This is a genomic window from Mycobacterium sp. TKK-01-0059, from assembly GCF_000709305.1.
Lineage (GTDB): Bacteria > Actinomycetota > Actinomycetes > Mycobacteriales > Mycobacteriaceae > Mycobacterium > Mycobacterium intracellulare.
Genome location: NZ_KL446993.1, coordinates 3,771,839 through 4,001,840 on the forward strand (window position 1 = coordinate 3,771,839; position 230,002 = coordinate 4,001,840).

A 230,002-nucleotide genomic window follows, 5' to 3' on the forward strand; every position below is an offset into this window, starting at 1 on the left:
ACGCCGGTGCGCCGGCATCACCGCCCTCGAACTCGTGTGCCCGACACGTCGACCGCAGTGGCGATGATTGGGTAAGTCGACGGGTGTGCTCCAACGGCATCGTGTGCGTGTCCTGGCAGCAGGTCTGTATCGGGCGCCACTATGCCGGCGCGCGCTGCGATGTCCACGTCGATGGGGACCTGCTGCGGTTTTGGGTCGGCGATGATCTGGTCAAAACCGCCGCGCGCACCAGCCGCGGCGAGGTACGAAACAAACGGGCCCTGCGCACCAGCGCACCGGCCTAAACCACAACACAGAGTGTCACCGATCAACCGACATAGAAATGTCACCGATCAACCGACTCTGAACAGCCCCACGTCAGAGGCCATTTTTCGTTCCAAGCGAATGTGATCCATCGTTTATTCATCGCTAATGGCCCGGTCCAGCAACTCAGCAACCTCGGTGTGGACACGGCCCCTTGCCATATACGTGTCCTGCGTCATCGATACCTTGCTATGGCCTAGCTGGTCGGCTCCCACGCGTGCAGACAGGCCGGCGTCGTCGATCAGCGTGGCAACGGTCTTGCGGAAGCTGTGTGTGGTTATCTCCGCTACGCCTAAATCCTCACGTACCGCGCGCCACTGCTTGCCGAAGTTGTTCGGGTCACGCCATGTGCCCGCGGTTGACGGGAAAATCATGGGCAGCTCGCCGACGAACGGCCGCCCATGGCGCAGTTTTAGAGCGTCCACCGCGAACTGGGGCAGCGGAAGTGTCCGCTTACCGGCTGCACTCTTCGTGTCCTCGATGCGGCTCAACCCGTGGCCCGTCGCCCGGACCAGCTTTCCGGTTACCGCCAGCGTGCGAGCCTCGGCATCGAAGTCGACCCATCGCAGCGCCAAGAGCTCTGACCGGCGTAGCCCCGTCGCGATCAACAATCTGATCGGGTCTGCCAGGTCGTGATCCTGGCAGTAGGTCGATATGCGCAACTTAGCCAGCAGCTCACGCAACTGCTCTCCCGTCAGGGCAGTCGCGCCCTTTGGCTGTGCCTTGGACTTAATCGGCTGAACATCGCGCACCGGGTTTGCGCTCAGGACGCTCGCCATCACGGCAAGCTGCAGCGCACCGCGAAGTATGGTCTTGGCTTGGCGTGCCATCGTCGCCCCGTGCGCGGCCCGCATCGACCGAATGGCGGCGTCGATGCGGGCCGGTGTGGCCTCGTGCACTCGGACGGCCCCGACGAAGTTGTTTGAGCTTCCGTACGGCGAACTTGTAGGTCGAGATAGTTGCGAGAGAGCGGCCGTCTTCCGCCAACCGTTCCAGGTGGTGCTCAATCAGCGCGCTGAGCGGCGTGTCAAGAGTGATTTCGTCGGCCATTGCTGAGGGTCGTCGGTCGTTCAGCGCCTCGATAAGCGCGTCCTCGGCCAATTTCCCGTACTGGTCGAACTCGTCGGCTAGGCCGCGTCTCTCGACGATCCGAGTGACGCCGTCGCTGTCGCGATACCGGCATCGCGCGAGCCAAGCACCATTGCTGAGCTTTTTACGGCTGATCTTCCCGCGCTGGCCGATCCGAAGCGGAGGTCTGCCTGCCATCTCTAGCTCGTTACCTCGGCCAGCCGCTCGTTCTCCCACGCGATGACATCGGTGAGACGGTAGCGGACATGACGGCCAAACCGCGCGTACTTTGGCCCGGTGCCCTTTGTGGCCCACCCACTCGGCCGGTGTCTTGTCCGGTATGCCTAACCTCTTGGCAAGATCTTTCCGGCTGAGCCATACCGCATCTGATGTGTTCGTCATGGCTCTTATTTAATCGCAACCCGAATGACGTGAAACGGGTGTTATCACTCGCCCGTCGATCCATTGCACGCATGCACACCTCTCGGTCCTAGCGGGCCGAAGTTGGATGAAACGATCTTGCCTGGCAGTCAAATTCAGTTGATGGATCGACCTATGAGGAACGTCCGGACTTGTCGGCCACTAGGTCTACTCTGTCAGCCGAACGTAGTTAGCCGACTCCCGATTCGGGGAGTGTGGGGTAAAATTAAGTAGGAAGGCTTATAGCTGGCAGGATGGCTGGCTCGTCTAATTCCCCTCTCGCCGAGGATCATTCGGTCACCCACTCGCACTGGGTCGCTTGCCGTCAGACGGGGTCTGCTCGCATGCCTGGGGTGGCCCGACGTACACGCCAGAAGTCTCTGGGCATGCCAGTGGGTGGGGCGGCAGATCTCATAGAGATCAGCTGCGGTGAAGGGTATTTGAGCAAGAGAGCGAGCGCAGCGAGTCCGCGAACCCGCAGGGTTCCCCGTCCCGGACGGGGCGGCCGCCCCTCCAAGATGTTGCGACCCCAGTCAAAGATGCAGGGAGGGGCCTGAAGAGTGGCCCACCTTCTCCTTCCCAGCACCGTAATACGTTAGCCGACAACGGATCAGGAGAAGAAGACGATGGCACAGGCAGCCGGTAACGACGAACTATTGACTGTGGAGCAAGCGGCGGAGGTGTTAGGCGTTGGGGTGCAGCGGATGTACAACCTCCGCAACCTCGGGCACGGTCCGACGTCCTACCGCAGGGGTCGAAGGTTAGTGTACCCACGCAGCGGGCTAGTGGCTTTCCTGGCGAGCGAACTGCGGGCAACGCTAAGGGTCGGCCAGGCAGGGAGCTGAAGCCGCGTGACGCCGCGAAAGCATCGCCGCGACGGTACGACGCGCCAGTTTTGACTGGAGCAGTATGAGCGCATGCAATTGGCCCGGCCTAAAAATGCTGGGGAGAGAAGGCTTCACTGGCCGTGTGTGTCCGGCAACGGTCGGGCGGGGGGTGCCCCCCGGGCAAAGAGGCAACGAGAAAGGTCGGAGGAATCCGTGGCGTGCAAGGAAACTAACTGCGGCAGGCGAGCGCACATGCTTGGCTGGTGCACGACCCACTACCGCCGCTGGCGTTCTGGCCGGCAAATGGACGCACCCATTAGGCGATATCGGAGGAACGTTGGGTCGAGGCGGAGGAGGCCGTTCGCTGCCGAATACGCTCTTCTAGCTGAGTTGGGGCTGCGTTGACCTAGGGAGTGCTAGAGCATCTCGTGCCAAGGGGCCTGTAGGCCAACCCCAGGCGGGAGATCCGCGTCCTCCCGCTCGAGCCATGAGTAGTACCTCTGCCGGATTAGCTCCTCTGCTTCAGCCCAACTGGTGACCCTTGCGACAACGTATTCGCTGTCGGGGAGTCCGGTCGCGTTGGCGGAGTTGCCAAAGACGATGACCTCTCGACGTTGCTCAACAAGTCGGCAGATGTTTTTTGGCGTGTCCTCAACGTAAAGGTCCGCGTCGACCGCCTCCTTATCGCGCATGAAACATAGGTCCCAGTACGGAACGGCATGGTTGTCCAACCACCGCACGGTTTGTGCGACGGCGATCTCGTGGAACCAGCGGATGAACAGCCGGTGGGTGATGACGCGAATCCTGATCCCTTCGGTTCCGAGCCGACGGATTGACTGCGGAGCGCCCTCGATCGGAGGCATTTTCTCAAACAGGCCCCGCTGGGTAACGGCGAAGCGGTGAAGGCGATCGTATTCGTCAGGTAAGAGTCCCCATTCGGGCATGCCGTACGTCACCTTGGGAGTGAGGTCCGCGAGCGCGATCCCGGTCCACTCCGCCGCGACTTCCCGCATGTAGCCGTAGAAGTCGGCACAACACCCGTCAAGGTCTAGACCCAGAACAAACCGCCGACTGGGCGCTCGTGCCGCCTGCTCGCTCTCCCGGCTCACACCGAGATGCTACGTCGGCGCCGAGGAATTGAACCGCGGCTCAGCCAAAGAAACGCGGAGAAGGATCGAAGAATCGTGGACTCTACGGAAACGACATACCGCCAGAGTCGAGCCCATCCGCGATTGACGCGACCGTTGCCAACTCGGGGCTATGCCTCCGTAGCTGTGCCCGCTGTGCCACCTCGGATGCGTGGCACAACTGGCACGGCTGAGTCTGAAGTCAATGCTGCCTGTGCTGACTGGATTTCATGCCAAATCGCGAGGAGCTGTGCGGCCTGTTGATCGGTAATGATGCCACGCTCGATTGCGATCTGCGTCACCTTCGTGATGCGGGGCTTTCGGCTTGCTTTGACCTTCTCGATTCGCTGCTGTCGCGCTTCATCCTCAGCGGCGACCACGGCAGGGTCGGCCTCGCCAGGCGGCCACGTTGGATCACTGCTACAGCCGGGACACCATGTTCGCGGAGCACTGCTGCGGGCGTCGCCTTGGCTGTATGTCGCGTATGCCGTCTGGTGCAGGTGACAAATGGCAAACACTGGATTATCGACGCCATTGGCGAACACGACGGTGTAACGAGCCAACTCGCCAGCGGTAACTGGCTTTCCGGCGCCGTACCGGAACGGCGCCGTGTCCACGACGGACTTACCGCGCCACTCACCGACGACACGGTCCGGCATGGCCCGAGCCGCATCCTTTAGCCTGGCATCGACCAATGGCGCAACTTCTTCGATCTGCCTGCGCCGTTGTCGCCGCAATCGCTCGATGTGCTCGTCAGTGCTCAAAGCTGTCCTTCCCTAGTAGCGGCATCTAGGCATCACTCGGCGGTCGGGGGCGCTTCCGCAAGTACTCGGTACACCGTCGCCCGACTGACGCCTAGGGCGCTGGCAATCGTCACTGCTGATTCCCCGCTCGCATTCATACGTTGCGCTAGAGCAGCTTTCGACTGATTGAGCGCCTTGGGTCGCCCAATGGGTTGTCCGCGTGCCCGTCGGGCTTCGCGGGCAGCGGTGCGGCGCTCCTTGCCAAGTTCCAATTCAAGCTCCGCCAAGCTGGCAAGGACGCCTGCGACCATCCGTCCGGTGGCGTTGGAAGTGTCGATCCCCTCGCGCAGGGACCGTAGAACAATATTGCGCTCGCCAAGGTCCCGAATGGTCGTCATGACCTCCGCGGCATTTCGGCCAAGCCGGTCGATGCCCACAACCACGATTGCGTCACCGGGGCGGGCGTAGTCGAGTAGCGCCGTAAGACCAGCTCGCTGCTCTCGCGTCGACATTCCTGACAGCTTGTCGCTGTAGATGCGCTTCGGGTCCACGCCGGCCGCTGTGAGCGCGTCGACTTGTTGGTCCAAAGACTGGTGCCCAGTGCTGACACGCGCGTATCCCAGGGCGGTCCTAGTCGCGACGGGTGAGGTATCAGTTGCCATGCAAAGAGCGTCTCAAAAGTATCAAAAACTATCAATATGAGACTCTAGTTTTGATTCAACTTTTGAGACAGCGCCAGCTGGTAGTTCGTGTGCTACAAACGGTTCCAAAGAGACTGTCTCAATTCTAAAGTTCTGATACATCCTCGTCCTCACACGGCGTATGCGCCGAGGTGGTCAAGCACCGTGAGGTGCGCATGCCAGCCGTCCAAGACCGCGCCCTTCTCGCCCAGCCACACCGGTTCGGTCGGAGCATGGCCCGCAAGTTGATCACGAATCCCACCGCGTGAGACGACGATGCAGGCCTGCCGATGTCGGCTCAGGAGCACGCATAGCCTGCCCGCGTCGAGATGGAATTCACTGGTGTCTCGGCGGCCAGAGAGCGGGTGCCAAACGACGACAATGTCGAACTCGCGGCCCTGTAGGACGTTGGCGGTGTCGACGATGACCTCGTCGACAGGGAGTCCGGTTCGTGTGTGGGCACTCTGAAGGGCAGTGCGGACATGGTCTCGCTGGTCCCGGTGGGTGACGCCGACAGCGACGTTGCTGGCCTGCAGAGCCCGGGTTCCATGCTCATCCTCGACGGTGATATCAGCTTCGAGGAGTTGTCCGACGATGTCGACGATGGTCTCGATCGCCGCGGGGTCGGTTTGAGGCATCACGAGGTCCTCGAGTTCGAAGTACGCCCAGCCATGCGATATTGCGCTGTTGACCGCGTCTGCTGCCCGGCCGCGGTGCAGCGGAGTAACCCCCCGTACTAGGCGCCGCTGATGCGACTGGGTGCCGGCGGTGAAAGGGATCTCGTAGAACGCGTCAGAGATCAGAGGCGCCGCGTGGCTGGGAAGGCGCCAAGAGATCGGCAGGGCGTGGCGCGCAGTTGCTGGTTGCGTGGTAAGGATTGTCGTTGCCGCGGTCTCGAGCGGCGAGAGCGGTCGACCTCGAAACTGTGTGTCGTCGGCAGTGGTGAACGGGGCCAGCTGACCGGGGTCGCCCACCAGGAGAAGCGATTCCATCATGACGCCGATCGGCAGCAGAGAGTCTGAGCGCATCTGGTAGGCCTCGTCGATGACGGCGAAAGGCCATGTGCGACCAAAGCCTACGGTTGCCCACTTAGCGGCCGTCGCGACGATCACTTCGCTGTCGCAAAAGTCGGCGATGGAATTGCTGAACGTCAACCCCGCCTCCCCGCTCAGGTCGGCTGGCGGGATGTAGTCGCCCCCGTGGAGGCGCCCGACGCGCACGGGGGCCGCACCTCGTCGTTGGTCGGCGATGAAGCCACGGACAGTGTCGTCGCCCTGGTCATTAGTTTGAACGACGATAGGCACCTGGGCCCGATGCCTCGCGCGGCGGCCCATCTCGCGGACCAGAGTTGACTTCCCCGCACCTGGCGGGCTGTCGACAAGGGTTGACCGGGCGCCCTCTTCAACGGTCGACCAGATTACTTCCCGCGCATTTGCGGCGTCATCTGCCGCGGTCATCCGGGATCCTCCGCATCGTCTTCGGCAACCTGTTGGTGTGTCCAGGGAATGTCCTCGACCTTTGACCGCTGGTAAAACTCAGGTCTTCCGTATGGGCTAAGCACCACATCGTCGTCCAGACCAGGAAGGAGGCCGATCGTCGCTGCGCGGTTCGCGCCTTTAAGTACTTCTGCTCGGATGAGGCCGCTCCCGTCGGAGGGCAGTACAGCCAGCTTTACCCCTGGGCTTGTCGAGAGAAAGAGCAGCGTCCCTGCAGGTCGGGTGAACTCCAGGGCTGGTTCGATCGCAAGTAGGGGTCGGCGCACCATGTTCCCATTGGCGTTCGGAATCCTGCGCCCGAGGTCTGCGGAGACGACGCGCCCGGCAAGCGCCTCGCCACTGGCAACGGCTGCTGCCATCACGAGCGGGTCGTCCCAGGCCATCGCCCGCTGAAGCTCCTCGGTGCGGGCCTCCAGTAGCCTTAGGCGGGCCGCACTCTGGACAGGCGTCGGGATATTGCGAAAGTAGGCCAGGCCCTGGGCAATCCGACTGCAGTGGTTGCTCCAGCTCTCACGATCCAGCTGCCACCGGCTGGCAACATGATCGGCGGCCGGCAGGCCATCGAGAAGGTCCAGCGCCCGCCAGCACCATTCCCACGCCGGCGTAAGCTGCTCGCGGATTTCAGCCTCAAGTTCGACTCGCACGGCGGACCGGGCGGCCTCGTCGTCGGCGGCGTGCCAGGCGTCGATGAGCCGGGCCAGAGTATTTGCATCCCAGTTGGGATCGGAATCAGGACCAGCGGGAGGCAATTCCTCCCCCGCGCGAGCCGCCTCCGGGCCGTCCATCCCCACCGGGGGATCGATCCAGCCCAGTAGGGCCGCGAGGTTTAAGTCCTCTGACGGAAGCTGCCCAGTTTGCCAGTGGTTCGCGAGCGCATCCGTTGCAGCCAGGACAAGGCTGCTTCCCGGCATCGGGTCGGCGAAGAAAGACAGGTGCTTGCCTGCCAACGGCACTGTTGGCGGTGCCGGCGAATCGCCGTCGGTCCTTAGGTTTCGGGTGAAGCGGCCGACGATCCCGCTTAGCCAGGATGCGGTGGCGACGTTGGGCACCACGAGCTGGGGTGCGTCCACGCATACCCCTGTCTCGTCGCGGTCCTCGAATTCCGCGAGGTAGGCCAGCAACTCCCCAGCGAATTGATCGAGGGCCTCGAACCGCAGGCCGCGATTACGCGGTTCGGGGACCACCATGCACCGTGGCTGCTCCCGACGGCACGTGCCCCACAGCAATGCGAGCGGCGCTCCGAGATCACCTGCGAGGTGGTAGCCCACGACGACGAAAGGGCGTGGAGCCAGGTGGACATGACGCCGAGTCGTTTTCGCGACCGCCCGTCGTTCCGTGGCGGCCAGAAGAGCCTGGATTGTCCGCAGGGCGTTCACGCGAGTCGTCCGATGGCGAGTCGGGCAGCAGCGGCGCCGCGTGCAAGGGTTGCCGCGACAGCGGCCTCGGAGGCGTCGACCGGTGCACGGCGGCCGTCCGCCAGGGCGAGAGCGGCAGCAATGTCGGTGACGTTGCCACACGCACCCGCGACCGCCGAACCGAGTCGCGCGGTGGACCGGTGAAGTTCTGCTTCGTCCCGGCAGTGGTGAAACAGCGGGCACGTAGCGCAGCCATCGGTGAACCGTGAAGGCAGCGCCGCGAGGGTCTCGCGGGCGACCGCCGCTGCGGCGGCCAACTCGTCGGCGCCGGCTCCCCGGGCGGGGTGTGCCGGTAGCCGGGTGCCGGCCGGGACAGCGTCGAGGATCTCGGCCGCCTGCGGCACTGAGGCAAGTTGGCGGCTCAGCCGTCGGACATGTATGTCGATGTCGATGGTTTCCGCGATCGGGCGAAAAGTGAGGTTCTCGGGCAGGACGATCATCGTGGTGGTGTTGACGACGTCGGGCAGGGCGCCGATCTCAAGCATGAGCTGCTGAAGACTCAAGACGTAGACCGCGGTCTGGCGAACCGTTGCTGAAGCTTTGGTGGGGTCGGCGCGCCCGTCAATCCTGGGGAACGATTTGATCTCAACGACATGAATCCGTCCATCGACGGCAAATGCCAACACGTCCTGCTCGAGGTAGACCGGCTCGCCGCCGAAGTCCAGCCGGGTCATGGCGTGGCGGATGAGGTTGTACGCCTGGGTTGGGTCGGTGAGCATCTCTTCGACGCGCTGCCGGGTAAGCGTGGCGCGCAGCTCGTTCATCCTGATGCCGGTGACGCCCGGGTAGGCCTCCTTCAACGCGGACACCGACAGGTCATGTTGGCGAACCTCAGGGATCTGGAGGTCGAGATGACGCCGGGCGAGAGAGACGATCTCAGCCATGCCGTTGGCCACCACCTGCGACTCAAACTGGTTGCCGCGGCTGAGGACAAATGGTGACTGTCGGTCCCGCGGGCGCCCGCTGACCAGGCTTCCAAGTTTGTCTAGATTGACAGCGGCCGCATCGAGCGCGGTGCGGCGCTGGCACCCTGGTGCTTCCAGCGCCCCGGCGATCCGGCGGGCATTGAGGGGCTGGCGGGGGAACTCCCCGCGGAAGCTCTCGAGCGGACCAGGGATGGTCATCCTGATCCTCCGGCAGCGCGGAGCGTAACGACGCGAACCTGGGTGCCGAACCGGAGTGCTTCGGCGTCAAGCTGGGCATGGGCTCGCTCAGCAGCTTCGGTGCGTTCCAGTTCGTCGGTCTCCTCGATCTCCTCCAGCTCCGATCGGGCAGCTTCGATCACTGCTTGGGGTTCGGCGCCGAACGGCTTAACGCCCGGGATGGTTGCCCCCAAGCGTCCCACCAGTCGCATCATCGGGGCCTCGTAGTTCGTGCCCACCAGCGCCGAGGCTTCTTTGGCTAAGCCGATGGTGCTGTGCAACATGTCGACACGGGGCGACAGTGGGGCGATCAGCCGCAGGCTCGTAGGCCACGTCGAGAGCGCGACTGTACCGCGGACCGGCGTAAACCGGTCGTACGTCAATGCGGGGACCACGTAGACGTCGCGTGCTTGCCGCCCAGGAAGCTCTCGGGCCTTCCGCCAGCTACGAGCTTCGTCGCGGCGCAGGTAGGAGAGCTTTGCGGTATCGACGCGTTCGGCCCAGCGGCACTTGGTGACATCCGAGACCAGGCGCCCACTGGAAGGACGACCAGTCAGCTGCAGAGCGCGGATCACCTGGTCGCGTAGCGGGGTCGCCGATTCGTATGAGGGCACGGCGGGCGCGACGTTTGGGTTGGTCTTGTGAACCAGGCGGTTCCTACGTCCCTCGAGCGCCGCCACGTGCTTGAGTAGCCGAGTTGCTTCGGCGACATCACCAGATGTGGTCGCATCCAGCAACGCGTCGTTGGCGCTGCGGAGCGCCGTGACGACCTCGATCAACTCCCGCGCGCTTTCCATGGAATCCACGTTAACACGCTTTCCATGTTTTCCACAAAGATCGTGCGCCTACCGAAGGACCAGGACGCTCTCCACAGCTGACGCCTTCGTGCGGTACTGCCGTGTACGGGGGTTCATGCTGGCCCGGTTGCGGATCACCGGAAAGTCATGCCGGTCAGCAGGCTCGAAACCCAGAGCGACACCCATTTCACTCAAGATCCGCGCGGTATCGTTATGCAGGTCTTTGTAGTAGTTGTCCTGGACCACTAGGACCGCGGAAGCGCCTTCTCGCATAACGCGGCGCAGCTCGGCGAGCGAACTCCACATGCCTGCGTAGTACTGGTGGAAGTATTTGGTGTAGTAGCTACCCGAGCCTTTGCTCGCGTGTCCGGCCACCCCAGCGAGAAACTCTTTTGCGGTGGGACCCCATTGCTCGGGAGTGCCATGCTCGCCGGTCATCGTCGGTGTTCCGACCATTTTGTCGCGCAAGGACTTGATGTCGCGCTCTCCGGCACCCAGAACCGCAAGCTCAGGTCTGGTCGCGATCCCGTAATCGATCCGCGTGCAGTACGGCGGCGAGCCGACGACGGTATCGACGGTTCGGTCGCCGAGTGGAAGGCGCCGGCTGTCGCCGAGCCCGACTCGGACGTCGACGCCACCGTCGTAGTTATCGCGATGCAAGCTCGCGGCCAGCTCTGTTGCCGACGCCCGGAACTGCTTCACGATCTGTCGATGGCTCGGGCCGAGTCGATCTGCTTGCTCAACCCGCTTCCACCAGGTCGGGTTCGTCCCGGCCCGCGGTGCGATCAGTACTCGCACGGTTCGGAATAGGACTGTGTAAAAGAACGCTGCCAGGGTGCTCATCCCGGACGAAGTCTGATACGCCGGCTGCGTCGCCGTTCCGCCGTCGACCAGCAGGCGATGCACACTCTGTTGGAGACCTCGAAGTGAGCCGGCGGCACGCGCGGTGAACCAGAACCGGAGAGGATCGTCAACGTCTTCGACCCTGGTCGCGTGCGCTACTACATCAGTTCCAAGCGGGTCGATACTCGCCCAAACCCCAGCGCCCAGCAACCGGGCTCGTGAGATCACCACCAGCGCAGGATTGACGTCGAAGCCGATCGCGGGGATATTTTTGCTCGCCGCGACCACCGTTGTGGTACCGGTGCCGTTCCAGGGGTCCAGAAGGAGGCCAGGCGTTGAGACCGACTCGTTCAACGCTTGTTCGACGAAGCCAGCAGAGTAGCCGGCATAGTAGCGGTACCACGAGTCAACGGGGTCGCAACTCGCGCCCACCTTTGGGTTCGTGAAAGTTGCCGATGTCACCGAATACCTCGCTCCTGGCATGTGTCCGGTGGAGTAATAGGGTAGAACACGCTACCTCCTCTGATGGCCTGTTGGACGCCTGATCGGCCCGGAATCTGTTCACGTCCTCGCGGCTGTGCGTGGTTGACCACATCAAAGTTGTCGAACGTTGTCGGCCTGCTTGGTGCGATAGCTGACGTTCAGAAAAGTGCCTCCGTACCCATCGTTTATTCACCGATAATGACCGCGAAACACCGAGAATCAACGGGATCGGACCAGGCGATGTGTTCGTCGAAAACCGTTGTGCGGCAACATATAACTGGGTCCAACGGGAATGGTCCGGATCTGCCGCTTGCGAATCCGTTGGTCGCGGGTTCGAGCCCCGCCCGCCCCACTCAGTTCCGCCGGTAGCTATTCGTGGTGCTCCGGCTCGATCCGGGTACTCTGCCGGATCAGCGATCGCGCCTGATGCAGGTGCTTGGCCGCCCACCGGCGATACGTCCGTCGAGCCCAGGACAGCCGCTCCTGCGAGCGCTCCGTACGGCGCACCAGCTCGAGGTCGACATGGTCAAGCTCCTCGGCTCCGATTTCGATTCGGTCGCGACCGTGGATGAACTGCAACACCAGCGCATCGGGGTCCAGCAATTCGCGCTCCCACGCCTCGTGGTCATCGAGGTCGGCGATGCCCATCGTGTCGGCGGCGTCGCGAAGCACCTCGCCCAATTCGCCATCGAGCAGTTGGCGAAACGCATCGGCGCCCTGGCGCGGATTGGCGATCATCCACGAGTGATACGCGTCCGGCACCCTGTACAGCGTCGCGTCGGCCTCGTTGGCGATTTCGCGCGCGTGCGGGAACGGCACGATCATGTCTTTTTCGGCGTGCACCACCATCGTGGGCATCCCTTCGTCGCGCATGGTGTGCAGCATCGGCGTGTAATCACCGGACTCGACGATGGCCCTGATCGTCCGGACGGCTGCGAGTGGATCACGCAGGTTGGGCACCGCCACCGCGGCCAGCACGCGGAAGTATCCGAGTTGCTCGCTGGGTGAGAGCTGCGTCGGGTCGCCCAGTGTGTCGCGGACAGCGGTGTAGGCCGCGCCCAACGCCTTGGTTGGGGACCTCACCAATTTTGGGATGGTCGTGTCGAACCGCGCTCCGGCCGCCGGGTCGAACAGCACGGCGGCGAGTACCCGCTCAGGCGCGCGTGCGGCCAGCTGGATGGTCATTCGCCCGCCCATCGAATGGCCGACGAACAACGCCTGTCCGATGCCAAGGGCGTCCAGCGTGCGCAACACCGAATCGGCGCGATCGGTGAAGCCGCACGCGTTGCTGGGCAGTCGCCCGGTATCTCCGTGACCGGCGGCATCGACGGCGACGACCAGAAATCCCATTCCGGCGATCCGGCTGAGCATCCGCAGATAGGCCTTCCGACTCAGCAGGAGCCCGTGCATGAACAACAACGGCACTCCGCGGCCGCCGACTGAAAGCCCGATCCGCCGCCCGTCATCGAGTTCCACGACGTGATGGCTCAGGCGGATCCGGCTTGGTGATGTTTCCGTCATCGCCACGGCGGAATTCCCGGCCGGCGGGGGGTCAAAACGGATTGCCGACAGGCCCTCGCTGGTCGCTGCCGGGGAGCGCAGGCTTGTGCGGCCGCCACCGGGGGTACTCGGCTGAGCAAGATGACGCAAATCCCGTATCGACGCACCGACGAAATCGATCCTTCTGTGCGCGTTTACGGGGCGCGGGTGCACAATCTGCGGGGTGTCGACGTCGTCGCGCCGCGTGACGCGCTGGTCGCGTTCACCGGCATCTCCGGATCCGGCAAATCGTCGCTAGCCTTCGGGACCATCTATGCCGAGGCCCAGCGCCGCTACTTCGAATCGGTCGCTCCGTACGCCCGCCGCCTGCTATTGCCAACCGGCGCGCCAAAGGTCGATGACATCACCGGGCTACCGCCTGCCGTTGCACTGCAGCAGCGCAGGGGTTCGGCGACATCGCGGTCGACGGTCGGCACCGTCACCACCCTGTCGAACTTGTTGAGGATGCTGTTCTCCCGCGCCGGGACCTACCCGCGGGGGGCTACGGAACGACTGGACTCCGATGCGTTCTCGCCGAATACCGCGGTGGGGGCGTGCCCCGAATGTCACGGGCTGGGACGAATCCATCGGGTGACCGAAGAGACACTGGTGCCAGACCCCTCGCTGACCATCCGCGAAGGCGCCGTCGCCGCATGGCCCGGCGCGTGGCAGGGCCAAAACCTCCGCGACATCCTCGTCACGCTGGGCTACGACATCGACAAGCCATGGCGGAAACTGCCTAAGCGGCAACGCAATTGGATTCTGTTCACCGAGGAGCAACCGACCGTCGAAATCGATCCGAGCCAGCACCCCGTGCAAGCCGATTATTACTACAACGGCACGTTTTCCAGCGCCGAACGCCATGTCCGCCACACGTTGGCCAACTCCCATAGCGCGATGATGCGCCGCCGCGTACTGCAATTCGTCGACACCGTCGAATGCCCGGTATGCGACGGCTCTGGGTTGCGGCCGGAGGCGTTGCGGGTGACCTTCGCCGGCCGCACCATCGCCGACTACACGGCCATGCCTCTGGGCGACCTCGCGAACACGTTGCGCCCGACGGCTTCTCGGACCGACGCCGCCGCCGCGTACGAGTCCATGACATCCGGCGAGCTGACGGAAGTGGCGACCATGATCGCCGCCGACCTGGTCGCACGCCTGCAGGTACTCATTGATCTCGGCCTCGGCTATCTCACGCTCAGTCGCCGGACCCCGACCGTGTCACCCGGCGAACTGCAGCGGTTGCGGCTGGCCACCCAACTGCGCGCCGGCTTGTTCGGCGTGCTCTACGTGTTAGACGAACCGTCGGCCGGCCTGCACCCGGCCGACGCCGAGCCGCTGCTCGAGGTGCTCGATCGCCTGCGGCGCGCGGGCAATTCGTTATTCGTGGTCGAGCACGACATGGACGTCGTGCGCCGTGCCGACTGGATCGTCGACGTTGGGCCCGGGGCCGGAGAACTCGGTGGGGGCGTGCTCTACAGCGGGCCGGTGTCCGGCCTCGCCGACATCGAGGGGTCGGTCACTCGTCACTACCTTTTCGACGGTGCCCGGCCGCCGCGTCGACAACCACGTACGCCGTCCGGGCAGCTGCGGATGCGCGGGATCTGCTTCCATAATTTGAAAGACCTCGACGTGGACCTGCCCCTCGGCGTGTACACCGCGGTCACCGGAGTGTCCGGTTCCGGCAAGTCGACACTCGTCGTCAAGGTCCTCGGTGATGTCGTCCACAGCCAGCTCGGCACCGGACGAGCGGTCGAGCCTGCCGAACCCGACGACGACGAAACCGACAGCGGGATAGTCGATCTCGATCATGACGCGAGTATTGGTGTGACGGCAGAGGGGGCCGAAAACATCAACCGGCTGGTATCGGTCGACCAGCGTGCGATCGGACGCACGCCGCGCTCGACGCTGGCGACCTACACCGGCTTGTTTGACGCCGTGCGCCGTGAATTCGCTGCGACCCTGAAGGCGCGCCGCCGCGGTTGGACGGCGGGCAGGTTCTCGTTCAACGTGGCCGACGGTCGCTGCCCCACCTGTCAGGGGGAGGGTTTCGTGTCGGTTGAATTATTGTTCCTGCCAGGCACATACGCCACCTGCCCGGCGTGTCAAGGAGCGCGGTACTCCGACGAGACACTCGAGGTTCGCTATCACGACCGTACGATCGCCGATGTCCTCGCGATGACCGTCGATGAGGCTTCGGAGTTTCTTGCCGACGTCGCCAGCGCGGCGCGCAGCCTGACCACGCTGCACGAGGTCGGGCTCGGATACCTCCGTCTCGGACAGCCCGCCACCGAGCTGTCGGGCGGCGAGGCACAGCGGATCAAGCTCGCGGCCGAACTGCAGCGACCCCGGCGCGGGCACACCCTCTACGTCCTCGACGAGCCGACCACCGGGCTGCACCCCGCCGATGTGGATCTGCTCGATCGTCAACTGCACCGCCTGGTCGACGCGGGCAACACCGTGGTGGTGGCCGAGCACTACATGCGGATGGTCGCGGGTGCAGATTGGGTGATCGACTTGGGACCGGGAGCCGGCAGCGATGGCGGCCGGGTCGTCGCGGCGGGGCCACCTGAGCAGGTGGCACGGGCCAAACAGAGCCGCACGGCGCCGTACCTGGCGAAGCGGTTGGCGCCGTCTGGCACCCAGTGAAGACGTTGTCTCACCGCGGGCTCGGCGCGGCGGGTGAGCCTGGACGCCCGTAGCGAGTTGAGCGTGGAATCGGCGGCGTCGCCAAACTTTGAATGCTCCAAGAAGGGGATCTTCTCTCCGACAAGGAGTCCGACACGAAGCAGCGGGCGACCGACATCGCCTAGCCCCAGTGCGGCGGCACCTCGCTACCCGGGCAGTCCGCGTACCGGCAGTTGACGTCCCGCACCCGCCTGCCGGTGACTTTGCCGTCGTTGTCGTAGTTGTATTCGACCGTGGCCTCCGCCGAGCGCCGGCAGTGCGGGCAGACTTCCATTTCGGTTTTGAAGCGCGCCATCATGTCCTCCTGGCCGCAATGCTATTGAAGCGCGCCCCTCGCCACGCGTCCCCGATTAGCTCCGCGCCGAGCGCACTGAAGTGAATTGCGGCGCCTTTTCGGGTGGAATAGGGGGACAGGGGACCCAGCGGAGGTAGCGTCAAAGCTGGTCAAAAGCACAAATGGGCGGGGCGATGCAGCTGAACTGGTTGAGCGTTGCCGATCTGATCGCCCAGGCCGGCGGCGATCCCTGGGCGGTCAACCGCAGTTTGCAGGCCGGCAACCCCTTTCAGATCTCCCAATTGGCGGAGGCCTTCCACGCGGCGGGCCGGTGCTCCACCGCCGCCCAAGAGGAGTTCGAGCAGGCCCGCAAGCGCTTCGATCAGGCCTGGAACCACCAGAACGGCGACCACCCGATCAACGGCTCAGAAGAAGTGCAGCGGCTGACCAAATCGCTTCGCCTGCAGACCGACCAGTTGCCCAAGATCGCCGCGGACCTGGAAAACATCGCCGCCATGCTGGCCGCCGCGCAAAAAGAGGGCTCCGCGGAGATCGCCACGCTGGAACGACAACTGCAGTTGCTGGACAAACTGATCGGCGCGGCCACCAAGGATCTGCAAGACCCCACCCTCGATGCGAAGAGCCGCCGGGCGCTCGAGACCTTGATCAAGGACGCCAAAGCCGACGCCGCCGATGACACGCGGGACGCCCTCAAGCAGATGAACTCGATCCGCGACACCTACACGAAATCGCTGCGTGAAGCACAGGCGAACGGACACCTCACCCCGCAAGATGCTGCCGCGGTCGCCGAATTCAAGCCGGCGGGCTTCGGGGACGGGCAAGACGCTCCACCCAGCGACCCCAGGATCACTGGACCGGCCGGCCCGCCCCAACACGAGCAAAACACCTACGACCTGCAAGACCAGTTCCAAGACGGCCAGGGCCCCACCTTTGGCGGCGACCCCCGAGACGGTTTTCCGCGCAGCCCGGCATCGGAGCTCGCGCAAGGGCCGCCGGGCACCCGCCCGCTGCCGACGGGGACCGCGCTGGGGCCCGACGGCCATCGCTACGCGTTTTTCAGCCACCCGGATGGGTCCGTGACGCCCGGGTTCAACGAATTCGCGACCAACGGGTCGGTCTGGGATTACACTGATCCCACCCATCCCGTGAAAGTTGGTGAGCTGCCGGGGATTTACCAGGCCAGCGGCGTTTACGACCCCGCCACCAACCAGATGGTGATCGTCGGCAACACCAGCAACCGGGTCGGCGACACCACCCGCGGCATGTGGGTGTCGGGACCCATCGATCCGGCCAAACCCAACAGCTGGATCAACAACTTGCAGCGCGTCGGCACCGTCAGCCTCCCCGGCGATCGTGAAAGCCAACTGGTCTCGCTCAAAGGTGGTGGATTCATGCTCGTCGGCGCGACCAATGGTGGCCCCGTGCAGGGCATCACCGCCGCCACACCGCAAGGGCTGATGGGGGCGACACCCCAAACGCTGGTGGCCCCCAACCAGCTTCCGACCGTCTACGGCCCCACCATCACGGGCACGACGCTCGACCCCGCGACCGGCCTTGAGACAATTCAGCTTCGAGTGAGCACCTGGCCGCCCGGGCCGACCTATGATCCCAACACGTGGACGACAACCTTTGGCGTCCAACACTAGGAAGGGGGACACCACATGCTGAGCAGGGTGACCCTAGCGGTGATCACCGCGACCGTTGCGGTCCTGAGCCTGGCATGTTCCCGCAACGCCCCCGGCGTCGCGACGGCCACGCCGCCGCCGAAATTCCCCGATCTGAACGCATTTCAAGCGGTCGACGCCGCGCCCTTTACCGCCGCGGCCCGCGCCGGCGGCGCGGCCTATTTCGCGACACCCGATGGGCTGCAGTGCATCCTCCCCAACCCACCCAAGCCGGGCGATCATGTCAGCGCCAGCTGCGATGGGCCACTGCCTGGTCTGCCGGACAACGCCCCCGTCGGCAGCGACGGCTGCTCGGTGGTCGCCTCGCCGTCATCGCTTCCGACGGACCTCAACCCATACAGCTTTCAAAAGGGCACCGGCTGCCCGATCATCACCTCGCCGCTGCTCAACGTCGGCCAAAAGCTCACCAAAGGCGACATCACATGCGTCGTGGGCGCTGACCGCCTGACCGCCTGCATCGATCCAATCCTCAACCGCGGCTTCGTGCTTCAGTCCGCCGGCTCGTGGACTTTCTAGACGGCCGCGATTCGGTAAGATTGCTTGCGTGAGTCGCCTGCGCGGGTTGACGTTGGCAGCGGTGCTTAGTGCCGCCGCCGTTGTCTTCGCGCCCGGCGCGGGCGCCGACCCCGGGTCGCCCTCGTACAACCAAGGCAAACAGGCCATCGATGAGCAGATTCAGCACTATCTCGTGCAGCTGAATGCTGACACCGATTGGAACCAGTACTGCCAGAGGGTCCTGCAGAGCGATCTGAAAAGCGGGAAGATCGCCCAAGTGGACTCGGCCCCTGACTTCATTGCCGGCTGCACCGACGAGGGCCGTGCCCTCGTAGCGTCTCACTGAAAGCCGCTGTAGCCGAAAGTCTCCGGGATGGCCCGGCGTAACGCCACGGCGAAAAATCGGCGATAGTTCCGCCGTGGCGTTACGCGCGCGGCCGCCCGGGGCAGCAGGTCACAGACCGATGTAGACCGCCTTGGTGTTGAAGTAGGCCTCGATGCCCTTGCGGCCGCGCTCGCCGCCCCACCCGGACTGCTTGTGGCCGCTGATCGGCATCGACGGGTCGGCCGCGAGAGAGGAGTTCACCCAAACCTGGCCCGCGCGAAGCTCATTCACCATGCGGTGGGCGCGGGAGAGGTTCTCGGTCCAGATGGACCCGGCCAGCCCGTAGTGCGTGTCGTTCGCGGCGGCGATTACCTCGTCCTCGTCGTCGAACGGGATCACACAGCCGACCGGCCCGAAGATCTCCTCCTTGATGAGCCGCATGTCGGGCGTGGTGTTGGTGATGATCGTCGCCTCGTAGAAGTAGCCCTTGCGGTCCATCGGCTTGCCGCCGGTGATCACCTGCGCGCCGGCGGCCACGCCGTCGTTGACGATGCCTTCTACCCGTTTGCGCTGCTTGTCGCTGATCAGCGGGCCCAACACCGAGTCGGGATCCTCGCTGCCGCCCATCGGCAGCATCTGGGCGAACTCCGCCAGCCGCTGCACGACGTCGTCGTAGATGCCGCGCTGGACGTAGATGCGCGACGTGCACGAGCAGTTCTGCCCCGAACCGGCGAGCAGGCCCATGCCCGCCCCCAAGATCGCCTTGTCGAGGTTGGCGTCGTCGAACATGATCAGCGGGGACTTGCCGCCGAGCTCCAGCGTCAGCCGCTTGAGGTTGCCGGCGGCCGCCTTGACGATCAGCCGCCCGACCTCCGTCGACCCCGTGAACGAGATCTTGTCGACGTCGGGGTGCGCGGTGAGCGCGGCGCCCGTGGTCTCGCCGTAGCCGGTGATGACGTTCAGGACGCCGTCGGGCAGGCCCGCCTCGCGGAAGATCTCCTCGAGCTTCAGCGCAGTCAGCGGCGTCTCCTCGGCGGGCTTGAGGACGGCGCTGCAGCCGGCCGCGAGGGCGGGCGCGACCTTGAGCATCGCGACGAAAAACGGTCCGTTCCAAGGGATGATGAGGCCGACGACGCCGACCGGCTCGAGCTGGGTGAAGGTGTGGTAGGTCTCCCAGGTGCCCAGCAGGCCGTCGGACACCAGATTGGCCGACTCACCGTGGATCTTGCCGACCCAGCCGGCGTAGTACTTCAGCATGTCGACCGACACCGGGATGATGTGCCGCGCGGCCGTCAGGTTCATGCCGTTGTCTTGGCCTTCGAGCGCGGCGAGCTCGTCGGTGCGCTCCTCGATGATGCGCGCCGCGCGGAAGAGGACATTGGCCCGGTGCGACGCCGGCGCCTTGCGCCACACGCCCGACTCGAAGGTCTCACGCGCGCGGGCCACCGCCGCGTCGACGGCCGCCTGGTCGGAGTCGGGGACCTCGGTGATCAGCTCCTCGGTGGACGGGTTGAAGACCTCAATGGCGTTACTCACGGTTCTCAGTGGCCTTTCGCTCGCGAGAATGCTGTCGTTGCGCGACAGAGGTTACGCGCGTAACCAGTGGGTGTCCAGTGCGTGGGGGAGCCGTGGCGAGCGGGCGTCTCGGGCGGATTCTGCTGGTCGTCGACGTGCGCAAAGCGATTCGCGCCCCGTTGGTCGCGGATGCGGCGCCCTCCTGACCCAACGCGAAGGGGCGGCTAAGTTACCTGTATGCGGGTTATTCGCCTGTTCGGTTCCGTCCTGACGATCCTCACCGCGGGCTTGCTGCTGGCAAGCCCCGGCGCCGCGCAGCCGCCGTCGAAGCTCACGGACCACATCACCGACACCACCGGGGTCTTGACCGATCCGGGTCGCGCGACGGTCAGCGCGGCGATCGACCGGCTGTATCGCGATCGGCATATTCAGCTATGGGTCGTCTACGTCGACAACTTCTCCCGGTTCAAGCCCGACAACTGGGCCGACAAAACCCGCGCCGCCAGCGGGCTGGGCGGCCAGGATGCGCTGCTGGCCATCGCCACGAACACCAAGGCGTACTCGTTCACCGTGCCGCCGCAGGTGCAGGGGCCGACCGCTGCCGGGCTGGATAGCCTGCGGCGCAACCAAATTGAACCCGTGCTGGGCGCCAAGGACTGGAGCGGAGCGGCGGTCGCCGCGGCCGACGGGTTGGACAAATTGGCGAGTTCGGCCAGGCCGGCGAGCTCGTCGAAGCCGATCTGGCCGCTGGTCGCGATCGGCGTCATCGTCGCCGTGGTTCTGCTGTTGCTGTTCGTGCTCTATCGCGCGCGTCGGCGCCGGCGCGCGCCGGGCAGCGTTGCGGGGCACGGTGAATCGTTGCCGCAGGCGCTGTCCACCGCGGATGCGCGGTTGCGCCAAATCTCTGACTACGTGTCCCGGCATCGCGACACCGTCGGCGCCGACGCCCAGGCCCGGCTCGACGAGGCCCAGCGGCATTTGGCGGCGGCGCGCGGCAAGGAATCCACTAACGACGCCGAGGCGATCGCGCACGCCAACAGGGCATCGACCCTGGCCGCTCAGGCCCAGACGCTGGCCAACGCCGACGTGCTAGGACGGCACGGCGCGCGACGGCGCCGTTAGCGGTAGGAAGCGCGCAGCAGCGCCAGCGCCTGCTCGACGGTCTCCTCGCTGTCGCGCGTCGCATCGACCCGCAGAACGGACGGTTGCTCGTCGGGGGCCGTGAATGCGGCGCGCAGCTCGGGCCACAGCTCGATTCGCGCATCCGAGACCACGCCCTTCTGCGTGGCGCGCCGCTCGAGTCGCGCGATCAGGGTGGCGTCGTCGGCGTCGCACAGCACGACGCGGAGGTCGGCGCCGAGGCGGTGCGCCAGTTGACGCATCTGGGCGCGCTCGCGCGGATTGCCGAACGTCGCGTCGACGGCCACGCCCCGGCCGCGACGCAACCAGCGCGCGGCGTCGCGGCGCAGGGCGGCATAGGTGCTGCGGGTCATCGCGGGATCGTAGAGCCCCGAACCGAATTCGTCGCTGCCGCGCCGGGTGGGTTCGATGCCCGCCATCCGCTTGCGCGCCACGTCCGACGAGAGATGCACCAGCCCGAGTCGGCCGGCGAGCGCGCGCGCCAGCGTGGTCTTGCCGCTCGCCGGCAGACCCATGGTGACCACCATCGGCGGACGGGGCAGCCCACCCGCATGCGCCCACGCCAGGTCGAAGTACGCCCGCGACTCGGCGACGAGCTGAGCGGTTTCACCGCCGGACGCCTGTTCCGTCTGGGCCAGGCGCAGGCTGCGGACCTTGCCGCGAACGTAGGCCCGGTAGCAGGCGTAGAAGTCGAGCAGGTCGAGCAGACCGTCGTCGCCGCTGGCGCGCACGTAGGAATCAACGAACCCCCAGGCCAGGTCCGCGCGCCCGTGGTATTCGAGATCCATTGCCAGAAAGGCGACTTCGGAAGCGAGGTCGGCGCAGCGATAGCGCGGCGCGAATTGCAGGCTGTCGAACAGCAGAATTTGGCCGTCGTCGATGCAGATGCTGGCGGCATGCAGGTCGCCATGGCCATCGCGCACGTGTCCGTCGGCCACGCGTCGCTCGAGCGCCGGCGCCCGAGTTCGCAGGAATTCGTCGACGTAGCGTCGGATGTGGTCGTTGACGTCGCTTGAGATGGTCCGGCCGACGAACGGTGAAATCTGATCGAAGTTCTCCTGCCAGTTCGCGGCCACGCTGGACGGGCTGCCGTACGCATCGATGTCGGGGCCGGTTTCGGTCCTGCCGTGAAGCTTGGCCAGGGTGCGGCCGATTCGTCGCGCGAGACGAAGGTCGACCTCGCCGCGCGTGAGCTTGGCCGGCAGCATGCCCTTCTCCGGTAGGCGCCGCATCCACACCGCCGGCTCGCCCGACCCGGACTCGCCGCCGATGCGGTAGTGGCCGTCCTGCTCGGTGACTTCGACGACGCCCAAGTACATCTGGGGACTGAACCGCCGATTGAGGCGCAGCTCCTCGTCGCAGTCGGCGCGACGCCGCTCGACGGAGGTGAAGTCGAGGAACCCGAGGTCCACCGGCTTCTTGAGCTTGTAGGCATAGGGGCCGGCGAGCAGGACCCACGAGCTGTGCGTCTCGTGAAGACGCACGTCGTGGGCCGGCGGGTCGTACGCATCGGGCCGTAGCAAGTCGGCGACGATGCGCGGGTGGCCGTCGGGTCCGGTCGGGTCGAAGGCGTGTGTCATGCTTCCGCCGACGATTACAGGTGGGCTGGGTGGCCGTCAAGGAACGTCAGGTTCCCGTCGGTCGCGACAGTGAGTGCGTGACGGCGGTGCCGTCGTAAGCGACTATGTGCGCGGGATGGCGCACGGGCTCGATGCTGGCGTCCGCGTGGACGACGACTCCGCCGCCCGTGGGGATGCCGAGCCCGGTCGCATCTCCGTGCAGCGATTGGATTGTCCGCGTCAGCCGGGCCCACCCGCCGCGTTCGTCGTGCACGTCGATCACCATCGGGACGAGGCCGAAAACGTCGAGCAGTTCGGTGCCGTGGGACTGGGGCGTCTCGACGATTCCGTAGCGTCCGAGCTGGATCGCGCCCGCCGAAATACCAACCAGAACAGCGCCTTTGCCGTAGCGGTCGAGGATCGTCTCCTGCATGCCGGTTTCCTCGAAGGTGTTCCAGCCCAGACGGACATCGCCGCCCGCGAGGACGATCACTTGAGCGCCCTCGAGGAAGGCGCGGTCGACCCGGTCGAACGACGAGTGGATCATGCGACGATCGGTGATCCCGACGGCGTCCATGGCCGCCTCGAAGATTTCGTAGAATTCCGGCCGGTCCCCGTTGGAGGCCCCGAGGTAGGCGGCGCTCAACGGCTCGTCTCGATGCAATTGGTCGAGCGCCGCTTCTAGTAGCAGGCGACCGTCGCGCTTCCAGAACAGCAGCTGACTATCCGCCAGCAGATAGAGCGGTTGGCGTTGTGGCGCTGTCACTTCGGCTGTTCTTTGCCGGTAAGCTGATCGAAGAGCGCAAGGGCCACCTCGAGATCTGACTCCTCGAAGACTTCGACGCGGCTAAGCAGGTTTCCCTCCACCACGATCACGTAGGTCAACCGCAATTCCGCGTCAAATCCCTCTTGCGAGGTCAATTTCAGCACTTGAGTAGTGACGGTTCCGTATTCGGTGAGCTGATGCACGGCTTCGATGTAGGCGCTGGTATCCGAAGTGAGGTCCCACAGGGCACCCACGGATGTGGCCAGATCAACCCCCTCGATCGATACGAGCGATCGATGATCGATGTAAACCGGATCCGGCGTCGTCGCGGGAAGCTCGTGACGATTGAATTTGGCGTTAGCCCTTGAAGTCACCGACCAAGTGTGCGCGTACGCGGCAGCTTCGCCGGCGAGGTAGCGCGCATCGAGTTCCTCGAAGGCAGCATCGATATCGTCGGCGTCGAAAAAAACGTGGGCGGCGATCCGCCCGTCGGTGTCAATTTCGGCGATTCCCAGCAGCTCTACCGCGAATCCCTCCCGCCGGGAGTCGGGATTGATCGAGCGGACGCGGGCGAGCGAGAGGCGCTTTCCACGAGTCGCGATCACCGTCAAGGACACCTGCGCGAGGCCCTCGGCGAGTGCTCGCATATTTGCCATCACGGCATCGCGACCGTCCCAGAAGCCGACATTCACCACTCGACGTCGATCGTCGACAAAACTGTCCGGGGCCAAGATTTCGGCTATCGCCGCCCAATCGTGGGTGCTCGAGCGGTCAAAGAGCCGGTGTTCTGCGCGGCTTGCCGCGTTCTCCAGCCTCCGCGTCTGGCCGTGCAGCTCATCGAACCTCGCGAGCGCGGCGTCGAGGTCGGACTCGTCGAATAGCTCACAGCGATTGATCCGATCGCCTTCGAAAGTCATCACGTCGATTACCTGCCACTCGGCGTCGAACCCCTCGCGCGAAGTCCCAGCCGCGACATGAGTGATCACCGCGCCTAGGTTGCTCAGGCGGTGCACGGCGGCAACGTAGAGGTAGGACTGCGGCGAAAGTTCCCATGCGACAGAGAGATATGCCGCCAGATCACCCGTGCCGACCGGCACGAGTCGTCGGTGATCGATGTTTACCCAATCAGATGTCGTCGCCGGGATTTTCCGCTGGTTCAGCGCCACAAAGGCTTTCGTCACCACCGTCCAGGTGTGGGAGTGGGTGGAGGCCTCCCCGGCGAGGTACCGCGCATCGAGTTCGGCGATGGCCGCGTCGAGTTCGTCCGCCTCGAATACGACGTAACCCGCAACTCGGTTGTTGTCGTTGATCTCGACAACGGCGAACGCCGCAGCGGAATACGCCGTAGAGGCCTTGTCGTGGTTTGTGAAGGCGTTGCGAAAAAGCGCGAGGCGTTCTCCGCGGATAGCGACGGTCGACGCCACGTGAGTGCTCCAGACTTCACTAGTAGCACGCCAATTCGCCAGTTCAGCATCGCGACCACGCCGGACCCCGGCATTTACGACTCGACGACGGTCGTCTGAGAAAACGTCCTCGGCGAGCAATTCTGCCATTGCTTTCCAGTCGCGGACCGCATAGTGCGCTAGGAATTTCTCGGCCACTCGGGCAGCCGCATTCACGAGCTCGGTTGTCGGCCGGCTGAGTTCTTCGAACCTCGCATTCGCGGCGTCGAGGTCGGACTCGTCGAAGACCTCGACGCGGCGGTAGAGATCGCCGTCGGTTACGCCAACGACGACTGTCCGCCACTCGGCATCAAAGCCCTCCTGCGAAGTGCCGCGCGCAGTATGGGTCATGACCGCTCCCAGTTCATTCAGCCGATGCACCGCTTCGACGTAGACTTTGACGTCTGGCGTGAGGTCCCACAGGGCGGGAAGGTATCCCTTCAGGTCCTCCCGTTCGGTCGTTAAGGCCGCTCGATGGTCCACGAACACCGAATCCGGTGTCATGCCGGGAACTTCGTTCCTGTTGGCGGCGGCATAGCCTCGCGTGATGACCTGCCACGCGCGCGCGTAAGGAGCGGGTTCTCCGGCGAGATAGCGAGCGTCGAGTTCGGCTATCGCGACGTCAAAGTCGTCGACTTCGAAGAAGACGACTGCGGCGATTCTCTCGTCAGAGTCGATCTCGAGCACTCCGAGTACCTCGTTGAGAAATGTGTCGGGTCCTTGATCGCGCCCCGAGAAGCGGAGACGCATGAGGGCAAGGCGCCTCCCGCGAGTCGCTATGGTCGTCGGCATCACCTCCGTGGTCCACAGGTCGGCAACTGTCCGCATATGCGCGATCTGGGCGTCTCGACCATGCTGGATTCCAGCGCCTACCACACGACGTCGATCATCGTTGGAAAAGTCTTCGGAAAGCGTCTCCGCCATAGCGTCCCAGTCGTGAGCCGCGAATTGCGCTAGGTAACGCTCGCCCGCGCGGCTCGCCGCGTTTTCCAACCTTGTGGCAGGCCGCCCGAGCTCCTCGAATCTCGCGAGCGCGGTGTCGAGGTCTCCCTCGCCAAATAGCTCGCAGCGGTTGAGCAGGTCGCCTTCGATCGTGAGAAGGAAGACTTCCCGCCACTCGGCGTCGAAGCCCTCTTGGAAGTTTCCGTTCGTCACGTGGGCGACGACCGCGCCGATGTTGTTTAGCCGATGTACAGCCTCGATGTAGGTGCTGCCGTCTTGTCCGAGATCCCAGGCAGCGCGGACATATGCGATCAGGTCACCAGGCGCGAACGCCGTCCCCCGTCGGTGGTCGATGCTTGCGAAATCCGGTGTCGTGGCGGGGACTTCGCGTCGGTTGAGCGCCGCGTAGGCCTCCGCGATTACCTCCCATGTGTGCGTCTGGGCGGCCGCCTCGCCGGCGAGATATCGAGCGTCGAGTTCGCCTATGGCACTGTCGAAGTCGTCCAGGTCGTAGACGACGATCGACGAGATTCGCTCGTCGGCGTCGATCTCGACGAGATTGAAGGCATCGTTTTGAATCGTCTCCGGGTCGCGACCGGACGCACGCACCCGTGTGAGGGCGAGGCGCTCACCGCGGATCGCTACGACGTCGGCCATCCCTATCGTGAACCCGAGGTCGGCGGCCACCTGCAGATCCTCGATCACGGATTCTCGGCTACCTCGGTCCCCGGCATTCACGACCCGTCGATGATCGGCGCCGGATAAGTCTTCGGAGACGGTGGCTGCCAGGGCGTTCCAATCGCGGGCGGCGAAGTACGACCAGAAGCGTTCGTACACGCGGGTTGCCGAGTTCTTCAGACTTCGCAGGTTCGGTCCCTCTGCTCCGAACCGAACGGCATCGAGTTCGGCGAGTGCGGCGTCCACGTCTTCGAGGTCGAACCACACTTGCAGGGAGATCTGGCCGTCTTCATCAATGCCATAAAGCAGGAGGAATTCGTCCTGCGGCGCCCCGGGGCCGACGTCCTCCGCGCCTACCACCAATCGGGCGAGCGCTAGACGCTCGCCTCGCACGGCGATAACCGTTTGGGTGAGCCGCATAGGAACTGTCTCCAAAACACGCCTGTTCACACGTGGAAACTCGCCCGGTGGGACGTCGACCTGTCCAAAGCCGACAATCTTGCGGCGGCTCTCGATAAATCCATCTGGCGCGAATAGCCGCTCAAACTCGTCCCAGGCCTCACGATTTATGGCGGCCACCACGTTTTCGCCCGCTCGCACGCATGCGTTGTCTAATTCGGCCCTTGGCCCCTCTGATGGAGGCGGGGTGGGTGCAACGGCAGTCTCGCCGAGGATCACGCGCGCCCTCTCCGCAAGCGCCACGGCGCCTTTGCGTTCGTACAGCTCGACCGCTTGTTCGGCGGCCTCGCGCGCCGCCACGACGTCGCCGGCGCCCCCCAAAACCGTTGCCAACGTCAGGCAGGCGTCGCCGTGGTCAACCAGCGCGTCTGTGCGTTCCGCCAAAGTGACAGCCGCCTCGGCAACCTGCCTAGCCGCAGCGTGATCGTTGTCCCGCGCCAGCAAATGCGCGCGAAGCGTCCGCCACGCGATCGACGCCTTCAGCGCGTGCCCGGCGAGACGCTCGCTCTCCGAACACAATTCGTCCGCCTCGTCATCGCACCCGAGCGCAAGGCATGCGCGGCCCAACAACGCGGCGGTCTCGGCGGTGTCCGCATCCAGGCCCATGCGACGAAAGCCGTTGCAGGCCTTCCGCAGATGCGGCTCGGCGGCGGCCGGATCGTCGACGATGAGCTCGACGATCCCGGCGAACTGCTCAACTTCCAATAGCGCATGACGCAAGCCGAGCTCGCTCACCGTGCGCCGGGCCGAGTCGATCATCCGACGCGCCGCGGCCGCGCGGCCCCGAAAGGCCTCCAACACGGCCTGGCATCGTGTCGAGGTGGCCTCGACGGCGGGGGAGTCGGTCGTGATCCGCAGCAGCCGCACCACGTCCAGGCACCGCCCGCCCGCACGGGGCACCGGGTTGGGGCCCCACAGCGCCGCGAGGGGAGCACCCGCCAAAACCGCGTTCACGCGGCGGTGTTCGCGCGCGCGACGCGCCGCGTTCAGCGCGTCGTCGAGGGCGCCCTCGCAGTCGGCGATCCGCCCGAGACGGGCGAGGCACCCAGCGCGGACGGTGTGCGCCGTGGCTTCTCCGGCGGCGTCGTCTTGTTCGGCGAGTTTGGTGGCAGCCGCGGCCAACGCGCCTTCGACCTCGTCCAACCGCTCGGGGTGGATCAGCATCGAGAGCTGCCCGTCGAAGCAGGTTGCCCACGCCGCAAGCCGGGCCGAATCGACTGTCGCCGCCCGTAATTGGGAGACAGCGCCCGCGGCCGACGTCACGTCACCGGCGGCCAACAAGGCCTCGCAACGCGCGACCAACAGCTCGGCGGCCTGATCGTCGCGATCGGGCAGCTCATCATCGAGCTCTTCCAGCGCGTGCAGCGCGTGGCGGTACAGGTCGGCAGCACCCTCGTAGGCCAGTCGTGTCATCGCTTGGTCCGCCGCGCGCCGGCAGTACAAGACTGCCTTGGCCGCGTTTCCCGCCCAAGCGCACTCGAAATAATGATGCGCCAACTCGGCCAACAATTCGTCGTCGGCGCCCGGCATCGTCTCCAGTGTCGTCGCAATGCGCTGGTGCAGCCGCATGCGCCGCACGGACGCCAGCTCGGCCAGCAGCGACTGCCGGACCAGGGCGTGGTTGAACCGGTAGTTGCCGCCCGGTTCTTCGATGACGATGCCGGCGTTGCGTGCTTCATCGAACGCGTCGATGAGGTCGTTGCCGACCACCTGCTCCACCAGTTCAAGGGAGAACCGGCTGCCGACGACAGCGGCCGCGGCGAGCGCCTTGTTGGTCTCGACGGGCAGCCGAGAAAGCCTGCGGCTCACGGCTTCTCGTACGCCCTGAGGAAGGGTGCTCTGGTCCCACACGCCGCCGCTCTCGTCGACGTGGCGCAGGGCCTCGATGAGAAAGAAAGGGTTACCGCCGGTGACCGACGCCAGCGCGTGCGCGAGTTCGTCGTCGTCGTAGCCGGCTTCGGTGACGTAAGTGGTCACGTCGTCCTCGTCGAGGCCGCCGAGGTTAAGCCGGTTGGCCGTGCCGTCGCGATGCAGGTCGACGAGCATCGCCGCCAGGGGGTGGGAGCGGTCGAGGTCGGTGCTGCGGTAGGTGCCGACGATCTGCACGCGGGCGTGGTCGCCGAAGCGCAGCAGGTGCCGCAGCAGGAGCAGCGTCGGCTTGGCCGCCCAGTGCAGGTCATCGAGGATCAAGAGCACCGGTGCGCTCGCGGAGGCGATTTCGAGCAGGGCAACGACGGCATCGAAAAGTGCGTACCGCTCGGTGTCGGGATCCGCGTGCGCCGGGGGAGCGAGGTCTGGCACCACATCGGCCAGCGCGGGCACGAGCGCCAGCAACGCCTCGACGCCACGCAGTCCCCGCAGCCGCTCAGCGCCCATACACGGCACGAGCGCACGCAGCGCTTCCGCGAACGGTTGATAGGGCGCTCCGAGGTCCTCGTCGCACCGGCCGTACAGCACGACCGCGCCCATTTCATGGGCCCGCTGCGACCACTCACCGGCAAGGCGGGTCTTGCCCACGCCGGGTTCGCCGGCGATCAGCACCGTGCGCACGCCCCCCGTCAGTGCGCTCTGCCACGCCGACAGCAGACCTTCGAGTTCGCGGCCGCGCCCGACGAACGGCCCGGGACCGACGAGCACCGCGGGCAGTGCGGGGCGCAACATCGGCGTTTCGGCCGCCGGCGACTGCGGACGCCGTTCAGCGGTTTCCAGTCGCAGCTCGAAAACGTGCTCGGGCCGCGCGAGATTCCGCAACTGCCGCATCCCCAGGTCGGTGAGCACCACGTCGTCGGCGAGCGAGTCGATGACGAGCTCGGCGGTCGCGCCCGAGCACAGGATCTGGCCCCCCTCGGCCAGCGACCGCAGCCGCGCGACGCGGTTGACGGCCCGGCCGAAGTAGTCGCCGTCGCGAAGCTCGACCTCGCCGGTATGCAGCGCCACCCGGACGCGGATGGGGTGCCGCAGCCCCCAGGGTTCATGAGCGATCGCGTCCTGCAACTCGACCGCGGCCGAGGCGGCCGCGGACGGCCGTTCGAAGACCGAGAAGGTTGCATCGCCCTCGCCGCGCGTCTTGATCAGCCGACCGCCACGCGACGTGACCACGTGTTCGATCAGCTCGTCGTGGCGGGCGAGGGCCACCGCCATGGCCCCGGCTTCGGCCTCCCAGGCGGCCGTCGACCCCTCGATATCGGTGAGTAGGAACGTCACCGCGCGGGTCACCGACGGAACATGTTGTGCCACAGCAATGTCCAGCGAGGAGTCCTGCGCGACGATCGCGGCCTCGAGCCGGCGAAGTTCCGGTCCGGGATCGACCCCCAGCTCGTCGGCCAGCAGCCGCCGCGCTCGTTGGTACGCGCCGAGGGCTTCGCCTTGCCGGCCGGCGCGGTAGAGGGCGAGCATCAGCTGGCCCCACCGTCTTTCGCGCAGCGGAGCGTCGGCAACCGCGGCCTCGAGATCGCCGATGACTTCCGCGGCGCGGCCCGTCGCCAGCAACGCGTCGGCTCGATCCTCCACCAGCGCGGCGTGGCCCTCCATCCACCGCGTTTTCTCGGACGTGCCGCGCCGGCCATCGGGAAGTTCGGGGATTCCGCGCCATAGCGCGAGGGCCTCGTCGAACCGGGCCACCGCTTGGCCGGTGTCGCCCGCGGCGGCGGCCGCGCGTCCCAGTCGGGCGGCCGTCTTGTACCGCGAGGCATCGACCTCGCTGTCGGCGAGGACCCAACCCGCCCCTTGCGTCAGGACGAAGCCGTCACCGAGCGTGCGGCGCAGCGAGGAGATGTGGGTCTGCAGGGCTTTGTCGGCGGTGCGCGGCGGGTCCTCGCCCCACAGCAACTCGACGAGCGTGTCGGCCGGCACAACGGAACCGTCGTGCAGTCCGAGCATGGTGAGGATGGCGCGAGGTTTCGCGCCCGGGATACCGACGGCCGCTCCGCCTCGCCGGACCTGGAGAGGGCCTAAAACCCCCAGTTCCACCGCTAAAAGGGTACTCACCTCGCCTATCGTCGGCGGGGCAATTCAATACCCGGTCAAGATTCAGTAAAGGCCGCAGCGCCCGCGCGCCGGCAACACCACGCACTACCTTGGTGCCTATGGACAGCGACCGGGATGACTCCGCCTTCACCTGGCAGGGCCGGCGCGAACTGGTGGGCCAGATGCACGACCAGCTCGATGAGCTGGTCGCGGCGCGCGACCAGATGGAACAACTGGTGCGGGTCATCGTCGAGCTCGGCTCCGATCTGGACCTGGACGTGACGCTGCACCGCGTCCTCAAAGCGGCGATGGAACTGACCGGCGCCCGCTACGCCGCCCTGGGCATCCGCGCCCCCGACGGCAGCCTCGTGTCCTTCGTGCACGCGGGCATCGACGGCGACGCGGCGCGACGGCTCGGCGACCTCCCGGTCGGCGAAGGGCTGCGCGTCGACGATCTGAGCGCCGATCCGCAGACCGCCGGGCTGCCCACGCAGGACCCACCGTTGCGGGCGTTCCTGGGAATCCCGATCACCGTGCGGGCGGCCAACTTCGGCAACCTCTACCTGGCCGACGACCGGCCCGGGCGCGTCTTCACCGACTCGCAGGAGGGTGCCGTACGAGCGATGGCCACGGCGGCCGCCGCCGCCATCGACAACGCACGACTCTTCGAGCGCGAGCGTGAAACGGCGAAATGGACGACGGCCAGCCGCGAGATCACGACCGCGCTGCTGTCCGGCGACCCGCAGACGGGGCCGCTGCAGCTCATCGTGAACCGGGCGCTGGAGTTGGCCGGCGCCGAGCAGGCGATCTTGCTGGTGCCCCGGGAGCCGGACTCGCCCGCCGACGAGGCCGACACCCTGGTCGTGGCCGCGACGGCGGGCCGCTATTCGTCGGAAGTGATCGGTCGGCAGGTCCCGATGGAGCGCTCGACCACGGGCGGTGTGGCGCGACGCGGTCTGCCGCTGATCACCGATTCCTTCCAATACCCGATCGAGGGCTTCACCGATGTCGGTGAACGCCCGGCGATCGTCATCCCGCTCATCGCGGACGGCGCGGTGCTCGGTGTCATCGCCGTCGCGCGCGACCCGCGCCAGCCCCCGTTCGGCAACGACTACCTCGACCTCGTCAGCGACTTCGCCCGGCATGCCGCGATCGCGTTGGCGCTGGCGGCGGGCCGCGAACACGCGCTCAATCAGGAACTGGCCCAAGCCGATACGGTCGAGGAAGCGGTCCACACCGCCGCCGAAGAACTGCGCCGGCTGTGGCGGGCGCGCCGGGTCCTGGCCGTCACCTTTCCGACGTACGGCTCGTCTGCGGAGACGGCCTTCGGCGCGCCACACGTGGTGTCGGTGGGCGAGCCGGCGCAGTGGGCCGACCTGCCGTCCCACACGCAAGAGGCGCTCAGCTCGTTGCGGGACGGCGACTTACTCACCCCGACGACGACGCAGCCGGGGACGGCGGGCATTGCGCTGCAGCACCCCGAGGGCGTGCTCGTCGTCTGGATCGACCTGGCCGAGCAACGCCCGTTCACCCTGGAGGACCAGACCTTGCTCACCGTGCTGTCCGGCCGCCTCGGTCAGGGTCTGCAACGGGTGCACCAAGTCGACCAGCAGCGCGAAACCGCTCTGGCCCTGCAGCACGCGATCCTCGGCCCGGCCGATCTGCCCACCGGATTCGCGGTGCGCTACCAGGCCGCCACAAGGCCGTTGCAAGTGGGCGGCGATTGGTACGACATCGTCGACCTCGAGGACGGGCGCATCGCGTTGGTTGTCGGCGACTGTGTCGGCCATGGCCTCGCCGCCGCCGCGGTGATGGGTCAGGTGCGCAGCGCCTGTCGTGCGCTGTTGTTCGAAAACCCAAGCCCCGCTGCAGCTCTCGCGGGGTTGGATCGCTTCGCCGCGCGGCTGCCCGGCGCGCAATGCACCACCGCGGTGTGCGCGGTCCTGACCCCCGACACCGGTGAACTGGTCTACTCCAGCGCCGGGCACCCGCCGCCCATCCTGGTGCACGGCGACGGCAGCACCCAGTTGCTCGACGACGGCCACACCATTGCTTTGGGAATACGGGGGGACTGGTCGCGCCCGGAGGCCCGCGTGACCATACCGGCGCGCACGACCCTGCTGCTCTACACCGACGGGCTGGTCGAGCGTCGCCGCAGTCCGCTGGATCGGGGCATCTTTCGCGTCGCCGACGTCGCGCAGGACGCCCGAACGCTGGGACTGGAAGATCTGGCCAACCAGGTCATGACCCGCGTCGCGCCGCCGGGCGGGTACCAGGACGACGTCGTCCTGTTGCTCTACCGTCATCCGGCGCCGTTGGAGCTGAACTTCCCCGCCGATGTCAGCCAGCTCGCGCCCACCCGCAACGCCTTGCGTAAGTGGTTGGCCCGCGTCCGGGTGGGCCCCGAGGAGGCCTTGAACGTGCTGGTTGCCGCCGGGGAAGCGGTCGCCAACGCGATCGAGCACGGCCACCGGCACAGACCGGATGGCCTCATTCGGCTCGGCGCGGTCGCGGTGGGCGATGAGGTGAAGTTGACGATCACGGACACCGGTTCGTGGAAGGCTCCGCAGCCGGCCTCCCATCATCGTCGCGGCCGGGGCATCCCGCTGATGCGAAGCCTGATGCACGACGTCGACATCCGACCGGCGCACGACGGAACCACCGTTCACCTATCGGCGCGGATCACCTGATGACCACGCCGCTAACGCTCGACACCGCGCGCGGGCGCGACGGGAAACTCGTGCTGGTCGCATCGGGGGAAATCGACCTGACCAATGTCGACGCCTTCACCCTGGCCCTGTCCACCGCCGCCACCGGCAGCGACGGGGCGGTGCTTGTCGATCTCAGCGCCGTGGAGTACCTCGACAGCGCCGCCATCAATGCCCTGGCCGCCCACGCCGACCGCATTGAGCTGGTCGCGCACCCGATCCTGATGCCCGTCCTCAAGGTCAGCGGCCTGACCGAGCTCACCGCCATCGTCACCGCGCCGCCGACCGAGAAGCGCTAACACTTTCTCGGCGTTGAATATCCTTGCGGCGCAACATATAACCTGTTATGGCTGGCCCATGTGCCTCCTGCGTGCCACGATGGCGTAATGGAGGACGCGCTGAGCTCGGAACGGGAATTCAACGAGCACAACATCGAAGAGTTTCGCCGCAATGGTGGCAAGGTCGGCGGACAGTTCGAGGGCTTCCCGCTGTTGTTGCTGACGTCAGAGGGTGCGCGCAGCGGCGCCCAACGCGTCAACCTGGTCGCCTACTTCGACATCGACGACAAAATCTATATCGTCGGCTCGGCGGCGGGCCGAGACAAGCATCCCGCGTGGGTGCACAACATCCGCGCCATCCCCGACGTGACCGTCGAGATCGGCTCCGACGCTCCCAAGTCGGTGACCGCGCGCGAATTGCCGCGCGAGGAAAGGGATTTGATCTATCCCGTCATCGTCGAGCGCGCTCCCGGCTTCGGCGAATACCAGCAACGCACCGATCGCGTCATCCCGGTCTTCGAATTGATGACCGACTGAAGGCGCGAGCCGCCAACAACATTCAGGTCCGCCGATTCGGCACGCTAACGCGTCGATTGCCGCACAATGATGTGCGCGGGTCGGGCCTGATGCGACGGGCCAACGCCGCGCGCCCTGCCCCAAAGGACGAAATGAGGTCGGCGATGAGACGGTACCTGCGGCGCTCCCTGATCGGCGTGTTCGCCCTCGCGCTGACGGGGTTGCCGGTGACGGTGCTCGGGACGTCCGCGATCTCCCGCGCCGACGGTGAATGCGCCCCGGGCTGGGGCTGGAGCGTCGAGCTGAATGAGTGCGTGTTCTTGCTTCCGGCCGCAAATGGCCCGGGTGGCCCCGGCGGGCCCGGCGGACCGGGTGGGCCCGGCGGACCGGGTGGACCGGGTGGACCGGGAGGGCCCGGTGGACCCGGGGCGCCCGGCCACCCAGGAGCGCACTAAAAGGCCCGCTTAGCTGCGGCAACGCCCGCCTGGAATCGGCGACATCGCCGGATGGTCGGCGCGCGGGAACTCCACCCGCCCGCCGGTCGTTATACCGGCTAAGTAATCCGATTCCGAGGGGGACAACAGCCGCATGCCACGCACAGACAACGACACCTGGGACCTTGCGACCAGTGTGGGTGCGACCGCCACGATGGTGGCGGCCGCCCGGGCGATCGCGACCAACGCCGACAACCCGCTGATCGAGGACCGATTCGCCGAGCCCCTGGTTCGTGCCGTCGGCGTGGACTTCTTCACGCGCTGGGTCTCCGGCGACCTGGTCGCCGCCGATGTCGACGACCACGAGTCCGGCTGGAAGCTCGAACACATGCCTGCCGCGATGGCTGCCCGCACCCGCTTCTTCGACTCGTTCTTCCAGGCCGCGACGCAGGCCGGGATCCGGCAGGCGGTGATTTTGGCGTCCGGCCTGGACGCACGCGCCTACCGGCTGCCCTGGCCCGCCGACATGACGGTGTTCGAGATCGATCAGCCGCAGGTGATCGAATTCAAGGCCGCCGCCCTGGGAGAGCTGGGCGCCGCCCCGCAGGCCGAGCTGCGCACGGTCCCCGTCGATCTGCGCAACGATTGGCCAAAAGCCTTGGCGGACGCGGGATTCGACAAGAGCCGGCCCACGGCGTGGATCGCGGAAGGGCTCTTCGGTTATCTGCCGCCCGAGGCGCAGGACCGCCTGCTGGACAACATCACCGCACTCAGCGCCGAGGGCAGCCGGCTGGCGTGCGAAGCTATTCCGGACATGTCCGAGGTAGACACCGAGAAAGCTCAGGAAATGATGCGCAGGGCCACCGCGAAATGGCGTGAGCACGGCTTCGACCTGGAATTCGGTGATCTCGGCTACCAGGGCGAGCGCAGCGACGTCGCCGCGTACCTCGACAACCTGGGCTGGCGCTCGGTCGGCGTCCAGATGAGTGAGCTGCTGGCGGACTTCGGCCTGGACTCGATCCCGCAGACCAACGACTCGGTCTCGGTGGCTGACACCGTCTACTTCAGCTCGGTGCTGGCCAAGTGACCGCACCGCAGCGCCGCGGGCTCAACGAAGCCGTCACCCGGATGTGGACCCTCCTCGCGCCGGCCTACGACCTGCCGTTCCTGCAGCAGTGGGTATACCGGCCGCCGCACAATGAGGTGATCGCGCAGCTGCGCAACCACGGAGCGCGAAAGATCGCTGATATCGCCTGCGGCACGGGGATTCTCAGTGACCGGATCCAGCGTGAACTGAATCCCGACGAGATCTATGGCGTCGACATGTCCGACGGCATGCTCAGCCAGGCCCGGGCCAAATCGGATCGGGTGCAGTGGTTGCGCGGCCCGGCCGAACAGCTTCCCTTCGACGACGGTGCGCTCGACGCGGTCGTGACGACCTCGGCGTTCCACTTCTTCGATCAGCCCGCGGCGCTGCGCGAATTCCATCGCGTGCTCGCGCCCGGCGGCCTGGTGGCCGTGTCGGCCCTGAGCACGCGGCAACCGCGGCTGCAGTCTTCCGCGCAGAACCGGTGGAAGCCGCAACACAACACGTCGGCGCCCGAGATGCGGGCGCTGTTCGAAGACGCCGGGTTCGTGATCAGCGATCAGCACCGGATCCCGCGGCCGGTCTGGACCCGCCTCGTGTCCGACCTGTTGACCGTCGGCACCAAACGCTGAAACTCGCGTCGAACCGCGGAAGCGTTCGCCGCCAACGCATTAAACGACGATGCCCGCGTCGCCGATCGGCGAGGCGGGCATCGCGTTCAGCGATCTTTACAGCGGAATCCAGACCCCGAAGAAGTCGAATCCCCACTGGTTGAAACGAGGGTTCCAGTACGGCGTTTCCTGGTAGCCCCAGTAGTCGATCGGGCCGTAAACCCAGTGACCGCCGGGCGGGGGGAGCGGTCGATCCCACGCCGGCCGCGGCGGTGCGCCCGGGCCCCACGGGCCGGGCCCGTCGCCCCACGGGGCGCCGTGGAAGTAGCCGCGCTGGTCATCGCCGTGCCACGGGCCGCCCGGACCACCGGGTCCGCCCGGACCACCGGGTCCACCCGGGTGATCGGGACCGGGGCCGCCGGGACCACCCGGACCGCCCGGACCGCCGGGGTGATCGGGACCGGGGCCGCCGGGGCCGCCAGGCCCGCCAGGCCCACCGGAATGACCGGGTCCACCCGGGCCCCCGGGCGGACCACCAGGACCACCGGGACCGCCAGGACCACCGGGTCCGCCGGGATCGTTGGGCCCGGTGGGGGCGTGGAAGCCCCCGGGTTGCGGTGCGCCATGACCACCGGGACCGGGCGGCGGACCGCCCGGCGCGGCGTTGGCAAACCCGGCGCCCATTCCCAGGGCCGCGGCGCTGAGCGCGCCGGCGATGGTCACCCCTCCGACAAGCTGCTTCAACTTCATGGTGCTTCACCTATCCACTAGGGACTTCTTCAACTAGGGATGTGCTCGGAACCTCCCCCCGACACAACCCAGACGCTAGATAGCTTCCCTATGGACTAGCTGTGTCTGGCCCATGCAATGCTTGGGCGGGGCATCGACACGCACCGGTTTGGCAAGGCTAGGTTGGCTAGTCGGCCAGGGTTTTCCTCTATATCGTTGCCGCCGTGTCGACTACGTCACATCCGGCCGAACCGCATGTCGGATCGGTGTCCTCGAAGCTGAATTGGCTGCGCGCGGGCGTGCTGGGCGCCAACGACGGGATCGTCTCCACCGCGGGCATCGTCGTCGGGGTTGCGGCAGCAACGACCCTGCGAGCGCCGATCTTGACCGCCGGAAGCGCCGCGCTGGTCGCCGGAGCGGTGTCGATGGCCCTCGGCGAATACGTATCCGTCAGCACCCAACGCGACACGGAAAGGGCGTTGCTGCGCCAGGAGCGTCGCGAATTGCGCGACGATCCGGCCGCCGAACTGGACGAGCTCGCCGAACTCTATGAAGCGAAAGGCCTGACGGCCGCCACCGCGCGCACCGTGGCAGAGGAACTCACCGATCAGAATCCGTTGCTGGCCCATGCCGAGGTCGAACTCGGCATCAATCCCGAGGAGCTGACGAATCCGTGGCAGGCGGCATCGTCGTCGGCCCTGTCCTTCGCGATCGGCGCCCTGCTGCCGTTGATCGCCATTCTGGCCCCGCCGACCACGTGGCGGATCCCCGTCACCATGGTGGCGGTGCTGATGGCGCTGGTGGTCACCGGAGCGGTCTCGGCCGGCCTGGGCGGGGCGCCGAAGCTTCGCGCGGTGCTGCGCAACGCCATCGGGGGCAGCCTCGCACTGACGGTCACCTACGTGATCGGTCACCTGGTGGGCGCCGCCATCGACTGACCGGCACGGTGCGCATCCAGCGACTGGAAGCGCAACTGTAACATTCACGGTTGCGGATCTCAGCAGGGTTCCGCGATCCCCTCACGCGAAGGGTCATGCAGTGGCCGAGCCCAATTTCGTTCCGGATGAAGCCCGATGGGCGGAGCCGGCGCCGTATTTCGTGCGCGACGAAAAACATTTCGTACCAACACAAATCGCGCGCGGCGGCTGGGGCCCATCGCTCAGCGGCCACGTCGTCGGCGGACTCTTGGCGTGGGCGGTCGAGCGGGCCGCGCCGGACGCGCACCTGCAACCCGCGCGGCTCACCGTCGACCTGCCCCGGCCGACGGCGCTCAAACCGCTCGAGGTGCACACCGAGGTGCGGCAGGACCGGCGGCGTTTGCGCCTGGTCGAGGCCGTCATCATCCAGGACGGCGCCCCCGTGGCACAGGCCAGCGCGCTGTTCGTGCGGCGCGGTCTCCAGCCCGACGGACACATCTGGTCACCGCCGGTACAGATGCCGCCGATGCCGCTGGGTGAGACTTCCCCGACGCTTTTCATGCGCACCTACGGCTGGGGCTCGGAGGTGCAGAACCCCGAGCCGGATTGGCCCCAGACCGATGGCCCGAAATACACCTGGTTGCACGAGAACCGCCCGTTGATCGACGACGAACCGCTGTCCGCCTTCACCCGCGCCGCGATGGCGGGCGACATCACGGCCTCGATCGCCAACTGGGGCACCAACTCCCTGGAATTCATCAACGTCGACTACACGCTGACGCTGACCCGGCTGCCCGAGGGACCGCACATCGGGCTGGCTTCCCTCATGCATCACAGCCACGACGGGGTGGCCAGCGGCTCCGCGGTACTCGTCGACGAGAAGGGCCCGATCGGCACCGGTGTGTCGGTCGCCGTCGCGCATTCGGGATTTCGCCCGCCCTCCACCGACCCGACGGTTCGCTGACGTTGGCTGGCGCCGGCACGTTCTGGGCGTTGATTGCCGATGCGGCGCAACGTGGATCGAACCGGCCGCTTCTCGCCGACGAGCACGGTCGCAGCCTGACCGCACGCCAGCTCCACGACGCCGCGTGCGCCACTGCCGCCGCCTTCGCCGAACGGGGTGTCCGCGCGGGAACCGTGGTGTCCTGGCAGCTGCCCACCACGCTGGAAACCCTGGTGGTGATGTCCGCGCTGGCCCGGCTGGGTGCGGTGCAAAACCCGATCATCCCGTTGCTGCGCGAGAGCGAAGTCGGCTTCATCACCGGCCAGTTGAACACCGAATTCCTTGTGGCACCGTACGTTTGGCGCGGCTTCGACCACTGCGGCCTGGCCCGCGAGTTGGCGCGGGACAAGGGTTTTGAGGTCATCACCCTCGACCTGGACACGCCTCCGTCCGGCGAGCTGCGGCTGCCCGGCGCCCACCACGGCTCCCTGCCCGCGCCCCCACGATCGGCCGACGACGCCCGCTGGGTCTACTACTCCTCCGGGACCACCGCGGACCCCAAAGGGATCCGCCACACCGATACCTCGGTCATCGCCGGCTCGGCGGGGGTGGTGGGCATGGTCGGGGCCACGAGCAGCGACGTGGACCCCATCGCCTTCCCGATCGCTCACATCGGCGGGGCGGCGATGCTGGCGACGGCCCTGCTGACCGGCATGCGGCTGGCGCTGTTCGCGTCGTTCGACCCCGCGACGACGCCGCTGGCCATCGCCGCCCACAACCCGACGTTCCTGGGCACCGCCACCCCGTTCTTCGTGGCGTTCCTGGAAGCCCAACGCGCCCACGGTGATCGGCCGTTGTTTCCGTCCGTGCGGGGTGGCCTGGCGGGAGGCGCGCCCATCACCGCCGAACTCGGACGGCAGGTCCGGGAGACCTTCGGCATCGCCGGGATCGCCAACGCGTGGGGGATGACCGAGTTTCCGTGTGCGACTTCGCCGCCCCTGACCGCCCCGCCGGAGGTGCTCGACCACACCGTCGGCCCGCCGGTGCCCGGGGTCAAGGTTCGCGTGGTCGACAACTACGAGGTCGAACTGGGCGCCGGCCAGGAGGGGGAGCTGCGACTCAAGGGCCCCCAATGTTTCCTCGGTTACGCCGATCCTTCGCTGGACGCCGAGGCTTTCGACAACGACGGGTGGCTGCGCACAGGCGATCTCGGCCTGATCGATGCGAACGGCAACGTCCGCGTCACCGGTCGCACCAAAGACGCGATCATCCGCAACGCGGAGAACATCTCCGCCCTCGAGATCGAGAATGCGCTCGCGACCCATCCCGCCGTCGCCGACGTCGCCGTCATCGGGATCCCCGACCCGCGCACCGGCGAACGCGTCTGCGCCGTCGTGGTGCCCGCCACCGCCGACGGTGTGACGCTGGAATCCCTTGTGCAACACTGCCAATCGCGGGGGCTGAGCCGTTACAAGCACCCCGAACATCTCGTGGTCGTCGACGCGCTCCCGCGCAATCAATTCGGCAAGGTGATCAAAAAGGACCTGCGCGCGGCGTTTGGCTGACCTTCCCTATTCGCGCACGTGTAACGCCACGGCGAGATTCCGCTGGGCAGATTCATACGGTCAATGCAATTTCCACGTTTGAGGAGGTTGCAGGTGTCAGTTGCTTATCCGCGTTCGATGCGGCGAGAGTTCTTTGATCGGGTGTGTGCAGGGGAATCATTGCGTGAAGCCGGCCGTCAGGTCGGTGTGTCGATCCAGACCGGATGGAGCTGGTGGCATGACGCTGGATCAATGCAATTACGAAGTGGTACGGGCTCTGATACCGGCCTTGCCGAACCAGGTGATCTGACCCGGCCGGGCGCGCGGGGACACCGGCTCAGTTTCGATGAACGCCTGGTGATTATGCGGGGTCTGGACAAGGGCCTCACCCAGGTCGAGATCGCCGACGAGCTCGACCGCGACGCCAGCGTCATCTCCCGTGAGCTCAAACGCAATCGCAATCCCGACGGGGATTACCACGCTGGTCTTGCCCATGCCCGCGCCGCCAAGAAAGCCAAGCGTCCCAAAGCATTCAAACTCCAAGACCGCGCGCTATGCGAGGCCATAGAGGACTGGATGGATCAGGGATGGAGTCCCAAACTGATCGCCGATGTCTTGGCGCGCGATCACCCCGATGACAGGCTGGCACGGGTGAGCCACGAAACCATCTACCAGTGCCTCTACGTCCAAACTCGTGGTCAACTGCGCGCCGACCTGAGTAAGCGTTTGTCGACGAAACGCGCGGCCCGCAAATCCCGGGACCACACCGAACGGCGGGGGAAATTCCACGATGTGTTCACCATCAGCGACCGGCCCGCCGAGGCCGCCGACCGCGCGGTGCCCGGCCACTGGGAAGGTGATCTGATCGTCGGCCCCAACAGCGCCATCGGCACCCTGGTCGAGCGGTCCACCCGCTTTACGATGCTGCTGCATTTGCCCGGCGATCACACCGCCGAGACGGTGGCCGGCGCGATGATCGAAGCGATGCGCCAGTTACCCGAACACCTTCGTCGATCAATCACCTGGGACCGTGGCAGCGAAATGGCCCGCTGGCGCGACATTCACCTGCAACTCAACACCCCGGTCTATTTCTGCAATCCGCACTCGCCCTGGCAACGCGGCACCAACGAAAACACCAACCGCCTCCTGCGCTTCTGGTTCGAAAAGGGCAGCGACCTCAGCGGTTACACCCCAGCAGACCTCAAACGCATCCAAGACACCCTCAACCGACGACCGCGCCCAACCCTTGACCTCGACACCCCCGCCCAACGCCTGGCCGCCCTCCTCGACCAAGCCGCCTAACAAAAATGCATTAGCCACTTGACTTTGAGGCTGAATTTTTCGCCGTGGCGTTACGCCCGCGGCGCGATGCTATAACCCCTTGGGCGCGTCGCGAACCGCCTGCACGGCCGCGGCGTCGCCGTCGAACTCGACCTGCGCCGCGCGCCCGACGGAGAACAGCAACAGCTCGGCGGGCGCGCCGGTCACCGTGACCGCCGGACCCTGACCGGCGGTGAGCAACGTCTTGCCCTCCGGGGTGCGCAGCGCCACCCGGGCGGGCGCCTTGGCGAGCGTCATCCGGGCCATCAGCGGCAGGGTGCGGCGCAGCATCGTGCTCAGCGCGGGCTCCAGCGCGCGCGGCTGCCAGCCCGGCTGCGCGCGGCGCACGTCCTCGTGATGGATGAACATCTCGGCGACGTTGGCGACCGGGTCGAGCAGCTTGAGCGGGGAGTAGACCGGCGGGCCGGCGGCGACCTTGCCGACCAGCTCGTCCCACTCGTTTCGCTCGCTCACCTGGTTTTGCACCTTGGCGGTGTGGGAGGCGAAGAACGGGATCAGGATGCCCGGGGCGGCGTCGGGCCGATACTCCCGGATCACCAGGTGGGCGGCCAGGTCCCGCGTCGTCCAGCCCTCGCACAGGGTGGGAGCGTCCGGACCGACCTCGCGCATGGTGTCCACCAGGGCGGCGCGTTCGCGTTGAGCAACAGACATGGGTTCAGCGTAGAGCCGGTCACCCCCGAAGAGGACGGGTCCACCACACACCGACGGCCGGCGGCTCGGTAAATTTGAGACCGTCCGGCCCTGGAAAGGAGATATAGGAGAAGTCATGAACGCGCGCGTCGAGCAGTTGGAGTTTCAGGCAGAGGCTCGGCAACTGCTGGATCTGATGGTCCACTCCGTCTACTCCAACAAGGACTCGTTCCTGCGGGAGCTGATCTCCAACGCCTCCGACGCGTTGGACAAGCTGCGGCTCGAAGCGTTCCGCAACAAGGACCTCGACGTCGACACCTCCGACCTGCACATCGAGATCGACGTCGACCACCAGGCGCGCACCCTGACCATCCGCGACAACGGCATCGGCATGACCCGCGCCGAAGTGGTCGACCTGATCGGGACGCTGGCCAAGTCGGGCACCGCCGAGCTGCGCCAGCAACTCCGCGAGGCCAAGAACGCCAAGAACGAGGCCGCCTCCGAGGAGCTCATCGGCCAGTTCGGCATCGGCTTCTATTCGAGCTTCATGGTGGCCGACAAGGTCGAACTGCTCACCCGCAAGGCCGGCGAGAGCGACGCCACCAAATGGGAATCCAGCGGCGAGGGCACCTACACGATCGAATCGATCGACGGTGCGCCGCAGGGGACGTCGGTCATCTTGCACCTCAAACCCGAAGACGCCGAGGACGAGCTGCACGACTACACGTCGGAGTTCAAGCTTCGGGGTCTGGTCAAGAAGTACTCCGACTTCATCGCCTGGCCGATTCGCATGCAGGTCGAGCGCCGGGAACCCGCTGCCGAAGAGGGCGGCGAGGAGACCGTCACCATCGAGACCGAGACCCTCAACTCGATGAAGGCCCTGTGGGCCAGGCCCAAGGACGAGGTCTCCGAGGAGGAGTACAAGGAGTTCTACAAGCACATCGCGCACGCGTGGGACGACCCGCTCGAGGTCATCGCGATGAAGGCCGAGGGCACCTTCGAATACCAGGCGCTGCTGTTCATTCCGTCCCACGCGCCGTTCGATCTGTTCAACCGCGACGCCCAGATCGGCATCCAGCTCTACGTCAAGCGCGTGTTCATCATGGGCGACTGCGACCAGCTCATGCCCGAATACCTGCGCTTCGTCAAGGGTGTGGTTGACGCGCAGGACATGTCGCTCAACGTCTCGCGCGAGATCCTGCAGCAGGATCGGCAGATCAACGCCATCCGGCGGCGGTTGACCAAGAAGGTCCTGTCCACCATCAAGGACCTGCAGTCCGAGCGCCCCGACGACTATCGGACCTTCTGGACCCAGTTCGGCCGGGTCGTCAAGGAAGGCCTGCTGTCGGACTTCGACAACCAGGAGACGCTGCTGCAGGTCTCCTCGTTCGCCTCGACGCACAGCGAGGAGGAAGCCACCACGCTCGCCCAGTACGTGGAGCGCATGAAGGACGGCCAGACGCAGATCTTCTACGCGACGGGGGAGACGCGTCAGCAGATCCTCAAGTCGCCGCATCTCGAGGCGTTCAAGGCCAAGGGCTACGAGGTGCTGCTGCTCACCGACCCCGTCGACGAGGTCTGGGTGGGCACCGTGACCGAATTCGACGGCAAGCCACTGCAGTCGATCGCCAAGGGCGAGGTCGACCTCAGCGCCGAGGGCGACGAGAGCGAGGCCGAGCGCGAAGAGCAGCAGAAGGAATTCGCCGACCTGCTCACCTGGCTGAAGGACACCCTGGCCGATCACGTCAAGGAAGTTCGGCTCTCCACCCGGCTGACCGACTCGCCGGCCTGCCTGATCACCGACGCCTTCGGGATCACGCCCGCGCTCGCGCGCCTCTACCGCGCCTCTGGCCAGGACATTCCGGTGGGCAAGCGGATCCTCGAACTCAATCCGAACCACCCGCTGGTCACCGGCTTGCGCCAGGCGCACCAGGACCGCAGTGACGACCCGTCCATCGCCGAGACCGCCGAATTGCTCTACGGCACAGCGCTTCTCGCCGAAGGCGGCGCGCTCGACGATCCGGCACGGTTCGCCGAGATGCTGGCCGATCGGCTGGCCCGGACGGTGTAGGCCGGGCGTCGAGCGGGCGGATGCGGCAACATTTGGAGGTCAAAAAGGTGTTGAAACGCCTCCGGCGGGGATAATCAGGTCCCATGGCTGAGTTTCGCGTGATCGACCCGCACGGGCGGGTCGTCGCGACGAAGAATTTCGCCAACGCGGAGGCCGCCCACGTATGGTTCGTCCACTCGGTCGGCGGCAACACCGAGCTGGGCTGGCGCATGGAGGTCAACGACGACGGGCAGTGGGCCTTCTTCGATGACACCGAAGGCTTTACCGCACCAGTGAGCCGCCGGCCGACGAAGCGCTGAATCGACGATCGACGCTCGCGGGGGTCCACGTAGGCTCCCACCATGCATGTCGACGCGATGACGACTCCCCAGCCGCTCGGTCAAATCGGCGAGCTTGCCCGACGAACCCAATCCGCCGGCTTCTCCGGTCTGTTGTTCACCGAGACGGGCCGCACCGCCTATCTGAACGCCGCCGTCGCCTCGCAGGCCGCGCCCGATCTCGAACTGTCCACGGGCGTCGCGGTGGCCTTCCCGCGCAGCCCGTTCGTCACCGCCGCCGCCGCGTGGGAACTGCAGGAAGCGACCGAGGGAAAGTTCCGGCTGGGGTTGGGAACCCAGGTGCGCACCCACGTCGTGCGCCGCTACGGCACGGCCTTCGAGCGGCCCGGCCCGCGGCTGCGCGACTACCTGCTCGCCGTGAAGGCGTGTTTCGCGGCGTTTCGCTCCGGGACGCTTGAGCACCACGGCGACTTCTACGATCTCGACTTCATCACCCCGCAGTGGAGCCCCGGGCCCATCAACGCCCCCGACCCGAAAGTCGATATCGCGGCGGTGAATCCGTGGATGCTGCGGATGGCCGGCGAGGTGGCTGACGGGGTGCACGTCCACCCGATCGGCGAACCGGGATACCTGGCCCGTCACGTGCTGCCGACGGTCGCCGAAGGGGCGGCCAAGGCCGGGCGTTCGGTGTCGGACCTCGCGATCATCGTGCCCGTCATGACGATCGTCGGTGACAGTGACGAAGAGCGCGACAAGCAGCGCGAAGTCGTGCGCGCCAGCATGGCGTTCTACGGAAGCACGCCCAACTACGCATTCATTTGGGACGAGGCCGGTTTCGAGGGCACGACCGCCCGGATCCGCGAGAAGCAGAAGGCCGGCGACTTCGCCGGCATGGCCGCCCAGGTCAGCGACGACCACATCGCCGTGTTCGCGACCGAGTCGAGCTGGGACGGGCTGGCCGACGCGCTGACCGACAAATACGCCGGGATGGCCACGCGTTTGGTGATGTACAACTCCGTGGCCGACCAGGACCGCTTCGAGCGCTACGGCGAGGTGGCCTGCCGGATACGGGAACGCTAATAGGGTTGCGGCAGAAGGCTATTGGGGTCCGTTACTGTTTGTCGACCTTCGCGCCGATCTGGTTGGCGATGGTGACCCCGAGGTCCCCGACATCCTTGCGGCACGCGTCGACGTCGATGACGACGTTGCGGCGTGCGGTCAGGACCCGCTGACAGGGCATCGTGACGTTCGCGCCGTCCCCGTTGACCGTCACCGTCACCGAAGTGCTCAGCACCCCATTGGCGTTGGACACCGACCCCACCTTCCACCGCAGTTCGGGGTGAGTGCCGTCGGCCGGGACGGTGTCCTGGCGATTGGCGCAGGCGGGCCAGCGCTGCGCCGAGGTGGTGACGAACGCGCTCGCCTGCTCGGGGGAGGGGAACAACACCACAAACTGGTAGACGTCAGGGCTTTCCAGTTGGCTGGCGCCGGGGGGCGTCGGCGCGATGTCGTGGTAGCCGTACACGCCGGTGCTTCCGCTGTCGACGTATTCGGACGCCAGGCCCGCATGGATCGTGTACTTGCATTCGGGCGGGAAGGTGTAGTCGGTGCGGTGCACCGGGTCTTCGCCGAGGTTGGTGAACGGCGGGTCGCTCGTCGTCCCCCGGGTGCCCAGCGCGCTGTCGATGTCGTCGGGGCTGAGCATCAGGTCGGGCAGCGCGGCCTTCTCGAGGGGAGTCTTCGGCGAAGCCGTCGTGGTCGTGCCCGACGGCGCGGCGGTGTCACCCGCGTTGCTGTCACCGCAACCCGCGACGAGCATCCCGGCGGCGGCGACGGCGGCAGTTAGCTGGCGCATGGTGGGTGCCCTTCCTGCTTGAGCCGACTCCTCAGGGGTCGTTTGCGGTGGAGCATACGACAGCGCCGGCCGCGGCGCGCCGGTTCGGCGCGAGGGGCTATCTTCGCGGGGTGTCCGCAGTGAACTTCGCGTCCGTCGCGCCGATCGTCCCCGTTCGGAATCTCGACGTCGCCCTGGACCGCTACCGGCGGCTCGGGTTCGACGCCCGCGCGTACGACGGCCCGGACCGCTACGGCTTCGTCGACCGCGGGTCGGTGTCGCTGCACCTCACCGAGTGGGACGAACACGACCCGTTGCGCACCGCCGCGAGCGTGTACTTCTACGTCAGCGACGCCGACGCGCTGCACGCCGAGTGGTCCGCGCTGGAGAATCTCGAGGGCCGGTTGATCGCGCCGCAGGACACGCCCTACGGATTGCGGGAGTTCGCCTATGTCGATCCCGACGGCACCGCGCACCGGGTCGGCTCGCCGCTGACCTGATCCGGGGCCGCCACGCCGGCTTCGTGGCGCACCGGTCACAGACGCAACACGCGTCCCTCCGCCGGGGGACACACGAAATGCCCACCTCCGAGCGACAATCCGAGCGAGAGCGGCGGGACACCGGCCCAACACCGGACCACCCCGCGCGGTTGTCGCTCGGAGGTGGGCATTTGCGGTCATCCTCTCCGGGCGGCGCCAGAGCTCCCTACGTGACGGCCGTGGTCAACAAGCGGTGATGCCGCGACGCGCGCGTCAGCTCTCGCGCCGGATCCTGAGCGCGGTGGTGATCATGGGAATCTGCAGCGGCAGCCGGGCCAGGGCAACGATCCGCATCGCCCACGGCTTGTCCCACCACAACCGGACCATGTTGACGTTGCCCGGGAAGACCCCGACGAACAGCGCGACGGCGGCCAGCGCGGCGGTTCGCCGGGTGCGTCGCGGCACCAGCAGCGCCCCGATCGCCAGCTCGGCCACTCCCGACCCGTAGGTGTACAGCCGCGGGCTGCCGGGCAGTTCGACGGGGATGATCGAGTCGAACGGTTTGGGCGCCACGAAGTGCAGGGTGCCGATCCCGAGCAGCATCGCCGCGACACGGAAGGCCAGTTGCTGGGTGGCGTCACGGCCGGCGAGGGGTCTCGTTGTCATGCAGACATTGTGCCCATTGCGGCCAGGGCCTACGCGCGGTCCGCGTCGGTGTAGCGGATGATGCCGCGAATGTTGCGCCCCTCGAGCATGTCGCGATAGCCGTCGTTGATCTGCTCGAGGGTGTACTCGCGCGTGACCATGTCGTCGAGGTTGAGCTGCCCCAGCGTGTACAACTCGAGGATCGCCGGGATGTCGTACTGGGGATTGCCGCCACCAAAAATGCTGCCCTGCAAGCTTTTCTGCAGCAGCGAGAGCCCGGCGAGGTTGAGGGTGACATCGTTGGCCATCACGCTGGCCATGCCGGTGAGGCAACATACCCCGCCCTTGGCCGTCAGCCCCATCCACGACTCGACGTCTTTGCCCTCCACGTGGCCCACGGTGACGATTACCTTGCGGCACATCATGCCTCGCGTCGCCTCGGCAATGCCGGCCGCGGCGCTGCCCACGTCCGCGAAAGCCGCTGTGGCGCCGAACTTGAGCGCCTGCTCGCGCTTCCATTCGTAGGGATCGACGGCGAATATCCGTCGGGCCCCGGCGATGCGGGCGCCCTGCAGCGCGGCGACGCCGACGCCGCCGATGCCGATGACGGCGACGTCCTCACCCGGTGCGACCGCCGCGCTGCGTACCGCCGAGCCGTAGCCGGTGGTCACCCCGCAGCCCACCAGGCAGGCCACGTCGAACGGGATCGCGGGATCGATTTTGACCACCGAGGTCTGGTGCACCACCGCGTACGGCGCGAACGTCCCCAGCAGTGACATCGGGATGACGTCGCGGCCCCGCGCGGTGACCCGAAAGGATCCGTCGGACACCGATTGACCCGACAGCAACCCCATGCCCAGGTCGCACAGGTTGCGCAGCCCGGTCTGGCACGGCGTGCACTTGCCGCAGGACGGGATGAACGACATGACCACGTGGTCGCCGACGGCCAGGTGCTCGACGCCGTCGCCGACCTCGGTGATGATCCCGGCGCCCTCGTGCCCGCCGAGCACCGGGAAGCAGGGGATGGGGAAGTCACCGGTCAGCAGGTGGTGGTCGGAGTGGCACAACCCGGCCGTCTCCAACCGGACCGTCACCTCGCCGGGGCGGGGATCGCCGATCTCGATCTCGTCGATCACCCAGGGTTCGTTGAGATCCCAGATCAGGGCGCCTTTGGTTTTCAACGCGGAGGCCTCCTGAACGTGTACTAACCGCTTAATTGTTAGCGCGGTCACAGACCGGCCCCCACCGAACTTAGACCAATACTATTGCCTATACAGTATTTGAAACGATTCGCCGCGACTGAACGCCGCCAGACCGCTCGAGGTTGAAAACATGGGTACACCCGTCATCGTTGGAGCCGTCCGAACGGCGATCGGCCGTTCCTTCAAGGGGACGCTCGTCAACACGCCACCCGAGACGCTGATCACCGCGGTGCTTCCCGAGGTGGTGCGCCGGTCCGGTGTGGACCCGGCCGCCATCGACGACATCATTTTCGCCGAATCCCACTACGGGGGCGGCGATCTCGCTCGGTATGCGGCCACCGCGACCGGCCTCGAGCATGTCCCCGGTCAATCGGTCAACCGGCATTGCGCGGGCAGCCTCACCGCGATCGGCAACGCGGCGGCGCAGATCGGTTCCGGCATGGAGCGGGTGCTGATCGCCGGCGGCGTGCAGTCGCTGTCGATGACGCCGCTGACCAACTGGCGCATCCCCGGACCCGAGCTGAAGTTCGAGGAGCGGTGGATGCCGCCGACGCACGTCGAGACGCCCGACGCGCCGGCCAAGGACATGTCGATCACGGTCGGCTGGAACACCGCCCAGACCGTCGGCATCACGCGCGAGGAGATGGACGCGTGGGCGGCCCGCTCGCATCAGCGCGCCGTCGCGGCCCAGGACGCGGGCAAGTTCGTCGATGAGATCCTGCCCCTGAAGATTTCGCAGGCGGACGGTTCGGTCATCGAGTTCGCCGTCGACGAGCACCCCCGCCGTGACACCACCGTCGAAAAGCTGGCCGGCCTCAAGGTATTGCACCCCGAGATCGAGGGCTTCTCGATCACGGCGGGAAACAGCAGCGGCACCAACGACGCCGCGGCCGCGGTCGCGCTGGTCGACCGCGAGTACGCCGACGCGGAGAAGCTCAACGTGATGGGCACGGTCAGGGCGTGGGCCGCCGCGGGCGTGCCGCCACGGGACTGCGGCCTGGGTGCGGTCAAGGTCATCGGAAAGGTGTTGCAGCGCGCCGGGTTGTCGCCCGGCGACGTGGCGCTGTGGGAGATCAACGAGGCGTTCGCGTCCGTGCCGATCGCGGCGTGCCGGGAATACGGCCTCGACGAGGAGAAGGTGAACTTCTCCGGTAGCGGCTGCAGCCTGGGCCACCCGATCGCGGCCTCCGGCGCGCGCATGGTGACCACGCTGGCCTACGAGCTGGCCCGCCGCGGCGGCGGCATCGGCGTCGCGGCGATGTGCGCCGGCGGCGGCCAGGGCGGCGCTGTCGTCATCGAGGTCTAGCGGCGATCGCGAGGGCGGCACAGCGGGTCGCCGCCATCAGGTCTAGCGTCGTTAGTTACAGAACGTGTAGCCGATGAACTGGGTGCCCCGCGTGTCGCCGCTGGCGTAGTTGGCAAAGTGCACGGCCGGTTTTCCGTCGTACTGCGTGTTCATCTGCTGCACGGACGGCGGCGGGACGTCTTTGGGGAAGGCCAGGATCATGTCGGCGAAAATCTCCAGGCCGGCCTGGCAGATGGCTTCGCGCCGGGGCGGCTGTGGATTCCACGCGTGCACCACCACCGGCTCGGTCAGCTGAGATCCCGTCGCGCAATTCGGGTCGCAGAGCTTGAACACGGCCGTGCCGGTCCCGTCGGCGCCCTGCGGTCCCCAGGAGTTCCACGACATGTCCTGCAGCGCAACCGCCACGCTGGCGCACCCCAGAACGTTGAGCTTCTTGGGACGCGCGACCGGAGGGACGGACGGGTTGTAGCAGCCGGGGATGGCGAAGCTCTCCGGTGCCGACGGCGGTGGGCTGGTGGTGGGACCCGTCGCGCTGTGGTTGCCTTCGGTTACCCGCACCCCCACGACGGCCAAAACCCCGACCAGCACGACCGCCGCAATGCCGATCGCGATCAAACGCCCCCGCGAGATGTGCCGCAACCGCCTCGATGTAGGGACGTTGGCGTTGCCGCTCACATCCACCAGATTACGGACCACTTTCTGGTCGGGGGTGGCACCCTGCGACGGCATCTCAGGGTAAAGTTGGTCATCGCTGCCAACTTATCGAGGATTCCGTGGAGACGCCGATGAATGACCATGACCTGGCCGCGCGGTTGGCCACCGACGCGGGCCAGCTGCTGCTCGGGGTCCGGCAAGAGTTCGCCGACGCGGAAGCGAGCGAACGGAAAGCGGCGGGGGACAAGCGATCCCACGACTTTCTGATGGCGGCGCTCGCCGCGGAGCGCCCCGGGGACGCGGTGCTGTCCGAGGAGGGCGCCGACAACCCGGTGCGGTTGCGCGCGGAGCGCGTCTGGATCGTCGATCCGCTGGACGGGACGCGGGAGTTCTCCGAGCTCGGGCGCGACGACTGGGCGGTGCACGTCGCGTTGTGGGAGGCCGGCGAGCTGGTTGCCGGGGCGGTGGCGCTGCCGGCGCAGGGCATCACGTTCGCCACCCCCGACATCGCGTCGCCTCCGGCGGCGCCGGGCAAGCCGCGGATCGTGGTCTCGCGCACCCGCCCGCCCGCCATCGCGCTGAACGTCCGGGACGCCCTGGACGGCGTTCTGGTCGAAATGGGTTCGGCCGGCGCCAAGGTGGCGTCGATCGTCCAGGGCTTGTCCGATGTGTACGTGCACGCCGGCGGGCAGTACGAATGGGACTCCGCCGCCCCGGTGGCGGTGGCGCGCGCCGCGGGGCTGCACACCTCCCGCATCGACGGGTCCGCCCTGGCCTACAACCAGCCGGACCCGAAGCTGCCGGACCTCGTCGTGTGCCGTCCCGAGCTCGCGGAAGCCGTACTCGCGGTTACCGGCTGACCGGCCGCGCCGGCCTACGTCCAGGGGACCGCTAGACCGTGACGAAGTCCGCCATCATGGCCATGTCCTCGTGCTCGAGGTTGTGGCAGTGGACCAGATAGGTTCCGCGATAGTCGGTGAACCGCACGATCACTTCCACGGCTTCGGCCGGGGCCACGTCGACGGTGTCTTTCCAACCGTGATCGAAGCGCCCGGGCGGCTTGTTGTTGCGCGACAGGACTTGAAACGGGTTGAGATGGACGTGGATTGGATGCCGGATGTCGGTGATGAAGCGCCAGACTTCGACATCGCCGATGCGCGGCGTCGCAACCGGAGTGCCGGGCTTGTAGGGCTTGTTGTTGATCGTCCACACACCGGCCCGGCCTTGTCCGAACAGAAAGGTGCGGGTGGTCGTGGCACGCCTCCGATCCAGGGGCGCAACGCTTTCGCTGAGCCGTTCGGGAATGCTTGATTCGTCCGAGCGGTCGGTGCCGAGGACGTCGAAGCGCATGACTTCCGTAGTGGACTGTGCGCCAAGGGTGTTGACGAGCCGTACCCGGGTGCCGCGACGGTAGCGGGAGAAGTCGACGACGACGTCGAAGCGTTCGGCCGGCGCGATGTCGATCGCGTCGTGCGTGATCGGACTGGCCAGAAGCCCACCGTCACTTCCGATCTGGGCGAACGGCGGTCCTTCGGGTGGCGGCGGGTCGAGCCGCAATCGGTAGCGGCGGGCGTTGGAGGCGTTGAGTACTCGGAATCGATACCGTGCGGGATCGGTGTCGAGCACGGGCCATGGCGCGCCGTTGACCAGTACGACGTCGCCGAGCACACCGTTCATATAGGAGGCGGCGGCCTCACCGCTGTCGGCGAGCGGGTACTGGAACGAGCCGTCCGCGGCAAACGATCGATCGGTGATCATCAGCGCGATGTCGCGATCACCCTTTGGCAGTGGGAGGGCCAGCTCCTCATCGTCGTGAACGAGGTGAAATCCCGCGAGCCCACGCCAGACGGCTTGGCCGGTGTAGCCCATTCGGTGGTCGTGATACCACAACGTCGCCGCGCGTTGCTGCATGGGGTAGACGTATTCGCGTTGCCCGACAACGGAATTGCGTGACATTCCCGCCGCCATGCCGCCGTCACCGGGAGTGACCTTCGGGCCCTGTGGTTCGATCAGGTCGAGCGGATAACCGTCACTGTCGGGCGGGGTATGGCCGCCATGAAGGTGCACAGCAACGGGAACGGGCAACGCGTTGCGGTGGCGGATCACGGTGCGCCGTCCCGACCGGGAGACGATTGTGGGACCGGGAAAGGTTCCGCCATAGGTCCAGGCGGGCGTAGTCAGGCCGGGCAGTATCGGCAGGTCGGCGGCGCGCTGGGTGATCTCGTAATAGTCGCTCGTGGCGTCGCTGGCGACGGGGGCCAGCTGAATTGGGATCGGCAACCGCGTCTGGTAGAGCGGCGGCAGCGGTACCTGGCTGCGCAGCAGCTTGCCCGGCTCGGCGGGACCCAGCGCCAGCTGCGCCGCGGGCCATCCCGCTCCTGCGACACCGACGCCCGCCGTGAGCAAGCCGGCGCGCAGCAGGGTGCGCCGCTTCACGATGCCACCTCGCCGTCGACGGCGCGCCGAGCCGGCAACGGGGTACGCCAAATCACCGTCGCCACTTGGACAATCCCGACGACGAGCAAGACGCCCAGCGGAACGTGTACGGCAGTCAGTCGCAGTTCGCCTGCGGCGAACTCGGCGACGAGCAACAACGTCTGCGCTATGCCGCCCAAGAACGCGCCGCGCGGGCCGCCGAGACGCCAGATCCAGGCGAGGATAGCGACTTGCACCACAGAGGTGAGGGTGATCGCTTTCGCCCCGAGCGAGTGCAGCATCAGCGCGTCGTACTGGCCGCCGAGAAAATTGCCCGCCAAAGTGGCCTGCGCGAGCGCGAGCACCACCATCGATGCGGTGCTGGCACGCGCCAACAGCAGCGGTCCCCGCATGGCCGGGCGTCGTCCACCGGTGTTCACAGGACCGCCGGGTGTGCTGCAATCGCCACGCCGAGGGCGGCGCAGTTGAGCGCCAGCAGGAATCCGCCGAACATCATCTGGCCCGTGATGTCGTGGGCCAGCACGTGGGTGTACACGGCGCACACGAAAAATATGACCAACCCCGCAGCGGCGGCAATGCCTATTGCCGGTATCCACAGGCCCACGATGAGTCCCAGGGTTCCCAATGTCTTCAGGGTGCCGATAGGAAACCTCAACCACGACACCGGCACGCCCGCGCTCGCCATCCCCGGCAGAATCGGCGCGAAGTGAACCAGCGCCGCGATACCCGAGAATCCATCGAAGGCGATCGCAGTGAATGTCACGATCAAATATGCGGTGTGCACCGTGCCCTCCTCGGGGGATTCATCTCGTCGGTATCGAGTCAGAGTCTTTGGCCGACAGTGCCTCTCGACGTACCATCTGCCACAGGGTCGGGGTGGACTGGGTCGTCGAGATGACCACGATGCGCCCGAGGGAAGCCGAGTCGAGTCGGCCCGTTGGCTCCGAAGATGACCGTCTTCATCGTTCACTTCCCAATTTGTCACGACTAGTGATTATCACGGTACATGACGATTATGCACGGTGCCAGACTGAATGTAGGGAGACTGAAGCCGCGCTGCAGCGCGCCGGCAGCACGGTGTCGTGACTTCGCGCCGTATGGGTTAGGGAATGCGGCCGACGAGCGCATTGCCTCGTCGCGCCCGCCGATCGGTCAATGACCGGCAATCACGCCAGTTGGGGATGAACTCCGGGAATGAGCCCTGCCCCAGCGGCGACGCGCTGAAGGAGGCGGCGCAGCGTGGCGCGTTCCTTCGCAGACAGGGGCGCGGCTATTTCGTTCTCGAGGTCGCGGCCCTGCTCATGCAGCGCGGGCAGCAGGCGGCGGGCCTTGGCGGTAAGCGTGACAGCGACCGCGCGCCGATCCTCGGGGCGCGGTAACCGCTTTGCGAGTCCTCGCTGTTCAAGCTGGTCGATGACCACAACCATGGCATTGCGGTGGATCCCGAGGCGTTCGGAGAGCTGACGCTGGGATTGGCCGTCGGCACTAGCGAGTGCCAGCAGAACTGCGTACGTGCGCGGGTCGGCCCCTATCGACGAAAGCCGGCGCTGGAAGTCGCTGCTGATATGGGCGCCGAGTTGCGCGAGGAGAAACGGGATTCGTTCGTCGAGTTCAGCAATGCCGGAGTGATGTTCGCTCGGCGGCTTGGGCAACGTCGGCTCCTCGAGTACTGGACTGTTTGCGCCGCAACGCTTTACGTACGAAGCGTTGCCAGTGCAGGGATTATCATCCTACAAGATCGTCATCGGCCGGTACAGTTTCTTCAGCGTTGCCGTGGCGCGCCGATCCCACCGCGCCCGCCCCCGCAAGAGCCGCTGCGCATAAGGGTCTCTCAGAGCAAGGCCTGCTGCCACGACAGGACGCGTGCGGCCAGTTCGGGTCCGCGGTCCTCCTGGATGAAGTGGCTGGCGTTGATGCGGGCGTGCGGCTGGCCCGCGGCGCCGGGGATGTGCTTGATCAGCGGGGTGTCCGCTTGCCCGAGGATGGGGTCGCGCGCACCGAAGATGGCCAGGAATGGCTTCTCCCAGCGCCCGAGCGCTTCCCACGCCCTCCTGTTGGCCGGAATCGCCGGATCGCTGGGCGAGGTGGGGACCAACCGGGGGAACGCGCGGGCCCCGGCCTGATATGACTTGTCCGGGAAGGGGGCGTCATACCCGGCCCGCACCTTCGACGACACCCGGCGGACGGTCCCGGCGCCCACGATGCGGCCCGCCGGCAGCACGGGGGAGTAGCGCGCGAAGGCGCGCCAGGCATGGAAGGCGGGCGGGGTGCGCCGCTGCGCGGTGGGCAGGAAACCGTTGGCCACCACCAGCCTCCCGACGCGGTCGGGCTGTTCGGCGGCGATGCGCAGGCCGATCAACGATCCCCAGTCCTGCACGAGCAACGTGACATCGGTGAGATTGAGGTGCTCGAACCACGAGACCACCCATTCCACGTGCCGCTGGTAGGTGTAATCCTCGATGCGGCTGGGCTTGTCCGACCGGCCGAAACCGATCAGGTCGGGTGCCAGCACGCGGTTCCCGGCGTCGGTCAGGGGCGTGATCATGGAGCGGTACAGATAGCTCCACGTGGGCTCGCCATGCAGCAGGACGATCGGCGGCCCTTCGATCGGCCCCTCGTCGAGATAGTGCATGCGCAGCGGCCGGGTGTCGCTTGCCGTGACGTCGAGATAATGCGCTACGAACGGGTAACCCTCCAGGTTTTCGAAACGGGAGTCCGGGGTTCGCAGCACATGCATATCAGCTCCTCCGGTGAACCGGCACCTCTGCTAGCCTCTCTCGCCGAAGCGCATTCGTCTAGTGGGAGATTCATTGAGCTGGGCCGCGCCGGCCATTAAACTGGCTTATTCATGGCAATTCGGCGCGCGGTTCTGCTCATAGCCGACATCGGTGGTTACACGCACTACATGCAGTGGAACCGGACGCACCTTGCCCACGCCCAGCTGACGGTCGCGGGCCTGCTGGAGTCGGTCATCAACGCCGCCAAGGGGTTGAAGCTGGCCAAGCTCGAGGGCGACGCCGCGTTCTTCTGGGCACCGGACACCAACGCCAAAGTGGTGGTGTGCGAGCGGCTGTCACGGATGCGTACGTCGTTCCTGGAGCGACGGGAGCGGATGAAAAACGACATCGCCTGCCAGTGCGCGAGTTGCGCGCAGCTGGAGAAGCTGTCGCTCAAGTTCGTCGTGCACGTGGGCGAGGTGGCGGATCAGAAGGTGAAGCGCCATGTCGAGCTGGCCGGCTTCGATGTAATCCTGGTGCACCGAATGCTGAAAAACATGGTGCCGGTAGCCGAATACGTGCTCATGACCGATCCCGTCGCGGAATGCCTCGACGAGTCGATGCGTGGGCTGTGCACACCCATGGTGCACGTGTTCGACGGCATCGGCGAAACGTCGACGCACTACATCGACCTCGCGTCGTTGCAGGTTCCCGCCGTGGAGTCCGAGCGCAGTTTCTTGCGCCGGCTTGGCGCGACGATGAAGTTGGAGTTCAACACCCTGCCGTTCACCATGGGCATGCGGGAGCCCGCCGAGGGGTTCCGCAACTTGGGGCGCGGGACCGAAGAAATCTCCGCATAGCCCCGCGCCGCTACCCAGCGCCGGCGAGGGCGCGGCCCATGCGCGACAGGGCCTCGGTGAGGATGGCGCGCGAGGTGGCGAAGTTCAGCCGCACATGCCCGGCTCCGCCGGTGCCGAACACGTGGCCGGAGCTGAGCGCCACCCGGGCGTGCTCGAGGAACCAGCGGGCGGGTCCGGACAGGTCGGCGACCACCGCGAGGCCATCGCTTGCCTCTTCGTCGATGCCGAGCGCCCGGCAGTCCAGCCACGCCAGGTAAGTGCCTTGTGGCCATTGATATTTCACGCTGGGCAGCTGCTCGGCGACCAACTCGCCCAGCAGCTTCCGGTTCGCGTCGAGGCCGGACAGCGTCGCGTCGAGCCAGTCGGCGCCGCTGCGGAACGCCTCGGCGTGCGCGATGACGCCGAGATGGCTGGCCCCATGACCGACCTCCTCCGGCATCCGGTCCAGGTCGGCGGCCGCCTCCGGCCCGGCGATCGCCACCGCCGCCTTCAGCCCGGACAGATTCCAGGCCTTGGACGCCGACGTCAGGGCGAAGGCGTTCTCCGCTCCGGGGACGGTCAGGAAGGGGGTGAACCGCGATCCCGGCAGGATGACGGGCGCGTGGATCTCGTCGGACACCACGCGGACGCCGTATCCGCGCGCGAGCTCGGCCACGGCGCGCAGCTCCTCGGGGGTGTGCACCGCGCCGGTCGGGTTGTGCGGATTGCACAACAGGTAGGCCACGTTCCCGTGCGTAGCGCGGGCCCGGGAAAAGGCCTCCGCTAACGCGCCCAGATCGATGCGCCCCTCGGCGAGCGGCGCTTCGATCACCCGGCGGCCGTCGTGCGCCACGAACGCGTAAAACGGTGCGTACACAGGGGGATTGACGACGACGGCGTCACCGCGATCGGTGACCAGACGTAACACCTCGACGATGCCGAGCATGACGTCGGGGACGAGCGCGGTGCGGCCCACCTCCAGGTCGTCCCAGTCCCAGTGCCGCGCCGCGAATTCGCTGACCGCCTCCGCCAGGGCCGTGCCGCACGGGTATCCGGTGTCGCCGTTGTCGACGGCCCTGCGCAGCGCCTCGGCCACCGTCGGCGGCAGGTGCACGTCCATCTCGGCGACCCACAGCGGCAGGACGTCGGCGGGATGCGCCCGCCATTTCATGCTGGTGCGAAGCCGCAACTGCTCGAGCGTGAGCTCCTCGAAGGGATTAAAAGTCACTCGGGCAGATTATGTGGCGAACGCGTGCTTCGGAATCGTCAACGGCAGGTCGACCGAGCTGAGCAATCCCGGCTCCGCGGCAACGACATACGGCACCGCGTTGACGACGCGCATCGCGGTGGCGACCATCGCGCCCGCCCCCGAGGTCATGCCCGCGATCCCGGCCCGGCCGGGATCCCGCAGCGTCGCCGCCAGGGTGCAGTCTAGGTCGGGGTCGCCGGTGATCATGACGCGATAGGACAGGTCGCCGATCCCGATGGGCCAGTCGGGCGCGACGTCGTGGGCGAGCCGGGTGACGTGTTCGATGACGATGGCCTCGCGGCCGTCGACCACCCCGATCGCCTGCATCCGCAGCGCGCCACAGGTTCCGGCCTCGACGGTGCCCATCGCGACTTCCAGCGTCCGGTTGGTGACCGCGCGATCGAAACTCTCGCGGACTTCCTGGACTTCGACCCCGAGGGCGTCGGCGATCAACCGGATCTGGCCCTGCCATTCGCCGGCGATCGCGCCGGGAAAGCCAATCCAGGGTTGGTAGTCGAGCGGTCGGCCGAAACCCAGCGCGTCGCTCATGATGTCGGGAACGCCGTAATCGTCGTAGAGGCCGATCTCGAACGAGTGGATCTTTTCGATGACCGACGACTGGGTCGACAGCACCAGCGGCAGGTAGTCGGCGGCGAAGCCCGGCTCGATCCCGGACGCGTACAGCGATGCCTGGCCTCGCTTGGCGGCGGCGACCAGTTGGTCGCGCCACTCGGCGGGTTCGTAGGCGTGCGGGTTGACCAGCCGCGTGGTGCTGGTCGTCACGACGTTGATCCCGGCTTCGAGCAGCTTGACGTAGTCCGGGATGGCCAGCGCGTCGCGTTCCGGGCCGCTGGCCGCGTAGATGACGCAGTCGGGCTTCAGCGCGATCAGCGCGTCGGCGTCGTTGGTGGCTGCCACGCCGATCGGCTCCCCGCCGGCCAGTTCGCCCGCGTCCCTGCCGACCTTGTCGTCCGAGTGCACCCAGACGCCGGCCAGGTCCAGATTCGGGCGCCGGGCGAGGGCGCGGATGGCGATCGAGCCGATGCCTCCGATCGCCCACACCACCACGCGATGGGTCGTCATCTCGTTCCTCCTCAAGTCCATATCAGCCGCCGGTGTAAGACCAACGGCCGCCGCGGTTTTCGTGTGTTCGCGACGCGCGCGGTTGGTCCGAGCGGTCAGGTTTAAGAAAGCAGGCACTATCTTAACGAACAAATTTTAGGTTACTCTGCAGCGGTGAGGGCCGAATCCGAGTTTTTGCCGCCTCCGGGCGACGATTCGGGACCACGTTGTCGCTGTGCGGCGGGCATTTTTCGGCAGGGCGCGGGCGGGCGCTGATGTTCACGCTCAGGTTCGACATGCGCGCCCCCGGTTTCGGCGCGCCACCCGCGGATCTGTACGCGGCGGTCGTCGACATGTGCGCGTGGGCCGAGACCCCGCTGTGCGGCGGCATCGCCCCCGACGTTGCCTGGCCCTATCTCGAACGCGCCGCGGCCGCCGCCGCCCAGGCGCACGATTCAGCGGGGCCGCGAGAGTGAATTCCACGACGCCGTGGCGGCGTGTCGCGTCGCAGGATTCACCCTCGGCCGCAGGACAGGTGAGGAGCAGAGCTATGAGGGTTGTCGTGTGGTCCACCGGCGGCGTCGGCAAGGTCGCGATCGACGCCGTCCGCCGACGCCCGGATCTGGAACTCGTTGGGGTATGGGTACATTCGGCGGACAAGGTCGGTCGAGACGCCGGCGAGCTGGCCGGCGGCGACCCGCTCGGCGTGACGGCCACCGACGACGCCGACGCCCTGATCGCCCTGGCACCGGACTGCGTGGTGTATGCGGCCAGCGGGCCCGAGCGCGACGGGGTGGCGGTGCCCGACTACGTGCGGCTGCTGAAGGCCGGCATCAACGTCGTGTCGACGTCGTCGACCAGCCTGGTGCACCCCCCGTCGTATTTCGCCCCGGACTGGCGCGACCAGCTCGAGGCGGCGGCCACCGCCGGCGGCGCCTCGTTCTACGTGTCGGGCATCTTTCCCGGCTTCGCCTCCGATCAGCTCGTGCTGCTCATGACGACGCAGTCGAAGCGCATCCGCACCATCACGGCCAGCGAGGTCGCGCTCAACGACCACTACCCGGTAGCCGACGTGATGATGAACGGGATGGGATTCGGCCACCCGCTAGATTTCCAGCCGATGCTCGCCACCCCCGGCTTCATCGAAATGGCTTGGCAGGCACCGATATACCTGATCGCCGGCGGCCTCGGGGTCGAGGTGGACGAGGTGCGCGGCTCCCTGGACCGACGGCTGACCGACCGCGACATCGAGGTGGCATTCGGCACCATCAAGGCGGGCACCACCGGCGCCGTGCGGACCCGGGCGGCGGGCGTGGTGAACGGTCGCGAGGCCATCGTGATCGAACACGTCATCCGGATGGCCCGCGACGTCGCACCCGATTGGCCGACCTCGGAGTCCGACGCCACCTATCGGGTCGACATCGACGGCGATCCCGACGTCCACTGCGAGATGAGGATGGGGGAGGCCGCAGGCCACGGCGCCGGGCACGCCGCCATGGCGTCGACGGCGATGCGGGTCGTCAACGCGATCCCGTACGTGGTCACCGCACCCGCGGGCCTGCTGAGCTCGCTGGACATTCCCATGACGCTGCCGCTTTACGCCTTCGAGTGAAGGTGTAACGTGCATCACCAAGATTAGGCCACCTAGGAGTCTGCCGTGTACACACTGCGCTTCGACATGCGCGATCCCGAATGGGCCGCGGCCCCAACCGATCTGTACGCCGCGGCGCCCGAAATGGCCGCCTGGGCCGAGGAGCACGGCGGTCTTGCCGCCGTGCTGTGTGAGCACCACGGCTCCGAGGACGGGTATTTGCCTTCACCGTTCTTGCTGGCCTCCGCGGTGGCGGCGCGCACCCAGCGCCTGGCGCTGAGCCTGATCCTGATCCTGCCGTTCTACGAAACCGTGCGCCTCGCCGAGGACATGGCGGTCCTCGACATCATCAGCAACGGGCGGGCGTCGTACATCTTGGCGCTGGGGTACCGGCCGGAGGAGTTCGAGCACTTCGGCGTGCCCATCAAGAAGCGCGGTCGCGTCTGCGACGAGAAACTCGCGCTGCTGCGGCGACTGCTCGCCGGTGAAACCGTGATCGAGGACGGGCGGCGGATCACCGTGACGCCGCGCCCGCTGACCCCCGGCGGTCCCGGACTGATGTGGGGTGGGGGAACCCTGGCGGCGGCCCGCCGGGCCGGCAGGTACGGCTTGGGCATGCTGGGCAACGCCAACGCGCCGGGCATCCGGGAGGCCTACGAGGAGGCCTGCCGCGAGCACGGCCACACGCCGGGCCCTACCATGTTTCCCGACCGCAACACCCCGTCGGTCGTGTTCGTCGCCGACGACGTCGATCGGGCGTGGAAAGAGCTCGGCGACCACCTGCTGCACGACGTGCGGACCTACGCCGCGTGGAACCCCGGCGACGAGACGACGGCCGGCTTCTCGCACGTGAACACCGTCGACGAGCTGCGCGAGACCGGAACGTCGCACGTCATCATCTCTGTCCCCGAGGCGGTTTCGCGGGTGAAGGCCGGTCAGGTGCTCAACCTGTCGCCGCTGTGCGGCGGGTTGCCACCGGAGATCGCGTGGCCCTATCTCAAGCGGGTGGGCGAGGTCGTGCTCCCGGAGGCTCTGTCGTAATTTTCCGTCGTAATTCTTCCGTGCCGAGCGTCGAGTTGTGGCGCGAAATGGTCGCGATTCCGCGCCACAACTCCACGTTCGTCGCTAGCGCGGTTGGTTCGGGACGCCCGGGAACAGCTCGCCCGCCGGCGGCTCGGTGGTCACCCAGCCGCCCAGCTTGGTCGCCAGGTGGGGCGCGAAAACGGCGCCGTAGAGGACGTTTCCGATGACGACCACGGCGACGACGGACAGGATCGAGGAGGTGACGCGGTTCTTCGACCTGTTCTGCGCCCACATCTCGATGACGTTGCGCCCGTGGGCGTCGGTTCGGCCCAGCAGGTAGGTGAAGAGCATCATCTGGATGCCCATCGCCAGCGAGTCGTAGAGCGGGTACTGATGCAGGGTCCCCTCACGGATCGCGAGCCCGGGAATCACGCGGCCGTAGTAGAACACGCCGAGCTTGGCGCCCAGGAACCCGTTGAAGAACAGCGCCCAGCAGAAGCCGACGATGAGTCCGACCACCAACAGCGTCTGTGGTCTGCGCCAGTTGAACCGGGTGGCCACCCATCGGCCCAGGGCCGCGCCGGTCACGGCCGGCAGCACGAAGTAGGAGATGTAGCCGACGGGAACGAACAGCGGTAGCCCGCCCCACGTCATGTTCAGCGGCCACCACGACGGCATCCGGGGGATGGCCGGCGGGAACTGCGCGTACATCGCCCAGTCGTAGGGGGCCTCGATCCACGAGAACGACATCGCCGAGATGCACAGCAGCAGAAGGGGGTGCACGCGCCGCTGGCGCACGCTCAGATAGATCCCGAGGGCGGTGAACGTGATGCCCCCGACGAGCGCGAAATCGCTGGCCGCCTGCATCACCGGCGTCATCTGGGAGCTCACCGGTCGGCCCCTTGACTCCGGCGTGCCTGCGGGTCGAAGCGCAGCACCAGCCCGAAGATCACAACGATCAAGCCGAACAGCGTGCCCAGCATGATGACAGCGCCCACAGTCGCAATCCCTTCCGATTCGAGCTCGACTGATTAGATAGTGCCTACTATCCTAAAGGGAGTCAACCATCAGGTGAGGAGGCAGTGACGTGGCCCAGCGGTCGTCCGGCACGAAACGCGGCGCGGCGGAGGCGTCGGCCTCGGTGCGCCGGCCCCGCGGCGCCCCGCGCAAGCTGCTGCTCGACACCGCCCGGGCCCGCTTCGCCCGCCAGGACTACCGCAGCACGACGACGCGCGAAATCGCCCAGGCCGCAGGCGTTACCGAGCATCTGTTGTTTCGCCACTTCGGCTCCAAGGCGGCGTTGTTCCGTGAGGCGCTCGTCCTGCCCTTCACCGATTTCGTCGAGGAGTTCCGCCAGACTTGGCAGTCGGTCGTCCCGGAGGAGACCGACGAGGAGGAGTTGGCGCGCCGGTTCGTCGGGCAGCTCTACGACGTGTTCGTCGAGCATCAGGGCCTGCTGTTGACCCTGATGGCATCCGAGGCGCTGTCCGAGGAGGAAAAGGCCGACGCCGGCATCGCCGAGATCCGGCAGGCCGTCACGGCGCTGGGGCAGATCAGCGCCGAGGGCATGCACCTGCGCGGGCTGCGCTCGGACCATCCCGACCTCCCCGCCCACTCGACGGTCGCGATGATCGCCGGCATGGCGGCGTTGCGCTCGACCTACTTCGGCGCCGAGCCGCCGCCGAGGGAGACCATCGTCGACGAACTCATCCAGGCCATCTTGCACGGCTTCCTGCACAGGAACGGCTGAGCTTTCGAAAGACCGCTCTACTCAGAGGAATTGGTTCATGACAGACACCAGCGCGATCGAGTTGTACTACGACCCCTTCGACTCCGTCATCGACGACGACCCCTACCCGGTGTGGAAGCGGATGCGCGAAGAAGCGCCGCTGTACTACAACGAGAAGTACAACTTCTACGCGCTGAGCCGCTACGAAGACGTGGCGCGCGAACTGCCCAACTGGCAGACCTACCGATCCGGCCGGGGCACCACCGCCGACATCCTGTTCGCCAATATCGAAGTGCCGCCCGGCATTCTGCTGTTCGAGGACCCCCCGCTGCACGATCTGCACCGCCGCCTGCTCTCGCGTGTTTTCACGCCCCGGCGCATGCTGGCCGTCGAAGACCTGGTGCGTGGGTTCTGCGTCCGCGAGCTTGACCCGCTCGTCGGCGCCGGGGGCTTCGACTTCATCGCCGACCTCGGGGCGATGATGCCGATGCGGACCATCGGCTACCTGTTGGGCATCCCGGAGGCCGATCAGGAAAAGATCCGCGACCGCAGCGTCGCCAACATCGAACTGTCCACGGACAGCGACCCCGCCGCGGTCGACGCGAACATCTTCGCGAACTCCATTGCCCTGTTCGCCGAGTACATCGAATGGCGGGCCAGCCATCCGTCCGACGACCTGATGACCGAGCTGCTGCGGGCCGAGATCGACGAGCCCGACGGCACCCGGCGCCCGCTGTCGCGCACCGAGGTGCTGGCCTACACCGCCATGATCGCCGGCGCCGGCAACGAGACGACGGCCCGGCTCATCGGTTTCATGGGACAGCTGCTGTCGGACCATCCCGAGCAGCGCCGCGAGCTCGTCGCCGACCCGTCCCTCATCCCCGGGGCGATCGAGGAGACGCTGCGCTTCGAACCCCCGTCGCCGGTGCAGGCGCGCTACGTGGCCCGGGACGCCGAGCAGTACGGCCGTGTCGTCCCCGAGGGGTCGTTCATGTTGCTGCTCAACGGTTCCGCCAACCGCGACCCCCGGCGGTTCGCCGATCCGGACCGCTACGACATCCACCGGCAGGCGGGCGGCCACCTCAGCTTCGGGCAGGGCCTGCATTTTTGCCTGGGCTCGGCGCTGGCCCGGATGGAGGCGCGGGTGGCCTTCGAGGAGGTGCTCAAGCGCTGGCCGGACTGGGAGGTCGACTACGCCAACGCCGAGCGCGCGCACACCGCGAGCGTGCGCGGATGGGCACTCCTTCCGGTGGTCACTCGCTGAGCCGGGGCACCGCTAGGGCTCGCTCTGGTCCACTAACACCGCACCGTCGGGCCGGTTTCCCAGCGTCTGCAACGGGATGTCCCCGCCTTCGGCGGTGAGGCGCACGATCTGCGCCAGCTGTCCCGGGGCGTCGCACTGCAGATAATGGTCGGCGCCCGGCACCGCCCAGTAGCGATTGCGGCCCGGCTTGTTCTTCAGATAGGTCTGCCAGACATGGTTGGGAACCCGCAACGGGGCCACGTTGTCGTGGAGGCCCCACACCACCGTGGTGTTGACGTCGCTCGTGGAAAGCGCCTCCAGCCAACCGGTTTCGTCGGCGGCACGCTCGTGGAGGTATTGAATGGTGTCGGGCAGCACGCGGATTCCGTCATTGTGGGCGAAACACTTGGCCAGCGCGGCGATCTCCGGATCGTCCAATGTCCGCCGCGGCATGAACGTGCTGGCGCCCAGACCGGCCGCCAGCATCTCCGGCGTCGTCGCCGCCGCGGTCGCGCGCCCTGTCCCGGCATCGAGCAGCGCGGTCTGGAACGCGGTGAGGTTCGAAAGGGGAAGGTAGATATTGGCATTCGTCACGATCAGGTCGGCGGGCAGCGCAGGCGGATCAAGGGCTGCCAGCATGCCCAACGCGATCATGCCGACGCTGCTGCCGCGGTCGTGGGTGAGCATGCGATAGTCGGTGAGCTGCCACGCCTCGGTGATGGCGTAGACCAGCAGCCGCGCGTCGTCGTACAGCGAGTACACATACGGCTCGGGCGGTTTGTCGGACAGGCCGTAGCCGGGAAAGTCGAGCAGGTAGATGTCGAACTCCGCGCTCAGTTCGGCCGTCAGCGCGAAGTAGTCGATGCTCGACGTCGGAAAGCCGTGCACCAGCACCAGCGCCGGCGCGCAGGGCGTGCCGCAACGGCGGCTGAAGATCGCGACTTCTCTGGCCTCGTTGGCCGCGGTGGTCGACCGCCAACGAAGTTCGGTGCCGCCGTTTTGCCACTGCGCGAAGATGTCCAAGCTGTCAGCCTCCCAGAGGGGGCCGCGGCAGACAACCACGGCGGCTAGGGGCAGGTCACGTGGATCCCGAACCTCACGTCGCGCACGCCGCTTTGCCCGGGTGTGGTCGCCTGGCCCGTTCCGGTGATCGTGTAGCCCTTGCCGTCCTTGGTCGCCTGGACCTGCGTCGGCGAATTGGTCCCCTGATAGGGCAGCTGATATTGGCCGTTGGGCAGTTTGAGTGAAATCGCGAACCCGTCGACGGTGGGGGGCCGTTCGTCCGAGACGGCCAGCGACACCGACGCCGCGTCGTCGTGCACGCTGATGCGGGTCGTGAGATCCCCCGATTCCGGCGGCGACGCATTCGGCTGGGCCGCCGAGCTCGTGCAGTCGACCGCGGCGATGAGCGTGTGCTTATTCCCATCGATCATCACGGTCGTGCTCGTCAAAGCCGGTGTCGAACTGGGGGGACTCGCCGGGTGACTCTCCTTGCCCGAACAGGCCGGCAGGCTCGCCCCCAGCGCCAGCGCGCCGAGCGCGGCACCCGCACGAACGATCCACGGCCGAGGGTGTGTCATATCGGTCCTCCGCTAGACGGTCATGAGGACTATAGAACCTTGCCTTCTGATTCGATATGCGTTTATATAGATGGATGTCGAATCAATCCACGGCGTGTTGCCCGGCGTTGGGGATGGCCGCGCTGGCCGAGCCGCAGGCCGCGGAACTGGCGGCGATGTTCAAGGCGCTCAGCGATCCGGTGCGGTTGCGGCTGTTGAGCCTGGTCGCCAGCCACCCGGGCGGTCAGGCCTGTGTTTGCGAAATCTCCCCGACGTTCGACGTGTCGCAGCCGACGATCTCCCATCACCTGAAAACGCTGCGGTCGGCGGGGCTCTTGGATTGCGAACGGCGCGGCACGTGGGTGTACTACTGGGTGGTTCCCGAAGCGCTGCAACAGCTTTCGTCGGTGTTGCACGTCGACGCCCTGTCGGGCGCGGGATGCGGCTCATGAACGAGGCGGTGAGCGCGCGGCTTTCGACGCTGGATCGATTCCTGCCGGGATGGATCGCAATGGCGATGGTCGCCGGCCTGCTGCTGGGCCGGCTTGTCCCGGGCCTGGGCGGGGCGGTGAGCGCCGTTCAGGTGGACGGGATTTCGCTGCCCATCGCGATCGGGCTGCTGGTGATGATGTATCCGGTCCTGGCCAAAGTTCGGTACGACCAGCTGGATACCGTGACCGCGGACCGCAAACTGATGGCGACGTCGCTGGCGTTGAACTGGTTGGTCGGACCCGCCGTCATGTTCGCGCTGGCCTGGCTCCTGCTGCCGGATCTACCGGAGTACCGCACCGGGCTGATCATCGTGGGGCTGGCGCGTTGCATCGCCATGGTAATCATCTGGAACGACCTCGCCCGCGGGGACCGCGAGGCCGCGGCGGTTCTGGTCGCGCTGAATTCGATCTTCCAGGTCGTCATGTTCGCCGCCCTGGGCTGGTTCTATCTGTCCGTGCTCCCGGGGTGGCTGGGTCTGAGCACGACCGGCATCGACGTATCCGCTTGGCAGATAGCCAAATCGGTGTTCATCTTCCTGGGGCTGCCCCTGATGGCCGGGTACCTGTCGCGCCGCCTCGGCGAACGCGCCAGGGGCCGCGGCTGGTACGAAAGCCGTTTCCTGCCCCGGATCGGGCCGTGGGCGTTGTATGGGTTGCTGTTCACCATCGTCATTCTCTTCGCACTGCAAGGTCACCAAATCACGTCCCGGCCTTGGGATGTCGCCCGGATCGCGCTGCCGCTGCTGGCGTACTTCGCGATCATGTGGGCGGGCGGATACGCGCTCGGGGTGCTGCTGCGGCTCGGCTATGCGCGCACCACCACCCTGGCGTTCACCGCCGCCGGCAACAACTTCGAGCTCGCGATAGCCGTGGCGATCGCGACCTACGGCGCCGCCTCGGGTCAGGCGCTGGCCGGCGTCGTGGGACCCCTAATCGAAGTTCCGATCCTGGTCGCATTGGTTTATGTTTCCCTGGCCTTGCGGCCCCGGCTCTTTGGTGCGGCCGACAGTTCCCGGTCGAGCGCCGACAGGCCCAGCGTGCTGTTCGTCTGCGTGCATAACGCCGGTCGTTCCCAGATGGCCGCCGCACTGCTGCGCCACCTGGCCGGCGAGCGCATCGACGTCCGTTCCGCCGGAACCGAACCCGCCGACCAGATCCATCCCGCGGCGGTGGCCGTGATGGCCGAATGGGGCATCGATATCACCGACGTCCCGAAAGCGCTCGACGCCGGCGTGGTGCGGACGAGCGACGTCGTCATCACCATGGGCTGCGGTGACACCTGCCCGTTCTTCCCGGGCGTCTCGTACCGCGATTGGCCCCTGCGCGACCCCGCCGGTCAGCCGGTCGAGACGGTGCGGGAAATCCGCGAGGACATCGCCGAGCATGTCTATGCCCTCATCCGGGAGCTGCTCGGGATCACGATGACGATCGATGTGCCCGCCACGAAAGGACAGTGATCATGTCGCGCATCCAACTCGCCCTCAACGTCGACGACCTCGACGAGGCGATCACGTTCTACACCAGACTCTTTGATGTCGAGCCGGCCAAGGTCAAGCCCGGCTACGCGAACTTCGTCGTCGCCGACCCGCCGCTCAAACTGGTGCTGCTGGAAAACGCCGGCCAGGGCGGCACCCTCAACCATCTCGGCGTCGAGGTTCCCACCAGCGACGCCGTGCTCACCGAAAACAGACGCCTCGCGCAGGCGGGTCTGCTCACCGACGAAGAGGTCGACTCGACCTGTTGCTATGCCACCCAAGACAAGGTGTGGGTGAGCGGCCCGGGCGGTGAACGTTGGGAGATCTACACGGTGAAGGCCGACTCCGAGACGTTCGGGCCGGCCGACGAATCGCAGTCCACCTGCTGCGCCTCGTAGCTACGGCCAGGCCTCCCAGGCGATCATGCTGCGCAGCGGCCCGGCGAACACCGGCCGCACAGCCGTTGAGCGCCAACGTTCTTCGATGAGGGGGGCCAGGGCTGCCACGGTGGTGAGCGGATCCTCATCGAGGTAGACGACGCTGATGTACTGGTGTTCGGTGCGCCACCCCCGGGGCAAGTGGCTCCACCCGCCGCTGGATCCGAATGTCCAGGCGCCGGCCGTGCCCGGGATGGCGAGCAGCGCCGGATAGTGCTCGGCGTGCAGCCATTGCAGCCATTCGTCCGGGCGGCCGTCGGTGGGTTCCTCGACGATCAGCACGATGCCGCGGTGCGGGCGAAACGGCACCACCTCGGGAGAGATCAGCGCGTGCGGCGAGGACCGCCACTGCAGCAGGCGCAAGCCCGCCACTTGCAGCGACGGCCGCACGACGGGAAAGCGGCCGTTGTCGCGCAACGCGCGGCCGAGGGTGACGAACTCGTCGAAGGTCTCTTCGACCGGGCCGGTGACCAAATAGTGCACCACGTTGCCGATTTCGCCCAACGGTCCGTGGGCGGCCAGGCGATGGTCGGTGTAGTCGCCGTCGGCGATCCAGCGCAATCCATGCACGATGCCCGGCAGCTGAAATTGCTCGGGCATGTGATCAAGCAGGTGCCAACGCAGATAGCTGCCGTCATCGTCGGGCGGCGCCGCGGCGGTGAGGCTGAATATGCCTGCCTTGACGCGCATTACGTGCCACCGCCGGACGGGGGATGGAGCTCGGCGAGGGCCTGCAGGTTCTCCAGGTAATGGGGCAGCGAGGTGTGCCGGAACGCGGCGCTGACGATGGTGGCGCCGTGCGCGGCGGTTTCGCCCACGAGGTCGCGGGTCCGTTCCGGTGCACCGATCGGGTCCAGCAACGCGGGCGTGGGCAGGATGACGTCGAAACCAGGCCCGAAGTCGAAGCGGCACAGCCAGTCTCGCGCCTGGCGCAGGCTCACGTTGAACGGCGCCCAGCCGTCGGCCAGCGTTGCGGCCCGGCGCAGTGAGCGCAGCGTTTGCCCACCGATCCAGAGGGGGACGCGGTCTTGGACCGCGCACGGGTCGACGACCATGCCGCCGAAGGAGTAGAACTCGCCGTGGTATTCGGGTTCGGGCGTTGACAGCGCGGCGCGCAGGGCCCGCAGCGCGTCGTCCGCGCGCCGGCCGCGGTCGTCGTAGGGCGCGCCGAGCAGGTCGAATTCTTCTTTGAGGCTGCCGACGCCGACCCCCAGGATCAGCCTGCCGCCGCTGATCCGGTCCAGGGTGCCGTAGCGTTTGGCGATCTCGAGCGGATGGTGGTAGCCGAGCACCAGCACGTTGGTGGCCAACCGAATTCGTCGCGTGCGCGCGGCCAGGTAGCCGAAGGTCGCCAGCGGGTCCCAGTAGCGGGTGCCGCGGCGGCCCGTCTCGGTCGCCGGCAGGGCGACGTGCTCGCTGCAGGTCAGGTGGTGGTAGCCGAGTCGGTCGGCGGCCTCGGCGATCCGCGCCAGGTCCTCGACGGTGGCGTTCTTCTCCCAGTCACCGGCGCTGTGGGGAAACATCGTCACGACCGGGGTGGCGACCGACAGTTTGGCGTGACCGCTCATCGGTGCACGCATCCTCCGGCGTCGACGGGGATGCATAACGGGATCTTCCCAGGATGATTCATGCCGGGGTAGATTCTAACAGTGCTCGAATCTGGCTCGAGTCGAACCGCCGCCGCGGGTGAGCGGGTGTCGCGGTGACGGCCGCGGTGCGCCGGCCCTATGGCGAACTCGACCGCGCCCGCGTGGTGACCTCGTTGCGCGACCTGGCCCGCCGCGTCGGCGTGCAGGGCGTGACGATGCGCGAGCTGGCTGCCGAACTCGGCGCCGCGGTGCCCTCGGTCTACTACCACGTGCCGGGCAAGCGGGCCGCCCTGGACCTGCTCGCCGAATCGGTGCTGGCCGAGATCCCGGTTGTCGAGACCGGGTCCTGGGACACCCGGCTGGCCGAACTCTATTGTGCGGCCCGTGAAGTGATCCTGTCGGTGCCGGGCATCGCGGGTGTCCTGCAAACGGGCGGCGGAGGCGACTCCGCCCGTCGGCTCGATAAGCTCAGCCGTACGTTGCTCGCCGAGGCGGGCGTCACCAAACCGGTTGCGGCGGCGGCACACTCGGTGCTGTACACCTACCTGTTGGGTTCGGTGAGCCTGCAGGAGACGCGGCCCGCGCAACGGTCCAAGCGCCAGGCCGCCAACCAGTTTCGCGCCGGCCTCGAAGTGATCATCGCCGGGATCGGGGCCTCGCTACCGGAAGGATCGGCGCCGTCGTGAGCATTGCCAAACCCACGCTGGTGAAATCCCTGGTCCCGCAGAACCTGGACACCGCCGCCGACCGCGACGCGGCCGCCGTGCTGGATCCCGACACCTTCGTCACCGGCGCACCGTACGACGCGATGACGAGGCTGCGCGCCACCTCGCCGGTGCACGCGGTGCAGCTGCCCGGGCTGCCCAGGGCATGGCTGTTGACCAAACACGCCGACGTGCGCCTGGTCAGCCGCGGCACCGACACCTTCACCAGCAGCAAGGGCAACACACTGGTGGAGGCCGAAGCCGGGCCGAACTCGGCGATGCTGCCCGGCATCGATCCGCCCCGTCACGTCCACTTCCGAAAGCTGATCAACCAGGGCTTCACCGTCCGCAACGTGCAGCGGCTGGAGCCGAAAATGCGGCAGGTGGCGCGCGGCATCGTTGCCGCCATCACCGACAAGCGCGAATTCGACGCCGTGACAGACATTTCCGCCGAGATGTCACTGCAGGTGATCGCCGACGTCCTCGGCGTTCCGGCCGAGGACCGGATGGACGTCTTCCGCTGGAGCAACGCCATTGGAAGCCTGGGCATCGAGGATCCCGACTACGCCCCCACGCCGGAAGCGCTGGGCCAGGCCGCGGCTGAAATGTTCGCCTATTGCGGGGAATTGGTGGACCATCGCCGCAAGCACGGCCTCACCGACGACATCTTGTCGGCGCTGCTCGCCGCGGAGGTCGACGGCGAAAAGCTCAACCGCGACCAGCTCAACGAGTTCTTCCTATTGCTGGCCATCGCCGGCAACGAAACGACCCGCAACACGCTGAGCCACGGCATCTTGGCGCTCGCCGAGCACCCCGAGCAACAGGCGCTGCTCGCCCGCGATCCCGCGGCCATCAAGCCCGCGGTGGAAGAGCTGTTGCGCTGGGCGACCCCGGTGATGCACTTCCGGCGCACCGTGACCCGCGACGTCGAGATCCGCGGGCAGCGAATTCCTTCCGGCGACTGGGTGCTGATGCACTACCTGTCCGCCAACCGCGACGCGGAGGTCTTCGACCGGCCGGACCAGTTCGACGTCACCCGCCCCGACGCCGGCCACGCCGCGTTCGGGGGCGGGGGAGTGCACTTCTGCCTCGGCGCACAACTGGCCCGGCTCGAACTGTGCGTCATGCTCGAAGAACTTTATGCGAACGTGCCCGGCCTGGCCGTCACCGGACCGCCGGACCGGCTGCGCTCGTCGTTCTTCCACGGCATCAAAAGACTGCCGTGCACAACGTGATTCAGCCGCGTTCCACCGGGCGAGACGGATCCGAACTCCACTCCGACCACGACCCGGGATACAAGGCGGCCTCCCGGTCCAGCGCGGCGAGCGCCGCGATCGCGACCGTGGCGGTGACGCCCGAGCCGCAGTAGGCGCCCACCGTGTCGTGACGTTCGATCCCGCGATCGGACAACAATCGGGCGACCGAGTCGTCGTCGAGGAAGGTGCCGTCGGCCGCCAAGACGGCGACACTGGGAAGGTTCTTGGCGCCGGGAATGTGGCCCGCGGCGGCGTCGAGCGGTTCCACGTCGCCGCGGTAGCGCTCCGGCGCTCGCGCATCGAGCAGCGGCACCGAGCCCTCGGCAACCCGCTCGGCCGTCAGCGTCGGACGGCTTCCGGCATACAGATCATCGTGCGCCACAGCCACATTGCCGGGCGCCGGTTCGACGGGGCCGGTCTCGAGGCCGAAGCCGGCCGCGCGCCACGCGGCCAAACCGCCGTCGAGGATGCGGACGTTGTCCAGTCCGGCCGCGGTCAGCACCCACCATGCGCGCGCGGAACCGGCCCGATTCCAGTCGTCGTAGGTCACCACCAGCGCGTCCTGCCGGACTCCCCAGCGGCGCGCGGCGGCCTCCAGGTCGCGTCCCGACGGCAGGGGATGACGGCCCCGTCCGGAAATCGCGTGGTCGCTGAGTTCGTCCTCGAGCGAGACGTACACCGCACCCGGTATGTGTCCCTCCAGGTACGCCGCGCGCCCGTCGGTTTCGTCGATCCTCCACCGCACGTCCAGGACGCTCACCGGATCGCCGGCCTCGATGACGCCAGCCAACTCGGCGGCGCCGATCAACACCCGATCGCGTGCTTGCACTGGCCCTCCTCGTCGTCTCCGTCGAGACTAGCCAAGACCGGGGTGGCTACGCGGTCCGCTCCGAATCGCGGCCGTCGAAGGCGGGCGCGCCCATCGACGCGAGCATCCCGGCCGCCGCCCGGTGCCAGGTGAAATCCTCGGCGCGGCGCCGCGCGGCAACGCGGCGCTGGTGTTCGGGTCGGCCCACGATGGCGCTGACCGCGGCCGCGATGGCGGCCGGGTCGTTGTCGGCCGCCGCGCCGCTGTCGGGCGTGATGATCTCGGTCAGCGCGGACGTGCGAGAGACCACGGCCGGTGTTCCGCACGCCAGCGACTCCAGCGCGGCCAGCCCGAATGTCTCATGCGGGCCCGGGGCCAGCGTCACGTCGGCCGAGGCCAGCAGCTGCGCCACGACCTCGCGATCGGAGACGAAACCGGTGAAGTCGATCGGTAGGCGCGCGGCCTGGCGCTGCAGCCGGGCCCGCAACGGGCCCTCGCCCACGACCACGAGCCGCGCGTCGGCGCCCGCGTGACGCAAGGCGCCGAGCGCGTCGATGCTGCGGTCGACACGTTTTTCCACCGACAGCCGACCGCAATGGACCAGCAGCAGCTGTGTCGGCGCCGCCCAGCGCCGGCGCACCAGATGCGAGTGGCGGCTCGGATGGAACGTCTGCAGATCCACGCCCAATGGGATTGTGACGGTGTTGCCGGCGTCGATCCGGTCGAACTCCGCGCGGGCGAAACCGGTGGTGCACACCACGGTGTCGTAGTTCGCGGCGGTGCGCGCGTTGGCCACATCGGCGAACTTCCGCGCGGCCCGGCGCGGAAGCACCTGGCCCACAAGGCGATCCAGGCGCTCATGGGAGATCATCAGCGTGGTGACACCGTGGTCGCGGCCCCACCGGCCCAGCGATCGCAGCGTGAGCCGGTCCGACACCTCCAGCGCGTCGGGCCGCAACGCTGCCAGGAGGGCCTTGACGGGTCCCGGCATCACCGCACGGTAGCCGCCGGTGAAGGGAATCAGCCTGGCGGGCAGGGTGATTCGCACTACTCCGGTGTAGAGCTGGACGTGAGCGGTGCGGCGGCCGGGGACGATCAAGAAGACGTCGTGACCGCCCGCGCAGTATTCGGCGCCCAGCCGGTCGATCGCGGTGCGAAGGCCGCCGGAGCGAGGGCCGTAGAAATTGGCGACCTGTACAACGCGCATACCGCGAGGACACGCGGTGCGCGTGTGCGCACATCAATGCCGAGCCGACGCGCGCCTGAACACTGTATGAATTCCGCTCGCGGGGGCAGCTATCCGTTGGACGGCGGCCCGAACCAGCGCCGTAACGCGGCGCGCAGGGCCTCTTCCTGAGTGCTGCCGAATTCGTCGGCCGCCCAGGCCACATAGCCGTCCGGCCGGATCAGCAGCGCCGCGGCGGGTCGCTCGGCGGCGCTCGCGGTGACGACGTCGACCCGAGCGGCCCACCCTTGCGCCGCGTTCGCGACGCCGCGGCCGAGGTCGAGCAGGACCGGACGGCCATCGTGGAGTACGTCGGCCACCCGTCGGCCGCCATCGAAACTCAGGTCGGGCACGAGGTGGCCCGACAGCGGGTGGTCGTCGCCCACGTCGTAGCGCACGTCGGAGCCGGCCAGCAGCGCCGCCATGTGCCTTTGTGCGTCCGGGAAGGTGAACAGCTCGCCCAACAGCGTTCGCAGCGCGGCGACTTCGGGTCCCGGCGCCATGAGCGCGATCTGGGACAGCGAGTGCATCATGACGCGCTGGCCGACCGGATGGCGCTCGGACTGGTAGGTGTCGAGCAGTCCGGCCGGCGCCGTTCCGTTGATCTCGGCGGCCAGCTTCCAGCCCAGGTTCATGGTGTCCTGCAACCCCAGGTTCAGGCCCGGGCCGCCCATCGCGCTGTGCACATGCGCGGCGTCGCCGAGCAGCAGGACGCGGCCGACGCGGTAGCGTTCGGCATGCCGGGTGTTTTGTCCGTTGATGCGCCGAAGCGCATGGGGCCCGGGGCCTTTCGGCTCCTCGAACGGAACGTCGACACCCAGCACCCGGCGCGCGCTCTCGCGCAACTCGACCAGACTCATCGGCACCTCGTCCACCGGCGGGCCGAATTCGATGGTCCCGAGCAGTGCGCGGCCCGGCTCGAACTCGGCATAGATCATCCCGCCCCGGTCAAAGCGGCTGTGCCCGAAGCGAAGCGGACCGAATCCCGGGACCTCGATGCTGGCGATGTCCGGGCGGCGGTACTGGTCGGGAATGTGCACGTGGGCCAGCCGAGCGACCATCGGTGAGGTGGTGCCGGGGAAGTCGATGCCCAGGGACTTGCGCACCAGGCTGCGCCCGCCGTCCGCGCCGACCGCGTAACCGGCGGCGATGGCGTAGTCGCTTCCGGGTGACGCGACGTGCAGCGCGACGGACTCGGCCCCCGGTGCGATGCCGACGAGTTCGTGGCCCCAGCGCACATCCACGCCGAGGTCGCGGGCCCGCTTCTCCAGCAGCCGCACGAGCCGGGGCTGGGGCATGAGCATCGCGTACATCGGGTTGTCGCGGCCCTCGGGGAAGATCAGCGGCATGGCCGCGAACATCCATCCCGGGCTGGGCCGCGGTGGGCCCTCGTCACCGGTGAAGTCCCGATACATCCCGCGCATGTCGAGCATCCGAACGACCTGTCCGACAAGGCCGTTGGCCTTCGGCTCGGAGCTGGGGCCAGGCAGGGCATCCAGTACGATGGGCCTGATGCCGGCCAGCGCCAGCTCGCAGGCCAGCATCAGCCCGTTGGGGCCGGCGCCGGCGACGACGACGTCGGCGTGTTCGTCAGTCATGGGCTGCCTTCTTTCTGGTGGGTTCCGGTAGCCCCGCCTCGACGGCGGCGAAGCCCGAGCAGATCAACGTGGTGATCGCCACCGGGGGGTCGGCCCATGCATAGGCGTCGGCCGCGGCGTCGCCGACGGCCCGCACGACGGACATGACCAATCGCGGGTACAGGTCATGCTTCGGGTCGGTGCCGGTGCGATCGGCGATCACGCTGAGGAACTCGTCGAACAGGTTCTGCGGCACCGAGTTTCGAACTTGCGGCTGCATGAGCAGCTTTCGCACCTCGACGAGTTCCTGGCGGCTGGGTGCCCGGTTCTCGTTGCCGTAGACGTCGCCGAAGTCGTCCTCCAGGGGCTCCAGCACGGCGTGGGCGATCGCCGTCCACAGCGGCTCGTCGGCGGGACGCTCTCGGAGCAATGCGACGCTGCGGCGCAGGCGTTCGGCTTGCCGGTAGGCCAGTGCCTCGTATTTGCCGCTGAAGTAGTTGTTGAACGTGCGCAGTGAGACGCCCGCCATGTTGGCGACGTCTTCGCGCGTCACGTTGTCCAGCCCGCGCTCGAAAGCCAGGCGCAGCGCGGCATCGCTGAGCGCGCGCCGGGTGTCGGCCTTTTTGCGTTCGCGCAGTCCGGACATAGGGGCCACCGTACGCAAAAGATGCCCGGTAGGCAATATTGCCCGGTAGGCAGTTTTTCTCGAGTGTGCACTGAGGGCTTTCGGTGTGCACTGAGGGCTTTCATAGTGAAGCCATGGCGGCGACACGCCGAGAAAGGCCGCCCAGGTTTCACACTCAACGCCCAGGATTCACACTCGCGGCGAAGACGGGGCGAGCGCCGCGAACGCGGCGAACGCGGCGAACGCCGCGAACGCCGCGAACGTAAGCCGCCAAGCCAAGCCGAAACCCCCTAGCGCGCACCCCAATCCCACCGCGGGGTCGTGATCAGGGTCTGGCCGCCGATGCGCGTTTCGCCCCAGTCCTTGTACAGCTCGATCTCGATGGCCTGCCCGTCGGCCGCATCCAAGATCGGCGCCGCGTCCAGGAATTCCAGCAGGACACGCGAATGCGTGACCACCACGACCTGCGTCTTGGCGGCCGTGGTACGGATCAGCGACGCCAGCGGCGCCACCAGGTCCGGGTGCAGCGAGGTCTCGGGTTCGTTGAGCACCATCAGCGAGGGCGGTTGCGGGCTGAGCAGCGCGGCGGCCCAGAGCAGGAAACGCAGTGTGCCATCGGACAATTCGGCCGCGCGCAACGCGCGCAGCATGCCCCGCTGGCGGAGCTGAAGGTCGAACAGCCCGTCGTGGATGGCCACCGAGAGGGTGGCGCCGTCGAACGCCTCGGCGACGGCGCGGCCCAGATCGTCGAACCCCGCTTCGAGGATGGTCTGGATCGCGGCCGCGAGGTCGCTGCCGTCGTCGGAGAGCACCGGGGTGCGGGTGCCGACCTGCGGGTGCCGCGCGGGCGCCCCGCCGTCGACCCGGAAGCCGTCGTAGAACCGCCACCCGCGCAGCCGTTCCCGCACGGCCGCGAGCTCGGGAAGCGCGTGCGGGTGGGCGTATTCGGCCAGCACGCTGTGATACGACGGCAGCGATCGCGACAGCTCGTCGAAACCGCCGCCGGAGTCCGCGCGGGCCTCGGCGAACACCCGCGACCGGCGCACCAGCGTCGTACTGGGCCGCAGCACCGGGCCGGCGAACAACACCTCCCGTTTGATCTCCGGATCGCGGGCGAACACCGACTTCCCGGCGGACTGCGGGATGCCCAGGTCCACCAGATAACCGAAATCGTCTGCGGCGAAGCCCATTTCGAGCGATACGGGCCGGGTGCGCACCGTGCCCTCGGTCTTGCCGGTGCGTCGGGCCCCGGCCACCTGCTCGGGGCCGGCCCACAGCACCGACTGCAGCCCGCCCTCGCGGGCGAGCGACCCGATCACCTCGCCGCGCCCGCAGTCGGCGAGCAGCCGCAGCGCGCGATACAGCGACGACTTGCCGGACCCGTTGGCGCCGGTGATCACCGACAGCCGGGCCAGCGGCAGGATCACCTCGCGCAGCGAGCGATATCCGCGGATCGCGACGGTCTGCAGCATGCGGCCGACTGTACGGTCGGCCACCGACGGGCCCTAGTCGCCCTCGTCCTCGTCGGCCGCCGCGGCGAGGAGCTGCACCTCCTCGAGATCCATCTCGTTCTGCAGCTCGCGCAGCACGATGTCGTCGATGAGGTTCTGGTTGCGCAGCGCGGTGATTTCGCGGCGCTTGTGCTCGAGCACGCCCAGGCGCACCTGGCGGACCTTCTCGCGGCCCTTGAGGATGCGGTGGTCCGTCGACCCGTCCTCGGTGGCCAGCACGAGCGCGGCCTTTTCCTCGTATTCGGTTTGCAGCCGCCGGCGCAGGTCGTCGCTGATGCCGACCTCGTCGGCGACCGTCGGCAGCGCGGCGAGCGCGGCCTGGGATCCCCGGCAACGAGCCAGTTGCAGTTCCTCGGCGTGGGTGGCGTCCTCGGGCATTTTCGCCCATCGGACCACGGCCGGCAGGGTGCTGCCCTGGACCAGGACGGTCACCAGGATGACGACGGTCACGATGAAGATCAGCAGGCTGCGGTCCGGGAAGGGCGCGCCGCTCAGCGTCGTCATCGGCACGGCGACCGCGGCGGCCAGCGATACGGCCCCACGGAACCCCGCCCAGACGGTGACGAAGCGCTGGCGCCAGTTGACCCGACGTTCGCGTTGGACCTGGCGCCGGTCGATCAGCCGGATCAGCAGCGTGGTGATCTCGCCCCAGAAGATGCGCGACACGATCACGACGGCGGTGACCACCAGCGCGACGAACAACGCGTGGCGAATGCCGCCGTCGACGCCGGCGATGCCGCGCAGCGCGCCGGGGATCTGGACGCCGACGAACACCCAGAGCGAGCCGTTGAGCAGGAAGGTCGCGATGTCCCAGAAGGCCGAGGATTGCAGTCGCGAGCGGGCCCGGATGACCACGGGTCCGGCGTAGGCCAGGACGAGCGCGGACACCATCACCGCAACCACCCCGCTGCATTCCATCGATTGCGCGAGCAAGAACGCCGCGAACGGCGTCACCAGGCTCAGCGCCCCCTCTTCCTGGGGCGCGTCGATTCGCTTGCGCAGCAGCGTGACCGCGCCGCCGACGAGCAGCCCGGCGGCGATGCCACCGAGGTAAGAGCCGATGAACCGGGCCGTCACCTCGGGTGGGCTGATCGCGGCCCCGCCGATCGCGACGTGGACGCTGACGGCGAACAAGACCAGGGCGGTGCCGTCGTTGATGAGACTCTCGGCCTTCAGCACGGTCAGCGCCCGGCGTGGCAGCTTCTTCGCGAGGCCGGCCACCGCGGCCGCGTCGGTGGGCGAGAGCACCGCGCCCAGGACGCCCGCCGCGTGCGGATTCATGCCCAGCGCCCGCGCCGTCCACGACACCGCCACCGCGGTCGCGATCACCAGGGCGACGCTGAGGAACACGATGATGCGCGCGTTGGCCCGGATCTCGCGGAAGCTGGTGTTCAGGCCCTCCCAGTACAGGATCGCGGGAAGAAACAGCAGCAACACGATTTCGCCGTTGACCCGCACATGACCGAAATGGGGGACCAGACCCAGCAGCACGCCCATCAAGATGAGCAGCACCGGGGGACCCACGCGATAGCGTCGGCCGATGACCGTCCCCACGATGACGGTGGACACCAGGGCGACGATCAGTTCGAGGCCAAACACCAGCCCATCCTGCCGGATGACACGGTCGGTGGCTGCGCGGGCCGCCCGACGTCTGACGGCCCGCCCGGTCACGCACGATGGCGTCGCGCCTATCTTCGGTCTGGATCAGACCGATAGGCTCCGGAGCGGAATCGAAGGGGGATCTGGTGAAGGTGAGGCTGCTGGCAACAGTCGCCGTGCTCATGTTGTCGTCGGTGGTGGGCTGCCACTTCGCGTCCAGGAATCCGCCGTCGACCAAGACCCTTCGGGTCCCGATGACCGAAGTGCTGACCCAGAGCGAGATCAACCAGAGCATCATCCTCGACGTCGGCAACACGTTGGTCGTGGAATTGGGTTCGAACTACACCACGCCCTACCGGTGGACGCCCGACGCCAAGATCGGCGACTCGGCGATCATCAGGCAGCTCAGTCACGAGTTCGTGCCGCCGGCCTCCGACGCCCTGGGGGCGCCGGGCACCGAGACGTGGACGTTCGCGGCCATGAGACCGGGGACCACCACCATCGGCGCGACGTACAACAGCTTTGTGGAAAAGGACGCCAAGCCGGGATGCGTCTACACGCTGACCGTGACCGTGCGATAAGTCCTTGTGGCGTCAGCGGTTACGCGACGGCGACCTGGCGCTGTCGGGCGTAGATCTCGGCGAGGAATTGCTCGACGGCCACCGCGGTGTGCGCCGCGCGCACCGAGCCGAAGATGTCGAAAGCGTGTTGGGTGAAAGGCAATTCGGCGTAGAGCACCGGCTGAGCGCTGGCTTGGCGCAGCTTTTCGACGAAGGTGCGCGCCTGTTCGACGTAGGCCAGCGAGTCGTTGCGGCCGTGCAGGACGAAGAACGGGGGAGCGTCGGCATGGATGTGGTTGACCGGCGACGCGGTTTCGAACGTCTGTCGGTGGGTCGAGGGCTTTTGTTTGATGATCGATTTGATCAGCAGCCCGGGCATCATCGGGTGCAGCGTCTTGTCGAATCGGGTGAAGTCGTAGATGCCGTAGAACGGCACGGCCGCCTGCACGCGGGTGTCGACGTCCTCGAAGCCCGGCTGGAATTGCGGGTCGTTGGGGGTGAGCGCGGCCAGCGAAGACAAATGGCCGCCGGCCGAACCGCCGGTGATGGCGATGAAGTCGGGGTCGCCGCCGTATTCGGCGATGTGTTGTTTGACCCAGGCGAGGGCGCGCTTGACGTCGACGATGTGGTCGGGCCAGGTGTTGCGCGGGCTGTGCCGGTAGTTGATCGCCACGCAGATCCAGCCGAGTTCGGCGAGGTGGCTCATCAGCGGATGCGCTTGTCCGCGTTTGTTTCCCGTCGTCCAGGCGCCGCCGGGGATCTGGAACAGCACCGGGGCCTTGCCGGCCGGATCGAGGTCGGGGCGCCGCCAGATGTCCAGGTGGTTGGCACCGCCGAATTCGCCGTAGCTGATGTTGGAGTCGTGGGCGTAGTCGCGGTAGATCCGCAGCATCCGTAGCAGTCCCGGCGTCTTGGCGGTGCCGCTGCCGCTCGGCCGGCGCCACAGGCTGGCCGACTCGGTGAGCCGGTCCGGTCCCAGCCCGCTGTCCAACGCCTCGGTCAGCGGCACGTTGGCGCGATGCCCCGCGCGGCTCAGGTTGAGCAGGCCGAGCGCCGAGAGCCCGGCAACCAACCATGCCGTGATGCGCACGGGCCGCGTCAGGCGGCGTGCCGTCAGGGCCAGCCCGCCGAGCTGGCTGGCCAGCGTCTGCAGCGGCAACTCGGTGACGATGAGCCCGACCATCCACGAGTACAGCGACGGGTAGCCGCCGCGCGCCAGCGGGCGGTAGGCGTTGAGTGTGGACGCCGCGGTCACCGCGGTGACCGCTAGCGACCCGATTTGGCGGGTGAGGTGGGTGATTCGAGCTGTCCGCATTGCCTCACCTTACGAAACGTCTGGTTTTCGATAGCGCCGGTGCTAGCGGATTTGGGACGGCCACATTGGTCTGGAGAGGCTGGCCCGCCCCCGCCGCCCGCGCTCTCCCGGTGGGGATATGTGACTCGCGGATTTAATAGCGGCCGTGCTATCAACCCGGCGTGAACCACTACACCTACCGCGTCGCCTGGTCACGGCACTACGACCGGTATGACGCCTCGTGTCTCGAGTTGCCGTTCATGCGGCGCGAGGGGCGCACGGCACCGGAGGCAATGGTTGAGATCGAGGAGGCCGTCGACCGGCACGTTCAGGCCATGCTGGCGTGCGGCGAAACGCCGCCGATCCCGATGGCGGACCGCAACTACAGCGGCACGATCGTCGTCCGAACATCCCCCGAGCTGCACAGCCGCCTGGCCGTGGAAGCCGCCGAACAGGGGGTGTCGATGAACCAGTGGGTGGTTCAGAAACTCGCCGGGCGGCGGCCCAGCGACACCTTCGGCCTGTCCGGATGGGACTAGCGAGCGGCTACGACGCCTCTGCCCTGCTCTCGAGGTTCTTCACCGGGGCGGGGTCGTTCTCGGTCAGCCCGACCTTCGCGGCCCCGCCGGGCGAGCCGAGCTCGGCGAAGAAGTCGGCGTTGATCTGCAGGTATCCGCTGTGCTCGTCGGGCAGGTCGTCCTCGTAGAAGATCGACTCGACCGGGCACACCGGCTCGCAGGCGCCGCAGTCCACGCACTCGTCGGGGTGGATGTAGAGCATCCGGGCGCCCTCGTAGATGCAGTCGACGGGGCATTCCTCGATGCATGCCTTGTCTTTGATGTCGACGCAGGGTTCGGCGATCACGTAGGCCACGAATGTTGTCCTTCCGTCTGGCTAGCGGGGTCAGCCGGCTGCGGGCCGCAGCAACTCGGTCAGGCTGGCTAATTTAGCGCGGCGGCATCCGCGCGGCTCACCGGCCCTTTCGGGCGGCAATGTTTCCCATGCTTCCGGCCCGCGCCGGGCGTGAGTAGAGGTTTGGCGTTGTGGTGTCACAAGCTATAGTTGTGGTCACACGATTTGATTGTGAGCGCTGCACCATGCCACTCAGCCCTCGGCTTCCCGAACTGGCCTCGTTCGAGGCGTTTTTGGCGATCGCCGAGACGGGCAGCCTCGGCCGGGCCGCGCGCGAGCTGGGGCTGACCCAGCAGGCGATCTCCCGGCGCCTGGCCACCATGGAGGCCCAGATCGGCGTCACCCTGGCCGTCCGGACCACGCGCGGCTCCCAACTGACGCCCGCGGGCCTGATCGTCGCGGACTGGGCGACCCGCCTGCTCGACGTGGCCCACGAGGTCGACGCCGGGCTGGGCTCGCTGCGCAAGGAAGGCCGCGAACGCATCCGGGTGTCGGCCAGCCAGACGATCTCCGAGCAACTCATGCCGCACTGGCTGCTGTCCCTGCAGGCCGATGCCGCGCGGCGCGGCGACACCGCGCCGCAGGTCATCCTGACCGCCACCAACAGTGACCACGCGATCGCGTCGGTGCGCGACGGCACCGCCGACCTAGGGTTCGTCGAAAACCCCGGCACACCAAAGGGTTTGGGCAGCTGCGTGGTGGGGGAGGACGAGCTGGTGATCGTCGTCCCGCCGGACCACAAGTGGGCCCGACGGTCGCGGATCGTGACCGCGCGCGAACTCGCGCAGACGCCGTTGGTGTCCCGCGAACTCCATTCCGGCATCCGCGATTCGCTGGCGGCGGCCCTGCGCCAGGTGCTCGGGGAGGACATGCAGCAAGCCGCACCCGTGCTGGAGTTGACGTCGTCGGCGGCGATGCGCGCCGCCGTCCTCGCCGGCGCGGGCCCGGCGGCGATGAGCAGGCTGGCGGTGGCCGACGACCTGGCGGTCGGCCGTCTGCACGCGGTCCACATCCCAAAGCTGGATCTGCGCCGCAAGTTTCGGGCCATCTGGGTCGGTGGGCGTACTCCGCCGGCAGGGGCGATCCGCGACCTGTTGAGTCACATCATCAACCGCACGAGGGCGTAGGACGTTCCGCCGAGCGTGGAGTTGTTGCGGGGTTTCCGGGCGTTTTGCCGCAACAAGTCGACGTTCGGCGGGAAGAAGGAGAGAGAAAGGACTTACGCCGCGGCGTCGGCGGCCAGCGCCTCGTCGTAGCGGTCGAGCACGGTCTCGGCCACCAGCGGGTGCGCGCCCAGCGGGGAGGCCAACCGAATGTCGTTGTCCCGGGCGAAGGTTGACACGCCGTCGGTGATGAATCCCGGCGCCAAGAACCACGGCGCGATCACCAGCCGGCGCGCGCCGCGGCGGCGCAGCTGGTCGGCGGCCCGGGCCACCGACGCCTCGGGCCGGGTGGCGAAAGCCGTTGCGGCGCCGGCCCATCGGGTGCCGGCGGCCAGCCGCGACGCCACCTTCGCGGTGCGGGCATTGGCGGCCAGGTTCGACGAGCCGATCGCGACGACCAGCACCCCGAGATCGTCGTCGAGGGGTGACACGCCGATCTCGGTCAGACGCTCGCCCAGGACGGTGACCAGGCGGTCGTCCTCGCCGAGCACGTCGGCCTGCCGGATGCCCCGGGCGCCGGCGCGGGCGATCTGCTCGGGGATGTCCAGGCGCGCGTGATACGCGCTGGCCAGCAGCAACGGGGCCACGACCGCCCGGCGGCTGTCCGGCAGCCCCGCCAGCACGTCGACGAAGTTCGGGGCGTTGAGCTCGAGGAACGCCAGCCGCACGTCGAGGTCCGGCCGCATCCGCCTCAGGCGGTCGGCCACGGCTTCGGCGTTGGCGCCCGACCGGGGGTCGCGGCTGCCGTGCGCGGTGAGGACGAGCGTGCTCACCGCAGGTCGTCCTCCTCGGCGCGCAGCGCCCAGGACGCGAAAGCCTCTCCGCTGTCGCGCTTTTCGAGGTACTTGCGGGTCACGCGGTCGATGTAGTCGCCCAGTTCGGCGCTGGTGACCTTGTGTTGGCGCAGTTTTCGGCCGAAGCCGCTCTGCTCGCCCAGGCCGCCGCCCAGGTGCACCTGGAAGCCCTCGACGGAGTTGCCGTCGCCGTCGTCGATCCACTGGCCCTTGAACCCGATGTCGGCGACCTGGATTCGGGCGCACGAGTTCGGGCAGCCGTTGAGGTGCACGCTGATCGGCGCGTCCAGTCGCGACTCGACGTCGGCCAGGCGCTGCTCGAGCTCGGGCACCAAAGTCTGGGTGCGGACCCGGGTTTCGGCGAACGACAGCTTGCAGTACTCGATTCCGGTGCACGCCATGGTGTTCTTGCGCCACGACGACGGCCGCGACGGCAGCCCGAGCGCGTCGAGGCCCGCGACCAGTTCGTCGACCTTGTCGTCGGCGACGTCGAGGATGACCAGCTTTTGGAACGGGGTCCACCGCGCCCGGTCGGAGCCGGCCTTCTCCATCAGGTCGGCCACGGCCGACAGGGTGCTGCCCGACACGCGCCCGGCGATCGGCGCGACGCCAACGGCGTTGAGGCCGTTCTTGATTCGCTGCACGCCGACGTGGTCGATGGTGTGCTTGACGGGCGTGGGGGCCGGGCCGTCGATCAGCCGGCGGTTGAGGTATTCCTCTTCGAGGACTTCACGGAATTTCTCGACGCCCCAGTCCTTGACCAGGAACTTCAGCCGGGCCTTGGCGCGCAGCCGGCGGTAGCCGTAGTCGCGGAATAGCTGGGTGACGGCCTCCCAGACGTCGGGCACCTCGTTCAGCGGAACCCAGACGCCGAGCCGCTGGGCCAGCATCGGGTTGGTCGACAGACCGCCGCCCACCCACAGGTCCAGGCCGGGCCCGTGTTCTGGGTGGTGGACGCCGACGAACGCGATGTCGTGCGTCTCGTGGGAGACGTCCTGCAGACCGGAGACCGCGGTCTTGTACTTGCGCGGCAGGTTGGCGTACTCGGGGTTGTTCAGCGAGCGGCGGACGATCTCGTCGATCGCGGGCGAGGGGTCGAGCACCTCGTCGAGCGAGTCGCCGGCCAGCGGCGAACCGTGGATGCCGCGCGGGCAGTCGCCGCAGGCCTCGGTGGTCTGCAGTCCGACGGAGTCGAGCCGCCGCCAGATCTCGGGGACGTCCTCGATGCGGACCCAGTGGAGTTGCAGGTTTTCGCGGTCGCTGATGTCGGCGGTGTCGCGGGCGAATTCGGTCGAAATCTGGCCCAGCGTGCGCATCGTGTGCGCCGTCATCGCCTTGCCGTCCGAGCGGACCCGCATCATGAAGTACTTGGCTTCGATCTTGTCGGTGTTCTCGTCGCCGGTCCAGCTGCCGTCGTAGCCCTGCTCGCGCTGGGTGTAGAGGCCCATCCAGCGGAACCGTCCGCGCAGGTCGGACTTGTCGATGCTGTCGAAGCCCTGCTTGGAGTAGACGTTGATGATGCGGTCGCGGACGTTCAGCGGACCGTCGTCGTTCTTGATCTTCTCGGTGTCGTTGAGGGGTTCGCGATCCCCCAGCGCCCACTGACCCTCGTTGCGGGTCTTCACGGGACGTGCGGTGGTCATATGCGTGCTCCTTCGCGAACTTCGTCGCGGCGGCTCAGATTGGCGGCGTGCGGCCGGAGGCGGGCTGCGGGCCTTCTCGGCTACCGGGCATTCGCGATGATGTTGGGTCTGTGGGCACCCGCAGGTTCGTCATTGGACCCACGGGGCGCGATTTCCATAGTGCACGAGTCGCGCCGGCGTCAGTAGAGGTCAGACGTTGTGAGGGCACAACCTCGCGTTGTGTGCGCTGCTTCACGGCGTTGCCTTGGCGGCCAGAGGGATTGGCCGGACTCGCAGTAGTGTGGCCGCTTATGAGCTCCTCCGACATCCATGACGTGATCATTATTGGTTCGGGTCCTGCTGGGTATACCGCGGCGTTGTATAGCGCGCGGGCGCAGTTGGCGCCGGTGGTGTTTGAGGGGACGTCGTTTGGTGGGGCGTTGATGACGACGACCGAGGTGGAGAATTATCCGGGGTTTCGTGACGGGATCATGGGTCCGGAGTTGATGGATCAGATGCGTGAGCAGGCGTTGCGGTTTGGTGCTGATCTGCGCATGGAAGACGTCGAATCGGTGTCGCTGGCGGGTGCGGTGAAGTCGGTGACCACCAGCGAGGGGGAGACCGTTCGGGGGCGGGCGGTGATTTTGGCGATGGGGGCGGCGGCCCGGTATTTGGGGGTGCCCGGGGAGCAGGAGTTGTTGGGGCGTGGGGTGTCGTCGTGTGCGACCTGTGATGGGTTCTTTTTCAAGGATCAAGACATCGCGGTGATCGGTGGTGGGGATTCGGCGATGGAGGAGGCCACGTTTTTGACCCGGTTTGCCCGCAGTGTGACGTTGGTGCATCGCCGTGAGGAGTTCCGGGCGTCGCGGATCATGTTGGAGCGGGCGAAGGCCAACGACAAGATCACGTTTGTGACGAATAAGGCGGTTGAGGCGGTCGAGGGTGCCGAGACGGTGACGGGGTTGCGGTTGCGTGACACGGTGAGCGGTGCGTCCTCGACGCTGGCGGTCAGCGGGGTGTTCGTGGCGATCGGGCATGACCCGCGTTCGGAGTTGGTGCGTGAGGTGCTCGAGACCGACGCGGATGGGTATGTGTTGGTGCGTGGCCGTACTACCAGTACCTCGATCGAGGGGGTGTTTGCCGCCGGGGATCTGGTGGATCGCACCTACCGCCAGGCCGTGACCGCCGCGGGCAGCGGCTGTTCGGCCGCCATCGACGCCGAACGCTGGCTCGCCGACCACGAGGAAACCGACGTGGACGCGTCCGTGACGCCGGCTATAGGTCGAGAACCGTTGCGTAACTGAGGTTTAGACGGGAAGTTCGGCGGAAGTCGTTCTGCGACCGCCGAGTTGGGCCGGCAGCCGGGTGTATCCGTGCAAGTTGATCAGCCCTCGCGGTTGTGGGGGAGCCGTCAGGCGCAGATCGGGAAAACTCTCGAATAGTGCGCGCAGGGCGGTCGCTCCCTCGATGCGGGCCAGGGCGGCACCGAGGCAGGCGTGGATGCCGGATGCGAACGCGAGGTGGTCGCGCGCGTTGGCCCGGGTGATATCGAAAGTCGTTGGATCGGTGAACACCTTCGGATCACGGTTGGCGCCGCCGAGGAACAGTCCGACCATGTCGCCGGCCGCGATGTGGGCCCCGGCGATTTCGACGTCGCAGTTCGGGGTGCGCGCGGTCATCTGAACCGGACTGGCGAACCGCAGGACCTCCTCGACCGCGGAGGGCCAAAGGTCCGGATTGTCGTGCAGCAGCGCCAACTGCTCGGGGTGCTGCAGCAACAGCACGATGCCGTTGCCTATCAGGTTCACCGTCGTCTCGAAGCCCGCGCCGACGATCAGCGCGGCGTTGGCGGTGAGTTCGCGATCGGTCAGCGAGCCGTCGGCGGCCATGCGGCCGAACGGATTGTCGCTCTTCTGGTCGGCGCGCAGTCTGTGGAGGTGCTCGAGCAGGTAATCGTCGGCGCCGCGCAGCCCGTCGATGGCGTCGCGGTACGTCTTCCAGTCGATCCCGATATCCAGCAACGGGGAACCGCTGCGGCCCCACCCCAGCATGCGCGGATACGAATCACGCGGCAGGCCAAGGATTTCGGCGATAATAGCGACCGGCAGTTGCATCGCGAAGTCGGCGATCAAATCGGGCTGCGGTGTGGCGGCGATGCGCTCGATCAACTCCATCGTCACTTCGGCGACCCGGGTGTCCAGTGAGTCGATCGCGCGCGGGGTGAAGCTTTGTGCCACCAGTTGTCGGTAGCGGGTGTGATCGGGGGGATTCACGATCACCATCGCGGGTGGTTCGACCGGGTTGGCCACGCCGGGGTCGGTTTTGGCGATGAGCGCCTTCAGCGGGCGGGGCAATTCCATCTCGCTGGGCGCGGTGACACCAAAGCGCTTGTCCCGCAGAATTTGTCGACACACGGCATGGTCGACACTGGCCCACACGTACGGGGAGCGCACCACGCGTCCGCGCGCCCGGATCTGCTCCATCAGCGCATAGCGGTCATCGGCCGTTCCGCTGCGCAGCAGCCGCGCCAGGGGGTCGCCGCGGCGGGCCTGAACGGCGAAGTACGCCCGCGGCACGCCGTGCATGGCCGCCCACCGGGCCCTGAGTCCGACACGCATACGGATCCCTCCCGGAATCTCAACCCCCGCTTGCACCCTGCGATACAATGAGACCCTAAATGTCTCGCATGTTCCGATCGCTACGATACGACGACCGCGACGAGCGGGCAAGGAGGGATTCGTGACCTCGACGCGAACGGCGGAGTTCGTGCGGCGACTCACCGAGCCCGATCCCGTCGTGCTTGCGCAGGTCGACAACCCCGACGAGATCACTGCCCGCATCCTGGCCGCCACCGCCGAACAGGCCGAGCTGGTGGGGATGCGCCGGACCACCATGGAAGACGTCGCGCGGCGCAGCGGCGTCGGGCGCGCCACCCTGTATCGGCGGTTCCCGACCAAGGCGGCGCTCGTCGATGCCGTCGTGCTGGCCGAGGCGCGCCGCTTCCTCGAGGGCGACGCGCAGGCCTGGGCGCGTGGCACGACACTCGAAGAGCGCATGGTCTACAGCACGCTGTTCTCGGTGACGTTCATGCGCGAACACGCCATGCTCAAGAAGCTGCTCCGCACCGAGCCCGAAACGCTTCTGCCCAGCCTGACCATCGACGCGGGCGCCATTCTCGACTTCGCCACCGAGCACGCCATGGGGCTGCTGCGCGCCGCGCTCTACGGCACTTCGAAAACCACGGCGGTTCAGGAGCGCCACCTGCGCACCGTCGCCGAACTGCACACCCGGCTGACGCTGTCATTCATCGTCACCCCGCACACCGGCATCAACCTGGCCACCGTTGACGACACCCGCACCTACGTGCGCAACTACCTGATGCCGATGGTCACCGGGCCGAGCTAGTCGGCTGTCGGTGGCCCGGTGAGTCACATGCGCCACTTTCGTCTCTCCGAGAGACGGCACACCTTTTGCCCACCTCCGAGCGACAAACGCGATGCGCGGCAGTGTGTTGTCGCTCGGAGGTGGGCACTTCGTATGGTCGTCCGGACCGCGGTGGCACCAAATTACCGGCCCGCGACGGCACCGAATTACCGCCCGCGACGTCCCGAGGTCGTCTAACCCCGCGGCGTGAGATGGGCGGTGACGATCGGGGTGACCCGCGCGATGAGTTCGTCTACTGGAGCGGACGCGATCGGCTCGACCTGCAGGACGTGGCGCAAGTAGGCGATGCCCAGGAGTTGGCCCATAGCCAGATCGACACGCAGTTGTGCATCCGATCCCGTCAGCAGTTTGGCCATCGGCGGGTACAGCTGGCCCTGAATGAACTGGCGCACCAAGGCGGCCGACTCGTCGTGGGTCGCGGCACCCCGCAGGATCGCCAGTAGGGAAGCGCGGGAGTCCGGCCGCTCCCATGCTTCGAAGAACACCCGCGTCAGGCGCGCGCCGATCTCCTCGCGATCGCCGCCGGCGATGCGCGCGCTGACCTCGGCCGGGTCGAACGGCCACCCCATGGTGGACCGGAACAGCTCGGCCTTGCTGCCGAAATAGTGCCGGATCAGCGCCGGGTCGACGCCGGCACCGGCGGCGATGTCGCGGACCGAGGTCTTGTCGTATCCCGACTCGGCGAACAGCCGTCGAGCGGTCGCCACGATGTCGTTCCGGGTGTCGGGGTTGCCCGGGCGTCGTCCAATGGGGGGCACAATCCAGAAATTCTACAGTCGTTGACTTCCGGATGCTGCAGCGTTAGCCTGGATCCATAAATTCCCCAAGTGAGGAGTTAAGAGATGCCAGCACCGCGATGGGTTGCCCGGGCCAACAAAATCGGCCTCAATCGGTTCACCAAGTACATCGCCCCGTGGGCGCCGGGATGGGCGATCGTCGTCCATCGCGGACGCAAATCGGGGCGCACCTTCCGCACCCCGCTGTGGGCTTTCCGCCGCCGCAACGGATTTGTGATTGCGCTGACATACGGTCCCGAAACCGATTGGGTGCGCAACGTTCTCGCCGCGGGGGGCTGCGAACTGCAGACCCGGCGCCGGCGGTATCAGCTCGGCGCCCCGGTGGTGTTCCGTGACGAGGACGCGACCGACATGCCGGCGTTCATCCGCTTCATGCTGCGCAGGGTGATCAAGGCACCGGAGTTCCTCCGCCTCGACATCGTGAGCCAATTAGCAACGGCGCGTTGACGATGGACCTACCGAGCAGTCCGCTGGGGGAACTGGATCCGCAATTCGAAAAGCTCGGACTCGAGGTGGCCGCGTTCACGTTCGGGCTGCCGGGGACGAGCGTTCGCGAGAAGCTGCTGCAGACCGTGACGCTCGACATCTGCCGCGCCCATCTGGGCCTGGCCTTCCGGATGCACGTCACCGCGGCCACGATGCACGGTCTTACCTACGCCGAATTGTTGGCCGCGATCCGTTTCGTCGCCCCGTACTCGGGCTACCCCGCGGCGGCGGACGCGCTGGCCCGTCTCACCGAGATAGCGTTCGAGACCGGAATGGACACAAGCGATCTCGGTGAGCAACCGGGGCCGTGCGCGGTGAACGACGCGGTGGCGCGCCCCGACATCGCCGACGAATGGACCGCCGAATTCGTCGACTGGCAGCTGTCCCGGGCGTGGTCGGAGGACCTGTTGAGCAGGCGCGAGCGCGCCATCATGGCGCTGACCTCCGATGTCGGCCAGCAGGATCTCGACGAGTCGCTGCGCCGCCACGTCGAACTCGCGCTCGACGCCGGTCTCAGCGCCGACGACGTCCGTGACGTGATTCGCTTCTGCGCGGAGTATGGCATCGGGCGCGCCGCGGCGGCCCTGCGGGCGCTTGACGACGTGCTAGTCGGCTAGGGCGTCTGGCGGATTACGCGTCGCCCGAAGCGAACACGACGTCGGGGTTGAGGATCCCGGCCGGGTCGAAGCCGGCCTTGATGCGGCGCATCAGGTCCACCTTGACGGGATCCTCGAGTTCGACGAAGTACGGGGCCTTGGCGCGGCCGAGGCCGTGCTCGCCGGAGATCGCCCCTCCCAATTCCATTGCCAGCGCGAAGATGTCGGTCAACAGCTTCTTCCGCGTCGCGGGGTCCGGGCAGAAGATGGCCAGGTGCACGTTGCCGTCGCCGGCATGCCCGCAGCCGGCCGCGGCGCCGCCGGCCGCCGTCGCCAACTCGCGCGCGGCAGACAGGAACTTCGGCATCGCGCCGCGCGGCACAACGGCATCGATGAGGTCGTCGGCGCCCACCGCCTTGAGCGTCCAAAACGCCTTCTCGCGGGCCTCGATCAGCTTGCGCGCCGCGCCGCCGTCGAGCACATAGGCGTCGACGGCACCCAGCTCGGCGAGCAGCTCACCTGTCGTCTCGACATCCTCGTCCAGCCGATCCACGGTCCGGTTCTCAAGCGCCACAACGAGATAGGCCTGGCAGCTGTCGCGGACGTCGTCGGGAACACCGAGCTCCAGGTTCTGGGTATGGACCAGCGCGGCCATCGTCACGTTGTCGATGTATTCCAGGATGTAGGGCGCCATGCCGCTGGCGAGGATCTTCGGCACCGCCTGCATGACCTGGTCGAAGTCGGCGAACGGCGCGAGCACGGTGGCGCAATGGTCCAGGCGCGGATGCAGCTTGACGATCACCTCGGTGGCCAGCGCCAGGGTGCCCTCGGAGCCGACGATGAGCTGGGTCAGGTCGTAGCCGGTGGAGACCCTGGCGATCTTGCCGCCGGTGCGGATGATCTCGCCGGTGGGCAGCGCCGCCTGCAAGCCGAGCACGTTGTGGCGGGCGATGCCGTATTTGACCGCGCGCATGCCGCCGGCGTTGGTGCCGACGTTGCCGCCGACGCTGGAGGACAGCTCGCCGGGGTGGACCATGTAGCGCAGGCCCGTGCCGGCGGTCGCGGCGTCCAGTTCGGTGAGCGTCACGCCGGGCTGGACGACGGCGACCTGGTTGGTGACGTCGACCTCGAGCACGGCGTTCATGCGCTCGAACGAGATCAGCAGGCCGTCGGCACGGGGGATCGCCGCGCCCGACAGGCCGGTTCCCGAGCCGCGGGCCGTCACCGGCACGTGGTTCTCCGTGGCGGCCTTGAGCAGTTGTGCCACCTCGTCGGCGGTCGCGGGCTTGGCCAGGTACGCGGGTCGTTGCGGGGGCTTGGTCAGCACCTCGTCGTGTGCGTAGTCGTCGGAGATGGCGTCGCCCGTTAGGATGTGGTGCGCGCCGACGATCGTCGCGAACCGCGTTGTCATGTCGGTCATCGAAGGCCCACCTTCTCCCGTCGGACAGCCACTCACTGTATCGGGGTGTGGGGGACGGCGGCGCACCGTAGTTGCGGGCGGCGCTGCCGCGCGGTTGCGACACGCGTGAGCCTGCGCACGTTATGTCGACGCCCGATTCGGGAACACGCGGGCTGGACTGTCTTCGACGTTGCGAAAGGATTGCGCAGTGGCCTCCACGTCCCGCGGTTCGCGGCTCGGTACCCGGTTCGGGCCGTACGAGCTGCGATCACTGATCGGCGCCGGGGGACTGGGCGAGGTCTATCGGGCCTACGACACGGTTAAGGACCGGATGGTCGCGCTCAAGCTGTTACGTGGCGCGACGGCCGCGGACCCTGGCTTCCAGCAACGACTTTGGCGCGAATGCCGCAAGGTGACGCGGCTGCAGGAGCCCCACGTCCTCCCGCTGCATGACTTCGGCGAGATCGACGGGGTGCCGTTCATCGACATGCACCTGGTCGACGACGGCGGCAGCCTCAAGGACCTGCTGCGCGAGCAGGGCGCGCTGGAGCCCTCACGCGCGGCATCGATCACCGCGCAGGTGGCGCGCGCCCTGGACGCCGCCCACGCCGCCGGGCTGGTGCACCTCGACGTCAAACCCGAAAACATCCTGCTCACCCACGATCACTTCACCTACCTGGCCGACTTCGGCATCGCCGAAGCCGCCGGGGACGAGTCCCTTTCGCGCACCTACATGGCGCCCGAGCGATTCACCACCGGACGCATCGGGTCGCAGACCGACGTCTACTCCTTGGCGTGTGTGCTCTACGAGTGCCTCACCGGGCAGCCGCCGTTCGAGGCCGAGGACGCGGCGGAGCTGAAGAGCGCGCACCTGCTGTCGCCGGCGCCGAGGCCCAGCATCATGCGACGCGGTGTCGGCCGGGACTACGACGACATCGTCACTCGGGGCATGGCCAAACAGCGCACGGCGCGATTTGATTCGGCCGGCGCATTGGCCCGGGCCGCCAGCGAAGCGGTGTTCGCGGCGTACGAGCCGGTTTCCGTTGGGGCCGGCCAGCTCCCGCTCCCGCGCACCCGTCCGTTCCCGGCGGTCGCGCTTCCGGATACCGGCCCGGGCGACGACGCCCCCGAGCCGCCCCCTGCGTCGCCGCGGCCGGCGCGCCGGCTGATGGTAGGCCACGCGCCGCTCGTGGTGACAGCGGTGGCGACGGTGCTGCTGATCGTCGGCCTGGTGTTGTCGGTGAAATCCGTTGTCGGCACTCATCACAACAATTCGGCCTCCCCGGGGCCGTCGTCGGCGCGGGCGGCCGCACCTCCCGCGCCGTCGAGCTCACCGCCACCGCTGACGCCGACCTTGTCGCGTCCGGTGAAGGGCGCCGACGGGCTCGGGTTCGTCGGCGAGACGGCCCGCTGCGACCCGGGCAACCCGCCGGCCGCCGTCGTGCGCACCGCCAAATCGCTGGCGGTGGTGTGCCAAAACCTCAGCGGGACTTACTATTACCGCGGCGAGCGGATCCGCGATGGCGCCCACATCGAGCTTTCCAACGCCAAGCCCGTCGAGGACGGATTCGACGTCACCAATCCGGTCGACGGCGTCGTCTACGAGGTCCGCCCGCACCGGCTGCGGATCATCAGCTACGGGCACGTCGATTCGTCGGAACCCGTGCTGCAATACGCGACGGCGTCGTAATCACTGGGAAGCCAACGTCTTGGGCGTACCCCGCCAACGCGGCGGGTGGCGTCGTGAGCCACATGCCTTTCGAACCCGCTAGCGGATGCGATAGCGGTTTGCGCACGATCCCGGTGCAAGCACGGCCGAAAGCGCTGGTTGCCAACGGCTTTGCTTCAGCCGCGGTATCGATACGGCGTGGCTGGCGAGTCCGATTCCCGCGCCGAGGATGGGCCAGATCGGCCAGAAGTAGGTGGCGTCGGTCGTCAGGGCGACGGCCGTCCAGACGGTGAGCACGATGACGACCATGGCGAGGTACGCGGCGAGGTGGGCGCGCAGTCCGCGACGGGCCGCGGCGACGCGAGCGGCGCGCCGGCGGGGATCGTGACGCCGGATGCGATCGACCGGCAGGTCGGCGAGGAGTTCGCGGAGTTCGTGGTCGGTCTGCGTCTGGAAAGTGGCTTGTAGCCGTCGGTCGTACTCGTCGATCTGCAGGTAGCCCTGGGCGAGGCCCTGACCGAGGAGGTCGGCCGTGCGCTCCCGGTCGCGGGTGCCGGCGAGCGTGGATGTGGTGTCAAGCAGATTCGTCATGTCGTCTCCTTGGTCGCCGATGTGAATGCCATTAACATAGGCCTTAATGTTAATGTCGTCAACATGGCTGTGAAGCGGTCGACCGTGCGCCGGCGGGAGAGCTATCACCACGGTGATCTCAAGCGCGCGCTGACCAGCGCCGCGCTGTCGCTGGTGGCCGAGAAGGGGCCGAAAGGGTTCACCCTCACGGAGGCGGCGCGCCGCGCCGGGGTCAGCGCCGCGGCGCCGTACCGGCACTTCGCCGACAAGGCCGAGCTGCTGGCCTCGGTCGCCGAACAGGGATTCCGCGAACTGCACGCCGAGTTGGCCGCGGCGGCCGATCGCGTGTCGGATCCGAAGGAACGGGTGACGGAGCTCGGGCGGGCCTACGTGCGCTGGGCCATCGCCCATCCCGATCACTATCAGGTGATGTTCGGGGCGTCGCTGAAGGCCGAGCACGGCCTTGCGGTAGCCGGCGAGCAGGCGTTCGGGGACCTGCTCGACGCGATCACCCGGTGCCAGGAGGCCGGGATCGTCGCGGCTCAGGATCCCCGCGAGGTGGCCGGGCCGCTCTGGTCGCTGGTGCACGGCATCGCGACGCTTGCGATCGGCGGGCACCTGCAGGCTGTCGGCATCGCCCAGGCTCCCGACGAACTGGTCGACGGCGTTGTGGCGCAAGTGCTTTGAGTGATCACCAAGGTCGTTCTGTTTCCCGGCTGGTTCCGGGGGTGAAGGTGACCGGGAGCTTGCCCAGCCCGGTCATGCTCGGGTTGCCCAGGTATTGGTGGACGTTTTCGACGTCGACCTGATAGTCGGGGATGCGGGCGAGGACGGCCTTGACCATCACTGCCGACATCAGCCGGGCGAGATGCGATCCGATGCAGCGGTGCGGGCCGAGGCCAAATGCGACGTGGCGGTTGGGTGCGCGGTCGAGGATGATCTCGTCGGGCCGGTCGAACTCGGTTTCGTCGTGGTTGGCCGAGAGCCAGCTGAGGACGACTTTGTCGTTCTTGCGGAGGCATTGGCCGCCGAGGACAACGTCGTGAGTGACTGTGCGGCTGAGGGTTTGGTTGACCGAGAAGTAGCGCAGGAATTCGTCGGTGGCGGTGCGGTAGAGCTCGGGATGGTCGATGAGTTGCTGTCTGAGGTCGGGGTGAGTGCCCAGGTGCCTTAGCGTCAGTGCGGTTTGCGAGGTGGTGGTGTCGACGCCGCCGCCGATGAGGTTCCACAGGATGTTGAGCAGCTGTTCGTCGGTGAGGCGATGGCCGTCGAATTCGAATTGCAGCAGGAAGCTGGTCAGGTCGTCTTCGAGGTTGCTGCGCCTGGCCGTGGCGAATTCGATGACTTCTTGCATCATGGCGGGGACTTTGGCGATCGCGTCGGCGTACTCGTCGCTGTCCTGCGGGACGGCCATGACGGAGTGAAAGAGGTTGGCGTACAAGTGCCAATTGTCGTAGGGCAGGCCCATCAGCTTCATGGTCAGGATGGCCGGGACCGGGCTGGCGTAGTCGAGCACCAGGTCCATCTGCCCTGTTGTGATGTGTTGGTCGAGGAACCAGTGCGCGGACTGCTCCATGAACGGCTTGAGTTTCTCGACGGCGCCGGGGGAGAAGTACGGGGCCAGCGCGTGGCGGAGGGCTTGGTGGTAGGGGCCGTCGACCTCGCCGATGCCCAGGGCCGGTTGGCCGTCGGGGCGCGGGACGCCCATCTCGCCTTGGTAGTCGACGCCGTCGGGGGCGTTGGGTTCGTATTTGTGGGCGAAGGTGTCGCCGTCGCGGGCCGTATGGCTGACGGCGTCATAGCTGCTGAGGTACCAGAAGCCGTCGTAGTTCTCGTTCCAGGCGACCGGACATCGTTGCCGCAGTTCGGCATTGACGGCCAGCTCGTTGAGGTTGAACGCGTCGGAATGATGGTCGAAGTCGACGGTGGCGTCGGGCCGGACCTTCGGGCGTGTGACCATCGAAAAGCTCTCCCACGGAAGCGGTCTGCTTAGTTGGCGGTGACGGGCGCTTATTGGTTTATCTTTGCATTATTGCGCTTTTGAGTGGCGTGGAGAAGCGCGGTTGAAGGGCGGTAGCGACTGCGTTCGTCAGGGGTGTGACTTGCTGCGGAGGTTGGGTTGAGTAGTCATCGAACGGTTTTCAATCACGTTGGGTTGTGCGTCACGGATCGCGAGCGGTCGCGCCGCTTCTACGAGGGCCTGCTGGGGTTCCAGTTCTGGTGGGAGCTCGACCCGCCCGATGGTGCGACGTCGCAGCTGGTCGGACTGCCCGAGCCGCTCGGCGTGCACGCGACCTATCTGGTGCGGGACGGGTTCGTGCTCGAGCTCATGGACTACTCGAAGCGTCAGGTGCATGTCGGTTCGGAGCGGGTGATGGACCAGATCGGCCTGACGCACATCTCGTTCTCGGTGTCCGATCTTCCAGGCGTGTTGGCCCGGGTGGCAGAGTTCGGGGGAGCGGTGGTCGATTCGTCGGTGTCGGCCGGCGCGGCGATGATTCGGGATCCGGATGGGCAGTTGTTGGAGTTGCTTTCGGATGGGTGGTTGAAGGCGTTGCCGCCGAGGCCGTAGAGGAGTAGAGGAGGAGTGCGTCTTGTCGGGCAGCCATTAGGCGCACCGGCCCACCACGTGCGCTTCGACAATGGCCCCGAGTCCATGGACCGCGCCGTCAACGATTGCTGCCGATTCAACAGCACCGGTTCACTATTCATCAATCCTGCGTCGCCCTGGCAGAACTCCTGGATCGAGTCGTTCAACGGACGGTTGCGCGGCAAACTGCTCAACTCATGGCACTTCGCTTCGCTGCGCGAAGCCCATGTGATCATCGAAGACTGGCGCGGCGACTACAACGCCAACCGACCCCACACCGCCGACGGCGATCTCACCCCAACCGAGTTCGCTCTACAGTGGACCCAACGTCGACGTTTTGGTCAGGGTCAGGAACTCAAACCACCCGTACGTTTTCACTGCCGCCGTGGGTGTCCGACTCGTATACTCTGCCAAGCTGCAATGGCGCATATGGCCGAGCTCCGCTTCGGCAGTGAAGGATGTCGGTGGGGTTCGAACTGTCCGATCTTGCGAGGCTGCTTAATATGGGTCCGCCCGCTGGCGAGGCGTGGTTTGAGCAGACCGAATCGATCGTAGGCTTCGCCCCGCAGAAGCCCAGCGCCAAGAGACCCATCATCCTCCGCCACTGGCCGAGTTCTGGCGCGATCGCGTACGTCTTCGCTCGTACGTCCAACCTCGATCGCATCGAAGTTCTCAACCCTGGGCATGACCATCGCGACGAATGGCCCAAATGCTGGCTCCGTGACGACGGCAGCATCGTGGTCTCGCGGCCGCTACCTGTCCCAAAGGATGCCCTCGACGAGGCGCACCGACTGTGCAGCGACGATGACGAAAGCACCATCGAGGCAGTGATGAAGGCGCGATGGCAGACGAAGTAGATGTCGGCGACCCGCTCGCCGATTTCGGCGAGGAGTTCGGCGCCGCCGATGCCAGTACTGGCGACCTGAAGGCCTTGATCGAAGAGTTCGAGCGCCGCGGTATCGGTCCGTTCTGGCTTCAAGAGATTCAGACGGCCGCATCACGTGTCGCTCGGCGGTACAGCCCCTCTGTCTACGCTCGCACTGCCACATGGGATGACGACTCCGTCAATGATCTGGTTCAAGACGTGGTCGAACGTATGATGACGAAGGGCCAGGCTGAGTACATCTGTGATGTCGCGAACGACTTCGGCCACGCCCGGGCGCTGATATACCGCCAAGTGCGAATTACATTGATCGACCGTAGGCAGCGGACAGCGGTCGACAACCTTTTTGATCGAGCCGTAGAGCGCCTCGCGGAGCCGCCCTTCGAGCAGGTGAAGACAAAGCCGCGATCTTGGCGGATTGCTGACTGCATACTCGAGGCCACGCCCTACACACGGCGGCTCACCGCATCACTTGCGGCGCTGCCGCGCCTTCCAGGCAATGGGACCGAACGGGCCAGCCCCATCTGGACGACGGAGACCCTTACTGGTGCTCTGATCCTCATCTGCAACGCCGTTAGCGAGATCCAGGAATTCGATCTTCGGAAGATTCTGGACGAATCGTTGACAGTCTTCGCAACAGCGGAGGTTGTCTCTGATGAGGCCGGGAGTGCAGACAGCTCCGGCGAACTCGACCCCAGCGACCTGATCATGGCGAACGAACTCACAGAGCGACTCGATGAAGCGTTGACGCATGAGGAGGCGGCGGTGCTAGCTGGCAAGTGGATCGGCGATGCTGACGGCGACATCGCACGCCGCCTCGGTGTCAGCCGGCCCACCGCCGCGAAGTACAAGGCGTCCGCCTTCGCGAAGGTTCGTGACGAACTCACCTCGCAAAGTGAAGCCGTGGTCAGGTACGTCTTGGAGCGTCTGCAGTCAGTTGTAATCACCAAGGCAGGGGGAGGTGCACTTTGAACGACATCGAGATCGGTGGCATCTACCGCGCGGTGGCGATGGACCATGAAACCCCGGCCGCGTTGCTGCTCGTCACAGACTTCGATGAGGCGACGCAGTCTCTCACCGTGACTTTGCTCAGCCCGGACGTCGAGTTCGGCTCAAGCACCGACCTCTTCCTATCCGGGGAGGAGATTGGCCGCACCTACGATTTACTCGCGGAGTCTGACGTTTTCGGCTATGCATGGGTGGTCCAGCTCGGCCGACGCATTGGACGAGTCGACACGCAAGTTCTGAAGGCTCTCTCCGCGCTGCGCGAGGAGGATCCGGTCGATCGTCCGGTTGCTGGCCCTCCAGTTGTTGACCGCAGCGACCCTCGCTGGAAGTTCAAACTCCAGGAGTTGAAACGGCTCCAGGGTTTGACCGCAGACTGCACTCGCGAACTTATCGACGGCGGGCGGGTTGCTTCCATCGACCCGAATGCACTTCGCGCACCCTCCACCGAGGCCGAAATCGCAGCATTCGAGGAGTTCGTGGTGGGAGTCGTCGAAGGAGTGGGCCGCGGCACAGCGCGAGTCCCCGGTTGGCTCGTCGACATCGCCCTAGACGATGAACTCGTCGCCGCCTACCGTGCGGTCGGCCTATACAACTCCCTGCGCCTTCTTTGGAAACTCGCCGATCCAACAGACGTAGCCCCCACACCTCCATCTGCTAGCCCTCCGCTGGAGCATTTCCAAATCCTTCAAGCGGAGATGGCGTCCGCGTCTGGACACTCGAGTCTGTGGCTCCTGGGCCGGTCAACCGACATTCGAGGTCCTATCGAGGCACGCCCCGCCCGCACTCGTGATGGACGCCTCGTCCAGATCAGCCTAATTTCCGCCAGCGCGCACGTCACCCAGTCTCGAGAGGTCTACGCGTGAGTAATCCACTGATCGAGCGCCGCTTGCCCTTTGCGGCGCGCCGCGGCATCACGCTTCGCCGCTGGCGCCTCCAGAATTTCAAGTCCGTTCGAACCGCCGAGGTCGAACTTCGCCCACTGACCGTAGTCGTTGGTGCGAACAGCGCGGGCAAGAGCACACTGCTCCAGAGCATCCGCGCTGCGAGTCAGGCGACAGGAACAACGGGCTATCTCTACCCGCTCAATGGTCGTGGGGTCCGTCTCGGCACCGTTGCCGAAGTGAAGTACCGGGGCCCCGGCAACGACGAAGAACCGCTGATCATCGGCGCCGATTTCGACATTCGGGCCCCGCGGGTCGTATATCGCGAGGGCAGGCGTCTCGCCCCAGCACAGGTAGGCCCGCTTCTCGCAACCCTGTCCTGGGAAGTCAAGCTCGGCGAGTCAAAGCAACAGAAGGGTATCGCCAAGATCGAGCGGCTCAACGTCGACCTGAAGCCAATGGACTCTGATTCGCTTGCCAGGAACGCTCCGCGTGTCGACAGAGCTTGGGTACTTGCCATAGCGGATGACGACGCCGAAGATCTCGTTCCAGTCGAGGATGATGATGCGCGTTCCATCCCACACTACTTTTCGGGACAGTTTGCCGGTGCCGATGGCAACGTGCTGGAGGTCGTCGACATCCTTGTCACGGGAGGCTTCCCGCTCGACGCCTCGGTAATGCGCCCACGCGCAGAGGTCCTGTTTGAGGCTTGGCGCGACATGCTCCTCCGAAGGTCGATCCAAGAGCGGGACGAGATCGAGCAAGACCTCTTTACCGAGGAAAAAGCAATCGAGGAAGTAAGGCGTGTTCTGCTCTCGGTTCATGCCGCTGTGGCCGACGCGAAGGCTGAGTACGCAGACGCTGTGCGCATTGAGCTCGGTTCCAAAGCTCCTGAGACACGTTCCAAGATCGACCTCAACATCGCGTCGTCCGAGACCTTCAGCGATGCAGTTGTCGAGGAACTGACCAGAGGTGGAGTTCAAGGCGAGGTGCCCTTCCCTCACCGCCTGGACGACCTGGGCAGGGCCTCGAATCTCGCGTCCTCCTACCTAAGCGCAGGAATTCGGTACCTCGGCCCGCTCCGAGACGAACCCCGGGCCTCATATCCCGACTCGCCGGAAGGCGACGACTCCTATGTCGGCCCGAAGGGCGAATTCACCGCCGCCGTGCTGCAACGTCACGGTGACCGGAAAGTCAGCGTCCCGTCTCCGCAGCCAGACGGAACCATCAAGACTCCCCGTCGGCCCATCCAACTCATCACGGCCGTCAACCGATGGGCCGAATACCTCGACATTGGCGAGAGCTTCTCGGTTTCCGACCAGGGCCGCTTCGGGATCCAAATGGAAGTGAGGCAAAAGGATGTCGATGGAGACCTTGATTTGACCAGTGTCGGTACCGGCGTCAGCCAGTTGCTGCCGGTCATCGTGATGTGCTTGCAGGCACCAGTCGGCTCACTGCTCCTGATCGAACAACCCGAGTTGCATCTCAATCCGCGGGTGCAGCAGCGCCTTACAGACTTCCTGTTGGAGATCGCTCAGAGCGGACGACACCTCATCGTCGAGACGCACAGTGAGTACCTGATTTCGCGTCTGCGGCGGCGTGTTGCCGAGGATCTCGATGACGATCTTCAGGACACCATCGGTATCTACTTCGCGAAGCGCGTAGACGGCGCGACCACCTACGAACCTGTAAAGACGAACGAATACGGCGGCGTTGAAGAGTGGCCGGAGAACTTTTTCGACCAGGCCACGGAGGAAGAGCACGCGATCCTGTCGGCGGCGGTCAAGAAGCGCCGGACCAAGGCGGCCCAGTCGGAGTAGGCATCGGCCCTTTACATCGGCGCCACTTAGCCCGGATTGGACTGGGTGTCCGGCAGAGAGTTAGCGGCAACAACGCAGAAGGGGGCTCCGGAATGGCACGAGCCGTACGCAAGGTCGCAACAAAGAGCCTTGAGCAGAAGCTCTGGGACGCCGCCGACGCTCTACGCGGCAATCAGGAGCCGAGCGAGTATAAGCACGTCGTGCTCGGCTTGGTGTTCCTCAAGTACATATCCGATCGATTTGAGGGTCGTCGCAGAGAGCTTGAAGCCGAACTTGCAGCCGAAGGGTTGAAGCCAGAGCAGATCGAGCGTCTCGTCGAGGACCGCGACGAGTACACCAGCCAATCGGTGTTTTGGGTCCCTGCCGCCGCCCGGTGGGGCATCATCCAGAAGTCCGCCAAGCAGCCTGAGATCGGTGAATCCATCGACAACGCAATGGACCTCATAGAGCGCGAGAACCCGAAGCTACGTGGGGTGTTGCCGCGCAATTATGGACGCGAGGACCTCGACAAGGGTCGTCTCGGCCAGCTTGTTGACATCATCGGGTCAATTGGGTTCACCGAGACCGATGACCACGGGTCCGATGACGTGCTCGGCCGGGTCTATGAATACTTCCTCGGCCAGTTCGCCGGCAGGGAGACCGGCAAGGACGCGGGGGCGTTTTACACTCCCCGCTCGGTGGTCAGGACCCTGGTCGAGATGCTCGAGCCGTACCATGGCCGCGTCTACGACCCCGCGTGCGGTTCTGGCGGCATGTTCGTCCAGTCCGCCGAGTTCGTGAAGGCGCACGGTGGCAAACGCAACGACATCTCCGTCTACGGCCAGGAATTCACCGCGACCACCTGGAAGCTCGCGAAAATGAACCTTGCCCTGCGGGGCATCGACGCCGACCTCGGGGACAAGTCCGCAGACTCATTCACCCAGGACCTTCACCCCGACCTCCGGGCCGACTTTGTGCTCGCGAACCCTCCGTTCAACGTCAGCGACTGGTGGAACGCAAAACTCACCGATGATCCCCGCTGGAAGTACGGAACGCCGCCGGAGGGAAATGCCAACTTCGCGTGGGTGCAGCACTTCATCTATCACCTGAGCCCGCGCGGCAACGCCGGATTCGTCCTGGCGAACGGTTCACTCAGCTCGAAGAGTGGCGGCGAGGGTGAGATCCGCCGCAAGCTCGTCGAGGCCGACGTCGTCGACTGCATTGTCGCCATGCCCGACAAGCTCTTCTTCAACACGGGCATTTCGGTGAGCCTTTGGTTCATCAGCAGGGACCGAGCCGGCAACGCGCAGCATCGCGCACGAAAGGGCGAGGTGCTGTTCATCGACGCCCGAAAACTCGGAGCGATGATTAACCGCCGCCTCCGAGAGCTGTCCGCCGACGACATCGAACAGATCGCCGACGTCTACCACTCCTGGCGCAACCACGATGGCGGATTTGAGGACGTCGCGGGATTCGCAAAAGTGGCCTCGCTCAAGGAGATCGAGCAGCACGACTTCGTGCTAACGCCGGGGCGCTATGTCGGTACCGAAGAACCTGAAGCCGACGACGAACCGATTGCGGACAGAATCGAGCGGTTGACGAAGGAGCTGTTCGCTGAGTTCGAACGGGGCCGTGAGATTGAAGTCCAGATTCGAGCCCGACTGGACGTGCTCGAATGAGCAGCAGGTGGAGACTCACCACACTCGGTGAGTTGGAGCACGAGTCCAATGGCGTGATTCAAACCGGTCCGTTCGGGAGCCAGCTTCACGCGAGCGACTACTCGGCTGTTGGGACTCCAGTTGTGATGCCGACAAACATTCGCGAGCTGCGGATCTCAACGGACGGAATTGCTCGGGTGTCTAGCGAACACGTCGAGCGCCTCGCCCGACACAAACTAATGCCAGGGGACATCGTCTACAGTCGGCGTGGCGATGTTGAAAAGTGCGCGCTAGTCACAGAGGTCGAAAATGGATGGCTGTGCGGGACGGGTTGTCTGCTTGTCCGTGTGGGTGGCCCAACCGTCGACGCGCGATGTTTGGCCTACGCCCTATCGCTCCCAGCGACTCGCAACTGGATTACTCGGCACGCCGTAGGCGCGACCATGCCCAATCTCAACACGGGTGTTCTGCGGGAGGTGCCCGTTTATCTGCCACCCGTCGCAGAGCAACGCTCCATCGCCTCCACCCTCGGCGCACTTGACGACAAGATCGAATGCAACAAACGCCAGCGTGGTTTGCTGCGAAAACTGGGAGCCGCGCGATTCGCCGGTGCCCTCGCTGACGGTGGACTTGAGCGACCGCTCCATTCCGTCACAACGAGTATCGCTCGAGGGGTTTCGCCCAAGTACGCGGACGATGAGACTTTGGCTCCGCTCGCGCTGAACCAGAGGTGCATCCGTGACGGCTGGGTGTCGTTGGCACCTGCGCGGCGCGTGCAGGACCGAGCTGTAGCGCCCGCGCGCAAGGCGTCGAGCGGAGACATCCTGGTGAACTCGACTGGAGTCGGCACACTCGGGCGAGTTGCTCGATGGCACGAAGGCTCGATCTTCGTCGACAGCCACGTCTCTGTGATCAAGCCAGATGTCGCGGAGGTTGGGCCCACTGTCCTGGCGTACGCAATGCTCGGGCGCGTGCCCGATATTGAGGCACTGGGCGAAGGGAGCACTGGCCAGACTGAACTCAGCCCCACTCGGCTCGGTGAATTCAAGGTGCTCCTTCCGGACGCCGCGAAGATGAGTGTGCTTGAAGACGAATTGTTCGCAATAGAACGCCGCGCAGAGCACCTTGCTACCGAGAATGGCTATCTCGCATCGGTACGCGATGTACTCCTTCCCGAGCTGTTGTCTGGCCGCATTCGGGTTCCGATCGAGGAGGTGTCGTGAGCGCTATCGACTCCGGCTGGGCCATCAACGCGTTGCAGGAGTTCATACGAGCAACCGATCAGGTCGCGTATGACAATCGCCCCGGTAGCGGTGTCGTCATTATGGGAACCCACCAGCGTGCCTCGGACTCCGAGGTCGCGGAACTCGCGCACGTGGCTGAGCAGATCCTCGATCGGGTGCTGCCAGAGTGGCGGCATGCGGACGACCGGCCCTCCGAGGTGCGGCACAAAGCTCGCTGGAACCACCTGCGCGACTGGGCCGGTCGCGGCATCGCCGCCTTGCGTCGTGAGCAAGAGTTGCGCGAGAAGCTGGGCGACGATGCTCCTCACATCTCGGCGGGTCACCTTCATCCCTGGGTATGGAGCGGCGCTCGCTCGCTGTGGCAGTCGGGGCACTACCGTTCCGCCGTCGAAGACGCTGCGAAGAAGGTCAACGCCGAAACGCAGAACAAGGTTGGGCGTCGCGATGTTAGCGAGACAGACTTGTTCAAGCAGGCGTTCAGTCTAGACACCGCGGCCACCGGGAAATCGCGGCTGCGGCGCAGGAATCCCGACGGCACCGACACATACAAGTCGGTCCAGCGCGGCGCCTGGGCACTAGCAGAAGGCATCTATGCAGGGATTCGCAACCCGTTCAACCACGACAATCCCGAGGACATCGACGCGCAGACCGGCCTGGAGTACCTGGCTGCACTGAGCGTGCTCGCCCGATGGGTAGACGATGCGGAGGTCGAGGCAGCGCCGTGAGTAACTTCAACGAATCCGTCGTCGAGCAAGCCGCCCTGGAGTGGTTCGCAGACCTCGGCTACCAAACTCTCCACGGGCCGAATATCTCGCCGGGCGGTGATGGCCCACAGTTGCGCGACTCATTTGCCGACGTCGTGCTCATCGACCGACTGCTGCCCACTGTGCGCGGGCTGAACGCCGGCGTTGATAACACCGTCATCGACCAGGCCATCAAGCGCCTGCTCCGCCCGGAATCCCAGAACCCGATTGATGAGAATTACCGAATCCATCAGTTCCTCATCGGCGGCGTGCCGGTCGAGCACCGAGCGGCGGACGGTCAGACGCGCACCATCCGCGTGAAACTCGTCGATTTCGAGAATCCCGAGATGAACGACTGGGTGGCGGTCAACCAGTTCACTGTGACGAAGGACGGTAAAAAACGCCGACCCGACATCGTCGTCTTCGTGAACGGCATGCCGCTAGCGCTCTTCGAGCTGAAGAATCCCGCCGGCGAGAACGCGGACATGAAGGGCGCCTGGAACCAGGTCCAGACCTACCGCCACGACATCGCGCCGATCTTCGACTTCAACGCGGTCACCATCATCTCCGACGGCGTGCCCAGTGCTGCCATGAGTTCGTTCACTGGCGCCTTCGAGCACTACGCACCCTGGAAGACCATCGACGGCCGCGACGTCGTCACGGACCGGCCCTCCCTCGAAGTGATTATTCGAGGTGTGTTCGAGCCGAAGCGATTCCTCGACATCCTCCGCAACTTCGTGGTCTTCAGCGACGAGACAATCACCGACACGACCACGGGCCAGCCGATGCGTTCCCTCGTGAAGCGGGTTGCGAAGTATCATCAGTATTGGGCTGTGAACACCGCGGTCGAGTCGACCGTGAAGGCCGCGAGCCCCGAGGGTGACAAGCGTGGCGGCGTGGTCTGGCACACCCAAGGGTCGGGCAAGAGCTTCGAGATGGTGTTCTACGCCGCGAAGATCATGCGTGATCCGCGCACGGCGAACCCGACCCTCGTCTTCATTACTGACCGCAACGACCTCGACGATCAGCTCTTTGGCGAGACCTTCTCGCCCGCGACCATTCTCCCTGAGAAGCCGGTGCAGGCCGAGAACCGTGCCCATCTGCGTGAGCTGCTCACGCGAGCGTCCGGCGGTATCGTCTTCACGACCCTGCAGAAGTTCGCGCCCGAGGCTCGTGGTGACACCAACCCGGTGCTCACCGACCGACGCAACGTGATCGTCGTCGCGGATGAGGCACACCGGTCGCAGTACGGGTTCGGTGAGACTCTCGACTCTGAAGGGCGGCTTAAGGCCGGCCTCGCCAAGCACATGCGGGACGCGCTTCCCGGCGCGACTTGCCTCGGCTTCACCGGAACGCCGATCGAGACCGCCGATAAATCCACTCAGGCCGTCTTCGGCGACTACATCGACATCTACGACCTCACCCGCGCGGTCGAAGATGGGGCGACCGTGAAGATCTTTTATGAGCCCAGACTTGTCAAGGTTGGCTTGAGCGATTCTGTCTACGGCCAACTCGACGACCTTGCCGACGAGATCACCGAGCAGGTCGAGGAGATGGCTGCGGCAGCAGCAAAATCTCGCTGGGCCCGCGTCGAAGCAATCGTCGGGACGGACGAGCGTCTCGACCTCGTTGCTCGGGAGATCGTCGAGCATTGGGAGAAGCGGCGGAAGTCGCTGATCGGTAAGGGCATGATCGTCGCGATGAGCCGCCGTATCGCAGTCAAGCTGTACGAGAAAATCGTCACCCTTCGGCCCGAGTGGCACACCGACGACCCCCGCACAGGAAAAATCAAGGTCGTCATGACCGGGTCCGCGTCCGACCCGCAAGAGTTCCAGCCACATCTGCATGACAAGGCGACCCGGAAGGAAATCCAGCTTCGGGCAAAGAATCCTGACGACGAGTTGGAACTTGTGATCGTGCGCGACATGTGGCTCACCGGCTTCGATGCGCCCGCGATGCACACGATGTATGTCGACAAAACGATGCATGGTGCGGGACTCATGCAGGCTATTGCGCGCGTCAATCGGACCTTTCGTGACAAGCCGGGCGGCCTCATCGTTGACCTGATTGGGGTCTACTCCAACCTGCAGGAGGCACTCAAGGTCTACTCGCCGTCGGACCGCGATCAAGCGGGTGTGCCCATCGACGAGATGGTCGTCGTCATGCTGGAGAAGCACGACATCGTGACATCACTGCTACACGGAGTGACATTCGACTCGTCGCCAGAGCTGACAGCGTCGGAGAGGCTGGCGCAGTACGCGAAAGTGCTCGACTTCGTCATGGCCGATCCCGATCGCACTAAGCGATACAACGATCAGGTGCTCGCACTCGCAAAGGCTTACGCGTTGTGCGGGGCCCGTGACGAGGCCGCCGCGATAAGTAACGATGTGCGTCTCTTCACCGACGTGCGTGCCGCGATCCTGAAGATTCTTGACCCTGGTTCGGGTCGCAGCGGAGCGGGCGCGGTCGATGTGGATACCGCTATCGGGCAGCTTGTCGATCAAGCGGTGTCGGGAGATCAGGTAATCGACATCTATCAGCTCGCCGGCGTCGAGACACCTGAGTTGTCGATGCTTTCCGATGAATTCCTCGATGGCCTTGCGCATAAGGACAAGCCGAATCTCCAGATCGGCCTGCTCCGTCGGCTCCTCGACGACCGGATCAAGACGATCAAGCGCAGCAACGTCGTACAGACCCGTAAGTTTTCCGAAATGCTTGACGAGGCCATCAACAGGTACAACAACCGGTCGCTCACCTCGGCGCAGATCATCGCAGAACTTGTAATGCTCGCGAAGCAGATGCGCGACGAAATGAACCGACATGCTGCCCTTGGCCTTCGCGAGGATGAGATCGCCTTCTACGACGCAGTCGCCCAGAGCGACTCGGCCGTAATGGAACTCGGCGACGAGACACTGAAAGCGGTCGCCCGGGACCTGGTACGAACGATCCGCGACAACTGGACGATCGACTGGGATGTCAAGGAAAGCGTACGTGCGAGGATGCGCTCAGCAGTTCGCCGCATCTTAATTCGCTACGACTACCCGCCGGATGCCGAAATTGAGGCCATCGAATTGGTCATCGAGCAGGCCGAGATCTTCGCCAACAACGAGGACGAATTCTTGTTCTGAGGTTTACATCTTCCCCGTCACGTCAGATTGAGGTTGGTGACATGGAAGGAGGTAGCCAGTGAACGAAATCAAATGCCCGTGCTGCGGAACCGTATTCACCATTGACGAGGCAGATTACGCCAGCCTCATGCAGCAGGTGCGCACGGTGGAGTTCGAGAAAGAACTCCACGCGCGGCTCGCTGAGGTCGAGAAGGCCAAGAGTGTCGAGATTGAGCTCGCCAAGGCGGAGGTCGCTCAGCAGGCGCAGCAGGCTGCCGCGCAGAAGGACGCTGACATTCAGCGACTTCAGAACGAGGTCGACGCGGCGAGCACGGCGCAGGCGCTCGCAATCGCGAAGGCCGCTGAAGAGGCGCAGAAAGCCCTCGGCGTCAAGGTCGCTCAGATCGAACGTCTCAAAGCAGAGCTGGAAAGTGCTGACGCAGCACAGGAACTCGCGATCGCCAAGGCCGGCGAGAAGGCGCAGAAGACTGCCGCCGAGAAGGACGCGGAGATCCAGCGCCTGAAGGCCCAACTCGAAAAGGCCAGCACGACACAGGAACTTGTCCTCACAAAAGCCGTCTCGGTGGTGCAGCACAAGCTCGACCAGGCCGAGAACAAGCTCGCCCTCCTAAAGGCCGAGCAGAAGGTCACCGAGGCAGCGCTCAAGGAGAGTCACTCCAAGGACGTCGCGCTCAAGGATGACCTCATCGAGCGCCTCAAGGACATGAAGGCCAAGCTTTCCGTGAAGCTGCTCGGTGAGGACCTTGAGCAACACTGCGAGACCGAGTTCAACCGGGTGCGGGCGCTCGCCTTCCCGAACGCCGAGTTCGGCAAGGACAACGACGCATCTAGCGGAACTAAGGGCGACTACGTCTTCCGAGACTTCAGCGACGACGGGGTCGAGTACATCTCGATCATGTTCGAAATGAAGAACGAGGCGGACGCCTCGTCGAACAAGAAGAAGAATGCCGACTTCCTCGCCAAACTCGACAAGGACAGGCGGGAGAAGGGCTGCGAATACGCCGTCCTCGTATCCATGCTCGAAGAAGACTCCGAGCTGTACACCGGCATCACTGACGTCTCCCACGTGTACCCGAAGATGTTCGTCGTCCGGCCGCAGTTCTTCCTCGCCATTATCGCCCTGCTGCGCAATGCCACTCAGCAGACCATCGTGGTCAAGGCCGAGCTGGAGCAGGTGAAGAAGCAGAACATCGACATCACCAGCTTCGAGGCCGAACTCGAAGGGTTTAAGTCGGCATTCGGCAGGAACTACGACCTTGCGAAGCGCAAGTTCGATACCGCCATCAAGGAGATCGACACCGCTATCGATCGCCTCCAGAAGGTGAAGGACGCACTACTCGGCTCCGAGAACAACCTTCGGCTCGCCAACGACAAGGCGACTGCCCTCACCGTCAAGAAGCTAACCCGTGGTAACGAGACGATGAAGGCCAAGTTCGCCGAACTCGAATCGCCATCGGAGTCTGGGGCCGCCTGACCGATCCGTTTGAAGGTGCCCCCAGCCTTCACAGGCCGAGGGGCACCTCCCTGTTAGTGCCTGGAAGGAGGCTGTCAGTTCCTCTGGGGGAGGCTGGACCGAAACCACCGGTACCAAACCTGACCGTTGATCTTAGCGCCAGTGGCGACAAATCCCTGCCATGTTATTGAGCGTCCTGAATAGGTACTTCAATAGGCCAGCAAGGGCTTTCGCGAGCGAGATGGCAAATTTGATTGCGACCAGCGTGTGAGCGCCGGATCGGCTTGACACGAGAAGATGCCCGCGATCGATTGCACATTCACACCATCGATCCACCGATGGATCCACGAAACCCGTTGCACCTGGCGGAACTGATTACCGAACGTGAAGCCGGGCAGGGGCGTGTCGCTTACTCGGCCGAGCAGAAAAACGTTAGACTGCCTTGTCTCTGAGGTCATTTCCCTCGGATCAGCCTGGGGTGCTTTGCGATTCATGCCACGACACGATGAGTCACGGTCGGTTCACCAGCTTGCTGGATTTTCGTCTGAGTCTTCATCCGCGCTGTCCGTCGTGCTCAGCTCACAGTGCGCTCTCAGCGGTGTACGGGATGCTTCCTTCGTCGGCGGACCTGCCGTGGATGGAGTCAATGGGCTGCTGCGAAGAACCGTGGGACTGGGTTTGCGCCAAGTGCGGCCAACAGTGGTAGCCGCCCCAACGGGGCGCGGTACTCCAGTCGAGCATCGAAGTTAACAAAACACGTTGTGCCGCTTGAATTTTTCGGCAATTCGATGTGGTCCTTCTCGGCGATTTGGCCCGGCATTGCCAGAGTGGACAGCCCTGGCCACTAGGACTCGGCAAGAGTGGCAAGGCTCGCCAGCGATTGACCCTGGTAGTACCAGACGTCTGCGCCGGGGATCGCGTCGAGCGTGATGCCGGTGGCTTCTTGCACGATCTTCTTGGCCAAGGTCGTGGGTGTGAATGTCGTGTCGTCGCCTGGGTCGGCTGCCCATTGCAGGGGCCGGTCGCGGTGCTTGACCCACGTAGCCTGGCCTCGCCGCGGATCGTCTGCGACCCACTGGTTGACCTGTTGGGCGAGTTCGGCGTTGATCCAGGTGTGCAGATCGAGGTCGACCTGCGCTCCCTCGGGGACGGTATTCGATTCGTAGAGCAGGTAGGTGGAGCGGATCCGTCGCTTCTTCTCGGCGATCTTAGTTGCGACGGAATCGGCTGAAGCTGAGACAATCCCAGGTGTTAGCACACGGGTGGTCGGGTCAACTGCTGGGTATAGTCGCCGAAACACGATGCAGATCTGTGGTGCTGTCGGTCCATCCATCAGGAATGCGTTGACGGTGTGCAACTCAATGGTGAGATTGCGGGCCAGGTTCGACAGCCAGGACACGGTGGTGTACGTCTGCGCAGTGAAATCCTCGGCAAGCAAGATGATCTTCGGGACCGTGAGGATGTCGTTTTCCCAGGCGCCGTCAACATGGTCTTCGAGCTGAGCTAGCGCCTCTGCTGTCGAAACCGGCTCGGTTGCAACACGGTTGAGGTAGTCCGCGTGGGCATCGGCCAGAGTGTCTTTGTTGAAGCCGGCCACGAGCGCCGCATATGTGATGGCTTGTAGGTGGATACGAGAATCGGTGCCTCGCTTGAGTTCGACCACGACCAGTTGCCCGGAGCTGTCCAGACCGAGGATGTCGAGGCGCTCCCTGGCCATGTCGCCAGAATCCGACGACCACTTGTCGTACTGCGTGGTCACGATCTTCACTTGATCGCCCAGTACCTCAGGGTGGTCGGTGATCCAGCGTTCAAGGTGAACGGGCTCGAGGATTCCCATCTCGGCAAGTCGGCGCGATGGCATGGGCACACACTCCGCATCCAGGCTCGCGACCGTGAACATCAACATGTCGGACTGCATGCCGTCAGTGTGGCATTACTGCCAGCACTACTGTCGATGCTCCCTGCCCATCGCACAGGCCATCGGGCAGACGACGGCCGGGCAATGCGCACACCGACGCCAACCATTACGAAAACATGAGCTCACACTGCGGCGGCGCTCGCTGCCACCCCCCCGTTATTGGGCCAATCGGGAGCTGCGGCAGCCAGTGCCGCTTGGCGAGGTCACCTCAACCCAAGCGGTGCCGAGAACGTGTGTGAATCCCGCAAGCGATCGCGCATGAGCTAGCAATTGTCAGCAGCGCTTTGTACTTCCCAACCGCGGTGTTCACTACAGTCGAGGAACCCCCGGTCAAAGGAGAACGCGTGACCCGCATGCCGCTCGCCAACGCAGACGAGCAACCCGAACGCATCAAAGAGCTCCTCGAACGCCCCGGCACCCTCGACGTGCTGCGCCTGATCGCCAACGCCCCCAACGTGTTCGAAGAGTGGGCGCGGATGGCCGGAGAGCTTTTCGACAGCCCGACGTTCACCCCGCGGATGCGCGAAGTGATCATCCTGCGGGTCGGCCACCTGCAGGAGTCGCCCTACGAGCTCGCCCAGCACGTGGTCTTCGCCCGAAAGGCAGGACTGACCGACCAACAGATCGATGCCCTCCAGGACAAGGCGACCCTCGACGACGCCGGGTTCGGCGCCGACGAGCGCCTCGTCATCGACACCGTCACCGAGCTGTGCACCACCCGCCGACTAAGCGACGGCTCGTTCGCCCAAGCCCACAAACTCCTCGGCGACGAGGCGCTCACCGAGATGCTGATGATCGTCAGCTGCTACTACGGCCTGGCGCTGGTGCTCAACGCCGTCGACCTCGACATCGACGCCCCCGCATGACCCGCATCCCGTACCGCGACCCCGAGGACATGACCGAACTCGCCCGCGAATTGACCGCGCGGCGGGGCAATCTCAACGTCTACCGCGCGCTGGCCAACGCCGAGAAGGTGTTCACCCGCTGGATGGTGGCCGGCGACGCCGCCCTGACCAGCCCGGTGCTGCCGAGACGGCTGCGCGAACTCATCGTCCTGCGCACCGCGTATCTCATGGACTGCGCCTACGAGCTCGGCCAACACAAAGACATCGCCCAAGCGGTCGGCCTAAGCAGCGTCAGCATCGCCGCGCTGACCTCCGAATCCGGTTGGCAAAACGGCGATTTCGACCCCACCGAGCTGGCCGTCCTGCGCCTGACCACCGAGCTGGTCACCACCCGCCGCGTCGCGGCCGAGCTTTTCGGCGAAGTGCACCAAGCTCTCGGCTCGGAGGCCACCATGGAGGCGTTGATGGTCATCAACCGCTACGCGGGCCTGGCGCTGATGCTCAACGCGCTCGACGTGGACCTCGACGAGACCGCCCGACTGCCGATACCGCCGACAAAATGACGGTGGCCTGCGGTTCCCCCACCAGCCCAATCGGCCTTCCCGTAATGTCCACGGTGTGGTGGTGCGAAAGCAGCCGTCGACCCGCCTGTCGGCCGAGGACTGGCTCGAGGTGGGCTACACCGTGCTGGCCGAAGAGGGTGTGCGCGCACTCAAAGTCGAGCGTTTGTGCCAGCAGGCCGGTGTCACGCGTGGCAGCTTCTACTGGCACTTCGAGGACATCGACCACTACCGGGCCGCGCTCGTCGAATCCTGGAACAAATTCCTCGAACGCGACCGCCAGGCGCTGTCCAAGCTCGACGAGCTGCCACCCCGGGAGCGCCTGTTGGCCCTCACGCGCACGCTGGTCAGCCCCCAGTACTGGATGCTCGAGCGGGCGATGCGCGAATGGGCCCGCCTGGACCCGGTCGCGGCCGAAAACATCCGCGCGGCGGACCGGCTCTTGCTGCGCACCGTGGTCAAGGCCTACTGCGACTACGGGTTCAGCTTCGAGGACGCCAAACTGCGCGCGGAGTTGACCTTCGCCGCGGGAATCGGCCTGCTGCACCTCACCAGCTCGGCCGAGCAGGCCCAATCGCTGTCCCAGCGAGAACGATTCCTGGCCGTGATGCTGGGCGAGGCGGGGACCGCCGGCTCAGATCATGGCGATGGGTGAGATCTTCGCGCCAATCGCCAACGCCCCGGCCAACTCTCGGCTCGTGTCGTAGTCGAACACCACATGCCCCGCGGCGATGTCCACATCACGTTTGGCGCGCTGCAACGGGCTCGACAGGAAATGAGCGCTGGCGCCGGCCGCCTCCAGCAGATCGGCGATGATCGCCCGGCACTCGTGCACCGTGCGCGCGGCCGCCAGCCGGGCATCGGCGCGCACCGACCGGCTCACCCGCCCGCCGCTCACCACGATCGCCTCGATCTCGTCGGCGGTCGCCGCGATCAACGCCCGCAGCGCGCTCAGCCGCACCCGCGCCTCGCCGAGCCGGATCTGCGCAGCGGGCTGATCCTTTTGCGCCACCCCGCTGTAGGCCAGCACCCGCCCGCCGAGGCGCTCGGCGAACAGCTCGGTCACCCGTTCCGCCGCCCCGAGCACGGGCATCGACGCCGTCAGCGCCAGCGCGGGCACCATCGGCCACCGGTACGTCGGCACCCCGTGCGCCAGCGCGCCCGGTGCGGTGCCGCCGTAGATGTCAGCCACCGCGACCAGTCGGTGCTCGGGCACGAACACGTCGTCGACGACCAGGTCGTGCGAACCGGTGCCGCGCATGCCGGCCGTGTGCCAGGTGTCGACGACCTCGACCCGGTCGGCGGGCAGCACGACGAGCACCGGGTCGATCCCGTCCGCGCGCTCGATCAGCGCGCCGACGATCATCCAATCGGCGTCCATCGCCCCCGTCGCCCACGCCCATCTGCCGGTCACCCGCACCCCGCCGTCGGCCGGGACGCCGCGGCCGGTCGGGGCCAGGGGAGCCGGCGCCAGCACCGGTCCGGACGCGAACACCTCCTCCTGCGCCCGCGGATCGAATAACGACAGCATCCAGTTGTGCAGCGCGTAGAAACCCAACGTCCAGGCGCTCGAGGCGCAGCCGTGCGCCATCCGCCGAATCGGTTGCAGCAGTTCGGGAAACGAGGCCTGCAGCCCGCCGAACCGCGCCGGCAGCAACAGGCGGAACAGCTCGGTCTGCCGGAAATCGCTCACCGTCGCTGCGGGGAGGCGCCGCAACCGCTCGGCCTCCTCGGCGCGCTCGGCCAGCCGCGCCACGAATTCGTCGGTGATGCCGTGCAGGGGACGGCTGTCGACCACGGACATGCCGACGACCGTAACATACTTTTTAGTATGTAACGGCGCCGGTTGTTACCATCGCCCGGTGAGCGATCGCCCGGGCGGGATGCGATCACGCCGCGACGTCCTGAAGATCGCCGGTGTCCTGCCGGCGATCCTCGGCGCCGCCGCCGTCCTGCCCGCCCCGCGCGCGGCCGCCGGTGTCGCCGGGATGTCGGTCTTCCTCGATCCCGGCCATAACGCCGTCAACGACGCCTCGATCAACCAGCAGGTGCCCAACGGTCGCGGCGGCAGCAAGCCGTGCCAGACCTCGGGCGCCGCGGCCGGCGACGGCTATCCCGAGCACGCGTTCACCTGGGCGGTGGTGGGGCTGATCGCCGACCAGTTGAACCAGATGGGCGTTCGCACCCAGCTCTCGCGCGACAGCGACGGCGGCGTCGGCCCGTGCATCGACCAGCGCGCGGCGGCGGCCAACGCCATGCGCCCGGACGCGATCGTGAGCATCCACGCCGACGGGGGACCGCCGTCGGGCAGCGGATTCCACGTCAACTACTCCAGCCCGCCACTCAACGATGTTCAGACCGGGCCCGCCGTGCAGCTGGCCCACGCGATGCGGGATGCCTTGGCCCAGTCGGGATTACAGCCGGCGAACTACATCGGCTCCGACGGCTTGTACGGCCGCGACGACCTCGCCGGGCTGAACCTGGCCCAATACCCGGCGGTGCTGGTCGAACTCGGCAACATGAAAAACGCGGGCGACGCCGCGCGGATGGAAAGCGCGGACGGCCGGGCGGCCTACGCCGCCGCGGTTACCCGGGGGATCGTCGCCTTCCTCAGCGCCAAGGCCGGCTGACTCAGCTGCCGAAGCCTCCGCTCGCGGGTGGCGGCGCCGGGGCGGGCCCGCCGAGGCCGAGGTGGCTGGAGGCGAAGGCGACGCCTTTGTCGATGATGGAGCCGTCGTCGGCGTAGGTGTTGTGGGCGGCGAAGTTCATGCCGTCGGAGCAGACGGGGTCTTCGGTGGCGCAGACTTTGAGGGTTTTGCCTTGGTAGGCGGGTCCGATGACGACGGGGGGTTCGCCGAGGAAGTTCATGGCGCGCACGTTGGGCATGCCGAAGAGCACGACCGAGGAGACGTGGTTGGCGACGTCGGGGGACAGCGGTTTGGGGACGGTGGCGGGGTCGATGCCTTCGGGGACGGCGGCGGAGGTGACAAAGCCCATGACGGCGGCGCCTTGGGAGTAGCCGCCGAGGACCATTTTGGTGTTGGGGCAGTCATGGGCCATGGACACGACGTGGGCGCCGGCGTCGCGGATGCCGTCGATGCCGGTGTCCCATTGGTCGGTGGCGGGGTAGTTGACGGGGTAGACGTCGAAGGAGCGGTCGCCGACGCGTTGGTGTAGGGCGTCGACGAAGGCTTGGCCGGTGGGGCCGACGCCGGGTTCTTCGCCGGTGCCGCGGGCGAAGACCACTTGCACGTCGGGGCACTGGGCGGCGGCGGTGGGGATGAGGGAACCGGAGACGGCCGAGGCGGCCATGCCCGATGCGGCGACAACTACTGCTGGACCAAAAGAACGAACAATTCGACGCACGATCATGCCGTCCAACGTGCCCATGCGAGCCCCTCCCAAACTGTCAACTTGCCGACCGTTTCGTGATGTTTTCCTGTATACCGGTGCGCGCCGGCATGCGGTGGATAGCGGCTCCGTCGCCTCCATCGGACCGACGCGGCCAGTGCGCATCTGGTTACCAGAAAACACTTTAAGCCGTCGTTTGATTTCGTCTGTCGAGGGTAGCCGCAGATCGCGGGACTCTGCCAATCAGAGGGGCGGCGACATGGCAACGGACGAAACGGGTTTCGGCGGCGTAACCTTCGATCTCTTTTCCGTTCAACACCACTCGGTGACGTCGGGCCGCGACGACGACCCGTGCGCGCGACGCAACCCACGCGGGAACGAATGGGATTGCCTCCGGCCCCGCGATGAGGACGTCGGTGCGGCGAATTGGTTTCCGCGTGAGCCGAAAATGCTGAGCGGGCGCACAGGTGTCGGCATGGTCACATACGGGCAACGCTCAGGTGCGCTCGGCGTGGCGCCCTATTAGAGTGACGTATCTTAGGGAAAGCTTATGATTCGTTAAGTATGGAAACAGGTAGCACGGAGCAAGGCTGTGAAAACGGACCGTTTCGACGCGATCATCATAGGCGCAGGTTTCGGCGGCATCGGCGCCGCAATTCAGCTCAAGCGCCTCGGTTTTGAGAACTTCGTCATCCTCGACCGAGAGGATGACCTGGGCGGCACCTGGCATGTCAATCACTACCCGGGCATCGCCGTCGACATCCCCTCCACCACGTACTCGTACTGGTTCGAGCCCAACCCCGGGTGGTCACGGTTGTTTGCGCCGGGCGCCGAGGTCAAGACCTACGCCGCCGACGTCGCCGACAAGTACGACGTGCGCCGCCACATGCGGTTCAACACCACCGTCGAAGGCGCCGAGTGGGACGAGGACGCCGAGGTCTGGCGGGTGGCGCTGGCCGGCGGCGAAAACCTGACCACCCGCTTCCTGATCACCGCGACCGGCTTCCTGTCCCAGCCGCGCCTGCCGGACATTCCGGGCATCACCGGCTTCGAGGGCAAGATCGTCCACACCACCGCGTGGGACCACGACTACGACTACACGGGCCGCCGCATCGCGGTCATCGGGACCGGCGCGTCGGCGGTTCAGCTCATTCCCGAGCTGGCCAAGCAGGCCGGTGAGCTGACCGTCTACCAGCGCACCGCGACCCACATCATGCCCAAGCCCGACTTCGAGTTCCCGCAGGCGGTGCGACGCCTGTTCGCCCGGCTGCCGGCGTCGCAGCGCGCGTTGCGGTGGGTCACCGACGTCATCTTGGAAATCATCATGGTCGTCGGGGCGCTGCACTATCGGGAATCGCGGGGGCGCGGCAACATTTCGGCCGCCGACCTGGCCAAGATCAACCGATTCCGGTGGATCCGGGACAAGGATCTGCGGGCCAAGTTCACCCCGGACTACGACTGCGGCTGCAAGCGGCCCACCCTGTCCAACACCTTTTATCCCGCGTTCGCCAAGCCGCACGTGCACCTGGAGACCAACTCGATCGCGCGGATCGAGCCGGACGGCATCGTCACCACCGACGGGCGCAAGACCGTCATCGACACCCTGGTCCTGGCGACCGGTTTCGACCTGTGGGAGGCCAACTTCCCGGCCATCGAGGTGATCGGCCGCAAGGGCCGCAATCTCGGTAAGTGGTGGCGCGAGACCAGGTTCCAGGCCTACCAGGGCGTCTCCGTGCCGTACTTCCCGAACTATCTGGGCCTGGCGAGCCCGTTCGCCTTCTCCGGACTGTCCTTCTTCCACACCATCGAATACCAGATGCGGCACATGGACCGGCTGCTCGGCGAGGTCAAGCGCCGGGGCGCGACGACCTTCGAGGTGACCGAGGAAGCCAACGACCGGTTCATGGAGCGGATGACCAAACTGCTGGACAGTTCGGTGTTCTACAGCGGCGACTGCGCCACGTCGCGGTCGTACTATTTCAGCCCCAGCGGTGAGGCGTCGCTGCTGCGGCCGACGTCGACGCTCAATTCGGTGCGCGAAGCGCAGACCTTCCCGCTCAGCGACTACGTGATCGCCTAGCGCCTCAGCGGCGCGCGGATCCGGTCAACGGTTGCCCGTTGGCGGACTGCAGCAAGCAGATGACGGTGCTCGGGGTGGGGTTGGCGCCGGTGCGGTCCTGGTTCGAGTCGATCAGATAGGTGATCGAAAACCGGCCGGCGTCAACGGATTGCCCGGTGTAGGGGGCGAGTCCGGCGGCGCAGTCCTTGTTGGCGACGGCGGCGATGGCGGTGTCGACGGCCATCGGGGCGCGCAGATACACCTCGGCCAAATGTGCTGTCGCACAGTCGACGACGGTGACGTCGACGCGGCTGCCGTCGGCCGGCGGCAGGTCGGCCACGCACTCACCGGCCCGCAGGTCGATCCATTTCTCGGTGTGCGGACCGGGCGGCAGCGGAGCGGCGATGGCGGCGGCGCAGGGACCCAGCATGGCCGCGACGACGAGCACGCCCACCGGGTGAAGGGGTGAAGTGCGCATCGCAGCCTCCCTTGCTCTTAGCGGTGGAGTTTAGGAGGTGTTGGTCAGCGCCGGGTCCGGTTTTCCCGACGACATCGATAGGAACCCGCGCACGCAGCGCGCGGCCAGCCACCAGTTCGCCGGCTTCCTCATGTCCAGCCCGCCCAGGAGCTGTTTGACCATGGTCAGGCTGTCGAAGTAAATGCGTTCGCAGACAAGGGTTTCGGTGTCGTCGAAGACGAAGTAGGCGGTCATGCGGACACGGAATCGGCTGCCGGTCGGCGGGACCTTGCCCAGGTAGCCGCGGTGGGTGCCCATCAGCCAGAATTCGACGATCACCGCGTCGGCGCTGTGCCGCAGCGCGATGATCTCGTGATCCTGGTCGGGAAACGCCGTGCGGGTCTCGGTGTAGTAGCCGCGCACCGCCGCGTCGCCGTCGTGCACGAGCATCTGGGGGATCAACTCGTAGCGCGGATGCGGGAACGTCGCCAGGACGTCGTCCCAGGCCTGGCGGACCTCGTCATGAAAGTGGTCGAGCACGAGCTTCTGGCGCGCGGCCAGCACCTCGGGGGGCGGGAACGCGGGGATGGTCACGTGGTCAGCGTAAGCCCGCGCTCCTCGGCGAGCAGACGCAGAATCGCACGGCGGCACGCGATATCGTGCGATTCTGCGTCTGATCGCGAGAAGAGGTGCGAGAACTCGCGATTAGAGGCGACCTACCGCGGGGGAGTCCAGGCAACCGGCAGGGTCTTGATGCCGTGGATGAACTGCGACAGCAGCCGCGCGGGCTCGTCCGTCGCGACGATGTCGGGGATCTCGCGGCGCAATTCGTCGAAGACCACCCGGATTTCGCGACGGGCCAGGTTGGCGCCCAGGCAGAAATGCGCGCCCCCGCCGCCGAAGCCGAAATGGGGATTGGGGGTGCGCGCGACGTCGAAAAGCCAGGGATTGTCGAACGTCGACTCGTCGCGATTGGCCGAGTTGTACCACAGCGTGACCTTGTCGCCGGACTTCATCTTGGTGCCGGACAGCTTGAAGTCCCGGGTCAGCGTGCGGCGCATGTAGATCACCGGGGACGCCCAGCGCACGATCTCCTCGACGGCGGTGGGCGTCAGGCGGTCGAAGTTGGACCACCACTTGTCCCGCTCGGCGGGGTAGCGCGACAGCGCCAGCACGCCGTGGCTGATCGCATTGCGCGTCGTCTCGTTGCCGGCCACCACGAGCAGGATGAAGAACGACGCGATCTCGGCCGACGTGAGCCGTTCCCCGTCGACCTCGGCCTCCACCAGGCTGGTGGTCAGATCGTCGTGGTGATTGGATCGCCGGTCCTCGGCGAGCGCGCTGGCGTAGGCGCCGATGTCCATCGACACCTGGAGGAACTCCCCGAAGTCCGTGGCCAAATCCGGGTCGCCGAACCCGAGAATCACGTTGGTCCAGTGGAAGATTCGCTGATGGTCCTCCTCCGGGATGCCCATCATGTCGCAGATGACCTGCAGCGGCAGCGGACCGGCGAGCTCGCCGACCAGCTCGGCCTCCCCGTCGGGATGGTTCGCGATCAGCGAGGCGACCAGCCGGCGGGCCCGCTCGCGCACCGACGCCTCGATGCGCGCCACCACTTTCGGGGTGAACGCGCGACTGACGATCGAGCGCAGCCGCTGGTGCCGCGGATCGTCGAGCACGATCATCGAGCCGAAGTACTCGCTGATCTCCGGGGTGTTGTCGTTGATCGTGATGTTGGGGCTGGAGCTGAAGATGTCGGGATGACGGCTCGCGAAATACACGTCGTCATGCTTGGTCAGCGCCCAGTGCCCGTTGCCCGGCTCGAACCCCTCGTATTCGACCGCGGGCCAGAACGAGATCGGCGCCTCGCGGCGCAGGGTGGCGAAGGTGCCGTCGCGGACGTCGTCGTCGAGCGCCCAGAAGTCCAGCGACTCGAGGTGGATGTCGGCCAGCGGGATCTCGGGCGGCGGCGCCCCGTTCGTCCGCGCCGCCAGGCCCTTTGTGGGACCCGTCTTGAGGCTCACCTAGACCTCCTCGTGTCGTGCGGGGGCGGCACGGTCAGTGGGTGCAGACCGTTCGGGCGGGCGTGCCGACCGTGGCCGTCGCCGCGCTGACCACGTTGCCGTCGACCAAGATCTTGCAGGAGATGGGGCCGGGCCCCTGCGCGCTGATCGTGAACACCTCGCCACCGAACCCGGTGAACTCCGTCGACCACGGCAGCGGCGCATTCACCTGATGCAGCTGCCCGGTGTCGGTTTGGTAGTAGATGAATTCGGCGACCGCGGGCCCGTTGACCTCGTAGCGGATCTGCGGCATCTGGGGCAGCGCGTGGGCCACGCCGCCGGCATTCGCGAACCCTAAACCGACGGCCAACACGATCGCAGGTCCGGTGAGGTGCTTCGTCATGAATTGCATCGTGTCACCACGGGCGACGGTAGGGAAGCTTAATGTGAAGTTCCAAGCGGGGGCTGGTGAGTGGAAAGGTGGCGTAAAGGCATGGCGGGACACGGCTCAAAGCGCGTGGTGGTGTTCGGCACCGGCTTCGTCGGCAAGATGGTGATCCCCGAGATCGTCAAACACCCCTCGTTCGAGTTGGTGGGCGTCGGCGTCAGCAACCCGAACAAGGTCGGCCGCGACGTCGGCGAGATTTGCGGAATGGGCGAGAAGGTGGGCATTCTCGCGACCGACGACATCGACGCCCTGATCGCCTTGAAGCCCGATGCGCTGGTGCATTACGGCCCGACGGCCATGCACGCCAAAGAGAACATCCTGCTGATCACCCGGTTCCTGCGGGCCGGCATCGACGTGTGCTCGACGGCCATGACCCCGTGGGTGTGGCCGACGATGCACCTGAACCCGCCGAACTGGATCGAGCCGATCACCGAGGCCTGCGAACTGGGTGAGTCGTCCTGCTTCACCACCGGCATCGACCCCGGATTCGCCAACGACCTCTTCCCGATGACGCTGATGGGCCTGACGTCGGAGGTGCGGCGGGTGCGCGCATCGGAACTGCTGGACTACACCAACTACGAGGGTGACTACGAATTCGAGATGGGCATCGGTCGCGAGCCCGAATTCACGCCGATGCTGCAGGACCGCGACATGCTGATCTTCGCGTGGGGCGCCACCGTCCCGATGATCGCCCACGCCGCCGGCATCATGCTCGACGAGATCACCACCACCTGGGACAAGTGGGTGACACCGACGGAGCGCAACTCGGCCCGCGGCGTCATCAAGCCCGGCCACGTCGCCGCCGTCCGGTTCACCATCAACGGCGTGTACCAGGGCGAGACCCGCATCCAGCTCGAGCACGTCAACCGCATCGGACTCGACGCCGCCCCGGACTGGCCGCGGGGCCACGACAACGACGTCTACCGCGTGGACATCGAGGGGACCCCGAGCATCTTCCAGGAGACCGCGTTCCGGTTCACCGACGGCTCCGGCCGCGACGCCGCCGCGGCCGGCTGCCTGGCCACCGGGTTGCGGGCCCTCAACGCCGTGCCGGCGGTCAACGACCTGCGGCCGGGCTGGGTCACCCCGCTCGACCTGCCACTCATCGCCGGGGCCGGCAACATTCGCTGACCGGCGCACAGCGGCCACATAGCCGGCACCGACACGCGATACAGGATTTGGCGGCACAATAGCGGCTAGCCGGATGCGAATTGGTGCTGCGAACAACGGGGATCGAACTATGGCCAATGGAGCTGGGACCGCACTGGGCCTATCGATCGGTGTCACCAACCTGGCGGCCGCGACCTCCGAAAACGCCATCACCCGCAAACCCGTCCTGACCCTGTATCCGGACCGGCCCGCCGAGATCGGCATCCCCGCCGAAAACCCCCGCCTACAGGGGCCGGGCGTCGTGCTCACCGGCTTCGTGAACCGCGTCGGCGACCCGCGCGGCGTCGTGGCCCCCGACGGCTCGGTGCACCGCGGCGAGGTGTTGCTCGCCGACGGGTTGCGGGCGCTGGCCTACGCCGCGACGGGCGGACGCCCGCTGCCCGACGACGTCGCGGTCACCTACCCGGCCCATTGGGAGTCGCCGGCAGTGGAGGCCCTGGGCGCCGCTCTGGGCGAAATCCCCGAATGGTCGGGGCGCGCGCGCCCCATCCTGTTGATTCCCGACGCGGCCGCGACGCTGCTCGCCGTGCGGACCAACCCGGGCATACCGGCGCGCGGGACCGTGGCGGTGTGCGATTTCGGCGGCAGCGGCACCAGCATCACGCTGATGGACGCCGACGGTGACTACAGGGCGGTGGCGCCGACCGTGCGGCACCGCGACTTCTCCGGCGACCTGATCGACCAGGCGCTGCTGGGCGTCGTGGTGGCCAACATGCCGACCACCGGCGCGTTCCCGACGGGCACGGCGGCGATCGGCTCGCTGAGCCGGCTGCGCACCGGGTGCCGGATCGCCAAGGAACAGCTGTCCTCGAGCACCGCGACGACGCTGACCAACGGGCTGACCGGGGCGCAAGGTCAAACCCGGCTCGCCCGACACGAACTCGACGACGCGATCCGCCCGGCGCTGACCGGCTTCCTCGCGCGGCTGGATGAAACGTTGGCGCGCAACGGAATCCGCGACCTCGTCGCGGTGGTGTCGTCGGGGGGCGGGGCGAACCTCCCGGCCATCACGACCACGCTGGCGCGGCATCTTCGTGTCCCGGTCGCCACCACGCCGCGGCCCCAGCTCACCGCGGCGGTCGGCGCCGCGCTGCGGGTGGCGCGCGGCGTCGGCGATGCGACGTCCGCTGCGTCCGCCGTGCCCGCCGCCCCCGCGACCGCGACGGCCCGGGCGGCGAGACCCGACCGCACCGCCACCACCCCGGTGCCGCCCGCGGGCCCAACGCCGATGCCGATCCGGGCCTGGTCGGCCACGGCCCACCAGTCGCGCGTCATGCCGGCCGGCGACGCGCCCGATGTGGAGGCACCGACCACCCGGATCGCCGCCCCGGCCGCCCGGCGCAAGGGGCTGTTCGCCCGGTGGCGCCTGCTGCCCGCGGCCGCCGTCCTCGTCACCGCCACGGCGGTGCTGCTGGTGGGGGCCGCGCTGGCGGTCGGGCTGAACTCGCCGGACAAATCGGCGACGACACCCGCCCCGGCGGTGACCACGACGCCGCCGGCGCCAGCGCCCCCGAGCGCGACCGCGGAACCCGCGCCCGTGGACGTCCCGGTGCCGTCGACCTCCGACACCAACCCGCCGGCCGAGACCGAGACGCCGATGACCACGACGCCGCGGGCGACTCCCCAGGCGGCCCCGCCCCCACGCCCGGCAGCTCCGCGCCGCGTGGCCGTCCCGCCCATTCCACCGATCCCCGGGCTCAACGAGCCCATCCCCGGGCTCGACCGGGTCAACCAGGTCCTTCGGGAGATCCAGGGCGGCCTGGGCGTCAACGCCCTCGGGCCGTTACCCGCCCGCTGAGCGACACTTACCCGCCCACCGAGGGGCCGGTTCACGAATTACCTTTCGGTGATACGTTTTTCGCCCTTGTTCTCCGCGGTGGCGGCTTCCCTCAGCACCTCGTTGAGGGCCTTGTCCTTCTCGATCTGATCCTGCAGATCCTTCTGCTCGCGGCCTTCGTCGTCCTCGGCCTGGGAGTCCGTGCCCTCGGCGACTTCGTGCTTCGGGTTACCGTCCTCGTCCAACCATTCGTTGACGGCGGTGCCGGACACGCTCCCGCCGGTGCCGGGCAGCACGATCGTGGGCTTGTCCTTGTAGGCCTCCATCATCCTGGCGGCCTCTTCCTTGTCGTCCTCGTCCGGCTCCGGCTTCTCGGTCAGTCGTTGCTCGTCGTCCTGACCGGACGATTTGTCGTCCTGCACGCTCATGCATCTACCCCCTTGCATCGCAGATTCGACGATTGCGGGGGATTACCCGTTGCGCGGCTGTGCCGAAACTCTCCTCAGCGCGCCCCGTCGCCCTTGACCAGCACAACCAGGGCCTGCGGGATCCGCATCGGCTCGGGTGCGCTGGACAGGCGCTCGGCGACCGCGCCCTGCAACTGCTCGACGAACTGCCCGGCCCGTGGGTCGTGGATGCCGCCGTCCAGCGCGCGCACCAGGGCGGGGAACAGCGCGGACCGCGCGAAGGCGGCCCACTGGGCGCCGAAGGCGTGCGCGTCGTGGTCGGACTGGAAGCGGGCCCAGAATCGATCCTCGGCGTTGAAGATCTCGAGGTGCTCGATCATCAGCCCTTCGAACCGCCCCTTGGGCGCGAACGGCGCGCGAAAATCCTTCTCGGTGCGGGCGAAGGTGGGAATTGTCATGCACCGCAGCTCATCTGGGCTCAGCAGGCCGTCGCGCCCCTGCTCGTCCAGCGCGCCGACGATCGCGTCGAGCAGCGGCGCGAAGCCCGCCGTCTCGTCCTCGTCGGCCGCCAGCGTCAGCGCCACCAGCCGGCCCTCGGGCGCCAATTCGCGCCCGCGGAACGCCACAAAGTTGTGCCAGTCCAGGGCGGCCTGGTCGGAATAGGCGGACCGCACCGCGTCGTCGGCGGTGCACGAGACGTGCACGTGATCGGGCACCTCGCAGGGCGTTCGGCTCAGCCACTGCGTCGCCCAGGACGTCCAGCCCAGGTTGACGGTCTTGGACGGGACGATCTGGTTGTAGAAGGACCGGCCGATCGCCGAGGTGAACGTGGCCCCGTCGAGGTGCAGGTAGCTTTCCGGGTCGTCGGCCACCGTGCCGAACAGCGCCGTGAAGTCGTTGCGCGGTACGTCGGTGTGCGCCACCAGGATTGCGTGATCGTGGCTGGTGCGCCGGCGCAACACCGCGATGGCCGCCGACAGCGGCCGCAGCGAATTGTGGCCGTTGGCGGCGCCGTAGTCGGCGAGGACCATCGGCTGTGGAGACCGGGGCAGCGCAACCTGTTCGGCGGCCCGCTCGAACACCGCGATCGCCTTCGCCAACCCGGCCGCCCGCAGCCGCGACGCCTCGCTGAAGGTCGGCTCGGGGCGGACCACAATGCTCGATTCGGGCATCGGCGGTTCAGGCTGCATAGGGCAACGATAGTGGTTGGGCTGGTGGTCAGTTCGGCGTGGCGAACGGGCCGGGCGATGTCAGTGGCCGCGCGCCACCCATTCCTCGTAGTGCACGATCTCGTCGCCGATGGTGGTGCTGTCGCCGTGGCCGGTGTGCACCACGGTGTCGCCGGGCAGGGTGCCCAGCCGCCCGGAGATCGACTGCAGGATCGTCGGGAAATCCGAATAGGAACGCCCCGTGGCGCCCGGCCCGCCGGAGAACAGGGTGTCCCCGCTGAACACCACGCCGAGCTCGGGGGCGAACCAGCACACCGAGCCCGGGGAGTGCCCCGGCGTGTGCAGCGCCAGCAGCTCGGTGCCGGCGACGTCGATCGTGTCGCCGTCGGCGATCGTGCGGAAGTCCTTGTCCGGGTGGGTCATTCGCCACAACACGTCGTCGCCGGGGTGCAGCAGCACCGGCGCGTCCAGGGCCGCGCCGAGTTCGGGCGCCACCGTGACGTGGTCGTTGTGCCCGTGGGTGCAGACCACAGCGACGACGTTGCGCTTACCGACCGCGGCCAGGATGGGCTCGGCGGCGTGCGCGGCGTCGAACACCACGACGTCGGAGTCGTCGCCGACGATCCAGATGTTGTTGTCGACTTCCCAACTGCCGCCGTCGAGTTCGAACGTCCCGTGGGTGACCAGGCGTTCGATCGCCGCCATCAGAGCACCACCACCGAGCGCAGCACCTCGCCGCCGTGCATCTTGTGGAACGCCTCCTCGATGTCGCCAAGCCCGATGCGTTCGGAGACGAACTGCTCGAGCGGGAGCCGGCCCTGCAGGTACAGGTCGATCAGCGTGGGGAAGTCGCGTTCGGGCAGGCAGTCGCCGTACCACGACGACTTCAGCGAGCCGCCGTGGCTGAAGAAGTCCACCAACGGCATCTCCAGCGTCATGTCGGGGGTCGGAACACCCACCAGCACAACGGTTCCGGCGAGATCGCGGGCGTAGAAGGCCTGCTTCCAGGTTTCGGGCCGGCCCACCGCGTCGATCACCACGTTGGCGCCGAACCCGTCGGTGAGGTCGGCGATGGTGGTGACCACATCGAGTTCGCGGGCGTTGACGGTGTGCGTGGCGCCGAACTTGCGGGCCCAGTCCAGCTTGGTGTTGTCGGTGTCGACGGCGATGATGCGCCGCGCGCCCACCAGCGCCGCCCCGGCGATCGCGGCATCGCCCACCCCGCCGCAGCCGATCACCGCGACGGTGTCGTCGCGGGTGACGGCGCCGGTGTTGATCGCCGCGCCCAGCCCGGCCATCACGCCGCAGCCCAGCAGACCCGCGACCGCGGGGTCGGCCTCGGGATTGACCTTGGTGCACTGGCCGGCGGCCACCAGCGTCTTGTCGGCGAACGCCCCGATGCCCAGCGCGGGCGTCAGCTCGGTGCCGTCGGTCAGCGTCATCTTCTGGGTGGCGTTGAAGGTGTCGAAGCACAGGTGCGGGCGCCCGCGCTTGCAGGCCCGGCACTGCCCGCACACCGCGCGCCAGTTCAGGATCACGAAGTCGCCCGGCGCCACGGCGGTCACGTCCGGCCCGACGGCCTCGACCCGGCCGGCGGCCTCGTGGCCGAGCAGGAACGGGTACTCGTCGTTGATGCCGCCCTCGCGGTAGGTCAGGTCGGTGTGGCACACCCCGCAGGCGATCACGTCGACGAGAGCCTCGCCCGGCCCGGGGTCCGGGACGACGATGTCGACCAACTCGACGGGTTCGCCCTTCTTGCGTGAAATCACGCCGCGCACTGTCTGACTCATGGGCTCCAACCTACTGATCGCCGCCATACATCTCGCGGCGGGCCGTCCGCCCATCGGGCCGGTGTAGCGTCGCAGGGCGTGACGGCCAGGGAGACCACCGAAGAATTCACCGAACGCATCGCCGCGACCCTCGACGGCGCCAGCCTCACAATCCTGTTGAGCATCGGGCACCAGACCGGCCTGCTGGACACCATGGCCGGCCTGCCGCCGTCGACCAGCGCGCAGATCGCCGACGCCGCCGGGCTCGACGAGCGCTACGTCCGCGAGTGGCTGGGCGGCATGACCACCGGGCGCGTGGTGGAGTACGACGCCGACACCGCCGCCTACTCGCTGCCCGCCCACCGCGCCGGCGTGCTGACCCGCGCCGCCGGGCCCCAAAACCTCGCCGTGGTGGCCCAATTCCTGCCGCTGCTCGGCGAGGTCGAGCAGAAGATCATCGGCTGCTTCCGCGCGGGCGGCGGCCTGCCGTACAGCGAATTCCCGCGCTTCCACCAGCTGATGGCCGAGGAGAGCGGCGCGATGTACGACGCCTCGCTCGTCGACGTCGTGCTGCCGCTGGTGGACGGCCTCGTCGAGCGGCTGCGCGCCGGCGCCGACGTGGCCGACTTCGGCTGCGGCAGCGGCCACGCCATCAACGTGATGGCACAGGCGTTTCCGGCGAGCCGCTTCACCGGCATCGACTTCTCCGAGCAGGCCATCGCCACCGGCATCCGCGAGGCCGCCGACCGTGGCCTGACGAATGCCACGTTCGAAAGCCACGATCTGTCCGAGTTGGACAAGCCCGAGGCCTACGACGTCATCACCGTGTTCGACGCCATTCACGATCAGGCCCGGCCGGCGCGGGTGCTCGAGAACATCTACCGGGCGCTGCGGCCCGGGGGCGTCCTGCTGATGGCCGACATCAAGGCGTCGAGCCGGCTGGAGGAGAACGTCGGCGTGCCGATGAGCACCTACCTGTACACGACGTCGCTGATGCACTGCATGACGGTGTCGCTCGCGCTCGACGGCGCCGGGCTGGGCACCGCGTGGGGAACGCAGCTGGCCGTCGCGATGCTCGGCGACGCCGGGTTCGACGACGTGCGGGTCGCCGAGATCGAAGCGGACCCGATCAACAACTACTACATCGCCCGAAAGTGATGGCTCCCCTCGACGTGCTGGCCGATTGGCCGGTCGGGGCCGCGGCCGCCGCCGTCGTCGGGCCGGGCGGCGTGCTGGCCGGCCACGGCGATCCCGGGCGGGTGTTCGAGCTGGCCTCGGTGACCAAGCCGCTGGCGGCCCGGGCCGTGCACGTCGCCCTCGAGGAGGGCGCCGTCGACCTCGACACGCCCGCCGGCCCGCCCGGTTCCACCGTTCGCCACCTGCTGGCGCACACCTCGGGCCTGTCGATGCACTCCGAGAAGGTGCTGGCCGCGCCCGGCGCCCGCCGCATCTACTCCAACCAGGGCTTCACCGTGCTGGGCCAGACCGTCGAACGCGAGACCGGCATCGACTTCGCCCGCTACCTGGCCGAGGCGGTGTGCGAGCCGCTGGGCATGGCGGCGACCCGCCTCGAGGGGGGCGCGGTGGCCGCCGGGTTCGGCGCGACGTCGACCGTGGCGGACCTGGCCGCGTTCGCCGGGGACCTGCTGCGCCCGGTGACCGTCTCGGCAGGCCTGCACGCCGAGGCCACGACCGTGCAGTTTCCCGGCCTGGACGGCGTGCTGCCCGGATACGGGGTGCAGCGGCCCAACGACTGGGGGCTCGGATTCGAGCTCCGGGACGCGAAATCGCCGCACTGGACCGGTGCGCGGAACTCGGCGCGAACGTACGGCCATTTCGGCCAGGCGGGCGGGTTTATCTGGGCGGATCCGGAGATCGAGCTCGCGTTGGTGGTGCTGACCGACCGCGAATTCGGGGAGTGGGCGCTGCGGCCGTGGCCGGAGATTTCCGATGCCGTGATAGCCGAGTACAGCTAATTCGGAGTGCACACTAGCGCAACACGGGTATCACAAGGCACAATAGACACGCACGACACACAAATAATCGAAGATTTTGCGCAAGCTGCCCTGCTTGCCGGGTCCACAGGTCGTTGGGGAAGACGTCCCTGGTGGAACCGAAGGAGCAGGAAATGCGAGCGTCGAATCAATTCGCCGACGTGACGACTGGCGTGGTGTACGTGCACGCTTCGCCGGCGGCGGTGTGCCCGCATGTCGAGTGGGCGTTGTCGTCGACCCTGGGCGCCAAGGCGAACCTGAACTGGACGCCCCAGCCGGCGATGCCCGGTCAGCTGCGCGCGGTCACCAACTGGGTCGGTCCCGTCGGCACCGGCGCCAAGTTGGCCAACGCGCTGCGCTCCTGGTCCGTGCTGCGGTTCGAGGTCACCGAGGACCCCAGCCCCGGAGTCGACGGCCATCGGTTCAGCCACACCCCGCAGCTCGGCCTGTGGAGCGGGGCGATGAGCGCCAACGGCGACGTCATGGTCGGGGAGATGCGGCTGCGGGCGATGATGGCCCAGGGCGCCGACACCCTGGCCGCCGAACTGGATTCCGTGCTGGGAACGGCGTGGGACGAGGCGCTGGAGGCGTATCGCGACGGCGGCGACGGCGGCGAGGTGAGCTGGCTGAGCCGGGGGGTCGGGTAGGTTTCCCCGCGGTTCCCCCGCGGTTCCCCCGCGAGCAGACGCAAAAGTCCCGGAAAACGCCCGAAAAGGCGCTACTTTCGGGACTTTTGCGTCTGCTCGCCAGAGGGCCGCAGGATCTGCAGGGCTTCTGGCACCGCCGAGATCTCGGCCGGCAACGCGCACGCGAAGTCGCCGTCGGCGTATACGTTGATGCCGGGGCACTCGACGTGGATCGATCGGGCGCGCGCGGTGCTCACCTCGTCGAGGTCGACGTGCGTGCCCTTCATCACGGTGGGGAACAGGCGGACCAGCTTGGTGCGGGATGCCGAGTGCACCATGGTGATGTCGAGCAGGCCGTCGGTGTAATCGGCGGCGGGACAGATCCGCATGCCGCCGCCGTAGCTGCGGGTGTTGCCGAAGGCGGCCAGCGTGATGTCGGCGTCGATCTCCGTGGTGCCGTCGAGCACCAAGCGAAAGGGTAAGAGCCGCAACTGCGACAGCTCGGCGAGCATCGCGAGGTAATAGCGCAGCCGACCGTGCGGCCAGCGCATCCGGTTGGCGCGATCGGTGACCAGCGAATCGAAGCCGGTGGCCGCCACGGTGCCGAACCACTTGCTCGCCCCGTCGCTGTCCGTAATCCGGCCCAGGTCAATGGTTTCGGTCCAGCCGTCGACGATGAGGTCCGCGGCCGCCTCGGGGTGGGTGGGGATGCCGAATGCGCGGGCATGGTCGTTGCCGGTTCCCGCGGGGACGATGCCGACGGGAATGTTGGTGCCCGCCAACACCTGCAGCGCGTTGGAGACGACGCCGTCGCCGCCGGTCACCATGACCGCGTCGGCGCCCTTGTCCAGCGCCGCGCCGACCAGGTGCCGCGCGTCGTCGGCGTCGTCGCCGATGATCTCGACGACCTCCACCCCCCGCTTGTGCAGCCGGGCGATCGCGACCTGCGCGGCGCGCACGGCGGCGCCGTGCCCCGAGATCGGGTTGGTCAGCGCGATCACCTTGCCGACCTCGCGCCTGGACGTCACGGAATCAGCTTGCCGGGGTTGAGGATTCCGGCGGGATCCAACGTGGCCTTGACCGCGCGCAACACCTGCACTCCCAACTCGCCGATCTCGTAGCGCATCCACGGCCGGTGATCGGCGCCGACCGCGTGGTGGTGGGTGATGGTCCCGCCGGTGGCCATGATCGCATCCGACGCCGCCCTTTTCGCGGCCTTCCATTGTGCGATCGGGTTGCCGCGCTGGCCCGCGACGACGGTGAAGTACAACGAGGCGCCCGTGGGGTAGACGTGCGAAATGTGACACATCACCAGCGCCGGGGTGCCGGTCTCGGCGAGGGAGTCGGTGAGTGCCTGGGTGACAGCGGTTTTCAGCGCGTTGACGTTGGACCAGTCGGTGGCGGTCTCCAGCGTCTCGCACAGCGCACCGGCCGCGAGCAGCGAGTCGCGCAGGTAGGGCGCGCCGAACCGGCCGCGCTCCCACGCCCGCGCGGGCCCCTCGCCCAGCGAGGTGCCGCCGCGGGCCGCGAGCAGCGCGCTGGTTTCCGCGTGCCGGCTCTCGACGTGCTCCTCGGTGCCCTCGAACATGGTGATGGCCAGGCATCCGCCGGTGATCTGAGATTCGCCGATCGCCTCGGTGGTGGCCAGGTTGACCCCCGTCTCCGCCTCGTCGGAAAGCCGAACGACCGTGGGGCCGGTGGCATTTTGGGTGACGGCCCGCAGGGCCGCGGCGCCGGTCTCGAAATCGGGGAACGACCAGGCCTCGTAGCGCACGGCCGCCGGGACGGGGTGGACCCGCAGCCGCACCCGGGTGATGACGCCCAGGGTTCCTTCCGAGCCGATCAGCAGCTGACGCAGGTCGGGGCCCGCGGCCGATTCCGGCGCGCGGCCCAGGTCCAGGGTGCCCACCGGGGTGATCACCCGCAGCCCGCGGACCATGTCGTTGAACCGGCCGTAGCCCGCCGAGTCCTGCCCGGACGAGCGGGTCGCGGCGAAGCCGCCGATGGTGGCGTACTCAAAGCTCTGCGGGAAATGGCCGAGCGAAAAACCTTGTGCGCCAAGGAGCCTTTCGGCGTCGGGCCCGGTGACGCCCGCCTCGAAGACGGCCTGGCCGGACACCTCGTCGAGCGAGATCAGCCGATCGAGGCGACGGAGGTCGAGCGAGACGACGGCGCCGAACTCGGCCCGATGCGGGTCCAGCCCGCCGACCACGCTGGTGCCCCCGCCGAAGGGCACGACGGCGATGCGGTGCTCGCTGCAGTGGCGCAGGATCGCGGCGACGGCGTCCTCGTCGGCGGGCAGCAACACGGCGTCGGGCGCGTCCTGCGGCCCGCGTTGTTTGCGGGTGAGCAGGTCGACGGTGGACTTGCCGCCCGCGTGCAGCAACCGGTCGGAGTCCGCCGTCCGGCAGTAGTCGGCGCCGACGATGGCGGCCAGCGCCTCCCGGTCGGTCGGCGACAACGCCGACGGCCGCAGCTCCACCTGGTCGGGTGGCAGTTCGGCCGCGGGGGACCCCTCGACCCCCACGGCCTGCTGCAGCAACGACCGGATCCCTTCCGAGAGGGGCTTGGCCGCGGCGGGATCTCCCCACGCGTTCCATTTCATGGGCGGCAGGAGCCCCTCGGGATGCGTCATGCGTTACAGTATTACACATGTTGTCAATCCGTAACGAGCTGGATGTCGGGGAGCGGATCCTCGCGGCGGCCGCCAGCTGTGTGGTCGACTTCGGCGTGGACCGGGTGACCCTCGCCGAGATTGCCCGACGCGCGGGAGTCAGCAGGCCGACGGTGTACCGGCGCTGGCCGGACACCCACTCGATCGTCGCGGCGCTCTTGACCCGGCACGTCACCGAGGTGATGAGCGACGCGCCGCTGCTCGGCGACGACCGGGAATCGCTTGTGCGACAGATCGTTACGGTGGCCGACCTGCTGCGCCAGGACCCGCTGGTGATGTCGGTCCTACACTCGGAGCTCGCGACCACCTACATCACCGAGCGCCTCGGGACCAGCCAGCGCATGTTGATCGACGCCCTGGCCGCCCGCCTGCGAGTCGCCCAGCGCCACGGCAGCGTCCGGAGCGGCGACCCGGTCCAGATGGCCACCATGGTGTTGCTGATCGCGCAGTCGACCATCCAGTCGGCGCGCATCGTCGCACCGATGCTCGACGCCGACGCGCTGGCCGCCGAGCTGGCCCACTCGCTGAACGGATACCTGTCGTGATTCCTGACCCCACCGCCTTGAACGCCGCGCGGCGCGCCGCCGACCTGACCGCGCTCGCCGAGGGCGAGCCGCTGGACGTCGTGGTGATCGGCGGCGGCATCACCGGCGCGGGGATCGCGCTGGACGCCGCGGCGCGCGGGCTGCGCGTCGCGCTGGTGGAAAAGCACGACCTGGCGTTCGGCACCAGCCGCTGGAGTTCCAAACTCGTCCACGGCGGCCTGCGCTACCTGGCGACCGGCAACGTGGGCATCGCCCGTCGCAGCGCCATCGAGCGCGGAATCCTGATGACCCGCAACGCGCCCCACCTCGTTCGGGCGATGCCGCAGCTGGTGCCGCTGCTGCCGTCGATGAGCCCGGGCAAGCGGGCGCTGGTGCGGGGAGGGTTCCTGGCCGGTGACTTTTTGCGGGCGCTGGCGGGCACGCCGGCCTCGACTTTGCCTCGGTCGCACCGGATTTCGGCGCGCCGCGTCGTGGAAATGGCCCCCACCGTGCGGCGCGACGGCCTCGACGGCGGATTCCTGGCCTACGACGGGCAATTGATCGACGACGCCCGGCTGGTCACCGCCGTCGCGCGCACCGCGGCGCAGCACGGCGCCCGGATCCTCACCCATGTGTCGGCGTCACAGGCCACCGGCACCTCGGTGCGGTTGACCGATGCGCGCACGGGCGAGTCCTTCGATGTCTCGGCTCGCGCCGTCGTCAACGCGGCCGGGGTGTGGGCGGGCGAGATCGACGGCTCGTTGAAGTTGCGGCCCAGCCGCGGGACGCACCTGGTGTTCGATGCCGCCGCGTTCGGCAATGCGACTGCGGCGCTGACGATTCCGATTCCAGGCGAGCTCAACCGCTTCGTCTTCGCGATGCCCGAGCAGCTGGGCCGGGTATACCTGGGGCTGACCGACGAGGCGGCGCCCGGCCCGATTCCGGACGTGCCCGAGCCGTCGGTCGACGAGATCACGTTCCTGCTCGAAACGGTGAACACCGCGTTGGGGACGGGCCTCACCGCCACCGACGTGATCGGTGCTTACGCCGGGCTGCGGCCGCTGATCGACACCGGCGAGGGCCGCACCGCCGACGTCTCGCGCGAGCACGCCGTCGTCGAGTCGGCGTCGGGGGTGATCAGCGTGGTCGGCGGCAAGCTGACCGAATACCGTTACATGGCACAGGATGTGCTGGATCGCGCCGTCCGGGTGCGTCGGCTGCGCGCGGCGAAATGTCAGACCCGCAACCTGCCGCTGATCGGGGCGCCGGCCAACCCGGGGATCACCGCGGCCCCTGAGGTCGGGCTGCCCGAGTCGCTGGTGTCGCGCTACGGCGCCGAGGCCGCCAAAGTCGTCGCCAGCGCCGCCTGCGAGCGGCCGAGCGAGCCGGCCGTCGAGGGAATCGACGTCACCCGAGCCGAATTCGAGTACGCGATCACCCACGAGGGCGCGCTGGACGTCTCCGACATCCTGGACCGGCGGACGAGGATCGGCCTGGTGTCGCGCGATCGGGAGCGGGCCGTCGCGGTGGCCGAGGAGTTTCTGGCGCGGTTCGCTTAGGGCGCCCGCCCGATGTCCTCGTGCCACAGCTCGGGGTGCTCGACGATGAAGGCGGACATCATTTGTGTGCAGCGCGGGTCATCGACCACGGTGACCGTCACGCCGTGCTGCGCCAGCCATTCGTGCCCGCCGCTGAACGTGCGGGATTCGCCCACCACCAACGCGCCGATCTTGAACTGGCGCACCAGGCCGCTGCAATACCAGCACGGCGACAGCGTCGTCACCATCACCGTGGAGCGGTAGTCGCGCTGTCTGCCCGCGGCGCGAAACGCGTCGACCTCGGCGTGCAGCGACGGATCACCTTGTTGCACACGGCGATTGCGGCCGCGCCCGAGCAGGCCGCCGTCGGCGGTGAACAGGGCGGCGCCGATGGGGATGCCGCCCTCGTCCAGCCCGAACCGCGCTTCCTCGAACGCGACGTCCAGCATCGCCGGTGCTGAGGGGCTCACGCGTTCATCCTCCACTACGCTGCAGCGCAGGGATAGGCGATCTCGATACTTGGGATCCGTCGCATCGGAAGGGGGCGAGATGGCGTCTCGTGTTCCCGTGTTCATCGTCGGTGCCGGCGCGGCCGGGCTCGCCACCTCCGCGCTGCTGGCCAAGTATGGGGTCCGGTCGATGCTGATCGAGAAGCGCCGCGAAGTCTTCATCTATCCGAAAGCCCGCAACCTGAGCTTTCGCAGCCTGGAGATTCTGCGCGGTCTGGGGTTGAGCGATCAGGTGCACGCGGTCGCCGATGGGGTTTCCGGCATGGTGGTCAAGCCGACGCTGAACAGCGTGGACCAAGCGCCCGCCATGGACATCGACGCCATCTTCGCGCCCTTCGTGGGACTCAGCCCGGAACCCCCCGCGCAGTATTGTCCGCAGAGCAAGCTGGAGCCGATGCTGCTGGCCGACACCCGCCGGCGAGGAAGCGAGGTCCGCTACGGAACGGAGCTGGTGTCGCTGGAACAGGACGACGCTGGCGTGACGGTGGTTGTGCGCGAGCGCGATTCGCGAAGTACCGAGACGGTGCGGGCCCAGTACGTCGTCGCCGCCGACGGTGTGCACAGCCCGATCCGCGAGGCGCTCGGCGTGACCACGTCGGGATACGGCGCACTACCGATCTTCGTCGTTTTCGTCTACTTCAAGGCACCGTGGCGACGGTTCGTTCCGGCTTTGGGCGATGGGGACGGCGTGCAGGTCAAGAACCCCGACGTGGACGGGATCTTTCTGGTGGCGCAGGGCGACCTCGGCATGTTCATCACCACATACCAGCCGGGCGAGGGGGAAACGGCCGAGCAATTCACCCCTGAGCGCTGCGTCGAGCTGCTCACCAAGGCGATCGGCGAGCGAATCGACATCGACGTCATCGAAATCGCACCGTGGCAACCGTACGAGCGGGTTGCCGACCAATTCGCCCGTGGGCGAGTATTTTTCGTCGGCGACGCCGCCCACACCATGCCGCCGTTCAAGGCCGGGGGCGCCAACACCGCGATCCAGAGCGCGGACAACCTGGCCTGGAAGCTCGCCGCCGTGGTGAACGGCGTGGCCGACCCCGCGCTGCTGAGCACGTATCACGCCGAGCGGCACCCGGTCGGGCGGTTCAACGCGCGCCAGTCGTTGACCGGTCCGACGCTGGCGCTGATCAGGCTGGACGACGACCGACCCCAATTGCCGCCGGACGAGGAGGCGCCGATGTTCGCCTTGCTCGCGGGCTACCAATACCACTCGGCCGCAGTCATTTCCGGCGCGCCGGCCCCCGCGGATCCGGGCGCCGTCTCACTGGTGGACGAGCTGCGAGGACAACCGGGCACCCGGGTCCCGCACGTGTGGGTGCGCGACGGGGTTTCGACGCTCGATCTGCTGGGCCCCGGGTTCACCGTGCTGGCAACAGACGAGCGATGGTGCGCGGCAGCGGCTTCGGTGTCGCTGCCCGCGCATCGCATCGACAGCCACGAGTGGGCGACGATAACCGGGCTCGCGCCGGACGGGGCGCTGTTGGTCCGCCCGGACGGATTCGTCGGCTTGCGCGCGGAGACGCTGCCAGCCGATCCCGAAGGCGAACTGCGCCGGGCGCTCTCGACGATCCTGGGCCGGCCGCGGGCGTAACGTGGCGGCGACTTCTCTCGCGATTTTTCGCCGTGGCGTTACGTCCGCGGTAAGTAGGTGACTTACAGCGGGATGTTCTTGTGGCGGCCGCGGCGCGCGGGCGCCTGCGCCAGCGCCTCGGTGAGCTTGCTGCGGGTGTGCGACGGGTCGATCTTCTCGTCGACCACGCCGATCTCGATGGCGCTGTCCACGCCCCCGGCGATCCGCTCGTGCTCGGCGGCCAGCTCGTCGTGCAGCGCCTCGCGCTCGTGCTCGGGCGCGGCGGCCAGCTTCTTCTTGTGCAGAATCCCCACGGCGGCCTTGGCGCCCATCACCGCGACCTCGGCGTCCGGCCAGGCGTACACCTTGGTCGCGTTGAGCGAGCGGGAGTTCATCGCAATGTAGGCCCCGCCGTACGTCTTTCGGGTGACCAGCGTGACGCGCGGAACCGTGCACTCGCCGAACGCGTGCAGCAGCTTGGCGCCGCGGCGCACCACGCCGCCCCACTCCTGGTCGACACCGGGCAGGTAACCCGGCACGTCGACGACCACCACCAGCGGAATGCCGAACGCGTCGCACAGACGCACAAAACGCGCTGCCTTCTCGGCGCTTTCCGAGTTCAGGCAGCCGCCGAGGCGCAGCGGGTTGTTGGCCAGCACGCCGACCGTGCGGCCCGACAGCCGGCCCAGCCCGATCACCATCGACGGCGCCCAGTTGGCCTGGAACTCGTCGAACGGCGTCTCGTCGTCGAGGATCGCGGTCACGATCGGGCGCACGTCGTAGGCCCGCCGCGCCGACTCGGGCAGCAGCGCGTGGATGTCGGTGTCACCGGCCTCGGCCTTGGTGCGGTCGAAATGGCCCTGCTGGCAGAACAATCCGACCAGCCGGCGGCCGCGCTCGTAGGCGTCGAGCTCGTCGTCGGCGACGATGTGGCACACCCCGGACTTCTTGTGGTGGGTCTCGGGGCCACCGAGCGAGGCCATGTCGACGTCCTCGCCGGTGACGCTGCGCACCACGTCCGGGCCCGTGACGAACACCCGGCTCTCCGGCGCCATCACGACGACGTCGGTCAGCGCCGGCCCGTAGGCGGCGCCGCCGGCCGCGAAGCCGACGACCACCGAGATCTGCGGGACATAGCCCGAGGCGCGGATCATCGCCTCGAACACCAGGCCCACCGCGTGCAGCGCCTTCACACCTTCGGCCAGCCGGGCGCCGCCGGAGTGCCAGATGCCCACGATCGGGCTCTGCTCCTCGATGGCGGTGTCGTAGGCGTCGACGATGTGCGTGCAGCCCTCGATGCCCATGGCGCCGCCCATCACGGTGCCGTCGGTGCAGAACGCGATGGTGCGCACACCGTTCACGGTCCCGGCGGCGGCAAGCACGCCGGAGCGGTCACGCTCGTGCAGGAGTTCGACGCTGTCGTCGTCGAAGAAATTGCTCAAGCGCAACAGCGGGTCGCGGGGGTCGAGCGACTCGCCAACCGCCTCGGGGGCCGTGATAGTCATCGCAGTCTCCTGATATTCCGGTGTTGCTCGGGTGCGAAAGGGATTAGTACCGCCCGAAGGCGATGGCCACGTTGTGTCCGCCGAATCCGAACGAGTTGTTGATCGCGTACTCGTAGTTGCCGGGGCGGGGTTTGCCGGCCACCACGTCGAGGTCGATTTCGGGGTCGAGGTTTTCCAGGTTCAGCGTCGGGGGGACGACCTGGTCGCGCAGCGCGAGCACCGTCAGGATCGATTCGACGGCGCCCACGGCGCCCACGGAGTGGCCCAGGGCGGCCTTGGGGGCGTAGACGGCGGCGTTGCCGCCGTGGGGGCCCAGGGCGTTGTTGATGGCCCTGCCCTCGGCGACGTCGCCGACCGAGGTGCCGGTGGCGTGGGCGTTGACGTGGTGGATGTCGCTGGGGGACAGGCCGGCGAGCTGGATGGCGCGGGTCATGGCGTGCCCGGCGCGTTCGCCGTTGGGGTCGGGGGCCACCATGTGGTAGCCGTCGGAGGTGATGCTGGCGCCCATGATGCGGGCCAAGATGTTGGCCCCGCGGGCCTTGGCGTGCTCCTCGGTCTCGATCACCATCAGGGCGCCGGCCTCGCCGAACACGAAGCCGGTCCGGTCGCGGTCGAACGGGCGGCACGCGCCGACGGGGTCGTCGTTCTTGGTCGACATCACGATCCGCATCTGGGCGAACGCCGCAATCGGCACCGCTTCGATCTTCGTTTCGACGCCACCGCAGATCGCGATGTCGGCTTCGCCGAAGACGATGTTGCGCCACGCCTGGGCGATGCCCTCGGACCCCGACGCGCACGCCGATATGGGCGTGAGGACCCCGGCCTTGGCGTGCCGTTCCAGACCCACCGCCGCCGACGCGCCGTTGGGCATGTACTTCTGCACGCCGAGGGGGGAGACCGCCTTCATGCCACGAGCGCGCATGTCGTCGTAGCTGAAGACCATCTCTTCCGACGAGCCCAAACCGGTACCGATCGACACCAGCAAGCGGTCGCTGTCGACCTCGGGCGAACCGGCGTTCTCCCAGACTCGCCGGCCCAAGATCGTCGACATCCGTTGCAGGTAGCCCGACCGGCGCAGCTCTACGCGGGTCAGCTGGCTGTCGAACTCCTCTAACAGATGACCGCCGATGCGCACCGGCAGGTCAAACTCCTCGACGAACGGATCCTCGAGTTTGCGGATACCACTTTGGCTGTCCAGCAACAGCTTCCAGGTGGTCTCGGCGTCAGTCGCCAGTGCGGTCGTCATGGCAACGCCAGTGACGACCACGTTCGGGAGGGTCTTCCCGGTAACCAGCTCTGTCATGGGTCTTGCGAACGTTCCTTTCCTGCTAAGTGGTGACCGCGAACCCGGCGGGGCCGGGGGACGCGGGTCGCCACCTTCCGTGGTGTCCGGCTCCTCCCCGGGCCGTTCGCGGCCCGCGTCGTCGCTGGACGCCAGCTCTAATAACGCCCGAAGGCGAGTGCCACGTTGTGGCCACCGAAGCCGAACGAGTTGTTGATCGCGTAACGGAAATCGCCGTAGCGAGGTTCGCCCGCAACAACATCCAGGTCGATCTCGGGGTCGGGGGTTTCGTAATTGAGGGTGGGTGGAATGACGCCGTCGCGCAGGCTCAGCACCGTGAGCACCGACTCCAGCGCCCCGACCGCACCGATCGAGTGGCCCAGCGCCGACTTCGGCGCGTAGACCGCCGCCTGCTGGCAACCGGCGACCCGGATGGCGTTGGCCTCCGCGGTGTCACCGATCGGCGTGGCGGTCCCGTGCGCGTTGACGTGGTCAACGTCCTTGGGGGACAACCCCGCCAGCTCTAGCGACCGCGTCATCGCCCGACCCGCACGCACACCGTCGGCCGCCGGGGCCACCATGTGGAACGCGTCCGACGTGATGCCGGCCCCCATCAACCGGGCCAGCGGCTTGGCGCCGCGGGCCTTGGCGTGCTCCTCGGTCTCGATGAGCATCAGCGCACCGGCCTCGCCGAACACGAAGCCGTCGCGGTCCTTGTCGAACGGCCGCGACGCGCGCTCGGGCTCATCGTTGCGAGTCGACATGGCCCGCATCATCGAAAACGCCGCGATCGGCAGCGCCTCGATGGGGCCCTCGACGCCACCGCACACCGCGACGTCCGCGTCACCCATGACGATCTGACGCCACGCGTGGGCGATCGCTTCCGAACCCGACGAACACGCCGACACCGGGGTGATCACCCCGGCGCGGGCGCCGAGCTGCAGGCCCACCACGGCGGCGGCGCCGTTGGGCATGATCATCTGCACGGCCAGCGGCGACACCTTGCGGGGGCCGCCCTCGTTCATCAGGTCGTAGCTCTCCACGATCCTTTCGGCGCCACCGAGGCCGGTGCCGACCACGACCGAGAACCGGTCGGGATCGAGCTCCGGATTGCCGGCGCTCTCCCACAGCTGGGTGCTGAGCACCTTCGCCAGCCGTTGGACGTACGACATACGTCGCATGTCGAGCCTGCTCATCTGCTCGTCGATGGGCTCCTTGAGGTGTCCACCGATCCGGACGGGCAGGTCCCACTTGGTGATGTAGTCGTCTTCGAGGACGTGGATGCCGCTTTCGCCGGCCAACAAACCCTTCCACGTGCTCTCGACGTCCGGCGCGATCGACGTCGTCGCCGTGACGGCGGTTACCACAACGCTGGGGTAACCGCCGTTAGCAGTGGAAGGCTTACTCACTTGGTGTCCGCTTCCAGCCTTGCCTTGACGTTGGCGACCGCGTCGGGGTTCTCGGTCTCCAGCTTGGCGCGCAGCGCCTCGGCAGCCTCGGGGTTCTCTTCCTCGAGCTTCTGGATGTAGGAGACGACGTCACCGACGGTACGCAGACCGGCGAGGTCCTCATCCGGGATCTTGACGCCGTACTTGTCCTCGGTCTGCACGGCGATCTCGACCATCGACAGCGAGTCGATGTCCAGGTCGTCGACGAAGGACTTCTCCGGGGTGACCTCGGAGGGCTCGATACCGGTGACCTCTTCGATGATCTCGGCGATACCGGCGATGATTTCTTCCTGGCTGACAGCCACAGCGTGCTTCCCTTCGTAATGTGTTGTGAGATAGTCGAACTGACGTGCTATGTGGTTGTACTGGATGCGGCCGACTTAGAGCTCGGCCAAAGCGTCCAGGTCTGCGGGCGACTTGACGGCGCGAGCCGTAACTCCCCGAAGTTCTCGTTTGGCGATACCGGTGAGCGTGCCCGCGGGCGGGAACTCCACGGCCGCACCGACTTCCAGCTCGCGCAGCGTCGCGGTGCACAGGTCCCAGCGCACCGGCCGGGTCAGCTGGGCGACCAACGCCTCCATCGCCGCGGCGGCCGAGGCGACGGGCCTGCCGTCGCGGTTCGACAGCAGCGTCGCGGTGGGCTCGGACGTCTGGACGGCGGCGGCCGCGGCGGCATAACCGTCGAGCGCCGACGCCATGTACTTGGTGTGGAACGCACCGGCCACCCCCAGCGCGCGCACGCGGGCCTTGGCCGGCGGGTCTTCGGCGAGCTTCTCCAGCGCGTCCAGCGAGCCGGCGGCGACGATCTGCCCGGCGGCGTTGCGGTTGGCGGGGAACAGGTCGAGCTGCTCGAGGCGGGCGAGGATCTCGGCCTCGTCACCGCCGAGCACCGCGGACATGCCGGTGGGCTCGACGGCGCACGCCTTGGCCATCTCGGCGCCCCGGGTGGCGGCCAGGGCGACGGCGTCGTCCGCGGCCATCACGCCGGCGATCGCGTAGGCGGCGATCTCACCGACGGAGTGACCGGCCACGACCAGGTCTTCACCGGCGAGCAGGCCGCGCTTGGTCAGTTCCTGGTGAGCGAGCAGCGTGGCCGCGACGACCAGGGGCTGGGTGACCGCGGTGTCGGTGATCTCGTCGGTCGATGCGGTGGTGCCCAGGCGTACGAGGTCGAGGCCGCTGGCCTTGGACCACAGCGCCAACTGGTCGGCGGCGCCGGCGAGCTCCAGCCACGGCGAGAGCATCCCCTCGGTCTGCGAACCCTGTCCGGGCGCAAGCAATGCAATCACGTGTTTAAGAGAACACTGTGGAAACGGTTTTGGCGGGTGTAACAGATTATGAACCTCGTCTTAGGTTTTTGTGTACACCCTACAAAACGGCTCCGTAAGCTACGGGTTTGATATCGTCCCGCGACCTGTCGCCTGGGTCACTATCACCCGATCTGGCCCACCGCAGCCCCTTTGACCGGCAGCGGAACGACGGGCATGGCGTTGTTGGCGGCGCTGGCGGGATGCGTCGGATAGTTGAGCTGGCCCACCGTCGCCGCCACTCGCAGGACATATGCGTCACGCGGCTGCATGGGATCGCGCCCGGTGAAGTCGGTGATCCGCTTGAGTCGGTAGCGCACCGTGTTTGGATGAACGAACAACTTTCTGGCACAGGCTTCAATCGCGCCGCCACAATCTAAGTAAGCGTCAAGAGTTTCGATGAGCGTCGGGCCGGCGTCGGCCAACGGCCCCATCACGTCGGTGTGCAGCGCCACGATCGCCGACGCGTCGCCCATCAGGGCCCGTTCCGGCAGGAGCTCGCGGGCCAGCACGGGACGTGGCGCCCCGCGCCAGCCACCGACGGCGTTCATCCCGGATATCGCCTCGCTGGCGCTGTGGTAGGCCGCGGTCAGCATGGGCGCCGTCGGCCCGACGACCACGGGGCCGTCGGCGAACGCGGCCAGCAGCTCCCCGAGGAACTTGTCGGTCGGCGACAACTGCCCGGACACGATGGCGACCAGCCAGGTGCCGTGCACGTCGGTGAGGGCCGCGCGGCCGTGCTGCGCGGCGATGTCGCGGACGTGCTGGCTCGCGCGCTCACTGTCGCCGGGGCCGGTCGACCCGTCGCGGCCGGGCGCCGGGGTTCCGACCACCACCGTCGCGGGCTCGGTGGTGTCCCAGTTCAGGGCGGCCGCGCGGGACAAAAGCTCCGGGCCGGTGTCGCCGCGGACCACCGCGTCGACCACGCTGGCCTCCATCCGGCTGTCCCAGGTGCCGCGCGCCTCGGCCGCGTCGGCGTACGCCCCCGCCGCGGTGAACGCCAGGTCGCGGGTGTACTTCAGGATGCCCACGGTCAGCGCGGTCAGCTGTTCCTCGGAGCGGGCCAGCAGCGGGACGACCTCCTCGAAGATGTCCATGGTGACGCGGACCATGTCGACGCTGTGGCGCAACGCGATCCGGCGCTGCAGCTCCTGGGGCACCAGCTCGAAGGCCTGCGCGGTGTAGCTGACGTTGCTGTGCGGGTCTTGCATCCACTCAACGAAGTTCACGACGGCCGTCTGCACCACCAGCGCCACGCTGGCCCGTTGGGACGCCTCCAGCTCGGCGAAGAACGGCAACCGGTCCTGCATGGCGTTGACCGCCTCGGTGGCCAGCCGCCCGGAGTACTGCTTGAGCCGGCGCAGCACGGATTCGGGGACCGAATCCAGCGTTTCCAGCGGCGACCGGGGGTGCTTGGCGAACGGGCCGGCGAAGGGGTTGTCACTCACCCCTAAAACGTACGCGACTTTTCTGGAAGTTTCCGCCAAAGAGGCGCGTGGCGCCGTGCCGAACGTGCGGCTGGCCGCACGCTCGGCACTCAATGTGCGGCTGGGCGCACGCTCGGCGAGTGGCGGCCGGTGGACGGCTGGCGCGCCCGGCTGGCCGGGCGCTCCATGCCCAGCGCCCGGCTGCCCGGGCGCTCGGCGAGCCGGGGAGTAACGCGCCAGCCCTTAGGCCACGCCGGGGTCCGACGTCTGCTCCGGCGCGGCCTGCACGTCGTCGATCCGGTACTGGCGGGCGGCGGCCACCGGCACCGAGGGGTCGATCTCGCCGTCGCGGGCCAGCGCCTCGAGCACGGCCACCACCTGCGACTCGGCGTCGGTGTTGAAGTACCGCCGTGCCGCGGGCCGGGTGTCGGAGAAGCCGAACCCGTCGGTGCCCAGGGTGACGTAGGTGCCGGGCACCCACGGCCGGATCTGCTCGGGAACGGCGCGCATCCAGTCCGAGACGGCGACCACCGGGCCGACGGCGTCCGACAGCGCCTGCGTGACGTACGGGACGCCCGCCTGCCGGTCCGGGTGGCGCAGCCTCGCCCTGTCCACCGCGACGCCGTCCCGATTCAGTTCGCCCCAGCTGGTCACCGACCACACGTCGGCGGCGACGTCCCATTCGGCGGCCAGCATCTTCGCGGCGTCCAGCGCCGCCGGCATCGCCACCCCCGACGCCAGGATCTGTGCCTTGTTGGCGCGCTGCTCGGTGGCGACGTGGTAGCGGTACAGGCCCCGCAGTACGCCCTCGGGATCGAAGTTGTCCGGCTCGGGCGGCTGCACGTACGGCTCGTTGTAGACGGTGATGTAGAAGAACACGTTCTCGGGGTCCTGCCCGAACATCCGGGCCAGCCCGCTCTCGACGATGTAGGCGATCTCGTAGGCGAACGCCGGATCGTAGGCGACCACCGCCGGGTTGGTGCTCGCCAGCAGCAGCGAGTGCCCGTCGGCGTGCTGCAGGCCCTCGCCGGTCAGCGTGGTGCGTCCCGCGGTGGCCCCCAGCAAGAAGCCGCGCGTCATCTGGTCGGCAGCCGCCCACAGGCCGTCGCCGGTGCGCTGGAACCCGAACATCGAATAGAAGATGTAGATCGGGATCATCGGCTCGTTGTGCGTCGCATATGAGGTGCCGGCCGCGATGAACGACCCCACCGACCCGGCCTCGTTGATGCCCTCGTGCAGGATGTGGCCGACTTCGCTTTCCTTGTAGGCCAACATCAGATCCGCGTCCACGGCGGTGTACAGCTGGCCGTTGCGGTTGTAGATCTTCAGCGACGGGAACCACGAGTCCATGCCGAACGTGCGCGCCTCGTCGGGAATGATCGGCACGATGCGCGGACCAACCTCCTTGTCCCGCAACACTTCCTTGAAGGTGCGCACCGTCGCCATGGTGGTGGCGACCTCCTGGGTTCCCGAGCCCTTCTTCAGCGCGGCGTAGATGTCGCGGCTGGGCAGCCGCAACGCCTTGGCCTTCGTCCGACGCTCGGGAAGGTAGCCCCCGAGGGTGCGCCGGCGGTCGATCATGTAGCGGATCTCCGGGGCGTCGGAGCCGGGGTGGAAGTAGGGCGGCAGGTACGGATCCTCTTCCAGCTGAGCGTCGTTGATCGGTATCCGCATGGCGTCGCGGAAGTCCTTGAGGTCTTGCAGCGCAAGCTTTTTCATCTGGTGCGTGGCGTTGCGGCCCTGGAAGTGCGCGCCCAGCGAGTAGCCCTTGATGGTCTTCGCCAGGATCACCGTGGGCTGCCCCTTGTGGTCGACGGCGGCCCGGTAGGCGGCGTAGACCTTGCGGTAGTCGTGGCCGCCGCGCTTGAGATTCCAGATCTCGGAATCGCTCATGTTCGCGACGAGTGCCTTGGTGCGCGGGTCGCGCCCGAAGAAGTGGTCGCGCACGTAGGCGCCGTCGTTGGCCTTGTAGGTCTGGTAGTCCCCGTCGGGCGTGGTGTTCATCAGGTTCACCAGCGCGCCGTCGCGGTCGGCGTGCAGCAGGGCGTCCCACTCGCGGCCCCAGACCACCTTGATGACGTTCCAGCCGGCGCCGCGGAAGAACGACTCGAGTTCCTGAATGATCTTGCCGTTGCCGCGCACCGGGCCGTCGAGGCGCTGCAGGTTGCAGTTGATCACGAACGTCAGGTTGTCCAGGCCCTCGAGCGCGCCGACGTGCAGCAGGCCGCGGCTTTCCGGCTCGTCCATCTCGCCGTCGCCCAGGAAGCACCACACGTGCTGGTCGGAGGTGTCCTTGATGCCGCGGTCGTGCAGGTAGTGGTTGAACCGGGCCTGATAGATCGCGTTCATCGGACCCAGGCCCATCGACACCGTGGGGAATTCCCAGAAGTCGGGCATCAGCCGCGGGTGGGGGTAGGACGGCAGGCCGCCGCCGGGATGGCTGTGCTCCTGGCGGAAGCCGTCGAGTTGGTCGGTGGTCAGCCGGCCCTCCAGGAACGCCCGCGCGTAAATCCCGGGGGAGGCGTGGCCCTGGATGAAGATCTGGTCCCCGCCGCCGGGATGCGACTTGCCCCGGAAGAAGTGGTTGAAGCCGACCTCGTAGAGCGCCGCGGACGACGCGTAGGTCGAAATGTGGCCGCCCACACCGACTCCCGGGCGCTGGGCGCGGTGCACCATGATTGCGGCGTTCCAGCGGATCCACGCCCGGTAGCGCCGTTCGACGTCCTCGTCGCCGGGAAACCACGGCTCCAGTTCGGTGGGAATGGTGTTGACGTAGTCGGTGGACGTCAGCGACGGAATGGCAACGCGCTGCTCGCCCGCGCGCTCCAGCAGCCGCAACATCAGGTAGCGCGCCCGCGACGGGCCGGAGCGCTCCAGCAGTTCGTCGAAGGACTCCAACCACTCCGAGGTCTCTTCGGGATCGATGTCGGGGAGGTAGGAAGCCACCCCCTCGCGGATCACCCGGACGCGGTCGGGTTCGGTGGCGTTGTTGGGACTTGTGGCCAGATCGTGGCGCACGAATTCGGTTGTCAACCCACTACTCCTGTAATTGGCGGGATGTGTGACGTGAGGGCGGGTCGCACCCTCTCCACCATCGTGCCGCACCGGTGTTTCGGGCGGGCAGCCGCCATCGAATAGCCGATCGGACACACCAACTCGGCGGGTCTGGGGCGAGCAGAGAGGTCACCCGGTAACGTCAGGCCTGTGCTCATCCGGTGGCGTGCCGTCCCCCCGAGGCAGGTGGGGGCCTTCCCCCGCCGTGGCGCGTTGGCCCTGGGCTGTGTCGCGGCCGCGCTGATGGGCATCGTGGGATGTACCTCCGTCACCAACGGAACGGCGACCCCCGACACCAAAGTCGCGCCGGCCTACCGCCAGTCGGTGTCCGCGTCGGTGTCGGCCTCGTCGGCGACGTCGAGCGTCCGGGAGTCCCAGCGCCAGCAGTCGCTGACCACCAAGGCGGTGCGCACCGCCTGCGCCTCGCTGATCACCACCAGCAAGAACGCGATCGACAAGACCAACGAATTCGTCCAGGCGTTCAACTCGGGCCGCGGCACCGGCCCCACCGAGGGCCCGGCGATCGACGCCCTCAACGACAGCGCCACCACGGTGGCCAACAGCTTCAATGACGCGATGTCGCAGCAGATCAAGGACGCGTTCAACGCGTACATCGACGCCGCGCACTCGGTGGCCAACGCCATTGGCACACACGCGGGGACGTCGGAATTCAACAAACGCGTCGATCAGCTCAACGACACGAAAAAGAAGGCGATCAAACTCTGCTTGGCAACGTAATGAGGCGGAAGTGTGAACGGGGTTCGCGCTGTGCGACGATAATCCCGAAGCGCACATCGCGAGGGAATTGAAGGAGGCTCCACGGTGGTCGCGGCGGATCACGCCCCGAGCTACGCTCGCAAACTGGGCATCCAACCCGACCATGTTGTCCAGGAGTGGGGCTGGGACGAAGACACCGACGATGAGATCCGCGCGGCGGTCGAGGAGGCCTGCGGCAGCGAGCTGCTCGACGAGGACACCGACGAGGTAGTCGACGTCGTGCTGCTGTGGTGGCGCGACGGCGACGGCGACCTGGTGGACACGCTGATGGACGCGATCGGCCCGCTCGCCGAGGATGGCGTGATCTGGGTGCTGACCCCCAAGACCGGGAAACCGGGACACGTGCTGCCGGCCGAGATCGCCGAGGCGGCCCCCACCGCCGGTCTGATGCCGACCTCGTCGGTCAACCTGGGGGATTGGGCCGCCAGCCGTCTGGTGCAGCCCAAGTCCCGGGCCGGGAAGCGTTGATGCTGTCGGTCGGCACCGCCGCCCCGGACTTCACTCTGCGCGACCAGAATCAACAGCGCGTCACGCTGAGCTCCTACCGCGGCGCCAAGAACGTGCTGCTGGTGTTCTTCCCGCTGGCGTTCACCGGGATCTGCCAGGGCGAGCTGGACCAGCTGCGCGATCACCTGCCCGACTTCGAGAACGACGACAGCGCGGTGCTGGCCATCTCGGTGGGTCCGCCGCCCACGCACCGGGTCTGGGCGCTGGACAGCGGCTTCACCTTCCCGGTGCTGTCGGATTTCTGGCCGCACGGCGCGGTCAGCCAGAGCTACGGCGTGTTCAACGACGACGCCGGCTACTCCAACCGCGGGACGTTCGTCGTCGACCGGGCCGGGATCATTCGATTCGCCGAGATGAAACAGCCCGGGGAGTCGCGCGATCAACGGTTGTGGACCGACGCCCTGGCGGCCTTGCGGGCCTGATTTTGGGGACTTGGCCGGCGGGCGGGTAGCCTGCCCGCAGCAACGGGCGCGTAGCTCAGTGGTAGAGCTCTGGTTTTACACACCAGCGGTCGGCGGTTCGATACCGTCCGCGCCCACTCATTTTGGCGGTTCGCGGCCGTAACGTGGCGGCGACTTTAGGCGCCGATTTTCGCCGTGCCGTTACGTGCGCGGCCCTATCCGGAGGGCCGGTATTCGGGCCCCGCAATCCAGGCCCGGGCGCCGGCGAGCACCGCGGCGTGCACCGCCCGGGCGATCCGGGCGCCGAACACCGAGCGCGGCCCCCCGTAGGTCTCCTCGGCCCCGCCCGTCGGGCAATGCACGACGACCGCGTCCGACGCGGTTCCGGTGGCGCGCACCCCGACCTCGTGCAACGCCTGCGCCTTGGCCTCCGTGGCGGTGGCCACGGCGTTGACCAGCGCCGCCCCGGACAGCCGCACCGGCACCGCGACCACGATGTTGATGGTCCCCACCCGGTACCCGTCGCCGTCGGTGAGCGGCCGGTACTCGACGATCTCGTAGTCGGTGAACGCGGTCGTGCGCAGGCCGGCCGGCACCTCCCGGCGGAAGTGCCGGTCCGGCGCGGCCGCCCAGGCGGGGCTGGACAGCCCGACCGTCGCGGTGGCGTGCACACCGCCGTCGGCGGCGAGGTGGTGACGGGTCACGTCGACCGCGGTGAGCAGCCCGCAGCCGGTGCCGACCAGCCCCAGCGCGGCGCCGATCTCGGTCAGGTGGCGGTCCGGGTCGGTCCGGTCGTAATCCAGGGGGACCGTCGCGTTGACCAACCAGTCGCGGGCGCCGACGCCGCCGCCGAGCGGGCCCGACGCGATGCACAGCTGCGGCTCGCGGAATTGCCAGACGAGCAACGGGATCGACCGACCGTGTTCGACCCGCGTGGCCAACCTGGGATCCATGGTCACATCCTCGCGTACCGACCCACCCCGCGCGTCGCCGGAGTCACCGAGGGCGGCACTATGAAGCGCGTGAAACCGTTCCGCATCAACGTTTCCGACGAGGTCCTCGACGATTTGCGCGCGCGGCTGTCCCGAACCCGTTGGCCCGAGGCCGAATGCGTCGATGACTGGAGCCAGGGCATGCCGCTGGCCTACACCCGCGAGCTGGCCGACTATTGGGCCAACGACTACGACTGGCGGGCGCGGGAGGCCGCGCTCAATCGCTTCGACCACTTCATCACCGAGATCGACGGGCTCGACATCCATTTCATCCACCAGCGCTCGCCGCACGAGGGCGCGTTCCCGTTGGTGATCACCCACGGCTGGCCGGGGTCGATCGTGGAGTTTCACAAGGTGATCGAGCCGCTGACCAACCCCGCGTCGGGACGCGCCGAGGACGCCTTCCATGTCGTGTGCCCGTCGCTGCCGGGCTACGGGTTCTCCGGCAAGCCCACCGGCGCGGGCTGGGGCGTGGAAAAGATCGCCGACGCGTGGGAAACGCTGATGCTGCGCCTGGGCTACGAGCGCTACGGCGCCCAGGGTGGCGACTGGGGCGCCGCGGTCACCACTCAGATCGGTCGCAATCGGGGCCACTGCGCGGCCATCCACCTCAACATGCCGGTCGGCAGGCCCACCAAGGAAGCGCTGTCGAATCCCACCGAGGAGGAGCGGCAAGCCATGGCCGGGTTGGCCAATCACCGCAAATGGGGCACCGGGTACTCCAAGCAGCAGTCCACCCGGCCGCAGACGCTGGGCTACGGGTTGGCCGATTCGCCGGTGGGCCAGCTGGCGTGGATCGTCGAAAAGTTTTGGGACTGGGCGGATTGCGACGGGCATCCCGAGAACGCGGTCAGCCGCGACGAGCTGCTCGACAACGTGATGGTCTACTGGGTGACCAACACCGCCGCGTCCTCGGCCCGCCTGTACTGGGAGAGTTTCGCCGTGTGGGGCGGGGGAGACCGCGTCGAATTGCCCACGGGCGTCGCGGCATTCCCCGGCGAACTGCTCAAGGCGCCGCGCAGCTGGTGCGAGCCGGCCTACAACATCACCCACTGGACCGACATGCCGCGCGGCGGGCATTTCGCGGCGTTCGAGGAACCGGAGCTGTTCGTCGAGGATCTGCGCGCGTTTTTCGCGACGGTGCGCTGAACGAATCAGCCCGGCGGGGCGAAGAACTCGAGCGCGATGCCGTCGGGGTCGCGGAAACTGAGGCCCGAGCCGTAGGGGGCGTCCACGATGCCGCCGTGCTCGATGCCCAGTTCGCCCAGCCGGGTGACCCAGTTCTCCAGCTCGGCGCGGCCGGCGCAGCCGAAGCCGACGTGGTCCAGGCCCACGCGGTGTTCGCTGAATCGTTCGTCGGGGGCCGGGCGGTCGTGCTGGTGAATCCCGAAGACCGTGCCGCCGTCAAGCATCCACACCAGGTGCCGGAAGCCGGCGTCGGTGTGCTCGTCGAGCATCGGGTCGGCGCCGAGCAGGGTGCGATACCACGGGCCGCTGACCTCGATGTCACGCACGGTGACCGCCACGTGGTTGAGCGCTGGGAAAGCCATGCTGTCGACTCTAGCCCCAGCCGACCCGGTAGGCCGGGTGCTTACGAGATCGTCTGTCCCACAGGCAAAGTGATAGGACCCGGGTCGCGTGCCCGGCGCCCCCTGGGGAATGTCACTTCCGGTGTGAGACGCTGCCGGGGTGTTTGCGACGCCCCGCGCGGCCGGCGTGCTGGTCGGCTACCTGGCCGATCGCGCGCTGGGCGACCCGCGACGCGGCCACCCCGTCGCCGCGTTCGGCGCGGCCGCCGCCGCGCTGGAGAGCCTGACCTACCGCGAGAGCAGGGCCGCCGGTGCCGTCCACGTCGGCCTGCTGATCGGGTCGCTGGGCCTGCTGGGCGCGGCGGCGCAACGGGTCGCCGGGCGCGGCGGACGGCCGTGCTCGATCGCGGTGACCGCCGCGGCCACCTGGGTCTGCCTGGGCGGAACGTCGTTGGCGCGCACCGGGCTGGCCATGGCGGAGCTGCTGGAGCGCGGCGACGTCGAGGGCGCGCGCGGGCTGCTGCCGTCGCTGTGCGGGCGCGACCCGGCGTCGCTGGACGGCGCGGGCCTGGCCCGGGCGTCGCTGGAATCGGTCGCCGAGAACACCTCCGACGCCCAGGTGGCGCCGCTGCTTTACGCGGCGGCCGGCGGGGTGCCCGCGGTGCTGGCGTACCGCGGCATCAACACCCTGGACGCCATGGTCGGCTACCGGTCGCCGCGCTACCTCCGATTCGGTTGGGCCGCAGCAAGATTGGACGACGTCGCCAACTACATTGCCGCGCGGGTGACGGCGTTACTGGCGGTGCTGTCGGCGCCCCTGGTCGGCGGCTCAGCGTCGGGGGCGGCGCGGGCGTGGCGGCGCGACGCCGGCCGCCATCCCAGCCCCAACTCCGGCGCCGTCGAGGCAGCGTTCGCCGGGGCGCTGGGTGTGCGCCTGGGCGGGCCCACCCAATACCGTCACGAGTTGCAGATCCGGCCGACGCTCGGCGACGGCCGGGAACCCACGGTGGCCGACCTGCGGCGGGCGGTCGCGCTGTCGTCGCTGGTGCAAGCGGGCGCCGCGCTGCTGGCCGGGCTGCTGTCGGGTTATCGGCGTCGGCCGTAGCGGTCGGCGAGTTTGTCCTCCACCGTCTGGGGCGCCTCGGGGGTGGGCGCCGACGCGGCGGCGGGTGACTGCTTTTCCTGGCGGCGGGTCCGGATCTCGGAATAGGCGAAGTAGCCCAACCCGATCGGGGCGAGGATGCCGAACGCGATCCACTGGATGCCATAGGACAGGAACGGGCCGGCGTCCAGCTGTGGCACGCCGACGACCCCGAGACCGCCGGGCTGACCGTCGACCAACTGCAGATAGGACCCGGCCAGCGGGACCTTGGTCAGCACGGCGATCTGCCCGGTGTCGATCGAATACACCTGCTGCACACCGTCTCCCACGAACGGATCCTTGCCCGCGACGGGGGGCTCCGAGTTGCGCAGCCGCGCCGTGATCCTCACCGTGTCGGCGGGCGGGCGGGGGATCGGCGGAACGCGAGATCCCTCCAACGGGCGCACGTAACCGCGGTCGACCAGCAGGGTGGGTCCGCCGTCGACGACGAAGGGCGCCAGCACCTCGAAGGCCGGTTTGGAGTCGATCACCCGCAGCCGGGCCAGCACCTGGACGTCGGGCAGGTAATGCCCGGTCGCGGTGACCTGACGCCACTGATCGCCGGGGGCGGCCGAGTTCTGCTGCGGCAGCAGGGTTTTCACCGGGACGGGCGCGGTGTTCAGGGAGTGCTCGATTTGGTGGTTCTCCCGCGAGGTCCTGTTGTGCTTGCCCAGCTGCCAGGGCGCGAGCACCGTGAAGCACAGATAGGCGAACGCGATGACCACCAGCGCCAGCACGATCCAGCGCGGGCGCAACACGAACGCCAACCTGCGCATCACCCCGACCCGTTCTGCGCGAGGCGTTCGTCGACCCAGTCGTGCAGGCCGGGCAGCGCGGCCTCGATGACGGTGTAGACGCGTTCGAAGTCTTGTGCGTCGCCGTAGTAGGGATCGTCGACGTCGGGGGTGTGCGCGCCGGTGCGCGGATCGAAAGACCGCAGCATCTTGACGCGCTCCTCGTCGGCGCCCAGGTGCCGCAGCATCCGGGCATGGTTGCGGTCCAGGGCCACCACCAGATCGGCCGCCAGGTGCTCGACGTCGACCTGCGCGGCGCGGTGCTCGGTCGGATAGCCGTGGGCGCGCAGCACGCCGGCGGCCCGCTCGTCGGCGCACTCGCCGACGTGCCAGTTGCCGGTGCCGGCGCTGCTCACCCGCACCGCGTCGCCAAGACCCCGGCGGCGCAATTGGTCGGCGAACATCTTCTCGGCCATCACCGACCGGCAGATGTTGCCGGTGCACACGAACGTGATGTGCAGCGGCTCGCGCTCAGACACCCAGGGCCCTCCGTAGCTCGTCGACGGTCGCGGCGTGCGTCACCCCGCTGAACGTGTCGGCCCGGCCGTACCCCCAGCCGACCACCACCGTGTCGATGCCGTGCGCGGCGGCGCCGTGCACGTCGTGGCTGCGGTCGCCGACCATCAGCACCCGCTCGGGCAGCGGCTCCAGCTGCGAAAGCGCATGGGCGAGCACCTCGACCTTGGCTTTGCGGGAGCCGTCGGGGCTCGCCCCGGCGATGACCTCGAAATGGTGGTCGAGCCCGAAATGGGCCAGGATGCGCCGCGCCGTCGGTTCCAGCTTGGAGGTGGCCACGGCCAGCCGGACGCCGGCGGCGCGCAGATCGACCAACAGCGCCTCGATGCCGTCGAAGAGCGCGTTCATCGCCCACCCCCGGGCGCCGTACTCGGCGCGGAAGGCCGCGATCGCCTCCTCGGCGTCGTCGCCGAGCTCCATGGACCGGAACGTGTCGTCCATCGGCGGCCCCACGATCTGGGCGACGAGGTCGCCGGGCGGCACCGGCGCGCCGATGTGATCGAGCGCATGCAGAAAGCTGGCCACGATGCCCTCCGCGGAGTCGGTCAGCGTGCCGTCGAGATCGAAGATCACCAGCTGCGCCCCTGGGGCCCGGCGATCGGTGGACGTTGCGCCTGTCACCTCACCATTGTCCTCGATGGGCGCGGGCGGGTACGACGGTGTTGCCGGTGTTCGTCCGGCCGGCCCGCGCGGCGCACTAGTGTTTCACGGATGGCGAGTCTGAACCTGAGCCCGCCTGCGGCGCGCTATCACGGCGATCAGGCCGTCGCGCCCGGGATGCTGGACTTCGCCGTCAACGTCCGTCACGGCCAACCGCCCGACTGGCTGCTGGGGCGGCTGGCCGCGCGGCTGCCCGACCTGGCGCGCTACCCGGGCGTCGACGACGTCCGCGCGGCGCAGGACGCGGCCGCCCAGCGGCACGGCCGGGCCCGCGACGAGGTGCTGCCGCTGGCCGGGGCGGCCGAGGCCTTCGCGCTGCTGGGCAACCTGCGCCCGGCGCGGGCGGCGATCATCGCGCCGGCATTCACCGAGCCGGAGGCGGCGCTGAGTGCCGCCGGAGTGCCGGTGCACCACGTGGTGCTGCGGCCGCCGTTCGGCCTCGCGGGCGCGGTGGTCCCCGAGGACGCCGACCTTGTCGTAGTGGGCAATCCCACCAATCCCACCTCGGTGCTGCACCGCCGCGAGGAGCTGCTCGCGTTGCGCCGGCCGGGCCGGATCCTGGTGGTCGACGAGGCCTTCGCCGACTCGATTCCCGGGGAGCCCGAATCGCTGGCCGGTGACGCGCTGCCCGACGTGCTGGTGCTGCGCAGCTTGACCAAGACGTGGGCGCTGGCCGGGCTGCGGGTGGGCTACGCGCTGGGGTCGCCGGAGGTGTTGGCGCGGTTGACCGCCACACGGGCGCACTGGCCGGTGGGCACGCTGCAGTTGACGGCCATCGCGGCGTGTTGCGCCCCGCGGGCGGTTGCCGACGCGGCGGCCGGGGCGGCGCGACTGGGGCAGCTGCGCGCCGAGATGGTGGCCGGGCTGGCGTCGGTGGGCGCCGACGTGGTCGACGGCCGGGCGCCGTTCGTGCTGTTCCGCATGCCGGAGGCCGTTGCATTGCGAAAACGACTGCATGACAGGGGAATTGCCATCCGTCGCTGTGATACGTTCGTCGGCTTGGACGAGCAGTACCTGCGGGCCGCGGTGCGCCGGGAGTGGCCGCTGCTGGTGCAGGCGATTTCGGAGGTGCGCCGGTGAGCGTGAAGCTGGCCGACGTCATCGCGGTGCTCGATGAGGCGTACCCGCCTCGGCTCGCCGAGGCATGGGATTCGGTGGGCCTGGTATGCGGTGACCCCGACGACACGCTGGAGTCGGTGACCGTCGCGGTCGATGCGACGCCCGCGGTCGTCGACGAGGTTCCCGACGCCGGCCTGCTGCTGGCCCATCACCCGCTGCTGTTGCGGGGGGTGGACACCGTGGCGGCCAGCACGCCCAAGGGCGCGCTCGTGCACCGGCTGATCCGGACCGGGCGTTCGCTGTTCACCGCGCACACCAACGCCGACTCGGCCAACCCGGGGGTGTCCGACGCGCTGGCGGCCGCCCTCGGGCTCGAGGTCGAGGCCGCGCTGGAGCCGGCGACGGGTGCGCCCGGCCTCGACAAGTGGGTCGTCTACGTGCCCAACGAGAACGCGGAAGCGGTGCAGGCGGCGGTGTTTGACGCCGGGGCCGGCCACATCGGCGACTACTCGCATTGCAGCTGGACCGTCACCGGCATCGGGCAGTTCCTGCCGCACGAGGGGGCCTCGCCCGCGGTGGGCAGCGTCGGCAACGTCGAGCGGGTCCCCGAGGACCGGTTCGAGGTCGTCGCGCCCGCGCGGGCGCGGGCCGCGGTGCTGGCGGCCCTGCGCGCCGCCCATCCCTACGAGGAGCCCGCGTTCGACATCTTCGCGATGGTCCCCCCACCCGGCGACGCCGGGCTGGGCCGCATCGGCAGGCTGGCCCGACCGGAACCGTTGCGCGACTTCGTCTCCCGCGTGCACGCCGCGTTGCCGCGGACGTCCTGGGGGGTGCGGGCCGCGGGTGACCCCGACATGCCGGTTTCGCGGGTCGCCGTCTGCGGCGGCGCCGGAGATTCGCTGCTGGCCGCCGCGGCCGGCGCGGGGGTCCAGGCCTACGTCACGGCCGATATGCGGCACCACCCCGCCGACGAGCACCGCCGCGCCTCGGACGTGGCCCTGATCGATGTGGCACATTGGGCAAGTGAATTCCCGTGGTGCGAACAGGCCGCCGACCTGCTGCGGTCGCGTTTCGGTGCGGAGCTTGCGGTGCGGGTGAGCTCGATCCGCACCGACCCTTGGAATGTCGAGCGCGGTGACAACGAGTCCGGGGGAGAAGAGTCATGAAAGCAGAAGTGGCACAGCAACGTTCGCTGCTCGAGTTGTCGAAACTGGATGCCGAGCTGTCCCGCCTCACGCACCGGGCGGCCCATCTGCCGGAGCAGGAGGCCTGCCGGCGCATGCAGGAGGAATACGACGCCGCCGGCGACCGCCTCGGTGCGGTGCGGATCGCTCTGGAAGACATCGACGCCCACGTCAAGCGGCTCGAATCGGAGATCGACGCGGTGCGCCAGCGTGAAGACCGTGACCGGGCGCTGCTGCAGTCGGGAGCGACCGACGCCAAACAACTGGCGGACCTGCAGCACGAGCTGGAGACCCTGCAACGTCGCCAGACCAGCCTGGAGGATTCCCTCCTCGAGGTGATGGAACGTCGCGAGGAGCTGCAGTCCCAGCTGGACACCGAGCAGAAGGCCCTCGAAACCCTGGAGGCCGAAATGGCCGGTGCGCGGCAGGCACTCGACGCCGCGCTCGCCGAGCTCACCGAAGCCCGCGAGCTGCATTCCTCACAACGCGACTCGCTGAGCGCCGCGCTGGACCCGGCCCTGTCCGCGCTCTACGAACGGCAGCGCGCCGGGGGAGGGCCGGGCGCCGCGCAGCTGCTGGGAAAGAGGTGCGGGGCCTGCCGGCTCGAGATCGACCGCGGGGAGCTGGCCCGCATCTCGGCCGCCGCCGAAGACGACCTGGTGCGGTGCCCGGAATGCGGCGCGATCCTGCTGCGGGTCAAGGGATTCGATCAGTGAAGGTCGTCATCGAAGCCGACGGCGGTTCACGCGGCAACCCCGGGCCGGCCGGCTACGGCGCGGTGGTGTGGACCGAGGACCGCGCGACCGTCCTCGCCGAGAACAAGCAGGCCATCGGCCGGGCCACGAACAACGTCGCCGAATACCGCGGCCTGATAGCCGGTTTGGACGACGCCCTCAAGCTCGGCGCCAGCGAGGCCGCGGTGTATCTGGATTCCAAGCTGCTGGTGGAGCAGATGTCCGGGCGGTGGAAGGTCAAGCACCCCGACCTGATCGAGCTGCATGCCCAGGCCAGAGCGCTGGCGGCGCGGTTCGACGGGATCAGCTACTCGTGGATTCCGCGGGAGCGCAATTCGCACGCCGATCGGTTGGCCAACGAGGCGATGGACGCCGCGGCCCGGGCCAACGGTGCGGCGGAGACGCCCGAGCCGGCCGAAGAGCCCGAACCCCCCGGCGCCGAGGCGGCGAAAGCCGTTGCGGCACCGTCGCCGACGGCGCCGGGCTGGACCGGCGCGCGCGGCACCCCCACCCGGCTGCTGTTGCTGCGACACGGGCAGACGGAGCTGTCGGTGCAGCGCCGCTACTCGGGGCGCGGCAACCCGGCGCTCACGGAGGTGGGGCGGCGGCAGGCCGACGCGGCCGCGCGGTATCTGGCTCAGCGCGGCGGGATTTCGGCGGTCTTCTCCTCCCCGCTGCAGCGGGCCTACGACACCGCGGCGGCCGCGGCCAAGGCCCTGGGCCTCGATGTGACCGTCGACGACGACCTGATCGAGACCGATTTCGGGGCCTGGGAGGGTCTGACGTTCGCCGAGGCCGCCGAGCGCGACCCCGAGCTGCATCGTCGTTGGTTGCGCGACACCAGCACCGCCCCGCCCGGCGGCGAGAGCTTCGACGCGGTGACCGATCGGGTGTCGAGGGCGCGGGAACGGATCGTCGCCGCGCACCAGGGCACGACGGTGCTGGTGGTGTCCCACGTGACGCCGATCAAGATGCTGTTGCGGGAGGCGCTGGACGCCGGGCCCGGCATCTTGTACCGGCTGCACCTCGACTTGGCGTCGCTGAGCATCGCCGAGTTCTATTCCGACGGAGCCTCTTCGGTGCGCTTGGTGAACCAGACGGCGTACCTAGCCGGCTGAGGGCGACGCGCCGCCGTAGTCGCCGAAGGACCACAGGTTGCCTTCGGGATCGCGGACGGTGAATTCGCGGGCGCCGTAGTCGGTTTCGGCCAGCGGCCGCACCACCTCGGCCTTATGCTGCAGCACCCGTTCGTAGAGCGCGTCGGGATCGGCGGTGACGACGTAGCCGCCGGCGGTGCCGGGTTCGCGGCACCACTGCGCGTCGGGCTTGTGGCTGCCCAGCATGATCCCTCCGCAGCCGTGCGGCCAGTTCAGCTGCGCGTGATCGACGGTCTCGCCCTGGCCGTAGCGCGCCGCGAGGACGAAGCCGAATGTCTCGACGTAGTAGTCGATCAGCGTGGGGGCGTCATGGGCCTGCAATGTCAACCAGACGGTCGGATTCGAAGCGGTCATGGCCCCACTGTGCGCCGAACGAGTGGCCGCCGTCTTGAATGTTTCGGAACTCGTCGGCCAGCCACCGTCGCGGCGGCACTCCGACGAACCGGACGAATTCGCGGGTCAGGTGCGCGTGGTCGCTGTACCCGGTGGCGGCCGCGACCCCCGCGAGGTCGACGCGTCCGTACCGGCGCGCCGACGCGGCGATGCGCGCCGTCGCGTGCTGGAAGCGCATCAGCATCGCCACCGTCTTGGGCGAGCGGCCGACCTCCTGGCCGAACAGCGTCGTCAGGTGCCGGGTGGTCACGCCGACCGTCTCCGCCACCGCGGCCACCGGTATCCGGCCCCGGCTGCGCTCCAGCAGGTGCCAGGCATGCGCGACCTCGGGACGCACGCTCGCGCTCTCGCGGCGCCGCCGCGCCTCGATGAGGTAGCGGGCCACCAACGCGAACACGTCCGGCCAGCCGTGCGCCTCGGTCACGCGATCGTGCAACTCGAGGCCGCCGCGGTCCAGCACGGCGGTCGCGTCGTACTCGGCGACGGGGAGCTCGGCGCTCGGCACGCCGAACAGCGCGCGCGATGCGAGCGGATGCACCGCCAGCTGCACGCCGGCCTGGCCCTGGCGCTGCCGCACGTGGCTGGCCTGCACGTGCAGCCCGCTCAGCAGCAGCGGGTTGGGGCGCGCCACGGCCAGCGCGTCGGCGCTGTCGCCGGCTTCCACCCCGTCGTCGAGGCTGACGATGAACGTCAACATCGCGGATGGCATGCCGCGGTGCACGGTCTCGGGAACGTCGAGCGTGCGGTATCCGACCATGGACGTCACGCCCGGCGCGCTGTGCGGCGGCGCCAGGTGGTATTCCGAGCCCCGGTCCATCGCTCCACGCTAACGCCGCACCGGTCAGCTGTGCAGGTGCAGCCGCTCGCCGTGCGGGCCGAAGATCACGATCGCCTCCACCGACCCGTCCACCACGCCGAACCAGTGCGGCGTCCACGTCGAGAATTCGACGGCCTGGCCCGGGTCGATGGTGAAGTCGCGGTCACCGAGGATGAGCCGCATCCGGCCGGAGAGCACGTACATCCAGTCCTGCCCCTCATGCACGGGCAGTTCCGCGGGCGGGTTGCGGCGCCGGGCGCTGACGCGAACCTTGAACGCGTGCAGGCCACCGGCGGGACCCTGACGGGTCAGCGGCCAGTAGGTGACGCCGTGGTGGGTGTGCGCGGCGCCGCGCACCCGCGGGTCCGGCGCCGACGAGGTCTGCAGCAGCTCGTCGGTGCTCACCGACAGAGCCCGGGCCAGCCGCGGCAGATGATCCAGCGCCAGGCGCCGTTTGCCGGACTCCAGGCGGCTCAGCGTCGAGACGTCGATGCCCGCCCGCTCGCCGACCTCCTGCAGCGTCATGCCTCGCTGCGCGCGCAGCTCCCGCAGTCTGCGCCGCACCACCAGGTCGATATCGGGGGTTTTTGCCTGCATGGCAATTCAGCTTGGCAAGTCGGGGCGGAATCGGCAAGCTCGCGGTATGGACAGTTCGTGCAAACCCGATGATGCCCAGCAATTCTGGGAAGACCGCTACAGTTCGACCGAGCGGGTGTGGAGCGGCCGGGTCAACCCCCGGCTCGCCGAGGTGGTCGCCGACCTGCCGCCGGGCCGCGCCCTGGACCTGGGCTGCGGGGAGGGAGCCGACGCCCTGTGGCTGGCCGACCGCGGCTGGCAGGTGGTGGCCGTCGACGTCTCGGACACCGCGCTGCAACGCGCCCGCACCGCAGCATCGGCACGGAATATGGCCTCCCACATCGACTTTGAGAGGCACAACCTCAACGAGACGTTCCCGCAAGGGATGTTCGACCTGATCTCTGCCCAGTATTTTCATTCGCCGGCCCGCCTGGACCGCGAAGACGTGCTGCGGCACGCCGCCGAACGGGTGAATCCCGGTGGCGTGCTGCTGATTGTGGACCACGGGGCGGTGCCGCCGTGGGCGCAGCACCACGATCACTCCTTCCTCGGCATCGAGGAGGTGATCGCCTCGTTGCGGCTGGATTCGACCGCCTGGACGCGGCTGCGGGCCGAGGCCGTCGAGCGCGAAATGACCGTCAACGGGGAAACGGCCAGGGTGCCCGACCACGTGATCGCGTTGCGGCGAGACCGATAACCCTCACGCCGCGTCGTGAAAGATCAGTCCCATGGCGTAGCGCTGCCCGGTGCGAACCACGGACACGCCGTGGCGCACCGGCGCCGCGGACCAACCGCGGGCCGAGGGCACCGGCCGCTCCCGCGTGGTGAAGACGTAGCCGTGCCCCTGCGGCAATTGTGTTGCCGTGCCCCGGGATTGCGCCCGAAGTCGCTGCTCGACCAGCAGGAATTCGCCGCCGGTGTAATCGGTGGCCGGGTCGCTGAGGTTGACCACCACCTGCAGGGGGAACACCAGGTCCCCGTAAAGGTCCCGGTGCAGCGCATTCCAGTCGCCCGCACCGTATTTCAGCATCAGGGCGGTGGATCGGGTCCGGCCGGCGGCGTGGCAGGCCGCCAGCCAATCGTCGAGGCGGTCCGGCCAGGGCGCGTCCCGGCGCAGCCGGCCCCACCAGTCGCGGGCGATCGGCAAAAGCCGCGGATAGAGCGCCTGTTTGAGTTCCTCGATCGGCGCCGGGTAGGGCGCGTGGAAATAGCGGTACTGCCCGGACCCGTACCGTTTGGGCGCCATGTCGATCGTGGAGCGAAACAGCGCGTCGTCGGCGTAGAGCGCGCGCAGCCGCGCCGCCTCGCTGGGCGTGATCAGTCGCGGCAGCAGCGCCCCGCCGTACTCGTCGACCGCGGCGGCGATCGCGTCCCAATCGCCTGAATCGACACGCCTTTTCCACCGGGACATCGCGGGCCTTCCCCTTCGTGATCCGAGTCCACGGTAAACGGTTGCTGGCCCCGGCCCGGTGCAGCGGGTACCGTTTATCGTCGCGGACGAGTTGGCCGGGCGGCCGCGGGCCGTCGCAAGGCGGTTCGAGGAAAGTCCGGACTTCACAGAGCAGGGTGATTGCTAACGGCAATCCGAGGTGACTCGCGGGAAAGTGCCACAGAAAACAGACCGCCACCCTCGCGGTGGTAAGGGTGAAACGGTGCGGTAAGAGCGCACCAGCATCCCGGGTGACCGGGGTGGCTCGGCAAACCCCACCCGAAGCAAGGCCAAGAAGGCCGCACCGCTGGTGCGGCCGCGCAGGCGTCCGAGGGCTGCTCGCCCGAGCCTGCGGGTAGGCCGCTCGAGGCACCCGGTGACGGTGTGTCCAGATGGATGGTCGCCGCCGCACCGCCGTTGCTCACGCGCGGCGGTGGGGAACAGAATCCGGCTTACAGGCCAACTCGTCCGCCTTCAGCCCCTTCGGCGACTAATGCCCGGCCTTGCGCACCGCCTTGGCGAGCTTGCGCAGCGTGTCGTCGAGTTCGCTGCGGCACCGCTGCGCCAGGTCGGCCTCCCGCTGATACAGCAGGCCGTAGGTGAAGGTGTCCTCGCCGGCGGCGTGTGCGATGTCCGCCTCCTGGCGCAGGTGTTCCCGGCTGACCACGCTGTCTTGATGATCACCGAGCAGCGACTGCACCGCCTTGGCCCGCTCGGACACCTTGGCTTCCCCGGTGGCGGCCGCGGTGTATCGAAGTCGCTTGGCGCGCTTGCGGATTCGATGTATCGCTTCGTCGCGGTGGTGGTCGCCGGGGTTCTCCCGATCGACCTGGGCGGCGGCCTTGGCGGCCTTGCGGACCTTCTTGTACGCGGCCTCGATGGTGACCGGGGCCTGCTCCTCGGCCGAGGCGGCGCCGGGGGTTTGGACCGCGATCGCCTCCAGGGAGTCGAGCAACCGGAAGTAGCGTTGCGAGCGCATCGCGATCAACGAGCGGCGCAGGCCGGTCTGGTAGCGGCGCTGCGCGCCCCCGACCAGCCGTTCGCGCACCGGACCGCGCACCAATTCCGGTGCGAGCCCGTCCAAGTCACGCTCGTAGCGCTCGGCGAGCACCTCGGCGTCGCGCGCCATCCCCAAAATCCCGGCGAGCTCACGCAGCTCGTCCAGGACCCATCCCTCGTCGGGCAAGCCGAACGAATCCTGGTAGTCGCGCAGCAGGCTGCGCAGCTTGCGGGTGGTCACCCGCATCTGGTGGATGGAGTCATACGCGTCGGCGCGCACGGCGCGATCCCACACCAGCAGCTCGCCGACTTGCTCGGCGATGGCGCGCTGCAACGGATCCTCGCTCGGCTGCGCGCCGTTGGGGGGCGGCGGGGTGCCGAGCACCCGCGCCAGCTTGGAGCCGTGTCCGGCGGGCGCGGCGCCGGCGTCCAGCAGCCGGTTGCTCAACCGGTTCAGCAGCTCGGTGCCGGCCGCGCCGTTGGAGTGGCCGCCGGCTTCGAGGAGCTCCAATTCCCACTCCCGCCATTCGAGCTCGGTGGGCGGCGCACCGGATTCATCGGAGCCGTCGTCGGGCCCCCGCGTCGACCACGCGGTGACGTGGTCGTTGCTGAACTCGGCCAGCGCGACGCCCGCGGCGTCGTACAACACCTGGCTCTCGCGCTCGGTGGTGATGCGCGCGACCGGCTGCAGCGGACGGTCACGGACGATCGCCAGCACGACGTCCGCCAACTCGGCGGGCACGGTGTTGTTGCCGTCGGGTCCGGACGCGTCCAGCGGCGCGCGGACCTCGGTGCGCGCGTCGGGCCCGGCCGGCAGCTTCAGGTGCCACCCGGCGTCGGAGCCGCCGGTGCGGCGCCGCAGGGTGATCTTGTTGCGCGCGAGGTCATGTGCGGGCGTGTCGAAGTACGTCGCATCCAGGGTTTGCGTCGGCGCCTTCTCGACGTGGGCGACCGCGGCGATCCCCTCGAACGACGGCGACACGGTGGACTCGCCGACATCGAATTTGCGCTCTACCTCCAGATGACGCGAGGTCTGCGGCGTTTTTGCAGGCATCTTCGGCTCCGTTGAGGGCGCGTCGCCGCGGCCTTGAACGTAATGGACGGTGGGGATGAGACCCATAGCCTGCCATACGGAGGTGACGACGTTATGGCGGCGGCGGAGGAGGGGGCGGAGCCGTCGTCTCGTCCTCCGGCAGCGGCGCATAGGCCGCGGGTGGAGGGGCATAGCGGGCGATGTTGTCGGCGATGTTGGTGCAGCCGCTCACCGAGATGCGTCGGCCCGCGCCCACGCACACGGTCGCTTCGACCCGATCGGCGGATGGCGCCGCGGTGAGAATCGCGGGGACGGACACCACGCCCGAGAACACCAGCAATGCGGCAAGCCCGCGGCGGCGATTCATCTGCACTCTCCTTCGGACCCCTCAGTGCATTGTGCCGTCACAGCGCGGCGGGCGGGCCCGGAATCTGAATATCGACGCCGCCGCCGACGCCGCCTCCGAAAAGAGTTAGGCGGTGTGCACGTTCGGGGTGCGGACGTGTTCGGGACGAAGGCCGCGCCCGAAGGCGATCGGCGGGATGGAGCGCAGCGGGCCCCGTCCCACGATCGCGGGGATCGGGATGGGTGACAGGTCACCGCCGTTCAGATTGGGCGCGATCACCCGGTCCTGTGCGAACACCTGGATCGCCTGGATGACCCGGGCGGGCAGCTCTCGGCGGCGCTGCACCTTGGCGAGGTCCGCGTCGCGCAGACGTCCGTCGCGCAGTGGGGCGCACAGGATGTTGGCCGCCGCCACCGCATCGGCGACGGCCAGATTGATGCCGACGCCACCGATCGGCGACATGGCGTGGGCCGCGTCGCCGATGCACAGCAGGCCGGTGCGCCACCACGTCTCGAGCCGGTCCACCCGCACGTCGAGCTGACTGGTCTGGTCCCAGGAACGAAGGTCGTCGACGTGTTCGCGCAGCTGTGGCCGCGCCGCGACGATGCGCTCTTTGAACGCCTCCAGCGACCCGTCGCGGGGGTCGGACCCCTTGGGCATCAGATACGCGATCTGCCAATAGTCGCCCCGGTAGATCAGCGCCATGGTGAGGCCCCGGCGGGCCACCCCGTACAGCTCCTGCGGATCGCCGGGTCGCCAGTTGAGCCGAAACCACAACACGTCCATCGGGGAGTGCGCGGCGGCGGTCCTTAGGCCGGCCGCCGCCCGCACCGCGGACTTGCGCCCGTCCGCGCCGACGACCAGGTCGGCGCGCACCTCCACTTCGGGCGTGCGCGCCCCGATCACCCGATCGCCGTCAAAGATCAGGTCCTTGACTTCGGCGTTGCGGATCAGCGTGAATTCCGGGTAGGCAGAGGCCTTTTCGGCGAGGAAGTCGAGGAAGTCCCACTGCGGCATCAACGCGATGTACGGCTGTTTGAAACCCAACCGTTTGAGCACGCCGAAGTTGCCGAAGGTGCGGATCGTCCCGTCGGTGTCGAACGCGACACGGTCGACTTTGGTGTGCGGCAGGCGCAGAAGCTCATCGACCAGCCCGAGCTCGTCCATGATCCGCAGGGTGCTCGGGTGCACCGTGTCGCCGCGGAAGTCGCGCAGGAAGTCATTGTGCTTCTCCAAGACGACAACCCGGATCCCCGCGCGGGCGAGCAAGAGCGCGTGAACGAGACCGGCGGGGCCCCCACCGGCTACGCAAACCTGGGTCTGAAGCACTTCCGCCACGGCCCGACCCTACCGCGGTCGCGCACTTGTTTGCCGCCTGATTCGCGCGTGCGCGGCGGGCAAACCCCTTATGGTTTGCGGTACGAATACCGCTCGCCTTGGGCGATGGTCGACGAAGGAGCGTTTGCATGGGGTCTTTTGTTCGCCCGGCGGCCCGGGCCGTTGCCGGCGGGATGGCGGCCTGCGCGGCCACTGTGGCAATGCTTTTCGCGACGGCGGGTTGGGCCGCCGCGGACGTGCCGGCCGACGAGCCGGCGCCCGCGTCGCAACCCAATTGCACGGCGGCCGACCTGGCCCAGGTCTCGTCGGGCGTCGCCGCGGCCACGTCGGCGTACCTGTTCACGCACCCCGACGTCAACGACTACTTCACCAGCTTGAAGGGCCAGCCGCGCAGCGACATGCATGATCAGTTGAAGCAGTACATGGACGCCAACCCGCAGACCCACGCCGACCTCGAGGGCATTCGCCAGCCGCTGACCGACTTCCAGAATCGGTGCCGCTGACGCCTGCGGGTCAGCCGGCCGGCGGCGGCCGCAGATGCATCGCCAGGTCGCTCAACTCGAGGATCGTCTCAATCTCGGTGTCGCGGAACGGCCGTCCGTCGGGACCGAGCAAGTCGTGAAACCATTCCTGCGGCATCGCCGGATCCGGGTTCGGGTGGTCCCAGGAGTCCCAGGGAAAGTACGTCTGGGTTTTGCCGGCGACGAATCCCCAGTTGAACGCGCCGACGCCGGCGCGCTTCGCGATCGGCAGGATGTTTTGCACCGTGCTGCCCAGCGGCCGGGCCATGTACTCGGTGCACAGGATCGGGCGCCCCAGCGGGACGAGCTCGGCGATGCGCCTCTCGAACACCGCCGGCTCGCCGTAGCAGTGGAAGGTGATGACGTCGGAGTTGTCGAGCTGGATCCCGGCGATGACGCTGCGGCGCGCCGGGTCGGCCCACTCGCCGTGCCACACGCCGCTCGTCAAGGGCTGGCGGGGATCGACCAACCGCGCCCACTCGAACACCTGGGGCAGCAGGTTGGCGACCAGGTCGAGCTTGTCCTTGCGCTCCACTGAGGCGTAGGTGTCCGCGGGGTTGTCCGGCTCGTTCCACAGGTCCCAGCCCAAAATGCGGTCGTCATTGCGGAATTGGGTCAGGACCCCGGTGACATAGCCGCGCAGGGTGCGGATGTAGCCGCGGTCGCCGAGGCGCTCGGCGCCCGGGCTCTGCACCCAGCCGGAGTTGTGGATGCCGGGCCGCGGCGCGGGCTGCGGACCCGGGCGCGGGAACGGATCCCAACACGAATCGAACAGCACGAACAGGGGTTTGATGCCGTGGCGGGCCGCGATGTCGACAAACCGCGCGAGCCGGCCCTGGAACCCCCGGTGGTCCTGCGCCCAGAGCAGATCGTGCAAAAAGACCCGCACCGCGTTGAACCCGTTGGACTGGGCCCAGCCCAGTTCGGTGTCGATGCGCCCGGGATCGAAGGTATCGGCCTGGAACATCTCCAGCTGGTTGATGGCGTTGGACGTGATGTAGTTGGCGCCCACCGGCCAGCCCTGCGCTTGATACCAGCGGTTGGCTCGCTCGGGTGACCATCGGCTTGCCTGCGGCGAGGTGCGCGGCGGCTGCGCGGACGCGTGCGGTGTGCGGGCCAAAACGATGCCTCCTGCCACTAGCAGCGGGAACTTCAGCACCGTTCGACGGTGTACGAAGCCACCACGGTCCCCCCGGTCGATGTGGTCCACCTTTGCTCTTTTGAGTCCGGATCGTCTCTTAACAACGATCGTACATGCCTGCCACACAACGTTTTTCGGCACTTTCGTTGTGACCGGGGTAACGTGGTGGTCAACGAGGCGGGACCCTCAGCGCGGTGGTCCCGGCGCGCAGCAGGACGTGCCGTGAATCGCGCGGTGGCGCGCCGGATCAGAAGCAGTGTTCGTCGGCGGGGAAAACCCCACCGGCCACCTCTTGCGCATATTGCGTTGCCGCGCGGCGCAATTCCCCGCCGATGTCGGCGAAGCGCTTGACGAAGCGGGCGGCCTTGCCGCTGCTCATGCCGGCCATGTCCTGCCAGACCAGGACCTGGCCGTCGCAGTTCGGTCCGGCCCCGATCCCGATGGTCGGAATGGTCAGCTTGCCGGTGATCTGGGTGGCCAGCTCGGCCGGCACCATCTCCATCACCACGCAGAACGCCCCGGCCTCGGCGACGGCGATCGCGTCGGCGATGGTCTGTTCGGCCGCGTCGCCGCGGCCCTGGACCCGGAAGCCGCCGAGGCTGTTCACGCTCTGCGGGGTGAACCCGATGTGCGCCATCACGGGGATGCCGGCGGCGGTCAGGCAGGCGATCTGCTCGGCGACCCGCTCGCCGCCCTCGAGCTTCACCGCGTGCGCGCCGCCCTCCTTCATGAACCGCGTGGCGGCGGCCAGCGCGGCGGCGGGCCCGGCCTCGTAGCTGCCGAACGGCAGGTCCGCGACGACCATGGCGTGCTGGGCGCCGCGCACCACGCCGCGAACCAACGGGATCAGTTCGTCGACCGACACCGGCACGGTGGTGTCGTAGCCGTAGACGACGTTGGCCGCCGAGTCGCCGACCAGCAGGACCGGGATGCCCGCCTCGTCGAAAATGCGGGCGGTCGAATAGTCGTAGGCCGTGAGCATCGCCCACTTGTGCCCCTCGGCCTTCCACTTCTGCAGGTGGTGGGTGCGGATCTTGGTGAGCGGCTGCGCGGGCGCAGGCGAGTTGGCACCGTAAACGTTGTGCTCAGACATCATTGTCCCTAGTGGGTGGTCGGGTCGATCCTCGTGGCCCTCAGTCTTTGAAAAACCTGAACGGGTCCCCGGGTTCGTCTGACGGTGTCATTCTGCCATTTCTTCGGCACGGTTGAAACGGCGCGACAGTGTGAGACAGGCCATGCTCCGCGCGCGGCGGTGCCGCTGATCAGGATCTCAGGTTTCCTCTGGCAGCATATGTTGGCATGGGTTTGACTCGCCGCGGCACGCGCGCGCGCACGCTGCTGATCTGGACGTCGGTCGCTGCCGTCGCGCTGCTGGTGGCGGGCTGCGCGCGCGTGGTGGTGGGGCGCGCCGTCATGTCCGAACCCAAGCTGGGCCAGGCGGTGGAGTGGACGCCGTGCCGGGCCGCGAACCCGAAGGTCAAGCTGCCGGCCGGCGCGTTGTGCGGCAAGCTCGCGGTGCCGGTCGACTACGACAACCTCGACGGCGACGACGCCACCCTGGCGATGATCCGTTTTCCCGCGACCGGCGACAAGATCGGTTCGTTGGTGATCAACCCCGGCGGGCCGGGGGAGTCCGGCATCGAAGCGGCGTTGGGCGTCGTCCAGTCGCTGCCGAAGCGGGTCCGCGAACGGTTCGATTTGGTCGGCTTCGATCCCCGCGGGGTGGGCGCGTCGCGCCCCGCGGTCTGGTGCAACTCCGACGCCGACAACGACCGGCTGCGCACCGAGCCCAACGTCGACTACAGCCCGGCCGGCGTGGCCCACATCGAGGACGAGACCAAGCAGTTCGTCGGCCGCTGCGTCGACAAGATGGGCAAGGGCTTCCTGGCCAACATCGGGACGGTCAACGTCGCCAGGGACCTCGACGCCATCCGGGCCGCGCTCGGCGACGACAAGCTGACCTACCTCGGCTACTCCTATGGCACCCGGATCGGCTCGGCGTACGCCGAGGCCTTCCCGAACAAGGTGCGGGCGATGATCCTCGACGGGGCCGTCGACCCCAACGCCGATCCCATCGAGGCCGACCTGCGGCAGGCCAAGGGATTCCAGGACGCGTTCAACAACTACGCCGCCGACTGCGCGAAGCAACCGAGCTGCCCGCTGGGCACCGACCCGGCCAAGGCCGTCGACGTCTACCACAGCCTGGTCGACCCGATGGTCGACCCCAACAACCCCATGATCGGCCGGCCGGTCCCGACCAACGACCCGCGCGGGCTGAGCTACAGCGACGCCATCGTCGGCACCATCATGGCGCTGTACTCACCGAATCTGTGGCACCACCTGACCGACGGCCTGTCCGAACTCGTCGACCATCACGGCGACACCCTGCTGGCCCTGGCCGACATGTACATGCGCCGCGACGCGCACGGCCACTACACCAACGCCACCGACGCGCGGGTGGCGGTCAACTGCGTCGACCAGCCGCCGATCACCGACCGCGCCAAGGTGATTGACGAAGACCGCCGCTCCCGGGAGATCGCACCGTTCATGAGTTACGGGCAGTTCACCGGCAACGCGCCGCTGGGCACCTGCGCGTTCTGGCCGGTACCGCCGACGAGCAAGCCGCACACCATTTCCGCGCCCGGCCTGGCGCCCACGGTGGTGGTGTCGACCACGCACGACCCGGCGACCCCCTACAAGGCCGGCGTGGACCTGGCCGACCAGCTGCGCAGCTCGCTGCTGACCTACGACGGAACCCAGCACACCGTCGTCTTCCAGGGCGACAGCTGCATCGACAACTACGTGACGGCCTATCTGGTCGGCGGCACCACGCCGCCCAGCGGCGCCAAGTGCTGACGCCGAACGTGCACTCCCGGCGGGATTTTCGTCGATCCGTCGCCATGCGTGCACGCTCGGTGAGGAGCACAGCCGAGACCAAGGCGTAATCGTTTCGCGCTGCCACGGGTACCCGCGGCTGCAACGATGACTGCCATGTCGCGCCTGAGATCCTTGAGCTCGGCGCTGCTTTCGTTCGGTCTGGTGCTCGGTGGTTCCGCCGCGCTGCCGGTGGCCGGCGCCACGCCCGAGCCCGGTGCCGGGCAGACCCCGGCGCCGAACCCGCCGGCGGCCGCGGTGCCGCAGGGCTGGGGAAGCTGCGACCAATTCGTCTCGGACACAAGCGATATCCCGGCCGCGCGATGCACCACGGTGTCGGTCCCGATCGACTACAACAACCCCGGGGGCGCCCAGGCCAAACTGGCGGTCATCCGCGTGCCCGCGACCGGACAACGGATGGGGTCGCTGCTGGTCAATCCCGGCGGTCCCGGCGGCTCGGCGGTCGACATGGTGGCCGCGATGGCGCCGGACCTGGAGAACTCGCCGGTGCGGCGCAACTTCGACCTGGTGGGCTTCGACCCGCGCGGGGTGGGCCACTCCACTCCGTCGCTGCGCTGCCGCACCGACGCCGAGTTCGACGCGTACCGGCGCGAACCGATGGTCGACTACAGCCCGGCCGGTGTCGCGCACATCGAGCAGCTCTACCGGCAGCTGGCCCAGCAATGCGTCAACCGGATGGGCAGCGCGTTTCTGGCCAACGCCGGCACCGCGTCCGTCGCGCGTGACATGGACGCGGTGCGCCAGGCGCTGGGCGACGAACAGATCAACTACCTGGGATACAGCTACGGCACCGAGCTGGGCACCGCCTACCTGGAGAAGTTCGGCAACCACGTGCGGGCGATGGTGCTCGACGGCGCCATCGACCCGACCGTCGGCCCGATCGACGAGAACGTCAACCAAATGGCCGGATTCCAAACGGCTTTCAACGACTACGCCACCGACTGCGCGCGCTCGCCCGGCTGCCCGCTGGGCACCGACCCGTCCCAATTCGTCGCCCGCTACCACGCCCTGGTCGACCCGCTGGCCACCAAGCCCGCCCGCACCGCGGACCCCCGCGGGCTGAGCTACGCCGACGCGACCACCGGCACCATCAACGCGCTCTACACGCCGACGCACTGGAAATACCTGACCAGCGGCCTGCTCGGCCTGGCGCGCGGCACCGACGCCGGCGACCTGCTGCTGCTCGCCGACGACTATCAGGGACGCGGCCGCGACGGGCACTACTCCAACGACCAGGACGCGTTCAACGCGATCCGCTGCGTCGACGCCCCGAACCCGACGGACCAGGCCAGCTGGGTGACCGCGGATCAGCGGATCCGCCAGGCCGCGCCCTTCCTCAGCTACGGGCCGTTCACCGGAAACGCTCCCCGCGATTTGTGCGCGCTCTGGCCGGTGCCGCCGACGTCGGCGCCGCACGCCGCGCCGGCCATGGCGCCGGGCAAGGTCGTCGTCGTCTCCACCACGCACGACCCGGCGACCCCGTATCAGGCCGGGGTGAACCTGGCGCGCCAGCTGGGCGGCCCGCTGATCACCTACGACGGCACGCAGCACACCGCGGTGTTCAACGGCGACCAATGCGTGGACAACGCCGTGGTGCGCTACCTGGTCGCGGGCACGCCGCCGCCGGCCGCCTACACCTGCCGGTCCTGACCAGCGACCGACGGCCCCGCCGCGGCCATCGCAACGGTTCTGAGCGGGCATCGGTAACACAGAATTAACAGCCGTTGCATACTGTTCGAGTTATGGATCGTCAGAAGGAATTCGTGCTGCGCACGCTCGAGGAACGAGACATCCGCTTCGTTCGGCTGTGGTTCACCGATGTGCTCGGCTTCCTCAAGTCGGTCGCCATCGCCCCGGCCGAACTCGAGGGCGCCTTCGAGGAGGGCATCGGCTTCGACGGATCCTCGATCGAGGGCTTCTCGCGGGTCTCGGAGTCCGACACCGTCGCCAACCCCGACCCGTCCACCTTCCAGGTGCTGCCGTGGGCCTCGCCCAACGGTCACCACCACTCGGCGCGGATGTTCTGCGACATCACGATGCCGGACGGCTCGCCGTCCTGGGCGGACCCCCGCCACGTGCTGCGCCGCCAGCTGCAGAAGGCCAACGACCTGGGCTTCTCCTGCTACGTGCATCCCGAGATCGAATTCTTCCTGCTCAAGGCCGGCGCCGACGACGGGACGCCGCCGATCCCGGTCGACAACGCCGGCTACTTCGACCAGGCGATCCACGACTCCGCCTCGAACTTCCGCCGCCACGCGATCGAGGCGCTGGAGTTCATGGGCATCTCGGTGGAATTCAGCCACCACGAGGGCGCGCCCGGACAGCAGGAGATCGACCTGCGCTTCGCCGACGCGCTGTCGATGGCCGACAACGTGATGACGTTCCGCTACGTCATCAAGGAAGTGGCGATCGAGAACGGCGCCCGCGCGTCCTTTATGCCCAAGCCGTTCGGGCAGCACCCCGGCTCCGCGATGCACACCCACATGAGCCTGTTCGAGGGCGACGTCAACGCGTTCCACAGCCCCGACGACCCGCTGCAGCTCTCCGATGTGGGCAAGTCCTTCATCGCCGGGGTCCTCGAGCACGCCTCGGAGATCAGCGCCGTCACCAACCAATGGGTCAACTCCTACAAGCGGCTGGTGGGCGGCGGCGAGGCGCCGACCGCCGCGTCGTGGGGCGCGGCCAACCGCTCCGCGCTGGTGCGGGTGCCCATGTACACCCCGCACAAGACGTCGTCGCGGCGCGTCGAGGTCCGCAGCCCCGACTCGGCCTGCAACCCGTACCTGACGTTCGCCGTGCTGCTGGCCGCCGGGCTGCGCGGGGTGGAGAAGGGCTACGTGCTGGGGCCGCAGGCCGAGGACAACGTGTGGGACCTGACCCCCGCCGAGCGCCAGGCGATGGGATACCGCGAGCTGCCCACCAGCCTGGACAGCGCGCTGCGCGCCATGGAGTCCTCCGAGCTGGTCGCGGAAACCTTGGGGGAGCACGTCTTTGACTTCTTCCTGCGCAACAAGCGCACCGAGTGGGCGAACTACCGCAGCCACGTCACCCCGTACGAACTGAGCACCTACCTGTCGCTGTAGCGGTTTCATGCGCCGCCCGCGCCTGAAGATCGGCGGGTTGCGATACCGTCGTGGTCGTGACCAAACCCGCGACGCAGCGCCCCCGGCTGCCCAGCGTGGGCCGGCTCGGGTTGGTCGATCCGCAAGCGGCCGAACGCATAGCGCAACTCGGCTGGCACGACCACGACGACCAGGCCCACGTCGACCTGCTGTGGTCGCTGTCGCGCGCCGCGGACCCCGACGCCGCCCTGCTCGCCCTGGTGCGGCTGGCCGAGAACCCGGACGCCGGCTGGGACGAGCTCAACGCCGCCCTGCTCACCGAGCGCCCCCTGCGCGGGCGCCTGTTCGGTGTGCTCGGCGCGTCGCTGGCCCTCGGGGATCACCTGATCGCCCAGCCGCAGTCCTGGAAACTCTTGCGCGGCAACGTCACCCTGCCCACCCACGACCAGCTGCGCACGAAGTTCACCGAGTGCGTCGAGGAGGCGCTGGCCGACCCCGGTTCGGCGATGGTGCGCCTGCGCACCCTGTATCGCGATCAGCTGCTGGTGGTGGCCGCGCTGGACCTGGCCGCCACGGTCGAGGACGAACCGGTGGTGCCGTTCACCGTGGTGGCCGCCCACCTGTCGGACCTGGCCGACGCCGCGCTGGCCGCCGCGTTGCGGGTGGCCGAGAGCACCGTGTGCGGCGACAGGACGCCGCCGCGGCTGGCGGTCATCGCGATGGGCAAATGCGGTGCCCGCGAACTGAACTACGTCAGCGACGTCGACGTCATCTTCGTCGCCGAGCACGCCGACACCCTCACCACCCGGGTGGCCAGCGAGATGATGCGGCTGGCCTCCGAGGCGTTCTTTCAGGTCGACGCCGGGCTGCGGCCGGAGGGCCGCAGCGGCGAGCTGGTGCGCACCGTCGAGTCGCACATCGCCTACTACCAGCGGTGGGCGAAAACCTGGGAGTTCCAGGCGCTGCTGAAGGCGCGCGCGGCGGTGGGCGACGCGGAGCTCGGACAGCGCTACCTGGACGCGCTGATGCCGATGGTCTGGGTCGCCTGCGAGCGCGAGGACTTCGTGGTCGAGGTGCAGGCGATGCGGCGGCGGGTCGAGCAGCTGGTGCCCGCCGAGGTCCGCGGCCGCGAGATCAAGCTCGGCAGCGGCGGGCTACGCGACGTCGAATTCGCCGTGCAGCTCCTGCAGTTGGTGCACGGGCGCAGCGACGAGTCGCTGCACGTGGCGTCGACGGTGGACGCGCTGACCGCGCTCGGCCAGGGCGGCTACATCGGACGCGAGGACGCCGCGAACCTCACCGCCTCCTACGAGTTCCTCCGCCTGCTCGAGCACCGGCTGCAGCTGCAGCGGCTCAAGCGCACCCACCTGCTGCCCGAGCCCGACGACGAGGAGGCGGTGCGCTGGCTGGCGCGGGCCGCCCACGTCCGGCCCGACGGCCGCCACGACGCCGCCGGGGTGCTGCGCGAGGAGCTGCGGCACCAGAACCTGCGGGTGTCGCAGCTGCACGCCAAGCTCTTCTACCAACCGCTGCTGGAATCGATCGGCCCGGCCGGGCTGGAGATCGCGCACGGCATGACCTCCGAGGCCGCCGAGCGTCAGCTGGCCGCCCTGGGCTACGAGGGCCCGCAGTCCGCTCTGAAGCACATGTCGGCGCTGGTCAACCTGAGCGGCCGGCGCGGGCGGGTGCAGTCGGTGCTGCTGCCCAGGCTGCTGAACTGGATGTCGTACACGCCCGATCCCGACGGCGGGCTACTGGCCTACCGGCGGCTGTCCGAGGCGCTGTCCGGGGAAAGCTGGTACCTGGCCACCCTGCGCGACAAGCCCGCCGTCGCCCGCCGGCTCATGCACGTGCTGGGGACCTCGGCGTACGTGCCGGACCTGTTGATGCGCGCGCCCCGGGTCATCCAGGACTACGGCGACGGGCCGAGCGGCCCGCACCTGCTGGAGACCGAGCCCGCCGCGGTGGCCCGCGCGCTGGTGGCCTCGGCCGCCCGCTATTCCGACCCGGTGCGGGCGATCGCCGGGGCGCGCACCCTGCGGCGCCGCGAGCTGGCCCGGGTGGCGTCGGCCGACCTGCTCGGCATGCTCGAGGTCGTCGACGTGTGCAAGGCGCTGACCTCGGTGTGGGTGGCCGTGCTGCAGGCCGCGCTGGACGCGATGATCCGGACCAACCTTCCCGCGGACGGTAAGGCGCCGGCGGCCATCGCCGTCATCGGCATGGGCCGGCTGGGCGGCGCCGAACTGGGCTACGGCTCGGACGCCGACGTGATGTTCGTGTGCGAACCGGCTTCCGGTGTCGAGGATTCCGTCGCCGTGCGCTGGGCGACGACGGTCGCCGAGCAGGTCCGGACGCTGCTGGGAACGCCCAGCGTCGACCCGCCGCTGGAGGTCGACGCCAACCTGCGGCCCGAGGGCCGCAACGGTCCGCTGGTGCGCACCCTGGCCTCCTACGCCGCCTACTACGGGCAGTGGGCGCAGCCGTGGGAGGTTCAGGCGCTGCTGCGCGCGCACGCGGTCGCCGGCGACGCGGAGCTGGGGCAGCGGTTCCTGCTGATGGCCGACAAGACGCGCTATCCACCCGACGGGGTGTCGTCGGAGGCGATGCGCGAGATCCGCCGCATCAAGGCCCGCGTCGACGCCGAGCGGCTGCCGCGCGGCGCCGACTCCAACACGCATACCAAGCTGGGCCGCGGGGGACTGGCCGACATCGAATGGACCGTGCAGCTGCTGCAGCTGCGGCACGCCCACGAGATCCCCGCGCTGCACACCACGTCGACGCTGGCGTGCCTGGACGCGATCGCCGAGGCCGACCTGGTGCCCGCCGACGAGGTGGAGCTGCTGCGGCAGGCCTGGCTGACGGCCACCCGGGCCCGCAACGCGCTGGTGCTGGTCCGGGGTAAGCCCACCGACCAGCTGCCGGGCCACGGGCGCCAGCTGAACGCGGTCGCCGTGGCCGCGGGCTGGCCGACCGACGAGGGCGGCGAATTCTTGGACAACTATTTACGGGTGACGCGACGCGCAAAGGCCATCGTGCGCAAGGTGTTTGGAAGTTGAGTCAGGAGGCCGGCGCGTTGGACGCCATATTCGAGGTGCTCAGCGCGACGGAAGCCGATCGCGTGACCGCGCTGTATGCGCCGTTGGCCGATGCGGTCCGCGGGCTCGTCGACGCGACCATCCGCACCGAGGCCGACGACGACGTCGTCGCCGAGGCCCGGCGGGCGATCGAGGCCGTCACCGCATCGCTGCGGCAACGCACCCGCCCGATCGGGGTGAGCTACCGCGTCGACGGCCGCCCGCTGCCGTTGGGCAACGCCGCGATCGGCGTGTGCAACCCCATCGCCCCGCCGATCGTCGTGCACCACGCGGGCGAGGGGCGCTGCTGGAGCGAGTTCGTCCTCGGCTCGGCCTACGAGGGCCCGCCCAAGCTGGTGCACGGGGGCGTCAGCGCCCTGGTGCTCGACCACATGCTCGGCGAGGCGGCCAGCGAGGGCCTGTCCAAGGCGCGGTTCACCGGGACCATCACCGTGAAGTATCTGCGCGGCACGCCGCTGGGCCCGCTTCGTTGTGAGGCGTGGGTCGACGGCAAGGAGGGCCGCAAAGTCTTTGCGCGCGGCGCCATTTCGGATTCCAATGGCGTCACCGTCGAGGCCGACGGCGTCTTCATCGAGCCGGCCTGGGCGCAGGAGGCGCAGTGAAGTTCTACATCAGCAGCGCCTTTTTGAACACCCGCGAGATCATCGAGCTCGCCAAGGCGGCCGACGAACTCGGCTACGACGGGATCGGCATCCCCGACCACGTCGTCAACCTCGAGACGCTGGACACGCCGTACCCGTACACCAAGGACGGGGAACGGCGTTGGCAGCCCTTCACCGACTGGCCGGACCCCTGGGTGCTCGTCGGTGCGCTGGCCCAGGTCACCACGCGGCTGCGGTTCGTCAACACGGTCTACATCCCCGCGATGCGCAACCCGTATTCGGCGGCGAAAGCCATTGGCACCGCCGCGGTTTTGGCGTCGGGCCGGGTGGAGCTGGGCATCGGCGTGGGCTGGTGCCGCGAGGAATTCGCGTTGATGGGTGAGCGATTCGAGGCCCGCGGCAAACGCACCGACGAAATGATCGAGCTGATGCGGGCGCTGTGGTCGCCGGGCTGGACGGAGTTCGAGGGCGAGTTCTATACCGCGCCGCGCCTCGAGATGCAGCCCACCCCGCCGCCGATCCCGGTGTACGTCGGGGGGCTGAGCGAGATCGCGTTGCGCCGCGCCGCCCGCAACGACGGCTGGATCGGGGATCTGATCAACACCCAGCGCGCGCTCGATGCCATCGGCCGGCTGCGGGAGATGCGGGCCGAAAACGGTTTGTCCATGGACGATTTCACCGTGTTGACCCCGCTGACCGACGCGTTCACCACCGCCGACTATCGGCGCGCGGAGGCCGGCGGCATCACCGGGATCATCACGATGCCGTGGATGTTCTACGCCGGGCCCGACGCCACCCTCGACGACAAGATCGACGGCATGCAGCGCTTCCGCAAGGACCTTGCGCTCGACGGCTGAGCGCGCGTCGCGCAGAACATCATTGTCGAGAGTTGAGCGCCGTCGCGGCCCATGCGGCGAGCCAGCCGGCCTCTGCCAACGCGTCGACCAGATACATCTTGCTGATGCGTCCCTTCGGCGCGTACAGCACGTCGATCGTTCCGAGCGTCAGCGCCGACCCGATTCCGATCCGCCGTGCCAGCCGCAGGCTGGCCGGGTCGGCGGTGGCGCCCGTTTGGGCCACTCCGATGCAGGCCATCAGACCGGCGACGGTATATACCAGCCACCGGTCGATCTTGGGTCCCAGCACCGCTTCGAAGCTTCGCCGATGCACCATCGGCCACAGGCCGCCCGCCAGGTTGAAAGTTCCGTGTAGCCGCGCCACCGTCAGAGCCCGGCTCAGGTTCAGCGGGGCGCCCGGTATCGCTGTGCCCATGGCCAGCCGACTACCCAGGATGGGCCACAACAAACCGCGGCACAGACGAAACCACCCGCGCGGCAACCGAACCACGCGGGTGGTTTTCGTCAGGCCGACTCAGACGTCCTTAAACGTCGTAGTACAGCGCGAATTCGTAGGGGTGCGGCCGGATCTGGACCGGCAGGATCTCGTTCTCGCGCTTGAAGTTGATCCACGTCTCGATGAGGTCGGGCGTGAAAACGCCGCCCTCGGTGAGGTATTCGTGGTCTTCTTCCAGCCGGTCGATCACCGCGGACAGCTGCGTGGGCGCCTGCGGGATGTTGGCGGCCTCTTCGGGCGGCAGCTCGTAGAGGTCCTTGTCGACCGGGGCCTGCGGCTCGATCTTGTTCTTGATGCCGTCCAGGCCGGCCATCAGCATGGCCGAGAACGCCAGGTACGGGTTGCCCGAGGAGTCGGGGCAACGGAACTCGAGCCGCTTGGCCTTCGGGTTGGTGCCGGTGATCGGGATCCGGACACAGGCCGAGCGGTTGCGCTGGCTGTAGACCAGGTTGATCGGGGCCTCGTAGCCGGGCACCAGCCGCTTGTAGGAGTTCACCGTGGGGTTGGTGAACGCCAGCAGCGACGGCGCGTGGTGCAGCAGGCCGCCGATGTAGTGGCGGGCGGTGTCCGACAGGCCGGCGTAACCGGTCTCGTCGTACATCAGCGGGCTGCCGTCCTTCCACAGCGACTGGTGGGTGTGCATGCCGGAGCCGTTGTCACCGAACAGCGGCTTGGGCATGAACGTGACGGTCTTGCCGTTCTGCCAGGCCGTGTTCTTGACGATGTACTTGTAGAGCATCATGTCGTCGGCCGCGTGCAGCAACGTGTTGAACTTGTAGTTGATCTCGGCCTGGCCGCCGGTGCCCACCTCGTGGTGACCCTTTTCCAGGCTGAAGCCGGCGGTGATCAGGTTGGACAGCATCTTGTCGCGCAGGTCGACGTAGTGGTCCACGGGGGCGACGGGGAAGTAGCCACCCTTGGGGCGGACCTTGTAGCCGCGGTTGGGGCTGCCGTCGAGCTCGTTGGGCGAGCCGGTGTTCCACCAGCCCGAGATCGCGTCGATCTCGTAGAACGAGCCGTTGGTGCGCGAATCGAAGCTCACCGAGTCGAAGATGTAGAACTCGGCCTCGGCGCCGAAGTACGCGGTGTCGGCAACGCCGGTGCTGATCAGGTAGTTCTCGGCCTTACGGGCGATGTTGCGGGGGTCGCGCGAGTACGGCTCGAGGGTGAAGGGGTCGTGCACGAAGAAGTTCAGATTCAGCGTCTTGGCTTCGCGGAACAGGTCGATCTGCGCCGTAGCGGGGTCGGGCAGGAGCAACATGTCCGATTCGTGAATGGACTGGAATCCGCGAATGGACGAGCCGTCGAATGCCAAGCCGTCCTCAAAAACGCTCTCGTCGAAAAACGAAATCGGAATGGTGAAGTGCTGCATGATGCCGGGCAAATCACAGAACCGCACGTCGACAAACTCGACGTTTTCGTCCTTCGCGAGTTTGAAGACGTCGTCGGGCGTCTTTTCCGTCACAGAGTGCTCCTTTACTTGGTGAGATCCGCGGCCTGACGCTAGGGAGCAGATGTTGCCCGTCAGTCAACCCGATGTTGCGCGCACGTTACGTGACCATGCCACACGCAAAAAGTGGCCGCTTTGGCGGCGGGTTCTATTGTGGGGCCATGGATCGCAAGATCGTATCTTTTCTGGTGGCAGAGCGCACCGTCCGCCCACCGTTCCGGACCCGGCCGTCGGTTTATTCGGACCCCGGTCCGCGGCGATGACGCCGGAATCGCGATCCGCCTACCCCGGTGAAAAGCTGGGATTGCCCGAGAGCGGGCCGGGCTCGCTGGCGCGGATGGGACGACGGCTGGGCGCGCTGACCATCGACTGGCTCATCGCGTTGGGCCTGGCGGCGCTGGCCATGCGGCTCGGGTGGTTCCCCGAAGGGGCGCTGGCGACCGCCGAGCTGGTCATCTGGTTCGTGCTGGGCGTGGTCTCGGTGCGGCTGTTCGGCTTCACGCCCGGCCAGCTGGCGCTGGGTCTGCAGGTGGTGACGGTGGACGGGCGCGGGCTGGTCGGCACGGGCCGCGCGGTGGTGCGCGGTCTCCTCGTCGGCACCGTGGTCCCGGCGCTGTTCACCGACTGGGACGGCCGCGGGCTGCAGGATCGGCTGACCGCGACGGCCGTGGTGAGGCGCTGAACTGAAAGCCAGCGATTACTTGCGGCGCACCGTGCGCTGCACACCGCGCATCTTGCCCGCGTTGGGCAGCGGACCCTTGGGCATCACGGCGGCCCCGGCCCGCGTCCCCAGCGCGGCCAACCGGGACTCCAGCGTGTCCATCTGCTTGACGGTGATGTTGGCCGGTAACCGGGTGAGATGGCGCTCCAGCTTGGCCAGGGGCACCTCGTCCTCGCCGTTGCCGACGATGATGTCGTAGATCGGCACGTCCCCGATCAGGCGGGCGGTGCGCTTCTTCTCCTGCGCCAGCAGCGGGCGCACCCGGGTCGCCGACCCCTCGCCGACCAGGATCACGCCGGGCCGGCCGATGACGCGGTGCACGGCGTCGAAGTGTCCGGTCGCGGCCACGCCGGGGGTCACCCGCCACTTGCCGCGCAGGTTGTCCAGTGCCCATGCGGCCGCCCCGGTTTGGCCTTCGGCCTTGCGGTAGACCGACTTCTGGGCGCGGCGACCGAAGACGATGAACGCGACCAGCGCGCCCAGCACCACGCCGAGCGGGAGCAAGGTGATCATCGTCAGCCCGCCGGCCCACAGCCCGACGCCCACCGAGATGCCCACGACCAGCACGAAGGCGCCGATCATGTACGGCAGCAGGCGCTTGTCCTCCTGGCGTTGCAGGTTGAACGCCTGCCACAACTGGGTGCGGCGCTCCCGCGCGGCGGCCTTGCGGGCGGCCTGCGCCTGCGCTCGGGCGGCCTTGTTCTGCGCGGCAGTGCGGGATTTAGCCATAGTCAAAGAATACGTAGCGCCCCGGCGGCTACCGTGCCGCGGCGTCCGAGGAGCGGGCGGCGGCGGCTTGCTGATAGAGCCGACCCGCGCGATACGACGAGCGCACCAGCGGTCCGGACAGCACCCCGGAGAACCCCAGCCCCTCGGCGTGCTGCGCGAACCCGACGAATTCCTCCGGCTTCACCCACCGCTCGACGGGATGATGCCGCGCCGAGGGCCGCAGGTACTGGGTGATGGTGATGATGTCGCAGCCGGCGTGACGCAGGTCGGCCAGGGCGGTGCGCACCTCGTCGGGGGTCTCGCCCAGGCCGAGGATGAGGTTGCTCTTGGTGACCAGCCCGGCGTCACGTGCCGCGGTGAGCACGTCCAGGCTGCGCTGGTAGGTGAAGGCCGGCCGGATGCGCTTGAAGATGCGCGGCACGGTTTCGACGTTGTGCGCCAACACTTCCGGGCGCGACTCGAACACCTCGGCCAGGCGGGCGGGCTCGCCGTTGAAGTCGGGGATCAACAGCTCGACGCCGGTCGACGGGTTGAGCTCCTTGATGGCGCGCACCGTCTCGGCGTAGAGCCACGCGCCGCCGTCGGGCAGGTCGTCGCGGGCCACCCCGGTGACCGTGGCGTAGCGCAGCCCCATCGTGCGCACGCTGTCGGCCACCCGCCGGGGCTCGTCGCGGTCCAGCTCGGCGGGCTTGCCGGTGTCGATCTGGCAGAAGTCGCAGCGACGGGTGCACTGGTCGCCGCCGATCAGGAAGGTGGCCTCGCGGTCCTCCCAGCACTCGAAGATGTTGGGGCAGCCGGCCTCTTCGCAGACCGTGTGCAGGCCCTCGCGCCGGACCAGGCTCTTGAGCTCCGTGTATTCCGGGCCCATCCGGGCCCGCACCCTGATCCACGGCGGCTTGCGCTCGATCGGGGTTTCGGCGTTGCGCACCTCCAGGCGCAGGAGTTTGCGTCCCTCGGGTGCGACAGTCACATCGCTGATGCTACGCGCGCGGCGCTGTCGTGCTCGCGCACCGGCAGCACCCCGTCCAGGGCGTCGCAGACGGCGTCGGCGACGGTCGGGCGGATGTCGTCGACGGTCACCGGGCGGCGCAGTTCGGCCGACAGGGACGTCACCCCGGCGTCGCTGATGCCGCACGGCACGATGGCGTTGAAGGCGCCCAGGTCGCAGTCGCAGTTGAGCGCGAACCCGTGCAGGGTGGTGGCGCGCGACACCCGCACGCCGATCGCCGCGACCTTGCGGTCGGGCCGGCCGTCGGTGCCCGGCACCCACACCCCGGACCGGCCCGGGACGCGGACCGTGTCCAGGCCCAGGTCGGCGCACACCTTGATCAGCGCTTCCTCCAGTCGCCGCACGTAGTTGACCACGTCGAGCGGTTCGACCAGGCCGATGATCGGATACCCGACCAGCTGACCGGGACCGTGCCAGGTGATCTTGCCGCCGCGATCGGTGTCTATGACGGGGGTGCCGTCGGCCGGGCGTTCGTGGGGCTCGGTGCGCCGTCCCGCGGTGTAGACCGCCGGGTGCTCGAGCAACAGCAACGTGTCGCCGCCGCCCGCGGCGCGGGCGTCGGCCAGGTCGCGCTGCTGCTGCCAGGCCACGCGGTAGTCGACGGTTCCGAGCTGGCGGACGTCGATCAGGGACCGGCTGGACCGGATGGAATCGATCACCTTCGCGACGGTACTCGGCCCGCGCGCGCAAGGGCGACGCACGTGCCGCTAGTCGTGGTCGCGCCGGGCGGTGGCGTAGCCGAGCGCCTCACCAATCGTGTTGTGGTGGAACAGAAAACCGGCGCGCTCCAGCGCCGACGGGATGGCCCGCTGGCCCGTCAGCAGGCCTTCGTCGGCGAACTCCCCGAGCGCGGCCCGCACGGCGAACCCGGGCAGCATCAACGGCGTCGGACGGTTGACCGCCCGCCCGAACGCGGTGGTGAACTCGGCGTTGGTGACCGGCGCGGGCCCGGTCATGTTCACCGGCCCCGACAGCGCGGTGTTCGATATCGCGAACAGCAGCGCGCGCACTTCGTCCTCCAGCGTGATCCACGACATGTACTGCCGACCACTGCCCAGCCGGGCCCCGAGGCCCGTGCGGAACAGCGGCCGCAACCGCCCCAGCGCGCCACCGGCGGGGGAGAACACCAGCCCGGTGCGGGCCAGCACCACGCGGGCGCCGCCGTATTGGGCCGGCAGCGTGGCGGCCTCCCAGTCCTCGCACAGCCGGGCCAGGAAACCGCTTCCGGCACGGTCGTTTTCGTCGACCACGCGGTCCTTGGTGTTTCCGTAGAAGCCCACCGCGCTGGCGTTGACCAGGGTTGCCACCCCGGCGTCGGCGACGGCGTGCGCCAGGACTTCGGTGGGGGCGATGCGGCTGTCGCGCAGGCTCTGCTTGAAGGCGCCCGACCAGCGGCGCTTGCCGATGTTGACGCCGCACAGGTTGACGACGGCGTCGACGTCGCCCAGCGTGTCGGGGTCGAGGTCGCCGCTCTCGGGGTTCCAGTGCACCTCGTCGGCGTTGCTCGGCGCGCGACGCACGATGCGCAGCACCCGGTGGTCGGCGGCCCGCAGGGCCGCGGTGAGGGCGGAGCCGATCAGGCCGGACGACCCTGCGACCGCGACGACGAACTTTTGACCAGCCACGTTCGCGCTCAGAGCCCGAGGTCTGCCTCGAACGCTCCCTCTTCGAGCCGGTGCTTGATGGTGGTCAGGAACCGCCCGGCGTCCGCGCCGTCGATCAGCCGGTGGTCATAGGTCAGCGGCAGGTAGCAGATCGAGCGGACACCGATCGATTCGTTGCCGAATTCGTCGACGATCACCCGGGGGCGTTTGACGATGGCGCCGGTGCCCAGCATCGCCGCCTGCGGCGGGACCAGGATCGGGGTGTCGAACAGCGCCCCCTGGCTGCCGATGTTGGTGATCGTGAACGTGCCCCCCGAGAGCTCGTCGGGTTTCAGGTTCCCCGAGCGGGCGCGCGCGGCGATATCGGCGATCGCCCTGGCCAGCCCGGCCAGCGACAGGTCGCCCGCGTTGTGCACGACGGGGGAGAGCAGACCCTGTTCGGTGTCGACCGCGAAGCCGAGGTGCTCGGCGTCGAAGTAGGTGATCTCCTTGGTTTCCTCGTTGTAGCTTGCGTTCACGTTCGGGTGGATCTTGAGGGCGTCGATCACCGCGCGGGCGATGAACGGCAGGAAGGTCAGGTTCACGCCTTCGCGTTCGGCGAACGCCGCCTTGGCCCTGGCCCGCAACCCGACCAGCCTGGTCATGTCGACCTCGTGGGTCTGGGTGAGTTGGGCTGTGGCCTGCAGGGATTCGCGCGTCTTGTTGGCGGTGATCTGACGGATCCGGCTCGCCTTCTGGGTGGTGCCGCGCAGGTGCGCCAGCGCCGGCGCCGGGGCGGGCGCGGGAGCGGCCTTGCGGGCCTCGCCGGCAGCGGGAGTGGGAGCAGCGGCGGCGGCGGGCGCCTTGTCGGCCTGCTGCTTGCGCTCGGCGGCCGCCAGCACGTCTTGCTTGCGGATGCGGCCGCCCACTCCGGTGCCGGTGACCGAACTGAGGTCGATGTTGTTCTCGGCGGCCAGTTTTCGCACCAGCGGCGTCACATAAGGGGTGCCGTCGCCGCTCGCGTCCGCCGGCTGGGCCTGTGCGGGTTGGGCTTTCGGCTCGGGTGCCGCCTTCGGTTGCGGTGCGGGGGCCGGCGTCGGTTCGGGCTTCGGCTGCGCCTGGGGCTGTGGTTGTGGCGCGGGTTCCGGCTTGGGTTCGGCCTTGGGCGCGGGCGGCGGCTGCGGCGCGGCGGGGGCGGCGGCCTCGGAACCGCTGCCGATGCGGGCCAGCTCGCCGCCGACGGGCACGGTGGCGTCTTCCTCGGCGGTGATGCTGATCAGCACACCGGCCACCGGCGACGGGATCTCGGTGTCCACCTTGTCGGTGGACACCTCGACAAGCGCGTCGTCGACCTGGACCGAATCGCCGACCTTCTTGAGCCAGCGGGTCACGGTGCCCTCGGTCACCGACTCACCCAGTTCGGGCATCAGCACCGGGGTGGCGTCGCCGCCGCCGGAGCTCTGCTGGGCCGGCTGCGGCTCGGGCTGGGCCTGGGGCTGCGGCTCGGGCTCGGGTTGCGCCTCGGGCTGGGCGGGGGGCGCCGACTGCGCCTGCGGCTCTTGCCGGCTCGGCGCCTGCGATCCGCCGTCCTCGTCGCCGATCACGGCCAGCTCGCCGCCGACCTCGACGGTGTCGTCTTCCTGGGCGACGATCCTGGTCAGCACACCCGCGGCCGGCGACGGGATTTCGGTGTCCACCTTGTCGGTCGACACCTCGACGAGCGGCTCGTCGAGTTCGACCGTGTCGCCTTCCTGCTTGAGCCAGCGGGTGACCGTCCCCTCGGTGACGCTCTCACCGAGTGCCGGCATCTGGACGGAGAAGGCCATCTTTTCTGACTCCTCGATCGCTCGTGGGTCGGGGCGGGTCGTGCAGCTCGCTTGTGGAAGGCGAAGTAGCAATCCAAAACTATCCTGTCACTGCGGCCGCGCCGGCACGCAGCCAGGGCGGATACCGCGCGCTGGCCGGGTGACCCCGATCACGCTTGCTACCGTGTGGCCACGGCAGCCAGAGCGGGAGGTCCGATGCCGCCATCACAACAACTACCCCGGCATTTCGTCGACAGCGCGGACGGCGCGCGCATCGCCGTCTACGAAGAGGGCAACCCCGAGGGCCCCACCGTGGTGCTGGTGCACGGCTTTCCCGACTCGCACGTGCTGTGGGACGGCGTCGTGCCGCTGCTGGCCGAGCGGTTCCGGATCATCCGCTACGACAACCGCGGCGTCGGCCTTTCCTCGGTGCCCAAGCCGGTATCGGCCTACAGCATGGATCGCTTCGCCGACGACTTCGCGGCGGTGACCGGCGAGCTGAGCCCGGGCGCGCCCGTGCATGCGCTGGCCCACGACTGGGGCTCGGTGGGGGTGTGGCACTACCTCAAGCGCCCCGGCGCGGGTGACCGGGTGGCCACGTTCACGTCGGTGTCCGGGCCCGCTCAGGACCAACTGGTCGACTACATCTTCACGGGCCTGCGCGCGCCGTGGCGTCCGCGTACCTTCCTCCGGGCGCTCAGCCAGGCGCTGCGGTTCACGTACATGCTGCTGTTCTCGATCCCGGTGCTGGCGCCGTTGTTCCTGCGGCTGACGCTGTCGGTGCCGGCGCTGCGCCGCAACGCGGTCGACAACATTCCCGTCGAGCAGATCCATCATTCCGACAAGCTCGCGCGCGACGCCGCCCAGTCCGTGAAAACCTATCCCGCCAACTACTTTCGCTCGTTCTCCGGTCGCAAGGACGGCGTCGCGGTCATCGACGTGCCGGTGCAGCTGATCGTCAACACCAGGGACAAGTACGTGCGGCCGTACGGGTACGACCACACCCCGCGCTTCGTGCCGCGGCTGTGGCGCCGCGACATCCGGGCCGGTCACTTCTCCCCGATGTCGCACCCGCAGGTGATGGCGGCGGCGGTGCACGACTTCGCCGACCTGATCGAGGGCAAGCAGCCCAGCCGCGCCCTGTTGCGCGCGCAAATCGGGCGGCCGCGCGGATCGTTCGGCGACACCCTGGTGTCGGTCACCGGCGCCGGCAGCGGCATCGGGCGCGAGACCGCTTTCGCGTTCGCGCGCGAGGGCGCCGAGGTGGTGATCAGCGACATCGACGAGGCGGCCGTCAAGGCCACCGCCGCCGAGATCGCCACCCGCGGCGGCGTCGCGCACGCCTACGTGCTCGACGTGTCCGACGCGCAGGCGGTGGAGGCGTTCGCCGAGCGGGTCAGCGCCGAGCACGGCGTGCCCGACATCGTGGTCAACAACGCCGGCGTCGGGCAGGCGGGCGGGTTCCTGGACACCCCGGCCGAGCAGTTCGACCGCGTGCTCGACGTCAACCTCGGCGGGGTGGTGAACGGCTGCCGCTCGTTCGGGCGGCGGATGGTGGAGCGCGGCACCGGCGGCCACATCGTCAACGTGTCGTCGATGGCCGCCTACGCCCCGCTGCAGTCGCTGAGCGCGTACTGCACGTCGAAGGCGGCCACCTACATGTTCTCGGACTGTCTGCGCGCCGAACTCGACGCCGCCGGCGTCGGCCTGACCACGATCTGCCCCGGCGTCATCGACACGAACATCATCAAGACCACCCGCTTCGACGCACCCGCGGGAAAGCTGGCCGAGGCCGTCGACGGGCGCCGCGGGCAGCTGGGCACGATGTTCGCGCTGCGGCGCTACGGCCCCGACAAGGTCGCCAACGCGATCCTGTCGTCGGTCAGGAAGAAGAAACCGATCCGCCCGGTCACGCCGGAAGCCTATGCGCTGTACGGACTTTCGCGGGTGGCGCCGCAGGGTCTGCGCAACGCCGCGCGGATGCGGGTGATCTGAGGCGATTACGGGCCCGTGGCCGCGCCGCGGCGCCCGGTCAGCAGGGTGGCGCCGATCGCGATGACGCCGAGCACGGCCAGCGGGATGGCCCACGCCCGGCGGCCACCCACCGACGACTGGCACTGCGCGACAAAGTCGGTGTGCGGGACGATCTGGTTGAGGATCGGGATATTCGCGCCATTGCTGTTGTTCGCGCTTCTGGCCTCGGAGAGATCCGTCGCGACGGCGTTGCCGCACCCCACCGAGTGGCCATTGCTGTCGGTGACCGACACCGGCGCCAACAAACCGATGACCCCGGCCAGCAACAGCACCGCGCCCACACCGATGATCAACCGTCGCGCCGTCATGGTTTGCCTTTCGCTTTTTCCTGCCGGGGATTACGACCGCTTGCAGATTAACCGGAGCGCCTCGCCGATAAACCCGGACGGATACAGCGCCCGTGGGTGGGTATCCCGCCGCAGTAGTCACGAGCGGAAAGGATGTGCGGTGATCACTGCGACGCGAGAGGTGCCCGTCCCGTGCGAGCGGGTCTGGGAGGTGCTTGCGCAGGGCTGGACCTACACCCAGTGGGTGGTCGGCAACAGCCGCATGCGCGCCGTGGATCCGAACTGGCCGGAGGCCGGCTCCTCGATCAGGCATTCCATCGGGATCTGGCCGCTGGTGATCGACGACGCCACCATCGTGGAGGAAAGCGAACCGCCACACAGGCTGGTGTTGTGCGCCCGCCTGGGGCCGATGGGCGCCGCGCGGATCACGATGCTGCTGCACGAGATTCCGCAGGGGTGCCGGATCGAAATGATCGAGGTGCCGGTCGAGGGCCCGATGAGCCTCGTTCCCGATGCGGTCGCGTTGGCCGCGGCCTACCCGCGTAACAAGGAGTGCCTGTTGCGGCTGGCGGCACTAGCGGAACGTCTGGAGCCGAGCCAGGTGAAGTGACCGTGCACGACGCTGCCGACGCGGTCGTCATCGGTGCCGGGCACCATGGGCTGGTTGCCGCCGCGATGCTGGCCGACGCGGGGTGGGACGTGCTGGTGCTGGAAGCCCAGCCGGAGCCCGGCGGCGCGGTGCGCAGCGCCGAGCTGACCCCGGGCTACATCACAGACCTGTTCAGCTCGTACTACCCGATGACGGTGGCCTCGCCCGCGATCGCCGCGCTGCGGCTCGAGGACCACGGCTTGCGATGGTCACACGCGCCCGCGGTGGTGGGCCACCCCCGCGGCGGCGCCGACGACGACCCGCCCATTATCTACCGCGACCCGGCGCGCACCGCCGCGGAATTCGCGCGCCGCGAGCCCGCCGACGGCGAAAACTGGTGGCGCATCGTGAAGTTGTGGGAGCGCATCAAGGCGCCCCTGCTCGACGCGATGCTGGCGCCCTTCCCGCCCGTGCGCCCGCTGCTGCGGCTGCTGGCCGAACTCGGTACGTCGGAAGCGATCCGGGTCGCGCGCCTGCTGGTGCAGCCGGCCAACACCATGGCGAGCGAGCTATTCGCCGGGGAGGCACCGCGAGTCTTGTTGTTGGGCAACGCCATGCACGCCGACGCCCCGCCCGATGCGCCGATCAGCGGCGCCATGGGTTTTTTGATGACGATGCTGGCCCAGGACTGCGGCTGGCCGGTGCCGGTCGGGGGGTCGGGACAGCTGACGGCCGCGCTGGTCAGCCGTGCCCGCTCCGCCGGCGCGCGAATCGAGTGCAACGAGAACGTTTCTCGCATCGAGGTGCGCGGCGGCCGGGCGGTCGCGGTGACGACGGCCGAGGGGCGCACGGTGCGGGCGCGTCGGGCGGTGGTGGCCGACGTGACGGCGCCGCGACTGTTCTGCGACATGCTGCCCGCCGACGCGGTGCCGCCCAAGGTGCGGCGCGACCTCGAGCACTTCGCGTGGGATCCGCCGGTGGTCAAGGTGAATTATGCGCTGCGCGAGCCGGTTCCGTGGCGGGCGCAACGGCTGCGCGGCGTGGGCACCGTGCACCTCGGGGCCGACGGCGACGGGCTGGTGCGCTGGATGGCCGACCTGAACACCAAGACGGTGCCCGAGCATCCGTTCATGTTGCTGGGGCAGACCACCACCGCCGACCCGACCCGGTCGCCGGCGGGCACCGAAAGTGTGTGGGCGTACACGCATTTGCCCCGCAATGTCGCCGACGACTCCTCTGCCGAGCGCCTCGCCGACTCGGTGGACCGGGTCATCGAGGAGCATGCGCCCGGCTTCGGCGCGGCGGTGATCGACCGGTTCGTGCAGCGCCCGTCGGACCTGGAGGCCAGCGACGCCAACCTGCACCTGGGCGCGCTCAACGGTGGCACCGCGCAGCTTCAGCAGATGCTGATCTTTCGACCGGCGGCCGGGATGGGCCGGGCCGAAACCCCGGTCGAGGGGCTGTATCTGGGCAGTGCGTCGGCCACCCCGGGCGGTTCGGTGCACGGCGCCTGCGGGCGCAACGCCGCCAACGCCGCGCTGGCCGCGGGCGGGGTCAGCGGCTGGCCGCGGCGCAGGCTGACCCGCGCCGCGATGTCGCTGCTGACGAAATAGTCTGCGCGTCAGCCGTTTTCGGCGATGTCCTCGAGCACCGCGAACATGGTGCGGACCGGCACGCCGGTGGCACCCTTGGGCGAATACCCCCACGGCCCGCCGGTGTTGTAGGCCGGGCCGGCCACGTCGATGTGCGCCCAGCCCACGCCGTCGGCGACGAACTCGCGCAGGAACACCCCCGCCACCAGCATGCCGGCGAAGCGCTGCCCGCTGATGTTCGACAGGTCGGCCACCGTGGACTTCAGGTCCTCCTTGAGTTCGTCGGGCAGCGGCATCGGCCAACCGTTTTCGCCGACCCGCTGCGAGATCGCGGCCACGCGATCGCGGAACTCGTCGCTGCCCATCACCCCGGGGATCCGGCTGCCCAGCGCCACCGTCTGCGCGCCGGTCAGCGTGGACGTCTCGATCAGGTAGTCCGGGTTGTCCTCGCAGGCGCGCACGATGGCGTCGGCCAGGATCAGCCGGCCCTCGGCGTCGGTGTTCTGCACCTCGACGGTGATGCCGCCGTACTGCGTCAGCACGTCACCCGGGCGCTGCGCCGTCGCCGACGGCATGTTCTCGGCCATCGGCACGGTGGCGATCACGTCTATGGGCAGCTGCAGCTGCGCGGCCAGCGTGACCGTCGCGATGACCGCCGCGGCCCCGCCCATATCCGAGGTCATGTGGTGCATCCCGGCCGCCGGCTTGATCGAGATGCCGCCGGTGTCGAACGTGACGCCCTTGCCCACCAGGGCGACTCGCTTCGCCTGCTTGGACCGCTTGGCCAGCTTCGCGCCCCGGTGGGTCAGCCGCACCAGCCGCGGCGGCCGCGACGACCCCTGGCCGACGCCGATGATCCCGCCGTAACCGCCCTTGCGTAGCGCCTTGTCGTCGAGCACCTCGACCTCGAGTCCCACCGACTCGCCCAAAGCCCTTGCACGCTTGGCGAATTCGTCAGGGAACAGGTGGCTCGGCGGGGTGTTGACGAAGTCGCGGGCGGTGGCGACCGCGGTCGCGACGGCCGCACCGTGCGCGGCGTCCTTCTTGGCGTCCTTGGCGGTGGCGAGCACCGTGATCTTGCCCAGCCCTTTGTCTTTGGGTGCGGACTTGGGGCTGCGAAAGTCGGTGAACCGGTAGCTGCCCAGGATCAGGCCCTCGACGGCGGCCGAGACGACGCCGTCACCGGGCAGCTCGCCCAGCGTGGTGATCACGGCCGCGGTGCTGCCCAGGGACCGCGCGGCCACCCCGGCGGCGCGGCGGACCGTGTCGGCCGGCCACTCCGGCCGCGGCTTGCCCAGGCCGATCGTCAGCACGCTGGACACCGGCAGCGATCCCACCACCAGGCGGTGCACCTGGTCGGCGCCGCCGGTGGCCTCCAGCGCGCGCAGCCCCGACTCGATCTCGGCGACCGCATCCGAGGACAGAAACGGCCCGGCCTCGGTGACGGCCGCGCCCGGCTTGTCGTCGTCGCCGGTCGAGACGACGGGCACGATCAGCACGGTGGACGCGGCGGCGCGCCGGGGCAGCGAGGAGGCGACAGTGACAGCGGGGGAGGCGTAACCGGGTTCTGTGCTCATCCGCATCACCCTAACGGGCCGGCCGTCGCGGCCCCTTAGGGTGAAGAGTCGTGAGCAACGAAGCCGACCTTCTGCACGGACCGTTAGAAGACCGTCACCGCGACCTGGGTGCCAGCTTCGCCGAGTTCGGCGGCTGGCTGATGCCGGTGTCGTATGCGGGCACGGTCAGCGAGCACAACGCGACGCGCAACGCGGTCGGCCTGTTCGACGTCAGCCACCTGGGCAAGGCCTTGGTGCGCGGGCCGGGCGCCGCGCGGTTCGTCAACGCCGCGCTCACCAACGACCTGAACCGGATCGGGCCCGGCAAGGCGCAATACACCCTGTGCTGCACCGAATCCGGCGGGGTCGTCGACGATTTGATCGCCTACTACGTCGACGACGACGAGATCTTTCTGGTGCCCAACGCCGCCAACACCGCGGCCGTGGTCGACGCGCTACAGGCGGCCGCGCCCCCCGAACTGTCCATCACCAACCTGCATCGCTCCTATGCGGTGCTGGCCGTACAGGGCCCGCGCTCGGCCGACGTGCTCGGCGAGCTGGGCCTGCCCACCGACATGGATTACATGGCCTACGCCGACACCTCGTATTCCGGGGTACCGGTGCGGGTCTGCCGCACCGGGTACACCGGCGAGCACGGCTACGAGCTGCTGCCGCCGTGGGAGTCCGCCGGTGTGGTGTTCGACGCGCTGGCCGCCGCGGTCACGGCGGCCGGCGGCGAGCCGGCCGGCTTGGGCGCCCGCGACACGCTGCGCACCGAGATGGGCTATCCACTGCACGGGCACGAACTGTCGCTCGACATTTCCCCGCTGCAGGCCCGCTGCGGCTGGGCGATCGGCTGGAAGAAGGAGGCGTTCTTCGGCCGCGACGCCCTGCTGGCCGAGAAGGAGGCGGGGCCGCGGCGGCTGCTGCGCGGGCTGCGGATGACCGGCCGCGGGGTGCTGCGCGCCGGGCAGACCGTGCTGGCCGGCGACACCCCGGTCGGGGTGACCACTTCGGGCACCTTCTCCCCGACGCTGCAGGCCGGCATCGCGCTGGCGCTCCTCGACACCGACGCCGGGGTCGAGGACGGCCAGGAGATCACCGTCGACGTCCGCGGCCGTCGCGCCGCCTGCGAAGTCGTGCGCCCGCCGTTCGTCGCGGTGAAAACCCGCTAGCCGCGCCGCCCGCGCGGGCGAAATCCGATTCGGCGGGCGGATATACAATCGGCGGATGACCAGTGGCTCCCTCGAGTTCACGGTTTCGCGCTCGACACGTCCGGCGACCGACACCGAACGCGAAACCATCCTGGCCGAGCCGGGTTTCGGTAAATACTTCACCGACCACATGGTGGCGATCGAGTACGACGAGGGCCGGGGCTGGCACGACGCGCGCGTCATCCCCTACGGCCCGATCGAGTTGGACCCGTCGGCGCTCGTGCTGCACTACGCCCAGGAAATCTTCGAGGGCCTCAAGGCGTACCGCTGGGCGGACGGCTCGATCGTCTCGTTTCGCGCCGAGGCCAACGCCGCCCGGCTGCGGTCCTCGGCGCGGCGGCTGGCGGTTCCCGAACTGCCCGAAGAACTGTTCATGGAATCCCTGCGCCAGCTCATCGCCGTCGACAACGCCTGGGTCCCGTCCGCCGGTGGGGAAGAGGCGCTGTATCTGCGCCCGTTCGTCATCGCCACCGAGCCCGGACTGGGCGTGCGGCCCTCCCGGCAATACCGCTACCTGGTGATCGCCTCGCCGGCCGGCGCCTACTTCAAGGGCGGCATCAACCCCGTCACGGTCTGGGTGTCGACGGAGTACGTGCGGGCCAGCCCCGGCGGCACCGGCGCGGCCAAATTCGGCGGCAACTACGCCGCCTCGCTGTCCGCTCAGGCCGAAGCCGCGGCCCACGATTGCGACCAGGTGGTGTGGCTGGACGCCGTCGAGCGACGCTTCGTCGAGGAGATGGGCGGCATGAACATCTTCTTCGTGTTCGGCAGCGGGGGGTCGGCGCGGCTGGTCACCCCGGAACTGTCCGGCTCATTGCTACCCGGAATCACGCGGGATTCGTTGCTGCAGTTGGCCATTGACGCCGGGTTCTCCGTCGAGGAACGCAAGATCGACATCGACGAGTGGCAGAAGAAGGCCGCCGCGGGCGAGATCACCGAGGTGTTCGCCTGCGGCACCGCCGCGGTCATCACACCCGTCTCCCACGTCAAGTACGGCGACGCCGAATTCACCATCGCCGACGGCCAATCCGGCGAGGTGACGATGGCGCTGCGCGACACGCTCACCGGGATTCAGCGGGGCACCTTCGCCGACACCCACGGCTGGATGGCCCGGCTCGGGTAGGCGGCTCGGGTAGGCAGCTCGGGTAGCCGCCCGATCGCCCGGCCAGCCGGGCGCTCGGGTGTCGGCGCCCGGCTGGCCGGGCGCTCGGCGTGCTACCACCGCACCAGGCCCGCGAGCGCCACCGCGCACACCGTCGTCGTCAGCTCGATCGCGGCGCCCAGCACGTCGCCGGTGATCCCGCCGAAGCGGCGCGCGCAGTGCCGCACCAGGACCGCGCCGCAGCCCAGGCCCAGCAGCGCCGCCGCCGGTCCGTGCCACGGCCGTGGCCCGGCCGCCAGCGAAACCCCCAGCAGCACCGCGACCCAGGCCGCCACCACGGCCGTCGGCTGACTTCCGGCGACCGCGGCACCCAGCGCGCTGCCCTCGGCGGCCGGCACCGCGCGGTGGCCGGCCAGCACCGCGGCGACCCGCCCGGCGAACACCGCCACGGCGATCCCGACGAGGCCGCGCACCCCGCCGCCCGCGCCCAGCGCCGAGAACGCCAGCCCCTGCAGCAGCACCACGACGACGACGGCGGCCACCCCGAACGGCCCGGTCGATCCCTCCCGCATCACCGCCAGCGCCCGCTGCGGCGGCCCGTAGCAGCCCAGGCCGTCGGCGGTGTCGGCGACGCCGTCGACGTGCAGGCCGCGCGTGATCAGCAGCAGCACCACGACCGCAAGCGCCCCGGGCAGCGGGCTGGACGGCCCGAACGCGTGAACCCCGCCCCAGGTCACCGCCGCGGCCAGCGCACCCAGGGCCGCACCCACCACCGGCAGCGCCGTCAGGGCGCCCCGACCCATCGGCGCGGTCCGTGCACCCGGGACGGGCAGCACCGTCCCGAACGCGAAAGCCGTTGCCAGCGAACGGATCACGACGGGGGAGCGGCCTGGTCGGGGCGGTTGGACACGCCGGCCTCGGTGAACGTGGCCATCGACGACAGCGCGGCCACCGCGGCGCGCAGCACCGGCACCGCCAGCGCGGCGCCGGTTCCCTCGCCCAGCCGCATGCGCAGGTCGAGGATCGGCTCCAGATCCAGTGCCGTGAGCGCCAACGCGTGGCCCGGCTCGGTGGACCGGTGACCGGCCTGCCACCACATCCGGGCGCCGGGAGCCAGGTGCTCGGCGACCAGCGCGGCCGCCGTCACCGCCATGCCGTCGAGCAGAAGCGGTGTGCGCCGCACCGCAGCCTGCGCGCAAAAGCCCGCCATCGCCGCCAGATCCGCGCCGCCCGCGCAGCGCAGCAGCGCGACCGGGTCCGGCAGCACCTGCCGCGCGCGGAACAGGGCGTCGCGCACCGCGGCGGTCTTGCGTCCCCACCCCGCGTCGTCGATCCCGGTGCCGAAGCCCACCACCACGACCGGCTCGGCGTTGGTCAACGCCGCCACCAAAACCGCTGCGGCCGTGGTGTTTCCGATGCCCATGTCACCGGCGATCAGCAGATCCGCGCCCGCGTCGACCTCCTCGTCGGCGATGGCGGCGCCGGCGGCCAGGGCCCGCTCGGTCTCCTCGTCGCTCAACGCGTCCTGCACCGTGATGTCGCCGCTGCCGCGCCGCACCTTGTGGGCGCCGATCGGTGGACTGAGCGCCTCGGCGTCGACCGCCAGGTCCGCGACGCGCACGCTCGCCCCGGCGATGCCGGTCAGCGCGTTGATCGCTGCCCCGCCGGCGTCGATGTTGGCGACCATCTGCGCGGTCACCTCCGGCGGGTAGGCCGACACCCCCGAGCCGGCGACACCATGATCACCGGCGAACACCACCACCCGGGCGCGCTCGAACTGTCGCGGGGGGCATTGGCCCTGGCACGACGCGATCCACACCGACAGGTCCTCGAGGCGGCCCAGCGCGCCGCGCGGCTTGGTCAGGGCGTCCTGGCGCGCGCGGGCGGCGGCCGCGGCGCCCGCGTCGGGCGGTGACACGACGGCGAATTCCATTAGCCCCCCGGCGGTTTGATCGGCACCGCCTGCCCGGCCACCACCAGCACGACCCGATCGCACAGCCGGGCGAGGCGCTGGTTGAGGCCGCCGAGTTCGTCGGCGAACCGGCGCCCGGACGCGGTGGCGGACACGACGGTCAGCCCGACTTCCGGGCTGACCAGCACCAGTGTCGAGGCGAAGCCGCCGACCGCGGACACCACGTCGTCGACCGGCGCCGCCACCGAGCCGCCCTCCCATGCGTTCTCGCGGTCCATCGCGCCGGCCAGCCAGGTGCCGAGGTCGTCGACCAGGGTGGGGGTGTCCGCGGATTGCCGCAATTGCGTTGCGATGTCCTGGGTTTCGATCGTCGCCCAATGCGCGGGCCGGCGCTCACGATGTTCGGCGACCCGGTGCGCCCAGGCCGCGTCGTCGGCACCGGCAGGCCCGGGAGCCAGGTAATGAACCGGCCGGCCGGGCGGCAACCCCGCGGCGATGGCGTCCTCCGCCCACCGTGACTTGCCTGACCTGATCCCGCCGAGCACCAGGGTGCGCACCGGCGTCAGCCGGCCTTCGGGTAACGGTTATTCGACACTGGCGCCATGCTTGACCTGGGGCCGTGGCGCCCGCAGCCGGCGCATCTGGGAGGCGCGGCCGGCGGCATAAAGGCCTAGCTTCCAACGGCTTTCGGTGTTGTCGGGGAATTTCGCGTCGACCAGCTTGCTGACTTTGCGGCCCAGGATCAGGCCGTCGACGCTCATCACCGCCATCAGCGCCAGCATCGCCGGGGAAATCCAAAGCTGCAGCTGCGGGACGCCGAACATGACGAACATCAAAAACAGGGTCGACGGCATGAACAGGCCCAGCAGGTTGCGCCGGGAATCCACCACGTCGCGCACGTAGCGCCGGATCGGGCCCTGGTCGCGCGGCAGCAGGTAGCCCTCTTCGCCGGCCATCATGCGATTGCGGCGCTCCGACATGCGCGCGCGGTTGGCGGTCTTTTCGGCGCGGCGCTCCTCACGACTGAGCTTGGGCCCGGCCAGCGATTTGCGCCGGGCCCGCGCCTCGGCGGAGGTCATGGGTGCGGGCGCGACGGGGCCCTTCTTCGCGTTCCGGCGGGCCTCGTTGCGCTTGGGCGTGGGACGCCCCTTGGGTCCGGTCCGGCGGGGTGCGGCGTCCGGGGCGCCAGCAACGTCGGAGGCGGCCGACACGGCCACGGTTTCATCGAGGTCGGTGTCCTGGCCCTTCTTGCGACCCAAAAGCTTCACAGGGGCCAGGTTACTTCGCGGATGACGCGCGCCGGAATTCGCCTGGAATGCCTTGCTATTAGACCTGCGTTAGTGCCGCACTTGGCCCTACTCTTACACGTGATGAATGGCTGCCTTTGATGGACGACGGGTCGATGGCCTCGGATGATGCTGCCCCCGGCCTGGCACCCGGCCGCCTTCAGCTACCCGCGATGCAGGTTTTGGTGGCCCCGGACTGTTACGCCGACAGCATGTCCGCCCTGGAAGCCTCCGCCGCCATCGCGACCGGCTGGACACGGTCGCGTCCGGGCGACCGGTTCATCGTCGCGCCGCAGTCCGACGGCGGGCCCGGCTTCGTCGAGGTGTTGGCCAGCCGGCTGGGGGAGATGCGGCGATTGCGGGTGTCGGGGCCGCTAAAAGCCATGGTGGAGGCCGAATGGGTCTTCGATCCCGGGTCGGCGACCGCGTACCTGGAGTGCGCCCAGGCCTGCGGTTTGACGCTGCTCGGCGGTCCGCCCACCCCGGAGACCGCCATGGCGGCCCACAGCAAAGGCGTGGGGCAGCTGATCGCCGAGGCGCTGCGGGTGGGGGCGACGCGGATCGTCGTCGGGTTGGGCGGCAGCGCGTGCACCGACGGCGGCCAGGGCATGATCGCCGAGCTGGGCGGCCTGGACACCGCCCGCCGCCAACTGGGCAACGTGGAGCTGATCGCCGCCTCCGACACCGAATACCCCCTGCTCGGTCCGTGGGGAGCGGCCCGAGTGTTCGGGCCGCAGAAGGGCGCCGACACGGCCACCGTCGCGGCGCTGGAGGTTCGGCTGCAGGCCTGGGCGCTCATCTTGGAGGCCGTGGCCGGGCGCGACGTGAGCGCCGAACCGGGCGCGGGCGCCGCCGGCGGCATCGGCGCCGGGCTGCTCGCGCTCGGCGGGCGGTGTGAGTCCGGGGCCGCGATCATCGCCGAACACACCCGGCTCTCCGACGATCTCGACACGGCGGAGTTGATCGTCACCGGCGAGGGCCGCTTCGACGAGCAGTCCCTGCACGGGAAGGTGGTGGGCTTTCTGGCCGACGCCGCCCGGCCGCGGGGCATCCCGGTGGTGGTCCTGGCCGGCCAGGTCGATCTGGACAACGCGACGGTGCGCTCGTCGGGGATCATGGCCGCGCTGTCGATCGCCGAGCACGCCGGATCGGTGCGGCTGGCCCAGGCCGACGCGGCCAATCAGCTCATGGGTCTGGCGTCCGTTGTGGCGGCGCGACTCGGGAATAGCGGTCCTGCAAGGTACCGTTGATGGTGTGGATTTTCCGGCAGTCCGGCGGCGCCGGGCGTGATCGGTCCCCGCTCAACAAATGAGGCATGTAGGAGAAGCAATGACGGTGCAAAACGAGTCGAACGCCAAGACCCACGGCGTGATCCTGACTGAGGCCGCCGCCACCAAGGCCAAGTCGCTGCTGGACCAGGAGGGTCGCGACGACCTGGCGCTGCGCATCGCGGTCCAGCCGGGCGGGTGCGCTGGGCTGCGCTACAACCTCTTCTTCGACGACCGGTCGCTGGATGGCGACCTGATCGCGGAGTTCGGGGGTGTGACCCTGACGGTGGACCGGATGAGCGCGCCCTACGTCGAGGGCGCGTCCATCGACTTCGTGGACACCATCGAAAAGCAGGGGTTCACCATCGACAACCCCAACGCCGGCGGGTCGTGCGCCTGCGGCGACTCGTTCAACTGATTTCACCGCGAGACTGCGACTACCGACGCGTTCCCCGAGTAGGGCCGTCGGCGGTTGCGGTCTCGCTGCAAGAAAAGCTCTAGTACGAGCCACCGGTGCGCAGCACGTATGAGCACACCATGATCTGGCCGCGCTGGAAGAGCAGCTGCGCGATGCCCTGCACCTGCCCGCGCATGGGCCCCCCGCTCACCGGCGACACCCGCATCGTGAACAACGCCTGAGCCTGGTACTGCGACAGGTACACGATCTTGTCGATCGAGGTGATCTCCACGTCGGAGAACTGCTTGCGGAATGCGTCGCTGCTGAGCTTGGCCAGCGCCTGGTCGGATCGCTTGTCCTGGACGGCGTCGTAGAGGCCGCACAGCGCGTTCCGGGCGATCTCGTTGATGTCGCGGTGCTCGAGCGCATCCAGGTATCCCTGTATCGCCGTCTTCGCCGCGCCCTCGGAAAACGTGGTGCCGGTGTTGGCCCCGTTGGTGCGTACCCCGTAGACGATGGCCACCGTCATCACCGCGACGAGCGCGATGGCCAACGCCACGCCGACGATCAGCCGCCGCTTGGAGCGTGGCGGCGGATACGGCGCCGGTCCTGGGGGCGGCCCGGCATAATTGCCCGAAGGGGGTCCTGCCTGCGGAGCTGGGGTGAAGCCCGGGCCGCCGGCGGGGGGGTCATCGGGGAACTCGAGTGGCTCGGATTCGCGTGGGGGCTCGTGTCCGCTCGGTCCGTTGCCGCCGCCAGCGTGGTTCGGCGAGTGCGGGCCTGCCATCGTGGTTCTCCTACGGTGGTAGACGGGACTGCAAGCGGGTTGCGGCGCACGCATTGTGATCCCGGCGACTTGAGTGAGTTCCCTAGGGAGGCTAGCGCAGACCTTGCGGCGACCATGCACGCGACGACAGTCGGAAGCGCCTGAGTAAGCTAGATAACCTTACTAACGAAGGATGGAGATTTCGTGACGATCGCGGTGACAGGTTCGATTGCGACCGACAATCTGATGCGGTTCCCCGGCCGGTTTTCCGAGCACCTGCTGGCCGAGCACCTGCAGAAGGTGTCCCTGAGCTTCCTGGTCGACGACTTGGTGATTCACCGCGGCGGCGTGGCGGGCAACATCGCCTTCGCCATCGGTGTGCTGGGCGGCGACGTCGCGCTGGTCGGCGCGGCCGGTGACGATTTCGGCGAGTACCGCGACTGGCTGCAGAGCCACGGCGTCAACTGCGACCACGTGCTGATCTCGAAGACCGCGCACACCGCGCGCTTCGTGTGCACCACCGACGAGGACATGGCCCAGATCGCGTCGTTCTATCCCGGCGCCATGTCCGAGGCCCGCAACATCAAGCTTGCCGACGTCGCGTCGTCGGTCGGCAAACCCGACCTGGTGATCATCGGGGCCAACGACCCCGACGCGATGGTGGTGCACACCGAGGAGTGCCGCAAGCTCGGCCTGCCGTTCGCCGCCGACCCGTCCCAGCAGCTGCCCCGCCTGTCCGGGGAGGAGATCGACAAGCTGGTCGACGGCGCGGCCTACCTGTTCACCAACGACTACGAGTGGGAGCTGCTGCTCTCCAAGACCGGCTGGTCCGAGGCCGACGTGCAGCAGAAGGTGGGCCTGCGGGTGACGACGCTCGGCGCCAAGGGCGTCGACATCGTCGAGCGCGACGGCACCACCACCCACGTCGGCGTGGTCCCCGAGACCAGCCAGACCGACCCCACCGGTGTCGGCGATGCGTTCCGGGCCGGTTTCCTCACCGGGCGCAGCGCCGGGCTGAACCTCGAGCGTTCGGCACAGCTGGGCTCGCTGGTGGCCGTGCTGGTGCTGGAGTCGACCGGAACCCAGGAATGGGCGTGGGACCGCGAGGTCGCCAAGACCCGGCTGGCCGACGCCTACGGCGACGATGCGGCCACCGAGATCGCCGCGGTGCTGGGCTAGACGTCACGGGCGGCCGCGGGCATTCCGCGCTGGAGTGTGAACCCACGGCGTCGAGTGTGCGCTGACGGCGCCGACACGCCGACAAATCGCGCCCACGGTTCACACCGAAAGCCCAGGATTCACACCGGAAGCCGGGGCTGGACGGGCCTAGAGCTGCACCGGATAGATCGGCTCGCTGATCTGGGGCACCACGCTGCGCTCGACGAAGATCGCGTGCCAGAGCATGAAGATCAGCAGCGTCCACAGCCGGCGGCTGTGATCGCCGGCGCCGCCGCGGTGCTCGTCGAGCATCCGGCGCACGGCCGCCCGGTCCACCAGGTGGTCCGCCTGCGACGACGCCACCAGCTCGTAGGCCCACTCCAGCAGCTCGCCGGTGCGCAACCAGTGCCGGATCGGCACCGGGAACCCGAGCTTGGGCCGGTGCAGCACATGCGCGGGGACGATCGGCTCGAGCGCGCGGCGCAACGCGTACTTGGTGGTCGTGCGGGTGATCTTGGCGTCGACGGGCAACCGGGACGCCACGGCGAACACCTCGGGATCCAGGAACGGCACCCGAAGCTCCAGCGAGTTGGCCATCGTCATCTTGTCGGCCTTGACCAGGATGTCGCCGCGCAGCCAGGTGAACAGGTCGATGTGCTGCATGCGGGCCACCGGGTCCCAGCCCGCCGACTCGGCGTACAGCGGCGCGGTCACATCGGTGTGGGTCCACTCCGGGCGGAAGCCGGGTAGCGCGTCGCGCAGCTGCGCGTCGGAGAAGCTGCGGGCGTTGCCGTAGTAACGCTCCTCGAGCGTCAGCGAGCCGCGGTGCAGCAGGCTCTTGCCCCGCATCCCCTCGGGCAGCGGGCGCGACACCTTGCCCATCGACCGCCGCAGCGGACGCGGCAGATAGTCGAAGGGCTTCAGCGACAACGGCTCCCGGTAGATCGTGTAGCCGCCGAACAACTCGTCGGCGCCCTCGCCGGACAGCACCACCTTGACGTGCTTACGGGCCTCGCGGGCGACGAAGAACAGCGGCACCAGCGCCGGGTCGGCGACCGGCTCGTCGAGGTACCAGACGATTTCGGGCAGGGCGGCGACGAACTCGTCCGGCGTGACCACCTTGGCGATGTGGCGCGCGCCGATCGCCTCGGCCGAGGCCACCGCGACGTCGATCTCGGAGAATCCCTCCCGCTCGAAGCCGGTGGTGAACGTGATCAGCCGCGGGTTGTGCCGGATGGCCAGCGCCGCGATGGCGGTGGAGTCGATCCCGCCGGAAAGGAAGGACCCGACCGTCACGTCGGCGCGCATGTGCTTGGCCACCGAGTCCTCGAGCACCGCGGTGATCTCGTCGTACCGGGCCTGCTCGCTGCCGCGGGCGATCGGGGTGGCGGCGAACCGGGGCACGAAGTACCGGGTGACCTCGGGTTGCAGCCGGTCGGGGCGGATCCGGGCGTAGCAGCCCGATTCCAGCCGGCGCACCCCGCGGTGCAACGTCTCGGGCTCGGGCACGTACTGCAGGACGGTGTAGTGCTGCACCGCCCGCTCGTCGATGCGCGTGTCGAACCCGATCAGCTCGGCCAAATCCAGCAGACACTTTTTCTCGCTGGCCACCGCGGTGCCGCCGGCGCCGGTCGCCATGAACAGCGGTTTGATGCCGAAAGGGTCTCGGGCGCAGAACAATTCGCGGGTAGCGGTGTCCCACAGCGCGAAGGCGAACATGCCGCGCAACCGGGTCAGGACATCGGTGCCCCAGTAGTGGTAGCCGGCGACGACGGCCTCGCCGTCACCGTCGGTGGCGAAGACGGCCCCATGGGAGGTGGCCAGTTCGTCGCGCAGCTCGAGGTAGTTGTAGATCTCGCCGTTGAACACCAGCACGTAGCGGTCGGGTGCCTCCGGCGGCCCCCAGCGCAGCGGCTGGTGCGAATGCGCGATGTCGATGATGGACAGCCGGTTGAAGCCGAACACCACCGAACCGTCGGTGTCCGGGTCGACCCAGGTGCCGGGCTCGTCGGGCCCGCGGTGGCGCATCGAATGCGAGGCGCGCGCGATCGCGTCGTCGGCGCGGGCGGCGGCCGCCTCCTTGTCCCCGTCCTCGGGGGCGGCAACGAACGCCAGCAGACCACACACGGCGCCCCAGTATGCCGCACTTGGCGACCGCTCGTGGACGTCGCACCCGGCACGGCGCGAGACCGGCGGGCCGGGGTTTCGTCGCCCGCCTCAGGCGCGTGGTCTACGCTGCGTAGTATTCGATATCCGAGCAGGAGGCGCCAACGTGACCCCTCGCGAGCAGGACCGTTCGCAATCTTTGTCGCAGGGTAGGTTTCAGCGCCGTCCTGGGGGCTCCGCCACCGGTCTTTCCCGCCGTCTCCGGCCGCTGGCGCTGGCCGTGACGCTGGGTGTGCTGGCGATGTTCCTGAGCGGGTGCAGCAGCTGGGCCGACGCGCTGGCCCTGGGCTGGCCGAGGGGGATCACGCCGCAGGCGCAGCTCAACCGGGAGCTGTGGATCGGCGCGGTGATCGCCTCGCTGGTCGTCGGCGTCATCGTCTACGGCCTGATCTTCTGGTCCTCGGCGTTCCACCGCAAAAAGGCGACCGACACCGAGCTGCCCCGCCAGTTCGGCTACAACATGCCCCTGGAGCTGGCGCTCACCGTGACGCCGTTCCTCATCATCTCGGTGCTGTTCTACTTCACCGTCGTGGTGCAGGAGAAGATGCTGCACATCGCCAAGGATCCCGAAGTGGTGATCGACGTCACGGCATTCCAGTGGAACTGGAAGTTCGGCTATCAGCGCGTCGATTTCAAGGACGGCACGCTCACCTACGACGGTGCGGACGCGGCGCGCAAGAAGGCGATGGTGTCCAAGCCGGAAGGCAAGGACGAGCACGGCGAAGAGCTGGTCGGGCCCGTCCGCGGCCTCAACACCTCGGACCGCACCTACCTGAACTACGACAAGGTCGAGACGCTGGGAACCAGCGACGAGATTCCGGTGCTGGTGCTGCCGACCGGCAAGCGCATCGAATTCGATCTGGCGTCCGCCGACGTCGTCCACACGTTCTGGGTTCCCGAGTTCTTGTTCAAGCGCGACGTCATCCCGAACGCCGACGCGAACAACTCCGTGCACGTCTTCCAGGTCGAAGAGATCAACACGCCCGGGGCGTTCGTCGGCCACTGCGCCGAGTTCTGTGGCACCTATCACTCGATGATGAATTTCGAGGTTCGCGTGGTGTCGCCCAACGACTTCAAGGCCTACCTGCAGCAGCGGATGGATGGCAAGAGCAATGCCGCGGCGCTGCAGGCGATCGGACAACCGCCCGCCGCGGTGACCACGCACCCGTTCGACACCCGCCGCGGCCAGTTAAGCCAGTAGGTTAGGACACCAAATGCATATCGAAGCCAGGCTGTTCGAGTTCATCGCCGGGTTCTTCTTTGTGGTTGCGCTGCTCTACGGGGTTTTGACCGCGCTGTTCGCCACCGGCGGGGAGGAGTGGGCGGGCACCACCGCGCTCGCGCTGACGGGTGGGCTGGCGCTGATCGTTGCCACCTTCTTCCGGTTCGTGGCGCGCCGGCTCGACACCCGGCCCGAGGACTACGAAGGCGCCGAGATCAGCGACGGAGCAGGGGAATTGGGCTTCTTCAGCCCGCACAGCTGGTGGCCGATCCTGATCGCGCTGTCGGGCTCGGTGGTGGCGGTGGGCATCGGGCTGTGGCTGCCGTGGCTGATCTTCGCCGGGGTCATGTTCGTCCTGTCGTCGGTGGCCGGACTGGTCTTCGAGTACTACCTGGGTCCTGAGAAGCACTGATTCGCGGCATAAAGGTCACAATCCGATCACGTGATCGCTTGCGCCGATCGCCACGGCGGCTCTGCCCGTTTTGGGTTCGGTAGTGTTTCGCGCAGGCAATGAGAAGTTCCCAGCGCGCCCGGCAACGAGGTGATTGCGGAGTTTTACGCGCAGGTGATGCAGTCGAACAGGGTAGGCAAAGGGCAGAGATGAGCGGGTCGAAACCCCCGGGATGGGAACCTGACGAATCCGATCCTGTCGACCCGATCAGCCACCGCGCGGACGCCGGTGACGACCCCGCTGACGACGGGGAGCCCGGCGGCGACCACGACGTCGAGGGCGCGGCGGAACCCTTCGACGACAGCGCCGAACTGGCCGCCGCTGACCAGACGGACGCATACTCGCGTGCCTACTCGGCCCCGGAGTCCGAGCACTTCACCAGCGGCCCCTACCTACCCGCCGATCTGCGGCTCTACGACTACGAGGACTACGACGAGTCCGCCGACGAGGACGAACGCAGCACCGCGCGCTGGCCGTGGGTGGTGGGGATCGCGGCCATCGTGGCCGCGATCGCGCTCGTCGTATCGGTGTCGTTGCTGTTCGCCCGGACCGACACCACCAAGCTGGCCAACCCCAACACCACCACTGCACCGTCCACGCCGCCGATGCAGGACGAGATCACGACCACCAAACCACCGCCGCCGCCTCCGCCGCCACCCACGACCGAACCGCCGCCGCCCCCGACAGCAACGGAGACACAGACTGTGACGGTGACGCCCTCTCCGGCACCGCCGCCCCCGCCCGCACCCGCTCCGGCACCGCCGGCGACCTCCACCGCGGCGGCGCCACCGCCGCCCACGACGCCGGCCGGGCCGCGGCAGGTCACCTACTCGGTGACCGGCACCAAGGCCCCGGGCGACATCATTTCGGTGACCTACGTCGACGCGTCCGGGCGGCGGCGCACCCAGCACAACGTGTACATCCCCTGGTCGATGACCGTCACCCCGATCTCCCAATCCGACGTGGGCTCGGTGGAGGCCTCCAGCCTGTTCCGGGTCAGCAGGCTCAATTGCTCGATCACGACGAGCGACGGAACCGTGCTGTCGTCGAACAGCAACGACTCGCCGCAGACGAGCTGCTGATGGTCAGCAGATATTCGGCATCCCGGCGCGGGATCGGCGACGACACCGTGTCGCCCGAGGTGATCGACCGCATTTTGCTCGGCGCGTGCGCCGCCATCTACCTGGTGCTGTTGGGCGTCAGCGTGGCCGCGGCCGTCGCGCTCACCGATCTGGGCCGGGGCTTTCACAAATCGGCCAGCAGCCCGCACACCACCTGGGTGTTGTACGCGGTCATCATCGTTTCCGCGCTGATCATCGCGGGCGCGATCCCAATACTGTTGCGCGCCCGGCGGATGTCTCAGTCCGAGCCGGCCGCCCGGGCGATGACCGCGCCGAACCGGCCGCCGGTGCGCCTGATGTCTCAGGCGCCGCGCACGGCGGCCGAGCGGGCCCGGCAGGCCACGGTGCAGGCGGCGCCGGCGAAGACGGATGCCGAGTGGTCAGGGGAGACGGTGGACCGAGTCTGGTTGCGCGGCACGGTCATACTGACCGGCACCATGGGTGCGGCGCTGATCGCGGTCGCGACGGCGACCTACCTGATGGCCGTCGGCCACGATGGCGCGTCCTGGACGGCGTATGTATTCGCCGGTGCCATCACTGCGGCGATGCCGGCGGTTGAGTGGCTGCATATCCGCCAGCTGCGCCGCGTGGTCGACGAGCGCTAGCCGCGATACCGCCGTCGACACGTAAACCATCGACACATAAAGCATTGCGACGACACGCCGTGCGTCGTCGCAATGCTTTATGTCTCGCGCGCTTGTGGGTGATTGCGGGGTGCTCGATTGCCCGGCTCCCGCGTCGGCCAGGGGCCACTGGGGAGCCGGGCTGAGCGGGTCAGTGCTCGCCGTTGGTCGAGCCGTTGGACGAACCGTTGAGGCTGTCCTGGTGTTCGCGCAGCGCGGTCAGGGCACGCTGCTCGGAGCGGTGCGCCGCCTCCCGCAACGCCGCGTCCTCGGACGCCGGATCGGCGAACATGAAGCTGCCGCTGCCCGGCGTCCCGGCCGAGCCCAGCTTGTTCATCTTCTTGGGCAGCGCCGCGCCCTGGTACTCGAGCGGCAGCGGGTGGCCGTGGTCGTCGACCGGGCCCAGCGGCTGGTGCAGCTCGATGTAGGCACCGTGCGGCAGCCGCTTGATGATGCCGGTCTCGATGCCGTGCTCGAGCACCGCGCGGTCGCTGCGCTGCAGCCCGATGCACCACCGGTAGGTGACGAAGTAGACGATCGGCGGGACGATCACCATGCCGATGCGGCCGATCCACGTCGTCGCGTTCAGCGAGATGTCGAACTTGAACGCGATGATGTCGTTCATCGCGCTCAGCGTGAGCACCATGTAGAACGCGATCGCCATCGCGCCGATCGACGTGCGCACCGGCACGTCGCGCGGGCGCTGCAGCAGGTTGTGGTGCGCGTAGTCACCGCTGAACCGCTTCTCCAGGAACGGGTAGATGATCAGCAGGACGAAGACCCCGCCCATGATCAGCGCCACCCAGACCACCGCCGGGATGGTGTGGTGCCAGAAGTAGAACTCCCATGGCGGCCAGATACGGGCCAGACCTTCGGTCCACATCATGTAGAAGTCCGGCTGCGAGCCCGCCGAGACGTGAGATGGCTTGTAGGGCCCCAGGTTCCAGATCGGGTTGATCTGCAGCAGACCGCCGAGCAGACCCAGCACGCCGACGATCGCGGCGAAGAACGCGCCGGACTTCACGGCGAACACCGGCATCACCCGCACGCCGACCACGTTGTGCTCGGTGCGGCCCGGTCCGGGGAACTGGGTGTGCTTCTGGAACCACACCATGGCCAGGTGCAGCCCGATCAGCGCCAGGATGATGCCGGGCAGCAGCAGGATGTGCAGGGCATACATGCGGGGGATGATGTAACCCGCTGTGGCGCATTCGTGTCCGACGCCGCCGCAGGGGAAGTCACCGCCGAACAGGGCCCAGTGCAGCCAGGTGCCGATCACCGGCATGCCCAACGTGATCGAGGACAGTGCCGCGCGCAACCCGATGCCCGACAACAGGTCGTCGGGCAGCGAGTAGCCGAAGTAGCCCTCGAACATGGCCAGGATCAGCAGCAGCGAACCGATGACCCAGTTGGCCTCGCGCGGCCGACGGAACGCGCCGGTGAAGAAGATGCGGGCCAGGTGCACCATGATCGACGCCGAGAAGATCAGCGCGGCCCAGTGGTGGACCTGACGAACGAACAGGCCGCCGCGCACCTCGAAGGAGATGTCGAGGGTCGACGCGAACGCCTTCGACATGTCCACCCCGCGCAGCGGCTGGTAGGCGCCGTTGTAGGTGACCTCGCCCATGGACGGGTCGAAGAACAGCGTCAGGTACACCCCGGTGAGCAGCAACACGATGAAGCTGTACATCGCGATCTCGCCCAGCAGGAACGACCAGTGGGTGGGGAACACCTTGTTGAGCTGTCTGCGTACGGCAGCCGAGGGGTGATAGCGCGTATCGATGTCCTCGCCCTGGCGGGCCAGGACGTCGCCGATCTTCGGGGGACTCAGTTTGGGACTCATGATGTCGTCCTCTCCCAGAATGCCGGTCCGACGGGCTCGATGAAGTCACCGTTGGCGACCAGATACCCGTTGGTGTCGATGGTGATCGGCAGTTGCGCCAACGCACGCGCCGCCGGCCCGAAGATCGGCTTGGCGAAGTGCAGCGCGTCGAACTGCGACTGGTGGCAAGGGCACAAGATTCGGTAGGACTGCTCCTCGTAGAGCGACGCGGGGCAGCCCAGGTGCGAGCAGACCTTCGTGTAGGCGAACAGCTCGCCGAAGTTGAAGCTCTCCTGGCCCTGCCGCTTGACCACACGGTGCATGTCGGTGGGGCGAATCCGGATGAGCATCACGGGATTACGCACGCCCTGGTTGATCGCGCGCAGCTTCTCCTGCGACTCCGGGGTGGTGCCGTCACCGTCGGACTCCCGCCACGGGAAGACGGTTTCCATGCCGCCGGCATCGATGTCCTCGGGCCGCATCTTGACGAACGGCGACCCGGCGAAGCTGCCGGTGGCGCGCGCCAGGTAGATGGTCTCGCCGTGATAGCGCGGGGTCCAGTCGGAGGTGAACAGCACCGCCTTCTTGCCGTTGGCGGTCTGCACCACCGGCTTCCACGGGTTCTTGATCAGGCCGCCGGCAAACGCCACCAAGGTGGACAGGCCGAACGCGCCCAGCCCCACGCCCAGCGACAGCCCGACGAGCTTGCGCCGCCCGATGGTGGAGCCGCTGTAGGCGTCGGCCAGGTTCGCCACGACGGTCTTGCGGTCGACGTCGCGGGAGGCGCCGTCGTGCCGGTCCTGAATCGAAATCTCTTCGGGGATAAAGCGTTTCTGGTACAGGATGGTGCCGATCCCGATCGACAGGATCGACATCCCGAAGGTCAGGCCGTACAGCGGGGTGGTCAGCGAGTAGAGCCAGCTGTCCGCGGCCTCCTTGGGCTTGTACTCCCACGGCCAGAACAAAAAGATCAGCAGCAGCGCCAGCCCGAAACCGCCGCCGCCCAGCAAAAGCCACAGGGCAACGCCACGCTCGGCGCGCTTCTCGGCCTTGGTGCCCTCGACCGGCCAACGGTTTTCCTTGAACACGGTCTCGACGCCGTCGAGCTTGCCGCCCAGCGCCACCAGCTCCTGCTGCGACATCGCGGCCAGCGCGGCGTCGTCGGGCTCCCGCTCGCCGGTGCCGTGCGGGTTTCCGCCGGTGTCCGAGCCGCGAACGTTTCCGTGGTCAGCTGAGTCGCTCATGCCCGTGCCCCAATCCACAGTGCCAGCCCGATCGCGGCGACCATCCCGATGATCCAGGCGGCCATCCCCTCGGGCGCGGGTCCGAATCCGCCGAGGCCGTAGCCGCCCGGCTGGCGCTCTTCGGTCACCGCCTTGATGTAGCCGATGATGTCCTTCTTGGCCTCGAAGGACAGCTGGCGGTCGGAGAACTTCGGCATGTTCTGCGGACCGGTCCGCATGGCCGCCAGGATCTGCTGCTCGTTGGCGGGCTCCAGGTCCGGCGCGTACTTGCCGGACGACAGCGCCCCGCCCTTGCCGGTGAAGTTGTGGCAGGACGAGCAGTTGAGCCGGAACAGGTCACCGCCGCGGCCGAGGTCCTCGCCGCGCAGCGAGTGCATCGCCAGGCTGCCGTCGGGGTTGCGCACGGTCGTCGGGCCGCCGCCGTTGGCCTGCACGTAGGCGCCCAGGGCGTCGATCTGGCCCTCGTCGAAGATCGGTTCCTTGCGGGGCGCCTGCGCCTCGCCGGTCATCGCCGGCATCCGGCCGGTGGACACCTGGAAGTAGACGGCTTCCTCGCCAACGCCGATCAAGCTCGGCCCGCGATCGGGCACGCCCTGCAGGTTGGCGCCGTGGCAGGACACGCACGACGTGTCGAACAGCTGCTTGCCGGTCCGCAGCAGCGCCGAGTTCGACTCGTCGGCGACGGCCACCTGCGGGCGGGGGGTCAGGACGGCGGCCACACCACCGGCGATGGTCAGCGCGATCAGCAGCAGCAGGCCGCCCGACAAGCGGCGGCGCAACCGCCGCCGCGAACGGTCACGCTGCCCCTGGTGCGACTGAGGAAGCCGCGAACCGGATCGGGTAGACCCCAGTTTCTTCAACCGAGCACTCCTGTTCGTCCAGCGCCTGCTCATCGGATGAAATAGATCACGGTGAACAGCGCGATCCACACGATGTCGACGAAATGCCAGTAGTACGAGACGACGATGCTGGCCGTAGCCTGCGCCGGCGTGAACTTGCTCATCGCGGTGCGGGCCAGCAAGAAGATGAAGGCGACCAGGCCGCCGGTCACGTGCAGGCCGTGGAACCCGGTGGCCAGATAGAACACGCTGCCGTAGGCGCTGCCGGGAATGGTGGTCCCGTGGGTCGCCAGGTGGAAGTACTCATACCCCTGCCCGCAAACGAAGAACAGGCCCATCAGGAAGGTGATGACGTACCAGCGGCGCAGCCCGAACACGTCACCGCGCTCGGCCGCGAACACGCCCATCTGGCAGGTGAACGACGACGCGATCAGCACCAACGTCACGGGGACGGCCTGGTACAGGTTGAGCTCGGTCGGCGGCGGCGGCCATTTTCCGCCGGACTGGGCACGCGCGGTGAAGTACATCGCGAATAGGCCGGCAAAGAACATCAACTCGCTGGAGAGCCAGACGATGGTGCCGACACTGACCATGTTGGGTCGATTCAGCGAATGAACGCGCGACGTGATTGCAGTACCTGAGGTCCCGACAGCGCTGGTCACATCCGCAAGTATGACGCTTTGTAGTTGTTGATCTCCACCCGGGGCGCAATTTGATGCCTCGCGCGTCGCGCGCGTGTGTGGTCGGGCCGCCCGCGGCCGACGGTTGGGGCCGCTGTGGCGCTCGTGGGACCATCGGCGCGTGGCTTTGTCATCTGAGGTTTCGCCGTCCGGCGGGTCCGCGACGTCGTGGCCGCGGGTGCTGGGCCGGCTGACGGGCGGTCAGGACCTGACCCGCGGCCAGGCCGCCTGGGCCATGGACCAGATCATGACCGGCGCGGCGAGCGCCGCCCAGATCGCGGCCTTCGCGGTGGCGATGCAGGTGAAGGTGCCCACGTCGGCCGAGGTGATCGAGCTGGCCGAGGTCATGCTCGGCCATGCGCTGCCGATGCCCGATTCCGGGATGCCCGAGGACACCGTCGACATCGTCGGAACCGGCGGCGACGGCGTCAACACCGTGAACCTGTCCACGATGGCGGCGATCGTGACGGCGGCCGCGGGTGTGCCGGTGGTCAAACACGGCAACCGGGCGGCCTCGTCGTTGTCCGGTGGCGCCGACACGCTCGAGGCGCTCGGCATCCGTATCGACCTCGGGCCCGACGAGGTGGCGCGCAGCCTCGCCGAGGTCGGCATCGGGTTCTGCTTCGCGCCGTTGTTCCACCCGTCGTACCGGCACACGTCCGCGGTGCGCCGCGAGCTCGGCGTGCCGACGGTGTTCAATCTCCTTGGGCCGCTTACCAATCCGGCCCGGCCCCGGGCCGGATTGATCGGCTGCGCGTTCGCCGACCTGGCCGAGGTGATGGCCGGGGTGTTCGCCGCCCGCCGCTCCAGCGTGCTGGTGGTGCACGGCGACGACGGGCTCGACGAGTTGACGACCACGACCACCAGCACGATCTGGCGGGTGCAGGCCGGCACCGTGGACCGGCTGACGTTCGATCCGGCCGGGTTCGGCTTTCCCCGCGCCGACCTCGACGACCTGTTGGGCGGCGACGCGCAGGCCAACGCCGCGGAGGTGCGTGCGGTGCTGGCCGGAGCCAAGGGCCCGGTGCGCGACGCCGTCGTCCTCAACGCCGCCGGCGCGATCGTGGCCCACGCCGGGTTATCCAGTCGCGCCGAATGGTTGCCGGCGTGGGAGGACGGGTTGGCCCGCGCCGGCAAGGCCATCGACTCCGGCGCGGCCGAACAGCTGCTCGCCCGTTGGGTGCGGTTCGGCCAGCAGGTCTGAATCGCGCAGGGCTTGCTCGGCGGCCAGCCGCGCCGAGCGCGCCGCCTCCGCCCACGCCGCCCACCCGCCGGCCGATCGCAGCGGGGACGCCCAGCCCGCGCCGTCCCCGGTTGCCTCGACCCGAACGATGCGCACGCGGGGAGCGTCCAGCCAGCGCGCGATCAGCGCGGTCTCCTCGACCAGCGCCCCACCCAGCGGGGCGGGCGCGGGCAGAATCGCTTGTGCCCCAGCGGTAATCGCGTCGACGACCGGCATCGGCGGCACCCCCCGTCGGGCGTTGCCCGCGGCGGCGAGTTGGCCGTGGCGGATGACGGCGAGGTGATAGCCGCCCTGGCCGTCGGGCGCGGCGGCGACCAGCTCGGGCAGGGCGACCAGGGCGCGCAGCCGCTGACCGCGCCACAGCGTTTCGACCGCGGCGGCGGTGCGGTCGCGCAGCCGCGCCGCGCTCTCGAAGTGACGCCGCTCGGCGAGGGCGGCGACCTGGGCCACGGCGGCCGTCAGGGCGGCGTTGTCCGCGCCGTCGACCAACGCCGCCATGCGCGCGACGGCCGCGGCGTATTGGGTGGCGGTGACGTCGCGGGCGGCCGGGCACGGTGAGACCTCCGCCTCGGCGCACAGCGGCCCGTGTAATGCCGTGCGCCCCAACCGGTTTGTGCAGGTGCGCAGCCCGGTGAAGCGGGACAGCAGGGCGGCGGTGTCGGCGGCGTCGGCGCGCGCCCGGAACGGGCCGACGGCGCGGTCGTGGCGCGGGGCGCGCACCACCGCCAGGCGGGGGAAGGCCTCGTCGGTCAGCGCCACCCACCACCAGCGCTGCGGGAACCGGGATCGCCGGTTGTACGGCGGGGCGTGCGCGGCCAGCAGCCGCAGCTCGCGCACACCGGCCTCCAGCGCGTGGGCGCACTCGACATGGTCGACCGCGCAGGCCAGCGTGACCATCTCCTTCATGCGGCCGCGCGGATCGGCGCCGGTGAAGTACTGCAAGACCCGCCGCCGCAGGTCGACGGCGGTGCCGATGTAGAGCACCTCGTCCGACGGCCCGCGGAACAAATAGACACCCGGCCGGTGCGGGAGCCCGTCGGCGAGCACGCGTTTGCGGCGCTGGGCCGGTGTCACGTCGGGCAGATAGGCGCGCAGGTCGGCGTAGGTGTGCACGCCCTGGTTGCCCACGCGTTCGATGAGGGCGTGCAGCACGTCGACGGTGGCGCGCGCGTCGTCGAGGGCGCGGTGGGTGGGCTGGGTGGTGACGGCGAACAGCCTCGCCAGCGACGCCAGCCGCACGCTGGGCGCCTCCTCGCGGCTGAGCACCCGGCGGGCCAGCCGGACCGTGCACAGCACCTGCGGCCGCGGCCAGGCGATGTCGCACCGCTGCGCGGCGGCCCGCAGGAAGCCGATGTCGAAACCGGCGTTGTGCGCGACCAGCACCGCCCCCTGGTCCAAGCGGGCGAACTCCAAAAACATCGGCAGCACGGCGTCGATGGTCGGCGCGTCGGACACCATGGCCGTGGTGATGCCGGTCAGCCGCACGACCTGGGGCGGGATGCTGCGCTGCGGATCGATCAGGGTGGCGAATTCGCCGAGCACCACGCCGCCGCGCACCTTGACCGCCCCGATTTCGGTGATGGCGTCCGGCTCGGTTCCCGCGGCGGATTTGGTGCGTCCGCCGGTGGTCTCGAGGTCCACCACGACGAAGGTGGTGTCGCGCAACGAGAGTTCCTCGGGCGTGAAGGGTGACCCCACGTCGGCGAAGCTCAACTGAGTCGCCCCACGTGCAGTCACGGGGGTGACGTTAAGCACGACGGCTGACATCCGCGGCGTCCCACGCCGCGGCCCCGGGGAGATGTCGGTGCCCGCGGTTACCGTTCGGGCAGACCGGCGTGATGTTCGTCGGAGCCAGACCGAGAGGACCGATCCCGATGGCACCAAGAACTCGACCCACCGACGTCGCCATGCCGCCGCCCGAGCCGGGCGCGCCGGTGGTGATCGACTGTGACGACTGCGCGGTGCGCGGACCCGGATGCCGCGACTGCGTGGTCAGCGTGATACTCGGGGTCCCGGATACTTTATTGCAGGACGAACAAGCGGCATTGGAGGTTCTCGCCGAGGTCGGCCTGACTCCGCGACTTCGTCTGGTGCCGATTCGTCGGGACCGCGGATCTGGTGTAGCGTAAATGCCTTGTCCGCCAACGGCCCTCGGTCAGGCGGAATGGATCACATGAAAATGACAGAATTCTTTCTAATTTCTTAACCGCCCGCTTTGGACAAACGCCGATATCGTTTCGTAACCTGTTTGAGACCTAAACCCGCTCGACGACCAGTGTTCGTCGATGGCCGTTTAAGGAAGCAAATCTTGAGGCTTGATTCTAGTTGCCTGGTTGCGCGTGTCCTGACACGTTCGGCCCTAGGGACGCTAGCTGGCTTCGCGATTCTGTGCGGTGTGGTGATCGCCCCCTCGTGGGCGGACCCGGCCCAGGACGCCATGGCAAAACTCAACGAGCTGTCGCGCCAGGCGGAGCAGACCACCGAGGCGATGCACAGCGCCCAGCTCGACCTGAATGACAAGCTGGCCGCCCAGCGCGCCGCCGACAAGAAGCACAACGACGACCAGGCCGCCGTCGACGCGGCGAAGGCCCATCTGGCGTCGTACCAGAACTCCGTCAACAACCTGGCCGCGGCGGCGTACATGGGTGGTCGCGTCGACGGCATGCAGGCCATCCTGACGGCCGGTTCGCCGCAGGGGCTGATCGACAAGCTCGCGGTGCAACGCGTGATGGCCACGCAGATGGCCAGCCAGATGAAGAGCTACCGCATCGCCGGCGAGCAGGCCGCCAAGGCCGAGCGGGAGTCCGCGAAGTCCGCCGCCGACGCCAAGAGCGCGGCCGAGCAGGCCGCCGCGGTGCGAGCGAGCTTGCAGTCCAAGCAAAGTCAGCTGCAGGTGCAGATCGCGGTGGTCAAGTCGCAATACATGTCGTTGACCGCCGACCAGCGCACCGCGCTGGCCAATCCCGCACCCGCGGCCGTCCCCGCGGCGGCGGCGCCGGCGCCCGGTGCCCCGGCGCCGGAAGCGGCACCCCCGGGACCCGGGCAGGCGCCGGGTGAGGCTCCGCCTCCAGGCGGCATGCCCGGGATGGCTCCCGGCGGTGGGGTCGGCGGCGGTGACCGTGCCACCGTCGTGCAGGCCGCGCTGACCCAGGTCGGCTCGTCCTATGTATGGGGCGGCGCCGCGCCCGGCGGATTCGACTGCTCCGGACTGGTGATGTGGGCGTTCCAGCAAGCCGGCATCTCGTTGCCGCACTCCAGCCAGGCGATGGCCCACGGCGGTCAACCCGTTTCGCTGTCGGACCTGCAGCCCGGTGACGTGCTCACCTTCTACTCCGACGCCTCGCACGCCGGCCTGTACATCGGTGACGGCATGATGATCCATTCCTCCACCTACGGTGTGCCGGTACAGGTCGTGCCGATGAACTCCTCGGGCCCGATCTACGACGCCCGCCGTTACTAGACACTCCACGCTGCGTCGGCGGCTTCCGCTACTGCTGGCCTGGGTCTTCGTCGTCGAATTGATCGTGGCCGCGGCCGTGCCGTTCGACGCCGAACGCAGCAGCCGGATCCGGCCCCCGCAGCTGATCACGCCCGCGCGCAGCCAGGCCAGCGCCTCGACGAAGTCGATCGTCGTCGGCGACCGCACCGTCCGGCTGCTGGGCCTCGGCGGCCCGCCCAGCGAGCGCCTGTTGTTTCGGGTGGCCTCGGACATGGGCGCCGCGATCGGCGCCGTGGAGGCGTTCTGGGGCCTCGACTGGCCACGGGAAATCTCGATCGTCGCGGCCGGCACCGACGAGGAATTTCGCGCCGCCGCCGGCGGGGGACCGGCAGCGCAGTGGGCCGACATCGCCGCCGCGACGGTCTCCGACCGGATCGATCCCGTTCGCCGGGTCGCCCTGGGCCAGCGGATCGTGTTCGCGCCAGGTGCGGCCAACATGAGCGCGGCGTCCCTGCGAATCGTGTTGGCCCACGAGCTTTTTCACTACGCCGCACGCGCGGACACCGTTGCCGACGCGCCCCGCTGGCTCACCGAAGGCGTCGCCGACTTCGTCGGCCGCCCCCCGACGCCGGTGCCCAAGGAGGGGTTGCTGCCCATGACGCTGCCCTCGGACGCCGACCTGGATGTGCCGGGGGCGCCGCGCTCGCTGGCCTATGACCGCGCCTGGTGGTTCGCCCGGTTCGTGGCCGACACCTTCGGAGCGCCGAAGCTGCACGATCTCTACCTGGCGACCTGCGGCCTCAGGCGCGCCGACATGGCGACCGCCGCCCACGACGTGCTGGACACCAGCGAGGCGGGCCTGCTCACCGCCTGGCGCCAGTGGCTGACCCACTAACTACGCACCGGGCCGTGTGCACGCACGGCGCCGCCGCCACGCTAGCCTGTCGCAGGTGAGTCGGGTCCTGCTGGTAACCAACGACTTTCCGCCCCGCCCGGGCGGCATCCAGTCGTACCTCGGTGAGTTCGTCGGCCGACTCGTCGAGGCCCGGTCGCATTCGGTGACGGTGTACGCGCCGCACTGGAAGGGCGCCGAGGCCTTTGACCGCTCGGCCGAGGCGGCCGGCTACCGCGTGGTGCGCCATCCGGGCACCCTGATGCTGCCCGGCCGGGCGGTCGACACCCGGATGCGGCGGCTGATCGCCGACGACGGCATCGAGACCGTCTGGTTCGGGGCGGCCGCGCCGCTGGCGCTGCTGGCCCGGCGAGCGCGGGGCGCGGGGGCGAAGCGGGTGGTGGCCAGCACGCACGGCCACGAGGTCGGCTGGTCGATGCTGCCGGTCGCGCGGTCCGTGCTGCGGCGCATCGGCGACGACACCGACATCGTCACGTTCGTCAGCCGCTACACGCGGTCCCGGTTCGCACCCGCCTTCGGGCCCAAGGCCTCGCTGGAATACCTGCCGTCCGGGGTGGACACCGACAAGTTCCGGCCCGATCCCGCCGGGCGTGCCGCGTTGCGTCGGCGCTACGGGTTGGGCGAGCGGCCCACGGTGGTGTGCGTGTCTCGGCTGGTGCCCCGCAAAGGCCAGGACATGCTCATCAAGGCGCTGCCCTCGATCCGGCGACGCGTCGACGGGGCCGCCCTGGTCATCGTCGGCGGCGGACCCTACCTGGAATCACTGCGGACGCTGGCCCGCGACTGCGGGGTGGCCGACGACGTGATCTTCACCGGCGGCGTGCCGGCCGCCGAACTGCCCACGCATCACGCGCTGGCGGACGTGTTCGCGATGCCCTGCCGCACCCGCGGCGCCGGACTGGACGTCGAGGGACTGGGCATCGTCTTCCTGGAGGCCTCCGCGAGTGGCGTGCCCGTCGTCGCCGGGAAGTCCGGGGGGGCCCCGGAAACCGTGCGGCACAACGAAACCGGGCTCGTCGTCGACGGTTGCTCGGTGACCGAGATCGCCGACGCCGTCACCGAGTTGCTGACGGATCGGGACCGGGCGGCCGCGATGGGCGCGGCCGGGCGCGACTGGGTGACGGCCCAGTGGCGCTGGGACACCCTGGCGACACGGCTGGCCGGGCTGCTCGGCTAGCGGTGCGCGCGGTCAGTCCTTTTCGTAGATGGCCTCGATGTCGGAGGCGAACTTTTCGGCCACGACGTTGCGCTTGACCTTCATCGTCGGCGTCAGTTCCCCGGTGTCCTCGGTGAAGTCGACGGGCAGGATGCGGAACTTGCGAATCGACTCGGCGTGCGACACCGCCTGATTGGCGTCCTTGATGGCCGCGTCCACCTCGGCGACGAGGTCGGGATCGGTGGCCAGATCGGCCACCGACGCGCCGGATCCCTTCTGGTTGCGCTGTTTCCAGCCGTCGAACGCCTCGGGATCGATGGTGATCAGCGCGCCGACGAACGGCTTGGCGTCGCCGACGACCATGGCCTGGCTGATCAGCGGATGGGCCCGCAGCCGGTCCTCCAGCACGGCGGGGGCGACGTTCTTGCCGCCCGCGGTGACGATGATCTCCTTCTTGCGCCCGGTGATCTTCAGGAACCCGTCGTCGTCGAGCACACCAAGGTCGCCGGTCTTGAACCAGCCGTCGGTGAACGCGTCGGCGGTGGCCTGCTCGTTGCGCCAGTAGCCGCTGAACACCACGCCGCCGCGCACCAGCAGCTCGCCGTCCTCGGCGATGCGCATGCTGTTGCCGGGCAACAACGTTCCGACCGTGCCGATCTTGACGTTGCCGACCTGGTTGACCGTGATCGCGGAGCTGGTCTCGGTCAGGCCGTAGCCCTCATGGATGGTGAGGCCGACGCCCCGGTAGAAGTGCCCCAGCCGCGACCCCAGCGGCGCGCCGCCCGACACGGACGCGTGGCAGTCGCCGCCCAGCGCCGCGCGCAGCTTGCGGTACACCAGCCGGTCGAACAGCGCATGCTTGGCGCGCAGCACCGGCCCCCGCCGGCCCCCGTCGGAGGCCTCGCTCCAGTCGACGGCGGTTTGCACGGCCATGGCGAAGATGCGCCCCTTGCCATCGTTCGCGGCGTTTTGCTCCGCCGTGTTGTAAACCTTCTCGAACACCCGCGGAACCGACACCACCACCGTCGGTTTGAACACCGCGAACATCGGCAGCAGGTTCTTGATGTCGCTGGTGAATCCGACGGTCACCTTGTTGGCGAACGCGGACAGGGTCAGCGAGCGCGCCAGCACGTGGGCCAGGGGCAGGAAGATCAGCAGCCGCTGGCCCTCATCGAGCAGCGTCGGCAGGCTCTCCTTGGCGCCGCGGGTCTCGTACAGCAGGTTGGAGTGCGTCAGCTGGCAGCCCTTGGGCCGCCCGGTGGTGCCCGAGGTGTAGATGAGCGTCGCGGGGTCCGCGGCCCGCAGGCCCTCCAGGCGTGCGGTGAGCTCGGCCGGTTCCACCGACTCGCCGGCCTCGACGAGCTGGTCGAGCGCCTTGGGCCCCGACCCGTTGATGTGCAGCACCCGGCGCAGGGCGGGCAGTTCGGCGGTCAGCTCGGTGACCATCGCCGCGTGCTCGTCGGTTTCGGCGAAGGCCAGCACCGCCTCGGAGTCCTGCAGCACCCAGCGGACCTGTTCGGCCGACGACGTCTCATAGATCGGCACCGTGACCCCACCGACCGCCAGGATGGCCAGGTCGAGGATCGCCCATTCGTAGCAGGTGGCACAGAAGATCGACACCCGGTCGCCCGCCTGCACGCCCAGGGCGATCAAACCCAGTGCGGCAGAGCGGATCTGACCGGCGGCCTCCGCGCAGGTGACGTCGGTCCACTCGCCGTCGACCTGGCGTTGGTAGATGACAAAGTTCGGGTCATCGCGCTCGTGCTCGAAGACCATCGCCGCGATGTTGTCGTCATCGTCGACCGGAAAGCGGGCGGGGACGCTGTACTCACGCACTCTTATGACCTCAATTGACCTCGTGACGTTTCCCGGCAGCCGGGGTTGCTGTCGACCAGCCTAATCCGAGCATCGAGCCAGCACGGCCACAGTCGGTGCGGCCGGGACCCCGACGCCCGCCGCATGCGGGTGTGTGAAGCTGTGGGCATGAACAGCATCCAGATCGCGGATGAGACGTTTGTCGCCGCCGACGGCGCACGGGTGGGCGCCGCGGTCGCAGATCGGGCTAGTTGGCGCCGCTGGTGGCCGGACCTGCGGCTGCAGGTCGTCGAGGATCGCGCCGACAAGGGCATCCGGTGGTCGGTCACCGGCGCGTTGACGGGGACCATGGAGGTCTGGCTGGAACCTTTGATGGAGGGGCTGGACGGGGTGGTGCTGCACTACTTCCTGCACGCCGAGCCCACCGGGGTGGCGGCCTGGCAGCTGGCCAAGCTGAACCTGGCGAAAATGACACACCGCCGCCGAGTGGCGGGCAAGAAAATGGCCTTCGAGGTCAAGACGACACTGGAACGGTCACGTCCGGTCGGAGTTTCTCCGGTAGTTTAGCCGGGTCGGGTCCGCGCGGAGAGTACCGTGTCGGACCGAGACCCACGGGGGTCCCCGCACGGCCGGTTCCGAGCAGCCGGGACCCATCCGCTCGCGGGAGAGAGGGCAGCAACCAGGTGGCGGAGAAGACGACGCAAACCATCTACATCGACGCCGACCCGGGCACCGTGATGCGGGTGATCGCGGATATCGATTCCTACCCGCAGTGGATCTCGGAGTACAAGGAAGCCGAGGTTCAGGAGAAGGACGCCGACGGCTACCCGAAGGTGGCGCGGATCGTCATGGACGCCACCGTCCTCAAGGACACCATGGTCATGTCCTACCAATGGCCCAAGGATCGCCAGTCGGTCAGCTGGACGCTGGTGTCGAGCTCGCTGCTGCGTGCCCTCGAAGGCTCATATCGGTTGGCGCCCAAGGGATCTGGCACCGAGGTCACCTACGAACTCTCCGTCGACTTGGCCATGCCGATGATCGGCCTGCTCAAGCGCAAGGCCGAGCGTCGTCTGACCGACACCGCGTTGAAGGATCTGAAGAAACGAGTCGAGGCTGAGTGAGACGGCTGCGCCCGCCCCGGCCCGGATCAGTCTCTTCGTTGGGAAAGGCGGGGTAGGGAAATCCACCCTGGCTTGCGCCACCGCGGTCAGTTCTGCGAGCGCGGGACAGCGGGTGCTGGTGGTGTCCACCGACCAGGCGCACTCGCTTGGTGATGTGCTGGGCACCCCCGTCCCGCCCAGCCAGGACGAACTGGTGCGGGTGTCCGCCGATCTCGAAACCGGGCGAGCGGATGCCGGCGGCGGATTTCTCGATGCGCTGGCCTTGGATACCCTTGCCCTGCTCGAGGTCCGTTGGCGTGAGGCCGTCGCCACGTTGGACCGGCGGTTCCCCGACTCCGAATTGAGCACCATTGCGCCCGAAGAGCTTTCGGCGTTACCCGGTGTCCAGGAGGTGCTCGGTCTCTACGCCGTCGGTGAGCTGGCCGGTTCGGGACGATGGGACCGCGTGGTGGTCGATTGCGCGTCGACCGCGGACGCATTGCGGATGTTGACGTTGCCCGCCACCTTCGGGCTGTACGTCGAGCGGGCGTGGCCGCGGCATCGCCGGCTGTCCGTCACCGCCGACGACGGCCGCTCGGCCGCGGTGGTCGAGCTGCTCGAGCGCATCAGCGCGAGCGTGGAGACGCTCGGCGCGCTGCTCACCGACGGCGAGCTGGTCAGTGCGCACCTGGTGTTGACCCCGGAGCGGGTGGTCGCCGCGGAGGCGGCCCGCACACTGGGGTCGCTGGCCTTGATGGGCGTACGCGTCGAAGAGCTGATCGTGAATCAGGTTCTGCCGCAAGATGACTCATACGAGTACCGCAACCTGCCTGAGCACCCGGCCTTCTACTGGTACACCGAACGCATCGCCGAGCAGCGCAGTGTGCTCGACGAGCTCGACGCCACCATCGGTGAGGTGGCCCTCGTGATGACCCCACACCTGTCCGGCGAGCCGATCGGCGCCAAGGCGCTGGGCGCGCTGCTCGACGCCGCCCGCCGCCGGGGAGGCAGCGCGCCGCCGGGCCCGTTGCGGCCCATCGTCGACCTCGAATCCGGGACGGGACTTGGGTCCGTCTACCGGATGCGGCTAGCGTTGCCGCAACTCGATGCGTCGGCGCTGACCCTCGGGCGGGTCGATGACGACCTCATCATCAGCGCCGGCGGATTGCGGCGCAGGGTGAGGTTGGCGTCGGTGCTTCGGCGCTGCATCGTGCTGGACGCGCGCCTGCGGGGTAGTGAGCTGACGGTGCGTTTTCGACCAGATCCGGAGGTGTGGCCTAAGTGAGTGGGGCTCATCCCGAAATCGGTCCGGAGCTGCGCAGGCTCGCCCAGACGATCCTGGACGGCATCGACCCCGCGGTGCGCGCGGCCGCGGCGCTGACGGCGGGCGCCGGACCGGGAACCGGCAAGTGCCAGCAGGTGTGGTGCCCGGTGTGCGCCCTGGCCGCGCTGGCGACCGGCGACCAGCACCCCTTGCTCACCGCGATCGCCGACCACAGCATCGCCCTGCTTCAGGTGATCCGCGACATCGTCGACGACATCGACCGGGCGTCGCGCCCGACGCCGGAACCGCCGCCCGACGGTCCGCCCGGCGGCGCGGCCGACAGCGGCGACGCCGCCCCGCGGACGCGTTATCAGCCCATCCCCGTCACGCTGGACGAGTGAGGGCGCTGCGTCGCAGGTGGTCCCTTCCCGTGGGGATAGGTACAGTTGGCGCAGTACATCAGCGGGGTGTAGCCGAGAGGGAGGGCCATGTGGTACTGGCTATTCAAGTACGTGCTCCTCGGCCCGCTGCTGTCATTGCTGGGGCGGCCGAAAGTTGAAGGGCTAGAACACGTTCCGAGCTCCGGGCCGGCGATACTGGCAAGCAATCACCTGGCCGTGATGGACAGCTTCTATCTTCCGCTGGTGGTGCGGCGCCGGATCACCTTCCTGGCCAAGTCGGAATATTTCACCGGCACCGGTTTGAAGGGGTGGTTCCAGCGGTGGTTCTTCACCGCCGTCGGGCAGGTGCCGATCGACCGGACCGACGCCGACAGCGCCCGGGCCGCGCTGACTACCGCGCAACAGGTGCTGGGTGAGGGCAAGCTGCTGGGCATGTATCCCGAAGGCACGCGGTCCCCGGACGGCCGGCTCTACAAGGGCAAGACGGGGCTGGCGCGGCTGGCCCTGCAGACCGGGGTCCCGGTGATCCCGGTCGCGATGATCGGCACCAACGTCGTCAACCCGCCCGGGACCAACATGCTGCGGTTCGGCCGGGTCACGGTTCGCTTCGGCAAGCCGATGGACTTCTCGCGCTTCGACGGGCTGGCCGGCAACCGCTTCATCGAGCGGGCCGTCACCGACGAGGTGATCTACGAGCTGATGGGGCTGTCCGGGCAGGAATACGTCGACATCTACGCGGCCAGCCTGAAAAAGGGCGGTGACGCGGCCGACGGTGAGGCCGCGCGGATTCCCGAGACCGCGGCCGGTTAACCGACGGCGGTAGCCGGCGCCAGTGGCTCCGGCGCGGCCTCCCGCGAAACGCCGCGGGCGGTCACGGTGGCGCCGGCCGCGACGATGACCGCCAGCGCCCACCACACGTAAGACATCCCGGCGAGTTGGCGCCACCACACCGCGCTCGCCTCGTGATGCTTGGGCAGCAGGTCGATCGGCGTCCACCTCATCAGCGCCACCCCCACGGCGCTGACGACCATCAGCAGCGCGTTGCGGCGCCGCCAGCCCAAGACGGCCGTCACCAGCACCGCGGGCAGCACCCACACCCAGTGGTGCGACCACGACACCGGCGAGACCACCAGCCCGAACAAGGCGACGCAGACCAGCGCGAGCGTGGGCTCGCCGGCGCGCAGCACCCGGCGCATCGCCCACACCGTCGCCGCCAGCACGAGCAGGGACGCCGCCACCCACAGCAGGAAGCGCTCCTGCTGTCCCAGCCCCAGCCGGGCCAGGGCGCCGGCAATGTTCTGGTCGGTGTTCAATGACGCCGAACCGATCCGGTCGGTGTGATGCACGGTGTGCGTCCAGTACTCCCAGGAGTCGTTCCAGGCCAGCACGAAACCCAGCAGCGTCGCCCCCGCGAACGAGGCCAGCGCGGTCAACGCCGCACGGTGATCGCGGCGCAGCAGGAAATAGAGCAGGAACACCGCCGGCGTCAGCTTCAGCGCCATGCCCACCCCCAGCAGCAGCCCGCGCGGCCACGGCGTGCGCCGCGGCACGCAGTCGGCGATCACCAGCGTCATCAGCACCACGTTGATCTGGCCGAAGGCGAAGTTCGAGCTGATGGGTTCCAGCCAGACCGTCGCGGCCGCGGCGGCGACGACGGCCAGCCACCACCGGCGCAGCCAGGCCGGGCCGGGCAGCACGGCCGACGCGCTCCAGACGTCGAGCCGGGTCAGCACGATCACGGTCGAGGAGACCAGCAAAACCAGCGTCAGGGCGGTGATCGCGACACTGGCGGCCGGCATGTGCATCCAGGCGAACGGGCAGAACACGATGGCGGCCAGCGGCGGATAGGTGAACGGCAGATCCACGATCGGCGTGTGGAACAACACGTCGCCGCGGTACAGCGGGCGGCCGTCCATCCAGGCCCGGGCGCCCATCTGATAGACGTCGATGTCGATGCGATACGGGATGTGCCCGAACAGCTGCCACGCCGCGTAGCCCAGCCCCGCCGCGGCCGCCAGCCAAGCCGCGCCCCACACCAGCGCCCGCCCGGGGGCACGCTTACCTGAGAAGCCCGCCCCGGGCGCCTGCCGTGTACTCATGTCGCACAACAGCGTAATGGGTGCCCGCGCCCGGACACCCCTGGTGCAGCGCGGCTCCCACGGCCGCGGCGCGCGGAGGCGTAGGTTTCAAGGGTGCTCCACTCGTTCGTGGACGAGATGTCCCGATGGTTCGAACATGACATTCACGACCGGGGCCACCTGCCACTGTTGTGCTGCCTGGTGGCCTTCATCCTGACGTTTTTCGTCACGCGGACGTTCGTGCGGTTGATCCGGCACCGCGTCGAAAACGGCCGGCCCACCAAGTGGTGGCACCCGCGCAACGTCCACGTCGGGGGAGTGCACATCCACCACGTCACGTTCGGGGTGGTGCTCACGTTGCTCTCCGGGCTGACGCTGGTCACCCTGTCCATCGACGGGCACGAGCCCCAGTTCATGATGGCCGCCACCTTTTTCGGGATCGGGGCCGCCCTGGTCCTCGACGAGTACGCGTTGATCCTGCACCTGTCCGACGTCTACTGGTCCGAGGACGGCCGCACCTCGGTCGATGCGGTCTTTGCCGCCGTCGCGGTGGCCGGGCTGCTGATGATGGGCCTGCACCCGCTGATGTTCTTCCTGCCGATCTGGCACGACGCCAACTCGTGGGCGCTGCGCGCCGTGGTGGGGGGCGCCATGGCGTTGACGCTGCCGCTGGCCGTCGTGGTGGTGCTCAAGGGCAAGGTCTGGACCGGTCTGCTGGGCATGTTCCTGGTCATCTTGCTGGTGATCGGGGCGGTCCGGCTGTCGCGCCCGCACGCGCCCTGGGCCCGCTGGCGGTACGCCACGCAGCCGGACAAGATGCGCCGCGCGCTGCAGCGCGAACGGCGGCTGCGCCGCCCGGTGGTGCGGGCCAAGCTGTACCTGCAGTGCGCCATCGCGGGCACGCCGCGGTTTCCGGATCAACGTGCGGTGGACGCCAGATTGGACGACGAGGTTCATCCCGCCCCGGCGCCCACCGGTCCGATCCTGATCAGCAGATAATCTCCCTTCGTGCGGTACTTCTACGACACCGAATTCATCGAGGACGGCCGCACCATCGAGCTCATCTCGATCGGGGTGGCCGCCGAGGACGGCCGCGAGTACTACGCGGTGTCCACGGAATTCGATCCCGAGCGCGCCGGGCCGTGGGTGCGCGCCAACGTGCTGCCCAAGCTGCCGCCCCCGGCGTCGCAGGTGTGGCGGTCACGCAGGCGGATCCGCGAGGACCTGGAGGAGTTCTTCGGCGTCAATTCCGGGCGGGCGGCCGCCGAGCCGATCGAGCTGTGGGCGTGGGTGGCGGCCTACGACCACGTCGCCCTGTGCCAGTTGTGGGGCCCGATGCCGGACCTGCCGCGGGCCATCCCGCGTTTCACCCGCGAGCTGCGGCAACTCTGGGAAGACCGGGGCAGCCCCCGGATGCCCCCGCGGTCGCCCGATGCCCACGACGCGTTGGTCGACGCCCGCGATCAGCTCCGCCGCTTCCGGTTGATCACGGCGGGAGACTGAGACGGCCGCGCTCGACGGCGTTCACGCTGATCAACACTGACCGGGGGGATCCGCGACCCGGTTACGATGGACCGATGAACTGGACCGTCGACATCCCGATCGACCAGCTGCCGCCGCTGCCGCCGCTGCCGACCGATCTGCGGGCGCGATTGGACGCCGCGCTGGCCAAGCCGGCCGCCCAGCAACCCAGCTGGCCCGCCGATCAGGCGTCGGCGATGCGCACGGTCCTCGAGAGCGTGCCGCCGGTCACGGTGCCGATGGAGATCGTGCGGCTACAGGAGCAGCTCGCCCAGGTGGCCAGGGGTGAGGCGTTCCTGCTGCAGGGCGGTGACTGCGCGGAGACGTTCACCGAGAACACCGAACCCCACATCCGCGGCAACGTGCGCACCCTGCTGCAGATGGCGGTGGTGCTGACCTACGGCTCGAGCATGCCGGTGGTGAAAGTGGCCCGCATCGCGGGGCAGTACGCCAAACCGCGATCGGCCGACATCGACGCGCTGGGGTTGAAGTCCTACCGCGGCGACATGATCAACGGCTTCGCCCCGGACGCCGCGGTGCGCGAGCATGATCCGTCGCGATTGGTGCGCGCCTACGCCAACGCCAGCGCGGCGATGAATCTGGTTCGTGCCCTGACGTCGTCGGGCTTGGCCTCGCTGCATCTGGTCCACGACTGGAACCGGGAGTTCGTCCGGGCCTCGCCGGCGGGCGCCCGCTACACGGCGCTGGCCACCGAGATCGATCGCGGCCTGCGCTTCATGAGCGCATGCGGGGTGGCCGACCGCAACCTGCAGACCGCCGAAATCTACGCCAGCCACGAGGCTTTGGTGCTCGACTACGAGCGGTCGATGCTGCGCCTGTCCGAGAACGACAGCGGCGAGCCCCAGCTGTATGACCTGTCGGCGCACACCGTGTGGATCGGCGAGCGGACCCGCCAGCTCGACGGGGCGCACGTCGCCTTCGCGGAGGTGATCGCCAACCCGATCGGCGTCAAGATCGGCCCGACGATCACCCCGGAGCTGGCCGTCGAATACGTCGAGCGGCTCGACCCGCACAACAAGCCCGGCCGGCTGACACTGGTGAGCAGGATGGGCAACAACAAGGTGCGCGATCTGCTGCCCCCGATCGTGGAGAAGGTCCAGGCCACCGGTCACCAGGTGATCTGGCAGTGCGACCCGATGCACGGCAACACCCACGAGTCGTCCAACGGGTACAAGACCCGCCACTTCGACCGCATCGTCGACGAGGTGCAGGGCTTCTTCGAGGTGCACCGCGCGCTGGGCACCCATCCCGGCGGCATCCACGTCGAGATCACCGGGGAGAACGTCACCGAGTGTCTTGGTGGGGCGCAAGACATTTCGGACACGGACCTCGTCGGCCGCTACGAGACCGCGTGCGACCCACGGCTGAACACCCAGCAGTCGCTGGAGTTGGCCTTCCTGGTCGCCGAGATGCTGCGCGACTGAGTTTGGCGAGCAGACGCAGAATCGCACAAAACCATGCGTTTTGGTGCGATTCTGCGTCTGCTCGTCGTTTGAGCGCGGCTACAGCAGCCCGTTGAGGTTGCTTCCGACGGTCCACGCCGCGGTCGCCACCAGGCCGGTCAACGCCAGCACCAGCGCCACCCACACCAGCACCATGCGCCGGTTGTGCTGGCGGGTCCACACGAATTCGCTGATCGGGATGCCCGCGAATTCGCCTGCGACAGGCTCATATTCGTAGTCATCTTCGTCCTCGTCGGGTTCGTCGGCGGCCGCGGCCGGGCGCTGCGGGCGCGGCCAATCCTCGGGGCCCCGGGTCAGTTGGCGGGTGGGCTGGCGCACCGGGGCGGGCCCGGGCTGCTGCGCGGTGGCCGGGCGCTGGCCCATCCGGCTGTGCTGCAGCGCGGCCGAGCGGTGCTGCGCGGAGTTGCGTGGCGCCGGCACGGAGAAGTCCGGCAGCGCAAGCTCATCGGCGATCGCGTCGAGATCGGCGCCCATCTCGGTCGCGTCGGCGTACCGGTCGGCCGGGTCGCGGGCCGTCGCCCGCTGCACGAACTGGTCGAACTGCACGGGCACACCGTCGATGGACGCGCTGGGCGCCGGCACGTCGGTGTCCAGCCGCCGGTAAGCGATCGACAGCGCCGAGTCGCCGGTGAAGGGGGTGTGCCCGGTCAACAGCTCATAGGCGAGGATGCCCGCGGAGTACACGTCGCTGCGCGGGCTCGCGTCGCCGTCGCGCACCTGCTCGGGCGACAGATACGCCGCGGTGCCCAAAATCACACTGGTAGAGGTGATTCCGGCGGCGGCGACGGCGCGGACCAACCCGAAGTCGGCGATCTTCACCTCGCCGTCGTCGGAGATCAACACGTTCTCCGGCTTGACGTCGCGATGCACCAGACCGGCGCGGTGCGCGGCGGCCAGCCCGCCGAGCACCGGACGGAGCACCGCCGCCACGGCGTAGGGCGGCATGGGTCCTCGCTCGCCCAGCAGCTCGCGCAGGGTGCCGCCCTCGATGAGCTCCATCACCAGAAACGGGTGCCGCGCGTCGGAGCCCTGGTCGTAGACCGCGACCAGCCCGGGATCCTTCAGGCGCGCGACGGTGCGGGCCTCGCGCTGGAAGCGGGTGAGGAACTGCTCGTCGCCCGCGTAGCGAGAATCCATCACCTTCACGGCGACGGGACGGTCGAGCCGGGTGTCGAGACCGCGGTACACCGTCGAGGTGCCGCCGCTGGCGATCTTCGCCTGGATCAGGTAGCGGCCGTCCAGCAACGCGTTGTCCAACGGGTCCGCCGTCCCGGCCTCCGCCCGCGGACGATGCGGACCGGCCCGGCCGGGCGGATGAGCTTGGGCCACGGGGCCATCGTAGGTGCGGCGCCATGATTGGGCGGAAGAACACGGGCTCACGGCGCGTATCAAGGCTTACACTTGCGCGGATGAGCAGTATTCCTGCCGGCGACGATGTGCTAGATCCCGACGAGCCGATCTACGACCTCCCGCGGGTCGCCGAATTGCTTAAAATCCCGGTAACCAAGGTCCACCAACAGCTCCGCGATGGCCATCTGGTCGCGGTCCGGCGCGGCGAGGGCGTGGTGGTGCCGCAGGTGTTCTTCACCCAGTCCGGTGAGGTGGTCAAGAGCCTGCCGGGATTGTTGACGATCCTGCACGACGGCGGCTACCACGACACCGAGATCGTGCGCTGGTTGTTCACCCCCGACCCGTCGCTGACGGTGACCCGCGACGGCACCAAAGACGCCATCAGCAATGCCCGCCCCGTCGACGCGCTGCATGCCCACCAGGCCCGCGAAGTCGTGCGCCGGGCGCAGGCGATGGCCTACTGAGCCGGTGCGGCGACCTCGGCCGGGCCGGTCCGAGGGCGGGGTGCCCGGTGCAGGGTGTACCAGGCGATCAGCGCGACGGCGGTGGCCAGCGAGTAGTGCAGCCACGAGTACATCCCATGCGAGCCATCGGGTTTGAAGATCACCATCACCCAGGTCGACGCGCCGCCGATGATCGCCACCGCCCGTCGTGACTGGGCCAGGGGAGCCACGA

Annotated in this window: 214 protein-coding genes, 1 tRNA gene, 1 other RNA gene and 5 pseudogenes (2 of these 221 cut by a window edge); 114 read left to right on the forward strand and 107 right to left on the reverse strand. The window is 68.1% G+C overall.

The features are described from left to right. Positions 1–284, forward strand: a pseudogene (locus K883_RS17855) (integrase core domain-containing protein) (its annotated part extends 208 nt beyond the left edge of the window); the annotation flags it as partial. 114 nt (positions 285–398) lie between these two features. Here the strand turns inward: K883_RS17855 and xerC are convergent. After that, positions 399–1,569 (reverse strand): annotated as a pseudogene (gene xerC, locus K883_RS17860) (tyrosine recombinase XerC). Between the two features lie 848 nt (positions 1,570–2,417). Here xerC and K883_RS28590 point away from each other — a divergent pair. Beyond that, positions 2,418–2,636 (forward strand): helix-turn-helix domain-containing protein, encoded by a 219-nt coding sequence (locus tag K883_RS28590; protein ID WP_081914377.1) that lies wholly within the window; start codon positions 2,418–2,420, stop codon positions 2,634–2,636. 398 nt (positions 2,637–3,034) lie between these two features. Here K883_RS28590 and K883_RS17865 read toward each other — a convergent pair whose 3' ends face one another. The 9 genes from K883_RS17865 to K883_RS17900 all read right to left on the reverse strand — a co-directional run bounded on the left by K883_RS17865 (position 3,035) and on the right by K883_RS17900 (position 12,865). Further along, complete coding sequence (locus K883_RS17865; RefSeq protein ID WP_081914378.1) at positions 3,035–3,727, reverse strand: 5' nucleotidase, NT5C type; 693 nt, start codon at positions 3,725–3,727, stop codon at positions 3,035–3,037. Between the two features lie 149 nt (positions 3,728–3,876). Beyond that, the gene (locus K883_RS27585; protein WP_156035635.1) at positions 3,877–4,509 is read right to left on the reverse strand and encodes a hypothetical protein; all 633 of its coding nucleotides are present in this window, start codon (positions 4,507–4,509) and stop codon (positions 3,877–3,879) included. A gap of 32 nt (positions 4,510–4,541) precedes the next feature. Then, the gene (locus K883_RS17870) at positions 4,542–5,150 is read right to left on the reverse strand and encodes a recombinase family protein (RefSeq protein ID WP_036455101.1); all 609 of its coding nucleotides are present in this window, start codon (positions 5,148–5,150) and stop codon (positions 4,542–4,544) included. Positions 5,151–5,299: 149 nt separating this feature from the next. Further along, positions 5,300–6,625 (reverse strand): AAA domain-containing protein, encoded by a 1,326-nt coding sequence (locus K883_RS17875; protein WP_081914379.1) that lies wholly within the window; start codon positions 6,623–6,625, stop codon positions 5,300–5,302. After that, on the reverse strand, positions 6,622–7,851 hold the full coding sequence (locus K883_RS17880; protein WP_051701163.1) for a hypothetical protein: 1,230 nt from the start codon (positions 7,849–7,851) through the stop codon (positions 6,622–6,624). Before K883_RS17880 ends, K883_RS17875 begins: the two co-directional genes overlap by 4 nt. 185 nt (positions 7,852–8,036) lie before the next feature. Next, positions 8,037–9,203, reverse strand: a complete 1,167-nt coding sequence (locus K883_RS17885) for a hypothetical protein (protein ID WP_036455102.1) — start codon at positions 9,201–9,203, stop codon at positions 8,037–8,039. After that, entirely contained in the window at positions 9,200–10,027 is an 828-nt protein-coding gene (locus K883_RS17890) for a hypothetical protein (RefSeq protein ID WP_051701164.1), read from the reverse strand. Before K883_RS17890 ends, K883_RS17885 begins: the two co-directional genes overlap by 4 nt. A 39-nt stretch (positions 10,028–10,066) precedes the next feature. Further along, on the reverse strand, positions 10,067–11,323 hold the full coding sequence (locus K883_RS17895; RefSeq protein WP_156035638.1) for a hypothetical protein: 1,257 nt from the start codon (positions 11,321–11,323) through the stop codon (positions 10,067–10,069). A gap of 390 nt (positions 11,324–11,713) precedes the next feature. Further along, the gene (locus tag K883_RS17900; protein ID WP_036455106.1) at positions 11,714–12,865 is read right to left on the reverse strand and encodes an alpha/beta fold hydrolase; all 1,152 of its coding nucleotides are present in this window, start codon (positions 12,863–12,865) and stop codon (positions 11,714–11,716) included. A gap of 120 nt (positions 12,866–12,985) precedes the next feature. Here K883_RS17900 and K883_RS17905 point away from each other — a divergent pair, with 120 nt between their 5' ends. Continuing rightward, positions 12,986–15,532: an excinuclease ABC subunit UvrA gene (locus tag K883_RS17905; RefSeq protein WP_036455107.1), complete on the forward strand. Its 2,547-nt coding sequence runs from the start codon at positions 12,986–12,988 to the stop codon at positions 15,530–15,532. Positions 15,533–15,692: 160 nt separating this feature from the next. Here K883_RS17905 and K883_RS17910 read toward each other — a convergent pair whose 3' ends face one another. Further along, positions 15,693–15,866, reverse strand: a complete 174-nt coding sequence (locus K883_RS17910) for a 5'-phosphate oxidase (protein WP_225332004.1) — start codon at positions 15,864–15,866, stop codon at positions 15,693–15,695. Between the two features lie 173 nt (positions 15,867–16,039). On the opposite strand from K883_RS17910, the gene K883_RS17915 reads away from it, so the two are divergent. Genes K883_RS17915 through K883_RS17925 form a run of 3 tightly spaced genes read left to right on the forward strand, consistent with a single transcriptional unit; the run spans position 16,040 to position 18,392 of the window. Continuing rightward, complete coding sequence (locus K883_RS17915) at positions 16,040–17,512, forward strand: putative alpha/beta hydrolase (RefSeq protein ID WP_029385664.1); 1,473 nt, start codon at positions 16,040–16,042, stop codon at positions 17,510–17,512. A gap of 15 nt (positions 17,513–17,527) precedes the next feature. Next, complete coding sequence (locus K883_RS17920) at positions 17,528–18,067, forward strand: hypothetical protein (RefSeq protein ID WP_009957733.1); 540 nt, start codon at positions 17,528–17,530, stop codon at positions 18,065–18,067. 28 nt (positions 18,068–18,095) lie between these two features. Next, positions 18,096–18,392: a hypothetical protein gene (locus K883_RS17925; protein WP_231504855.1), complete on the forward strand. Its 297-nt coding sequence runs from the start codon at positions 18,096–18,098 to the stop codon at positions 18,390–18,392. Positions 18,393–18,500: 108 nt separating this feature from the next. Here the strand turns inward: K883_RS17925 and K883_RS17930 are convergent, their stop codons facing one another. Next, positions 18,501–19,907, reverse strand: a complete 1,407-nt coding sequence (locus K883_RS17930; protein WP_008255685.1) for an aldehyde dehydrogenase family protein — start codon at positions 19,905–19,907, stop codon at positions 18,501–18,503. A gap of 216 nt (positions 19,908–20,123) precedes the next feature. Here K883_RS17930 and K883_RS17935 point away from each other — a divergent pair, with 216 nt between their 5' ends. After that, positions 20,124–21,008 carry a TPM domain-containing protein gene (locus tag K883_RS17935; RefSeq protein ID WP_036455108.1) on the forward strand — a complete coding sequence of 295 codons (885 nt, stop codon included), beginning with the start codon at positions 20,124–20,126 and terminating at the stop codon, positions 21,006–21,008. Here K883_RS17935 and K883_RS17940 read toward each other — a convergent pair. Genes K883_RS17940 through K883_RS17950 form a run of 3 tightly spaced genes read right to left on the reverse strand, consistent with a single transcriptional unit; the run spans position 21,005 to position 30,751 of the window. After that, positions 21,005–22,606, reverse strand: coding sequence for a bifunctional aminoglycoside phosphotransferase/ATP-binding protein (locus K883_RS17940; RefSeq protein ID WP_036455109.1), 1,602 nt, complete (start codon positions 22,604–22,606; stop codon positions 21,005–21,007). The two genes, K883_RS17935 and K883_RS17940, sit on opposite strands and share 4 nt — an antisense overlap. 46 nt (positions 22,607–22,652) lie before the next feature. After that, complete coding sequence (locus K883_RS17945; RefSeq protein ID WP_036455110.1) at positions 22,653–23,351, reverse strand: Type 1 glutamine amidotransferase-like domain-containing protein; 699 nt, start codon at positions 23,349–23,351, stop codon at positions 22,653–22,655. Next, positions 23,348–30,751: a BTAD domain-containing putative transcriptional regulator gene (locus tag K883_RS17950; protein WP_036455111.1), complete on the reverse strand. Its 7,404-nt coding sequence runs from the start codon at positions 30,749–30,751 to the stop codon at positions 23,348–23,350. The genes K883_RS17945 and K883_RS17950 overlap by 4 nt, the downstream gene beginning before the upstream one ends. Positions 30,752–30,957: 206 nt before the next feature. Between K883_RS17950 and K883_RS17955 the strand changes: the two genes are divergently transcribed. The 6 genes from K883_RS17955 (at position 30,958) to K883_RS17975 (ending at position 36,493) form a co-directional block, all read left to right on the forward strand. Beyond that, positions 30,958–33,528, forward strand: a complete 2,571-nt coding sequence (locus K883_RS17955; RefSeq protein ID WP_036455112.1) for a SpoIIE family protein phosphatase — start codon at positions 30,958–30,960, stop codon at positions 33,526–33,528. Next, positions 33,528–33,845, forward strand: a complete 318-nt coding sequence (locus K883_RS17960) for an STAS domain-containing protein (protein ID WP_014941710.1) — start codon at positions 33,528–33,530, stop codon at positions 33,843–33,845. The genes K883_RS17955 and K883_RS17960 overlap by 1 nt, the downstream gene beginning before the upstream one ends. An 87-nt stretch (positions 33,846–33,932) precedes the next feature. Continuing rightward, on the forward strand, positions 33,933–34,361 hold the full coding sequence (locus tag K883_RS17965; protein WP_036455113.1) for a nitroreductase family deazaflavin-dependent oxidoreductase: 429 nt from the start codon (positions 33,933–33,935) through the stop codon (positions 34,359–34,361). Positions 34,362–34,504: 143 nt separating this feature from the next. Then, the gene (locus K883_RS28050) at positions 34,505–34,795 is read left to right on the forward strand and encodes a hypothetical protein (protein ID WP_081914380.1); all 291 of its coding nucleotides are present in this window, start codon (positions 34,505–34,507) and stop codon (positions 34,793–34,795) included. 133 nt (positions 34,796–34,928) lie between these two features. Next, the gene (locus K883_RS17970; protein ID WP_036455114.1) at positions 34,929–35,861 is read left to right on the forward strand and encodes an SAM-dependent methyltransferase; all 933 of its coding nucleotides are present in this window, start codon (positions 34,929–34,931) and stop codon (positions 35,859–35,861) included. Next, positions 35,858–36,493: a class I SAM-dependent methyltransferase gene (locus tag K883_RS17975; RefSeq protein WP_014384433.1), complete on the forward strand. Its 636-nt coding sequence runs from the start codon at positions 35,858–35,860 to the stop codon at positions 36,491–36,493. The genes K883_RS17970 and K883_RS17975 overlap by 4 nt, the downstream gene beginning before the upstream one ends. A gap of 96 nt (positions 36,494–36,589) precedes the next feature. On the opposite strand, the gene K883_RS26935 is transcribed toward K883_RS17975, so the two are convergent. Further along, positions 36,590–37,222, reverse strand: a complete 633-nt coding sequence (locus K883_RS26935; RefSeq protein WP_014384434.1) for a hypothetical protein — start codon at positions 37,220–37,222, stop codon at positions 36,590–36,592. A 203-nt stretch (positions 37,223–37,425) separates the two neighbouring features. On the opposite strand from K883_RS26935, the gene K883_RS17985 reads away from it, so the two are divergent. The 4 genes from K883_RS17985 to K883_RS18000 all read left to right on the forward strand — a co-directional run bounded on the left by K883_RS17985 (position 37,426) and on the right by K883_RS18000 (position 41,907). Then, a complete protein-coding gene (locus K883_RS17985) occupies positions 37,426–38,139 on the forward strand; it encodes a VIT1/CCC1 transporter family protein (RefSeq protein ID WP_008255713.1) in 714 nt (237 codons plus the stop codon). Between the two features lie 100 nt (positions 38,140–38,239). Then, entirely contained in the window at positions 38,240–39,082 is an 843-nt protein-coding gene (locus K883_RS17990) for a thioesterase family protein (RefSeq protein WP_036455115.1), read from the forward strand. A gap of 2 nt (positions 39,083–39,084) precedes the next feature. Next, a complete protein-coding gene (locus tag K883_RS17995; RefSeq protein ID WP_036455116.1) occupies positions 39,085–40,626 on the forward strand; it encodes a class I adenylate-forming enzyme family protein in 1,542 nt (513 codons plus the stop codon). Positions 40,627–40,713: 87 nt separating this feature from the next. Continuing rightward, positions 40,714–41,907, forward strand: coding sequence for an IS30 family transposase (locus K883_RS18000; RefSeq protein ID WP_369751691.1), 1,194 nt, complete (start codon positions 40,714–40,716; stop codon positions 41,905–41,907). A gap of 69 nt (positions 41,908–41,976) precedes the next feature. Here the strand turns inward: K883_RS18000 and K883_RS18005 are convergent, their stop codons facing one another. Further along, positions 41,977–42,597, reverse strand: coding sequence for a TIGR03085 family metal-binding protein (locus K883_RS18005; protein ID WP_036455117.1), 621 nt, complete (start codon positions 42,595–42,597; stop codon positions 41,977–41,979). A gap of 115 nt (positions 42,598–42,712) precedes the next feature. Between K883_RS18005 and htpG the strand changes: the two genes are divergently transcribed. From htpG to K883_RS18020, 3 genes are all read left to right on the forward strand, one after another. Further along, positions 42,713–44,647 (forward strand): molecular chaperone HtpG, encoded by a 1,935-nt coding sequence (gene htpG / locus K883_RS18010; protein WP_036455118.1) that lies wholly within the window; start codon positions 42,713–42,715, stop codon positions 44,645–44,647. An 83-nt stretch (positions 44,648–44,730) separates the two neighbouring features. After that, positions 44,731–44,946: a hypothetical protein gene (locus tag K883_RS18015; RefSeq protein WP_036455119.1), complete on the forward strand. Its 216-nt coding sequence runs from the start codon at positions 44,731–44,733 to the stop codon at positions 44,944–44,946. Positions 44,947–44,988: 42 nt separating this feature from the next. Beyond that, positions 44,989–46,005, forward strand: coding sequence for a TIGR03617 family F420-dependent LLM class oxidoreductase (locus K883_RS18020; protein ID WP_036455120.1), 1,017 nt, complete (start codon positions 44,989–44,991; stop codon positions 46,003–46,005). Positions 46,006–46,036: 31 nt separating this feature from the next. Here the strand turns inward: K883_RS18020 and K883_RS18025 are convergent, their stop codons facing one another. Then, positions 46,037–46,780: a sensor domain-containing protein gene (locus K883_RS18025; protein ID WP_036455121.1), complete on the reverse strand. Its 744-nt coding sequence runs from the start codon at positions 46,778–46,780 to the stop codon at positions 46,037–46,039. A gap of 119 nt (positions 46,781–46,899) precedes the next feature. On the opposite strand from K883_RS18025, the gene K883_RS18030 reads away from it, so the two are divergent. After that, positions 46,900–47,259 carry a bleomycin resistance protein gene (locus tag K883_RS18030; RefSeq protein ID WP_014711398.1) on the forward strand — a complete coding sequence of 120 codons (360 nt, stop codon included), beginning with the start codon at positions 46,900–46,902 and terminating at the stop codon, positions 47,257–47,259. 252 nt (positions 47,260–47,511) lie between these two features. On the opposite strand, the gene K883_RS18035 is transcribed toward K883_RS18030, so the two are convergent. Continuing rightward, positions 47,512–47,904: a DoxX family protein gene (locus K883_RS18035; RefSeq protein WP_014711399.1), complete on the reverse strand. Its 393-nt coding sequence runs from the start codon at positions 47,902–47,904 to the stop codon at positions 47,512–47,514. A gap of 29 nt (positions 47,905–47,933) precedes the next feature. Continuing rightward, complete coding sequence (locus K883_RS18040; RefSeq protein WP_014711400.1) at positions 47,934–49,064, reverse strand: NDMA-dependent alcohol dehydrogenase; 1,131 nt, start codon at positions 49,062–49,064, stop codon at positions 47,934–47,936. Positions 49,065–49,215: 151 nt separating this feature from the next. Between K883_RS18040 and K883_RS18045 the strand changes: the two genes are divergently transcribed. Continuing rightward, on the forward strand, positions 49,216–50,391 hold the full coding sequence (locus K883_RS18045; protein ID WP_009952300.1) for a thiolase family protein: 1,176 nt from the start codon (positions 49,216–49,218) through the stop codon (positions 50,389–50,391). Between the two features lie 51 nt (positions 50,392–50,442). On the opposite strand, the gene K883_RS18050 is transcribed toward K883_RS18045, so the two are convergent. Beyond that, positions 50,443–51,006 (reverse strand): hypothetical protein, encoded by a 564-nt coding sequence (locus tag K883_RS18050; RefSeq protein ID WP_014382325.1) that lies wholly within the window; start codon positions 51,004–51,006, stop codon positions 50,443–50,445. A 170-nt stretch (positions 51,007–51,176) separates the two neighbouring features. Here K883_RS18050 and K883_RS18055 point away from each other — a divergent pair, with 170 nt between their 5' ends. Continuing rightward, positions 51,177–51,905 (forward strand): 3'(2'),5'-bisphosphate nucleotidase CysQ, encoded by a 729-nt coding sequence (locus K883_RS18055; RefSeq protein WP_014711402.1) that lies wholly within the window; start codon positions 51,177–51,179, stop codon positions 51,903–51,905. Between the two features lie 31 nt (positions 51,906–51,936). On the opposite strand, the gene K883_RS18060 is transcribed toward K883_RS18055, so the two are convergent. The 5 genes from K883_RS18060 to K883_RS18080 form a co-directional block, all read right to left on the reverse strand. Beyond that, on the reverse strand, positions 51,937–53,481 hold the full coding sequence (locus tag K883_RS18060) for a multicopper oxidase family protein (RefSeq protein WP_014711403.1): 1,545 nt from the start codon (positions 53,479–53,481) through the stop codon (positions 51,937–51,939). Beyond that, positions 53,478–53,873: a hypothetical protein gene (locus tag K883_RS18065; protein WP_014711404.1), complete on the reverse strand. Its 396-nt coding sequence runs from the start codon at positions 53,871–53,873 to the stop codon at positions 53,478–53,480. Before K883_RS18065 ends, K883_RS18060 begins: the two co-directional genes overlap by 4 nt. 23 nt (positions 53,874–53,896) lie before the next feature. Further along, positions 53,897–54,265, reverse strand: coding sequence for a DoxX family protein (locus K883_RS18070; RefSeq protein WP_008255734.1), 369 nt, complete (start codon positions 54,263–54,265; stop codon positions 53,897–53,899). A 382-nt stretch (positions 54,266–54,647) separates the two neighbouring features. Beyond that, positions 54,648–55,133 carry a MarR family winged helix-turn-helix transcriptional regulator gene (locus K883_RS26940; protein ID WP_014711405.1) on the reverse strand — a complete coding sequence of 162 codons (486 nt, stop codon included), beginning with the start codon at positions 55,131–55,133 and terminating at the stop codon, positions 54,648–54,650. Positions 55,134–55,312: 179 nt separating this feature from the next. Beyond that, positions 55,313–56,218 carry a haloalkane dehalogenase gene (locus K883_RS18080; RefSeq protein WP_014711406.1) on the reverse strand — a complete coding sequence of 302 codons (906 nt, stop codon included), beginning with the start codon at positions 56,216–56,218 and terminating at the stop codon, positions 55,313–55,315. 111 nt (positions 56,219–56,329) lie between these two features. Between K883_RS18080 and K883_RS18085 the strand changes: the two genes are divergently transcribed. Beyond that, a complete protein-coding gene (locus tag K883_RS18085) occupies positions 56,330–57,058 on the forward strand; it encodes a DUF2652 domain-containing protein (protein ID WP_014711407.1) in 729 nt (242 codons plus the stop codon). 10 nt (positions 57,059–57,068) lie between these two features. Here the strand turns inward: K883_RS18085 and K883_RS18090 are convergent, their stop codons facing one another. Beyond that, on the reverse strand, positions 57,069–58,208 hold the full coding sequence (locus K883_RS18090) for a MalY/PatB family protein (RefSeq protein WP_369751748.1): 1,140 nt from the start codon (positions 58,206–58,208) through the stop codon (positions 57,069–57,071). A 66-nt stretch (positions 58,209–58,274) separates the two neighbouring features. Continuing rightward, the gene (locus tag K883_RS18095; protein ID WP_014711409.1) at positions 58,275–59,369 is read right to left on the reverse strand and encodes an NAD(P)H-dependent amine dehydrogenase family protein; all 1,095 of its coding nucleotides are present in this window, start codon (positions 59,367–59,369) and stop codon (positions 58,275–58,277) included. Positions 59,370–59,623: 254 nt separating this feature from the next. Between K883_RS18095 and K883_RS27940 the strand changes: the two are divergent. The 3 genes and pseudogenes from K883_RS27940 to K883_RS18110 form a co-directional block, all read left to right on the forward strand. Then, positions 59,624–59,743, forward strand: a pseudogene (locus K883_RS27940) (LLM class flavin-dependent oxidoreductase); the annotation flags it as partial. Positions 59,744–59,898: 155 nt separating this feature from the next. Further along, complete coding sequence (locus tag K883_RS18105) at positions 59,899–60,960, forward strand: NAD(P)H-dependent amine dehydrogenase family protein (RefSeq protein ID WP_014711411.1); 1,062 nt, start codon at positions 59,899–59,901, stop codon at positions 60,958–60,960. A gap of 45 nt (positions 60,961–61,005) precedes the next feature. Continuing rightward, positions 61,006–61,980, forward strand: coding sequence for an LLM class flavin-dependent oxidoreductase (locus K883_RS18110; RefSeq protein ID WP_014711412.1), 975 nt, complete (start codon positions 61,006–61,008; stop codon positions 61,978–61,980). An 84-nt stretch (positions 61,981–62,064) separates the two neighbouring features. On the opposite strand, the gene K883_RS18115 is transcribed toward K883_RS18110, so the two are convergent. After that, positions 62,065–62,853, reverse strand: coding sequence for a spirocyclase AveC family protein (locus K883_RS18115; RefSeq protein WP_014711413.1), 789 nt, complete (start codon positions 62,851–62,853; stop codon positions 62,065–62,067). A gap of 196 nt (positions 62,854–63,049) precedes the next feature. On the opposite strand from K883_RS18115, the gene K883_RS18120 reads away from it, so the two are divergent. Further along, on the forward strand, positions 63,050–63,712 hold the full coding sequence (locus tag K883_RS18120) for a TetR/AcrR family transcriptional regulator (RefSeq protein WP_014711414.1): 663 nt from the start codon (positions 63,050–63,052) through the stop codon (positions 63,710–63,712). Between the two features lie 37 nt (positions 63,713–63,749). Next, complete coding sequence (locus tag K883_RS18125; protein WP_014711415.1) at positions 63,750–64,955, forward strand: cytochrome P450; 1,206 nt, start codon at positions 63,750–63,752, stop codon at positions 64,953–64,955. A gap of 12 nt (positions 64,956–64,967) precedes the next feature. Here the strand turns inward: K883_RS18125 and K883_RS18130 are convergent, their stop codons facing one another. Together K883_RS18130 and K883_RS18135 are read right to left on the reverse strand one after the other, a co-directional pair. Further along, positions 64,968–65,957 (reverse strand): alpha/beta fold hydrolase, encoded by a 990-nt coding sequence (locus K883_RS18130; protein WP_036455124.1) that lies wholly within the window; start codon positions 65,955–65,957, stop codon positions 64,968–64,970. A gap of 44 nt (positions 65,958–66,001) precedes the next feature. Next, the gene (locus K883_RS18135; RefSeq protein ID WP_036455125.1) at positions 66,002–66,514 is read right to left on the reverse strand and encodes a lipoprotein LpqH; all 513 of its coding nucleotides are present in this window, start codon (positions 66,512–66,514) and stop codon (positions 66,002–66,004) included. 74 nt (positions 66,515–66,588) lie between these two features. On the opposite strand from K883_RS18135, the gene K883_RS18140 reads away from it, so the two are divergent. The 3 genes from K883_RS18140 to K883_RS18150 are packed head-to-tail and all read left to right on the forward strand — an operon-like array spanning position 66,589 to position 68,857. Then, positions 66,589–66,945: an ArsR/SmtB family transcription factor gene (locus K883_RS18140; protein WP_036455126.1), complete on the forward strand. Its 357-nt coding sequence runs from the start codon at positions 66,589–66,591 to the stop codon at positions 66,943–66,945. After that, positions 66,933–68,441: an ACR3 family arsenite efflux transporter gene (gene arsB, locus K883_RS18145; protein WP_179945076.1), complete on the forward strand. Its 1,509-nt coding sequence runs from the start codon at positions 66,933–66,935 to the stop codon at positions 68,439–68,441. Before K883_RS18140 ends, arsB begins: the two co-directional genes overlap by 13 nt. Before the next feature lie 2 nt (positions 68,442–68,443). Beyond that, positions 68,444–68,857, forward strand: a complete 414-nt coding sequence (locus K883_RS18150) for an ArsI/CadI family heavy metal resistance metalloenzyme (protein WP_036455596.1) — start codon at positions 68,444–68,446, stop codon at positions 68,855–68,857. Here K883_RS18150 and K883_RS18155 read toward each other — a convergent pair whose 3' ends face one another. Continuing rightward, positions 68,858–69,586: a hypothetical protein gene (locus tag K883_RS18155; protein ID WP_014711420.1), complete on the reverse strand. Its 729-nt coding sequence runs from the start codon at positions 69,584–69,586 to the stop codon at positions 68,858–68,860. Then, positions 69,586–70,464 (reverse strand): LLM class F420-dependent oxidoreductase, encoded by an 879-nt coding sequence (locus K883_RS18160; protein ID WP_014711421.1) that lies wholly within the window; start codon positions 70,462–70,464, stop codon positions 69,586–69,588. Before K883_RS18160 ends, K883_RS18155 begins: the two co-directional genes overlap by 1 nt. Positions 70,465–70,598: 134 nt before the next feature. Here K883_RS18160 and K883_RS18165 point away from each other — a divergent pair, with 134 nt between their 5' ends. Beyond that, positions 70,599–71,171: a TetR/AcrR family transcriptional regulator C-terminal domain-containing protein gene (locus tag K883_RS18165; protein WP_014711422.1), complete on the forward strand. Its 573-nt coding sequence runs from the start codon at positions 70,599–70,601 to the stop codon at positions 71,169–71,171. Then, positions 71,168–72,424: a cytochrome P450 gene (locus K883_RS18170; protein WP_014711423.1), complete on the forward strand. Its 1,257-nt coding sequence runs from the start codon at positions 71,168–71,170 to the stop codon at positions 72,422–72,424. Before K883_RS18165 ends, K883_RS18170 begins: the two co-directional genes overlap by 4 nt. Position 72,425: 1 nt before the next feature. On the opposite strand, the gene K883_RS18175 is transcribed toward K883_RS18170, so the two are convergent. From K883_RS18175 to K883_RS18200, 6 genes are all read right to left on the reverse strand, one after another. Then, positions 72,426–73,274 (reverse strand): sulfurtransferase, encoded by an 849-nt coding sequence (locus K883_RS18175; protein WP_014711424.1) that lies wholly within the window; start codon positions 73,272–73,274, stop codon positions 72,426–72,428. A 46-nt stretch (positions 73,275–73,320) separates the two neighbouring features. Further along, the gene (locus K883_RS18180) at positions 73,321–74,460 is read right to left on the reverse strand and encodes a glycosyltransferase (protein ID WP_014711425.1); all 1,140 of its coding nucleotides are present in this window, start codon (positions 74,458–74,460) and stop codon (positions 73,321–73,323) included. 89 nt (positions 74,461–74,549) lie between these two features. Next, positions 74,550–76,076, reverse strand: coding sequence for an FAD-dependent monooxygenase (locus K883_RS18185; protein WP_014711426.1), 1,527 nt, complete (start codon positions 76,074–76,076; stop codon positions 74,550–74,552). Beyond that, a complete protein-coding gene (locus K883_RS18190; protein ID WP_014711427.1) occupies positions 76,069–76,701 on the reverse strand; it encodes a TetR/AcrR family transcriptional regulator in 633 nt (210 codons plus the stop codon). Before K883_RS18190 ends, K883_RS18185 begins: the two co-directional genes overlap by 8 nt. Before the next feature lie 269 nt (positions 76,702–76,970). Next, a complete protein-coding gene (locus K883_RS18195) occupies positions 76,971–78,152 on the reverse strand; it encodes an AAA family ATPase (protein ID WP_014711428.1) in 1,182 nt (393 codons plus the stop codon). 33 nt (positions 78,153–78,185) lie between these two features. After that, positions 78,186–79,790 (reverse strand): Na+/H+ antiporter, encoded by a 1,605-nt coding sequence (locus K883_RS18200; RefSeq protein WP_014379881.1) that lies wholly within the window; start codon positions 79,788–79,790, stop codon positions 78,186–78,188. A gap of 146 nt (positions 79,791–79,936) precedes the next feature. Between K883_RS18200 and K883_RS18205 the strand changes: the two genes are divergently transcribed. Then, complete coding sequence (locus K883_RS18205; RefSeq protein WP_036455127.1) at positions 79,937–80,371, forward strand: protease inhibitor I42 family protein; 435 nt, start codon at positions 79,937–79,939, stop codon at positions 80,369–80,371. Positions 80,372–80,390: 19 nt separating this feature from the next. Here the strand turns inward: K883_RS18205 and K883_RS18210 are convergent, their stop codons facing one another. Then, entirely contained in the window at positions 80,391–81,665 is a 1,275-nt protein-coding gene (locus K883_RS18210) for an alpha/beta hydrolase (protein WP_036455128.1), read from the reverse strand. Positions 81,666–81,826: 161 nt separating this feature from the next. Between K883_RS18210 and K883_RS18215 the strand changes: the two genes are divergently transcribed. Continuing rightward, positions 81,827–82,183, forward strand: coding sequence for a type II toxin-antitoxin system HicB family antitoxin (locus K883_RS18215; RefSeq protein ID WP_036455129.1), 357 nt, complete (start codon positions 81,827–81,829; stop codon positions 82,181–82,183). Positions 82,184–82,190: 7 nt separating this feature from the next. On the opposite strand, the gene fdxA is transcribed toward K883_RS18215, so the two are convergent. Further along, positions 82,191–82,517 carry a ferredoxin gene (gene fdxA, locus K883_RS18220; RefSeq protein ID WP_008255784.1) on the reverse strand — a complete coding sequence of 109 codons (327 nt, stop codon included), beginning with the start codon at positions 82,515–82,517 and terminating at the stop codon, positions 82,191–82,193. Between the two features lie 224 nt (positions 82,518–82,741). Between fdxA and K883_RS18225 the strand changes: the two genes are divergently transcribed. Next, positions 82,742–83,683 carry a LysR family transcriptional regulator gene (locus K883_RS18225; protein ID WP_020822231.1) on the forward strand — a complete coding sequence of 314 codons (942 nt, stop codon included), beginning with the start codon at positions 82,742–82,744 and terminating at the stop codon, positions 83,681–83,683. Between the two features lie 92 nt (positions 83,684–83,775). Here K883_RS18225 and K883_RS18230 read toward each other — a convergent pair whose 3' ends face one another. Together K883_RS18230 and K883_RS18235 are read right to left on the reverse strand one after the other, a co-directional pair. Further along, the gene (locus K883_RS18230) at positions 83,776–84,492 is read right to left on the reverse strand and encodes a sirohydrochlorin chelatase (RefSeq protein WP_036455130.1); all 717 of its coding nucleotides are present in this window, start codon (positions 84,490–84,492) and stop codon (positions 83,776–83,778) included. Further along, positions 84,489–86,156: a nitrite/sulfite reductase gene (locus K883_RS18235; protein ID WP_036455131.1), complete on the reverse strand. Its 1,668-nt coding sequence runs from the start codon at positions 86,154–86,156 to the stop codon at positions 84,489–84,491. Before K883_RS18235 ends, K883_RS18230 begins: the two co-directional genes overlap by 4 nt. Before the next feature lie 290 nt (positions 86,157–86,446). Between K883_RS18235 and trxB the strand changes: the two genes are divergently transcribed. Further along, positions 86,447–87,439: a thioredoxin-disulfide reductase gene (gene trxB, locus K883_RS18240; protein WP_036455132.1), complete on the forward strand. Its 993-nt coding sequence runs from the start codon at positions 86,447–86,449 to the stop codon at positions 87,437–87,439. Between the two features lie 3 nt (positions 87,440–87,442). Here the strand turns inward: trxB and K883_RS18245 are convergent, their stop codons facing one another. Then, entirely contained in the window at positions 87,443–88,753 is a 1,311-nt protein-coding gene (locus tag K883_RS18245; protein WP_036455133.1) for a cytochrome P450, read from the reverse strand. A gap of 121 nt (positions 88,754–88,874) precedes the next feature. Between K883_RS18245 and K883_RS18250 the strand changes: the two genes are divergently transcribed. Next, positions 88,875–89,540 (forward strand): TetR/AcrR family transcriptional regulator, encoded by a 666-nt coding sequence (locus K883_RS18250; protein WP_036455134.1) that lies wholly within the window; start codon positions 88,875–88,877, stop codon positions 89,538–89,540. Positions 89,541–89,752: 212 nt separating this feature from the next. On the opposite strand, the gene K883_RS18255 is transcribed toward K883_RS18250, so the two are convergent. Then, positions 89,753–90,337: a TetR/AcrR family transcriptional regulator gene (locus K883_RS18255; RefSeq protein ID WP_036455135.1), complete on the reverse strand. Its 585-nt coding sequence runs from the start codon at positions 90,335–90,337 to the stop codon at positions 89,753–89,755. Between the two features lie 84 nt (positions 90,338–90,421). Here K883_RS18255 and K883_RS18260 point away from each other — a divergent pair, with 84 nt between their 5' ends. Continuing rightward, positions 90,422–90,823, forward strand: coding sequence for a nitroreductase family deazaflavin-dependent oxidoreductase (locus tag K883_RS18260; protein ID WP_020822237.1), 402 nt, complete (start codon positions 90,422–90,424; stop codon positions 90,821–90,823). A gap of 2 nt (positions 90,824–90,825) precedes the next feature. After that, positions 90,826–91,479 (forward strand): carboxymuconolactone decarboxylase family protein, encoded by a 654-nt coding sequence (locus K883_RS18265; RefSeq protein WP_036455136.1) that lies wholly within the window; start codon positions 90,826–90,828, stop codon positions 91,477–91,479. 13 nt (positions 91,480–91,492) lie between these two features. On the opposite strand, the gene K883_RS18270 is transcribed toward K883_RS18265, so the two are convergent. Then, complete coding sequence (locus tag K883_RS18270) at positions 91,493–92,878, reverse strand: FAD-binding oxidoreductase (RefSeq protein ID WP_036455137.1); 1,386 nt, start codon at positions 92,876–92,878, stop codon at positions 91,493–91,495. A gap of 187 nt (positions 92,879–93,065) precedes the next feature. Between K883_RS18270 and K883_RS18275 the strand changes: the two genes are divergently transcribed. Beyond that, on the forward strand, positions 93,066–94,547 hold the full coding sequence (locus K883_RS18275; RefSeq protein WP_036455138.1) for a serine/threonine-protein kinase: 1,482 nt from the start codon (positions 93,066–93,068) through the stop codon (positions 94,545–94,547). Between the two features lie 78 nt (positions 94,548–94,625). Here the strand turns inward: K883_RS18275 and K883_RS18280 are convergent, their stop codons facing one another. Then, positions 94,626–95,117 (reverse strand): DUF1707 domain-containing protein, encoded by a 492-nt coding sequence (locus K883_RS18280; protein WP_036455139.1) that lies wholly within the window; start codon positions 95,115–95,117, stop codon positions 94,626–94,628. Positions 95,118–95,186: 69 nt separating this feature from the next. On the opposite strand from K883_RS18280, the gene K883_RS18285 reads away from it, so the two are divergent. After that, positions 95,187–95,783: a TetR/AcrR family transcriptional regulator gene (locus tag K883_RS18285; RefSeq protein WP_036455140.1), complete on the forward strand. Its 597-nt coding sequence runs from the start codon at positions 95,187–95,189 to the stop codon at positions 95,781–95,783. A gap of 4 nt (positions 95,784–95,787) precedes the next feature. Here K883_RS18285 and K883_RS18290 read toward each other — a convergent pair whose 3' ends face one another. Then, positions 95,788–97,056 (reverse strand): cytochrome P450, encoded by a 1,269-nt coding sequence (locus K883_RS18290; protein WP_036455141.1) that lies wholly within the window; start codon positions 97,054–97,056, stop codon positions 95,788–95,790. 159 nt (positions 97,057–97,215) lie between these two features. Here K883_RS18290 and K883_RS18295 point away from each other — a divergent pair, with 159 nt between their 5' ends. From K883_RS18295 to K883_RS18340, 11 genes and pseudogenes are all read left to right on the forward strand, one after another. Further along, on the forward strand, positions 97,216–97,668 hold the full coding sequence (locus tag K883_RS18295) for a VOC family protein (protein WP_036455142.1): 453 nt from the start codon (positions 97,216–97,218) through the stop codon (positions 97,666–97,668). Between the two features lie 39 nt (positions 97,669–97,707). Further along, positions 97,708–98,010, forward strand: a pseudogene (locus tag K883_RS26955) (transposase); the annotation flags it as partial. 140 nt (positions 98,011–98,150) lie between these two features. Then, on the forward strand, positions 98,151–98,543 hold the full coding sequence (locus K883_RS27945; RefSeq protein ID WP_162288419.1) for a hypothetical protein: 393 nt from the start codon (positions 98,151–98,153) through the stop codon (positions 98,541–98,543). Further along, on the forward strand, positions 98,528–99,541 hold the full coding sequence (locus K883_RS18305) for a helix-turn-helix transcriptional regulator (RefSeq protein WP_036455144.1): 1,014 nt from the start codon (positions 98,528–98,530) through the stop codon (positions 99,539–99,541). The genes K883_RS27945 and K883_RS18305 overlap by 16 nt, the downstream gene beginning before the upstream one ends. Then, on the forward strand, positions 99,538–100,440 hold the full coding sequence (locus K883_RS18310) for a hypothetical protein (RefSeq protein WP_036455145.1): 903 nt from the start codon (positions 99,538–99,540) through the stop codon (positions 100,438–100,440). Before K883_RS18305 ends, K883_RS18310 begins: the two co-directional genes overlap by 4 nt. Next, positions 100,437–102,278, forward strand: a complete 1,842-nt coding sequence (locus tag K883_RS18315) for an AAA family ATPase (RefSeq protein ID WP_156035641.1) — start codon at positions 100,437–100,439, stop codon at positions 102,276–102,278. Before K883_RS18310 ends, K883_RS18315 begins: the two co-directional genes overlap by 4 nt. Before the next feature lie 92 nt (positions 102,279–102,370). Beyond that, complete coding sequence (locus K883_RS18320) at positions 102,371–103,936, forward strand: class I SAM-dependent DNA methyltransferase (protein WP_036455147.1); 1,566 nt, start codon at positions 102,371–102,373, stop codon at positions 103,934–103,936. Between the two features lie 218 nt (positions 103,937–104,154). Then, positions 104,155–105,138 carry a restriction endonuclease subunit S gene (locus K883_RS26960; RefSeq protein ID WP_231504882.1) on the forward strand — a complete coding sequence of 328 codons (984 nt, stop codon included), beginning with the start codon at positions 104,155–104,157 and terminating at the stop codon, positions 105,136–105,138. Then, entirely contained in the window at positions 105,135–105,884 is a 750-nt protein-coding gene (locus K883_RS18330; RefSeq protein ID WP_036455148.1) for a TIGR02391 family protein, read from the forward strand. The genes K883_RS26960 and K883_RS18330 overlap by 4 nt, the downstream gene beginning before the upstream one ends. Beyond that, entirely contained in the window at positions 105,881–109,030 is a 3,150-nt protein-coding gene (locus K883_RS18335; RefSeq protein WP_036455149.1) for a type I restriction endonuclease subunit R, read from the forward strand. Before K883_RS18330 ends, K883_RS18335 begins: the two co-directional genes overlap by 4 nt. Before the next feature lie 58 nt (positions 109,031–109,088). After that, complete coding sequence (locus tag K883_RS18340) at positions 109,089–110,504, forward strand: DUF2130 domain-containing protein (protein ID WP_036455150.1); 1,416 nt, start codon at positions 109,089–109,091, stop codon at positions 110,502–110,504. An 823-nt stretch (positions 110,505–111,327) separates the two neighbouring features. On the opposite strand, the gene K883_RS18345 is transcribed toward K883_RS18340, so the two are convergent. After that, positions 111,328–112,401 (reverse strand): PDDEXK family nuclease, encoded by a 1,074-nt coding sequence (locus K883_RS18345; protein WP_231504856.1) that lies wholly within the window; start codon positions 112,399–112,401, stop codon positions 111,328–111,330. 344 nt (positions 112,402–112,745) lie between these two features. On the opposite strand from K883_RS18345, the gene K883_RS18350 reads away from it, so the two are divergent. From K883_RS18350 to K883_RS18360, 3 genes are all read left to right on the forward strand, one after another. After that, entirely contained in the window at positions 112,746–113,267 is a 522-nt protein-coding gene (locus K883_RS18350) for a carboxymuconolactone decarboxylase family protein (RefSeq protein ID WP_225336917.1), read from the forward strand. Continuing rightward, entirely contained in the window at positions 113,264–113,809 is a 546-nt protein-coding gene (locus K883_RS18355; protein WP_036455151.1) for a carboxymuconolactone decarboxylase family protein, read from the forward strand. Before K883_RS18350 ends, K883_RS18355 begins: the two co-directional genes overlap by 4 nt. A 109-nt stretch (positions 113,810–113,918) precedes the next feature. Continuing rightward, positions 113,919–114,461 carry a TetR/AcrR family transcriptional regulator gene (locus tag K883_RS18360; protein WP_172417570.1) on the forward strand — a complete coding sequence of 181 codons (543 nt, stop codon included), beginning with the start codon at positions 113,919–113,921 and terminating at the stop codon, positions 114,459–114,461. On the opposite strand, the gene K883_RS18365 is transcribed toward K883_RS18360, so the two are convergent. Beyond that, positions 114,441–115,610 carry an acyl-CoA dehydrogenase family protein gene (locus tag K883_RS18365; protein ID WP_014382357.1) on the reverse strand — a complete coding sequence of 390 codons (1,170 nt, stop codon included), beginning with the start codon at positions 115,608–115,610 and terminating at the stop codon, positions 114,441–114,443. The genes K883_RS18360 and K883_RS18365 overlap by 21 nt on opposite strands. A 79-nt stretch (positions 115,611–115,689) precedes the next feature. Here K883_RS18365 and K883_RS18370 point away from each other — a divergent pair, with 79 nt between their 5' ends. Beyond that, positions 115,690–116,436: an Rv3717 family N-acetylmuramoyl-L-alanine amidase gene (locus tag K883_RS18370; protein WP_036455152.1), complete on the forward strand. Its 747-nt coding sequence runs from the start codon at positions 115,690–115,692 to the stop codon at positions 116,434–116,436. A gap of 1 nt (position 116,437) precedes the next feature. Here K883_RS18370 and K883_RS18375 read toward each other — a convergent pair whose 3' ends face one another. Continuing rightward, the gene (locus K883_RS18375) at positions 116,438–117,196 is read right to left on the reverse strand and encodes a cutinase family protein (protein WP_036455153.1); all 759 of its coding nucleotides are present in this window, start codon (positions 117,194–117,196) and stop codon (positions 116,438–116,440) included. 220 nt (positions 117,197–117,416) lie between these two features. Here K883_RS18375 and K883_RS26965 point away from each other — a divergent pair, with 220 nt between their 5' ends. Beyond that, positions 117,417–117,683, forward strand: a complete 267-nt coding sequence (locus tag K883_RS26965) for a hypothetical protein (protein ID WP_081914384.1) — start codon at positions 117,417–117,419, stop codon at positions 117,681–117,683. Positions 117,684–117,749: 66 nt separating this feature from the next. Beyond that, positions 117,750–119,237 (forward strand): flavin-containing monooxygenase, encoded by a 1,488-nt coding sequence (locus K883_RS18380; RefSeq protein ID WP_036455154.1) that lies wholly within the window; start codon positions 117,750–117,752, stop codon positions 119,235–119,237. A 4-nt stretch (positions 119,238–119,241) separates the two neighbouring features. On the opposite strand, the gene K883_RS18385 is transcribed toward K883_RS18380, so the two are convergent. The 4 genes from K883_RS18385 to K883_RS18400 all read right to left on the reverse strand — a co-directional run bounded on the left by K883_RS18385 (position 119,242) and on the right by K883_RS18400 (position 122,079). Then, positions 119,242–119,646 carry a septum formation family protein gene (locus K883_RS18385; protein ID WP_231504883.1) on the reverse strand — a complete coding sequence of 135 codons (405 nt, stop codon included), beginning with the start codon at positions 119,644–119,646 and terminating at the stop codon, positions 119,242–119,244. A gap of 78 nt (positions 119,647–119,724) precedes the next feature. Further along, positions 119,725–120,267 (reverse strand): ester cyclase, encoded by a 543-nt coding sequence (locus K883_RS18390; protein WP_008255860.1) that lies wholly within the window; start codon positions 120,265–120,267, stop codon positions 119,725–119,727. A gap of 122 nt (positions 120,268–120,389) precedes the next feature. Next, a complete protein-coding gene (locus K883_RS18395; RefSeq protein ID WP_036455156.1) occupies positions 120,390–121,697 on the reverse strand; it encodes a cytochrome P450 in 1,308 nt (435 codons plus the stop codon). Between the two features lie 34 nt (positions 121,698–121,731). After that, positions 121,732–122,079, reverse strand: a complete 348-nt coding sequence (locus tag K883_RS18400; RefSeq protein WP_026071561.1) for an MmpS family transport accessory protein — start codon at positions 122,077–122,079, stop codon at positions 121,732–121,734. A gap of 90 nt (positions 122,080–122,169) precedes the next feature. Here K883_RS18400 and K883_RS18405 point away from each other — a divergent pair, with 90 nt between their 5' ends. After that, on the forward strand, positions 122,170–123,255 hold the full coding sequence (locus tag K883_RS18405) for an NAD(P)H-dependent amine dehydrogenase family protein (protein WP_036455157.1): 1,086 nt from the start codon (positions 122,170–122,172) through the stop codon (positions 123,253–123,255). 109 nt (positions 123,256–123,364) lie between these two features. Further along, positions 123,365–125,092: an Hsp70 family protein gene (locus K883_RS18410; protein ID WP_036455158.1), complete on the forward strand. Its 1,728-nt coding sequence runs from the start codon at positions 123,365–123,367 to the stop codon at positions 125,090–125,092. Positions 125,093–125,130: 38 nt separating this feature from the next. On the opposite strand, the gene K883_RS18415 is transcribed toward K883_RS18410, so the two are convergent. The 4 genes from K883_RS18415 to K883_RS18430 form a co-directional block, all read right to left on the reverse strand. Beyond that, complete coding sequence (locus K883_RS18415) at positions 125,131–125,499, reverse strand: hypothetical protein (protein WP_020822269.1); 369 nt, start codon at positions 125,497–125,499, stop codon at positions 125,131–125,133. 74 nt (positions 125,500–125,573) lie between these two features. Further along, positions 125,574–126,668 carry a class I SAM-dependent methyltransferase gene (locus K883_RS18420; protein WP_036455159.1) on the reverse strand — a complete coding sequence of 365 codons (1,095 nt, stop codon included), beginning with the start codon at positions 126,666–126,668 and terminating at the stop codon, positions 125,574–125,576. Between the two features lie 60 nt (positions 126,669–126,728). Then, on the reverse strand, positions 126,729–127,352 hold the full coding sequence (locus tag K883_RS18425; protein WP_009956112.1) for an MBL fold metallo-hydrolase: 624 nt from the start codon (positions 127,350–127,352) through the stop codon (positions 126,729–126,731). Next, the gene (locus K883_RS18430) at positions 127,352–128,437 is read right to left on the reverse strand and encodes an S-(hydroxymethyl)mycothiol dehydrogenase (protein ID WP_008255882.1); all 1,086 of its coding nucleotides are present in this window, start codon (positions 128,435–128,437) and stop codon (positions 127,352–127,354) included. Before K883_RS18430 ends, K883_RS18425 begins: the two co-directional genes overlap by 1 nt. Positions 128,438–128,515: 78 nt before the next feature. Here K883_RS18430 and K883_RS18435 point away from each other — a divergent pair, with 78 nt between their 5' ends. The 3 genes from K883_RS18435 to K883_RS18445 all read left to right on the forward strand — a co-directional run bounded on the left by K883_RS18435 (position 128,516) and on the right by K883_RS18445 (position 131,057). Continuing rightward, the gene (locus K883_RS18435) at positions 128,516–129,574 is read left to right on the forward strand and encodes a class I SAM-dependent methyltransferase (RefSeq protein WP_036455160.1); all 1,059 of its coding nucleotides are present in this window, start codon (positions 128,516–128,518) and stop codon (positions 129,572–129,574) included. Next, positions 129,574–130,392, forward strand: a complete 819-nt coding sequence (locus tag K883_RS18440; protein ID WP_008255893.1) for a serine hydrolase domain-containing protein — start codon at positions 129,574–129,576, stop codon at positions 130,390–130,392. The genes K883_RS18435 and K883_RS18440 overlap by 1 nt, the downstream gene beginning before the upstream one ends. A 152-nt stretch (positions 130,393–130,544) precedes the next feature. Next, on the forward strand, positions 130,545–131,057 hold the full coding sequence (locus tag K883_RS18445) for a DUF3145 domain-containing protein (protein ID WP_008255895.1): 513 nt from the start codon (positions 130,545–130,547) through the stop codon (positions 131,055–131,057). A 71-nt stretch (positions 131,058–131,128) separates the two neighbouring features. On the opposite strand, the gene K883_RS18450 is transcribed toward K883_RS18445, so the two are convergent. Both K883_RS18450 and K883_RS18455 read right to left on the reverse strand, forming a co-directional pair. Beyond that, complete coding sequence (locus K883_RS18450) at positions 131,129–132,064, reverse strand: diacylglycerol kinase (protein WP_036455161.1); 936 nt, start codon at positions 132,062–132,064, stop codon at positions 131,129–131,131. Beyond that, positions 132,061–133,641: an FAD-binding oxidoreductase gene (locus tag K883_RS18455; RefSeq protein WP_086427181.1), complete on the reverse strand. Its 1,581-nt coding sequence runs from the start codon at positions 133,639–133,641 to the stop codon at positions 132,061–132,063. The genes K883_RS18450 and K883_RS18455 overlap by 4 nt, the downstream gene beginning before the upstream one ends. A 47-nt stretch (positions 133,642–133,688) precedes the next feature. Between K883_RS18455 and K883_RS18460 the strand changes: the two genes are divergently transcribed. Beyond that, positions 133,689–134,255 (forward strand): TetR/AcrR family transcriptional regulator, encoded by a 567-nt coding sequence (locus K883_RS18460; protein ID WP_020822277.1) that lies wholly within the window; start codon positions 133,689–133,691, stop codon positions 134,253–134,255. Continuing rightward, a complete protein-coding gene (locus K883_RS18465) occupies positions 134,252–135,793 on the forward strand; it encodes a glycerol-3-phosphate dehydrogenase/oxidase (protein ID WP_036455163.1) in 1,542 nt (513 codons plus the stop codon). The genes K883_RS18460 and K883_RS18465 overlap by 4 nt, the downstream gene beginning before the upstream one ends. On the opposite strand, the gene K883_RS18470 is transcribed toward K883_RS18465, so the two are convergent. Next, on the reverse strand, positions 135,790–136,221 hold the full coding sequence (locus K883_RS18470) for a nucleoside deaminase (protein WP_036455164.1): 432 nt from the start codon (positions 136,219–136,221) through the stop codon (positions 135,790–135,792). The two genes, K883_RS18465 and K883_RS18470, sit on opposite strands and share 4 nt — an antisense overlap. 100 nt (positions 136,222–136,321) lie before the next feature. On the opposite strand from K883_RS18470, the gene K883_RS18475 reads away from it, so the two are divergent. Further along, positions 136,322–137,884, forward strand: coding sequence for an FAD-dependent monooxygenase (locus tag K883_RS18475; protein WP_036455165.1), 1,563 nt, complete (start codon positions 136,322–136,324; stop codon positions 137,882–137,884). Positions 137,885–137,946: 62 nt separating this feature from the next. Here the strand turns inward: K883_RS18475 and K883_RS18480 are convergent, their stop codons facing one another. The 7 genes from K883_RS18480 to aceE all read right to left on the reverse strand — a co-directional run bounded on the left by K883_RS18480 (position 137,947) and on the right by aceE (position 147,865). Further along, positions 137,947–139,368 carry an acyl-CoA carboxylase subunit beta gene (locus K883_RS18480; RefSeq protein ID WP_008255905.1) on the reverse strand — a complete coding sequence of 474 codons (1,422 nt, stop codon included), beginning with the start codon at positions 139,366–139,368 and terminating at the stop codon, positions 137,947–137,949. A 43-nt stretch (positions 139,369–139,411) separates the two neighbouring features. Next, positions 139,412–140,671 carry a 3-oxoacyl-ACP synthase KasB gene (kasB, locus tag K883_RS18485; RefSeq protein ID WP_008255906.1) on the reverse strand — a complete coding sequence of 420 codons (1,260 nt, stop codon included), beginning with the start codon at positions 140,669–140,671 and terminating at the stop codon, positions 139,412–139,414. Positions 140,672–140,808: 137 nt separating this feature from the next. Further along, positions 140,809–142,059 (reverse strand): 3-oxoacyl-ACP synthase KasA, encoded by a 1,251-nt coding sequence (gene kasA, locus K883_RS18490; protein ID WP_036455166.1) that lies wholly within the window; start codon positions 142,057–142,059, stop codon positions 140,809–140,811. Continuing rightward, positions 142,056–142,403 (reverse strand): meromycolate extension acyl carrier protein AcpM, encoded by a 348-nt coding sequence (gene acpM / locus K883_RS18495; RefSeq protein ID WP_008255908.1) that lies wholly within the window; start codon positions 142,401–142,403, stop codon positions 142,056–142,058. Before acpM ends, kasA begins: the two co-directional genes overlap by 4 nt. Positions 142,404–142,478: 75 nt before the next feature. After that, the gene (locus K883_RS18500; protein ID WP_036455167.1) at positions 142,479–143,387 is read right to left on the reverse strand and encodes an ACP S-malonyltransferase; all 909 of its coding nucleotides are present in this window, start codon (positions 143,385–143,387) and stop codon (positions 142,479–142,481) included. A gap of 143 nt (positions 143,388–143,530) precedes the next feature. Next, on the reverse strand, positions 143,531–144,853 hold the full coding sequence (locus K883_RS18505) for a PucR family transcriptional regulator (RefSeq protein WP_020822282.1): 1,323 nt from the start codon (positions 144,851–144,853) through the stop codon (positions 143,531–143,533). 222 nt (positions 144,854–145,075) lie between these two features. Next, a complete protein-coding gene (gene aceE, locus K883_RS18510) occupies positions 145,076–147,865 on the reverse strand; it encodes a pyruvate dehydrogenase (acetyl-transferring), homodimeric type (RefSeq protein ID WP_036455168.1) in 2,790 nt (929 codons plus the stop codon). 171 nt (positions 147,866–148,036) lie between these two features. Between aceE and K883_RS18515 the strand changes: the two genes are divergently transcribed. The 4 genes from K883_RS18515 to K883_RS18530 all read left to right on the forward strand — a co-directional run bounded on the left by K883_RS18515 (position 148,037) and on the right by K883_RS18530 (position 149,708). Next, the gene (locus tag K883_RS18515; RefSeq protein ID WP_036390648.1) at positions 148,037–148,624 is read left to right on the forward strand and encodes a hypothetical protein; all 588 of its coding nucleotides are present in this window, start codon (positions 148,037–148,039) and stop codon (positions 148,622–148,624) included. A gap of 84 nt (positions 148,625–148,708) precedes the next feature. After that, a complete protein-coding gene (locus tag K883_RS18520; protein ID WP_008255913.1) occupies positions 148,709–149,131 on the forward strand; it encodes a DUF3052 domain-containing protein in 423 nt (140 codons plus the stop codon). Further along, on the forward strand, positions 149,131–149,592 hold the full coding sequence (locus K883_RS18525) for a peroxiredoxin (RefSeq protein ID WP_009952711.1): 462 nt from the start codon (positions 149,131–149,133) through the stop codon (positions 149,590–149,592). Before K883_RS18520 ends, K883_RS18525 begins: the two co-directional genes overlap by 1 nt. Before the next feature lie 44 nt (positions 149,593–149,636). Beyond that, a tRNA-Val gene (locus K883_RS18530) sits at positions 149,637–149,708 on the forward strand. A gap of 78 nt (positions 149,709–149,786) precedes the next feature. Here the strand turns inward: K883_RS18530 and K883_RS18535 are convergent. Next, positions 149,787–150,524, reverse strand: coding sequence for an adenosylcobinamide amidohydrolase (locus tag K883_RS18535; RefSeq protein WP_036455169.1), 738 nt, complete (start codon positions 150,522–150,524; stop codon positions 149,787–149,789). A gap of 60 nt (positions 150,525–150,584) precedes the next feature. Between K883_RS18535 and K883_RS18540 the strand changes: the two genes are divergently transcribed. Beyond that, positions 150,585–151,712, forward strand: a complete 1,128-nt coding sequence (locus K883_RS18540; protein ID WP_036455170.1) for an epoxide hydrolase family protein — start codon at positions 150,585–150,587, stop codon at positions 151,710–151,712. A gap of 5 nt (positions 151,713–151,717) precedes the next feature. Here the strand turns inward: K883_RS18540 and K883_RS18545 are convergent, their stop codons facing one another. Further along, complete coding sequence (locus K883_RS18545; protein WP_036455171.1) at positions 151,718–152,113, reverse strand: VOC family protein; 396 nt, start codon at positions 152,111–152,113, stop codon at positions 151,718–151,720. 139 nt (positions 152,114–152,252) lie between these two features. Here K883_RS18545 and K883_RS18550 point away from each other — a divergent pair, with 139 nt between their 5' ends. Beyond that, complete coding sequence (locus K883_RS18550) at positions 152,253–153,197, forward strand: cobalamin biosynthesis protein (protein ID WP_036455172.1); 945 nt, start codon at positions 152,253–152,255, stop codon at positions 153,195–153,197. On the opposite strand, the gene K883_RS18555 is transcribed toward K883_RS18550, so the two are convergent. From K883_RS18555 to K883_RS18565, 3 genes are read right to left on the reverse strand one after another with little or no spacing between them, the layout of a single operon-like run. Continuing rightward, a complete protein-coding gene (locus K883_RS18555; RefSeq protein WP_036455173.1) occupies positions 153,179–154,009 on the reverse strand; it encodes an SURF1 family cytochrome oxidase biogenesis protein in 831 nt (276 codons plus the stop codon). The genes K883_RS18550 and K883_RS18555 overlap by 19 nt on opposite strands. Further along, on the reverse strand, positions 154,009–154,506 hold the full coding sequence (locus K883_RS18560) for a low molecular weight protein-tyrosine-phosphatase (RefSeq protein ID WP_036455174.1): 498 nt from the start codon (positions 154,504–154,506) through the stop codon (positions 154,009–154,011). The genes K883_RS18555 and K883_RS18560 overlap by 1 nt, the downstream gene beginning before the upstream one ends. Further along, positions 154,499–155,164, reverse strand: a complete 666-nt coding sequence (locus tag K883_RS18565) for an HAD-IA family hydrolase (RefSeq protein WP_172417508.1) — start codon at positions 155,162–155,164, stop codon at positions 154,499–154,501. The genes K883_RS18560 and K883_RS18565 overlap by 8 nt, the downstream gene beginning before the upstream one ends. A gap of 90 nt (positions 155,165–155,254) precedes the next feature. Here K883_RS18565 and cobC point away from each other — a divergent pair, with 90 nt between their 5' ends. Genes cobC through K883_RS18585 form a run of 4 tightly spaced genes read left to right on the forward strand, consistent with a single transcriptional unit; the run spans position 155,255 to position 159,298 of the window. Next, entirely contained in the window at positions 155,255–156,283 is a 1,029-nt protein-coding gene (gene cobC / locus K883_RS18570; RefSeq protein ID WP_036455175.1) for an Rv2231c family pyridoxal phosphate-dependent protein CobC, read from the forward strand. Continuing rightward, entirely contained in the window at positions 156,280–157,428 is a 1,149-nt protein-coding gene (locus tag K883_RS18575) for a Nif3-like dinuclear metal center hexameric protein (protein WP_036455176.1), read from the forward strand. The genes cobC and K883_RS18575 overlap by 4 nt, the downstream gene beginning before the upstream one ends. Continuing rightward, on the forward strand, positions 157,425–158,162 hold the full coding sequence (locus K883_RS18580; RefSeq protein ID WP_036455177.1) for a zinc ribbon domain-containing protein: 738 nt from the start codon (positions 157,425–157,427) through the stop codon (positions 158,160–158,162). Before K883_RS18575 ends, K883_RS18580 begins: the two co-directional genes overlap by 4 nt. After that, entirely contained in the window at positions 158,159–159,298 is a 1,140-nt protein-coding gene (locus K883_RS18585; protein ID WP_036455178.1) for a bifunctional RNase H/acid phosphatase, read from the forward strand. Before K883_RS18580 ends, K883_RS18585 begins: the two co-directional genes overlap by 4 nt. Here the strand turns inward: K883_RS18585 and K883_RS18590 are convergent. From K883_RS18590 to K883_RS18600, 3 genes are all read right to left on the reverse strand, one after another. Beyond that, positions 159,287–159,691, reverse strand: a complete 405-nt coding sequence (locus K883_RS18590; RefSeq protein ID WP_036455179.1) for a VOC family protein — start codon at positions 159,689–159,691, stop codon at positions 159,287–159,289. The two genes, K883_RS18585 and K883_RS18590, sit on opposite strands and share 12 nt — an antisense overlap. Next, a complete protein-coding gene (locus tag K883_RS18595) occupies positions 159,645–160,487 on the reverse strand; it encodes a helix-turn-helix domain-containing protein (RefSeq protein ID WP_036455602.1) in 843 nt (280 codons plus the stop codon). Before K883_RS18595 ends, K883_RS18590 begins: the two co-directional genes overlap by 47 nt. Positions 160,488–160,571: 84 nt before the next feature. Continuing rightward, positions 160,572–161,144 (reverse strand): helix-turn-helix domain-containing protein, encoded by a 573-nt coding sequence (locus tag K883_RS18600; protein ID WP_036455180.1) that lies wholly within the window; start codon positions 161,142–161,144, stop codon positions 160,572–160,574. A gap of 46 nt (positions 161,145–161,190) precedes the next feature. Between K883_RS18600 and K883_RS18605 the strand changes: the two genes are divergently transcribed. Then, a complete protein-coding gene (locus K883_RS18605) occupies positions 161,191–161,820 on the forward strand; it encodes a class I SAM-dependent methyltransferase (RefSeq protein ID WP_036455181.1) in 630 nt (209 codons plus the stop codon). A gap of 3 nt (positions 161,821–161,823) precedes the next feature. Here K883_RS18605 and K883_RS18610 read toward each other — a convergent pair whose 3' ends face one another. Continuing rightward, entirely contained in the window at positions 161,824–162,534 is a 711-nt protein-coding gene (locus K883_RS18610; protein ID WP_036455182.1) for a 2OG-Fe(II) oxygenase, read from the reverse strand. Between the two features lie 87 nt (positions 162,535–162,621). Between K883_RS18610 and rnpB the strand changes: the two genes are divergently transcribed. After that, positions 162,622–163,023: RNase P RNA component class A (gene rnpB / locus K883_RS26275), an RNA gene on the forward strand. A gap of 19 nt (positions 163,024–163,042) precedes the next feature. Here rnpB and K883_RS18615 read toward each other — a convergent pair. From K883_RS18615 to K883_RS18625, 3 genes are all read right to left on the reverse strand, one after another. Further along, entirely contained in the window at positions 163,043–164,605 is a 1,563-nt protein-coding gene (locus K883_RS18615) for a CYTH and CHAD domain-containing protein (protein ID WP_020822288.1), read from the reverse strand. Between the two features lie 91 nt (positions 164,606–164,696). Then, complete coding sequence (locus K883_RS18620) at positions 164,697–164,951, reverse strand: hypothetical protein (protein WP_020822289.1); 255 nt, start codon at positions 164,949–164,951, stop codon at positions 164,697–164,699. 105 nt (positions 164,952–165,056) lie between these two features. Beyond that, positions 165,057–166,268 carry an FAD-dependent oxidoreductase gene (locus tag K883_RS18625; RefSeq protein ID WP_026071568.1) on the reverse strand — a complete coding sequence of 404 codons (1,212 nt, stop codon included), beginning with the start codon at positions 166,266–166,268 and terminating at the stop codon, positions 165,057–165,059. 128 nt (positions 166,269–166,396) lie between these two features. Between K883_RS18625 and K883_RS18630 the strand changes: the two genes are divergently transcribed. Beyond that, complete coding sequence (locus K883_RS18630) at positions 166,397–166,771, forward strand: heme-binding protein (protein ID WP_176476791.1); 375 nt, start codon at positions 166,397–166,399, stop codon at positions 166,769–166,771. A gap of 10 nt (positions 166,772–166,781) precedes the next feature. On the opposite strand, the gene K883_RS18635 is transcribed toward K883_RS18630, so the two are convergent. After that, complete coding sequence (locus K883_RS18635) at positions 166,782–167,990, reverse strand: glycoside hydrolase 5 family protein (protein WP_195183257.1); 1,209 nt, start codon at positions 167,988–167,990, stop codon at positions 166,782–166,784. A 187-nt stretch (positions 167,991–168,177) separates the two neighbouring features. Then, a complete protein-coding gene (gene panB / locus K883_RS18640; protein ID WP_036455606.1) occupies positions 168,178–169,023 on the reverse strand; it encodes a 3-methyl-2-oxobutanoate hydroxymethyltransferase in 846 nt (281 codons plus the stop codon). A 206-nt stretch (positions 169,024–169,229) separates the two neighbouring features. On the opposite strand from panB, the gene K883_RS18645 reads away from it, so the two are divergent. The 6 genes from K883_RS18645 (at position 169,230) to K883_RS18670 (ending at position 178,441) form a co-directional block, all read left to right on the forward strand. Beyond that, on the forward strand, positions 169,230–170,786 hold the full coding sequence (locus K883_RS18645) for an alpha/beta hydrolase (protein ID WP_008255962.1): 1,557 nt from the start codon (positions 169,230–169,232) through the stop codon (positions 170,784–170,786). A 126-nt stretch (positions 170,787–170,912) separates the two neighbouring features. Further along, positions 170,913–172,475, forward strand: a complete 1,563-nt coding sequence (locus tag K883_RS18650; protein ID WP_086426976.1) for an alpha/beta hydrolase — start codon at positions 170,913–170,915, stop codon at positions 172,473–172,475. Between the two features lie 92 nt (positions 172,476–172,567). Continuing rightward, positions 172,568–173,908, forward strand: a complete 1,341-nt coding sequence (glnA, locus tag K883_RS18655) for a type I glutamate--ammonia ligase (RefSeq protein ID WP_009954926.1) — start codon at positions 172,568–172,570, stop codon at positions 173,906–173,908. Between the two features lie 50 nt (positions 173,909–173,958). After that, on the forward strand, positions 173,959–176,943 hold the full coding sequence (locus K883_RS18660; RefSeq protein WP_036455184.1) for a bifunctional [glutamine synthetase] adenylyltransferase/[glutamine synthetase]-adenylyl-L-tyrosine phosphorylase: 2,985 nt from the start codon (positions 173,959–173,961) through the stop codon (positions 176,941–176,943). Beyond that, positions 176,940–177,584: a PaaI family thioesterase gene (locus tag K883_RS18665; protein WP_036455185.1), complete on the forward strand. Its 645-nt coding sequence runs from the start codon at positions 176,940–176,942 to the stop codon at positions 177,582–177,584. The genes K883_RS18660 and K883_RS18665 overlap by 4 nt, the downstream gene beginning before the upstream one ends. Further along, positions 177,581–178,441, forward strand: coding sequence for a TIGR03619 family F420-dependent LLM class oxidoreductase (locus tag K883_RS18670; protein ID WP_036455186.1), 861 nt, complete (start codon positions 177,581–177,583; stop codon positions 178,439–178,441). Before K883_RS18665 ends, K883_RS18670 begins: the two co-directional genes overlap by 4 nt. 19 nt (positions 178,442–178,460) lie before the next feature. Here the strand turns inward: K883_RS18670 and K883_RS18675 are convergent, their stop codons facing one another. Further along, entirely contained in the window at positions 178,461–178,856 is a 396-nt protein-coding gene (locus K883_RS18675) for a hypothetical protein (protein WP_051701167.1), read from the reverse strand. Positions 178,857–178,965: 109 nt separating this feature from the next. Continuing rightward, a complete protein-coding gene (glnA, locus tag K883_RS18680) occupies positions 178,966–180,402 on the reverse strand; it encodes a type I glutamate--ammonia ligase (RefSeq protein WP_036455187.1) in 1,437 nt (478 codons plus the stop codon). 244 nt (positions 180,403–180,646) lie between these two features. Here glnA (K883_RS18680) and K883_RS18685 point away from each other — a divergent pair, with 244 nt between their 5' ends. After that, positions 180,647–181,069, forward strand: coding sequence for an RDD family protein (locus K883_RS18685; RefSeq protein ID WP_036455188.1), 423 nt, complete (start codon positions 180,647–180,649; stop codon positions 181,067–181,069). Positions 181,070–181,084: 15 nt separating this feature from the next. On the opposite strand, the gene K883_RS18690 is transcribed toward K883_RS18685, so the two are convergent. From K883_RS18690 to sucB, 5 genes are read right to left on the reverse strand one after another with little or no spacing between them, the layout of a single operon-like run. Continuing rightward, complete coding sequence (locus tag K883_RS18690) at positions 181,085–181,837, reverse strand: DUF4191 domain-containing protein (protein WP_036455189.1); 753 nt, start codon at positions 181,835–181,837, stop codon at positions 181,085–181,087. Positions 181,838–181,865: 28 nt separating this feature from the next. After that, positions 181,866–182,807 (reverse strand): lipoyl synthase, encoded by a 942-nt coding sequence (gene lipA, locus K883_RS18695; RefSeq protein WP_036455190.1) that lies wholly within the window; start codon positions 182,805–182,807, stop codon positions 181,866–181,868. Further along, positions 182,804–183,505, reverse strand: a complete 702-nt coding sequence (lipB, locus tag K883_RS18700) for a lipoyl(octanoyl) transferase LipB (RefSeq protein WP_036455191.1) — start codon at positions 183,503–183,505, stop codon at positions 182,804–182,806. Before lipB ends, lipA begins: the two co-directional genes overlap by 4 nt. 48 nt (positions 183,506–183,553) lie before the next feature. Next, positions 183,554–184,471 carry a TIGR01777 family oxidoreductase gene (locus tag K883_RS18705; protein WP_008256026.1) on the reverse strand — a complete coding sequence of 306 codons (918 nt, stop codon included), beginning with the start codon at positions 184,469–184,471 and terminating at the stop codon, positions 183,554–183,556. An 8-nt stretch (positions 184,472–184,479) separates the two neighbouring features. Further along, positions 184,480–186,255 (reverse strand): 2-oxoglutarate dehydrogenase, E2 component, dihydrolipoamide succinyltransferase, encoded by a 1,776-nt coding sequence (gene sucB / locus K883_RS18710; protein ID WP_036455192.1) that lies wholly within the window; start codon positions 186,253–186,255, stop codon positions 184,480–184,482. A gap of 195 nt (positions 186,256–186,450) precedes the next feature. On the opposite strand from sucB, the gene K883_RS18715 reads away from it, so the two are divergent. Then, complete coding sequence (locus tag K883_RS18715) at positions 186,451–188,229, forward strand: SDR family oxidoreductase (RefSeq protein ID WP_036455193.1); 1,779 nt, start codon at positions 186,451–186,453, stop codon at positions 188,227–188,229. Between the two features lie 5 nt (positions 188,230–188,234). On the opposite strand, the gene K883_RS18720 is transcribed toward K883_RS18715, so the two are convergent. Further along, positions 188,235–188,576 (reverse strand): hypothetical protein, encoded by a 342-nt coding sequence (locus K883_RS18720; protein ID WP_008256029.1) that lies wholly within the window; start codon positions 188,574–188,576, stop codon positions 188,235–188,237. Positions 188,577–188,715: 139 nt separating this feature from the next. Between K883_RS18720 and K883_RS18725 the strand changes: the two genes are divergently transcribed. Continuing rightward, entirely contained in the window at positions 188,716–189,165 is a 450-nt protein-coding gene (locus K883_RS18725) for an SRPBCC family protein (RefSeq protein ID WP_036455194.1), read from the forward strand. Further along, positions 189,162–190,757: a phytoene desaturase family protein gene (locus K883_RS18730; RefSeq protein ID WP_036455195.1), complete on the forward strand. Its 1,596-nt coding sequence runs from the start codon at positions 189,162–189,164 to the stop codon at positions 190,755–190,757. The genes K883_RS18725 and K883_RS18730 overlap by 4 nt, the downstream gene beginning before the upstream one ends. Before the next feature lie 8 nt (positions 190,758–190,765). Here K883_RS18730 and K883_RS18735 read toward each other — a convergent pair whose 3' ends face one another. Next, positions 190,766–192,313: a leucyl aminopeptidase gene (locus K883_RS18735; protein ID WP_036455196.1), complete on the reverse strand. Its 1,548-nt coding sequence runs from the start codon at positions 192,311–192,313 to the stop codon at positions 190,766–190,768. A gap of 50 nt (positions 192,314–192,363) precedes the next feature. Between K883_RS18735 and gcvT the strand changes: the two genes are divergently transcribed. Together gcvT and K883_RS18745 are read left to right on the forward strand one after the other, a co-directional pair. Then, a complete protein-coding gene (gene gcvT, locus K883_RS18740; RefSeq protein WP_020822301.1) occupies positions 192,364–193,467 on the forward strand; it encodes a glycine cleavage system aminomethyltransferase GcvT in 1,104 nt (367 codons plus the stop codon). Positions 193,468–193,522: 55 nt separating this feature from the next. Continuing rightward, positions 193,523–194,629 carry a branched-chain amino acid aminotransferase gene (locus K883_RS18745; RefSeq protein ID WP_020822302.1) on the forward strand — a complete coding sequence of 369 codons (1,107 nt, stop codon included), beginning with the start codon at positions 193,523–193,525 and terminating at the stop codon, positions 194,627–194,629. A gap of 92 nt (positions 194,630–194,721) precedes the next feature. On the opposite strand, the gene K883_RS18750 is transcribed toward K883_RS18745, so the two are convergent. Genes K883_RS18750 through K883_RS18765 form a run of 4 tightly spaced genes read right to left on the reverse strand, consistent with a single transcriptional unit; the run spans position 194,722 to position 197,737 of the window. After that, positions 194,722–195,483, reverse strand: coding sequence for an adenosylcobinamide-GDP ribazoletransferase (locus tag K883_RS18750; RefSeq protein ID WP_020822303.1), 762 nt, complete (start codon positions 195,481–195,483; stop codon positions 194,722–194,724). Then, positions 195,480–196,541 (reverse strand): nicotinate-nucleotide--dimethylbenzimidazole phosphoribosyltransferase, encoded by a 1,062-nt coding sequence (gene cobT / locus K883_RS18755; protein WP_020822304.1) that lies wholly within the window; start codon positions 196,539–196,541, stop codon positions 195,480–195,482. Before cobT ends, K883_RS18750 begins: the two co-directional genes overlap by 4 nt. After that, on the reverse strand, positions 196,541–197,077 hold the full coding sequence (locus K883_RS18760; protein ID WP_020822305.1) for a bifunctional adenosylcobinamide kinase/adenosylcobinamide-phosphate guanylyltransferase: 537 nt from the start codon (positions 197,075–197,077) through the stop codon (positions 196,541–196,543). Before K883_RS18760 ends, cobT begins: the two co-directional genes overlap by 1 nt. 27 nt (positions 197,078–197,104) lie before the next feature. Next, positions 197,105–197,737, reverse strand: a complete 633-nt coding sequence (locus tag K883_RS18765) for a DUF3043 domain-containing protein (protein ID WP_225324938.1) — start codon at positions 197,735–197,737, stop codon at positions 197,105–197,107. Between the two features lie 242 nt (positions 197,738–197,979). Here K883_RS18765 and K883_RS18770 point away from each other — a divergent pair, with 242 nt between their 5' ends. Next, entirely contained in the window at positions 197,980–199,056 is a 1,077-nt protein-coding gene (locus K883_RS18770; protein WP_020822306.1) for a glycerate kinase family protein, read from the forward strand. Positions 199,057–199,135: 79 nt separating this feature from the next. Next, positions 199,136–199,492 (forward strand): HesB/IscA family protein, encoded by a 357-nt coding sequence (locus tag K883_RS18775; protein WP_008256050.1) that lies wholly within the window; start codon positions 199,136–199,138, stop codon positions 199,490–199,492. Positions 199,493–199,571: 79 nt separating this feature from the next. Here K883_RS18775 and K883_RS18780 read toward each other — a convergent pair whose 3' ends face one another. After that, positions 199,572–200,258: an Rv0361 family membrane protein gene (locus tag K883_RS18780; RefSeq protein ID WP_036455197.1), complete on the reverse strand. Its 687-nt coding sequence runs from the start codon at positions 200,256–200,258 to the stop codon at positions 199,572–199,574. Between the two features lie 183 nt (positions 200,259–200,441). Here K883_RS18780 and K883_RS18785 point away from each other — a divergent pair, with 183 nt between their 5' ends. Continuing rightward, positions 200,442–201,416, forward strand: a complete 975-nt coding sequence (locus tag K883_RS18785) for a carbohydrate kinase family protein (protein WP_020822308.1) — start codon at positions 200,442–200,444, stop codon at positions 201,414–201,416. Between the two features lie 147 nt (positions 201,417–201,563). Here the strand turns inward: K883_RS18785 and asnB are convergent, their stop codons facing one another. Continuing rightward, positions 201,564–203,522, reverse strand: coding sequence for an asparagine synthase (glutamine-hydrolyzing) (gene asnB, locus K883_RS18790; RefSeq protein WP_020822309.1), 1,959 nt, complete (start codon positions 203,520–203,522; stop codon positions 201,564–201,566). Positions 203,523–203,667: 145 nt separating this feature from the next. Between asnB and K883_RS18795 the strand changes: the two genes are divergently transcribed. The 4 genes from K883_RS18795 to K883_RS18810 all read left to right on the forward strand — a co-directional run bounded on the left by K883_RS18795 (position 203,668) and on the right by K883_RS18810 (position 206,960). Continuing rightward, positions 203,668–204,762 carry an aa3-type cytochrome oxidase subunit II gene (locus tag K883_RS18795; RefSeq protein ID WP_026071572.1) on the forward strand — a complete coding sequence of 365 codons (1,095 nt, stop codon included), beginning with the start codon at positions 203,668–203,670 and terminating at the stop codon, positions 204,760–204,762. 13 nt (positions 204,763–204,775) lie between these two features. Next, positions 204,776–205,195, forward strand: coding sequence for a cytochrome c oxidase subunit 4 (locus K883_RS18800; RefSeq protein WP_008256055.1), 420 nt, complete (start codon positions 204,776–204,778; stop codon positions 205,193–205,195). Between the two features lie 188 nt (positions 205,196–205,383). Then, complete coding sequence (locus K883_RS18805) at positions 205,384–206,316, forward strand: MmpS family transport accessory protein (RefSeq protein ID WP_020822311.1); 933 nt, start codon at positions 205,384–205,386, stop codon at positions 206,314–206,316. Further along, a complete protein-coding gene (locus K883_RS18810) occupies positions 206,316–206,960 on the forward strand; it encodes a DUF2561 family protein (RefSeq protein ID WP_020822312.1) in 645 nt (214 codons plus the stop codon). The genes K883_RS18805 and K883_RS18810 overlap by 1 nt, the downstream gene beginning before the upstream one ends. Positions 206,961–207,129: 169 nt before the next feature. Here K883_RS18810 and K883_RS18815 read toward each other — a convergent pair whose 3' ends face one another. Genes K883_RS18815 through K883_RS18830 form a run of 4 tightly spaced genes read right to left on the reverse strand, consistent with a single transcriptional unit; the run spans position 207,130 to position 211,545 of the window. Then, on the reverse strand, positions 207,130–208,821 hold the full coding sequence (locus K883_RS18815; RefSeq protein WP_020822313.1) for a cytochrome bc1 complex cytochrome b subunit: 1,692 nt from the start codon (positions 208,819–208,821) through the stop codon (positions 207,130–207,132). Next, complete coding sequence (locus K883_RS18820; RefSeq protein WP_008256067.1) at positions 208,818–210,044, reverse strand: cytochrome bc1 complex Rieske iron-sulfur subunit; 1,227 nt, start codon at positions 210,042–210,044, stop codon at positions 208,818–208,820. Before K883_RS18820 ends, K883_RS18815 begins: the two co-directional genes overlap by 4 nt. Continuing rightward, positions 210,041–210,904, reverse strand: a complete 864-nt coding sequence (locus tag K883_RS18825; RefSeq protein WP_026071573.1) for a cytochrome bc1 complex diheme cytochrome c subunit — start codon at positions 210,902–210,904, stop codon at positions 210,041–210,043. The genes K883_RS18820 and K883_RS18825 overlap by 4 nt, the downstream gene beginning before the upstream one ends. Before the next feature lie 29 nt (positions 210,905–210,933). Further along, on the reverse strand, positions 210,934–211,545 hold the full coding sequence (locus K883_RS18830) for an aa3-type cytochrome oxidase subunit III (protein ID WP_008256075.1): 612 nt from the start codon (positions 211,543–211,545) through the stop codon (positions 210,934–210,936). Positions 211,546–211,684: 139 nt separating this feature from the next. Here K883_RS18830 and trpD point away from each other — a divergent pair, with 139 nt between their 5' ends. Next, positions 211,685–212,767, forward strand: coding sequence for an anthranilate phosphoribosyltransferase (gene trpD / locus K883_RS28315; RefSeq protein WP_051012193.1), 1,083 nt, complete (start codon positions 211,685–211,687; stop codon positions 212,765–212,767). On the opposite strand, the pseudogene K883_RS18835 reads toward trpD, so the two are convergent. Next, positions 212,705–214,573, reverse strand: a pseudogene (locus K883_RS18835) (DEDD exonuclease domain-containing protein); the annotation flags it as partial. The gene trpD and the pseudogene K883_RS18835 overlap by 63 nt on opposite strands. A 107-nt stretch (positions 214,574–214,680) precedes the next feature. Here K883_RS18835 and K883_RS26975 point away from each other — a divergent pair. The 4 genes from K883_RS26975 to pimB all read left to right on the forward strand — a co-directional run bounded on the left by K883_RS26975 (position 214,681) and on the right by pimB (position 218,335). Further along, a complete protein-coding gene (locus K883_RS26975) occupies positions 214,681–214,935 on the forward strand; it encodes a hypothetical protein (RefSeq protein ID WP_225336734.1) in 255 nt (84 codons plus the stop codon). A 179-nt stretch (positions 214,936–215,114) separates the two neighbouring features. Further along, positions 215,115–216,266 carry a peptidoglycan hydrolase RipC gene (gene ripC / locus K883_RS18840; protein WP_036455199.1) on the forward strand — a complete coding sequence of 384 codons (1,152 nt, stop codon included), beginning with the start codon at positions 215,115–215,117 and terminating at the stop codon, positions 216,264–216,266. 58 nt (positions 216,267–216,324) lie between these two features. Continuing rightward, positions 216,325–217,140: a DUF4157 domain-containing protein gene (locus K883_RS18845; protein ID WP_020822317.1), complete on the forward strand. Its 816-nt coding sequence runs from the start codon at positions 216,325–216,327 to the stop codon at positions 217,138–217,140. 55 nt (positions 217,141–217,195) lie between these two features. Then, a complete protein-coding gene (gene pimB / locus K883_RS18850) occupies positions 217,196–218,335 on the forward strand; it encodes a GDP-mannose-dependent alpha-(1-6)-phosphatidylinositol monomannoside mannosyltransferase (protein WP_008256086.1) in 1,140 nt (379 codons plus the stop codon). Between the two features lie 12 nt (positions 218,336–218,347). Here the strand turns inward: pimB and K883_RS18855 are convergent, their stop codons facing one another. Next, a complete protein-coding gene (locus K883_RS18855) occupies positions 218,348–220,150 on the reverse strand; it encodes an AMP-dependent synthetase/ligase (RefSeq protein ID WP_008256088.1) in 1,803 nt (600 codons plus the stop codon). A gap of 147 nt (positions 220,151–220,297) precedes the next feature. On the opposite strand from K883_RS18855, the gene K883_RS18860 reads away from it, so the two are divergent. The 5 genes from K883_RS18860 to K883_RS18880 all read left to right on the forward strand — a co-directional run bounded on the left by K883_RS18860 (position 220,298) and on the right by K883_RS18880 (position 223,704). Continuing rightward, a complete protein-coding gene (locus tag K883_RS18860) occupies positions 220,298–220,696 on the forward strand; it encodes a hypothetical protein (RefSeq protein ID WP_008256095.1) in 399 nt (132 codons plus the stop codon). 116 nt (positions 220,697–220,812) lie between these two features. Continuing rightward, positions 220,813–221,250 carry an SRPBCC family protein gene (locus tag K883_RS18865; RefSeq protein WP_008256096.1) on the forward strand — a complete coding sequence of 146 codons (438 nt, stop codon included), beginning with the start codon at positions 220,813–220,815 and terminating at the stop codon, positions 221,248–221,250. Continuing rightward, on the forward strand, positions 221,243–222,514 hold the full coding sequence (locus K883_RS18870; RefSeq protein WP_197095522.1) for an ArsA family ATPase: 1,272 nt from the start codon (positions 221,243–221,245) through the stop codon (positions 222,512–222,514). Before K883_RS18865 ends, K883_RS18870 begins: the two co-directional genes overlap by 8 nt. Continuing rightward, entirely contained in the window at positions 222,511–222,894 is a 384-nt protein-coding gene (locus tag K883_RS18875; RefSeq protein WP_009953489.1) for a hypothetical protein, read from the forward strand. Before K883_RS18870 ends, K883_RS18875 begins: the two co-directional genes overlap by 4 nt. Positions 222,895–222,981: 87 nt before the next feature. Continuing rightward, positions 222,982–223,704, forward strand: coding sequence for a lysophospholipid acyltransferase family protein (locus tag K883_RS18880; protein ID WP_008256099.1), 723 nt, complete (start codon positions 222,982–222,984; stop codon positions 223,702–223,704). Here K883_RS18880 and K883_RS18885 read toward each other — a convergent pair. Continuing rightward, the gene (locus K883_RS18885) at positions 223,701–224,993 is read right to left on the reverse strand and encodes a glycosyltransferase 87 family protein (protein ID WP_197095512.1); all 1,293 of its coding nucleotides are present in this window, start codon (positions 224,991–224,993) and stop codon (positions 223,701–223,703) included. The genes K883_RS18880 and K883_RS18885 overlap by 4 nt on opposite strands. A 117-nt stretch (positions 224,994–225,110) precedes the next feature. Here K883_RS18885 and K883_RS18890 point away from each other — a divergent pair, with 117 nt between their 5' ends. From K883_RS18890 to K883_RS18900, 3 genes are all read left to right on the forward strand, one after another. After that, complete coding sequence (locus K883_RS18890; RefSeq protein ID WP_172417573.1) at positions 225,111–225,971, forward strand: hypothetical protein; 861 nt, start codon at positions 225,111–225,113, stop codon at positions 225,969–225,971. A 9-nt stretch (positions 225,972–225,980) separates the two neighbouring features. Beyond that, positions 225,981–226,475: a polyadenylate-specific 3'-exoribonuclease AS gene (locus K883_RS18895; RefSeq protein ID WP_008256110.1), complete on the forward strand. Its 495-nt coding sequence runs from the start codon at positions 225,981–225,983 to the stop codon at positions 226,473–226,475. 74 nt (positions 226,476–226,549) lie between these two features. Next, complete coding sequence (locus K883_RS18900; RefSeq protein ID WP_036455200.1) at positions 226,550–227,938, forward strand: class II 3-deoxy-7-phosphoheptulonate synthase; 1,389 nt, start codon at positions 226,550–226,552, stop codon at positions 227,936–227,938. A gap of 78 nt (positions 227,939–228,016) precedes the next feature. On the opposite strand, the gene K883_RS18905 is transcribed toward K883_RS18900, so the two are convergent. Next, the gene (locus K883_RS18905) at positions 228,017–229,306 is read right to left on the reverse strand and encodes a protein kinase domain-containing protein (protein WP_179945078.1); all 1,290 of its coding nucleotides are present in this window, start codon (positions 229,304–229,306) and stop codon (positions 228,017–228,019) included. Between the two features lie 80 nt (positions 229,307–229,386). Here K883_RS18905 and K883_RS18910 point away from each other — a divergent pair, with 80 nt between their 5' ends. Beyond that, complete coding sequence (locus tag K883_RS18910) at positions 229,387–229,791, forward strand: Rv2175c family DNA-binding protein (protein ID WP_008256113.1); 405 nt, start codon at positions 229,387–229,389, stop codon at positions 229,789–229,791. On the opposite strand, the gene K883_RS18915 is transcribed toward K883_RS18910, so the two are convergent. Beyond that, on the reverse strand, positions 229,785–230,002 hold the 3' end of the coding sequence (locus K883_RS18915) for an alpha-(1->6)-mannopyranosyltransferase A (RefSeq protein ID WP_020822323.1). Its footprint extends 1,330 nt past the window's final position; 218 of the gene's 1,548 nt are visible here — the last part of the coding sequence; its start codon lies beyond the right edge, outside the window; its stop codon occupies positions 229,785–229,787. The genes K883_RS18910 and K883_RS18915 overlap by 7 nt on opposite strands.

What these genes read in the sequence shown, in the direction of transcription:
- K883_RS28590 (WP_081914377.1), top strand. Translation starts at nt 2,418, where the DNA reads ATGGCACAGGCAGCCGGTAACGACGAACTATTGACTGTGGAGCAAGCG.
- K883_RS17870 (WP_036455101.1), bottom strand. Translation starts at nt 5,150, where the DNA reads ATGGCAACTGATACCTCACCCGTCGCGACTAGGACCGCCCTGGGATAC.
- K883_RS17875 (WP_081914379.1), bottom strand. Translation starts at nt 6,625, where the DNA reads ATGACCGCGGCAGATGACGCCGCAAATGCGCGGGAAGTAATCTGGTCG.
- K883_RS17880 (WP_051701163.1), bottom strand. Translation starts at nt 7,851, where the DNA reads ATGGTGGTCCCCGAACCGCGTAATCGCGGCCTGCGGTTCGAGGCCCTC.
- K883_RS17885 (WP_036455102.1), bottom strand. Translation starts at nt 9,203, where the DNA reads ATGACCATCCCTGGTCCGCTCGAGAGCTTCCGCGGGGAGTTCCCCCGC.
- K883_RS17900 (WP_036455106.1), bottom strand. Translation starts at nt 12,865, where the DNA reads ATGACGGAAACATCACCAAGCCGGATCCGCCTGAGCCATCACGTCGTG.
- K883_RS17905 (WP_036455107.1), top strand. Translation starts at nt 12,986, where the DNA reads ATGACGCAAATCCCGTATCGACGCACCGACGAAATCGATCCTTCTGTG.
- K883_RS17910 (WP_225332004.1), bottom strand. Translation starts at nt 15,866, where the DNA reads ATGGCGCGCTTCAAAACCGAAATGGAAGTCTGCCCGCACTGCCGGCGC.
- K883_RS17915 (WP_029385664.1), top strand. Translation starts at nt 16,040, where the DNA reads ATGCAGCTGAACTGGTTGAGCGTTGCCGATCTGATCGCCCAGGCCGGC.
- K883_RS17920 (WP_009957733.1), top strand. Translation starts at nt 17,528, where the DNA reads ATGCTGAGCAGGGTGACCCTAGCGGTGATCACCGCGACCGTTGCGGTC.
- K883_RS17935 (WP_036455108.1), top strand. Translation starts at nt 20,124, where the DNA reads ATGCGGGTTATTCGCCTGTTCGGTTCCGTCCTGACGATCCTCACCGCG.
- K883_RS17940 (WP_036455109.1), bottom strand. Translation starts at nt 22,606, where the DNA reads ATGACACACGCCTTCGACCCGACCGGACCCGACGGCCACCCGCGCATC.
- K883_RS17950 (WP_036455111.1), bottom strand. Translation starts at nt 30,751, where the DNA reads ATGCTCGGACTGCACGACGGTTCCGTTGTGCCGGCCGACACGCTCGTC.
- K883_RS17955 (WP_036455112.1), top strand. Translation starts at nt 30,958, where the DNA reads ATGGACAGCGACCGGGATGACTCCGCCTTCACCTGGCAGGGCCGGCGC.
- K883_RS17960 (WP_014941710.1), top strand. Translation starts at nt 33,528, where the DNA reads ATGACCACGCCGCTAACGCTCGACACCGCGCGCGGGCGCGACGGGAAA.
- K883_RS17965 (WP_036455113.1), top strand. Translation starts at nt 33,933, where the DNA reads ATGGAGGACGCGCTGAGCTCGGAACGGGAATTCAACGAGCACAACATC.
- K883_RS28050 (WP_081914380.1), top strand. Translation starts at nt 34,505, where the DNA reads ATGAGACGGTACCTGCGGCGCTCCCTGATCGGCGTGTTCGCCCTCGCG.
- K883_RS17970 (WP_036455114.1), top strand. Translation starts at nt 34,929, where the DNA reads ATGCCACGCACAGACAACGACACCTGGGACCTTGCGACCAGTGTGGGT.
- K883_RS26935 (WP_014384434.1), bottom strand. Translation starts at nt 37,222, where the DNA reads ATGAAGTTGAAGCAGCTTGTCGGAGGGGTGACCATCGCCGGCGCGCTC.
- K883_RS18005 (WP_036455117.1), bottom strand. Translation starts at nt 42,597, where the DNA reads ATGTCTGTTGCTCAACGCGAACGCGCCGCCCTGGTGGACACCATGCGC.
- htpG (WP_036455118.1), top strand. Translation starts at nt 42,713, where the DNA reads ATGAACGCGCGCGTCGAGCAGTTGGAGTTTCAGGCAGAGGCTCGGCAA.
- K883_RS18015 (WP_036455119.1), top strand. Translation starts at nt 44,731, where the DNA reads ATGGCTGAGTTTCGCGTGATCGACCCGCACGGGCGGGTCGTCGCGACG.
- K883_RS18020 (WP_036455120.1), top strand. Translation starts at nt 44,989, where the DNA reads ATGCATGTCGACGCGATGACGACTCCCCAGCCGCTCGGTCAAATCGGC.
- K883_RS18025 (WP_036455121.1), bottom strand. Translation starts at nt 46,780, where the DNA reads ATGCGCCAGCTAACTGCCGCCGTCGCCGCCGCCGGGATGCTCGTCGCG.
- K883_RS18035 (WP_014711399.1), bottom strand. Translation starts at nt 47,904, where the DNA reads ATGACAACGAGACCCCTCGCCGGCCGTGACGCCACCCAGCAACTGGCC.
- K883_RS18045 (WP_009952300.1), top strand. Translation starts at nt 49,216, where the DNA reads ATGGGTACACCCGTCATCGTTGGAGCCGTCCGAACGGCGATCGGCCGT.
- K883_RS18055 (WP_014711402.1), top strand. Translation starts at nt 51,177, where the DNA reads ATGAATGACCATGACCTGGCCGCGCGGTTGGCCACCGACGCGGGCCAG.
- K883_RS18065 (WP_014711404.1), bottom strand. Translation starts at nt 53,873, where the DNA reads ATGCGGGGACCGCTGCTGTTGGCGCGTGCCAGCACCGCATCGATGGTG.
- K883_RS18080 (WP_014711406.1), bottom strand. Translation starts at nt 56,218, where the DNA reads ATGCATGTGCTGCGAACCCCGGACTCCCGTTTCGAAAACCTGGAGGGT.
- K883_RS18085 (WP_014711407.1), top strand. Translation starts at nt 56,330, where the DNA reads ATGGCAATTCGGCGCGCGGTTCTGCTCATAGCCGACATCGGTGGTTAC.
- K883_RS18090 (WP_369751748.1), bottom strand. Translation starts at nt 58,208, where the DNA reads ATGAAATGGCGGGCGCATCCCGCCGACGTCCTGCCGCTGTGGGTCGCC.
- K883_RS18095 (WP_014711409.1), bottom strand. Translation starts at nt 59,369, where the DNA reads ATGACGACCCATCGCGTGGTGGTGTGGGCGATCGGAGGCATCGGCTCG.
- K883_RS18105 (WP_014711411.1), top strand. Translation starts at nt 59,899, where the DNA reads ATGAGGGTTGTCGTGTGGTCCACCGGCGGCGTCGGCAAGGTCGCGATC.
- K883_RS18125 (WP_014711415.1), top strand. Translation starts at nt 63,750, where the DNA reads ATGACAGACACCAGCGCGATCGAGTTGTACTACGACCCCTTCGACTCC.
- K883_RS18135 (WP_036455125.1), bottom strand. Translation starts at nt 66,514, where the DNA reads ATGACACACCCTCGGCCGTGGATCGTTCGTGCGGGTGCCGCGCTCGGC.
- K883_RS18140 (WP_036455126.1), top strand. Translation starts at nt 66,589, where the DNA reads ATGTCGAATCAATCCACGGCGTGTTGCCCGGCGTTGGGGATGGCCGCG.
- arsB (WP_179945076.1), top strand. Translation starts at nt 66,933, where the DNA reads ATGCGGCTCATGAACGAGGCGGTGAGCGCGCGGCTTTCGACGCTGGAT.
- K883_RS18150 (WP_036455596.1), top strand. Translation starts at nt 68,444, where the DNA reads ATGTCGCGCATCCAACTCGCCCTCAACGTCGACGACCTCGACGAGGCG.
- K883_RS18155 (WP_014711420.1), bottom strand. Translation starts at nt 69,586, where the DNA reads ATGCGCGTCAAGGCAGGCATATTCAGCCTCACCGCCGCGGCGCCGCCC.
- K883_RS18160 (WP_014711421.1), bottom strand. Translation starts at nt 70,464, where the DNA reads ATGAGCGGTCACGCCAAACTGTCGGTCGCCACCCCGGTCGTGACGATG.
- K883_RS18180 (WP_014711425.1), bottom strand. Translation starts at nt 74,460, where the DNA reads ATGCGCGTTGTACAGGTCGCCAATTTCTACGGCCCTCGCTCCGGCGGC.
- K883_RS18185 (WP_014711426.1), bottom strand. Translation starts at nt 76,076, where the DNA reads ATGACTGACGAACACGCCGACGTCGTCGTCGCCGGCGCCGGCCCCAAC.
- K883_RS18190 (WP_014711427.1), bottom strand. Translation starts at nt 76,701, where the DNA reads ATGTCCGGACTGCGCGAACGCAAAAAGGCCGACACCCGGCGCGCGCTC.
- K883_RS18195 (WP_014711428.1), bottom strand. Translation starts at nt 78,152, where the DNA reads ATGCTGCAGACCGTCGCGATCCGCGGATATCGCTCGCTGCGCGAGGTG.
- K883_RS18210 (WP_036455128.1), bottom strand. Translation starts at nt 81,665, where the DNA reads ATGCGGACAGCTCGAATCACCCACCTCACCCGCCAAATCGGGTCGCTA.
- K883_RS18225 (WP_020822231.1), top strand. Translation starts at nt 82,742, where the DNA reads ATGCCACTCAGCCCTCGGCTTCCCGAACTGGCCTCGTTCGAGGCGTTT.
- K883_RS18235 (WP_036455131.1), bottom strand. Translation starts at nt 86,156, where the DNA reads ATGACCACCGCACGTCCCGTGAAGACCCGCAACGAGGGTCAGTGGGCG.
- trxB (WP_036455132.1), top strand. Translation starts at nt 86,447, where the DNA reads ATGAGCTCCTCCGACATCCATGACGTGATCATTATTGGTTCGGGTCCT.
- K883_RS18245 (WP_036455133.1), bottom strand. Translation starts at nt 88,753, where the DNA reads ATGCGTGTCGGACTCAGGGCCCGGTGGGCGGCCATGCACGGCGTGCCG.
- K883_RS18260 (WP_020822237.1), top strand. Translation starts at nt 90,422, where the DNA reads ATGCCAGCACCGCGATGGGTTGCCCGGGCCAACAAAATCGGCCTCAAT.
- K883_RS18265 (WP_036455136.1), top strand. Translation starts at nt 90,826, where the DNA reads ATGGACCTACCGAGCAGTCCGCTGGGGGAACTGGATCCGCAATTCGAA.
- K883_RS18270 (WP_036455137.1), bottom strand. Translation starts at nt 92,878, where the DNA reads ATGACCGACATGACAACGCGGTTCGCGACGATCGTCGGCGCGCACCAC.
- K883_RS18280 (WP_036455139.1), bottom strand. Translation starts at nt 95,117, where the DNA reads ATGACGAATCTGCTTGACACCACATCCACGCTCGCCGGCACCCGCGAC.
- K883_RS18290 (WP_036455141.1), bottom strand. Translation starts at nt 97,056, where the DNA reads ATGGTCACACGCCCGAAGGTCCGGCCCGACGCCACCGTCGACTTCGAC.
- K883_RS18305 (WP_036455144.1), top strand. Translation starts at nt 98,528, where the DNA reads ATGGCAGACGAAGTAGATGTCGGCGACCCGCTCGCCGATTTCGGCGAG.
- K883_RS18320 (WP_036455147.1), top strand. Translation starts at nt 102,371, where the DNA reads ATGGCACGAGCCGTACGCAAGGTCGCAACAAAGAGCCTTGAGCAGAAG.
- K883_RS26960 (WP_231504882.1), top strand. Translation starts at nt 104,155, where the DNA reads ATGCCAGGGGACATCGTCTACAGTCGGCGTGGCGATGTTGAAAAGTGC.
- K883_RS18345 (WP_231504856.1), bottom strand. Translation starts at nt 112,401, where the DNA reads ATGCAGTCCGACATGTTGATGTTCACGGTCGCGAGCCTGGATGCGGAG.
- K883_RS18355 (WP_036455151.1), top strand. Translation starts at nt 113,264, where the DNA reads ATGACCCGCATCCCGTACCGCGACCCCGAGGACATGACCGAACTCGCC.
- K883_RS18365 (WP_014382357.1), bottom strand. Translation starts at nt 115,610, where the DNA reads ATGTCCGTGGTCGACAGCCGTCCCCTGCACGGCATCACCGACGAATTC.
- K883_RS18370 (WP_036455152.1), top strand. Translation starts at nt 115,690, where the DNA reads ATGCGATCACGCCGCGACGTCCTGAAGATCGCCGGTGTCCTGCCGGCG.
- K883_RS18375 (WP_036455153.1), bottom strand. Translation starts at nt 117,196, where the DNA reads ATGGGCACGTTGGACGGCATGATCGTGCGTCGAATTGTTCGTTCTTTT.
- K883_RS26965 (WP_081914384.1), top strand. Translation starts at nt 117,417, where the DNA reads ATGGCAACGGACGAAACGGGTTTCGGCGGCGTAACCTTCGATCTCTTT.
- K883_RS18385 (WP_231504883.1), bottom strand. Translation starts at nt 119,646, where the DNA reads ATGCTGGGTCCCTGCGCCGCCGCCATCGCCGCTCCGCTGCCGCCCGGT.
- K883_RS18400 (WP_026071561.1), bottom strand. Translation starts at nt 122,079, where the DNA reads ATGACGAAGCACCTCACCGGACCTGCGATCGTGTTGGCCGTCGGTTTA.
- K883_RS18405 (WP_036455157.1), top strand. Translation starts at nt 122,170, where the DNA reads ATGGCGGGACACGGCTCAAAGCGCGTGGTGGTGTTCGGCACCGGCTTC.
- K883_RS18410 (WP_036455158.1), top strand. Translation starts at nt 123,365, where the DNA reads ATGGCCAATGGAGCTGGGACCGCACTGGGCCTATCGATCGGTGTCACC.
- K883_RS18415 (WP_020822269.1), bottom strand. Translation starts at nt 125,499, where the DNA reads ATGAGCGTGCAGGACGACAAATCGTCCGGTCAGGACGACGAGCAACGA.
- K883_RS18420 (WP_036455159.1), bottom strand. Translation starts at nt 126,668, where the DNA reads ATGCAGCCTGAACCGCCGATGCCCGAATCGAGCATTGTGGTCCGCCCC.
- K883_RS18425 (WP_009956112.1), bottom strand. Translation starts at nt 127,352, where the DNA reads ATGGCGGCGATCGAACGCCTGGTCACCCACGGGACGTTCGAACTCGAC.
- K883_RS18430 (WP_008255882.1), bottom strand. Translation starts at nt 128,437, where the DNA reads ATGAGTCAGACAGTGCGCGGCGTGATTTCACGCAAGAAGGGCGAACCC.
- K883_RS18440 (WP_008255893.1), top strand. Translation starts at nt 129,574, where the DNA reads ATGGCTCCCCTCGACGTGCTGGCCGATTGGCCGGTCGGGGCCGCGGCC.
- K883_RS18445 (WP_008255895.1), top strand. Translation starts at nt 130,545, where the DNA reads ATGCGAGCGTCGAATCAATTCGCCGACGTGACGACTGGCGTGGTGTAC.
- K883_RS18455 (WP_086427181.1), bottom strand. Translation starts at nt 133,641, where the DNA reads ATGAAATGGAACGCGTGGGGAGATCCCGCCGCGGCCAAGCCCCTCTCG.
- K883_RS18460 (WP_020822277.1), top strand. Translation starts at nt 133,689, where the DNA reads ATGTTGTCAATCCGTAACGAGCTGGATGTCGGGGAGCGGATCCTCGCG.
- K883_RS18470 (WP_036455164.1), bottom strand. Translation starts at nt 136,221, where the DNA reads ATGCTGGACGTCGCGTTCGAGGAAGCGCGGTTCGGGCTGGACGAGGGC.
- K883_RS18475 (WP_036455165.1), top strand. Translation starts at nt 136,322, where the DNA reads ATGGCGTCTCGTGTTCCCGTGTTCATCGTCGGTGCCGGCGCGGCCGGG.
- K883_RS18480 (WP_008255905.1), bottom strand. Translation starts at nt 139,368, where the DNA reads ATGACTATCACGGCCCCCGAGGCGGTTGGCGAGTCGCTCGACCCCCGC.
- kasB (WP_008255906.1), bottom strand. Translation starts at nt 140,671, where the DNA reads ATGACAGAGCTGGTTACCGGGAAGACCCTCCCGAACGTGGTCGTCACT.
- K883_RS18525 (WP_009952711.1), top strand. Translation starts at nt 149,131, where the DNA reads ATGCTGTCGGTCGGCACCGCCGCCCCGGACTTCACTCTGCGCGACCAG.
- K883_RS18535 (WP_036455169.1), bottom strand. Translation starts at nt 150,524, where the DNA reads ATGGATCCCAGGTTGGCCACGCGGGTCGAACACGGTCGGTCGATCCCG.
- K883_RS18540 (WP_036455170.1), top strand. Translation starts at nt 150,585, where the DNA reads ATGAAGCGCGTGAAACCGTTCCGCATCAACGTTTCCGACGAGGTCCTC.
- K883_RS18545 (WP_036455171.1), bottom strand. Translation starts at nt 152,113, where the DNA reads ATGGCTTTCCCAGCGCTCAACCACGTGGCGGTCACCGTGCGTGACATC.
- K883_RS18555 (WP_036455173.1), bottom strand. Translation starts at nt 154,009, where the DNA reads ATGCGCAGGTTGGCGTTCGTGTTGCGCCCGCGCTGGATCGTGCTGGCG.
- cobC (WP_036455175.1), top strand. Translation starts at nt 155,255, where the DNA reads ATGGCGAGTCTGAACCTGAGCCCGCCTGCGGCGCGCTATCACGGCGAT.
- K883_RS18580 (WP_036455177.1), top strand. Translation starts at nt 157,425, where the DNA reads ATGAAAGCAGAAGTGGCACAGCAACGTTCGCTGCTCGAGTTGTCGAAA.
- K883_RS18590 (WP_036455179.1), bottom strand. Translation starts at nt 159,691, where the DNA reads ATGACCGCTTCGAATCCGACCGTCTGGTTGACATTGCAGGCCCATGAC.
- K883_RS18595 (WP_036455602.1), bottom strand. Translation starts at nt 160,487, where the DNA reads ATGGTCGGATACCGCACGCTCGACGTTCCCGAGACCGTGCACCGCGGC.
- K883_RS18600 (WP_036455180.1), bottom strand. Translation starts at nt 161,144, where the DNA reads ATGCAGGCAAAAACCCCCGATATCGACCTGGTGGTGCGGCGCAGACTG.
- K883_RS18605 (WP_036455181.1), top strand. Translation starts at nt 161,191, where the DNA reads ATGGACAGTTCGTGCAAACCCGATGATGCCCAGCAATTCTGGGAAGAC.
- K883_RS18610 (WP_036455182.1), bottom strand. Translation starts at nt 162,534, where the DNA reads ATGTCCCGGTGGAAAAGGCGTGTCGATTCAGGCGATTGGGACGCGATC.
- K883_RS18615 (WP_020822288.1), bottom strand. Translation starts at nt 164,605, where the DNA reads ATGCCTGCAAAAACGCCGCAGACCTCGCGTCATCTGGAGGTAGAGCGC.
- K883_RS18620 (WP_020822289.1), bottom strand. Translation starts at nt 164,951, where the DNA reads ATGAATCGCCGCCGCGGGCTTGCCGCATTGCTGGTGTTCTCGGGCGTG.
- K883_RS18630 (WP_176476791.1), top strand. Translation starts at nt 166,397, where the DNA reads ATGGGGTCTTTTGTTCGCCCGGCGGCCCGGGCCGTTGCCGGCGGGATG.
- panB (WP_036455606.1), bottom strand. Translation starts at nt 169,023, where the DNA reads ATGTCTGAGCACAACGTTTACGGTGCCAACTCGCCTGCGCCCGCGCAG.
- K883_RS18645 (WP_008255962.1), top strand. Translation starts at nt 169,230, where the DNA reads ATGGGTTTGACTCGCCGCGGCACGCGCGCGCGCACGCTGCTGATCTGG.
- K883_RS18650 (WP_086426976.1), top strand. Translation starts at nt 170,913, where the DNA reads ATGACTGCCATGTCGCGCCTGAGATCCTTGAGCTCGGCGCTGCTTTCG.
- glnA (WP_009954926.1), top strand. Translation starts at nt 172,568, where the DNA reads ATGGATCGTCAGAAGGAATTCGTGCTGCGCACGCTCGAGGAACGAGAC.
- K883_RS18675 (WP_051701167.1), bottom strand. Translation starts at nt 178,856, where the DNA reads ATGGGCACAGCGATACCGGGCGCCCCGCTGAACCTGAGCCGGGCTCTG.
- K883_RS18685 (WP_036455188.1), top strand. Translation starts at nt 180,647, where the DNA reads ATGACGCCGGAATCGCGATCCGCCTACCCCGGTGAAAAGCTGGGATTG.
- K883_RS18690 (WP_036455189.1), bottom strand. Translation starts at nt 181,837, where the DNA reads ATGGCTAAATCCCGCACTGCCGCGCAGAACAAGGCCGCCCGAGCGCAG.
- sucB (WP_036455192.1), bottom strand. Translation starts at nt 186,255, where the DNA reads ATGGCCTTCTCCGTCCAGATGCCGGCACTCGGTGAGAGCGTCACCGAG.
- K883_RS18715 (WP_036455193.1), top strand. Translation starts at nt 186,451, where the DNA reads ATGCCGCCATCACAACAACTACCCCGGCATTTCGTCGACAGCGCGGAC.
- K883_RS18720 (WP_008256029.1), bottom strand. Translation starts at nt 188,576, where the DNA reads ATGACGGCGCGACGGTTGATCATCGGTGTGGGCGCGGTGCTGTTGCTG.
- K883_RS18735 (WP_036455196.1), bottom strand. Translation starts at nt 192,313, where the DNA reads ATGAGCACAGAACCCGGTTACGCCTCCCCCGCTGTCACTGTCGCCTCC.
- K883_RS18745 (WP_020822302.1), top strand. Translation starts at nt 193,523, where the DNA reads ATGACCAGTGGCTCCCTCGAGTTCACGGTTTCGCGCTCGACACGTCCG.
- cobT (WP_020822304.1), bottom strand. Translation starts at nt 196,541, where the DNA reads ATGGAATTCGCCGTCGTGTCACCGCCCGACGCGGGCGCCGCGGCCGCC.
- K883_RS18770 (WP_020822306.1), top strand. Translation starts at nt 197,980, where the DNA reads ATGCAGGTTTTGGTGGCCCCGGACTGTTACGCCGACAGCATGTCCGCC.
- K883_RS18775 (WP_008256050.1), top strand. Translation starts at nt 199,136, where the DNA reads ATGACGGTGCAAAACGAGTCGAACGCCAAGACCCACGGCGTGATCCTG.
- K883_RS18780 (WP_036455197.1), bottom strand. Translation starts at nt 200,258, where the DNA reads ATGGCAGGCCCGCACTCGCCGAACCACGCTGGCGGCGGCAACGGACCG.
- K883_RS18800 (WP_008256055.1), top strand. Translation starts at nt 204,776, where the DNA reads ATGCATATCGAAGCCAGGCTGTTCGAGTTCATCGCCGGGTTCTTCTTT.
- K883_RS18805 (WP_020822311.1), top strand. Translation starts at nt 205,384, where the DNA reads ATGAGCGGGTCGAAACCCCCGGGATGGGAACCTGACGAATCCGATCCT.
- K883_RS18810 (WP_020822312.1), top strand. Translation starts at nt 206,316, where the DNA reads ATGGTCAGCAGATATTCGGCATCCCGGCGCGGGATCGGCGACGACACC.
- K883_RS18815 (WP_020822313.1), bottom strand. Translation starts at nt 208,821, where the DNA reads ATGAGTCCCAAACTGAGTCCCCCGAAGATCGGCGACGTCCTGGCCCGC.
- K883_RS18820 (WP_008256067.1), bottom strand. Translation starts at nt 210,044, where the DNA reads ATGAGCGACTCAGCTGACCACGGAAACGTTCGCGGCTCGGACACCGGC.
- K883_RS26975 (WP_225336734.1), top strand. Translation starts at nt 214,681, where the DNA reads ATGGCACCAAGAACTCGACCCACCGACGTCGCCATGCCGCCGCCCGAG.
- K883_RS18860 (WP_008256095.1), top strand. Translation starts at nt 220,298, where the DNA reads ATGAACAGCATCCAGATCGCGGATGAGACGTTTGTCGCCGCCGACGGC.
- K883_RS18880 (WP_008256099.1), top strand. Translation starts at nt 222,982, where the DNA reads ATGTGGTACTGGCTATTCAAGTACGTGCTCCTCGGCCCGCTGCTGTCA.
- K883_RS18885 (WP_197095512.1), bottom strand. Translation starts at nt 224,993, where the DNA reads ATGAGTACACGGCAGGCGCCCGGGGCGGGCTTCTCAGGTAAGCGTGCC.
- K883_RS18890 (WP_172417573.1), top strand. Translation starts at nt 225,111, where the DNA reads ATGTCCCGATGGTTCGAACATGACATTCACGACCGGGGCCACCTGCCA.
- K883_RS18900 (WP_036455200.1), top strand. Translation starts at nt 226,550, where the DNA reads ATGAACTGGACCGTCGACATCCCGATCGACCAGCTGCCGCCGCTGCCG.
- K883_RS18910 (WP_008256113.1), top strand. Translation starts at nt 229,387, where the DNA reads ATGAGCAGTATTCCTGCCGGCGACGATGTGCTAGATCCCGACGAGCCG.